The organism is Cyanobacterium sp. uoEpiScrs1, assembly GCF_947331815.1.
Lineage (GTDB): Bacteria > Cyanobacteriota > Cyanobacteriia > Cyanobacteriales > Microcystaceae > Rippkaea.
Map to the genome: position 1 here is coordinate 230685 of NZ_OX373462.1, position 230686 is coordinate 461370.

The window sequence follows — 230686 nt, forward strand, 5'->3', positions numbered from 1 at the left end:
CTGATAAAAGTTAATTTCTCCCTTTGTAATTTGACCAGGAGTCGGAATTAGCCCCATAATTGCTAGAGAAGTAATAGATTTTCCTGAGCCTGACTCTCCGACAATACCTAGAATATTTCCCCGTTGCAGTTGAAAACTAATATCATCTACAGCAACAACAGGATCGGATTTTCCTTCTTGAGGAAACTCAATACGAAGGTTACAAACTTTGAGCACATTATCACTCATAACTCCCAGCCCATTAGATTTAAGATTCATTGTAATAGATTATTTCTCAAATAAAGTTTAATAATTTAAATTAGCTTTTATTGGTATTGAATTTATGATCAAGTGCCTAACATCAGCTAGATGTTTTTTGATGATAAAATCTGATAAAATGGAGAATTAGATTGTCATCAGAAATAGTGATAATAATCAAGCTCATTATTTTAATCTTAATAATCATAACTCTTGTTGTAAGATAATTAACGTCATTAACTCTTTATTAAGTTAATTTGTCCTAAAATATATCTCCCTATTGAAATCAAGTTATGCTTATATTCAACACTACCAGATTATATAATCATATATTGCAATCATCAAGGTGCAATGACTTATATTAGATAAGCAAATCAATCAGTTAATTATTTCTCTCATTCTGCTAAAGTTATTTTGATGCTAGAAAAAGCCAAAATAGCTCACGATGAGACTAATGCTTTATTTATATAGTTTACATGCTACAAAAATTTTATTTCGTATAGTTTATTTATATAGTACTTTGTACTGTATATATCATTAATACTCATAAATATTTAAATAATTTATACTATTTATGTACCGATAATTTACTATTCTGATTAGCGATATCATTTACTTTAATTAAGCTATTAATGTTTAATAACATCATTTTTTCTTGTTTTAGCTGTATATTTTTTTGAATAATTAGTATTAGGGAGTATTTATTAATGAATTATTTTCAATACACTCTATGATTTTATTCATTACTGTTTAAATTTTATCAAAAGTAAGCATCAACAATGTATATTTATCTTGATATTTTTTTTATAAAAACATTTATCTATCTAAGATATACTTAAAAATATTTAGCTAGTGTTTAGATTATCTCTCAAGAAGAGAAATGGGTAGATGAATAATAAATAATTTTACTAAAAATAAACATGCACGTTATAAAATAATCTAATTTAAAATCTAAATTACTATCTGTTCAATTTAAATTAATTTAAAAGTTATTATACTTAATATAAAAATAGTTAATCTATATCTCTATTTACAAAAAGGATACACTATACTGTGCGATAGGATAAATCATTATTATATTAATAATAAAAAAAGCCACTTATTCTATATTAATAGATGTTTATAATTGATTACCAATATATATGTAAGCCATGACAAATAGCCATGCTAAAAACTAGTAAATTAAGTGCTGATAATGACAGTAAAATCTTAAAATTCATACTAGTAGCTTTAACTACTATAAAACACAAAGAACTTAGTAATCTTTTTTAAACAAATTCTTCACTATTACAGTATCAATAAAGTTTCAGGAAATAATAGGCTTTTCACTTTTAGAGTAAAAAAATAATGTCTTGTATAAAAATAATTAAAGTTAGTCTCTCCTCTTTTTTTTGATACTATTGCGTGATAGCATTAATAAAGTACCTATTAGTAATGGTTTATTTTTGTGATGTATTTCTGTATTAATTTATAATAGTTAATTATAGATAGACATAAGATTGTTAACAGCCTAAACTGCTAACTTTTTCTAGGAATAAATTCTGTTAATAGTAATAAACTATATTAGTTTATCATACTAGATATAATAAACTAATATATAGCAACTCATAAAATAATATTTTTAATTTTTGTGATTATACTTCCGTGACAATTAAATTAACAAATCTTATTGTATAGAGTAAACAGGAAAGTATACAAGATATATTGTTACTAAAACAACGATAGTATCTATATACCTTGGATTTATAAAAATGGTATTATTTAGGTAACTCTCTAAGTAATAAAAAGCTTAAAAATCAGGGTATACTTCTATTTAAGTTCTTTAAGTTGTTATCTAAGAAATGGATATTCCTCGTCTTCATCCTGACACACTTGAAAAAGTAAAACAACAGGTTGATATTTATGATGTAATTTCAGATTATGTTGTTCTTAAAAAAAGGGGTAAAGACTACGTAGGTTTATGCCCTTTTCATGATGAAAAAAAACCTAGTTTTAGCGTTAGTGTCAATAAACAACTTTATTATTGTTTTGGTTGCGGTCAAGGAGGCAATGCCATTAAGTTTCTTATGGAAATAGGAAAACAGTCTTTTAGTGACGTAATTTTTGACTTAGCAAAACGCTATCAAGTTCCTATCAAAACGCTTAAATCTAAACAACATAAAGAATTACAATTACAGTTATCTTTGAGAGAACAAATCTACGAAGTTCTCGCCATAACTGCTAGTTTTTACCAATACCTTCTTCATCAAGACCAAGGAAAAATCGCTCTCAATTATCTTGAAAATGAACGTAAATTAAATAAAGAAATAATACAACAATTTAAGTTAGGATATGCTCCTGAAGGTTGGCAAACTCTCTATAATTACTTAGCCGAAAAAAAACGCTATCCAATTGCTTTAATTGAAAAAGCAGGATTAATTTCTTTGCGTAAAAAAGGAAGTGGTTATTATGATAGATTCCGTAATCGTCTAATCATTCCTATTACTGATGTTCAAGGACGAGTAATTGGATTTGGAGGTCGAACTTTAAAAGATGAACAGCCAAAATATCTTAATTCTCCTGAAACAAGTTTATTTAAAAAAAATAATACTTTATTTGCTTTAGATAAAGCTAAAAATACTATTTGTTCTTTAGATAAAGTGGTGGTAGTGGAAGGATATTTTGATGCAATCACTCTTCATGCCGTAGGAATTACCAATACCGTAGCGTCTTTAGGAACAGCTTTAAGTAAAGCACAATTAAAACAATTACTCAGATATACTGACTCTAAACAAATTATCTTAAACTTTGATTCAGATCTAGCTGGAAAAAAAGCAACACAACGTGCTATCAGTAATATTGAGTCACTAATTTATTCAGGACAAGTGCAATTACGAGTCTTACACTTTAAAGACGGTAAGGATGCTGATGAATTTTTAAAATCTAATCTGAATGCAGTTGAAACTTTCCAGCAGTTAATTGATAAAGCACCTCTTTGGTTTGATTGGCAAATTCAACAATTGTTGGTCAATAAAAACCTGAAAAAAGCTGATCATTTTGAGGAAGTTGCGCAAGAAATGGTTAAATTATTAAACCGTCTAGAAAACAGCAATAAACAGATTTATTATATACATTACTGTGCTGGAATTTTAAGTCAAGGAGATGCTCTATCTTTACCATTTTACATCAGAAACTTACAAAAACAACTCAAGAAATTAAATTTACCATTTACTAAAAAAAATCTTTTATCTTCAACAATTAGTAAAAATTATTATAATGCAGATACATCCCTTCAACAAGCTGAGGAATTATTATTGAGAATTTATCTTCACTGCCCCGAATTTCGCAAAAAAATTTTAAATTTACTTAACAAAAAAGATTTAACTTTTAGTGTGTCTAAATATAGATTTTTATGGCAAAAAATATTAGAAACTGAAAAAGAAATAAACAATATATCTAACAACTTTATTTCTTTATTACAAGATAAAATTTTACAATCATCTCACTCAAAAACTCAATTTAATCATATTTTTTATCCCAATCAGAACCATCAAGAAAATATTTACAGAAGTTCCTTGCAAATTCACTGTGCATTAATATTTATGGAAAAAGCTAAACTAGAAATATATAGTAAATATTCTTATAAAAAGTATAAAGAGATTGATCCTAATACCGATTTAAAAACACGACAATATTATCTTAACGAATACTATACTAATAAGGTTAAAATCAAGCAACTTGAATCTTCACTCAACTTTTCTGATCTAGAAATTTACGGACAATATTAATATAATTAAATCTAGACAGTAATAATATTTTATATATAAAAGTTGATAGTTTATTTTTGCTACAAAAACTAGATTTATTTACTATAAATAGATCATGCACTGATTTCAGCTAAATTTTAAAATCAAATTATCATATATGGTTGCGAGTAGATTTAAATCTATATACTAGACTTTAGTGACTAATGTAGCTCATTTTAGTTTTTATTATTTGGTTTTAAATCGTATATAAAATCATATAATTACCATTTCAATACGGACTTATATCTAATGAATATTTAAATGAACATTTAAGTGTTTTTTCTATAAAATACTTGTTTTATTTTTATTTTTTTTGTAAATCTACTTAATATCTGAAGTATGGAAACGTCTATAGTTGTTTAACTCTCTTTTTGCTAAACTAATTACTTACTATTTATTTGGATAAAATATCCTTCCTAAATTTGTTTGATTATTGATAGAGGTTTAGAAAGTTGTTCCAGCACCGACAAAACAATTCTATCAGTGAAACTAAAAATGAGTTCAGTGTCTATATAATCAGGAAAGTTATGTTTATGTAAGTGAATATGAATTTAATTTCAGTTAAATCTGATATAAATGACAAAAATAGCTTAACTTTCCCAAGAATTATTGATCAATTCTGACTATCAATTACCAATTGATCTAAATGCTGTTGCATCCTTGATCGTACTAACTCATAACAGGCATCAACGTAAAGGCGATCCCTTGCTGCCTCCCTGCCATAGCGCTTGAAAATAATGGGAGGACAAACACGAGTATGAATAGTGACAGGAAGGGGTAAATTAGGAAGAGGTCCAATACCAACACCCCAAGGTAACCCTAAATAGATAGGAAATACTTCAGGATCGATATTAAACAACCAAGGTAATATCCCCCATTCGTTTAATTGCTTAGCTTGTTGATAACAATCACCCAATACTACCAAGGTTTCATGAGATCCTACAGAAATTACGGGAATAATGGGTGATTGTTCCCGTAAAGCCAATTTAAGGAAGCCTTTACGTCCAGCCAATTGGATCTTATGGCGATCTGTATAGGGACGAAACACATCTTGTGCTCCTCCTGGATAGACCAAAACACTAGCTTTCTTTTTTAAAGCTGCAATCCCCATCTTAGAATGAGCGCGAATCGCTCCTACTTGCACGGCAAGATTGGCTGCTGTTGGATTAGTGGTCCAGATAGACTGGTGCATCAACCCATAGGTTGGACGTTCAATCCCAAAACGACAGAACCAATCGTACATCATCATCGACGTATCAGGAGAAGCTAGTCCTCCATTATGAGATCCTACTAACAGTAGGGGTCCCTTTTCAGGGATATGATGCCAACCATCACTCTTTACTCGAAAATAGTATTTATGAAACCATTCCCAATAAGGCATCAGTGAAGCGATAAATTTCGGATCACGCTCGTCAAGCGACCAACCTTGTCTATACTGAGCACTGTGTTTTGTCTTCATATAACAAAAATTAATCTAAATGTCACCCATTCTAGTTTAATGAGTTGCTACACTCTTAACTTTTAAGCCAATGTTTCTAAATGATGTTGAAATGATCCCTTAAACTAATATTTAAAGATCGACTTAAGATCTACTTGCTATAATCAGCTTTTGACCCAACCTTAACAATAGGTAAATAGTATGATGGACTGGCAGGTAGTTAGTGGCGGAATTACCGCACCCAAAGGCTTTAAAGCAGCCGGAATTGCTGTGGGTTTAAAGCCTTCAGGTACTCCCGATTTAGCTCTTATTGTCTCAGAAACTGAGGCAATAGCAGCTGGTGTTTTTACTAGTTCCCAAGTTCGTGCTGCTTGTGTGGACTACTGCCGTCAACGTCTCCAATCCAAAGCTAGTAGTCGTGCCATTATGTGTAATGCTGGACAGGCAAATGCTGCTACAGGTGAACAAGGGTGGCAAGATGTCCTAGAGAGTGCATTTCTTTTAGGTAATGCACTCAATATTTCTCCAAATGAGGTACTGTTGGCCTCTACGGGAGTGATTGGTCAAAACATTCGTATGGATCGAATGCGTCAAGGCATTCCAGCTTTAGTTAATGCTCTATCTTATGCTGGGGGGGACGCCGCCGCTCAAGCAATTATTACTACCGATTCAGTCCCTAAGTCAATCGCCTTAGAAACTACCATTGATGGTCGCCCAGTCCGTATTGGTGGTATGGCTAAAGGTTCGGGGATGATCCATCCTAATATGGCTACTATGCTCTCTTTTGTTACCTGTGACGGGTTAGTAGCTACTCCCCTTTGGCAAACAATGATCACTCAAGCTGCTAACGAAAGTTTTAATCAAATTACGGTAGATGGCGACACTAGCACCAATGATTGTTTTATTGCCTTAGCAAATGGTCAGTCTCGTACCCCTACCATTACAGAAATGAGTCAAGATGCAGAAAAACTACAAGCCATGTTAAAAGAGGTTTGTCAGCATTTAGCTAAAGCAATTGCTAGGGATGGAGAAGGCGCGACTTGTTTAATTGAGGTACAAGTTTCAGGTGCGCTAGATAATGAAGGGGCACGGCATGTGGCCAGAACTATTGCTGGGTCATCATTAGTTAAATCGGCAATTTTTGGACGAGATCCCAACTGGGGACGTATAGCAGCAGCCGCAGGAAAAGCGGATGTTACTTTTCGTCAAGAAAATTTACAAATCAAATTAGGGGACTTCTTACTGTTAGAGAGTGGTCAACCTCTGGAATTTGATCGACAAAGAGCAATTAATTACCTAAAACAAGCGGCCGCAGGCGCGTATCTTGAAGAAGATACAGTTTTTATTTCAGTATGTATAGGCAATGGTCCCGGACAGGGGACTGCTTGGGGTTGTGACTTAAGCTACGATTACATCAGAATCAATTCAGAGTATATAACCTGAGATTCCTCCGAGATCAAAACTAAAGACATATAATAGATGTTTTCTAACTTTAAAATATAATGTTACCGTTCTAGTATTCTTCTATATATGCGAAACGTCTCCTATTTATTTTCCCTAAATTTATTGCTTTTTATCCCCGCACTCGTCCTGTAGGCCTGGGGGACAGAACAGGGCTCTTCCTTGAAAGGCTAGACTGAACTTTATCCTTATAGTTATTTAGTTTTTTCTGTAGCAAATGCTCGATTATTCCAGTGATCTTCCGATGTGCTATTCAAGGTTTGTACAGTACCCACAAACAACCGCACCCAGACAAAAAAGGTAGCTACAACAATCAACAGTTTTAGGGATTTGTGAGTCATGGTCATAATCATCCTCTACTTCTGCGACGAAATCTACTCATTGTTAATTTAATCAGGTGTAAGTCAGAACTTACTTCCCCTCAATAGATGAAGTTAATTTCATCCATTTGGAGGATGATTAATATACAAAAATAGTGGGCTTGTTATTCCTCCCAATTTTTAGAGAAAAAATTTCTATTCTCTAAGGGACCGAGTATTTCATTAAAATTAAGTTTAACCAGAACTTATAACTTGGCTGTTATTCTCAATATATAATCTATTATCACGGGTCAAATAATTACCTAAAAACAATAAAATTTAATAATTATTATTGCTTATTAAGTACTCAACTCTTAGAGATATTAATAAGTTAATCATCAACTTTTTAAATCAATAAGAAATAATAATTATTAAATTGAGTTTTAGATATCATCTTGAATAATTTCTATTTTAGATTTTGTTTATGATGATCAATTAATTCAAATTTTTATTTGAATATTTTTTTGTGGATGTCTTAAATAAGCAATTTTCTGTCTCTAAAAAATATAACCATTTATAGGCGAATAAACTTTTAATTCAACATAACTATGTTGCAAAATATTAATATTATATAACTAAGGTTTTAAAACTCAATATGCTATGGTTATCGTGAAATCATATAGAGTACAGAATACTTTGGCAGGATTGATAATAAGTTGAAAGTTAAATAATTATAGTCTTGTTTAAGAGGAATTTTGGGAATTTTAAAATATTGAGGGTATAGAAATATTTAAATCATTAATTTTTTTCAAATAATAGAGAGTAGCTTACATTAAAAATAACAGCCAAGTTAAATGCGAGGAATCATCATTTGTTCAATCATTTTAGCTAATTGTTGGGCACTGTTAAAAACAGCCAAACTTTCTGTTTTATTTGCCATTTTTTGAAGTTCATCGCAATCTCTTAATAATTTTAACACCGAATTTTTCAAAATTTCAGTGGTTAATTCTTCCTGGTGATAAACTAAGGCTGCACCTGCTTTCCCAATAATCTGAGCATTATAAACCTGGTGATTTTCAGCAGCAAAAGGATATGGAATTAAAATAGCTGGCGTTTTAGTAATAGCCAATTCTGTTAATATTCCTGCACCAGCTCTACTTACTGCCAGATTAGCCCGTTGTAATAACCCTGCCATATTGTCATAAAAATGTAGTGGTAAATAGTAAGGATGTTGTAGACTTTGAGTATTAGGATCATTTGTTCCTGTCAAGTGGACAATATATGCTCCTTCAGATAGCCAAGAGTTAGCGCACTTGCGGACTAAATTATTAATAGGTACTGCTCCCTGAGATCCCCCTACTACAACAATCAAGGGAACATTGTCAGGGATGGGTAAATCTAAGAGTTGAGGAGTGTAAAATTGCGATCTTACAGGAGTACTTACCCATATTGTCTCGGAATTAGGTAAATACTGCGCGGTTTCTTTAAAGCCCAAAGCCACTCCATCGCAAACTCGACTTAACAGACGAGTTACTTTTCCTGGGATAAAGTTCGATTCATGAATAATTGCTTTAATACCTGACAAACGGGCAGCTAAAATAGCAGGGGCAGCAATATATCCTCCTGTCGTGAACACCATATCAATTTTATGTTCTTTTATGATTTTTTTTACTTGAAACACTGCCTTTATCAGTCTAAATAAGACCTTTATTATTTTGATGGGATTACGATTTTGAAATCCTTCTACGTCAATAAGATGGAGAGGATAGTGAGTGGTAACCAAAGTTTGTTCTAATCGATTACGAACTCCTAACCATTCAATATGATAGTCAGGTAAGTGTTCGGCTAAGGCTAATGCCGGAAATAGATGACCGCCAGTTCCACTTGCAGCAATTAATAAACGAATCATATTAATAATGAGCGAGATTTAGATAGAGAAATTGTAGTTAAGAATAGATACGTTAAAATAAGATCGGTCCCTATGTTTTTCACGACAGGATACTTAAGGATAATACAAGCGGATGATTCAATTGCGTTGGTTCCTCTTTTTAATACTAAGTATGGGATTAAGTTTAAGTAGTATTTGTGTACCTAGTGCAGAAAGTGCTAATCTAGCCCCTAATACTTTAAAAAGCTTGATTGAAAAAATAAATGCGGCAGCTAACAACCGTGATAGTCAAAAGTTAATGGCTTTATACGGAGATCAATTTGCCACTACTGATGGGTTAACGGCTGAATCTTTTTCCAAAGCACTAATATCCTTGTGGGAAAAATACCCTGATTTAAAATACATCACTAAACTTCAGTCTTGGAATAAAATAGAAAGAGGATGGGTGGCTGAAACCTTGACTACCATTGAAGGAACTAGTGAAACATCGGGTCGAATCATTCAACTCAGAGCTACTATCAAAGCCCGTCAAACATTTCAAAATGGAAAATTATTACACCAAGAAATTTTGACGGAGCGGACAGAACTTAATTCTGGCTCAAACCCCCCCAAGGTACATATCAAACTACCTGATACAGTGCGGGTGGGAGAAAAATTTGACTTTGATGTTATTGTCCAAGAGCCACTTAATGAAGATCTCTTAGCTGGGACAGCTATTAGTGAAAAAGTAGATAATGATCGCTATTTAGAACCAGGAGTCATGGAATTGGAATTGCTGCAAGCTGGAGGATTATTTAAACGAGTCAGAGCCTCAGACAAGCCGGAAAATAGATGGCTTTCTGCCCTACTAATTCGCGAAAATGGTATGACCTTAGTGACTCAACGGGTTCGCTTTCGATAACAAAAACATGGAGGGAAAATACATTGTAATGTTTTTCCCTTTACCCTCTTAGAGATACTTTTCAATAGTGTTAGCTAAAGTCGTTTTAGGAACTGCTCCAACTACCATATCTACCCGTTGGCCATCCTTAAAAATCATTAGGGTGGGAATACTACGAATACCATACTGACTTGCGATTTGAGGGTTGTCATCGGTATTTAGTTTGACAACTTTAACTTGACCTTCGTACTGTTCAGCAATTTCTTCTACTACTGGAGCAACCATACGACAAGGACCACACCAAGGAGCCCAAAAATCCACTAGGACTGGAATATTGCTGTCTAAAACGTCGTCTTTAAACTTTTCATCTGTAACTTCAGCTGGCTTTGACATAATAAAGAATTCCTTTAATTGCTTGCGCCTCTCTAGAATACTCTAGAATTCTACCATAATGAAAACTATCTTGATTTACTTCAAACAAAGAGCATTTTTAATTTTATAAATAATTTATTTCTTTTTAACTGTAAACTTAATAATTTTTGGAACAAAAAAACATCTCTCTGTTACCTTAGATAGATAAGAAACCGCCCGAACAATGCTCGGGCGGAGTGTGGTGTGAGGAGTGAACGGAAACATTCGTCTCCGCTATATCTATTGTAAATGACAATTTGCATTTTGATACAGCTTTTCTAGTATAGTTAAGGAATTTTTTAAGAATTAAAATGTTGCCATGGCATGGTTAGGAATTTTACATTGACAAATAACGTTATATATGCACTATTATAGATGTATAAATTAATTGCTGTAAGATCAAACTACCTTAAAATTTTTCAATAACAAATGCCTTAAAAATGAAGTGACTAAATTTAAATTTAAATATTTATATTATTGTAAATAATTACAAAATAAAGTAACAGTTAATTCCAAGAGATAATTTCATTGAGATTACATATTAGTTATTACCCTATTGTTTATCCTTTATTGACTACAATCAAAAAACAACAAAAATTAACGATAAGAAGGTAAATTAGAATTGGGTTATATTTCAATCTTAATCATGTCATAGTCTCTATCTACAACGCTATTTGTCTAAATAATTGTTTTAAGATTCGGTGATGAATTTTGATATTTGAATAAACCGTGTTTAATATAACGACTATGTTTTTAGAAACTTATTGTTTGTTATTGGTTCAAACTAAGTTGTTTTGTTATCAAAAAATTATTAAATAATTCAGATAAATAATTACAGTATTTTTATCTGAACTATTTTGCTTATCTATTTTTTAGAAAAAATACCTTGTTTCATTAACATAGTATATATTTACCTTTATCTATCAATGCATAACTCCTGAACAGAAGATTTTACTTTAACTATAAACAATCATAATCATTGTTATTTGATTTCAATAAAGTCTCTCACCTAAGATATTTTGTAGATATATATTTTTAACTGTAACCCTATGACTTTTCATAATGACTTTCTTGCCCAACTTAATAGAGCACAACGTTTAGCTGTTGAACACTTTTGCGGACCTTTATTGGTAGCAGCTGGTGCTGGTTCAGGTAAAACTAGAGCTCTCACCTACAGAATTGCCTATCTAATTAGTCATCATCATGTTGAACCAGATTCTATCCTAGCTGTTACCTTTACGAACAAAGCAGCTAAAGAGATGAAGGAGAGAATTGAGAGATTATTTGCACAAGAAATGGCTGTCAAAAATTATGGACAACAGTTTGAGATTATCTCTGAATATGAACAAAAAAAACTGGTGTCGCAAGCTTATAAAACAATTACTAAAAAACTTTGGATTGGGACTTTTCATAGTTTATGTGCAAGAATTCTACGCTTTGATATTAATAAATACCAAGATGAATTAGGAAGACAATGGCAGAAAAATTTTTCAATTTTTGATGAATTAGATGTACAAAATCTAATCAAAAATATTGTGATTAATCAATTTAATTTAGATGATAAAAAATTTAATCCTCGTTCAGTCCGCTATCATATCAGTAATTTGAAAAATTTGGGATTATCTCCCGATAAATATCTTAAACAAGACTCATCTTATAAAAATCGCGTTATTGCTGAAGTTTACAATGAGTATCAGTCGCAATTAGCTGCAAATAATGCCTTGGACTTTGATGATTTGATTCTGGTCCCCGTAAGACTATTTCAACAAAACGAATCTATACTTGGCTATTGGCATAACCAATTTAAACATATATTAGTTGATGAATATCAAGATACCAATAAAATCCAATATGAACTCATTAGTTTACTAATAACTAATGGAGAAATTAAAAAAAGTAAATTAAATTGGCAAAATCGTTCTATTTTTGTCGTGGGTGATGCTGATCAATCTATTTATAGTTTTCGCATGGCAGACTTTACTATTTTGTTAAATTTTCAATCAGATTTTGGAGATGGTTTATCTGATCAGGATACCCGTACCATGATTAAATTAGAAGAAAATTATCGCTCAAGAGAAAATATATTAAAAGCAGCTAATTGTTTAATTGAAAATAATACCCAACGTATTGATAAAAGTTTGAAAGCTACACGAGGAGTAGGAGAATCTATTTATTGTTATAAGGCAGATAATGAGCAAATAGAATCAAAATTAGTTATTAATAAAATAAAGAACTTAGTAAAAGAAAATCCAGAACTAAGCTGGGGAGATTTTACAATTCTTTATCGAGTCAATGCCCAATCTCGTCCTTTTGAAGACAACTTAATTCACAACAATATTCCCTATAAAATAGTAGGAGGATTTAAATTTTATGATCGCCAAGAAATTAAAGATGCTCTAGCCTATTTACGTGTTATTGCTAATCCTGCAGATACTGTTAGTTTACTAAGAATTATTAATACTCCCCGTCGAGGAATTGGGAAAACTTCTATAGAGTCTTTGATTAAAGCTGCTCAAGAGTTAGAGATTCCTCTTTGGGAAATTATTTCTGATATGACATCCGTGAATACATTAACAGGAAGAGCAGCAAAAGCAATCAACAATTTTTCTAAAAAAATTCAATATTTTCAAGAAAGAATCACTAGCTTATCAGGGGCTGAAATCCTAGAGCAAGTAATGGAAGTTTCTGGCTATATTAATGATTTAAAACAAAAAGGAACAGAGGAAGCTGATAACCGCTTAGAAAACATTTCCGAGTTATATAATGCTGTTTTACAATTTCAAGAAGATACAGAAGACATGAACTTACAAGGATTTTTGTCAAATATTTCTCTTTCATCTGATCTTAATGATTTGAACGAAGAACAAAAAAAAGTATCTTTAATGACTCTTCATTCTGCTAAAGGTCTAGAATTTCCTATCGTATTTTTAGTTGGTTTAGAACAGGGACTATTACCTCATATTCGCAGTTTACATGATCCTCTATCCTTAGAAGAAGAACGCCGTTTGTGTTATGTTGGACTGACTCGTGCTCAGGAACAATTATTTTTAACCTATACTAGAGAACGATTTGTTTGGGGATCTAAGGAAGCTAAAAGTCCATCGCAGTTTTTAAAAGAGTTACCTTCAGATTTAATTAAAAATAATTTTTCAAAATCATTAAATTTTCATCATAATTCTAGCACCTTTAAATCTAAAATTATTCAGATACATAATCAAAAATGGTCAGTGGGAGATCATCTAATTCATCCCAATTTTGGAGTAGGAGAAATAACCCATATTTTTGGTGCCGAAAAAAAAATAAATTTGGCTATTAAATTCTCAGGGATTGGACAAAAAATAGTTAATCCAAGAGTAACGTCAATAAAAAAAATTGATTAAACTAATAATAAGTAAAGTACAATAGAATGATTAATAACTTTAGTCTATGATTGGAGTTCGTTTAACTTGTCTTCTCAATCTCAATGTCAATTGTCTCTCAACGCTGCGATAACTCTTGAGAAGATGCTACAAGAGACCACTAAACATTTGTTTGAGTATGCTGTGCGGATCCAACCTCATCATGCCAAACTATTCAGAAATAGTTTGGCATGGAACTTATTTAATTTAGATCGGAGAGGTTAGAGTTGAATATTTGCGCTTTATGGGCATTGGTTACGCATAATTAGTAGAAATTGGGTTTTATCATTATTCAATACAATTGGAGCAGGAAGCTATTATTAAAACTTAGATCAGTCAAATTGCTGGAATGCGGATGAATTTTGATTGCCGTGTGGAATCTTCAAATACACAGAAATGTTACGTGACTGGAACGGTGACTTTAATGGTAGTTGATCAAGATAAAGGCAAAATTATGTGTCATATTCCTCTTATAGTTAGGGATGCTTTGATTAATCTAATTTAACGATTTGCATTGTATTTAACTTACATTACTGGGTAATTAACGTAATAGAAGTCACTTCGGGAGAACAAAATAGTCTTCCAGGGAAGTAGGTTCCTAATCCACGATTAACATAAAGTTGATTTTTTTGAATTTGATGCCATCCTTGGGCCCATTGCCAATGTTTGACTATCCTAGAATGGGTTTTAATAAAAGGAATCCAGGAATGTAAATATTTAGGAGTATATTGATATATTTTGTCCAATAAAATTGGAGCAGGTCCTAGACAAGGAATATTAATTTGTCCTCCATGAGTATGACCTGACAACTGTAAATCTACTCGCCATCTTTGTAAAACTACTGCTGAATCTGGATTGTGAGATAATACTAAACGAGGAATATAGGATGGCAATTGATTCATGATAGGTTCTGGGTTGAATTCTTGTGACCAAAAATCAGCAAGTCCTACAATCGGTAAGTCGTCACCTAGTGGGGTAGCAATTTCATTCCAGAGAACTATAATACCAATATTAGTTAATGCTTCAGTTAGCAAATGTTTAGCCTGATGATGATAGTAATCATGGTTACCTAACACCGCATAAATTCCCATACGACTTTTGAGATATTGTAAATGCTTAGCTAATTTATCAATAGTATTAGGTTGATCTGTAATATAGTCCCCAGTCAGTAATACTAGATCAGGGTCTTCATTGTTACTTAGTTTTATTGCTTCAGTTAATAAGTCTTCCGATAAACGCAATCCATCGTAGTGTAAGTCTGAAAGCTGAGTGATTTTTGTGCCTACTAAAGATGTGGATAAATCGGTGATTGCAATATTCAAACGTTCTATTTTCAAGGGTCCAATTAGAATTGGCGATAACATTATATTTAAGAGCCTATAGAGAAGGAGAACATCGTCTATAAGATAACTGAAACATGTCCAATAAACTAGATACTTTCAATTATATATAAATAGTAAATTAACAATAATAAATGTTTATACTCACACAAATTGATACTATTTATAGTAGTTACAGTCAATTTTTATTGGTTTGAACTAATATTTGACTATCTGCCAGAGGCAACTAAATTGGTATGTAACTAAAATATCTGTATAAACCGGTTTCTGTATCCTTAATACAATTATTTTATATTGGCTTTTATTCTCATATAAAAACCTAAAACTCCAAAAAATAATAATCCCATTACTCCAGCAAGAGGATTATTATCAATTCCTGTTATCCAGGGAGATATCTTTTCCGTGTAGTCTAAGAGTTGGCCTACATTTAGGATATAAAAACCCCATACAAATCCCCCATGTAAACCAATACAAATTCCTAAACGGTTTTCATTCCCACGTTTAGCCCAAACTAAAATTAGTCCTAAGAATAATAAAGCAGGAAATTGTGGAAAAGTTCTAATAATTTCTGCCAACGGTTTAATAAAATGCAATCCAGCAAAAAGTAAAGAATTAACCCACAATACAGTTGATGATATATAATCGAATTTTAATTCTTCTAACAACCATCCTCGGAATAATAACTCTTCAGCAAATGCAATACCTAAAGCGCTTAATAATCCTTCAATAACAACCTTAACAATTCTTAGAGAAGGAATAGAAAAGTTAACCCATCCTAAAATTGATTCTATAATAAACAGGCTGACAGTAAATCCTAAGCCAAGACCTAATCCTTGTAATAATTCAAGTCCATTTTTTTTAGTTAAAACTAATCCATATTGTTTCCACCAATAAAAATTGTGATAAACTTTCCTATTCCAAATAAACAATAATCCGATAAACTCTAAATATAGAAAAACTATATTGACAACTGTTGTCAAATTTTGGTTAGACCCAAATATCAAATGGACAGGAATTGTTACGGGAATCCACAATAATAATAAGATGAAAGCAAAAATTCCTATCCGAATCGGTGCTGGGTAATAGCTAATACGAGTAAGGTTAGGTTTCAAATGACAAATGAGATTAATCGTCTGGTTCTATAGTACTAGTCAGTCCGTGATTTTTAAGAGTTTCACAATAAAACTCAGCGGGTTCTAAAGCACAGGTAATAACTAAAGCTGTCCCATTATTATGAGCCTCCATCATAATACCAACTGCTTGTGCTTGAGTCATCCCTACTATTGTTTGCGTCAGAGTCTGAACTACGTACTTCATAGAGTTAAAGTCGTCATTATGGAGTAAAACTCTATAGCGAGGGGCTGGCTTTCGAATACTTTTACTAAATGATGATCGTCTTTCGATTACTTCAGTAGACACAGAGTTCCTCCTTTCGCTGAACTACTCTTGTAAAAATTTCAATCATATAAGGACTTAGTCAATCTTACTATTCGGATATCAGGTATTAAAAATAAATCTAGACTTAAGTATATCTTACTCATCAAATAAATACTATCCACCAATCAAAACTGATTAATTTTTATATTTGTTAAGTGAGATAAGTGATAGTTTTACACAACGAAAAGTATAAGCAACATAATACTACATCTATAGTACTACTACTTCTTATCAAGTAAATTTTAAAAAATAAAAAATGTTAACTACTGTATTCTAATTTTATTAAACTTTATCTACTACCCAAAAAACAGATTAATTCTAAAAGTTAAGTTATACGTTAGAATGGAACTAGAGAGCGTTTTATAATTATTAATGACATCCGAATATCAATTTAAAGTTGATACCCTTTCGGTTTATATTTCTAAAACTGGAAAAGAATTAGCTAAAGAATCGGCAGAAATCACTCAAAAATACTTGTCAAAGGTCTTAAAAGAAAAGAAAGAGGCGAGAATAGTATTGGCAACGGGAAACTCACAGTTACAGTTTCTTGATGCTTTGATTGCCACAAAAAAGATAGATTGGAATCGTATTACCCTATTCCATCTAGATGAATATTTAGGTATTAACGAAAAACACCAAGCTAGTTTTCGTCACTATCTCCAGGAAAAAGTAGAAAAGCGAGTTTACCCAAAACGATTTCATTATATTCAAGGAAACACTTTAGAACCTATTAACGAGTGTAATCGCTATACTGAACTTCTACAAGAAAAACCTATTGACTTGTGTTGTTTAGGAGTTGGAACTAATGGACATTTAGCTTTTAATGAACCCGCTGTTGCTAAATTTGATGATGCTTATTGGGTTAAATTAGTTCGCCTAGAAAAAGAAACCCGTCAAGTACAAGTTGATCAGGGACATTTTTCTCACCTGAATGAAGTTCCTAGATATGCCATCACTCTAACTATTCCTATGATTTTATCATCTCGTAAAATTATTTGTCTTGCACTTGGAAAAAATAAAGCAAAAATTGTTAAAACGATGCTTAGAAAGCATATCGAAACCCACTGCCCTGCTTCAATTTTACGCAAACACTCTGATGCAGATTTATTTTTGGATAAAAATTCAGCTTATTTACTATAAAAAAATAGTTATGATCCTTTAAATAGTTCTGATAATCATAACTATAACTCAAAGTTTTCATTAAACCATTGACGGGTTATCGGCTGTTCAATTTCTAACCCTTCTTCTCCTAAAATTTCTAAAGGTTGTCCATCTATTGTTACCCAAACCTTGGTGTTAGGATCAAGACTAGTGGATGTATAAAGAATTTGAGCTAAACGACCTGTCATAGATGCGCTACCCCCTCCTGTAGTAAATTTCTGAGATAGATCAATTTTTACTCCTTCACTGTCTACAATAAGATTTAATAGTTCAGTTCCTTGAGGAATTGTGGTAATTTGCCCAGGTTCTGTAGAACCTGCTAGCAAACTTTCTAGAGCAGTTTGTAATATTTCTTTATTGTCAGTTGATTCATCGACAATTACTGGTCTTGCTAACAATTCAAAATGGTCACCTGTGTCATTTAACCAGTAAACTCGTCCCAGCTCTATTTTAATCTGGTCTCCAATTGTTGGACTTTCGGTAGAAATTTTAGTTAGGTCGTTAGATGTTTTTAAAGTGTTGAGTGACCACCAAGTTGCTACGCTTCCTGTCGCTAAAATAGCGACTATAATTCCACCAATAAATCCAATAGATAAACGATTTTTTTCATGATTATTATGGCGATTATCCATAGTTATCTCCTGTTATGATTTTCAATCAAGGTTTGTGGTATTTGGTAATCAGGTTACTATTTTTTAGATTCTCCCTTTTATTTTAAGGGTTCTAATCGGATAAAAGAGACAAGAGCGAGACTTTCCTCATCTATTTTTAATTTTAGTAGTCTAGTAATAATACCTTGTCTTTCTAGGATACCTAAATCAAATTGCTGAAAACGACTTAAAAATTTTTTTGATAGAGTTCTGCCATTTAATTCACCCCTTGGTTCAAGAACTTGGATTGATCGTCCATCTTTAATTTTAAATCCTGCCTCCAAACTTAGTGCTATAGTTTCATCTGTAGTTTTCTCATCAAATCTTTTTAATTGCTGTAACTTTACTTTGATTCCTAAACGATTTTTAGGTTTAAATCCAATACAAATATTTAATATCCTAAATTTGGGAACCTGTTCAGGAACTATATTATTAATAGTTTTTTGTAGTGTTTGTCTGATTTCGTCTGATTGTAGCGCTTGATTAATATCTCTTTCTTTAAGAATCAAACGTAATCCACCTTGTAATGGTTTGCGTAAAGACTTTCTAATTTCTTTAATATCTTTAGTTTGTAGATTATTAGTGTCAATATCGACGGAGTCTGTTTCTAATTCAAGAACTTCTATCCTAAAATTTTTAATGGGCTTTATTCCACGACTAGCAATACGAACTCTATCAATTTTTCCTTGAATTGATTGATAATTAGGAGTGTTATCTATTCGAACTGCTAATTCTTCAACATCATTGATTTGAGAACGAATGGCATCAGCTACAATTGTATCAACTAATAAACCGATAGGAGAAATAACTACTAAAATACTTGATAAAAATAATGTAAAAAATTCCATGTTTTTATGGTTAATTTTTATGGATAATTAATTAATTTTTAGGATTTACAATTTATGACAGTAAAACTATCAATTATTCACATTATATAATTGAATACTTCTTTTTAAAGAGAGAAAAATAGTACATACTTTCTCAGTTAATATCATAGAGTAAACTCTAGTATAAGTATTGTTCTTATAAAGAATACAGTATATAGAACATGAAGTAATTATAATTTTAAGTAGTCAAAAATTTAAGCAATTAAAGCTTTTTTAAGCTGACTATGATTTAATTTCAAGCGATAGAAGTTAAAAGTATATTTTTTGTAAAGTTTGAATGCCCCTAAAAAATTTATTTTTGCATATTGTATAAGAAACGCTAATATGTGGCAAAAAAATTCATTATATTGACTGTAACTTTATGATACTAGAGTATTTATTAAAATGTAAAAAAATACTTTATTTAATACAAAGTATTACACATAGAAGTCATTAAAATACAATTAGTATAATTATAACGAAAAACAATTGAATAATAAAAATGCGTATCTAATTATTTTTAAACTTTTACACAAATCATAATTAAGTCACGTTGACATAAGATAAGTACAGTAGTGAAATTATATTTTATTTACAATAATAATTATTTAAAAAACTTCTACGTTAGACTAAAAAAAACAAACTAATTATCTAAAAAATAAATATAGAAATTAGATATCTACCCTTTCTTGAATTACAAGTTTTCAAAAATAAGTTAGAATACGTATTTATTTCTGTTGTTAATTTTAGCAAAAGTCATTATTAATACAGTATGTGTTTACTTTTTATTTATAAAAGCTGATTTAAATAACAACTGATAATTTATTTAATATGTGTTGATAGTTTATTGCTTTATAATAATTGATATCACATTATCATAAATTTTGGAATTTAAGTGCAGCCCCAATGGGTATCATTCAAACAGCACCAGGAACACGAGATGTCTTACCAGCAGAAGTTGGATACTGGCAATATGTAGAAACCGTTACCAAGGAAATTCTTGGTAGAGCAATGTATCAAGAAATTCGCGCCCCTATTTTTGAACAGACATCGTTGTTTGAAAGAGGTATAGGAGAAGCTACTGATGTAGTGGGTAAGGAAATGTATACCTTCAAAGATAGGGGAAATCGTTTCTTAACTTTACGCCCAGAAGGGACGGCTGGTGTGGTTCGTGCTTTTTTACAAAATAATCTCTGTACCATAGGAGGGATACAAAAATTATGGTACAAAGGCCCAATGTTTCGCTATGAGCGTCCTCAAGCTGGCCGTCAACGGCAATTTAATCAAATCGGACTAGAATTATTCGGTAGTGGTGAGCCCAGGGCAGATGTGGAGGTAATTGCCTTAGCAACAGATATTCTCAAAACACTAGGGCTACAAAATTTAAAATTAGATCTTAATTCTGTTGGTAATCGCAATGATAGACAAAATTATCGAGAAGCATTGATTAACTATTTTCTTCCCTACAAAGACGAGTTGGATTCTGATTCTAGAGATCGTCTAGAAAGAAATCCTTTACGTATTTTAGATAGTAAAAATGAACGGACAAAAGAGATCAATCAAAATGCCCCCAACATTATTGAGTATTTGGGAGATGAATCTCGAAAACATTTTGACCAAGTTCAACAACTATTAACAGACTTAAATATTAATTATCTACTAAATCCTTGTCTTGTCAGGGGTTTAGATTACTATACTCATACAGCCTTTGAAATTCAATCGGAGGATCTGGGTGCACAAGCAACAGTTTGCGGGGGAGGTCGCTATGATAATTTAGTTGCTGAGTTAGGGGGACCTAATATTCCGGCTATCGGATGGGCGATTGGAATGGAACGCCTAATAATTCTATTAAAAAAAATTAAAGACATCCCAAGTACCTCCCCTGATTTCTATATCGTGTCTAAAGGCAAAAAATCCGAGGGTCAGGCTCTGATTATAGCCCAAAAGTTACGTAGGGAAGGATTAACCATAGAACTAGATCTTAGTGGCAGTGCTTTTGGGAAACAATTCAAGCGGGCTGATCGCAGTGGAGCGATCGCCTGTCTTATCTTAGGGGATATAGAAGCTGAAACTCAAACTGTTCAATTAAAATGGTTGGCTAGCAAGAAACAGATACTTTTGACCCAAGAGAAATTGATGAGTCAAGTTGGAGAACTTAAAGAACAGTTAGCCAGACACGTATAAACATACGGGCAATCATCTAGAATAAGTGGCAATGAAACCTTGAGAATTTCTAATTCAAAAAGAAGGCAGCCATCAATGGATTTCCATTTCTACGTTAACCTTTAAGATTAAGCCAGGTGTTTGTCGTCTTCTTGCTAATTCCAATTACCTCAATCGTGATCTTGAGGTTCGCATCAGTCATAAAAACCCAACTGTTGAGGACTCTGCACATAGTCCTCAACACTATTTTCGTCGTGTAAATCCACAAGGCTTGGTGATGATTTTTGCATTTAGAGAATTAAATGCTGTAATTTTCGAAATCCGCTGTCGTAGTGATATTATGTCGGAATTACTTGGTGAAACCTGGTAAAAACTCTAAAACTTTAGATTTCAAATACTGTAACTAATAAAGATTCTTTTGATGCAAAATTAACCTGTTCTAGAAATCTTATTAACGATATTCCCATAGAAGAAGGAACTACAGGTTTAATTTCTATAGAAGGAGGAACCAAATGCTTACTTCAGTCTGATCGTAATAGTAAATTAGGAATTGATAATACTTACTCCATTAACGGCTATTCTGATAATATAGCCCAGTTATATCCACATAAATCAAGAAAACTGGGACAGAAAAAAGTAGAGCCATTGATCAATAAATGTCAAATAAATTATAAACAAAATTATCCGAATTTTGTTGAACTATCTCTATCAGATAAAATAATAGCACCGACCTTTCATCTCATGTTAGACCAAGATACGTTTCAGAGAAACCCAGATGAGTCTATTACTATTTCAGGAAAAATAACAGTACAAAATCCTAGAAAAGGACTATCCTTAACGGCAAAACTCTGCTATCAACTAAGACACCCTTATAATGATGAGATAATTATTAAAATAGACTGTAGTCTAGTCGATGTAAACTTACCGTATACATTTAAACAAAGATTAGTTATCCCAAATAAGCTAGAAGATCTTCCATACCTATCAGGAGAAGTTTTACTACATTCTATGATAGAAGCTACGACGACTCGCCATCCTTTTCAGATTTATAGTAATGAACACTATCTAGTTGATTATACTATCGAATTATTTAATATTGAAAATAAATATTCTTATCAATTTAAATTCAAATTAGTAGAAAAAACAAAACCAAATTCTGTAGCGATTACATTACCAGTAACTACTAAATATAATCATAGCTTAATATAGATAATTCATAGAAATAATTAAGTCTTTCTAGTTCTCTTTCTTAAATAGTACTTTACGAAAATTAATATATTAATTGCCTTATCTAAAACATTATATAGGTATTCGTCGTAAAGACTCAGAGTGTGGAGTTTGCACTGTTTAGACTCAGCTTAATAGTTTGAAGATGACACTATCTATCATGGCAATCAAAAATACTGTTGACCTAGTCTTAAAATATTAATATTTTAAGACTAGGTCAACACTTGTTGTTCTTCATTTTTTTGTTTCTTGTTTTGTTAACTCAATTGATAAACCAAAATCTTTATCACACTCATCGTTATTGGATGGCAAAAGCACTTTTCTTTGGACAAAAAGGGGGAGAAATAGGAGAAATTCCCGTAGGGGCCGTCATTGTTGATGGTCAAGGAAATTTGATTGCTCAGACAGCTAATCGCAAAGAAACTAACCAGGATCCCACTGCTCATGCGGAAATTCTGGCCATCCGTACTGCTACTCAAATATTGCATACTTGGAATTTAAAAGACTGTACCCTCTACGTTACTCTTGAACCCTGTCCCATGTGTACCGGGGCAATTATTCAATCTCGCTTAGGGTTACTCGTTTATGGATGTGACGATCCTAAGTCAGGAGCTATCCGCACAGTACTAAATTTACCTGACAGTTACTGTTCTAACCATCGTTTAGCCGTTATTTCGGGTATTTATGAAAATGAATGTCGTCAAGGTTTACAAAAATGGTTTGCTAAACGACGACAAAAAGTTTAAAAGTCTAGCAGAAAATAACAAATTTACGATTAACAATGATTAACCCAACTTATTTATTTTTTTTAAAAGTAAATTAGTAATTAGTTTAGGAGTATTTTTATGCATCCAATAAAAGGCTATAAAGCGAAATCCAGGTCTAGAAAATTTAGCAATTAGCTTCATAATATGGTTAACAGGACGAATAGAAAACTTCTTATTGATTAAGTTTGCTGACCCAACATCATAAAGACAATCAATAATCATCTTAAAAGTTGCTTCTTCTCGTTCTATCAAATTCTCTATTAAAAGCAATATATTCCTCTTCTGTTCAGCTTCCAGTCGCTCAAATTCTGAGAGTTTAGGAAGATGTTTGGTTACTTTTATAGAATTCTGTCTATCCTGATGAGAGATTAACATAAATAATTAAATAACGAACACCTTGCAGTTACTATAAACTAGATGTAGTATTTTCACCGGAGATAATATTTTTTATTTAAACTAAACTTTTCCAAATCGCCGTTCGCGTTGTTGATAGGCTAGTAAAGCTTTATAAAATTCCTCTCGATTAAAATCCGGCCAGAGGGTTTGGGTGACGTAGATTTCAGCATAAGCTAATTGCCAAAGTAAAAAATTACTAATTCGCATCTCTCCACTGGTACGAATCAAAAGATCAGGATGAGTAATTCCTGAAGTATATAAATAGCGCTCAAATAAAGATTCATTAATTTCTTCTGGTGTTAAAAGACCTTTTTGGACTTGAATAGCAATCGTTTGACAAGCCTGGATAATCTCCTGACGGCCACCATAATTGGTGGCCACTGTAAATTGGATTCCTGTATTGTCCTGAGTATCGTTCATAGAACGGTTTATTTCTAATTGTAATGAAGGAGGAAGAACCTCTAAATTGCCTACAAAAGAGATTCTAACGTTTTCTTCCATCATTTCTCGCAGTTCACGACGTAATACCCGTTCAAATAGAGTCATCAAAAATTTTACTTCTTCAAGAGGCCTTCCCCAATTCTCTGTAGAAAAAGCATAAGCGGTTAATGCAGGGATTCTCCAGTCACGACAACAACGAAGTAAATCTTTAAGGGTATCCACGCCTCGCTGGTGCCCCATCATACGAGGAAGACCACGAAGTTTAGCCCAGCGTCCATTACCATCCATTATTATCGCTACGTGTTTAGGAAGACGAATTTGATCGAGATCGGTCGGTAAATCCTTTGAGACAATGAGTTTAAGAGTCATTTCTTAATTATCTAGCAATTTATTGTATGGGACTGATTCTACTTCCCCGTACTTTAGAAAACCTTTTAAAAGGTGTGTCTATGGTATTTATATGGAAGAAATTATCTTTTATTATTAATCTGCTTTCTGCCATATTGTCGACTATTTTAGTCTAATCTAGTCTGTATATTTACTCTAATGGCAATAGGGATTACTTTAAATTAGCTCATAAGGTTTTTCCATAGTATGTTACCATAGCGGCTAAACATAATAGCTAAAATTTTTGACTAACAAATATTGTTTTGTTTGACTTGTCATGTAATGACAAAAGTTTATATTTAAAGTTTTATTATTAATAATATTTTTGTTAAAAGTTAAAATAACTACGTGGATAGTATTATGGCAAATTTTACCAATAGCTAAAGCTATTTCATATTTATTTTTAATATTTAAACTAAACTAATTTACTATAGTAGTTATTTATTTTTAGATAAGATCTGAATATTTTTCTCAACTAGCATCAATCTAACTCTAGATTTATATAAATAAAATATATATTGTGTCTGGATTTTTTTAGAACAGCATATTTTTATCATTTAATATTTTTTATTTCATATTTATGCCTTTGCCTTTGCCCTAAAAATATATCAGTTTTTAAAATGGATTTATTATGTTTTTAAGTAGGTTTATTTGTTAATCTTAATTTGAACCTCTATAGTTATTTTTTATATAATTTGTAAATTTAATTTTTTTATTGTTGTATATAAAAATAAAAGACTACTTTTATTGTGATTCATTATTTTTTGTACTTTACAATAATGTGCTTTTTAGGAAAAGTACTTTTAACATAATTTTATAAATAGTAAAAGTCAATAATATATTTAAACTTTATTTGTATATAAATTATTTCTTGTTATTATAAATAGGTAAGTGTACATTTATAGTAAAATTTAGTCTGAAATAGCTAGAACCAAGCAAGTAAATATTAGTTGCTCATATAACAATAATTAATATTGTCAATATTCAGGTTAAAAAAACTAGAATTAAATTTAATAAAATATATCCCTAGTTCTCTAAAGACCTTACTTTAAGAGAACTATAATAGCTTGTTATAAACAATTATTCTGAGTATCAGAACTATGAAATAAAATCAGTTAATTGGTATTAACAGTAAAAAGTATATGGATTAAATTAAATAAATTATACAATAAGAATTTTAAGTGTAGTTTTAAATAACTTATTATTTATTCTAAATAAGAAACAGTATAGGCAGTAGTATACCACTAATGATACAGTAAATCAAAGCTAATTAAAAGAAATGCTTATACATTATACTTGGCAAGTAAATTAATTTTTAATTTACTTGTTTATTAACCTGACATTTTTTGTCCAATTTAAGATAGTTAGTTCTATACAACCATGACAATAAAACTCCTCAGTTTATATAATTGGCACTATATGCTAGTATTTATTTACACTTATTATTTGACATTTTGTAAAGTTTTACTTTACTGAACTTTAGATTCTAAAAACTTTGGTATCTAGATTTAGTCTTGTTTGGCAATAACATTAATAGTAGCGGACTATTAATAGCTTAAATAATTTATGTATAATAGTTTCAAAACTTAAATATCAGGATTTTATTTTAAATTATAGACCCAGTGAAACTTGATTTTTGGATAATAATAATCTATCACTTAATTATTACTTCCGATTTTTTTTAGATCTTGAAGAGACAAGCAAATTTCGGATTTGTGAACCGAGAGTACGACTGACCAGTCCTAAACCAGGTGCTACAGATTCTCGCTCGACAAGTAAAGAAAATTTCTCTTCTAAAAGTTCTTTTAACTTACTACTAGTTAAAGGACGATTAAGTATTCCACCTTGGGCCAAAGAAATTGAGCCTGTTTCTTCAGAGACCACAACACATAAACAATTACCGACCCGTTCCGTAATGCCCATTGCTGAGCGGTGTCGTGTTCCTAATTGTCGATTAGCAGTTCGTTCAGATAGGGGTAAAATCACTCCTGCTGAAACAATACGTGACCCACGAATAAAAATGGCTCCATCGTGTAAAAGGGTTTTTGGCTGAAAAATTGTCTGAAGTAATTCTTTCGATACTTCACCGTTGAGGGAAACCCCTGGATTCACAAACACTCTTGTATCTACAGGAGCAATTGTTTCTAGCACGATTAATGCTCCTGTTCGATTTTGAGAGAGTTCTTTAACTGCATCAACAATTTCATCAACTACACTATCAGGCTTGGGAGTTGGACGTCGTCGTTGAAATAATTGCAGCATTTGTCCACGCCCCAATAATTCAAGAAATCGTCGGAATTCTCCCTGAAAAATTACTGCCATAGCAACGGCAGCCCCTAATACTAATTTATCCAGGACAACTTCGAGCAGCCTAAGTTGGAGCCTTTGGCTGATCACTTGCGCTAGCATCAAAATAATTAACCCTCGCACTATCCAGAGAGTACGACGTTCTCCAATAGCGAGAAGAATTAAATAGGTAAGTAGTAGCACCAATGCAATATCAATGCCATTGTGGATCAGCCCAGAGGGGATCCAGCGAGGGCCAGGAGTATCACCCGACATGATGGAGGATGGTAGAGATTAAGGATCAATCAAAATAACAAGCAATGAGGGACTTAATTTAAGATAATAGCCTTTCAGGGAGGCGATCTTGACGAATTAGGTCATCATGGGTTTCTCGTTTTACCACTAGATTAGCCTCTCCATCTTTAACTAAGACAGCAGCTGGCCTGGGCAAACGATTGTAATTAGAAGCCATACTATGGTTATAGGCTCCTGTCCCCATCACTACCAGAATATCTCCTGGTCGGGTTTGAGGCAACTGAACATTGTGAATCAGAATATCTCCTGACTCACAATGTTTGCCAGCGATAGTAACAGTTTCTGTGCATGTTTCTGACATTCGATTAGCTACGACCAGACAATAGAGCGATTGATAGGTAATGGGACGGGGATTATCAGACATTCCACCATCTACAGCGACATATGTCCGCTGTTGGGGAATTTCTTTGCGACTGCCTATAGTATAGCTAGTGACACAAGCTGAGCCTATTAAAGAACGTCCGGGTTCAGCGATGAGTTGAGGATAGGGTAATTGACGACTATCACAGGCTTTCATTACGGATTGGCTCACTCCTTTAACCCATTGTTCTATACTGGGAGGATCATCATCTTCCGTATAGCGGATACCTAAACCTCCGCCAACATTTAATTCTTGCAATACTAACCCATAACTTTGAGCTTTTTGAAATAACTCCACCATGACTTCCCCCAAGTCTTGATGAGGTTGCTCTTCGAAAATTTGAGAGCCAATATGGGCGTGTAAGCCCCGGCAATCAAAACATGATTGTTGACTAATGTAGTTAAAAACAGTATCGAGTTGGTGAGGATCAAATCCAAATTTGCTATCTAAATGTCCTGTCTGAATATACTCATGGGTATGACATTCAATTCCTGGAGTAAAACGCACGAGGATTGGAATGTTTATAGAGGCAGTTTGATTACCTAGTTTGGCTAAAGTTTTTAATTCAAACCAATTATCAACGACAATAGTGCAACCAACCTCAAGAGCTAATTTTAGTTCTGCAAGGGACTTATTATTGCCGTGAAAGTAAATCTGTTGAGCAATTTGTTCAGAGGTGAGTCCCATTTTCTCTAGAGCATTAAGGGTAGTGTACAGTTCTCCTCCTGATACAACATCAAATCCTAATCCTTCACTAGCGACAATACTAGTAATGGCTAGGCAACTCCAAGCTTTAGAGGCATAAATGATTTTAGAAGGTCCTTGATAGTGACGGTTAAAAGCTTCCCGATACTGACGACAGGCACTTCGAAGAGTTACTTCATCGAGAACATAAAGAGGAGAACCAAATTGTTTAACTAAGGTCTTAAGATCACAACCGCCAATTTCTAAACAATCATGATTATTTATCTTAGCAGTTAGGGGCAATAATGATTGGTTCGGTGATCGTTCACCCTCTTTTAGAGTCCCTTTCTCTAAATAGTCTTGTCCTGAACGGCTTTTCCTTTGCTCTGTCGATAACATAGTTCACGGTTGATCGATAGGTATTAATATGTAAAGTCTAGTCCTAAGTAAGACTAAAGGAAGAGATTCAGTGAGCGTCCCCTCATAACAAAACCCCAGAGGTTTATAATTTCATTGACGCTACGATTCCCTGTATCTAGTCTACAATCGAATCTCTTGTGTGGTGTTGGGATTTTGTTAACTTCCTAACTATCTAGCTTTTTTTTGATGATTAATCTATTCTCCCCGGTGATGCTTCCAAAAACCTTTCATTAAGTAAGTTCAACTTATGTATGTTATTAACCTTTAAGAGTAACGCAGAAACTGTTCTAAAATTAGTTTGTAAGAGGAATATATGGCATTATCTATTCTTTGAATAGAACGAAAAGTACTGAATTAGCGAGTTTGTTTTAACTTTATTGCTTTTGTATTATATTATCTATATAATCTAGCTAAACTTTAATTTTATTAAGTATATTTTTTGTCTCTTAGTGACTTTTTTATTAATAATCAAATTATATCTAAGTATCCTAGAGTTTAAAAACATGAGAGATGTTTCAATAGTTACTTTTAATTTTATTAAAGATAGAGTAAATTAGATAATTAAAAACTATTTACTAGATTTTGAGACTATTTCTAGTTAAAAGGTCTTAAAAAACAGACAGACAAGTAATACAAACTACTAAAAATAAATTTTTAATATTAATTCAACTTATTTTTAGTAGAGCTATACCAATTGACAATTTAACTATCGGTTCAGTTAATCACCTTTAATAAATTTTGCTCCAGAAGTGCAAGTCTCTTGGATCTCTACCCCTTTTAACCCTTGTAGTCCTGCCAGTTCAAGTTTCTTAAAAATCCATTTAGCAATCATTTCGCAAGTGGGACTTTCTAATTCCATCGTTTCGTTAAGGTAATGATGATCTAAAAACTGTTCTAATAAAGGATCCAAATATTCAGCAATATCGTGAAAATCAACCACCATCCCTTGTTTAGCTCCTTCTTGAATTAGATGGTCGCTTTTTAAGTAAATTTTCCCTATCCAACTATGACCATGAAGACGACGACACTTGCCATCATGGTGGGGCAATCGATGGGCAGCCTCAAAGCGAAACTCTTTATAAATTAACCAATTATCAACACTCATATTAATGACGTAACTTTTATTAAAGTTGATTATAAAGACTGGAAAAAGTTACACTAATGATAACCATAATTTAATTATGGTTAAACTAAAAATAGAAAATGCAACTAGCGTAATATACACATTATCATAAATCTAGTAATAAGCAATATGCTAAAAATAATTTACTTTCGTATTGAATCTGACTTATCTACCTAATTAAAATGATTAGATTTTTTTTTATAATTCATCGATATTGGGTTTATCCTTGTATTTTATTATTAGTGACCACCTTTGTTGTTACAATTGGTGTTCAGTCGAGTCATAGTCAATCTTTATTAAATTTATTCTTCCAAGGAATGCAGATAGTGCAACTAACCACTATGTCTGATTCTCAAGAAGTAAAACTTGCTCAACAAATCAATGATGAATTAATTCGTTCAGGTAAATTTACCCTCTCTCATAATACTCAATTAAATCAAGCTGTTCAACGTATTGGACAACGGTTAGTTCCCATCAGTGAACGTCCTAATCTTCCTTATACTTTTCAGGTAGTTGAGGATGGATCTATTAATGCTTTTGCGACAATGGGAGGGTTTGTTTACGTTAATACAGGGTTAATTTCAATAGCAGAAAATGAAGCTGAATTAGCCAGTGTAGTTGCCCATGAAATTGCCCATATCACTGCTCGTCACTCTATTAACCAAATGCGGGATCTTGCTCTTTCTAAAGGGTTGATATCAGCGGCAGGCTTAAGAGAAAATACTATTGTGCAATTAGGAGTGCAATTAGGAATTAATCTTCCCTATAGCAGAAAAGCTGAATTAGAGGCAGACAGATTAGGTGTAAAAAACTTAATAAATGCTGGATATGCTCCTATTGGGATGGTCACTTTTATGCAGAAATTAATACAAAAAAGTGGGACTTCCGCTCCGGACTTTTTAAGTACCCATCCAGCTACATCAGAGCGAGTGAGAGAATTAAATCGGGCTGTTAATGACACACGACTATATCAAGGGGATGGTCTAGATAATCAAAGCTATCAACAAAATTTTCGTCGTTTTTTATAAATATGTAACCCTATCAAATAAATAGAGAAATTATGAACTATCTACAGTGAGAATAAGAATATTAATAATTAATATTTTTGAGCTGTTGTGTATACATTTTGTACTCTATTATAGATATTTTCCCAAAGATTACATTTTTTAAAAAAATATATGATTTAATTAATAAGAATAAGTTGTTATTATCATTCGTATATATTATCTATATAATAACTGCGGAATTATATAGATAATATATACGAATGATAATTATACTGAACCTCTAATATAGAATTACCCGAAAAATGCTAGTTCAATACACTTCAGAATAAAATAAACGATCAAATATTTTATTGCATTTTACAAGCTACCTTATTAATGCACTTCAACTGACGGCTAATATCTTATATTACTCAAATAGTTTTGATTTAGTTAAAATAGACAATTATTTATATATATTAAATACTTAACCTAATTGTTATATAATTTTACGTTAAGATAAATAATATTTTGATACTAATTGGCCCAATTAAATAGTTTAAATCTACAGTTTTTTTAAAACATTTATTTAAGTTTTTTATTTTAGTAATTTAAGATTAGCTAGTTTTACAGTACGCAGTACAGATTTAAGTATTTGAGTTCTAAAAAAATTTTTTTATATAAGTATTTATATTATTTTGTTTTTTGTAATTTCTGATTCCATGTTTTATTTGAATATAATAATAACTTATTTTTTCTTAAATCACAGCAATTTTATTACTCGCTAATGCTTACATACTTTGGCTTTTTACATTAATTTTAATTTTCATTTTCATTAATTACAACTTTTTAATATATACTTAATTTGGATATTTAGGTATAAATAGTCTACACAATCTTACCATTGTTTAAATTCATTCATTATAAAAAAATAAAAACTTTGTTAGTAAATATTTTTTGTCTTTTAACTTTTATATTTATTGCCAAAAGCTTTGAATAAGAGAAAAATATAAAAGTTATAAAGTTAATTTTTGCACTTTGTTTTTGATACTCATAAATATGATATATAAACATTAAAATAAGTTAATTTAAATAGCTTTCTCTAAAATTAATAAGCAATATTAATTCAGATATAGTAAAGGTGATGGTTAATTAATGCAATACAAAAAATATTATAATAATAATTAATGTCATTTTCTATAAATCATATCCATTGTTTACTTTGTGAAAAGTAAACAATGGTTTACAGTTAGATAATAAACCTAATCAACATATAATACCTATTTTGTAACAAGAGCAATTCCATAATAATGATTTTTATTCTAAATCAAAGAATAAGTAATAATTATATTAAGTAATGTTTTATTGAAAAAGTATTCTGGTTGAACTTAATCTCAATCTTATCGAGATTAAGTTTACTGCTAGTATGATAATAGCAAACATGTCTCATTCTATTAATTAGCTTAGAAGAAGCTAATTACAATAAAATATTACACATTGTATTTTATTATTTAAGTCACTATGAAAAATATATAATCTTAACTAATTATTGTGTTAATTTAACTTATTCAGAGAATTCGACGACCTGTTAAAATGCCTCGTATTTCTAACATGGCAGAATAGGTAGGAATAATATTTAAAGTTCCATTAAGAGGAGTTAAATCCAAAGCAGTTTGGATAGCTACTTTCAAGTTTTCTTCCACAATTAAATCAACTAAATTTTGGCGATTAGTAAAAGTTTCTTGACTATATTGTAATCTCAGTGCCATGTCATAGACACGATCACCACTGATAATTAAATTACCTCCTAGATTAATTAATTTTTCCGTATCTACGTCCCAAATCCAAGAGACATCAGTTCCATCGGGGATACGATCATTTAATGCTATTAAAGTCGTAGAAACTTGTCCCTTAACTTTTAATTCATTAACAGTACGTATTGTCTCATTCATTCCTACAGGATTTTTTGATAATAAAATGCGGACATTCCTACCTTCAATACTCAATTCCTCTGATCGTCCAAAAGCTGCTCTAAAGTCTCTAATACTATTAAAAATATGTTCTATTTTAATCCCCAATTCTTGAGCAACTAATCCAGCTGCTAAAGTATTGTATTTGTTATAAACTCCAACCAATATCTGTGGCCATACTTTACTAGACAACGCAGGTTTACTTTTCGTAAAATTACAACTAGGACAACTAAAATCCCCTAGATGAGAAAGATAAACACCTTTGTAATTAAGGGTCGCACCACAACGAGGACAGTAAATAGAATCAACAGCGTGAGGAATTTCCTGGAGATATAAATCTGGTTCACTTAAACCAAAATAACGTACTCTTTGCAACAATTGTTGACCTAAATAGGAGAGAGTCGGATCGTCTGCATTGAGAACGACAGTAGTGTTGGGAGGAAGAGGCGCAAGTGCTGTCAGCCATCGTTGACTAATCAAGTCAACTTCTCCATAACGATCAAGTTGATCTCGAAATAAATTTAATCCTACAATTATTCGAGGTTGAAACTCTTTAAGTAATAAGGATACGATATTTTCGTCAACTTCTAGAACTGCATAATCAACTGTTAATCGACCTAGCAAATTTGTATTTTTTAACAGAGCAGTGGATAGGCCATTGATCAAGTTAGCTCCAGTCTCATTATGAGCAACTTTTAATCCTTGATTTTCAAGAATTGTTCGTAGTAAAAGAGACGTAGTAGTTTTTCCATTAGTTCCAATTATCAAAATAACTCCTTGTTTTACCTGTTCACACAGCAAGAATAATAAGTTGGAATGAAGACGACGAGCGATTGCTCCAGGTAAAACACTAGCCGCCCCTAAATTTAGCCAGCGCACTATAGAGGTCACTGTTTTAGCCACTACCACTGCTAACCCTAAACGAACACGGTCAACTTGATTCATCAGTTCACTACAATATGTATATGCTCTCTGAATTATGAACGATCAGAGGAAGATTGTTAAGAGTATAGAGATCAAGACTTGTTTTTGAGGTTTGTGGACTTAGCAAAATTTTACGGACTCATGCCCTGTTAAACTTATGGTTGTGTCATTATCCTCTCCCCATACCACTTTTTTAGAGAACTCATGATACTAAATCAAAAAAATTTGAAAATGAAGTAAAGTATCTATTCTTTATTTTTAGTAAAAATATTTATTATTATTTGAATTGGTATTTAATAGCTATTCTATGCTTAAAATAATTTTTTACTTTTAAATTAAAGTTTATTTGCATGATATTTTTTAAAATTTTATTAATAATACTAATTGTATTGTATTGATTATGTTAACCAATTAATTATTAGACATTTTTATTGTTACTGATTTCTTTCTTTATTTTTTAGCTATAGCTTAATTACTTTTTATTTCGGAGTATATTTGCAAAAGTTAAATATATATTTTGGCTTATTTTTATATAAATTATATATATAATTTATGGAGATATTATTTAGTAAATATAATTAGCAATTAGCTTTTAATTAAAGGTATATATCAAAAATTATATCCTTGATTTAAATATATAAATTGTCTATAAACAACATATTTTTATAGACAATAAATTAAGCAAAATAATTAAATATTGAATACTGTAAGTTCAACCAATAAAAAATTTATTTAAAGAAAATACGTTAGAATTGAAAAGAAACTATATTATTTTTTTATAATGCAAGATCAGCAATCTTTACCACTTTTAGTTCTTATCGATGGTCATTCTCTGGCATTTAGAGCTTATTATGCTTTTGCTAAAGCCAGAAAAGGTTCTTTGCAGACTTCTATTGGGATTCCTACCAGTGTTTGTTTTGGGTTTTTAAATTCGTTAATTCAAGTTATTGAAGATCAAAAACCTCAATATTTAGCAGTTGCTTTTGATAGACAAGAACCTACTTTTCGCCATAAAGCTGATGCCAACTATAAGGCAAATCGTAAAGAAACTCCTGAAGATTTTATCTGTGATCTTGAAAATCTTCAGAAATTATTGAAAGCCTTAAATGTGACAATTGTAACTTCTCCAGGATATGAAGCTGATGATGTGTTGGGTACTTTAGCTAACCAAGGGAGTAAATTGGGATATCAAGTTAAAATTCTCAGCGGTGATCGCGATCTTTTTCAATTAGTTGATGAAAGTAAAAATATTAGCGTTTTATATTTAGAAAGAAATAAAGTAAAGAGTTTATCTTCTGAGGGGTATACAGAATTTAATTCTAAAGATGTAGAGGTAAAAATAGGAGTTAAACCTACTCAGATCATTGACTATAAAGCATTGTGTGGAGATAGAGTGGATAGTATTACAGGAGTTAAAGGAATTGGAGATAAAACAGCTATAAAATTATTAAAAAAATACGGTGATCTTCAAGAAATCTATAAAAACTTAGACCAAATAAAAGGTGCTAATAGTAAAAAGTTAAGAGAGGGGATCAAAGACGCAGAACACTCTCGCAACTTATCTAAGATAATCATTGATATACCAATAAAAATTGATTTTAATTTATGTCAATTAAATGGATTTAATTTATCTTCTCTAGAAGAAATATTGCAAAGATTAGAGCTGAATAAATTTTTGAGAAATATTAACTATATAAAAAATATTTTTGAAGGAAAGAATACAGAATTTTACAATGACTATCTTCAAGATGAAAAAACAGATAAATCTCGGCAACTTTCTTTATTCTCTGCCCAGAAATCTATTAAAAATTCTTCCCAATTAATCACTAATAATAATTTAAATTCATTACAAATATATCCAGAAATTATTATTGATTTAGAGCAGTTAAATAATTTGGTTGATAGACTTAAACAATATATTGGCTCTCAATATTTTGTTGCTTGGGATACTGAAACAACTTCATTAAAACCTAGAGATGCCGAATTAGTTGGAATTGGCTGTTGTTGGGGCTATAGAACCACGGATATAGCTTATATTCCCATAGGACATACAAAAGGAAACCAATTAGAAAAAAAGATAGTTTTAGAAAAATTACAACCAATTTTGGAAAACAATCAATACGCTAAAGTTTTTCAAAATACGAAGTTTGATCGTTTGGTTTTATATCATCAAGGAATCGAACTAACTGGCGTAGTCTTTGACACAATGTTAGCTAGTTATGTTTTGCATCCGGAAATGAGTCATAATTTGAGTGATTTATGTCATCGATATTTACCACAAATTAGTCCCATAAGTTACAAAGATTTAGGAATTGTCAAAGGAAAAACTATTGCCGATTTAGATATTAAAAATGTTGCAAATTATTGTGGAATGGATACTTATATTACCTATTTATTAGTTGATAAATTACAAGAAGAGTTGATATTAAATGAAACTCTAAAAAGACTACTCACAGAAGTTGAACAACCTTTAGAGTCTGTTTTAGCAGCTATGGAAGATACAGGAGTTCGTATTGATATCAATTATTTACATAAATTATCTCAACAATTGCAACAAGATTTAGAATTAATTGAACAACAAGTATACGAAGAAGCCGGTGAAAATTTTAATTTAAGTTCTCCCAAACAACTTGGAAAAATTTTATTTGAAAAACTAAATTTAGATCGTAAGAAATCTCGTAAGACTAAACTTGGATATTCTACCGATCATACGACTTTAGAAAAATTGCAAGGTGATCATCCGATTGTTAATTATATATTAGAACATCGTACTTTATCTAAATTAAAGTCTACTTATGTAGACACTTTACCTGTATTAGTTCATGACGATACCAAACGAATTCATACTAACTTTAATCAAACGGTAACAGCAACTGGAAGGCTATCTTCCTCCAATCCTAACTTACAAAATATTCCCGTCCGTTCTCAATTTTCTCGTAAGCTTCGTCAAGCATTTATTCCAAAAGAAAATTGGTTATTAGTATCAGCAGACTATTCACAAATTGAATTAAGGATTCTAGCACATTTAAGTCAAGAATCTGTATTATTAGAAGCATATCGAAATGAGCAAGATGTTCATGCTGTAACTGCCAAGCTTTTATTTAATAAAAAAACAATTACTCCTGAAGAAAGAAATCTAGGCAAAACAATAAATTTTGGAGTAATTTACGGAATGGGGGCTCAGAGGTTTGCCAGAGAGGCAGGAGTTACAACAGCAGAAGGAAAAATATTTATTGATAAGTATCATCAACAATATACTAAAGTTTTTGAGTATTTAGAAAATATCAAAAAAGAAGCAATTGCTAAGGGATTTGTAACAACTATTCTGGGAAGAAGACGATATTTTGACTTTGTAACAGACGGTCTAAATAAACTTAAAGGGACTAACCCAGCAAGTATTAACTTAAACGAGTTACGTCTCAATTATACTGACTCTCAATTATTACGTGCTGCTGCCAATGCTCCAATTCAAGGATCAAGTGCTGATATCATTAAAGTTGCTATGATTAAAATACAAGAAATTATAAATCATTATCAAGCAAACTTATTATTACAAGTTCATGATGAATTAATTTTTGAAGTTCCTCTAGAGGAATGGAATGAGTTATACCAAAAAATTAAACAAACTATGGAAAATGCTGTTATCTTAACTGTTCCTTTAGTAGTTGATATTTATTCAGGTAATAATTGGATGAAAACAAAGTGAATATTATAAGTGTTTATAGCCAATTATAGTTTGGTAAACCCAGAATAATACGTTTATAGTTAAATTAACTATGATGTTTAATTGATCACCTATTAGAATGTAAATAAAAAAGCTATTTTCTATACTCTCAACATGGCGATATGTTAACGTTAGTTAATAACATTTATATTTATCTACTCCTTCTCTAAATTATCGATAGATTCTGTAATCCATAAAATAGTGATAGTTAGACATGCTTTAAATATTTTAGTTAAAATCTAGATAGTAATCTGAACTCTTTTTTAAATTTATATAATTTTTATTGCTAAAATATATTATTACGAATAGTTTCTTCAATCAACTGTTTTTATTCAATCACTTTATATTATTTATTTAATCATAAATAATATTAGTCAATATAACGATACATATATTTTACTATCAAAAATGGCAACTGTTTTTTTAAAATATATGACAATATAGGAATATATTAATTGTATATTTTAACAACGAAAATAAGTCGTCATTATTTAATTGTTACCTTAATACTTTAAGAAAATTTTCTAATAAAAATTGTGTAAGATTATTTTATTTTTTAAATGCATAAATACTTGATTATTTTTGTTAACAAAAATAAGGTGTGCTAACGTTATTAACGCACCTTAAATTTTTTTAAAATTTGCTTACCAATGCAGCATTACATCGTTCACAAATGGTTGGATTATCAATAAATTCTCCTACCTTTATTGAGTAGTTCCAGCAGCGATCACATTTCTGTCCTTCTGCCTTAATTATTCCAACAGACACTAATTCAGACTCACTTTTATACTCTGTGTTTTGAATATCTTCAAGACTATTAACTAATTCCACTTGAGAAGCTAAAAATAAATAACGCAATTCATCTACTTGATTGTTGATGGCTCTATTATTAGAGTCAAACAGTATTAACTGTTTCTTTAAGTCTTGATCTGAAACATAAATCAAGATTTTGGCATCCAGAGAAGATCCTACTATTTTCTCTCTTCTCGCTTGTTCCATCACTTGATTGACCTCACTACGGATCAGCAAGAATTTTCCCCAGAAATCTTTTAATTCTGGACGTTTCCACTGTTCTTTTGTCTTTATCCACCCTGACTGAAAAATAGACTTATGTAAAGTCTTATATGGCAAAAATTGCCAAATATCTTCGGCCATGTGACATAATACAGGAGCAATTGCTTTAGCCAAATTTTCTAGAATAACTTTCAGTACTGTTTGACAACTACGACGACGTAAAGCATCAGGATGAGAAATGTAAAGTCTGTCTTTTGCAATATCTAAGTAAAAATTAGACAGATCTACGACACAGAAATTCTGAACTGTTTGAAAGAAACGGAAAAACTGAAATTTTTCAAACGCATCGGTTACCTCTGCAAAAACATCAGTAATGCGATGTAGCATATATTTATCTAATTCAGGCAACTCTAAGTAAGTAACCGTATTTGTTTCTGGATCAAAATCATTTAAGTTGCCTAGTAAGAATCTAGTTGTATTACGTATTTTTCTATAAGTATCTGCTAGTTGTTTTATAATATTTTGACCAATCAGTACATCAGAAGAATAGTCAACAGATGATACCCATAAACGTAGTACGTCTGCGCCGTAAGGTGGATCTTTTTTCTTATCTTTTCCTCCATTTATTATTATAAATGGATCAACAACATTTCCTAAAGATTTACTCATTTTATGTCCTTTTTCATCTAAGACAAAACCATGAGTCAATACTGTTTTATATGGAGCAATTCCATTAACAGCAACACTAGTTAATAAACTTGATTGAAACCACCCTCTATGCTGATCGCTGCCTTCTAAATAAATATCTACAGGATACTTTAATGATCCCCGTTGTTTTGCTACTGCTGCCCAGGAGGATCCAGAGTCAAACCAAACGTCCATTGTATCAGTTCCTCTGCGGTATTTATTTGCGTCTTTGCGATATTTATTTGGCAGTAATTCTTCGATAGAAAGTTCCCACCAAGCATCAGACCCTTTTTTTAAGAAAATAGCTTGTATGTGACTAATAGTTTCCTCTGTCAATAAAGGTTTGTTAGTTTCTTCGTTATAAAAAACAGGAATAGGAACTCCCCAATTACGCTGACGGGAAATACACCAATCTGAACGATCACCTATCATATTTGTAATGCGATTTTCCCCTTGCAGTGGAATCCAGTTAACAGATTTTATTGCTTCTAAAGCAGCATTACGAAAACCTTCTACTGAGGCAAACCATTGTTCTGTAGCACGAAAGATAGTTGGTTTTTTTGTTCGCCAGTCATAAGGATATTTATGTAAATACAGTTCTTCTTTAAGTAAAGATCCCTTATTTTTTAATTCATTAACAATAGCTTTATTAGCATCTTTTAGAACATTTAATCCTGCAAATTGCCCCGCTTCTTCCGTAAAGTTTCCTTGATCGTCTACTGGAGATAAAATTTCCAAACCATACCGTTTACCGACAATATAGTCCTCCTGTCCGTGACCAGGCGCAGTATGAACTAAACCTGTCCCTGAGTCTGTAGTAACATAGTCTCCACCGATGACAATTTTACTTTCTCGATCATACAAAGGATGACGATAAACAGTATATTCCAAGACACTTCCTGGAAGAGTAGCTTTAACCTTTAGATGAGTTCCAAAAGTTTCTGATAACCGTTCCACTAAATCATCTGCAACAATGAGGTATTGATAGTTACAAATATTAGAAGTCGGTTCGACAATAGCATAAATTAAGTTAGGATTAAGAGCAATAGCTAAGTTAGCAGGAAGAGTCCAAGGAGTAGTTGTCCAAATTGCAACCCCTAAATTGGAAAGAAACGGACTCAAAATCTCTTGAGCAGCTTTTGAAGATTTAGTAATAGGAAATGCGGCAAAAACACTCTGGGAAGTGTGTCCTTCAGGATATTCTAATTCTGCCTCAGCTAACGCAGTCCGAGAACTAGGACTCCAATGAACAGGTTTTAATCCCCGATATATATAACCTTTAAGTGCCATTTGTCCAAACACTCCAACTTGCGCGCTCTCATATTCAGGAGTTAGGGTTAAATAGGGGTTTTTCCAATCCCCCCAAATGCCATACCGTTTAAAACTTTCTGCTTGTTTTTGTTGGGTTTTAAGGGCAAAATCACGAGCTTCCCTGCGAAGTTTAAGAGGAGTTAAATTCTCCCGTTCTTTAGATTTCATGCTTTGCAAGACTTTTAATTCGATAGGGAGTCCGTGACAATCCCAGCCTGGAACATAGCAAATTTTATGACCCTGTAATAACTTGTATTTATTTATAATATCTTTAAGAACTTTGTTTAATGCATGACCCATATGGAGAGACCCATTGGCGTAGGGTGGCCCATCGTGGAGAATAAATAATTCTTTTGGATTATTTAGTGATATTTGTTCATAAATTTGGTTTTCTGACCAAAAAGTTTGCAATTCTATTTCACGCTTTACGGCATTAGCGCGCATACTAAAGTTAGTCTGGGGTAAATTGACGGTATTTTTGTAGCTTTTGTATTCTGTCACTGTGGTAATAACAACTTCTGTATTAGGTTACTATCTTTAATGATATTACAAAGAAAAAGTCATCTATATTAATGCAAGCTTAATACCTTAAGTTCTGGGGATGCTTATAATACCCAATCTTTTTAATTATATTAAAATCTATCTATCCAATTTGTAATTGTCTCTTTACATAGTAGAATATAGATGTTTTATTTTAATAAATAGTCATTTAATTTTATATATAAATGATTCCTAATTAACTTAAAAATTAATAAGATATATCAAAACTTTTCCAAACTTTAGACAATTGTTTTGTAGTACAAGATAAGTTATGGTATTCTAATAAGAAATATAATTTTTTTGATTTCAAGTATATTGATCAAAATTTTAAAAGTTCAATCAAGGAAATAGCCGGTACAGTAGATATTTCAGGTAAAAATAAAAAAATATTCATAAATATCAAAAATATAATTTCTAGAAAAAACTATTTTTATTGAACTTGCATTATCTTTATATAAATTAATAAGTTGTTTATTTGACCTGGGATAGTCATTAAATTTTTAATTTACATTATTTTGAATAATATTCAAAGCCTTATTTTTGTAATCCTTTGAATGAAGATTTACTGCAAGATAGATTATCAATTTAGATAGATAATTTATAGTGAAAATAAGTAATAATTTATCGCAGTTAGTCTCTTGCTTTTTAGGGAACTTTTACTCATTTTATTAATCGGAAATATATGACCATTTTTTTGAAATATAGAAGTATTAGTTTAATCTATCATTATATTTTACATATTTTACAAATAACTTAAATGCGGTTGTCTAACAATCATATTAAATGATAATTGTAAACAACTCAGAGCTGCTCTACTTTGATTAAAAATAATTTTTATTAAAATGGGGTAATAGTAATAGTATTTTACATTAAATACAGATTAATTTTTTTAACGTAAATAATATCTTTTATTTTTTAAATTAAATCTATTAATGTAAAATACTATTAATATGATTTTTCTTGATTTAATCTATTCATAAAAGTACATCATTTTTAATGACCACTATTAGATAGTAGAACAATAGTTAATTCCTGGTTTTTATCGATTTAAAATTTATCTATAAAACTTAATTAATTATTAAAAAATTAATCATAAATAAAGTAAAATAATTAAGTTAATTTAGATTTTAAATATAGGTAAAATTTATATAAAAATTAACTTACACTCATGATTTTTGATATATTTACTTACTTTCTATTTGGGGCTTTTGTTATGATTTATTAATTAAAATTATTTAAATTCGATATTTAATCATAAGTAATATCTATCTTTGTTATTTTATATGATTATCAAAAGTAATTTAAAACACATCTACTTTTAAAAATCCTTTGATGCATTTATTGAAAATTCTAATTAAACTATCCAGGAATGATTTAATTTTTTAGATATTCAAAAGAGATTCTCTCCAACATATTATGTATCTTTGCATTTTGTACTACTATATATATATATATAATACTACAAAAAGATTATTATTTAATTTAAGTGCTCAAATCCTGTCCTATCCTTATATTGCTAAGTTATTCAGCAATAACGCTCATCAACAATATTGAGTCAGCTCAGTATTGTTGACTGTAATAATTAATTGGGTCCTGAACACAAAGATTTGTTGATAAAAATTTACATAACCGATTTTTCAGAAAACACTATCTAAAAAATTCGTGTTACTGTGTAACAGTTTAAATAAGTTTAAAGCAATTCTGTAAGGATTATACATAAACAAATCCATTGAATTATCTGGTTTTTGAGCAATTACACCATCCACTTAACAAAATACTCATGACTAAAAAACCTTGGAAAAGACTAGTAACTACAGTATTAACGGCTGCTTTAGGCACACCATTGCTTTTATGCGGCTCCTTAAATGGCTCTATGGCATCTTATTTTAAAGATCAAATTAATGAACAAAGAGAACTTCCAAAGATAGGGACGACAACAACAACAGAAAGTTCCCATGAAAGTTCAGTCGTTACTCTTTATCCTCATCAGCGGGAATCTAAGTTAGTTGTAACGCTTAGAGTACGAGGAATACCTGTTCTTACATTCATTGGGACAAAAGCCGATCTTATTAAAATTAGAAATGGGCAAAATACTCAACAAGTTCAAGCTAGCATCGATGTTATCAACCGGGCTAAAGTTGTTGCTGAACGCTTAAACGAATTGAGTCATAATGAACAATTTGACTCTGAAAATATCACTGTTAGTGCAAATATTAAAGACAAATCCTATACTATTAAGTTGAGTGATAAAGAACTTGTTATCATTGATGATAAAACTATTCTGTCCGATACTACCAACAATTTGGCATCCGACGCGTTACAAGCTACAAATCGTCTACGTCGTTTGATGGGAAATGCGCTTCCATTAAATGCTATTGCTAATATCTCTTCAACTACTCCAGGAAAGGTCAAGACAGGAATTAAAGAACAAGTGATTAGTCTACGCAAAGGAATGGCATCTTGGTATGGACCAGGATTTCACGGCCGCTTAACTGCTAATGGAGAACGATACAATCAAAATGGTTTAACGGCAGCTCATAAAAATCTTCCTTTTGGCACAAAAGTTAGGGTGACTAACCTCAATAATGGTCGTTCAATAACCGTTCGTATCAATGATCGTGGTCCTTATGCCCACGGACGGATAATTGATTTGTCAAAAGGAGCAGCTCGAGTAATCGGCTTAATGGGAAGTGGTGTAGCCCCAGTAAAAATTGAAATTTTGGGAGGTTTAAAATAATAACCGATAATGAGTGAGGAAAAACTTTTCCATTCGCTACAGTATAAATTAAGCGATACAAATTAAGGTATTTGACCCTAGTCAAAGCATAATAGACTTTGGCGCAGTAGACTTTTACTTTTACCTTTTGTACCTCCTAATCTATCCATGACTACTTAATAATTAAAGATGCGTATTTTTAAAACCGTGGTCGGGTTACGTACCTACTTAAAAAAGAAACCTGTTGAGCAATCTTTAAGTTTAGTTCCCACAATGGGAGCTTTACATCCTGGCCACATTAGTCTAATTTGTCGTGCTGTTGCTGAAACTGATATCGTAGTAGTCAGCATTTTTATCAATCCTCTCCAGTTTGGATCCCATGATGATTTAGAACTATATCCTCGACAATGGGATCGGGACTGTCAACTATGTAGAAAATTAGGAGTAAAGGTATTATTTGCACCCACATACCAAGAAATGGGTATGAAGAATAATCTTCAGGAGCATATCACTACGGTAATACCACCTCTATCAATGAGCTCCTCTTTATGCGGAGCCTTTCGCCCTGGACATTTTTCAGGAGTTACTACTATAGTCACAAAGTTATTGATTATGGTAACTCCTGATGTCGCTTTTTTTGGAGAAAAAGATGCTCAACAACTCGCAATCATCAAGAAGTTAGTTAGAGACTTAAATTTACCCGTTACGATCAAAGGTTGCCCTATTGTCAGAGAACCGTCAGGACTTGCTTATAGTTCCCGTAATCAATATTTAAGCCAAGAAGAACGAAAACAAGCTCTAATTTTGTTTAAAGGACTCAAGAAGGGACAAGAGGCTTTTGATGATGGGGAGCATACGGCAAAACGACTACTTTATATTGTTAGGAAAGAATTAGGTTCAAATTCTGGGGTTAACATACAATATGTTTCTCTAGTAGACCCTGATACTTTAGTTGCTCTAGATAGAATTAAAGATGCTGGCTTATTGGCAGTCGCAGCTCATGTTGGCTCAACCCGTTTAATTGATAATATTATTCTTCGAATGCGTCAACCTATTATTGCTATTGATGGACCTGCTGGTGCAGGAAAATCTACCGTTACTCGTCAAGTAGCTAAAGCTTTGAACTTACTTTACCTAGACACAGGAGCCATGTATAGAGCAATTGCTTGGCTAGTGAAACACTCAGAAGTTTCCCTTGATGCTCCTGAGGCAATAGCGGAATTAGTTTCTCAGTCAACCTTAGAATTTATCTCTACAACAGACGGCACACTTCCTCGTATTAAGATTAATGGGGAAGATATCACCGACGCAATTCGTACCCCCGAAGTAACCGCCTTAGTCTCTCATGTTTCTGCACAACGGGTTGTGCGAGATAAACTAGTACGTTATCAGCAACAATTTGGAAAAAAAGGAGGATTAGTTGCAGAAGGACGGGATATTGGAACTAACCTTTTTCCTGATGCTGATCTTAAAATTTTTTTGACAGCGTCAGTGGCTGAACGCGCTAGACGGCGTTGGCAAGAATTTCAAGCTCAAGGACACAATAGAACGACTTTAGAAGAACTTGAGCAAGAGATTAAAAAAAGAGATTATCAAGATAGTCATCGCTCTCTTGCTCCTTTACGTCAAGCTGTTGATGCTATTGTCATTAATACCGAAGGGCTGACGATAGAAGAAGTGACTAATAAAATTATTCATTTTTATCATTATCACATTGTCTCATATTGATTAATTGTCTCTGAGTCATATTTTAGACACAGGTTCTTTTAGCAAATTAGAAGTATTAATTGGAATAGGTTCAAGATCTAAAGCTTCTTTACAGGTAGAAAATTCTGGTAGTATCTCCGTAATAAATGCTTCAGCTGCTTTTGAGCGATAACGAGTTGGGTTGGTGATCACAGATAGAGTTCGCTGGACTTCTATATCTTTAATATGTCCAACATGAAGTTCTTTCATTTCCAATTCTTTTTTAACAGCTGTAATAGAGACAAACGCGACACCCAATCCTGCTTGAACTGCATTTTTTATGGCTTCAATCGAGTTAAGTTCCATTTCGATTTTGAGACGTTTGGTATCGATATCACAGCGAGTTAACACCTTATCTATTACTTTACGAATTGTGGATTGGGAATCCAAACTAATAAAATCAAGACGGTATAAATCTTCTTTGTGAATCGTTTCCACTTTAGTTAAAGGATGGGAAACCGGTAGAATTAATGTCAATTTATCTTTAGCATAAGGACGAACTTTTAAGATGTCTTGGAGTTCAGTTGGAACCTCTCCTCCAATAATCGCTAAGTCTACCTGTCCGTTTGCTACCCCCCAAGAAGTCCGTCTGGTTGAATGGACCTGGAGTTGTACCGAGACATCAGGGTATTTTCGGTGAAACAAACCAATCATTCTAGGCAGAAGATAAGTTCCTATGGTCTGGGACGCCCCTACAGTTAGAGTTCCTCCTTGAATATTTTGTAGATCTTCAAGGACTCGACAAGTCTCTTGGCATAAAGTGATGATTTTTTCACCATAAGATAGCAGAAGATGTCCAGCCTCTGTCAATTGTGCTTTACGTCCACCTCGATCAAATAAAGGAACATTTAGTTGTCTTTCTAAATTTTGAACTTGAAGACTCACCGCAGGTTGAGAAACGTATAATGTATCTGCCGCCCGTTTAAAACTCCCCTCAGAGGCAATAGCTTTGAGAATACGAAGTTGATCTAATGTAAAGGGAATATCTACCATAAGTTTTTTAAAAAAAGGCAAGAAGTTAACCATTAACTTAACTTTGATGACGAGATACGCCTTAACAAAGGACACCTATCTCTACTGAAAACGACAGTAACATACGATGGGGATCAAAATCTTTTAGGATGGTTTTGATAAAGATCTTAAACTTGACTAATTTTTCAAACCAAAAACAGAAAAACTAATGATTTTACCAACCTGGTTAACACCGAGTCATGGAATTATTTTAGGACTACTCTTAGAGTTTGCCATTATCCATAGTGGATTAGTAGCATTGCGACCCTGGGGAGAAAATCAAGTTGGACCGAGATTGTATCGTATTATATTTGCTTTGGCTAGTATTCCCCTAGCGACAATTTTGATTGTCTACTTTTTCAATCATCGTTATGATGGCTTGATTTTATGGCAATTTCAAGGATATAAGGGAAGTAAAGTTATTGTTTGGATATTTAGTGCTATATCTTTTTTATTTCTATATCCAGCTACTTTTAATTTTCTAGAAATTGCGGCGATCACTAAACCGCAATTTCATCTTTATGAAACGGGTATTCTTCGAATTTGTCGCCATCCTCAAATGGTGGGTCAAGTAATTTGGTGTATTGCTCATACCCTATGGCTAGGAACCAGCTTTGCTTTAGTGACATCATTAGGGTTGATTACTTATCACTTATTTGCTGTGTTGCATGGAGACCATCGCTTTGAAAAACTTCATGGAGAAGCTTTTATTAATGTCAAAAAACGTACTTCTATCATACCCTTTTTAGCTATTATTAAAGGTAGCCAAACTCTTAAACTACAGGAGTTTTTTAAACTAGGTTACCTAGGAATTATTATTTTTGTTTGGTTATTATGGTGGGGGCATCCCTGGTTAATACAAACGACTTCTCAAATTAATTGGTGATTATTGATTATTTAAAGCTAATTTTAGAAAATTAGCTTTAAATAATCAATAACAATAAAAATTTAAAAAAAATTCTATATATATATTTTAAAGAATAAACAGAATTTAATTTATAAAACTTAACTTTTTGAAAAATTATATTGGTTAAATAAATTTTTCAAAAAAAGCGATTTATTATTCAGGTATTTTTAGGATATTATAATTCAGATATCTCTTTCTAGAGAAGAGAAGATACCTAGCATAAAATATAATTAAATTTTTATTATTTTACTCGCTAGTAATACCTACTAAAGAGGAAGGACGTATTTTATGAAATTTAATTTTTTACTCATTCATTTTGGTTAAAGTAAATATTTCAATATTAAGAAAAATTTACTGGTTTATACTTATCTCTTCTATTGAAAAATTTGGATAAGCTACTGTAGTTACTACAGTTACCATAGTCTTATGGCTTAGTATAGTTATATCTTAATAAGTCTTAAACTTATTAAGTTAACCACCGATTTAAGATATAGCTTAACAATCAAGCGTGGTAAAAATAATCTTATATTTCAAAATTTTGATGAGAATATTATTTATTTGCATGTTTTAAAAATATTTCTTGTACTTTAATAAATACAATTTAGATAGTTTACTGTAACCAGAAGTAATTTACAATTTAATTGGGATGAAATTGATTTTTTTGGACAAACTTTTAAAAAATTATATAGTTATAATCCCACGCTAAGAGATCTTTATAAATATAAACTACCTAACATAATATTTAATTTTTATTTATTAATTAATTTTGAATAAAAATAAAGTTTTTAAATTATTTATATGTTTATAATTTTATTATAAAATGGTTAGTCTTGATGGCTGCCGATAATTTCTCTTACTCGATAGATAGGACGTTTTTGAGATTCATGATAAGTTCGCATCACTAACTCGGCTAGTAATCCAAAACTCAGCAATTGCACACCAGTTAACACCAATAATACTGCTAAAATTAATAAAGGGCGATGACCAATACTTTGCCCTAATGCTAATTTTATAACGATTAGATAACTCCCTAATATTAAACCTAAAATAGTTGAACCAAATCCAAATAATCCAAAAACATGCATAGGGCGAGTTAAATATCTCTTAATAAAGAAAACTGTTAGTAAATCCATAACAACTCGAAAAGTTCGCCCTAGTCCATATTTACTTTTACCGTAACGACGAGGATGATGGGAAACGGGCATCTCCGTAATTTTTGCTCCTTCAATATAAGCTAAAGCAGGCAAAAATCGATGTAATTCACCGTATAGATTCATATCAGCGACCAACTCTGAACGATAGGCTTTTAAAGAACATCCATAATCATGAAGATTTACTCCTGTTACTTTACCAATAATCCAATTAGCAATCTTAGAAGGAAGCAGACGAGTTAGCGTGTTATCTTGTCTATTTTTTCGCCAACCATTAACCAGATCATAACCTTGACTTAATTTATTAATCAATCTAGGAATATCGATAGGATCATTTTGTAGATCCCCGTCTAAGGTTATGATTATTTTTCCTTTTGCATATTTAAAACCGGCTGCCATAGCTGGTGTTTGTCCATAATTGCGACGAAAAATAATTGCTTTAAAATTTTTAAATCTTAGACTTAATCCTCTTAAGATGTGAGGAGAGTTGTCTTGAGAACCATCATCAATGCAGATGATTTCATAAGTGAGATTACATTCTACTAAGATTACAACAATTCTTTCAATTAACTGTTCAATACTTTCCTCCTCATTAAAAACAGGAATTATAATTGAAATTTCAGGAATCGGAAATTTATCATCAAAAGTTAAAGTCTCGGGTGCAGATACAGGTTTCATCTGGATTGCTTAGGTGAAAATTAATTCAGTTCTAGTAATGAATGAGATAAATATGCCATTCGTTTTACTTCACGACGACCTCTGGCAACCGAGTCCAGAATCATGCCACAAGTTAAGCTCAAGAACGCCAGCAACATCATAGAAGCTGCTAAAATTGCGGTGGGAAATCGAGGAACCAACCCTGTTGTCAAATATTCCCCAAAAATAGGTACCCCTAAAAGAATTGATATTACAGCAAGAATAATAAAAACTACTCCAAAAAACAAAAATGGTCGTGCTTCTTTGAATAGAAGAATAGCCGTCCCTAAAACCCTCCAACCATCCGTAAAAGTTTTCAATTTACTTTCTGAACCTGGTGGTCTGGACCCATACAATGTATATTCTTCAGCAAAAGGAATTTTTAATTCTAAAGCATGTACAGTAAATTCAGTCTCGATTTCAAATCCACTTGATAAGGCTGGAAATGATTTAACAAAACGTCGGGAAAAAACACGATACCCTGATAACATATCCTTGAGTTGAGCACCAAATAGCAACCTTACCACACCCGTTAAAAAAAGATTTCCTCCACGATGGCCTAAACGATAAGCCTCTTTATCTTCAACTGTGGAACGACGTGCCCCCACTATCATGTCAAGATGGTTTGTAATCAGTTGTTCGATGAGTCCCCCAATAGCAGAAACTTCATAGGTATTATCTCCATCGACTAATATATAAATGTCTGCCTCAACATCAGCAAACATCCGTCTAATAACATTCCCTTTACCTGGTTGAGGTTCACAACGAATAATGGCTTCAGCAGCGTGAGCTTGTTCCACAGTATTATCAGTAGACCTATTATCGTAAACATAGATCGCCGCTTCTGGCAATTCTTGACGGAACTGCTTCACTACTTGAGCAATTGTTAATTCTTCATTACGACAGGGAATTAAAACAGCAATTTGGTGACTGGTTAAAGAAAATTTTTGTGGTTGAATGCTGTGATCTAACATAATGTTTATAAGTTATTAACTTATGTGTAAGTATAGTTTCCCTTTTGATTTAAGTTCCATTTTTAAAATTCATATAATCAGAACTACTACTAAATTTTTTATTAAATATTCTTTTAGTTTTGTACAAAAAAGAATATCTAATCTAACAGTTTGTTAACCACACAATCTCTAAGACTTTTTTAAAAAATAAAGCATTAAGTAAGTTCCTAAGCTGAATAGTCAATTTGTTAACTAACGACCTTAACATATTGTTTATTATTTTGCAGTTAACGTCTACGCCGTTTAATCTGATTAGGATAGTTTCTTTGAAGCATTTGTTGATTATTTACTGTCCCTAGTTCCTCACTTACTTGCGTAAAAATGTCCCTACGTAAATAGGGATATTCTCCTAGCCAAAGATTATGTTGTGGGAGATAAACATCTGTAATCTCATCGATTTGACTTAAATCTGACTGTTTTGAGAGGATTATCATTTCTGCTATATCTCCAGGCTTAATGACCTTATAAATTTGTTTAACAGGAGCTTTGATCTTAGATCTAAACTGTTCGTGATCGCCCACTTCGAGATTAATACGCCGTTCTCGGTTCTCAATTAGCACTAATTCTCCACGCTTATTAACGGTTTGTTCTTCTCTAACAATTTCTTCTGTAAGATAAACATCTAATACTTGCCCTTGCCAGAATCCACTGTAGGGAAAGCGACGGTAACTAGTATTGCGTAAATTTGCCCAGTAAATGGGAGCCCATAGCCAATATAGTCCGGCAATAATATCAAAAATAAGTTTAATGGTTATACTGCCCGGGCCTAGTAGTTTTCCAATCAACCAGAAAGCAGTTAAAGCAACCACAGAAATTAATAATCGTCTTAAAACATCCCGCGCTCTCCCCCAACAAGATACATATTGTGCTCCTGTTGCAATAGCTGGAATTATTTTCTTAAGTGCTTGGCGAGTTAAAGGAATTAACATTGAAATTTTGATGGTTGGAAAATTATAAAATTCCTAAATTAATTATTTACCTTGAATTGGTGTTAAAAATTGGATTGCTGTTTAAATAAAGTAGTAAAACTACGAGGAATTTAGTATGTTTATTTAATAATAAAACATAATTGGCTGATTTAGGTTAGTCATCTGTTTTCCTTGAAACATACTGTAGCATAAACCAAAAGTAGTGTGATTAATTACACATCACTCTTTTGAATCTAAATAATATTGTATAAAACTGACTAAATTATCTACATAACTGCTCTTGAGTAAACTCTGATGATTAGTAATTATTTAATATAATAGGACAAAAATAACCTTGAAATTATTAAAAAGATTAATGTAATCAAAAAAAGGGTAATAAATCACAATGTCAACGACTACTTTCGGAATTTTTTATCTCCATAATTATATTATTGCTGCTACTAATATAGTGTTTATTAGTATAGTACTAATAGGAGTTTTTAAATAGACAACAACTGTGAAATAAGATATTTATTGTAATTGCAAGTCTAATATAACTAATAAATAAAGATTTGAGCGTTAGTTATTAGTTATATTACTTTTTTAAAAATTTACTAGATAATTATTAATGTAAAGAGTGAGGAAATAAATTATACGATATGGACATTATTTATAAACTTACCAATAAATATCTACTTATTTAGCACACATATTATACTTTTCAATAGCTACGATTTTCAATCAGAAAATTACTATTTAGACAGATAAATTTATTATATTTATTCTTCTATTGTTTAGTAAAAACTAGAACTTATTGGTATTTAAAATATTTTTTATATAACTACTTTTTAATGTATTGAAATTAATTGTATTTATTGATTTTATTATTGTCTTTTAAATTCAACATGATAAATTAATAGCTAGTAATTTTAAAAATTTTAATTTCGACTATACTTTGCGGTTTCAATAACTTGCTTTCTATATAACTAAATATATTGATATCTTATAATCTTTGCAAAACAACATTTCAAGTAGAAAATAAAGTATCTTAATAAACTGATTAGTTAGTACTTTAAAATTTAACTAAAATACTACCGAATACTATAAATATAGAGGGAAATCTTTTATTAAATATAAAAGAATGTATTTATTTTATTGAATAAATATGCTAGTTAGTATTTTTAACTGCCTCTCACAAATAATTATTGGTGAGTATTAGGACAAGTTTCTAAATCCTCGATTACTGAACCTAAATCATTTAAGCCAATCCAAGATTTAATTTGTTCTATATCAAATCCTACTTGACAAACTTCTCCTACTTGAATAAGAGGACGGCGAATTAATAAAGGATTAGCTATCATCAAATAGAGAGCTGTTCTTTCATCTAAATTTCTTGGAATAATCTCTCCTGATTTTATTTTGGGTGCAGTAGGGTTAAACCATTCTGGGATAGGTCGATTACCAAAAAAAGGGCGTAACTTTTCCAAAGTCCAAGGAATTGTTAACAAATTGTAAACATCTAGAGTATGACCCGCATTTTGGAGAAGCCTCTTTTGTTTTGTATTATTAATACAACCTGGTTTTTCATAGAAAATAACGTTAGCCATTTTTTATCAGTCCATAGAAGTTAAATAGTGATCACGAAGAAGATTAGCAATACTCTTGGGTTGTGGGTTGCTACATTTTTCTTTTCTAGGCATCAGAATCATATTTGGTGCTTTTTTACAGCGTTTCTGACAGCTAGTTTTTTGGATAGTTACAGAGTTTTCTAAACCTAAACGATAGATCGTCTTCTGGAGTTCTTGGTAAAGTTTCTCACTTCCATTTTTAGCACAACCAGACTTATTGCATAAAAGAATCTTCCCTTTTTTTGTACAATCTGATAATCTCTTTTTATAGATTACTTCATGATTTTGGGTTAGACTACCTTCACATTGTATATTACAACTTAATCGATTTACCTGAAATGCTTTGAATTTAAGATTATTACAACTACCTTTAAATTTTCTTTTGCCTAAAACCTGAATCCAATCACCAAGAGATAAATCATTTTCTAGGGAACACCGCAGTTCTTTATCTAGCTTAATATGTAACTCTTTATCATTGAGCATTAATCGCAAAGATTTTAATCTACCATTAGGTTTGTTGATAAATCCAACAAATTGGCCCTCTAATTGAAATGATAAGGATTGGTAGTGTACTGAATTCATGATTTAACCCTCAATATTAGAGAATAAGGAAGTGAGTAATAAAAGAAAATTAGATAGGGGAAACAGAGACAGTCAAAACTCTGTCTCCTACCCTTATATGTTTCAGAATCCTTTCGAGGGATTATCTTTCGTTTTACCTCTCAAAAAGTCACAGTAATTATAGCTTTGTTGCTTCCATAGTCTGGGGTAACTTTGTATCATCAGTCAAAGTGGGAAACTTTAGATCCCAACCATTAGCCAAAGTTAAAACTTTTCCCCCATCTGTAGGAGTTTCGTTTACAACTACTTCCTCTAAGTCTTTTTTAGGAACGTAGACAGATAAACTGCCTGCATCATTGCGACTTAAAATAACTTTCATGAATTGACTCCCAATAATAAAAAATGACAAATCAACACTAATGTAGAAGACATGATTATAACTGTTTGATGGATAGTTATAATCCCCATTTAGTGTATTGGTCAATAGTTACCTATTTCTGCCTTACGACGTTCGAGGGTTTCAGGATCCTCCGCCGATTCTAATTCCTTGCGACGACACCCTACAACAAAGCCACTGTCAATAAAGTGCACTGCATAAATATAATAACTTTGTAGGTAGGTACCAATGCCAACTACATAGCCAACATCTCCCTTTTTAGCTAAAGTTTGGCCGACTTCTTTCCCAGGGAATGTACCATCATTACGAATCATTTTCCGTAAGCGGACTTTTTCCTCCATTTGAAAAACCGGAGGATCATTGAGTTCGATTTCGCCAGGATCATATAATCCCATGAGATATTCTCCTATGAGGTACTAAATTAAGCAATTCATCTACTGTCAAACTTCGTTTCATCTGAACTGACAAACTGCGCACTGCGTCTAAAACAAATTGGGCTTCTTCTCTATTTAAAGTAATGCCGTGTTGTTTTAGCAAGTTAGCAACTAAATGTCGTCCAGAATGCTTACCTACCACTAACTGTCTTTGCCAACCAATTTCCTCTGGGGAAAAGGGCTCATAAGTTTGAGGATTCTTGAGGACTCCATGGGCGTGAATACCTGATTCGTGGGCGAAGGCATTATCTCCCACTACTGCCTTCCAAGGAGGAATTGGATGGCCTGAGGCAGCAATCACTAGCTGAGATAATTCTCGCAAATGACAGGTATTAACATTTACATCCACTTTATAAAGATGCTTAAGAGCCATGACTATCTCTTCCAAAGCTGCGTTTCCTGCCCGTTCTCCCAACCCATTAACGGTAGTATTAACGGAAGTAGCTCCCGCTTGGAGGCCAGCCAAAGCATTGGCCGTAGCCAAGCCAAAATCATTATGGGTATGTATCTCAACGGGAATTGATAACTTTTTTACCAAATCCCCAATTTTTTTGGCGGTGGTGAGGGGATTGAGAATACCTACCGTATCACAAAACCGAAAACGAGATGCGCCCCATTCCTCCGCAGCACAGGCGATTTCTAGCAAAAACTCTTCTGAAGCCCTAGAAGAATCTTCTGCTCCTATAGAGACAAACAGACCGTTATCTACTGCGAATTTAAGGGTGTTTTCTAGATGGGTAAAAACCAAAGAGCGGTTCCCATTGAACTTAGCTTGAATTTGTACCTCAGATACGGGAATAGAGATATGGACTCGTTTTAGTCCGCAGGCAATGGAAGCTTCTACGTCAGAGCGGATTGCTCTATTCCAACCTAGTAAGTCAGCCTTTAATCCCAACTTGGTGATTGCGGCAATGGCTTCTGCTTCACTTCCCCCCATAGCAGGAACCCCTATTTCCAATTCAGAGATACCCATAGCATCCATTAAACTAGCTATAGATATTTTTTCTTCAGGCGTGAAAACGATACCAGCTGCCTGTTCCCCATCTCTGAGAGTGGTATCGTTGATATAAGTTTTGTCCATGGCTTAACGTCTCGACAACTACAGGTAAGAACTTACTAAGATTCAGAGCTTGCTAAGATGATATTCAGGGAAACTGAAATTGAATCTGAGCATCAAGCCAATCCCAAATTCGTTGGAGTTGTCCTCTAGAAATTAATCCATATTGCCATAGCAACATAGGAATAGGATCTCCTGGTTGTCGACGATTATTTAAGGCAACCGCTAGGTCATCGGAGGAAAGAGACAGTTCTTGTTGTAAAAATTGAGTGAATTCGTTAGAGATTGAATGGTCTTCCATGACAGCACTAAAAAATTAATTATTCCGCAATCAGCTGGTAGTACTAGGTCTCAACGAGTTAAGGACAAAAAAACAGGGCACTAAAGACAATGAGGTTGAGAATATTTTTCTCAACTATTGTAGAATTGAGTTGAGAGAATATCAGCCGCTTCCCAGCAACGACTAAGCCAGTCGACTAGCTCCTGGCGAGAGGCGCTTACTTGGTAGACGGTACTGTGCAAAAGAATTGCATCAATGCCGTGTTCGATCTCCACCCACAAAGACCCGTCATCGGGGCACCAACAGGGAATCATCAGTTCCTCAAGACGGCGATAGAGTAACCAGCGTTCACATCGAGAAATCTTCTCAACTTGGCTGATTAACGCATCGGGACGAGACGATCTAATCATAATACTAAGGTAGAGTTAGGATAGGTTTTGTATCTTTTGTTCCAATTGCTCAATTCGGTCCAATAAGGTCCGAATAACTTGTGCTTCAACGTCAGGTAACTTGCCGTGTTCTAGGGGGCAGCCATGTCCACTGCGAGAAACAATTCGACCAGGCACACCGACCACGGTGCAGTCACTGGGTACATCTCTTAGAACAATTGAACCAGCTCCAATACGAACGTGATCGCCAATAGCAAGATTTCCTAAAACTTTAGCTCCCGCTCCCATTACCACGTTATTACCAAGGGTAGGGTGTCGTTTACCGAATTCTTTCCCCGTACCACCGAGGGTAACGTTTTGATAAATTAAACAATAGTCACCAATAATAGCAGTTTCTCCGATAACTACTCCCATACCGTGATCTATAAAGATCCCTTGTCCTAGAGTAGCACCTGGATGGATTTCAATACCTGTAAAAAATCTACCTAAATGGGAAAGAAAGCGTGGCAAAAAAGGTACTTCATAATGCCACAACCAATGAGAAATACGGTGCAATACCAGAGCGTGTAACCCTGGATAACAACACATCACTTCCAACCAATTGCGGGCGGCCGGATCACGAGAAAAAATAACTTGAAAGTCCTCCCAAAGAGTTTTTAATGGCAGTCGAGTTGGATGGGAAGGAGCTGACAAAGTCATAGTCAAGACGTTAGGGGGATTGTCTCGACTCTCAGAACGGACGTTTCTAAGTGGTATGGATCCAAACATTGAATTCCGTGATTCTATATAGACCTAGTTGTTATGCTTATACCAAGTTACCTCGAACAGTTCAAGACAATTAGTGCAAGTCAGATTTATCATTACTAATCATTTATGTACTCAGATCTATAATAAGTTTATATATTCATGGTTTAAAGCTTTAAAAAAAATTTTTTGGGTATAGGGTATGAGTATTTTAGGTGCATGGCTTATGTATTTATAGGTAGAGGTAAAGGCATTTGTGTACTCAGCACAAACATCAATCATAGTAACGATTTAGACCCTATAATAGGAAAAATTAAAGGCGTAATCTAAAGAACTCAAGAAATAAGCATCATTTAACAGTTAAATCCCTTATTGCACAAGGCATTTAGAGATTTTAATAGGCAATGCTTTAGGTGTTCATAAGTTAAACTCAGCTTTATCTTAAAAAAAGTGTTACGTTAGATACAGAATTGAATTCCGTGACAGCACTGGAGGAGCTTCGGAACGCTTACTCCGGTTTTTTATGGCTGAAAAACGAAAGGAAACCCACAAGAGGCATGAATAAAATAGGAGTATAGGAAAGAAAAGCAAAATAAAGAAAACATATTGATGAAAAATTATATTATTACCAATGAACCTATTGTTTGTTGTGCTCAGTGGGAGGGGTTTGAGTGCAAAATACTAATGGGAACCACAAGGAGTCTAGCTACCATAAAAGTGTTTAAAACCCTTCCTGGTGGGGATTTTGCTTTGAGTGCATAAATACATGTATCCCTCGAAAAAAATACTTAGTCCTAGACTTAAAAATACTAGCTCCCACACCCCTAAAAAAAAATAATATGCATCTATGCGGTACGAGGAGGTCGTTTCAGTATTTGAGTACATTCTAATTAATTTGACTAATCCCAACTCAACCGTTTACACCAAAAGCTACAAAATAGGATGGTATAACTTGTACAGAAGCCAAGGACGAAAGTTCAAGTTCATCGTCATTGTTTTTATCCCCTTGTTGTGATCAGTCCCGACAAGTCGCCGAATCATCAAATGCTCTTAGAAATACTCTTAGATGCTCTTAAGTCATTTCTTAGCCACCTCTTACCCCACGGAATTCAATGTTACAATCAACTGGTCTAACCAACCCTGACTCATCAGCAGCAAAGACGACTGCTCCATCTACTTCAAAAACTTCAGGACCATGTGGCTGCAATTCTTCTGCCCCCCAATCCGTCCCCCAAAATATTCAGGAACGGATTGCTAAACATCCTTGCTATAGTGAGGATGCACACCATCACTATGCCAGGTTACATGTAGCAGTTGCCCCTGCTTGCAATATTCAATGTAACTACTGTAACCGCAAATATGATTGTGCAAACGAAAGTCGCCCCGGAGTGGTTAGTGAAGTTCTAACTCCCGAAGAAGCTGCTCATAAGGCCTTGGTCATTGCTGGAAAAATTCCCCAGATGACCGTATTGGGTATTGCAGGTCCTGGTGATCCTTTAGCAAATCCCAAACAAACTTTTCGTACTTTTGAATTAGTAGCGGAGCAAGCTCCCGACATCAAGTTATGTCTATCGAGCAACGGGCTGATGCTGCCGGAGTACATTGATAAAATCAAAGAACTAAAGATCGATCATGTTACCTTAACCATTAATATGGTTGATCCTAAGATTGGGGAAAAAATATATCCTTGGGTACGTTACAATCGCAAGCGTTACAAGGGAATTGAAGGTGTCAGAATTCTATATGAAAAACAAATGGAATCTCTCGATGCCCTTAGGGAGGCAGACATCCTTTGTAAAGTTAATTCAGTTATGATACCTGGGATTAACGATAAACATCTAGCAGAAGTTAACGAGGTTATTCGTTCTAAGGGTGCATTTCTACACAATATTATGCCTTTAATCAGCGCTCCTGAACATGGAACTCACTTTGGGTTAACTGGGCAACGAGGTCCTAGTCCTAAAGAACTTAAAATGGTTCAGGATAATTGTTCTGGCAATATGAAAATGATGCGTCATTGTCGTCAATGTCGAGCAGATGCAGTAGGGCTGTTGGGAGAAGACCGTTCTCAAGAATTCACAAAGGACAAGTTCCTTGAGATGACGCCTGAATATGATCTAGCGACCCGTCAAGAAGTTCACAAGGATATTGAAAAATTTACAGCTGAGGTAAAAGCTGCTAAGGCTGCCAAAGCGGCTGAAGTAGTCAAAAAAGGTCCTAAGATTCTTGTTGCAGTAGCAACGAAAGGAAATCGATTAGTTAACCAACACTTCGGTCACGCTAAGGAATTTCAAATATTTGAGGTTGATGGTGTAGACGTCAACTTCGTAGCCCATCGTAAAGTTGATCATTATTGTCAAACTGGATACGGTGAGAAAGCGACTCTTGAGCACATCATCAAAACAATTGCTGATTGCAAAGGAGTACTCGCTGCTAAGATCGGTCTTTGCCCTCAAGAAGAATTACGTAAAGCTGGGTTAGAACCCTTTGAAGCCTACGATGTTATCGACAAAGTAGCCCTAGATTTCTATGAGCAGTTCACAAATGAATCAATAGGAATATGATAGATGATGAATTCTATGATCACCTCTTCTGTGCAAGATTCCACCGTTTCTTCGATAGACGATAACGTTCAAAGTACCTGTTATAGTTGCGTCGATGACCATAGAATTCCACCCTGTGCAGGATTTTCTCAAGATTATAGCTGTTTACCTAACATGGGTAGCAACTGACAGAACTAAACTAAACGAGGGTAGTGTCATGAGTTATACCATAACGTCTGAATGTATTGCCTGTGATCGTTGTCGCGTTGGGTGTCCTACCAATGCTATCTCTTTTGATAATGGTGTTTTGCTCATTGACTCTACCGCTTGTAACCACTGTCATGGCTATTATGGAACCCCACAGTGTGCTGCCGTATGCCCTACTAATACAGGCTGTTTGCCCAGTGAGTCCTATGGTTTTGTAGCCTCGAATCGATCACAAACTGATTATGCTGATTATTGGGAGAGTTGGTTTAATCGTTATCACACCTTATTAAAACGGCTTAAGACCAGACAGAGTCAACTTTATTGGAAAGGTTGGTTTGACGCTTACTCAAAAGAAATGGTTTCCTTGTTATCTCAGAGCACGATCAGAATCTGACTCTAGTTCCAATATTTATGCTTCTGCCACGGAATTTATTTATGGGTACCTTGTAATGAAAGACTGTGTATATCTAGACAATAACGCTACTACACAAGTTGACGAGGAAGTTCTTGCAGCTATGCTGCCCTATTTGACTCTATATTATGGTAATCCCTCTAGCATGCACACCTTTGGTGGGCAAGTAGGACTTGCTGTAAAAACTGGTAGAGAGCAAGTGGCTTCCTTATTGAGAGCGGACCCTTCTGAGATTATCTTTACCAGTTGTGGAACTGAAGGAGATAACGCTGCTATTCGCGCTGCTCTTCTAGCTCAGCCCAACAAACGTCATATCATAACAAGTAAAGTCGAACATCCGGCAGTACTTAATCTCTGCAAGAATTTAGAACGTCAAAACTATACTGTCACTTATTTGTCAGTTGATAACCAGGGGCAGTTAGATTTTTCAGAGTATAAGGCATCTCTGACCGAAAATACAGCATTGGTCACTCTGATGTATGCCAACAACGAAACCGGTGTTATTTTTCCCATAGAACAGGTTGGGCAACTGGCTAAGGAGTATGGAGCAATATTTCATGTTGACGCAGTGCAGGTAGTGGGAAAAATCCCCCTCAACATGCAAGAAAGCACTATTGATATGTTGACATTATCCGGTCATAAAATTCATGCTCCTAAAGGAATTGGAGCCTTGTACGTGCGTCGAGGTACAAGGTTTCGTCCTCTGCTGATTGGTGGGCATCAAGAAAGAGGTCGTCGTGGAGGAACTGAAAACGTTCCTGGTATTGTCGCCCTAGGAAAAGCAGCTGAGTTGGCTGAGTCTTGTTTGATTATGGGAACTGGGGAAAAAGAATTACGAGATTATCTGGAACAAGCCATATTGACAACTATTCCTGATACTGTGCTTAATGGTCATGCCGTGCAAAGACTTCCTAACACTTCAAATATCGGCTTTAAATTCGTCGAAGGGGAAGCTATTCTTTTATCTATGAATCAACATGGAATTTGCGCCTCTTCTGGTTCTGCTTGTACTTCTGGATCTTTAGAACCTTCTCATGTATTACAGGCAATGGGACTCCCTTATACCGTGCTTCATGGATCTATTCGCTTTAGTCTGTCCCGCTTTACTACTCAGGATCAAATCCTGAAAGTACTTGAAGTACTTCCAGGAGTTATTGATCGCCTTCGTGCCCTGTCTCCGTTCACTAGCGATGATGCTGGTTGGCTTGTCGAGCGAAAACAGACAGTTTTAGCTAAATATTAAAGAATAACTATTAGCTCATCATCAATACTAAATCAATACTAAGAGTAGGAAAAGACAATGTGGGATTACACAGACAAGGTAATGGAACTCTTCTATAACCCTCGGAACCAAGGGACAATTACGGAAAAAGAAGTAGGAGAGTCCATTACAACTGGAGAAGTGGGGAGTATTGCTTGTGGTGATGCGCTGAGATTGCATCTTAAAATTAATGAAAGTACTCAGATCATTTTAGATGCACGGTTTCAGACTTTTGGTTGCGCATCGGCAATTGCTTCTTCTTCTGCATTAACAGAATTATTGGTAGGCAAGACTCTCGATGAAGCTCTTGGACTAACTAATAAGGAAATTTCTGAATTCCTAGGTGGACTACCTGAAGAGAAAATGCACTGTTCTGTTATGGGACAAGAAGCATTAGAGGCGGCTATATCTAACTATAGAGGGATTCCTTTAGATAATCACAAAGACGACGAAGGATCTTTAGTTTGCCGTTGTTTTGGAGTAACCGATGCTAAGGTCCGTCGCATTATTCTCGAGAATGGTCTAACTACTACTGAACAAATCACTAATTATATCAAAGCAGGTGGCGGTTGTGGTGCCTGTCTGCCCGATATCGATGATATTCTGGCTGAGATTGTAGAAGAAGAAACTATAGCAGTAGAAGCAGCAACAGAAATCGCTATCTCAAAAAGAATTGTTCCTACCACACCTTTAACAAATATACAAAAAATCACCCTTATTCAACAGGTTCTTGAAGAAGAAGTTAAGCTGGACCTAGTAAAGGATGGAGGGGATGTAGACTTATTTGATGTAGAAGGAGAATTAGTTAAAGTCACTCTTAAAGGAGCCTGTAGTTCCTGTCCAAGCAGTGCTGCTACGTTAAAAAATGTAATTGAGTCCAGATTACGTGATCGTGTTTCTCCGGAACTAATCGTCATTTCTGTATAACAAATTAGCACATCGAACAAACTATCAACAATTCACTTACAACTACCTAAAGCCCATGTTAATAACTAAAAAAGGTCGAGAGCGATCTCCACCATAGGCGTCGCTTCTCGCCAGACGTTTGGAGAGGATCCACCACCAAAGAAAGATGGTGACGAGCGTAGTTTATTTACTTGCTCATAACTAGACTTTGATTAGGTTTGGTTTGTTTCTCTACAACGCCACCCTTCGGGGGAAGCTGTTCTTAACTAAGATTTAGCTTCTATGTGGAAGAAATTTCCGATCTGACGTAAAAATCGAAATTTAAATGGGATATGCTTCTCACTACTTATTTTTTCGTTAAGATAGGTTAATACTTCCCTCCCTTACACATTTATTGTCTAACAAGCGAGAGTCAACAATGCGTCAAATTGCATTCTACGGAAAAGGCGGTATCGGTAAGTCTACTACTTCTCAAAATACCCTTGCTGCACTCGGTGAAAACAACCGTATTATGATTGTTGGTTGTGACCCCAAAGCTGATTCTACCCGTTTGATGCTACACACTAAAGCACAAACTACCATTCTTCACTTAGCAGCAGAACGGGGAACCGTTGAAGATATTGAGCTAGACGAAGTACTACTTGAAGGATACCAAAAAATCAAGTGTGTTGAGTCCGGTGGTCCCGAGCCTGGAGTTGGATGTGCTGGTCGTGGTATTATCACTGCCATCAACTTCCTCGAAGAAGAGGGTGCTTATGAAGACCTAGACTTCGTATCCTATGACGTATTAGGAGACGTTGTTTGCGGCGGTTTCGCTATGCCTATCCGTGAAGGAAAAGCACAAGAAATCTACATCGTTACTTCTGGGGAAATGATGGCGATGTATGCGGCTAACAACATCGCTCGTGGGATTCTTAAGTATGCTCACACTGGTGGAGTACGTTTAGGTGGTTTAATCTGTAACAGCCGTAACGTTAACTGTGAAGCTGAGTTAATCGAAGAGTTGGCTCGTCGTCTTGGAACTCAAATGATTCACTTCGTACCTCGTTCTAAGCAGGTACAAGAAGCTGAATTACGTCGTATGACTGTTATCGAATACTCACCTGATCACCCTCAGGCTGATGAATACCGCCAGTTAGCTAACAAAATTGAGAACAACACTAACTTGGTCATTCCTACTCCTATTTCCATGGAAGAACTCGAACAGTTATTGGTTGACTTCGGTATCCTCGGTGGTGAAGAAGAGTATCAGCAAATTCTCGCAGCTGATAAAGCTACCCCTTAGGCTGAGTACCGCTTGGTCGGAATAGAGGATCGCCAAGGCAAAAGTGGATAAAAGATAGTCAATAGGGAAAAATTCAACAACTATTAACTATTAACTCACAGTTTGCCTTCCCTCTTTTTTCGATTATTCCTAGATTTCTCGTCCTTTACGACTCTACGGAGAAACATCATGGCAACAGTAGAAGAGAATAAAAAGCTCATTAAGGATGTCCTAGCGACATACCCTGAAAAAACCGCTAAAAAACGTGAGAAGCATCTCAACGTTTACGAAGAAGGTAAAGATGATTGTGGAGTAAAATCCAACAAGCAATCCCTACCTGGTGTAATGACCACTCGTGGTTGTGCTTATGCTGGATCAAAAGGAGTAGTTTGGGGTCCTATCAAAGATATGATCCACATCTCCCACGGTCCTGTTGGTTGTGGTTACTATTCCTGGTCCGGTCGTCGTAACTACTATATCGGAACCACTGGAGTTGATACTTTCGGCACCATGAACTTTACCTCCGATTTCCAAGAACGGGATATCGTTTTTGGTGGAGACAAAAAACTCAATAAAATCATCGATGAAATTGAAGAGTTATTTCCCCTTAATGGCGGTGTTTCTGTCCAATCAGAATGTCCCGTTGGATTAATCGGAGATGACATTGAATCTGTCGCTCGTGTTAAGAGCAAAGAAATAGGGAAGTCTGTTGTTCCTGTTCGTTGTGAAGGGTTCCGTGGGGTTTCTCAGTCCTTAGGACACCACATTGCTAACGACATGATCCGCGACTGGGTTTTTCCCACTGCGGAAAAAGAGAATGCACCGTTTGAAAGCAGCCCTTATGATGTCGCGATCATTGGTGACTATAACATTGGTGGGGATGCTTGGTCTAGCCGTATTCTTCTTGAAGAAATCGGACTCCGTGTTGTTGCTCAGTGGTCTGGTGATGGTACTTTCACTGAAATGAAAGCTACCCCCAACGTTAAGTTAAATCTCATCCACTGTTACCGTTCCATGAACTACATTAGTCGTCATATGGAAGAAAAATACGGTATCCCTTGGTTAGAGTATAATTTCTTCGGCCCTACTAAAATTGCCGAGTCTTTACGCACCATTGCTGAGCGTTTTGATGAAACTATTCAAGCGAAAGCTGAAGAAGTGATCAAAAAGTACCAAAAACAGTGCGATGACATCTTAGCGAAGTACCGTCCTCGTTTAGAAGGCAAAACTGTCATGATGATGGTTGGTGGACTACGTCCTCGTCACGTTGTTCCTGCTTTCCAAGACTTAGGGATGAAGATGATTGGAACTGGGTATGAGTTCGCCCACGGGGATGATTACAAACGTACAACTAAGTATGTTGATGATGCTACCCTCATCTATGATGATGCGACTGCTTACGAATTCGAAGAATTCGTTAAAGAACTTAAGCCTGATTTAGTAGCCTCTGGGGTTAAAGAGAAGTATGTCTTCCAAAAGATGGCTCTTCCTTTCCGTCAAATGCACTCTTGGGATTACTCAGGACCTTATCACGGTTATGATGGCTTCGCTATCTTCGCCCGTGACATGGACTTAGCCCTTAACAGTCCAACTTGGGGATTAGTTGGCACCCCTTGGAATAAATAGAGGGATAAAAGAAGACACGGGGGACGAAGGAAAAACGAGAGACTAGGCACATTTTGTCTCATAGTTCTCCATGCCCCCTCTCTTCAGAAATGTGCCAATTAATCGATATTCAACCCTACCTATACAGGAGTTACCAAAATGGCTCAAAATGTAGATAACATTAAGGACCACGTTGATCTGTTCCACCAGCCTGAGTATAAAGAACTGTTTGAAAACAAAAAACAGTTTGAAGGAATGCCTTCTGCTGAGAAGGTTGAAGAGATCGCTGAGTGGACAAAAACCTGGGAATACCGCGAAAAGAACTTTGCTCGTGAGGCTTTAACTGTCAACCCCGCTAAAGCTTGCCAGCCCCTTGGTGCTTTATTAGCTGCTGTTGGTTTTGAAGGAACACTTCCTTTTGTTCATGGCTCTCAAGGATGTGTAGCTTACTTCCGTACCCACTTAACCCGTCACTTCAAAGAACCTGTTAGTGCCGTTTCTTCTTCCATGACTGAAAACGCTGCTGTTTTCGGTGGATTAAAAAACATGATTGATGGTTTACTGAATGCTTATGCCCTTTATAAGCCAAAAATGATTGCTATCTGTACTACTTGTATGGCAGAAGTAATTGGGGATGACTTGGGTGCATTCGTAGAAACTGCTCGTCAAGATGGTTCTATACCTAGTGATTTCCCTGTGCCTTACGCTCATACTCCTAGTTTTGTGGGTTCTCACGTCACTGGTTATGACAGCATGATGAAATCAATTCTTGCTACCTTGACTGAGGGTAAAAAGAAGGGATCTACCAATGGTACTATCAATTTCATTCCCGGGTTTGAAACCTATATGGGAAATCTTCGGCAACTTAAAAGCTTGACAGCTGCCATGGGAGTTAATGCTGTCATTTTAGGTGACACCGAAATGTACCTTGATTCTCCTAACTTAGGGGAGTTCAAAATGTACCAAGAAGGAACACCTTTAGACCTTGCTGCTGACTCCATCAATGCTGAAGCAACTGTTACCCTTCAAACTCATACCACTCCTAAAACTCGTGAATACATCTCGAAAGAATGGGGACAAAAAGTTCTTAATTATCTTCCTTGGGGTATCAAAGGTACTGACGAATTCTTAATGGGTTTGTCCGAACTTACTGGCAATTCCATTCCCAAAGAACTTGAAATAGCTCGTGGACGCGCGGTTGACGCAATGACCGATACCCAAGCTTGGGTACATGGTAAGCGGGCTGCAGTTTTTGGAGATCCCGACCTAGTAATGGGCTTATTACAGTTCATGTTAGAAATGGGTATCGAGCCTGTTCACGTTTTGGTTAATAACAGCAACAAGGAGTTCGAAGCTGCAGCGAAAGCTCTTCTAGAGTCTAGCCCCTTCGGACAACAAGCTACTGTCTGGGGTGGTAAGGACTTATGGCATCTTCGTTCCTTACTGTTCACTGAACCTGTTGATTTCTTGATTGGTAATTCCTACGCCAAGTATCTTGAGCGTGATACCAAAACTCCTTTAATCCGTATTGGATATCCGATCTTTGATCGTCACCACTTACATCGCTATTCCACCATTGGGTATGAAGGTGCTATCAACTTACTCAACTGGATTGCTAATGGGGTACTTGAATCGTTAGATCGTAAAACTGATATTCCTTCTGTAACGGATATTTCTTTTGATTTAGTTCGTTAATCACGAAGAAATCTGAAAACAAGGGAGATTTAGGAAGATTCAGGGAGTAATCACTCTCCCTCTCCCCTCCCCTCCCTTTTTCAGATCCCTACGAACTGTGGTTTAGTTCAGTTCTTTCCACCCATCACTTCTGCAAGGGATGGGCAGCCTTGCTCATGATTATTTGCTAGTTTTCTGTGTCTGTCTCTTTGAATGGGATATTGTTATATATTTTAAATATATTCAACTTCCATTGTAAAAACTTAAAGCTAACTGGAGTTTGTGACGCTAAACATCTATGTCTATGGTCTACATAGTCCATGGTGAAGATACAGATATCAGTGAATGTGTTTATTTGTGGGAAGACTAAAGATCAGTGCGATTTCATCTTCATACTGACCCATTCACCCCTTTTAGTTGGTAACAAGAATAGACGGCAATCAATTATGAAACTCACGAAAGGCAAAATCTCGGAACTACTCACCCAACCTGGTTGTGAACATAACCATAAGAAAGAAGGACAAGGAAAAAATAAAGCCTGTAAACAACAAGCTCAACCTGGGGCGGCTCAGGGAGGTTGTGCCTTCGATGGAGCGTCTATAGCTTTAGTTCCTATCACAGATGCAGCTCATTTGGTTCACGGTTCTATCGCTTGTTCCGGTAACAGCTGGAATAGTCGTGGTAGTCTTAGCAGTGGTCCCATGACTTATAAAATGGGGTTTACCACGGATATATCGGAAAATGATGTTATTTTTGGTGGAGAAAAAAAACTTTATAAGGCGATCGCCCGATTAATAAAACGTTATAATCCAGCAGCAGTTTTTGTTTATTCTACCTGTGTTACCGCTCTGATTGGGGATGATTTGGATGCAGTTTGTAAAGCTGCTACTACTAAGTATAAGACCCCCATTATTCCTGTTCATTCTCCTGGCTTTGTAGGTAGTAAAAACTTAGGTAATCGCCTCGGCGGGGACGCGTTATTGCAATACGTTGTAGGAACCCGTGAGCCAGAATATACTACCGATTATGATATTAATTTAATTGGGGAATATAATGTCGCCGGAGAGATGTGGGGTGTTTTGCCTCTGTTCGAGAAAGTTGGTATTCGAGTAATGGCAAAGATCACAGGGGATGCGCGTTATGAGGAAGTATGCTATTCTCATCGCGCAAAACTCAATGTGATAATTTGCTCCAAAGCTTTAATTAACATGGCTACAACAATGGAGGAACGTTACGGCATTCCTTACATCGAGGAGTCATTCTATGGCATTGCAGACATGAATCGTTGTTTGCGCAATATTGCTGCTAAGCTTGGCGACCTTGTCTTGCAACAACGGGTTGAAGAATTGATTAAAACTGAAACTGAGCAATTAAATAAAGCATTAGCTTCTTACCGTAAACGCCTTAAGGGCAAACGGATGGTTCTCTACACTGGAGGGGTCAAAAGTTGGTCTATTGTCTCGGCAGCACAGGATTTAGGGATGGAAGTAGTAGCAACCAGCACAAAGAAGAGTACAGAAGAAGATAAAGCAAAAATCAAGAATCTTTTAGGCGAAGACGGTATTATGCTCGAAAAGGGTAATGCAACTGAACTCTTACAGGTTATAGAACAAACGAAAGCAGACTTGTTGGTAGCAGGGGGTCGCAATCAATATACTGCCCTCAAAGCGAGAATTCCTTTTTTAGATATTAACCAAGAACGTCATCATTCCTATGCAGGCTACGTAGGAATGATTGAAATGGCTAGGGAATTAGATGAAGCAGTACATAGTCCTATTTGGCAACAGGTTCGTCAACCAGCTCCCTGGGAAATTTGGCAGCAGGAACATGAAGATCTACTAAATCTCGAAGCAGAATAGATGGTGAAGATTATGAGATTTTTCTAGAACTATTGATTTAATGATTATGAACTGTCGAGTCCCAAGGCTAAACTATTTTAACTTTTAACCAAAATGACCACCGTTGTTAATATAAACAAGTCCCTGTCTGTCAACCCCCTTAAAATGAGTCAACCATTAGGCGCGTCCTTGGCGTTTTTAGGATTAAAGGGGATGATGCCTTTATTCCACGGGGCGCAGGGATGTACTGCTTTTGCCAAAGTTGTCCTGGTGCGCCATTTTCGTGAAGCTATTCCTCTGTCAACGACCGCTATGACGGAGGTAACGACTATCTTAGGGGGCGAAGAAAATATTGAACAGGCGATTTTGACTATTGTTGAGAAAAACAATCCTGATATTATTGGTTTACTTACTACAGGATTAACGGAGACACGAGGGGATGATATGAAGCGCATCCTCAAAACTATTCGAGAACGTCATCCTGAACTGGACAGTTTACCTATTGTCTATGTTTCTACTCCGGATTATAGTGGCTCTCTGCAAGATGGTTTCGCCTCTGCGGTGGAACAAATTGTCACTTTAGACTACAATGCCTACCCTGGGGAAGCGTCTCTCAGTTCGGTAGTCTATCCCCAACCTCAGGTCAATATTTTGCCTGCTTCCTTTATATCTCCGGGAGATATGGAAGAAATCAAGGCAATGGTTGAAGCATTTGGACTGACTCCTTTAGCTATCCCTGATTTATCGAGATCTCTCGATGGGCATCTTGAAGATGGGTATCAAACTATCACAGGAGGGGGAACAACAGTTTCCCAATTACGATCCTTGCCTCGTTCCAGTTTTACCCTAGCAGTCGGGGAAAGCATGCGTGGAGCAGCTCGAATCTTAGAGAAACGTTTCGGTACAAAGTATGAGGTGTTCCCCCGTTTAGCTGGACTAGAAGCAGTTGATAGTTTTTTGTGGCGTTTGTCCCAAATTGTTACTTCCCGCTGCGATCACCATTTTCCTATCATTCCTAATATCCCTGCTTTATTCCAACGCCAACGTCGTCAACTTCAAGATACTATCCTTGATACCCATTTCTATTTTGGAGGTAAAAAGATAGCTTTAGCGCTTGAACCAGACTTACTCTATCAAACCGCTTGGTTACTCAATGATATGGGAGCTAAGGTTTCCGCAGCCGTTACTACCACTAGGTCCCCAATTTTGGAAGATTTGCCCATCGATACTGTTACTATTGGTGACTTGGAAGACTTAGAGGATTTAGCGGTTGGGTCAGATTTAATCATTACTAACTCCCACGGAACTGCTTTAGCGGAACGATTAAAAATCCCCCTATATCGTATGGGATACCCAGTTTTTGATAAATTGGGTAATGGTCAACGGTGTTTAGTTGGATATCGTGGAACAATGCGATTTCTATTTGATGTTGGCAATATTTTGTTAAACGAAGAAACTAACATACCTCATCCATCAATATTAAGTAGTCATTAATCTCTTTGCTTGATGACTTTTCAAAAGTTTCCAGTAATTTTTTTTAGTTCTAAAAGGAGGACCACCGTGAAAGTTGCATTTACCACTAGTAATAGGATTCATATTAATGCCCATTTTGGCTGGGCGAAGGAGATTGATATTTATGATGTTACAACTGAAGGATTTAGTTTTGATAAAACTTTACAATTTTCAGGAGACTTAAAAGAAGATGGAAATGAAGACAAAATAAACCCTAAACTTGAAGCGCTCAAAGGATGTACAATTATTTATGTTGCTGCTATTGGTGGTAGTGCAGCGGCTCGATTAATTCGTAGCAATGTTACCCCAGTTAAAGCTAGGAGCGAATCAGAAACTATTGAGGAATTACTGACAGAATTGGTAAAAACTTTAAAGGGAAATCCTCCCCCCTGGTTACGTAAAGTTCTTAAACAAGAGTCTGAACCTTTGGACTTTGAAGATGAGGATGAAGAGGAAATTTCAGCTATATAGTTAATACTATTTTGATAGTATATGGTGGATAATCTAGAGTTCATTATTGGCTATCAATTTTCAGTCGTTAATTAACATCAGGGAGCTGCTATGATGACCGCAACTAATTCAGAACAGTCGACACTTTCGGTTTCGGATAGTCCCTTCTTACAAGAATTAGTTAGACAAATTCGTGCCTATGATCACTATGGGGTTTATAAAAGTTGGACTGATGAATTAGTCCTTGGACCCTATGTAATTAATAAAAAACAGAAACGAGAAATTTCTCTAGAGGGAGATATTGATCCAGCCACTAAATTGAGAATTCTTTGTTTTTATCGTGCTATTGCTAGTTTGATTGAAAAGGAAACGTCCCAGTTGTGTCAGGTGATAGTCGACCTGAATCATGAGGGATTTGGTTGGGCCTTAGTCTGGAGTGGTCGCTTAATGACGGTTTGTCGGACGTTGAGAGATGCTCATCGTTTTGGGTTTAACTCTTTGGAGAAATTAGCAGATCAAGGAGAAAAAATCACTCAATCCGGCATCGAAATTGTACAACATTTTCCTGAAGTAGCTAGGTTTTAACGATCAAAAGCTGTCAAGATTTGTTCTATTAAACCAAGAGTTTTTAACTATTATTGAACAATCTTTACGTAATTATTGTTCATCGCTAACGGTTTGTTAAAGAATAGTTGAGTAAAAATGGGAGAAGCAAAAACTGCTAAACCAGCACCAGAAGCTATAGAAGCTCTCAAAAAATCCATTAAACGACTCAATTCCAAAGCGGGTCAGCAAAAAATGGATTTACACGATCTAGCAGAAGGTTTACCAACAAGTTACGAAACCTTGCTAGAAATGGCTCAGAAAACTTACGATATTTATCTTGAACTGGATAAACTCAAAAAACAATTGAAAACCTGGGAGGAACTTTAAAATGGCTGGTACGGAAAAAACCTATGAACAGTTTGCTAAATTAACTAACGCAGAAGACTTTTTAGAGTTTTTTGAAATCCAATATGATCCCAGTTTTGTTAATGTTAATAGGCTTCATATTTTAAAACAGTTTTCTATTCTTATTGCTGCCGTTGATAAGGCATTTCCTGATATCAACGAATCAGAAAAGTTAGCTAAATATGGTGAAGCTTTTCAGGAAGCTTATGAATTATTCAAAACTTCTAGCCCTCTGGAAACTAAGCTATTTAAAGTTTTCAAGGACGCCCCTAAAAACATAGTCTTACTCGACGATTTAGCTATTGAGAATTAGGAAACATCATGGAACTGACCCCCGTCGAATTAGAACGCTACTCTCGCCAAATGCAATTAGATGGCTTTGGTGAAAAGGGACAAAAAAAACTAAAAGCCACGACTGCTATTGTCACAGGAGTTGGGGGATTGGGTGGAACTGTTGCTCTTTACTTAGCTGTAGCGGGAATAGGCAAGTTAGTTCTAGTTCGAGGGGGCAATCTTCGTCGAGATGACCTAAATCGTCAGATTTTGATGACTGATAATTGGGTAGGAAAGCCTAGAGTTTTTAAAGCTAGGGAAACTCTTTCAGAAATCAATCCTGATGTAGAAATTGAAGCTATACCTGAATTTGTGACCCCGGAAAATATCCATGATCTGATACAACAAGCCGACATTGCTCTCGACTGTGCATTTGACTTCAACGAGCGTGAGGCCCTGAATGCCGCCTGTGTGCGACAAAAGATCCCGATGGTAGAAGCGGCTATGAGTGAGATGGAAGCCTATCTAACTACGATTGTACCCGGCGAGACTCCTTGTCTATCATGTATTTTTCCTGAAAAACCAATCTGGGACCGTTGGGGATTCGGAGTTTTAGGGGCTGTTTCGGGGACCCTAGCATGTTTAGCCGCTCTAGAAGCTGTGAAATTGATTACGGGATTAGGACAGCCATTGACAGGACAATTATTAACCATGAATTTAGCGAGTGCAACCTTTGCAAAACGTCGTCCCTATCATGATCCTAACTGCCCAGTCTGCGGTAATTTTATCTAAAGAATTTAGCTGAGACAATCCCCTAAAACATACTGACAGTGCTCACCTGAACAGCTTTGCAAGCAATCGGCAATTATCAACTGAAACATGGAGATGAATTATGACAGTTAGTTTAACTGAAAAAGCAGCTTTTAGACTTCGTACTTTCTTAGAAGAAAAAGGTTCTAAAGTAACAGGAGTTCGTGTTGGAATTGAAGATGGTGGCTGTAGCGGTTATAAATATACCCTCAATTTAATCAAACAGCCAGATGATCAAGACATGTTCTTTGAACAAGGAGATGTTCCCATTTATGTTAATTCCCAGAGTTTACCTCTTCTTAAGGGGGTAGTAATCGATTTTGTAGACAGTTTAACCCAAAGCGGGTTTATCTTTACCAATCCTAATGCTAGTGATACCTGTGGGTGTGGAAAGTCTTTCTCATCAGGAGATTGCGGTAGTAAAGCCACCCCCTGTAGCTAATTCAAGTTTCCAATTACTGTTCTTAAATGGAGGAGAACACACATGACTACTACTTACAAAGTTCGTCTCATGAAAGTTGCCAAAAGAAAAAATAAAGAGACGGGTAAGAAAGAAGAAATTGCAGAAATGGACGTAACTTTAGAAGTCCCAGAGGATCAGTATCTTCTGGACTTTGCTGAAGAAAATGACATTGACCTACCTTCTTCTTGCCGTTCGGGAGGTTGTTCCAGCTGTGTTGGTAGAATTGTAGAAGGAGAAATTGACCAAGAAGATCAAAGCTTTTTGGATGATGAGCAAATTGAAAATGGATGGGCACTTCTTTGTGTATCTTATCCTCGCTCTGATTGTACGATTAAGACTCATCAGGAACCTTACTTATAAGACTCATCAGGAACCTTACTTAGCGTAAATCATTATCTTTTCCAGTTTTATCCTCATCATCTGCTGTTAAAGTCGTAGTTTATTCCTAAAATCTGCGACTTTTTCTCCCTTCTATACTTTTTTAGGAGTTATATATTGTGGACATTATGCACGGTATTTTTGTTGAGGTGTGGCTATGCTCAAATGGAAAACATTTGTCTTCAAAACAACATTTTGGATGATGGGAGAGATTTTACTCAATTTGTTGGGACTAGATAATGTAGCTGACTATAGCGAGTTTATTTTTGGACAAGAATTGGAATTATCTCGCAAAAACCACAAAACTGTTAAATTGTCTTGCCTCAAACCTAAGTTCTGTCCGAAAATCAGTGATAATTGTCCTATTAATGAGGTGGCCTTTCAGTTTTCTGAGTATCCCCTCAAGGATTGTATAAGTCATAAAAGTGTGTTTTTTAACAAATGCACCAAAATCAGAAACCATTGCATTAAAGCTTCTCTATTTTCTGATCTATCTCATAGTTTAAAGTGGAGGGATTGTAGCAGTGATTCGTGATAAACTCCTCGAGGAATATGTTTGTCTTGTTAATAAGTATTATCCCCATATTTCATACTTATTGAGTAGTTGTTATCTAACCGTTGTTGATAGTTGGGCGGAAAGACAAGATAAATTTTATCATTATCTGGCAATTTATTATTCCGCAAGAACAGGAAAGAATATTCTTTTATATCAAAAGGAATTAAAAGAACTTGCTGAGAATTTGGGATTAATTGAAGTTGTTTGTCTAAATGCAACAAGAATTGTGAAAGATCCTTTGTCTAATCTTAAAAAAAAGAACCCCAGACTCTGGTTAGAGTTGTATTGGATTGCCACTAATATTGAACCTCACATAGACTAAATTAAACTGTTTTAATGGCATTGAGGTGAATTAAAATTATGATTGCTGTTTACTGTTTATTGTTAATTGTCGGGATCACTGCTAGTTGGATCAGATTAAAAGGTCGAGACGAGATTCATAAACTAGCAGCGATTATGGCGGGAAGTTTGGCTATATTTTTGTTGTTTATGATGACTTCAGCTGTTCTTAAATTAATACTAAGTATTTGGATTATCTGGTTTTTTAAACCTGGTCAAATTGTAGAAGAATAATTTTAATTATATATTAAAAAAGTCGTTAAAAAGTATATTAATGAATCTGACCAATGTGACGACACTATGATGTAAGTGGGTGATGCCCACTTTTTCTTTGCTTATCATATTTATTATCTCAATATTTATAATAATAGATTGTATTTTACTGTATTTCTTTTTAAAAAGATTGGTATTGTGTATCTCAATTGACTGTTTATAAAACACAAATTAACTATTCTGGATATAGGCTTAAGTTAGATAAAAAATATGGTGTGTAACCACTGTCGGAATTCTTGTAAAACATTTCTAGGTATATCAAAATCTATCTGGGCTTGTTTGTGGGCAAGAAATAAGTTCAAAAAATTATCTAACCGTTTAATTCCTGCCCGAACTACTATTGCTTTAGTTGGTTCTCCTAATGTAGGAAAAAGTCTTCTATTCAACTTATTAACAGATGGTTACACGGACGTTTCTAACTATCCTGGAACAACCGTTGATATTGCCAAAGGTCAGGCAATTATTGCTGGACAAACAGTATCTATTATTGATACTCCTGGGATGTATTCTTTAATTCCCATGACAGAAGAGGAACAATATTCTCGGGATTTTTTATTGACAGAATCAATTGATTTAGTTGTAAATGTCATTGATGCTAAACATCTCAGTAGAATGTTGGCTTTTACATTCCAACTGATGGAAATACAACTCCCGGTTTTATTAGCAGTTAATATGCTTGATGAAGCTGAAAAGTTAGGGATATGGGTCAATGAAAAACAATTAGAAGCCTCCCTTGGTATTCCTGTTGTTACCTTATCAGCCTACCAAAAAAGGGGTATTCAGACATTAAAAGCTAAAGTCGGTAATTATGTCACCACTCCTGCGCTATCCTACAGCTATTGAAGAAGGACTGACAAGAATTGAGTCCCTGTTGACACAAGATCAACAAGGAACTGCTGGTGTATGTAAATATCCAATTTCGAAGCGTAGTTTAGCCTTATTACTTATTCAAGGAGACCCCATTTTTTGGGAACAGTCAAAAAAACTAGAGCCCCACTTCCTAGAAATTCAAACTGTTATTAACTATGTTAGAGCCCAGTTTAGTGATCCTCTAGTCTTGGTAGTTGCAAAAAGTCGTTATCAGTTATCTAGGAAAATAGCAGAATCATCGGTGGTTAATATAAAGCAAAAATCTCAAGAAAGTGAAGAGTTTTTTCATCAATTAACCGTTAATCCCATTACAGGCTTCCCCCTATCAGTAATAATTCTTTACTTTGGAATATATCAATTTATTGGTAACTTTGGCGTAGGGATATTAGGAAAAAATCTCGAAGTTTTTTTTACTGAAACTATTAACCCTTTGATTAATCAGATAACTGCAACCCTTTTTCCCTGGACAATTTTACAAAATTTGATTGCAAATGAACACGGTATTGTTACTTTAGGCTCAAGATATATTATCGCCATTATTTTCCCTATTGTCGTCACCTTCTTTTTGGTGTTTTCTCTATTAGAAGATAGTGGCTATCTACCTCGACTTTCTCTATTAGCTGATCGCTTATTAAAAGCTTTAGGTTTATCAGGACGCTCTGTTATTCCCCTAGTTTTAGGCTTGGGATGCGGAACGATGGCAACTCTGGGTACTCGCACCTTAGAAAGTAAACGGGAAAGAGTTATTGCTACCCTATTATTGGCCTTGGTTGTTCCCTGCTTACCCCAATTAGGTGTGATTTTAGGATTACTTTCCCAAAGTCCTACTGCTCTAATTATCTGGGCAGGAATGATTAGTTTGGTATTTATTCTTGTAGGATTATTAACTGCCAAAATATTACCTGGCGATAGTGCTTCTTTTTATATAGAAATTCCTCCGTTAAGGATTCCTAGGGTTCAGCATATTTTGAATAAAACTTATGGAAGAACTCTATGGTATTTAAGGGGAATTGTTAATATGTTTATTTTATTTTCAGTATTAATTTGGCTAGGAAAACTGTCTGGGATCTCTGAAATATTGCTTGATAAGTTAGAACCAATCATGATTTGGTTAGGGCTTCCTTCAGCAACTTCCACCATTTTTCTCTATGGATTGTTTCGTCGAGACTATGGGGCAGCAGCCATGTTTGACCTTCACAATTCAGGCATTTTAATCGGTCGTCAATTAATCGTAGCGGCAGTTACCTTAACTCTATTTATTCCTTGTCTAGCTCAATTTCAATTAATTTTAAAACAACACGGGCTCAAAATCACTCTAGCAATAACAAGTTTTGTTATTGTATTTGCCTTTTTAATGGGGTATTTACTTAATCAACTCTTACTCATTCTGGAGGTAAAGTTCTAAAATGTTTGCCCAAAGTTTTAGCGTTGTATCTTTAGCTTTGAACCTTCTCAAAGCTAAAGATACAGGGATTATTACTCAAGTACGAAAGAATGATGAGAACCTTCTACGAAAACTGATTGCTATGGGGATTATGCCTGGACTTCGAATCACTTTAGAACAACGATTTCCTTCTTATATTATTAAAATTGGAGAAATGCGAGGCGGAATGCGGATTGCAATTGATCGTACCTTAGCTCGTGCTATCTATGTACGACGAACTCGGTAGAAGATAGTTTTGATGATTAAGCATCTCCATTGATTACTAGGATGTGCATTCCCAACTACGGGTAAACAGTGAAAAGCAAAAGGCAAAAATCATGATACATCTTGACCTTTCCCCAATATGGATTTCCTTAAAAACGGCTTTAACAGCAACATTAATTGCCTCTTTTTGCGGCATAATTGCAGCCCGTTGGATGTTCAATTATAGGGGAAGAGGTAAGGGTTTAATAGATGGGTTATTAACTGCTCCTTTAGTACTTCCTCCTACAGTAACAGGATTTGTCTTATTGCTTCTATTAGGCAAACAAGGACCGATTGGACGGTTGTTAGATCTATTAAATGTCAGCATCATTTTCACCTGGTATGCTACTGTCATCGCCTCGGTTGTTGTCGCATTTCCATTAATGTATAAAACTACGTTAGGGGCTTTCAAACAAATTGATACCAATTTGTTAGCCAGTGCTAGAACTTTAAGAGCCTCAGAACGACGAGTTTTTTGGTTAGTTTTACTGCCTTTAGCGAAACCTGGTCTTATTGCTGGTATTTTATTGGCTTTTGCCAGAGCTTTAGGGGAATTTGGGGCAACATTAATGTTAGCTGGTAGTATTCCAGGAAAAACTCAGACAATTCCCATTGCCATCTTTTTTGCTGCTGAAAGTGGAGCAATGAATCAAGCATTGGCTTGGGTTGGAGTTGTTTTAGTGTTGTCTCTTAGCGTCATGGGCATTGTTAATTATTGGTCTGATGAGCAACCTAAGCGAAAAAGCAAAGGAATAACTTCTTTAAAACAACCCAGCTCGTTAAGAGAAAACCTGGATCCTCATGAATTGGGCTTAACTTGGGATACTGCCAATTATCCGGTTCCAAAAGCGCAAATTGAGCTAATTGTTGATATTCAGAAACAATTGCCGGGATTCTTGTTAGATGTGTCTTTTCGTACCGATGGAGTTCCCTTAGGTTTATTAGGGGCTTCTGGGGCGGGAAAAAGTATGATTTTACGCTGTATAACGGGGTTAGAGACTCCTGACAGCGGTCGAATTATCCTTAATGGCCGGGTTTTATTTGATTCTCGTCAGAAGATTAATATACCTATTCGTGAACGTCGTGTAGGCTATTTGTTCCAGAATTATGCCTTATTCCCCCATCTTACAGTTTCTCAGAATATTGCTTTTGGTTTACCTAAAGGACTTTCAGCAAGTACTACTCGTGCTAGGATCAAAAAGCATTTGAGCAGTGTGCAATTGGACTCGTTAAGCAATCGCTATCCAGCAGAACTTTCAGGGGGACAACAACAAAGACTTGCTTTAGCTCGTGCCTTAGCTAGCGAACCAGAAATATTGCTACTTGATGAACCATTTTCTGCTCTGGACACCTACTTACGAGATCAACTAGAAAAACTCCTTAGGACTAGTTTAATTCGTTATCCAGGTGTTACCTTATTTGTTACTCATAACTTAGAGGAAGCATACCGGGTTTGTCCCAATCTTTTGATTCTAGAAGGCGGAAAAATTATTGCCCAAGGATCAAAACGAGCAATTTTTGAACATCCCCAAAGCTTTAGGGTAGCTCAATTGACCGGCTGCAAGAATTTTTCCCGTGTCATACAAGTTTCCGAACACAAAATTACAGCTATTGACTGGGGATGTACCCTCGATGTATTTGAACCCATTACCTCAAATTTAGTCCATGTTGGTATTCGTGCCCATCAACTGACTTTTCCCGATATTGAAAGATTTTCTTCCCTTCACGAAACTAATATTTTCCCATGTTGGTTAACTACCATTAGTGAAACTCAACACAGGATGACTCTTTATTTAAAGCTGAATTGCTCCCCCACCAGTCCCTACGATTACCACTTACAGGTAGAGGTGTTGAAGGATAAATGGCAGCAACTCAAAGATCGCTCTTTTCCTTGGAGAGTTCAGCTTCATCCGCAGCGTCTGCTGCTGTTACAGAATTCAAGTGGATGTCATACCCTTGAATACTCGCCTAGTCAACTTTTACAGTTGACTAGCGAGGATCACTCAAAACCGAAATTATCTTAAAAAGGAGAACAAACATGGCAACTGCAGCTGCTTTAACTTTTGGTGGGCTTGAATGGATTCCCCAATTTGTTGACTCCATCAACAAAGATACTTGTCTAGGTTGTGGACGTTGTTTCAAAGTCTGTGGTCAGAAAGTATTGGCTTTAATGGGGGTTAATGAAGACGGAGAATTCATTGACGAGGATGATGATGATGATGATATCGAACGTCAAGTTATGACAATTGCTAGTAAGGATAATTGCATTGGCTGTGAAGCTTGTGCTCGCATCTGTCCTAAAAACTGCTATACTCATGCTCCTGCTTAGGACAGTTTTTTTGTTAGGGTTGCGTCTAGGCGCAACCCTAACTTTTAATCATTTCAGTTAAAATAAAAAGATCTGAATCCAAAATATTATTCTAAATACCAACAAAAATAGAACGTAATTACTCAACATTTTAGAACTAGCATTTATTATTTTAAGCCCAGTGACATTAAGATAAAATGTAATCTACACTATGTCACTATTCTAAAGAATTCTCCTATTATTCCTTGATTAAGGGACAGAAAACATACTTGTTTAATTTAAAAAGAAGTAAGGTTATGAGAATTATAAGTGCTTCTCAGGGGAGAGGAAGTCAAACCTTTAAATATTTTTAATATATTATTTAATTTAATATCTTATGATAAATATTTACCTAAATATAATTGAGTTTAAATTACTGTAATTTATATATTTTGAATATTTGTTTAAAATAGAGTGTGTTTAAATATCTAAGTTTAACATTTTTGCATTTATTTAATAAATTTTTATTTTGTGTTACAAGTCACTCGATTATTTAAGCTTTGTGCTGATCAAACAGTCATGCGCCAAGAGCTGTTTAAATTAATTTAAATTTTAAAAAGATTCTTTTGTTATACAAATTAGTTTAAGTGAAGATAAATCAACTCAATTAAATTTAATTAAATTCAATTAAATTCAATAGGAATATATCAATAGTTAACTCATTAAGTTAATTTTATAGTTTTGTACTCAACTCAATATATTGTATCGAACTAATTAAACTCTATTTTCTGTATATTATGTTGACTATTGTTTGTAGATAATAAAGTAAAGTACACCCTTTTTATCTAAAGATGTATTTTGTAAAAAATCTTTAAATACTAATACTTATATTAAAATGCTAAGATTACGATGAAATTATTAAGATACATTATGGTAACAAATCAAGATCAACTATCCTGGTATGACGTATCAGAAGAAGTAAAAAATTTGTTAATTTTGGCCTCTAACAATTGGGAAAATACAATATTAGCGGAACAATATATAAGTGAGGCATTAAACAAGGCGAAAAATAACCTTGATGTTTTAATAGGGGCTTATCGTTTCTTCTTTTATAAAAAGAAACCTGAAACTGCTCTTGATATCGCAAAGAAAATCTTAAAAATCATCCGAGAGACTGAAAAACTTCCGCTACAATGGGAGAAACTAAAGCCTATATTAGTCGGTCGTCAATCTGATTCATCCATCCGACTGTATCTAAACGCTTATGCAGCAGAAGGCTTTATTTTAGCAAAACTTGGGCGACTTGAAGAAGCTAAACTAATAACTCAAAGGGTAAAAGAGATTGATAAAAATCGAGAATCTTGTGCCACGACAGTGTTTGAAGTTTTAACAAAATCCCCTGATGAAGACGACGATTAAGTTAATTAAGTTTAACTCTGAATATTTACTTAAGGAGAACCATTGTTATGATAGAGTCTCGTCGAGAGCAGTATTTTCAACTAATTCAAGATTTGGTAAGTTGTCCCAATGGACAAGAGCCGGACGTGTTAGATGCTAACAAAAGTTTAATTGATGCAGATTTTGTTCAAACCCTAGTAGAGGTTTCTACTGCACAAGCTCATCAGGGAAATCAAGATGGAGCAAAGTTCCTGATTTTTCTTGCTCGTCAGTTGTCTAAGCAATTAGGATTGTATCCCGAAATTGTGACTGAGAGTTAAATATTTTTTAAAAAACTAGTTTACTGGCCAGGCAGTGAAGCTATTTTGCTGTCTCGGTTTGTTACTCTTGTTTGTCATGAAAGTAAATTTAGCCTATAATCCATTTTGAGCAGTTATTAGCCTTTAGCAAAGCTCAAAAGGGTGCAGATGAATATTGAATAAAAAATTTTTGCTAAGTTCATTGAACTAAGTTAATTAACAAAAAGTAAGGCTAATAAAGCTTAAAATTTATGGCTGAATTCAATTTTTATACCTATAAAATATATTGATTATGATGGGATTTTAGCCGTTCAGTCCATATTATTACTAATAATAACTGGTATAGTTTTAAGCATTTATTCTGCATATAGATCATAAACTAATATCCTATTTATTATTTTTTCTTTTTTTCAATAGGAGCAGTTAGAGCTTCTTCTAAATCAGCTTTTCCTAATCTTTTTTCTAGAATTTTTATAACTTCTTGTCCAAAATTGTTAGAGTTTTCTCGCCAGGCTTGTAGACAAACCTCTCCAAAAAATGATCCCAACGGTTCAGGATTCCAAAGTAATTTTTTAGCTGTCCAAGGCATTAAACTCATAGGATTATACCCAGGTTTTAGAATATTTTTGTCCAAAGCATATTCTTCTAGGTGAGTATGAGGTTGTAACCCAATAAAGAAAATAGCCGGTTTTAGTTTATCAGCCCCAAAAATATTTTCTAGTTCCCGATGGTAAGCAATAGTTTGTCGTATTGTATCGAATGTTTCATCAATTACATTAAAAGAATAATTAACTGACACTATGTCGTTAAACCCGGCCATTTTAAGATCACGACAATTTTGCAGAACACTTCGTAATTTATAACCCATTCGCATCTTGCGCACTAGTTCCTGTGAGCCACTAGTGATGCCAATTTCAAAATAATTCATCCCTGTTTTAGCCATCAAATTACACAGATTTGGAGTTAAATTGTCTGCCCGAATATAAGCAGCCCAATGAATATCTGTCATCCCAGAATCGAGAATTTTCTGTAATAATTCTTCAGTGTTCTTAATGAATTTACGGGCAGGAATAAACTGAGCATCTGTAAACCAAAAATTACGAATTCCTCGATCATAAAGCTGGCGCATTTCCCTGATAATTTCATCAGCGGGGTTGATCCTAACTTGTTTTCCTTCTACTACTGTATAGACACAATAGCAACAGTTATGGGGACAACCTCGCTTAGTTTGTATTCCGATGTAAAAGTCATGTTCCTGAAAATAATAGTCAAATTCTGGCCAAATACTCTGGATATATTTGTAATTACAAGCAGTTTTTTCAATAGGTGTTGGGGGTTCGTGGATCAATTTTTTGCGGATATCATTCTCCCCCACAACGTAACAACGCTCATCTAAAAAATCTTCCCCTCGCAATAGTTTTTGAAGCAAAGTTTCTCCCTCACCCACTGAAACAATAGTTCCCTTGGGAAGATCAGACTTCAACTGTTCATAAAACACACTTACTGCACCGCCTCCTACAACCAGGCGTGTCTCTGAATAATATTGTTTGGCTTGTTTAAAGCCACGCCTAATTAGCCCTATATTTCGCCATATTTCGCCGTAGTAAGCCATGGTCACCTTTAAACCACCTACTGCTCCTCTTAGACGTATTAAAGGGTTCTTAGCATAATAAAACTCAAAAGCATTTTGTAATGGATTGCCAGCTCTACCACCAACAGGCGCATAAATCTGGATGTCTCGCCAAGAAAACACAAGTAGAGTGGGTTTAAACTCATTAATACTTTTATCTAAAGTTTCTTTGAAGTCTAATGGTGGAACCGTTCCAAGATCAAGAATTCTTTGCTTAATTTCAGGAAAAAGTTTATGAACGTGATCAGATAAATAGACAACTCCAATAGGAAAAATAGGATTACATGGGAGACGAACATATAGAATTCGCTGTTTCATTGTTGAATTCGTCTTAAACATTAATTTTGGCAGAGTTAGTTGCTCATAAATAGGGTATTACAAACAGTTAAGAACGAGCAATAATAAATAATCCCAGGATAACTCCATTATCTAATAAATTATTTAAAGGTGATGATAAGTGTGTAACACATCTTCAACTTTAACGAGATTATGAGCAGATAGCAAGATAAGTTCTAATTTAAAGATAAGAAGTGTCAATTCAACTTAGCTAGTTCTCAATAAACATCTCTTCACACTGACAAAGATAAATAAATTAGATAAAAAATTCAAAAATATTTTCTGTTAATTTTGTCTAAGCTAGTATTACACCGCTTTTGTATTATATCATGATTTGAGGATAAAAATATTAAATATAGTATTAATTACAGCCAGTTGTAATCGCTGAGTGTTATTTTATAAAACAAATAAAGAATTGGATTTATATTGTCTAAATTACTGTCACTATGGCTTGTATTTTCAATTCCCTTACAACTATTCAAAGGAGAATTATCCTTTATCGCTATATAAACACGACAAGTCAACTTTATAGGATTACAAATATTCCGAATTGGTATTTTGATAGAGTCGTCTTTTCCGGACAAAAGCTGATGTTTGAAGTTTTGTCTCAAGCACGTTTAAGTATTAATCATGAGAATGATAAAATAATGGACAAGCAACATATTACTGTCTGCATTTCAACTATTAATACAATGGCAATAAATAAAAATTACACGCAAAATAAAACTTCCTATTCAAGATTATTTTTACAATAAAAAATCAGACACACAACTTAATAAGTTATTAAAATAATATGTCATTAATTATCTGCAATAAATTGACTTTCCTTTTTTTTTATTTAAACAATTCTAATCCAAACTCGTCATTCTATTATCAATAAACTATATTATTTTAAATATTTATTTTTTATAAACATTTAAAATAATATAGTTTCTCCATCTCTTCCTATTAAAACTAATGTAGTTTATTTTAACAACTAAGTATTGACTTAAATTAAATTATTTACTTTTTATAAAAATTTTGGTAATTTGTCTAAGTTGATTTCTGATTTTTTATTGTACTAGTTAAAAAATTTTACTGTTAGTATTACGTGGCTGAATCAAAAATAACTTAATATTAACCCTAAACCTTGGAATCAATACAATTATGTTCTCTAGACTTACAGAAGTAAAATTAACAATACAGAATGATAATTTACAATATTTACATCAACAAAGAAATATTAATAATTAATATTTCTTCTCTTGGATACAGATAAAACATGATTTATAAGATTAAATTGTTTATGCATGAAAATAAAAATTTTGGGTAGTAATTATTTATTAATTGCTACTATTAAATATAGTAGCAATTAATAAATAATATTGTTGATTTAAAAAAAATAATGAAGTAAATCCTAACCTTTAATAATAAAAATAATTATATCAATGAACTTTATAATAGCAAAATTACTAAATATAAAGATAATTTACATCCAAAATATCTATTAGTAATTTAATCGCTTAAAGATAATAAAAATGTCTAAAATATTTAATTTTTATCGTACTACAAACAAATTGCAATAGTATCGAATAATTTATAGTTATAATTAATGCAACTATAAAATTCTGTTATTTCTATTAAAAAATAGCTTTTTATAAACTAATATCTTTTTATATAAAAATATTATTTTTAACTAATCCGACAATAATTTACCACAACTTTATATAGTAAATTATTGAGTAATAGGTGAGATATTTTACTGCAATTACTTACTATAAATTGACAATCAAATACTTATCCCCTCTATATTTTTACAAATGGGGAACAGGAAGTAATCTTTATAAAGACTCACAATTAACCATTCGACTATGACAATATACTAGTATCACTAATAATTATAAACTCTGAATAAATATATATTGTACTTCTGCTAAGTTATTCAGAAATATTACTATTATCTTTAATCTCCTTGCTGAGTAACTTGGACTTGGTAGTCAAAAGTATACTACTCATCTTGTTTTTGGGAATAGATTGACCATATTAACTTTTGGGGATTTTTTAACGACGCTTATTTCGGACACTTCCACTCGGTTAAGCCTGGAATATTTTTCCTCTGCATTATTTTCTAGGCTGAATAATATTGAGTCTGAACTTAAGTCAATTCACAGCTTCTATTAGAATTAGAGTTAAGCAGTAATTCTCCTAACTGCTCAGTGGTAAATCGTTAAATTAAATATTTATTGAGTTACTCTATTAACTAGAAGAACATTAATAGGATCCGAGTTCAGAACGGAAATCAGTGAGAAATACCTGTTACTTTAAAATTATTTCAGTAAGTAGCTAGCCCTTCTTGCTTAACTTTTACCCATTGTACTAGTAGCTATTGTCATCAAGAATAGCTACTAGTATAGTAATTAATATCTATAAATCTTTTGATATTGTTAGTGATTTAACTCGAATATTATTTGAGTTAACCAGAATATTTTAGCCTAAAATACCTCCTCAATAATCTTTATCATAAAACCAATTTTTATCAGCCTTTTACAAATTATTTAACAATAAATTAATCAATAATTTAGAAAATTATTGCTTTTAGAGTTTGGTGCGTATTTTTTCTATTCGTTGACGGTTTACTCCTAAATCAAATTTTCCTAAACGAGACGCAGAACGAACATGAATTACATTTTCATTGGGGTCAAGATAAAATTCTACATCATCAACATAACCCATTAACTTAGTCTTAAATTCGGCATAGAGATAATTTTCTGTTTCTTCGATAATACGTGTTCTTTCCATGTCTTTAATAACTTTTTTTAATTCAGCAATAGAAATTGGAGGGAAAGGAGCAATCCTAAATCGAGGAGTAGAACTTTGACTATTAACACAATTAGGGGTCCCAGGACAAGGAGACAATTTTCTAGCTTTTACACCCAGATTTATAGGACGCACTCCAGAAAAGTTAAACATAATAAACACCTTTTACGCTGATTGAACTAAGACGTTATATATTGTTAATAGTAAAATCAATGTTTTCCATTTTTACTTTCTGTATTTACTTAATAAATGACATTAGCTTTTGTTTAAGAATTTACTATTCATAAGTTACCCTTCTGATTGTTAGATAAGCTGAACAATACAGAAGGGAGTAGGAAGTCTGTTAATGAAACTTTAATAAGCGTCTTGCAACTCGTAAAAGTCTGGGGAAACGTAATCCTTTCGTAATGGCCAACCAACCCAATCCTCAGGCATTAAAATCCGTTTTAGATCAGGATGTCCTTCATAGACGATGCCATACATGTCATAACTTTCCCGTTCTTGCCAATCTGAGGCTTTCCAGATCCAGTAGACTGAAGGAATACGGGGATTATCTCTAGGTAAGAAAACTTTTATCCGAATCTCTTCGGGATGATCACTATCATCAGCTACTTTAATGAGATGATAGAAACTTACTAACTCTTTTCCTGCGCCTAAATCAAATGCCCCTTGACATTGAAGATAATTAAACCCATAAGCATAGAGAGCAGTAGCTAAAGGAATCAAGAATTCTGATTCTACTCTGATTAATTCTACACCTAAATGATCGGGTTCAAGAGGCTCATGCTCGAAACCGTTTTTCCTTAACCAACTGGAGACTGGACCAGCCTCAACAATGGCTGCCTCTTCCACTTCGGGGATATTATCTGGCTTATCTTCTCCAACCATTTTTAATTTACTCCTTTTTTTTCTGGGACGCTAAAGCGGGGGGAACAGGCATACCGATTGCATCAGTTAATTCTTTGGAGGGGGACTGACGAGTCTCTGTCTGTAAGTATTTACCCGTTAGAATTGGATCAACTGCTTTCATCTTGTGGGTTGTACTATAGTATCGGTGGGTTTGCTCCATTAGATTTGCACGTTCTTGGATGGTTTCGTTAGAGACCTTCTTACGAAGCTTAATGATTGCATCAAAAATAGCTTCTGGACGAGGAGGACAGCCCGGAATGTAGACATCTACAGGAATCAACTTATCAACTCCTCTGACGGCTGTTGTAGAGTCGCTGCTGAACATCCCTCCTGTAATGGTACAAGCACCCATAGCAATTACGTATTTAGGATCAGGCATTTCCTCATAGAGACGCACTAATGCTGGAGCCATTTTCATTGTGATAGTTCCAGCAGTGATAATTAAATCTGCTTGTCTAGGACTACAACGGGGAACTAGACCAAAACGGTCAAAATCAAATCTAGAGCCAATCAAAGCGGCAAACTCGATAAAACAGCAAGCTGTTCCGTACAATAGTGGCCAAAGACTGGATAAACGTGCCCAGTTATGAAGATCGTCTACGGTAGTGAGAATGACATTTTCTGAGAGGTCTTGAGTAACTTGACTACGAGCAATAGGGTTGAGAATTTTTTCTTTTTGTTGCTGCTCGATGGCAGCTAAATCAGTGGTAGTATTAGGACTCATGGTTTGATAATTATCAATGAACGATTAACAATTCCCAATCGATCGCTGGCGCTAGGACCATTCAAGTGCGCCTTTACGCCAGGCATAAACGAGGGCGATGACTAGGATTGAAATGAAAATCAGGGCTTCCAAAAAAGCTAATAGTCCCAATTGATTAAATGCTACGGCCCAGGGGTACAAAAAAACGGTTTCTACGTCGAATACGACAAACACTAACGCAAACATGTAATAGCGAATGTTGAATTGAATCCAAGCACCGCCGACGGGTTCCATTCCCGACTCATAGGTGGTGACTCTTTCAGGTCCTCCCCCACTGGGACGTAAAAGTTTTGAGGCGGTGAGGGCGAGAACAGGAACTAAACTAGATGCTAGTAAAAATCCGAGGAAATATTCGTAGCCATTGAGGACAAACACTGTTTTTTGGTAACTCCTCTTAATACAAAACAAAATCTGCTAAGGTTAACCAACTCTCATTATAAGGGCAATATTGCGATAGTTTTTCCAAAGTATGGTTAAAGAAAAAGTAAAAAGGTAAAGAGGTAAATTGGCAGCAATACCTTTGGGCAACTAAGGAATTAGGGAGTTATACGGAGTCTCCCAACCTTATTGAGCAAATTTTCTGTAATTTCAATTGCAATTGAAATTACAGTTCACTCTTATTGGCGTTATAGTCTCTGCATAACTTGATATTCTGTATATGTATATAGAAATTGGTTGGGATTCCAAAAATAGTTAAGCAGACAGTTAGCTAAGTTCATTAGAATTAATTTGCATAATTATTAATCCTCAGATTTAGTATATTGACATTTGAATCCTATTCTTCTTTAATTTTTTTTAAATTTTTAGTAGGAGAAATCATCTCAAAAGAGTTACTAATTTTTTTGAATGATTTTGTAGCAGGAGACGCAAACAGTTTCCTAGAAATGGGACTTATAGGAAGAAAAATTTTTTCTTCAGTAGATATATTTGAATTGTTAGCCAAACGTCTTTGTATATCAATGTTATATTCTAACTGTGCGGTTACTGATTCCATCAGTTGAGCAGTATAGAGTTGTTGTTCAAATTGATTAGTAAAAGAAACCAAGTTACTCAATCCATTAATTAACTTACGAACATTATTTCTAAAGGTAGGATCTCCAGTTAGTTCTTCTACATCTGATGTAATTTTTTGGGCATTCTCAAAAGTAACTCGTGCCGAATCAAGGGTTTTTTGAACAGTTAAGATAACTTGAGGATCACTAATCGATTTTGAGACATCTCGTAAGTTTTCCGACATTTCAGCTGCATTAGCCATTAAAAATTCTAAATCTTTGGCAATTTGTTGGGTGTCTATTGAATCGAGTCCTTGATTAACTTGATTAACAGCTTTTCCTAGACCGATAGCAACGCTCCGCACTTGATCGCTGGTTTTTTCCAAACTATTCAATGTGTTAATAACATTGCCTCTACTTTCTGCGACTAAACCATCTAGATTAGCTACTAAGTTTGCCGTATTATTAATCACTCTATTGAGGTCATCACGGTTTTCTGTAACTATTGTATTAACATTACGCATTACTTGAGAAGCATCCCTAGCTGCCCGATTAATACTTCCAATAGCTTCAGAAGTACCTTCAACTTCCTGACGGGCTTCATCGGTTAATTTAGCAACTTTACTCCCAGCAGTAGAAACACTAGTAAAAGCATCACTAATATTTTTTACAAATTCAGGATTACTATAAGCATTGCTCAGTTTAGTTAATGCTTGTACCAATTGAGAGCCGGTTTCTCCTGTAATCTCGTCACTCTCACAAATAATCAGATTTTTATCTGAACATTCAGTACTGGTAGGATCAATAGTTAGGGCTTGCTCAGATAAGTTTCTTGATGGAGTAATATCGACTGAAGCTTCTCCAATAAGTCCATAGCGGTTAATCTGTATTTTAGAATTCTTGGGAATTCGTAAGTCAGTAGAAGAAAGTTCAAGCAATACCTTTACCCCGTTGCTTCTAGGTTGAAGTCCAGCGATTTTTCCTACTGCTACCCCTCTATAACGTACAGGAGCTCCAATTTGGAGACTACTTACATCATTGAAAGTAGCTTGAATTTGATAGCTTTTTTGACCTAAGACTCCCCCACGTAACCAGATCACCAGTCCTCCAAACAAAATTAGTCCCGAGAGTGCAAACAAGCCCACCGAGCCTTCTTGAATGGTTCGCATTCGTAGCATGGTTTCTCCTCACTTTATCTAAGAATATGAAGGACAATTAGTTAGATATGTTTCATTGCATAAATTTTCTCCTATATAGCTTAATCGATGACTCGAATTGGACCTTGAACACTAGCACTAAAAAATTGTCGCATCAGAGGGTTATCATTACTATCGATCTCATTAATCGCACCTTCCCATTGAATTTTACCGCCATAGAGAAAAATTACACGATCAGCAGTCCGACGAATGGTACTATCTTGGTGACTTACCATGACATACGTATCACATCCTCCAGGGCTTTTTTGAAGACTACGGACTAAATCTTCAATAACAGTGGAGGAAATCGGATCTAATCCTGCCGTTGGTTCATCATAGAGAACAATTTCAGGATTATCGACTGGATTATCAGGATCAGCAATCAAAGCCCTAGCAAAGCTAACTCGTTTACGCATTCCTCCAGAAAGTTGAGAAGGATAGCGAGTAGCCATTCCCTGTAAGCCAACCATCGCTAATTTTGTCTCAACTAATTGACGAATTTTTTTACGAGGGAGTTTAGAATGTTCGTAAAGGAAAAATCCTACGTTTTCATCAACATTGAGAGAATCAAAAAGGGCTGCTTGTTGAAAAACAAGAGCAATTCGCATAGGTTTATTGTCATCATCAATCAATCCTTTGCGTAATTTTCCTTTGATATAAATTTCCCCTCTATCTATTGGGAGTAATCCAGCTATAAGTCTTAGGATAGTTGATTTACCAGTTCCTGATGGTCCAATAATCACAAGTGCTTCCCCTCGATAAACTGTCAAATCAATTTGATCGAGAATAACTTGATCACCAAAGGTTTTACTGACTCCTTTGAGTTCAATTAATGGTTCTTTTGCCATTGATTAAGTACTATATTGGGGTTATATAACTAACTTACCTGTCGTGGAAAAGACTAGGATTTTGACCTTATTATGACTCACCTTATCATTGACTGCTAGGATATATTTTTAATCTACAGTTGGAGGCGATTAGAATTATGCTAAGTTAGTCATGAAATAATGTTTAGCATAAAACAATAGAGTTTAAAGTAGATTAGTTGTTTTCATTACTTCAACCATTATTGTGTAAACTATGATAATAGAAAAACCATGTCCTCAAGCTAAGTAAATTTCTATACTCGAATCTTAATATAAAAAATTTTTCTTTTTTTATATAAAAAAAGAAGAAGCTTAAGAAGCTGTGGAAAATTAACTTAAAAAATAAATTTTAAATATTTCAAAGAAAACATCATGAATTTATTAAAAAATGTTCAATCAGTACAGTAATTGCTATAGAATCGTTTGTTAACAAACAAATGATAAATATCAAATAACTACAAATACCATATTATTTTAATTTAATATAATAGTAAATTTTGGAATTAGGATACTCTTTAATTATTTATGTTCAAATGGATGATTGTAAATAAGCAAAAAATAGAAAATTTTTAAAAGAAGCAATAAATACTGATAATTTAGCTGACATACATGATTGAAGGAGAGAAACTATCAAAGTTGACTCATAATCTAAGAAAATAAAAAATAAGAATAAAAAATCATGTTCTAGTCTAAGAAAATAGAAAGCTTTAAAAGTTAAAGATTGAAAAAAACTATCGGCAAATATAATTTAGACAAATAATTTACGGACAGATTCTTTAAACAATAAATAAGTTACAATTTTTCACAAAAATAGAATAAACAAGAGTGTGTAGAAAGATATTGAACTCTCTTGTTACATTACTGTCTACGCCTATTAACTGATAATTTTATGATCTTGAATTAGATAACAATCAATACTTTCGTGAAATATTTAGTAAAATTAACACTGAATGCCATTAAATAAAATTAATAACAAATCAATCCAATGTTTAAACACTTCTACAAATCTGAAACTACTTGATACGGAAATAAAATACAATATGTTAGGAGAACATAAGACATAGGATTTTAGAAAAATGTGTTTAGCTAAGTCAATTCTATAGTTTTGAGTACCGACGACTAAATTAGCACAAATAAATACTTTTAAAAGTTATTAACTTAGCCATGAAAAGGAATCAAAATCAATGGAGACAAAGTCAATAAAATACAACTCAATTTCCAAGAAGTAATGATCTGATTTTTTGACTCACTTAACAAAGCATCAATTCGTTCATTTAAACGACTAGAAATTACTTTGTCATGAAAGGTGGCTTCCATGATTCCTGTTGTAATGTTTTCCGAAATTGTGTGGGTTCTTTTTGTCACTAATACTAATGACTCGGCAATTAGTAAGGGGTCAACCTGCTGAGAGGCTCGTCGATCAGCCCTAATTTCCCGTAACAACAATAAATCCTGCCATAGCTCATTAGTATTGGGCAACCAAGGAGTAATATAACCTAGCCAACCTAAAAGGACAAACCAAAATGTATCTCGGTATTGAGTATGAGCCTCTTCATGAGCAATAACGGCGTTTAAATGCTCCTTATCTAGGGTATCTAAAAGTCCTTGACTAACAACTAATTTAGAATTCCAAAAACCAACCTGTGCACTGTAAGGAAAAGAAGTGTCAAGCAGTCTTACAGTTTTTCCCTCAACAATTTTTTGAGGATAATTATTAGTCATTTGGATAGATCGCCATCCTTGAAAAGCTAGTTTGATAATGGATGTGATAGTAAAGAGAAGAAACCCTATTGAGAGTAAGTAACCATACCAACTAGATTGCCACCCTAACATTTTTCCGTGACATCCCATCACCACAACTGCGATAGCAGTCATCAACAATAGCAAAGGAGAGAATACAAAACAAAACAGTGATCGTTGCCAGCGAGTTGTCCAAGGTATATAAGATAAGGGAGTATAAAGACGTATACTCCAAGCTAAAATCAGGGACACCACTATCATTAATAAGTGCATAACTTTAAGTTTCCTCCCGTTGACGACGAATGGCTTGTAGACGAGACGTGATTGCGTCTAACTGTTCTAGACTAGCTATATCTAAACTATCCGCAAAAGCTGCCACAATGTCGGGATTGCTAATGGCTAAAAATTGCTGCAATTGTTCATAAGCTTGTATCGCCCTTGCTTGTTCGCGAGATACAAGGGGATGCCACGAAAAAGCTCTCCCTTTTTTAGAATATTTTAGCCATCCTTTTTGAGTGAGACGATGTAAAACGGTTGTGACAGAAGCATAAGCTAACTCTCGTTCAGGATCGGATAAAATGCGATCGTGAATTTGCTTTACCGTAGCGGTTTCTAAGTCCCAGATAATTTCTAAAATCTCGGCTTCTAGATGTCCGAGGGAAAGTTTTCGGGGTCGATAGTTGGGCAAAGGAGACATGAGTCTATATTTTTTCTAAATGGTCTTCCATCCTAACATTTCTGGACTTAATCACGTCCTATTACATCAAACTATTTTTAATATTTTCCTGTGAACACCTTTTGAGCTGGTCCTGTCATGTAGAGTTTATTATCAACTTCAGACCATTCAATCGTTAAACAACCTCCTGGCAGTTCCACCGTGCAGTTACGATTACAGTTTCCTGTTAACACACCAGCTACCACAGATGCACAGGCTCCGGTTCCACAAGCTAAAGTTGCTCCTACACCCCTTTCCCAAACTAGCATTTTTAGATAATCAGGGCGAACTACCTCGATGAATTCGGTATTTACACGCTCGGGAAACATCTTATTGTGTTCAAATTGAGGACCCAGGACAACTAGGTCGATCGCTGATGTATTTTCAATAAAAGTAACACAGTGGGGGTTACCCATACTCACACAGGTGACTAACCAGGGTTTTCCGTCCACAACTAAGGATTGATTAATCACTGTTTCGTTAGGATTCCCTAGTGTGGTAGGAATTTCATTGGCAGACAGATTAGGAGTTCCCATCTCTACTCTTACCTGTCCCTCGTCCTCTAAACGAAGAGGAATCACTCCTGCTAGGGTATGAATAGAATAAGTTTTTCCTGGGATTTCTTTCCCTTCTAGCTGAGTGATAAAACGAGCTAGACAGCGAACCCCGTTACCACACATTTGCGGTTCAGAACCGTCAGAATTAAAAATTCTCATAGTGTAGTCAGTATTGTCTGTTCCTAGGAGAGCAAAAATTACTCCATCCGCCCCAATTCCAAAATGACGATCACACATTTGAATAGTCTGTTCTGGAGAAACTAAAGGCGAATTATTCAAACGATTATCAATTAAAATAAAATCGTTACCCAATCCATGATACTTAGTAAACTCAATAGCCATGTTTAATTTCCCATTAGTACTAACAATTATTAATCAATTAGATAATAATCAACAAGATCTTCCTAATCTTTCTTGGAAAGATTAATTAATTGCTCTTTTGCAAAAAAATCACTGAATATAAGATGAAATATTGGTTGGTACCGGTATTGGTACTATTTTCGGATAAATTCTCCAGTCTTTGATAACTCATAAAGCGAAACAAAGAATCTTAAAATTTATGATTAATTGTTTTGATTAAATTTATAGTCTCAAAGACTTAAAAGATTTTAGTCTCTCTTTGATTTAATCAAAGATTATAGAAAGATTACAAACTAAGTTTCCCCAAGGCTTTTCTGTGGATTCTCTGCCGCCAATGCTAGAATGACCCTACGGGACAGCCACTGCTTGGTTGTAGGTAAAAGTAAAGATTTAGACTGTTTTGTATTTATGCCATTACTAATCTTAGTAGCTGATGATGATCCAGGGATTCGATTAGCTGTCAAAGATTATTTAGAACTTTACAGTTATTCGGTCATAACTGCCAGAAATGGACAAGAAGCCTTGTCTCTTTTAGGAACTTATCATCCTCATTTGCTCATATCCGATATTAAAATGCCCCTAAAGGATGGCTATACTGTAGTACGCTATCTACGACAGTTACCAGAATTCCGTCTTTTACCAGTGATTTTTCTGACCGAACGAGATAGTATAGGAGAACGAATCCAAGGATATGAGGTTGGATGTGATATTTATCTCCCCAAACCCTTTGAAATGGAGGAACTTAAGGCGGTAGTTCGTAATCTTTTAGAACGAACCCAAATGATCCAGTCTGAATGGAGTTTCTCTAAACCGGAATTTTTCAGAAATCAAAAAAACAAGTTTTCTCAAGAAACAGCGATTTATAATCGTTTTATTCCTAATTCTTTTCATTTTACTTCACGAGAAGTCCAAGTCCTCAATTTACTAACAACTGGGTTGTCTAATGGGGATATCGGCAAAAAACTACATTTAAGTCCTAGAACAGTCGAAAAATATGTTAGTAGCTTACTTCGAAAAACTGAAACAAATAACCGTGCTGAATTAGTACGATTCGCCCTCGATCATCATTTAATTGATTCTTGAAAATCTAGAAACCAATTAATTATAAGTTTTCACGAACATTTAGGATAATTCTTAAAAATGACAATTTGGGTTAATGAACAAACCGATCCCTGTGGGATTATTTATTCTTGTATTGCCTGTTGCAATGAAGCAACAGCCATAAAATGTCACCAAACTTGGCTTAAGGACTTAAGTGAGCAAAAAAAACAAGAAGGTTGGAGCGCTACTCTCAGAATCGTAGACTCTTGGGATGAAGTCCCGGTTAATGCTCTCAAGCTGAATTTTTAATTTAAATTGTTTTAATTGTCGTTAGTTGTGCTCACTTTCTGTGCAGATTATAGTAAAACAGGTGATAGGTTGATCTATGTAAAACATTTACTTTAGGCTGAGAAACTATTCATGATGGTAGATATTCCAGAACTGATTCACATCTAATCACAGTTTGTTCATTTTATTATGATGTTGGAATTATTCGAATTAATCATTTTTAAGTATTTAATGACAGTTAACTCGGACAGTCGATGAAAATATAAAAAAAAATTACTCTTATAAAGACTTTAAGACTCGATACCACAAACTAAAATTATTACCACTAAGGCCGATAGTAATAATTTTAGTTTGTTTTGTAATTATTTAATTTATTAGTTTAGTTAGGTTGAGTATCATTGCAATAATCGCTGTTTTTACTGTCCTTTCCTCTCTCGTACAAGAAGGGATAAATTAGTCGGTTATAAATACACATCTTTAATATTTCTTCTATTTTATTGGCAAACTATAAGTAGTATGAATATTTAAAACAAAATTATTGATAGGATCTCCTGATTGATTTTTATAATTTCAACTCTTTTATGTTAAATAATCTTTGTAGCGACGTTTTAGGAAACATTGCTACAAAGATTATTTAGAGTAAATTTAAGCTGCAGTTGATAAAGATTCTTCTTGAAGAATTTTTTGATAATAATCACGTAATTGGGAAGTGGCAGCTCCCCAACTCCAACGTTCTGCCTCAAGACGAGCATTCCCTCGCAATTTTTCTCGTTCTCCTGTTGCCGCTAATAAACGTTGAGTTGCAACAATAGCGCCATCAACATCAGTTGGCTCAAATAGATATCCATTAATCCCATCAGTAACAATATCAGGTATTCCTCCAGAATTGGCGGCTACTACGGGACATCCTGCAGCCATAGCTTCTAATAAGACTAATCCTAGGGTTTCCGTCCGTGAAGGAAAAATAAAAGCATCTGATGAGGCAAAGGCGGCAGCTAATTCTAATCCTTGGAGATAACCCACAAAATTTGTCTTAGTATCGGCAAAATAGGCTTTTAATGTTTCTTTATGAGGCCCGTCTCCGACAATAGCTAAACGAGCATCAGGAATAGCTTCCAGAACAGGTTTTATATTCTCAATTTGCTTTTCTGGAGAAACTCGTCCGACATACAATAATAAAGGACATTCAGGATGTCCTGCTGATAACCGTGATCGCATCTGTTCAGAACCTAAATGAGGTTGAAACATTTCCGTATCCACACCCCGTTGCCATAGATCAACTCGCTCAATACCATGGATTACTAATTCATTCACCATAGCTGTTGAAGTACAGAGGTTTAATTGTGCCTGATTATGTCCTAATTTTAACAGTTCCCAAAGTAATCCTTCTAATGATCCTAATCCGTAATGTTGTAAATATTGGGGTAAATGAGTGTGATAAGAAGCTATAAGTGGAATATTCATTGTTTTAGCGAAATAAATTCCTCCTAGCCCTAAAATAGCAGGATTTACTACATGAATTAAATCGGGTTTAAATCGTTCTATTGTTTTACCGACAGTGGGAGTAGGAATGGCTAATTTTAATTCTGGGTATAGAGGCAGGGAAATTCCTTTGACTCCATGAACTTTAGATCCTTTGTATTCAGTGATACCTCCGTCAGGACAGAAGACTAATACTTGATCACCATTACGCTGTAAATGTTCAACTGTATGACGTAGACGGGTGACAATTCCGTCAATTTTCGGTAAAAAGGTCTCTGTGAATAAGGCAACTCGCATAAGATTCACTATTCAGGGACAAATAGTAATATATGCGATTACGGTACCTCTAAGTAAGCTTAAATAAGTGTAAGATAGAAAAAAGAGATAAATTAGATATTAGTATGTCTAAAAATAATGAAATTATAAAGGGAAATACTACCAGAGTTTACTTGTAATATAAAAATATTTTCCAAAACAATAGTAAAGATATTGTATTTAAGTCTAAGAGGGGAATAAAATTGTGTACCAAGTATAATTACTATGAAATATAGCTGAGGATGAGTTATGGACTAAATAAATTATTAAAAGAGATATTGTAGTTTTTTACGAAAAGTAGGCGCCCAAAGTAGAGTAATTTTATCGAGTTTAAAGACAGAAAAAATATCAAATAAAATAACTAAAAAATAATCATAAATATTTTTCTTTATGATTATTCATGGTTTAGAACTAGATCTAAAATGAGAAAAGTAGAGTTAAAAAAAAATAAATCAACATTAAGAATGACTGAGAACAGCTTAACTAAAATAGTCAAACAAAGTATTATGCAAAATATTTATCATAAACAATAGAGATTAAAGTGACATACTTTTAAATATTAAGTGTCGATAAAAACACAAAGATATCATCTATTTCATTTATTTAAAAACACTTACTTAGGTAATATTCTCTCAATGAGAAGAGAGAAGAAATGACAAACTATAATTTGCAACTTCTAATATACTAATATACTAATATCACTAATACACTAATATCATGTCACCGGTTAGTCAGGTTATTGTTTCCCTGGATGTTCCTAATTTAACTGAAGCGATAACACTTTTGGATAAGTTGCCTCAGGTCAACTTTTGGAAAGTAGGACTAGAATTATTTGTAGCTACTGGACCAGATATTCTAACTATTCTCAAAGAACGAGAAAAACGTATTTTTCTAGACCTCAAATTCCACGATATTCCTAACACTATAGCGGGGGCTTGTCGTAGTGCCAGCGAATATGGGGTAGATTTCCTTACCCTCCATGCTACAGCCGGACGAGCCGCTTTACAAGCGGCTACAAAAGCTATTAGTAACACTGCATCTCGTACCCAATTATTAGCTGTAACTTTACTGACCAGTTTGAGTTCACGAGAGTTAACTGTTGACCTTCAAGTTACTCATGATTTATCTGATTATATCTTACAAATGGCTATATTAGCCAAAAAACATGGCATAAATGGAGCTGTTTGTTCTCCTAGAGAGGTAAGTCAACTGCGGCAGGTATGTGGGGAAGATTTTCTGCTGATTTGTCCAGGGATACGACCAAGTTGGTTTGAGACTGGAGATCAGAGAAGAGTAATGACTCCTTTGGAGGCGATGAAAGCGGGGGCAGATTATTTAGTTATTGGCCGTCCTATTACAATGGCAAATGATCCAGCAGCAGCATGGGAGAAAATTTGCAAAGAATTAGAAATGGTATGATGAGACAAACATTGATGGGACTGTTAATAACAGTAGGTTGCTTAGGCAAACCATCAGGGGTATATTCTCAAAATACTCCTCAGTTAACCTCTTGCCCATCCGATCTTCAAAAGTTGACCGAGTTGATGTTGAAAGATTTGCCCAGTTACACTAATAGGGTAATTCAGCGAAAAGGATTGAAAGATCGTCCTTTTTCTCCATCTCTATATGTTTTAGTGATAGGTAAGCCAGAATTTGAACCGTTACCCTTAACAAATTTACAATATCAACCCGTTCTTAAAGATACAGCCCAACAAGTCTTTTTTACTACCTTGGAACGCCAGTATGGAGAAGAAAGTCAGGTGACTTTAGAAAATTATTATTGGCTATTTCTAGCTCAAACAGAGAAAGGGTGGCGAGCAGTAATGTTGTTCTCTCAATTAGCTTCTCTTAACGATGGAGGTCTTCCCCTACCTCCTAAAGACGCCAGTAATGGGCCAATCGGACAGGGTATTCGTTTATGGTTACGGGATTGCCGTGCAGGAGTCATCAAACTTAATGATTAATGAGAAATAATAATTAACATGAGGAGAAAGAACAGTGGGATGATTGTGATGAGATGCTCGATAATTGTAGCCTGGAATACCTAGCTAACTCCTTACCAGCTAATTTGAGTTCAACAAAACTATGATGCCTGAGCGACGAATTTCCATTTCTACATCTAGCTTACTACTACTAGTAGGAGCCGGTTTACTGTTGGTTATATTATGGCAACTACGAAATCTTTTGGTGATTTTGATGATTGCAGTAGTTATTTCTTCCACTCTGGCTCCTTTAGTAAAAAGTGTAGAAAGACGAGGGATTTCCTCTTGGCTAGCTGTAATTCTTGTTTATTTAGGCTTACTTAGCTTAATAACTGGGATTAGTTTAATATTAGGTCCAACAATTATTGCCCAAATTCAACAGTTATTCGATAAGTTACCCGGATATCTAGATATTTTACAGACAGAATTTCAGAATTTAGTCACTAGACGAGGCTTTACTCACCCTGAGGTCCTCGATTTCATTAACCAACTATTAGATATCCAATCTCTGGTGTCTTGGACATTGAGTTACAGTCAAAAATTTCTCATTGGTGTAAGCGGCGTTACACGGGGTATTCTGGGGGGAGTTCTGAACGTAATCTTAGCAGTTTTGTTCTCTGCTTATATGTTATCAGGATCAAAAAAATTAATTAAGGACATTGTTAATTTATTTCCTTACCCCTGGGATGAACGTTTAGAAGCCCAGATTATTCCGATTAGTCAACGAATGGGGGGTTATATTCAGGGGAGGCTTTTAGTCTCATCTATTTTGGGGTTGGCTATTAGCTTAGGACTTAGATTTCTAGGCATTTCTGAGTTTGCCTTAGGTTTAGGAACTATTGCTGGAATTACTAATTTAATACCCTTTTTTGGTCCTGTTTTAGGATCAATCCCCGCCCTGATTGTAGCAATCGCCCAAGGGGGGTGGATGTTTCTTTGGGTTCTGTTGCTATTTTTATTCATTCAGAATGTAGAAACCTATGTGCTTGATCCCTTGTTAGTGGGATCTTCGGTCAATGTTTCTCCCTTATACCAATTATTGGCGGTGTTGAGTGGAGTTCAAATCTTGGGAATTTTGGGAGCATTAATTGTTCCTCCTTGGGTAGCCGGTGCAGGAGTCTTACTGCAAAACCTTTATTTAATTCCTAAATTGCAAGCTCAAGGACAAGCAATTTCTCTCTCAGAACATGAGTAATTCTCTATAATTTCTTCTACTTATTGAAAGATATCTTCGTAATACTATGGATAATAGTAAAAACTGATAGATTTAGAGAATTTAAACAAGGTAAATACTTATATAACTGATTTAGGAAATTGTTTTTTCAAAATTGGTATGATGGGAGAGGGAGCTTTAGATTGTAAATTAATTGTTTTATTTCCTCGAAAAACACTCCAACGAAAGGGTCCCAGATGGGCAGCAGACATCCATAATAGGCGTTTTGCCCTTGTCATTGCTACATAAAGTAAGCGGTATTCTTCAGCCTTTTTCAATTGTGCTGCTTCTTCCCAGGCTTTTTTAGGCTCAGGTATTTCATGAACTAATCCTTTGGTGATGTGTTGGTTGTGGACTACTGCTCGAATTTGGGCACGAGCAACTTCTGCTAAATCAAAATCTCCTAGAAATTTAGCTGCATTAGGAACCCAAGGATTACCAGGTAGAATATCTTTATGCAGAAAGGGAATAAAGACATAGTCCCAATCTAGCCCTTTGGCTTTATGCATAGTAATAATTGTTACTTGATTGGCTTTGGTGTAACGCTCTTCATTGTCTTCTTCTACTTCTTCAAATCCTTCAATACTAACAATTTCTCTAAGTATTTTAATAGTTTCTTTTAAGGAGTTTTTCTCTGCAATTTGTCGATTAATACGATCAGAAAGTTTTTGTACTGTAGCTAATTCTGACCCTGTATATCTAAGGGTCATTCCTAAAAATGGTATCAGTTGATAGAATGGCAGTTCTAACTTAGCCTGTAAAAGATTACAGCAGTAATTACGAGCCTGTAATACTTGTTGTTTGTGTGTCTTAATTAAGGGGTTTGGATAAAGAAAATTTTCTGGATAGGTGACTAGCATATTGAGATCTTGAGCCGCAATTAAATCTCGTTTTTCTAAAACTTCTAAGGCTGATTTTAAATATTCTGTAGAGTGAGGACGATCAATGAATTGTAATATTTTAAGTATTTCCTCAGGAATTTTGGAAAATTGTTCTACTTCTCTTACTTCATAAATTTGAATTCCGTGGTCTTTTTTTAAATGAGCTAGACTTTCTGCTAAGAATCGACTTTGACGGTTTTCTCTAACTAAAATAGCTGAGTTATGTTTAGGGTTATTTATTAATAAATTTACAACTCTTTTCTCTATTAATTTAACGGTCTCATATATATCTTCTGGTGTATAAATTTCTAATCCTCTTCCCACAGATTTAGGATTAGATTGAGTATCATTCTTTTTAAGAGGATAAATATATTGTGTGCGAAAAGGAATATTCTCTTTGTTTAAATACAAGAAAGATTTATTGAATTCTTTTCCTTGACTATGACTATCTTTTGTCTTATTTATCCATTGACTATTAACCCAACTTAGAGTGAAGTTAGCTGCATCGATAATAACCTGACTACTACGTCCAGCTTGATCCATAACTGCTAAGTTATTCTTAGCTTCACAGCGTTTACAAAACCAATTAAAATAAATAGGATTAGCAGGAGTGAAAGTGGAATTAATTGCTTGGTTAGGATCACCAACTCGAATCAAGTTAGGTGGCTTATCAACATAATTTGAATCTTGAGCTAATAAGTTAATTAATTTCTCTTGAAGAGGACTAGAATCTTGAGCCTCATCTTCAAAAACAGCAAAGGTTTCTTGTTGCAAACGGTGGCGAATATTGGTATTTTCTAAAACACGTAAAGACGCTAAAGTGATGTCATCATAGTCAATGAAATCTAATGATCTCATTACTTTTTCATACTGTTTATATAACCCCGCTCCTATTTCTAAATGATTATAATAATCTGCTGAATATTTACTGAGTTGTGCAACCTCTCGGGGGGATAATCCTGAACTTTTAGCTTCACGAATAACAATATGAGCTAATTTAGGTAAAACTTCAGTACGTAATACTGATTGACGACGTAGTCTTTCTGCTTCTTCTCCATCAAATTGGAATCCTTTTAATAAAACTTGATAGTAATGAGGGTTAGCATTAATCCACTCTTCTACAGAGGTCCGAATAATACGATGACTGGGAGTAGGAATAACAATGGTAGCCGTGTCTAAATTAAGTTGAGACACATTAGGATTGCGACTAGCAATATTAAGTGCTAAGCTATGTAAAGTTTGCACCACAAAACCTGTTTGAGATAATCGTAATTCTTTCAAACATTTTTTAATTTTATATTTAATGCTCGCCGCCGCAGAACGAGTATAAGTCACGATAATCAATTGTTTTTTTGAGTGTAATTGATGACGTCCAATGATGATAGCTGCTGCTACCGCTAAACTATAAGATTTACCAGCTCCAGGAACTGCAGATATTGCCATTTCTCCTCTTTCCCAATCTGCTAACTGTTGTTGTCCTGGACGTAAACTATCTCGGAGTTTTTGTAATTTATTATAAATTGTTGAATCTAACACAATAGTAATTTTTAAGTTATGAATAGTTTATTCATTTTTTATTGTTTACACAGTATTTATTAGGTAAGTATTTAAGTAATCAATAAGTATACAGAAAATATATTTACTAATTTTTTTTAGAAAGTAACTGATTTCATCAAATTAATTATATAATCATATTGACTAGTTTTTGGATGTGCTTCGGAAAGAATCAAAAACTTTTACTTTATATTTACCTCTTTATTCCTCTATTATAATATTTTAATTATTTTTGTAAATAAAATCAGCTTTTATGCAGTAGATTTTGTTCAAGAATAAATGTCTCGCAATTTCTTAAACATAATTTCATATACTACAGATTTTATATAAAATAAAATTAATATGATGTAACTGTTATTACTGAAAAATTAGAATACTCTAAGTGGTTTGAACAATAGGAGGCTTAAACCATGAAACTTTTTGTCCTGTGTCCTGCTCGAAGTAAAACATTGTTTTGGACAGGTATTGCCTTAACAGTAACTGTTATTTTATAGCCCAGAAACAGATAGAAAACAACTTATTTTCTGCTTCTGATGGAATTATATCTTTCTGGTTTGTTTTTCGTACTATTTTCCAGAGTTAGAGAGTCTAAGTAATTGCTTCGTTCTTGATTTTAATATTAGTTTTAGTAAACTTAAATAGAAAATCAGCTAAGTATTATTATTTAATAATAATATTAATTAATCGTTATAGTTAAAGAGTTCAGAACTCCGTCTCAGTATCTGGATATTATTCAAGTAGATAGAAAAAAATAGAAAAACCAAAAAATAAGTGATAGATACTGTAATTTCTAAAACTTAAGCTAACGGGATTGAAAGGTTAAAATCTATCAAAGTTTACTTGCGATCTATAGTTTTTTTATCTATCAGATAAGATAGATGACGGCGAAAGTTACTGGTGTATATCAATAAGCATTATATTTGTAAAATAAGGAGATTTAAGTATGACTATAACCGATAGTGCTAAATATTTAAAGGTATTATTTGAATCACATATATCTCAATATTAATTCATATTTTTTATTAGAAAACAATAGAACGCTATAGATTAAAAATTGACACATTCATTAAGGAGTAGTTAAATGTGTTTTCTTTATTATTTTTTAGCTTTTATATTGCTTACAAAATATATTGTATAAGTTAGAAATGATCACGACATTAATTATAAATAGATATAAACTATAATTTATTAAACAACTCATCAGCCTAGTTGTTATAGATAAAAAACTTAGTATTCTAAATACCCAATTCAAGAAAGAAATAGTTGATATCACTATAACAAATACTTTAATCTATCTTTAATAATTATCATGAAATTTTTAAAATAAAATATTAGGTATCTAGAGATAATGACTTAAAACTGTAGACTAGACAATAAGGTAGGTTAAATGAACAGCGATAACTCGAATGCATTGCCACTTTGGGTACAAGACCGCCAAACAGTAATTGCGAATGATGAGGGGGTGGAATGGCGCGACGGCAAACGCCCCGATTATTCCCATACTGAACAATTTCTTAAAGCAGAAAGTCAATTTGAGCATCCTAAGGGGTCACTAGAAGCGATTGTTGAAAACTTGGTGAGAACCTTTGAAATGGAAGCCTCCCACAAGACTAATCCTGAACAATGGCTGTCAATTGTCACTGACAAATTTCGAATGAGTAGTAATGGTGGACAGTTTTATACAGCCCAAAATGTATCCGACCAGGGAACTTACAATTTATTTATTAATGACTGTGAAGAATATAGTTCAAAAGGGGAAACTTTTGAATCTTCTTTTGAACTATTTCATAAAGCTTTTCCTAATGGCTTTCTCTGGGAATTAACCGAAGTATTATCAGGACCACCTAATATTACTTTTAAGTGGCGACATTGGGGAACATTTAACGGTCCGTATAAAGATAACTCACCAACAGGGCAAACTATTGAAATTGTAGGTTTAAGTATTGCTAGGGTCACAGATGATTTAAAAATTATCGAAGTTGAACATTATTTTGATAATAGTAATTTTCTCCAGAAATTAACTTCTGCTCATCCTTTTAATCATGGCAAAGAAGAGTGATGGAAATTTATTGTTGGTTAACTAGCTAATTTTTATCCTAGAAAAGGATATATAAAATTTAACTTGCAAATTCTGTTTTACTTGTCCGGGTTAATAGCAATTTGGAGAAAACAAAGTCCATATTAGTTATTATATGGAAACCAGCTGATATAATTTTAATTTGTCAGCTGGTTTATCATAGCAATTAGTTATTCTACACTTATTATTCGTTCTTTTCTGCAGTGACTATAACTCCAAGATTGTTCTTCGGCGGCCACTATGGGAGATGATGTAAATGGCGATATTCAAAACAAAAAAACGATAGAAGAATTCTAACAAATGTCAACACTATGTAGAAATAATCTATCAACTCAAATCTTGACTTCCAATCCTGGTTAATCTATGGATTTTAGCTATAAAAAAAGTATATCAATGTGTAAATAAAAAATAATAGTAAAGAGAGTTCTTTCTTTAATCGCTCTTTAATTATGATTAAATCGTTCTTAAAGATTAAATCTACATTTGTAAATTTAATCTTTAAGTGTTTAGCTATACTTTAGAAAAGTAATTTTTTTTTAATAAGTAATATCAAGTCCCTTGTAAAAAGTTGAATTTTTAGAAAGTACTAGTTCAGCATCTCCAACAAACCACAATCTGTAATGAGTTATTTAATTAATTGAGTAATATTAACAAAACTCAATATTTAAATTTTTCTTAATAAAAGTTAAATATTAGTTACAAATTAGTTACAAGCTCTTATATTTGACCTAGCTTGTTTATCACAATTGTTCCAAGTTTAACAATTTAAACAGAGAGAAAATATCAATAAATACAATTCTATTTTTGACAAAAAATATATACTTAATAAACTAACAATTGTTTATCCTACTTAAATATAAACGATGATATTTTTGTTTAAGGATAATACTACTTAAAAAGTATGTTTACGTTTTATGTTTATAAACAAGTAAATTGTTAACTATAAATAAATTTGAATACTAAAAGTCAAGTCAAATTATATCTCACAAGCGTAAATATCTTTCCTTTTTAATGGCACTTCTGAACTAAGTATAATTTAGTTAGTAATTAATAACTATTAAAGCAATGATCATCTTGCTATTGACTATATATAAAGCTATCCAACTTTATATATAGTCAATAGTGATCGCTTTGTAACGGTATCTCCTTAATTTATCCACTAGTCTAGAAAATGGAGATATCTTATTTGTGTAACTAATTTAGTCCTTTACAGGATATTTTTTTTGAAGTATTAAGATTAGTTACCACTGAGAAAACAAGCTTTTAATTAAAAATTAAGATATTTTCGATAGATCTTTAATCAAGTTTTCTGTTTTTTTCCTATTAATATTATTGGAAATTGACATAATTATCATAAGATAACTAAAACTGGCCTAAACAAAAAATTTTTAAAATAAAGATATGATTATAGATTGCTCTTAATGTTTAGTGACAATAACATTTAAGACTCAAGATAATAACCAAATTCTGATAATCGTGAACTTGATTGTCGCCATTTTGGTTCTACTTTTACAAAAAGTTGTAAATAAATATCTCCCATAATCAATGTTTGTATTTTCTCTCTTGCGGCACTTCCTATGGCTTTAAGCATATTTCCTTTTGTGCCAATAATAATCCTTTTTTGGGAATCTCTTTCAACATTAATTGCTGCAAAAATACGGGTTAAATTAGAAGTAACTTCAACTTTTTCAATAATAATTGCAACAGAATGGGGAATTTCTTGGCGAGTTTTCTGTAAGACTTGCTCTCGAATTAGTTCTCTTATAATAAAGTGTTCAGGTTGATCAGTGACTAGATTCGGTGGGTAATAATAAGGACCAGGAGCAAGGTGATTGATCAATACTGTTTGCAAAAGACATAATCTTTCTTTGGTTAGCGCCGAAAATTTAATCAATGGCCAGTTATAGAGTCGAGCTAGAATTGAATAGCTTTCATCTAAAGAATAGTGATCCGAGGTTTGTTTATCTATTTTATTGAGTCCTAGAATAACCGGCTTAGTAGAAGTTTCTAAAAGTTCAGCAATATATTTATCACCTCCTCCTGCGGGGACAGAACTGTCAACAACAAAGATAACAATATCAACAGAGTTAATTGCAGATTTAGCATTTTGTACTATGATCTTTCCTAATTGATGATGAGGCCTATGAATTCCTGGAGTATCAACTAGAATTATTTGTGCTTCTTCAACTGTTAAAATTCCTCTTAAGCGATTACGAGTAGTTTGGGATATAGGAGATGTAATGGAAATATCTTGCCCTACTAATTGATTCATGAGGGTTGATTTTCCAACATTTGGACGACCAATAATCCCAACAAAACCAGACTTAAATCCTTCCGGTGCAGTTGGTATTGTGGATGGAGAAATTAGCTTAGATTTGTGATTCATTTTACAAATAAAAAACGGCAAACAGCTAATAACATTATAAACAACAACTAATTATAAAAATTTATTTCCAGATTAGATAAGGATATCGAGCTAAATTTATATTATAAAATCTTAAATCTTGGGTTACCTCTTTACCAATCCAAGCTGGCAACTCAAAATCTTGGTCCTCAGAACTTAATTCTACCTCTGCTAAAATTAATCCTTTATTTTCTCCTTGAAATTCATCTACTTCCCAAACTAAATTCCCTAAGTGTATTCGGTATCTAATTTTTTGAATCAAGGGATGATCACATAGATTCTCTAGCATTATTTCTGCATCTTCTAAGGGAATAGAATATTCAAATTCTTCCCTAGTAAAGCCCTTAGTTTTTCCTTTAAATGTTAAAAATGCACAATCTCCGACAATTCTTACCCGAACGGTAGTCATATTATTCTGGGTCAGAATATACCCCTGTCGGTATATTTTTCCTTGTCCCCAAGGGCGCCAAACATTTTCTTTGACTAAAAATTTGCGTTCAATTTCAATAGCCATACAATTAGAACATTCTCCTTATATAAATTAGCAAATAATTTTTGAAAAACGATGGTTATTCAATCATACAAAGTTTCTCATACAGATGACAGCTATGCATGTAAACAGGGTTAAAAATCAGGAGTATAGTTACTAGATAATAATTTGTAAATAGTTTTCATTATATTATTATTAATATAATGAAAACTGCCCAATAATATATGTATAGCTATCTAATTTAATTTCTTTTTTTAGGTTTAAAAATTTTGTAAATAGTCTTCTGTATAATTAAAATCAGAGAAATAAGAAGGTGAAAGTACAATTCACACTCTTATTATTTATTTTTACTTTAAAAGTAAAAATAAATAATAAGAGATTATAAAGATAATATAGCAAGTAATCAAAGTAAAGTAATATTTTTGAACGCATTTTCTTTCATTTATTTTAAAATGGTGAAAAGGTTTACTTAAGTAAACTATGATGTTTTAAACAAGACTAAGACTAATAGTTAAAGTCGTCTAAATTTAGTCAAATATTTTTGCATCATAACTTAAATCCTACCTATGTAAATAGTTTGTTTGCTATAATGACTCAGGTTAAGCTATTGTAGCAAACAACATATAGTAGCAATGTCAGCCTCAAATCCCTATTTTGCGATAAAAATAGATACTTAGTTCTTGTAAAAAAACATTTTTATCTTGACAATTTTACCAAAAAATACAATTTACATCGTCTCAATTAAATAAAATTTCTTCTTGTTATAGATTAACGATTATCTACTTTCTTTTTATTCCTAATAGATAAGAACATAGTTGATAAGATCATTAATAACTTAAACCGCTTAGTAAGTTGTTAAATCGTATTAATTTAATCTTGTTATCATACAATAATAAGGTTAATGTAGATATTTTATTAAAAATTAGAATTTTAAAAAAAGCATAACCTTATAATATTTTTTAATCTATTTACAATAAATTTTTATATTAAAAATTACCTAAATTAGACACTTAATATTACTCCAGGCAGATATAAAATACTAGTGTCAAGACTAATTTTTATCTGATTTAAAAATAAAACTATTAAAGGTTATTGATATAATTGAGTATTCAAAATAGTTTTTGCCAAAGCCTTGTTTGCTATATGTTTTACTTCTATCTTAACATTTTTATATTTTCCTGTTTTTAAAGTTTTATTGGTAAATAACAATCTAATATTTCGATCTTAAATATAGTTATTGTTGTGTTTACTATTTGTTGAATACGTAGTTTTTATTGTTAACATACAAGTTGTTATATAATAACATTAGCAATTATGTTGAACAAGCAGAGAGTTTTTAACAACAATAATTCTCTACTTATTTAACCATAACAACAGATAAGATAAGTTTACCTCTCTGGAGTAACTATCATCTTTTAGTTATAAAATCATACTATGATATCCTTACCTCCTCTCAATTAATTTCACTGTGATTTAATTTATCATCAATTGTTTATTGTCAATTTCTTCAAACTTAATCGACCCGTACCATAATCATTTAAGATAGAATCATTAAGAAACCTATAGTAACATTTCTAAATTTTTTTACCATTTCATTTCTATGTCTCTTCCTATTCGTAACGTTGCTATTATCGCCCACGTCGATCACGGAAAAACTACCTTGGTTGATGCCCTTCTTAAACAGTCCGGTATATTCCGCGAAGGGGAGGAGATACCAGACTGTGTAATGGACTCCAATACCCTAGAACGGGAACGAGGAATTACAATTCTCTCAAAAAACACTGCAGTACGCTATGAAGAAACCGTTATTAATATTGTAGATACCCCCGGTCACGCAGATTTTGGAGGAGAAGTGGAACGGGTGTTAGGAATGGTAGATGGTTGCATCCTGATTGTGGACGCCAATGAGGGACCAATGCCCCAAACTCGTTTTGTTCTTAAAAAAGCCTTAGAAAAGGGGTTACGTCCCATTGTAGTTGTTAATAAAATTGATCGTCCTCAAGCTGACCCCAATATTGCTGTAGATAAAGTTTTTGATCTGTTTGTGGAACTTGGTGCAGATGATGATCAATGCGATTTTACAACTCTGTATGCTTCTGGTTTATCCGGTTTTGCCAAAAATAGCTTAGAAGATCAAGGGTTAGATATGAAACCACTATTTCAAGCGATTTTAAACCATATCCCCCCACCGGCCGGCGATCCCACTAAAACACTACAATTACAAGTCACTACCCTAGATTATTCCGAGTATCTAGGACGAATCATCATTGGTCGCATTCATAATGGGGTAATTAAAGCCGGCCAACAAGCGGCTTTGATGAAAGAGGACGGTAGCATGGTTAAAGGAAAAATTAGTAAATTACTCGGGTTTGAAGGTTTGCAACGGGTGGAACTTGAAGAATCGAGTGCTGGTAATCTAGTAGCGGTGGCTGGGTTTGCAGATGCTAACATTGGGGAGACCTTGACCTGTCCCAATGAACCTCAGCCTTTGCCTTTAATTAAAGTTGACGAACCTACTCTACAGATGACTTTTTCCGTTAACGATTCGCCTTTTGCTGGACAGGAAGGGACTTATGTTACTTCACGACAAATCCGTGATCGCTTAATGAGAGAATTAGAAACCAATGTTGCTTTACGAGTCGAAGAAAGTGAGTCTCCCGATAAATTTGGTGTATCTGGACGAGGAGAATTACATTTAGGTATTTTGATTGAAACCATGCGTCGGGAAGGTTATGAATTCCAAGTCTCTCAACCTCAGGTTATCTATCGGGAGGTGAATGGCCAGCCCTGTGAACCTTTTGAATATCTGGTTTTGGATATTCCTGAACAAGCAGTTGGGTCTTGTATTGAACGCTTGGGACAACGCAAAGGGGAAATGAAGGATATGCAAACTGGAATCAACGGACGAACTCAATTAGAGTTTGTAGTTCCAGCCCGAGGTTTAATTGGATTTCGTGGAGATTTCATTCGTATCTCACGGGGTGAGGGAATTATGAACCATAGTTTTTTGGAATATCGTCCTATTTCTGGAGATTTAGAGACACGTTACAATGGAGTAATTACGTCCTTTGAAGAAGGAGTTGCAACATTCTATGCCTTGAAAAATGCTGAAGATCGCGGTATCTTTTTCATAACTCCTGGAACTAAAGTATATAAAGGAATGATCATTGGGGAAAGTAATCGTCCTCAAGATGTGGAATTGAATGTCTGCAAAACTAAGCAATTGACCAATCATCGCTCTGCGACTGGAGATGAGTTAGTCCAATTGCAAGCCCCCGAAGAAATGAGTTTAGAACGAGCTTTAGAGTATATTGGACCCGATGAATTAGTGGAAGTAACTCCTGAGTCTATTCGTTTACGGAAGATGAAAACTAAAAAATTGGCTAAGCGTTAAACTATAAACTCGTTAAATACCTAAATTCTTTTAGGGTGGGCAAAGCCCACCCTTTTCATCGAAAAAATTTCAGCCTAGCATCATGCGCTTTAAGGGAAATCTTAGTTTTCTAGCCTAATTTGCACTCACTTAAAGGATAGCTTTGTATTTATGTTGTTATTAAAATCATCAAATCCTGTAATTAAAATTAGGTAACATAATTTGGTAAATTACACTGAAATTACCAGTATAGAATTATTTATACAGGATGTTAGGCTTAGAGGAAAATTTTAGTTCATTAGTGATTCTAGTTTTTAGATTAATCTAAATATACTTGAAATAAATTAAAGAGCAATTTATCATTTTAATAAAATTTATAAATAAGAATTTAACAGTAAAAAATAGTATCTTAAATATTAAAAATATCCTCACTTAGTAGAATTTAAATACTCAGTAGAATTTAAATATAAATTTTGAAAGATAAACAATTTTCTATTTTAATTGTTAACAACATGATAGTAAATTTAATTGATGAGTTAAAATATATAGATTAAAATAGTTAATCTAAAAATTAACTTAATGTTCAGTTGTAGTCAATTAAAAAGAATATACCAGAAATTTAAACAATGTCGAAAATATCATCAATATAAACAACAGACTTTTTTATCAAAAGTATTAAACTTAATTGTATCAATATAAATTAAATAAAAAGTCTAAAAATGTTTACTAACTAAGATAGATAATTATCTTTATTGTAAGTATCTAAAATATAGACGTAGGATAATAGTATACTTAAGTAGTTTTGTCCATAGCTAAACTTGCGTTTTAGGAAAGACTTCACTTTGGTTGGTAAAAAATGTTACTGGTTGATATAAGTTTATTTCAATAGATTACGTTAAACATATATCTTCTAAAATCTAATAAGCTATTTTGAGTAGAAAAAGCTAACTTTGACTAATTTTGTTTTATTGGCAAAATAGAATATAGGATGGTATCATTTTAAAATTTTTATAAAATACTTAAATGTTAAGCACTTATCTCATTTATATACAACTTCAAGCTACTATTTCTTTTTTTTTGAATTGGTATTTATTAGTCTTTAGCTATTCATGTCATGAAATCAAATTCTTGATTACGGAATGAATCATTAAATATCCATGATAAACCATCAAAGTTTAAATATTTGAATAATTTCTCTATTTTATTATTGTTTTAATTTCTATTTTTAGTAAGGATTAAATATTCTAAGACACGCCATTTTAAGTTCACTTATTAATGTGTAACTCTTATATCTAAAACAAGGTCAATATCTTAATAAGATATTGACCTTGTTTTAGATATTCTAGGAAAAAGCCAGAAATTTGCCCAGTTTTTTGATGAATATTCTTGAATGAATACTTCAGAATTTGCTATATTCCTTAGCATTCGTCATCTTTATCTCCTCCACAATCATTGTTAGTAATTGTATTTCCAGGCATAATATGAGGGGTAGCGACTGCTATGGTTTCTATGCTGATAATGGTTAGTAAGACGATAACAGTTCCTAAGGCTAATTGATATTTGATAGGTTTCATCATTAATTTTTTCCTGCTCATTCACTCCAATTTAGTTAGTTTTGAGTATTTTTAATCCTCCACTTTTAAGATAAAACGTCTCACATCGAATGTCAGTCCCACAATCGAATTTTAAGGCTGGGTAACATGGAAGTAAAGCGAAAATAGTAGAATCGATGATAGACGCGTATTAGAAACCGTACTTGATACTGACGGCCATTGTTGCCAGTATAAATACTAGATTTAATGTTCTTAAGGCAATTGCCATGAAACCAAAAGGCTGGGATCAATTCCTCAAAGAAGTAGCCATCAATCAAAATTTAAAAGGAAGACTTCGAGAAATCTTTTTAGTTCGGTTTGCTTATGAAAATTGGCGTAAACCGGATACAGAAGTTTGGGGATTAGCCGAAGCAGCCAGTCATGAGACATATAAAAAACAAATGACCGAGCTCTACAGTTGTTTTGCCAATGATCAACCCAATGGTTGCCCTGAATTAGATCCCCACAGTAAAGGTCCTGGAAAATTCCAAGTTTTACGAGAATGGCTCAAGGACATTAAATATCCTGATTGGAAGCAAGTATCAGCAAGTCCAAGGTTTTTGAGTCTTCCTATCACTGATCTCCAAACGCACATAAAAGTTGAATCTCCCATTTATATTCAACGTCCCCCGGTTGAAGTAGATAGTTGTCAAGAAATTCTAAAACCTGGTGCGTTAATCAGGATCAAAGCGCCTGAAAAAATGGGAAAAACATCTCTTCTTAAGACTATTCTCGTCTATGCTGAAGCTTTTAACTGTCGCAAAATATACCTTAATCTACGTGGTGCAGAAGGGGCAATGTTTACTACTCTAGATAAATTTCTTCGCTGGTTTTGTGCTAACATTAGCCGAGAGTTAGGTATTCAACCTAAACTTGATGATTATTGGAATGAGGAATTATTTGGCAGTTTAGTAAGTTGTAAAACTTATTTTCAAAGTTATCTATTGGAACAAATTAATCGCCCTATAGCGTTGGGCTTAGACGATCTTGATCATATATTTGAATATCCCAATATTGCTAAAGATTTTTTACCGATGCTTCGCTATTGGCATGAAGAAGCAAATAATTTAGAAATATGGCAAAATCTTCGCTTAGTGATTGCTAATTCTACCGAGGTTTATATTAAACTTGATGCTAATCAATCTCCTTTCAATGTAGGAAGACAGATCAAGTTGCCTGGGTTTGGACTGGAACAGGTATTAACCTTGGCTAAATATTACGGATTTAGTTGGTCAGAAGATAAAAAAGAACAGAAGTTTGCCCAACATTTAATTGAAATGGTAGGAGGACACCCTTATTTAATTCGTCTTGCTTTTGATGCCCTTACTTATAAGAATATTTCTAGAAGTAAACTTTTAGAAGAAGCTTCGACCCAAGGAGGAATTTATGGTTCACATTTACGCCGTCATTGGAATAATTTGCAATTCTCTCCTGAGTTGGCTGGGGCAATGAAACAAGTGGTTAAAACTGAAATAGGAATACAGTTAGAACCATCTATAGCCTATAAATTAGAGAGCATGGGGTTAATTAATCTAGTAGGAGATCAAGCCCAGCCCAGCTGTAAGCTATATCATGACTATTTTTTAGATAATCTTTAAGTTTTGATTTGATTGAAAAACATTAGTTAATTTCGCTGTCTTTTCTAATATTTATTGCAAATAAAAATCTAGATCCATAACAGTTATACTATACTTTTTTTTAAAAAAGTAATTAACTTGTAATATAAACTACTAAATTATAATTAGCATGCCATCTCCAAAAGAATAAAAACGGTAACGTTGTTCAATTGCTTCTTTATATAAGTCCATTAATCTCTCCCGTCCTACTAAAGCACTAACTAACATCAATAAACTGGACTTTGGTAGGTGAAAATTCGTAATCATTCCATCTATCACCTGCCAGGAATACCCTGGATAAATAAATAGATTAGTTTTTCCTTGAAATGGTCCTAATCCTTGTTCACCTTGGGTTAGAGCTATTTGTGCAGCCCCTTCTAGAGAACGAACCACTGTTGTTCCTACTGCAATCACCCGTCCCCCATTCTTTTTTGTCTGAGCAATCATTTCCACAGTGGTTTTGGGAACCTCTACCCATTCCGGATGCATATCATGTTGGGTAATGTCTTCCGCCTCCACAGGACGAAATGTCCCTACTCCCACATGAAGGGTAACATAGGCTTGAGCAATTTCTTTGTCAGTCAAGCTTTGTAGCAACTCTGGGGTAAAGTGTAATCCTGCTGTGGGAGCCGCTACTGCTCCAGGTTTTTGAGCATAAACTGTCTGATAAAGATCGCAGTTACCTTCAAAATGGTTGATATAAGGCGGCAGAGGAATATTACCCAGATGTTTAATTGCTTGCCAAAATAAATCCGGTGAAGAACTTTCAAATTGTAACAATCTTCCCCCTGTTGTTGAATCAACTTTAAGTACTCTAGCTTTTAAATAAATGGGACTTTTTCTATTCCTCCCTGGAAAGTCGGGAAACCAAATTTCTGAACCAACTTTAACCCGTTTTCCAGGTTTAACCAAAGCTAACCAATACAAAGGGGCTTTTTCCTCTAATAACAGAATTTCAACAGGTGCGCCGGTCGATTTATGTCCGTAAAGTCTAGCATGAATTACACGAGTATTATTAAGTACCAATAAGTCTCCTGGCAATAACCATCGGGGTAATTCCCGGAACACACTATGAACCTGAGACGTCAAACAGTTAACTACCAGTAGTCGAGAACTATCTCTAGGGTTAACAGGTGTTTGGGCAATCAACTCAGGTGGTAATTGGTAATCGTAACTCGATAACAAACAGTCATCAGTCATGGGAAAAACAAAAATTTGGAGAAATTGGGTAGTTTCCCCTATTGTAAAACGTATAGAATGGGGAAGAGTCCCCTATGAAAGTTGATTAAATTATTGTCACCCTAGAAGACATAGAATAATTGATACGCAGATAAATTAGGGAAAAACAATGGACTATATTTATTTTCTTGGTAATGCAAGCTTAACCTTACGGGCTATCGAATATTTACGATCAAATAATAACTGGCCATCTTGTTCAATGACAGTTGTTCATCAAATTAATGGTTGGATTGTTAGGGTCAAGTTTAAACAGGCTTTAACTCCTTACCAGCACGAGAACTTTAAGGCGTTTATGAATGAGATTGGTATCCCCTACGAACTGGAAATCCGTCTTCAAATGGTTTTCTGGAGCCTGGAAACTGGACAATCTCCTATAGATGTTATGCGTCGTTATCAAGTGGCTATTGTTTCTCATGGATCGCCCGATATTAATGACATTGAGGCATTTCGACAACAGTTCACCAAAGGGCTAGGATATTGTCCGGAAACTCTGGCTTAATTGGTCATAAAATATAGTTTCTATATTTTATGACGATAGTTTTTTACTTAGAAAATCAAGTAAACTAAGCAATCAGTCTAAGAAAATTATTTATGGCTTTTAAGCCAAAGTCCAGTTAGACCAACCGGCAGCGTGCACAACAAATATAAATAGACTGGAAAAAAGGAGATAGAAAAATGAGTCTAGGAAAGCAACACATAACTCTTCTATTTGAGGTTTCGATATGGAAAAACCGCAGAGATCACAAGGAAAACATTTGAAACAAAAGTAAGACCATCAAACTCAAAAGCTCATTGATTTTGGGTAGATTCAGTTTTGTTAAAGCAAAATCTAAACTGTAAGGCATAGAAGTTACTTCTGTCTTACGGCATACGAAAATATTAAAACCATTCCTATCAATTAGGAACAAAAGGAGTCACGACACGGTATACTCCACCCAGGGACATTGATTAACTAGGAAAGTAATGGTAGCCGTAGCAATTCTCGCAGCAGGACGTGGAACACGGATGAAGTCGGACCTTCCTAAGGTGCTTCATCAGGTGGGGGGGCGTTCATTAGTGGAACGGGTCCTCGAAAGTTGTTACCTGCTCAATCCATCTCGAAAACTTGTCATTGTAGGTTATGAAGCTCAACGAGTCCAAAGGTCATTGCATCAGGTGAACTCCTTAGAATTTGTTGAACAAAAGGAACAATTGGGTACGGGCCATGCTATTCAACAATTATTACCCTCTTTGAAAGATTTTGCCGGAGATTTATTAGTCCTAAATGGAGATGTGCCTCTACTGAGGCCTGAAACATTAGAAAATTTACTGAGAAGCCATCAAGTTTATCGTAATGCTGCTACATTACTCACAGCTCATTTACCTAATCCAAGAGGATACGGACGGGTATTTTGTGACGATAATGATTTAGTAAGACAAATTGTAGAAGATCGTGACTGTAATGCCGCTCAAAAACAAAACCATCGTATTAATGGAGGTATTTATTGTTTTAATTGGCCACAATTAGCCGCAGTGCTGCCGAAACTCTCTTCTAATAATGACCAAGGGGAATATTATTTAACAGATGTAGTTAAACATTTATCTCCTGTCATGGCAGTAGATGTAAAAGATTATTTTGAAATTAGTGGTATTAATGATCGTAAACAATTGGCTATAGCCAATGATATCCTTCAAAATCGGATTAAGGATTATTGGATGGTTAAAGGAGTAACGATGGTTGATCCTGATAGCATCACTATTGAAGATACTGTTGAATTACAACCTGATGTTGTGATCGAACCCCAGAGTCATCTAAGAGGAAATACTGTTATTGGAAAAGGGAGTGTTATAGGGCCAGGAACCCTAATTGAAAATAGTAAAATTGCTGAAAACGTTACAATACGCTACTCAGTTGTTATTGATAGTAAAGTAGCTAGTGGATGTCGTGTTGGACCCTATACTCATTTGCGTGGTCAAACACAGGTGGGGAATTCCTCTCGTATTGGTAATTTTGTGGAAATTAAAAATTCAATCGTCGGAAAAAAAACCAATGTAGCTCATCTTTCCTATTTAGGGGATGCAAAATTAGGAGAACAGGTTAATATAGGGGCTGGAACCATTACAGCTAACTATGATGGGGTACAAAAACACCCAACTATTATTGGTAGTGGAACAAAAACCGGAGCGAATAGTGTATTTGTAGCTCCAGTTACGTTAGGGGAAAATGTTACTGTAGCAGCTGGGTCTGTTGTAACTAACGACGTACCAAATCAAGCGTTAGTTATTGCTCGGGAACGACAGCGAATTATTAAGGATTGGAAAATGAATATTAAGAAGAAAAATCAGTAATTAATTATCGTCATTGACATAAAATTGTTTAGGTTAGAAATTTTACTTTTTTTTTATAAGTAGTTGTAAGTAAATGAACAATGCTATGTCAATAATTTTCTTAAAAATAGTTGGTTAATATAAATTTGACAGTTAATTGGTCCCGATTAAATTATATCTCGTATTTTTCGTTTAATTTTAAAAAAGAAATCCCTTCACATCAAAAAAAAATCAATCCAGAGCGTGACTAGATAGCCTCTATTATTGCCATCGTAAGTTTGTATTTTTATTTTAACAACTACTAGCTATTTTATCTTCTTTTCTTCTTTAATGTCCGTACTTAATTATGTCTAATATTAAAGAATCAGTAGGTGACATAAAGATATATACATTCTCATATTTAATTTTTAAATTCAGTTAAATTTATTTAATAGTTAATATTTATTATTTATTATTAATTTAGTTTTAATTGTTAACAGAATAATTATTTATTTATAATATTGGGTATTAAATTTTATATTCTATAAAAAAATGATTCGCATAGCTATTATTGGAGCAGGTGTTATTGGAGCAACGATCGCTTATGAATTAAGTTTAATTAAAGGGTTAAAAATTACCTTGATTGATAAAGAAGTGTCTACTATGGGTTCTACCAGGGCAGCATTGGGAGTCGCAATGGGGATTCTCAGCACAAAAATGAAGGGAAGGGGCTGGAAACTCCGTCACACTAGTTTACAACGATACAAAACCCTAATTCCTGAATTGGAAACCCTTACCAAGCAAAGTATTCCTATTAATCATCAAGGAATTTTGATGTTAAAATTTACAGAAAAACAGATAAGACAGTGGAAAGAACTAATAACAATTCGCAAGTCTCAAGGCTATAATTTAGAAATTTGGGACAAAGAAACTTTGCATAAAAAGTGTCCTCAAATTGAAAATAATACGATTATTGGAGCAGTTTATTCTCCTCAAGATTTACAACTCAATCCCTTAAAATTAACCCAAGCTTTAGTTAAAGGAGCTTCTATAAATGGAGTTAGTTGTAAATTTGGAGTTAAAGTTAAAAACATTATTTCTAATACTTTAAATAATTCAAATATCCGCAAATGTTATGAAATTGAAACCACACAAGGAAAATTAGAAGTCGATGGACTAGTTATAGCTGCTGGGCTGGGCTCAAATTCTTTAACTATTACGTCTAGTCGACCATTAGACATTCGACCAGTTTTAGGTCAAGCATTACAAGTAAAATTGGATAAACTACCAGAAAATCAAAACTTTCAACCGGTCATTAACGGAAATGATGTTAATATTGTTCCATTAGGAAATAGAGAATATTGGATCGGTGCAACAGTAGAGTTCCCCAAGAGAACAGAAGAGATTATTTTAGAATCAGAATTATTGGAAAACATGAAACAACAAGCGCTAAGTTTTTGTCCTTTTTTACAAAATGCTAAGGTAATAAAAACTTGGTATGGAGAACGTCCTCGTCCCGAAGGTGAACCAGCTCCAATTATTCGAAAATTACCTGGTTATGATAATGTCTTAGTAGCTACGGGACATTACCGTAATGGGATTTTGTTAGCCCCGGCAACTGCACTAGCTATTCGAGAATATTGGTTCAGCTGAACTCATTATATAAAAATAATATTTTAAGAGAAAGTAAAAGAAAATATATACATTTATTGACAGTCTGTGTTTTAAAAAAGTATTATTAAATGAATAATACTTTTTTAAATATTTGTACTAATTTTTAAAATGTATTGACTATTTATAACTTCTAAATAGGATTGTATACATGTTAAATTCAGTATAACTGAAATATCACAAACCTAAACTATTAATCAAGTTTAACTTTTATACTGGGCTCTAAATATAGAGTCAATAATTGGATGTCTTAAACAAGAAGATCATCTAAAGTAATAAAGTTATTGTCTATATTTATCGATACTAATTTTTTGAATATCATAGAATAATTTGCCGTATTAATTAGTTAAATACTACACTAAATAAATACAGAAACAGAAAATGTCGTAAAATCAACTTCAAAAGTATAATTTTATTAGTCTGATATTAGATTAATAGTTTAGAAGAATAAATAGTATAATTTAGCATTGAACAATTTATCATCAAGAGAATACAAAGGTAAGACAAGTAAAATATCATAAATAATAGTTATGATTATACAAATTTTAAATAAATTTAGTCCACCCCCAAGCGGCAAAAATAGCGATAAACGCTCCGATAAAAGTGTTAAAAACATTAACTACTTCATTAGTTATCCAGTCTAATTTATTCTGTAAAGTTGCTCCAATTAAACTTTCTAAATTAGTAGCAACAAAAGCAGAAAAAATACATAAAAATACTTGTTTTAAATTGATTAAACCAATAAAAAAAGCTAGCAAAGCAATCACTCCAGAAGTAGTTATTCCTGCTAAAGTTCCCTCTAAACTGATAGCTCCTTCAGTCCCCCTTGACACAGGTTTTAAAGTAGTAATTAAAAATGTGCTTTTTCCATAGGCTTTTCCGATTTCGGAAGCAGTCGTATCAGAAAGTTTAGTGCTAAAACTAGCGACATATCCTAAGATTAATAATTGTTGCCAATAAGGAGCAGAAAATAGAGTCATCAGGGCACAAAGTACAGCTATTAAGGCTGAGCCCCAAACATTTGCTGGACCTCGCATTCCTGAACGTTTTTCAGCAATTCCAGCTAATTTCTTTTCTGTTATTCCGATATGAGTTACTGCTGAACCCACTAAGAAATAAAAAATAAGGATAGTGTAACCTTGCCATCCAAGTGTTCCCCAAATTAAAACTCCTAATACCCAAGCATGAAGGTATCCAGCAGTAGTTAAGAATTTTTTAGGTAAAATAAAGGCAATGGCTATCAAAAATAAATTTAAACCATTAGCAATGATCCAAGGGTTTGTAAATTTCATCTTAATTAAGAGTTCATGATTAATAATTGCTTCATTCTATCTAAGCATACTTTATATTACTAATTAAATTGTTTCATAAACTGCTTCAGTTTAACTAAAAGATGCGATTATAAAGTTTAAACAATTTTCTCTGATTTTTCTCGAAGTTTAATTATTTATGTTAGACTCATTTTAGCAGCATTTAATTTTAAAAAATAAGTTACCTTAAAATCCTTAAATTTTTCCTATAGTAATCTTTATAGTTGTTATATCTTATTATCCGGTTTTTGCTCTAAGTCTGGAACTAGGTCTGGATAATTAGTATGGCAATATTGTAAAATCTATAGAATTACTATCTTTAGTAGGTTGATAAATATATAAACATAAAACTATCCATAGTCTTAACTCCCTACAGTAGTTTACTTTTTCCGAGATTTCAGTTCTATCTCTAAGTTCGTTTAAAAAACATATATTTATTGCAGCTTCTGTATATCCCTTTTTAAGGATTAAATTTTTTAAGTTTTATCTGTAATCAATATTTTTTGTTTAGAATACTTTCTTATTCTGTTTCCATATTTTCCTTTCAGAAATATGAGCTTTTTTAAGTAATCTCATCTTTTTCAAGATATTTTTTGTCTAACCCACTATTTTCTAGTCATTTATATATCTACTAATATACTAGTATAAATTTAAATTAATGAGTTATTTTCTAAACATAGAATTAACTAAATGTATGTTTCCTATCTGATTTTAACCGTTATTTTATTAGATTTTACACCATAAAAATAATTTCTTGTTACTTGTTACTATAGTGTAGTTATAGCTTTTTAAAGAGTTTGTATATAATATTCCTAACTAGGATTAATGTCATCTATCTAATCACGCATAACATTTATTTTTCATGTATATTCTTCATGTATATTTTTAAAATTTAAATTAACTAAATTACGAAACTAAATAAGGTTTTATGGAAATATTTTAAACTAGATTATTTACCTGTTCTTAGTGAGTGAGTTTATACAAATATATTTAGTATAAATTATGAGTATAACAAGCATCTTAGTCTGAGTCTTTACATGACTTTAGAATTAAATTTGATATTTAAATTTAGTACTAATAAGAAAATAAAGTATGTCAGAGGATAAATATATTATAAAAAGTAAAAATACCCGACAGTTATTCTATAACTTTACCAAATCGACAACACTTAAGAGGCCACAGGTAAAGATTTTTGATTTTGAGTTGAAGACGTAGTACTTTTTTGGTCTCGAGGTTTATCTAGCTCTAAGAGTAGATTACGAATTATACGAGCAACTGCTTTCTGCATTAACCCTTCAAAAATTTTTTGCCCCATCTGTTGAATTTCTGGCTTAACTAATAGTTTTGTCACTATGGGTACTAGATGTATAGGATCGAATCCTGGGGTATCTTGAATAATTCTTAAAATATTTTTAATATGTTCTGTTGTTTGACCATTATTTTTTAAGTCTAAAGGAATTTCTTGAACGGCTAAACCTACCTGTTTTCTTACTACTGAAGAGGTGTTGAACCAGGTTCTACGCCCCAATAAATCAACGGTATTAATCATTTCATCAATGATACTTTCCCGAATAAAGGCTCCTCGTTCAGAGAAAAGAAAGTCAGTAGCTTGATTGAGAGCTCCATCAATATCATAGTCCTGAGAATCCTTGGCATTCCTTAATAAATTTTCTAAACGATTCCATCGAAAATTTCCATCCTGAAATAACAAATTTTTAAGGGAGGTTCGTAATTCTTGAGATGGATCAGTCAGGAGTCTTTTAGCAACATAAGGATAAGCTTTACTAAGAACTTTAAAATTAGGGTCAATCCCAATGGCAATTCCTTCTAGTGTTACCATTGATCGAATTATCAAAGCATAATAGGCAGGAACACGGAAAGGAAATTCGTACATCATTGCAGACATCTGATCTGTAATACTTTTAAAGTTTAACTCAGCAACACTTGCTCCTAAAGCATTACCAAAGACTTGACTTAAAGCTGGGATAATTGGAGATAAATCTGTGTCTGGCTGGAGAAAGTCTAACTTAACATAATCATTAGCTAACGATTTAAAATCGCGATTAACTAAGTGTACAACTGCCTCAATTAAACCATAACGTTGATAAGGCTTAATATGACTCATCATGCCAAAGTCTAGATAAGCTAATTGTCCATTATCCATAGCCAATAAGTTTCCTGGATGAGGATCAGCATGGAAAAAACCGTGTTCTAATAACTGACGCAATGAACATTGAACTCCGACTTCTATCAGATGAGTTGCGTTAATTCCCTTCTCTTGAACTTTTTGAATATCAGTTAATTTTGTTCCTTCTACCCATTCCATTGTCAAAACTCGTCTTCCCGTATATTTCCAGTAAATTTTAGGTACATAAATTTCGGGTAGATGTCCATAAAATTCTGCAAATTTTTCCGCATTTTTTCCTTCTTGAATGTAATTAATTTCTTCAAAAATACGGCTTGCTAATTCGTCTGTAATAGAAACTAAATCTGAACGAATAAATTTAAATGTTTTCTGAGCCCAACTGGCTATATTTCGTATTAGATAAATGTCCAGTGTTATCCGTCGAATTAAATCGGGACGCTGCACTTTTACAGCTACTTTTTCTCCATTTTTTAACTTTCCTTTATACACTTGTCCTAAGGAAGCTGCCGCCAGGGGATTAGAAGAAATTTCTGCATAAATCTCTTCGGGTGGCTCTCCTAACTCTTCTTCAATAAAACGGTAAGCAACCTCATTAGGGAAAGAAGGAATATTATCTTGCAAGGAGATTAGTTCATCAATATAATTAGGGGGGAGTAAATCAGGACGTGTTGATAAAGCTTGCCCAACCTTAATATAAGTAGGTCCTAGTTTAGTCAGTATTTTACGCAACTGAATTGCCCGTTTGCGATTATTTTTAGGGTTAATTCCCCTTAATTTATCCCACCATAAACTCAAAAAAAACCAAAAAGATTGTGAAGCAATACTAATCAACCGATGTAAAACTTCTAAAAAACGTTTGCTGTAATATTCTTTAATACTTTCTGGATGATAACTCCAACTTTCAGGAGAAAAATTGCTAATGGGCCCCAAATCTTCACTATTACTTTGGGAAATATTAATATGTTTTGCTTCAATGGTAATCAAATCTGGGGACTCAACAACTGATGAGACAGTAACTTCAGACATAGGAACAACATGCTAATGACGTCGAAGAAAGCTTTTGTAAACTATTGTAACAAGTTTTGTTGATATATAATGACCTAGAGAACCCATTAAAAACTAAAGATTTCCTACTATAACGAAAAATGTTATTTGTCTAATTGGCTCGTAAAGTCATGGTAATTAATCCTTGCTGTCCCAGTAAAATCTCTCGTAGTAAACTAAAAATCCCTACCAAAATAATAGGGCTAATATCTACGCCACCTAAGGGAGAAATAACTTTACGAACAGGAGTTAAAAATGGTTCTGTAGGGTAAATAATTAATGTCCAAGGTAAACGATTAATTTCTACCTGAGGATACCAAGTTAGAATAATTCTTATTATAAATAGAAAAGTCATTATAGCCAAAAACGAGCTCAACCCCCAACTTGCAATGGTAGTATTCATTGTCATAAGTTATAGTTCGTATTTCTAATTATTCAAATGTGAGTTTTCAGGATTATCTTCTAACTGAATATAATTTAGCTAAAAATATAATTCCCACTGAGTGGGAATTATATCCTACTTTTTTTAAGTAATCCACTTTTAGTGTACTTAGTCAGCTATATTCGAGAGACTTTTATTTTTTCATGATATCCTCCGCAGATCAACTGTTTAATTGTGTAAGTCAAATAGTACTATAAACAAAGAAAGTTGAATTGATTTTTTTGAAAATAAATTAATGGACATTCAAGCTCGATCCACATTTGATGCCCATTTTAAAATTGCGACTCTAGGAGAGATTAATTTAGCTCTTCAAAATCTGAAATCTTGGATGAAACTCCAAACGTTAAATCAAGTCTGTTGAAGCAACCTAAAAAATTTATTCAGAAGTTTTATGGGGATAATCTTACTGCTAGCCTTGATTATAGTCAGATTATTAATCAAAGACACTTTTCTCGTCTAGTTACTTTTCTGTAGATTGGAACAACATTGATTGAAGGATACACCGACCTGAAAACTCGTTATATTGTCTCTAGTATTCTAGACAAAGTGACTTAGAATAGTCCCATTATGGAGGGAAAAATCTCTGGTCTAATTTTACTAGCTCTAGAATATAGAAGCCAGGCAATGGGCGATACTGGATTTGAACCAGTGACAGCCTGCTTGTAAGGCAGGAGCTCTACCGCTGAGCTAATCGCCCCAGTTCACTCTTATGGGATGATAACATATCTTTTGATAATTAAACAACAAGAATAGATTTTTTATGCCTTCCGGCCGTACCCATGATCGTATTACGTTTTGGAGTTTACCTCTACTGGTTGGGTTAACTTATTTCTTCAGTGACAATAAAAGACTAACGTTATTAATCGCAAGTTCTTATCTCTTCAGTGGATTAATGTTCGGTCCTGATCTCGATATTCACTCTATTCAATACAAAAGGTGGGGAATTATTCGAGGGATGTGGCTGCCCTACCGATATCTTTTCAAACATCGTTCTCTGTTTTCTCACGGACTTTTGATTGGGACTATTCTACGTTTATTGTATCTTGCGACCGTTCTAATGTTAGTAGCCATAATCGGAGTAATGATCACCCAGTTAATTTGGACAATTGACTGGAGTTGGCAACAGTCAATCCACCAGATCATAAAATTAGTTGCCACTAGATATTCTCAAGAAATGATTGTTGTGGGAGTAGGATTAGAATTAGGGGCGATAAGTCATATCATCAGTGATTGCATTATATCAACGATAAAAAAGCATCGGAGACGAACACTAAAGCAAACCAAAAATAAAAAAAATTCCCGACGGAGATGTTCATCTAGTGCGGGAAAATCTAAGGTCAAATAAGACAAGTTTTACCATTTAAGAAGATTAAACTGTTCCATATCAATGGTGTCACGATTACGATAGATAGCTAAAACAATCGCTAATCCAACAGCTGCTTCAGCAGCTGCAACAGTAATTACAAATACTGTAAAAACTTGACCTTTAATTCCAACGGAATCGGAGAAGTTTGAGAATCCCATGAGGTTCAAATTAACTGCATTGAGTAATAATTCGATAGACATTAAAACACGAACTGCATTGCGACTATTTACTAAACCATAAATACCAATACAGAATAGAGAAGCAGCTAATAGTAAGCAAAATTCTAAGTGTAGTTGCATAATTTTTCTTTACAGATTACTGATGGCTAATTTACTGTTCACTTCCTTTCGATAAAGCTAATTCTCTGACTTCTAATTCATTAGGGCGTTCAGGCAATTCTAGAGCTGTCTCAATTTCTCTCTGAGAGGCTAATGATTCTGGAATCATATCACGACGAGCTAGAATAATTGCCCCTACCATAGCGATCAAAAGTAACACGGATGCTAATTCAAAAGGAAGCAAAAAATCACTAAAGAAATGTTTACCAATCTCAACAATTGTATTATCAATCACCCGAGAAGAAGGAGAATTAATTGGCCACGGAGTAACAAAAATCATGGTTGTTAATAAAAGAAAAATCCCCCCACAAATCACGGCAGTAATGCTTTTACGCATCCAATGTCTTGGTAAAGTAGAAAAGTTTTCTCGCTTATTAACCAACATGATGGCAAATAAAATTAATACATTAATAGCCCCAACATAAATTAATACCTGAGCCACTGCCACGAAATCAGCATTCAGCAGAATATAAATACCAGAAATACTGATAAAAACTCCTCCCAATAAAAAGGCAGAGTAAACAATGTTTGACAACAAAACAACCCCTAGGGATGTTCCAATAACCATTGTTGCTAAAATAGCAAAGGAAACAATTTGAACGCCTTCTGCTAAATTCACTACTGTTAATTCTCCTTAATTAAGTTCAGTTCAGTTGATAGTTAATAGTATTTTTATTGTCCTATTAACTATCAACTATTTTATTTGCTCTCTTTTACAATTTCTTCAGGACGCTTTCCTGTTCGTTGACTTCCCGATGGTAAATCATGAGGGTCAAACACCCCCTTGGGCAAGTATCCTAACTCTCGTAAGGGAGTTACCATTAAATCTTGAGTTACTTTGTAAGGTAATCGTCCGAGGGCAACATTGTCATAATTAAGTTCGTGACGGTCGTAGGTTGCTAATTCATATTCTTCCGTCATAGATAGGCAATTTGAGGGACAATATTCAACACAATTACCGCAAAAAATACAAACTCCAAAATCAATGCTGTAGTGTTTGAGTTCTTTCTTCTTAACGGCTTTGTTAAATTCCCAATCTACCACAGGTAGATTAATTGGACACACACGAACACAGACTTCACAAGCAATACACTTGTCAAACTCAAAGTGAATCCTTCCCCGAAATCGTTCTGATGGAATCAGCTTCTCATAAGGGTACTGTACCGTAATCGGACGGCGACGCATATGATCAAAGGTAACCGATAGCCCTTGACCAATATATTTAGCCGCTTCAACACTCCCTTTAGCGTAATTGCTGACTTGTTTGAGTAGGTTAAACATAATACTTTAATGGTTAGCTCTTAACAGAAAAAAAGGGATTAGCCGCCAAAAGCGACAGGAAAAATAAGTTTTAGGGCTGCCGTTAATAAAAGGTTGACCAAAGAAACAGGAAGTAAAAATTTCCAACCTAAATCTAATAATTGGTCAATACGAACCCGGGGAACTGTCCACCGTATTAAAACGGCGAGGAAAATCAAGAAATAGGCTTTAAGTACTGTCATCGCGATTCCCAAGGAGGCTGTAATTACCTGGAACCATGAATTTGTCTCGTTTACACCAATCCAACTTGCTAGTTTCTCAAGAGGCACAGGAAATTCCCACCCTCCTAAGTAGAGAATTGCAAAGACCAAAGCCGACAGGACTAAATTCACGTATGAGCCTACATAGAATAAACCAAACTTCATCCCTGAATATTCAGTTTGGTACCCTGCTACAATTTCTTCTTCTGCCTCAGGAAGGTCAAAAGGAAGTCTTTCACATTCAGCCAACGCTGCAATCCAAAAGATAAAAAATCCTATAGGTTGCCGCCAAATATTCCAGCCTAAAATGCCATATCCTGACTGTTGCTGCACAATATCAATTGTACTTAGACTATTAGACATCATGACAATTGCTAGGACAGACAACGCTAATGGAATTTCGTAACTAATGGATTGTGCTGCTGCCCTTAAGCCTCCAAGAAGGGAATACTTATTATTGGAAGCATATCCAGACATTAGTAAGCCAATGGGGGCAATACTGGCTAAAGCAATCCAAAGAAAAATACCTACATTCAGATCTGTAATTACTAAATTTTGCCCAAAAGGAATAATCAGGTAAGAAACAAATACTGGAAGTACCACTAGCACTGGACCTAGGGTGAATAACCAGGGATCCGCTTTAACAGGGATGATATCTTCTTTAAATACCAATTTGATGCCATCAGCTACAGGTTGAAGAACTCCTAAAGGTCCTGCATATTCAGGACCGATACGTTGTTGGGCAGCGGCGGAGATTTTTCGTTCCAACCATACCACTACCAATACGCCGACGGTAGCTACAATAATCATTAAAAATGAGGGTAAGGGAATCCAGAGGGCTTTGGCTAGCCCATCAGGGAGTCCCATTTGTTTGAGAGATTGAATAAAACTGCCTTGTAGGTCGATTCCTGTGTTCATCTTGATTGATACAAGTTGTAGGTTTAGGTATGTTGATTGATACTTAACGTATCCGATGATTTTCGTTTGCTGGCTATTTTGTCAAGGTTTTCTCTAACACCATTGCCTAGTATATCGCTGTCCGTAAGATAGCTTCGGGAATTTTATAACAACTTCTACTTATGGTCATCATAGACTAAATAAGATTGGGAGTTTATTATTTAATGCTTGCCAAAAATTTAAAAATGGAAATATGTAAATCGGTAAAATTTACGACAGGGGTACTCCAGTGATTTTGTCAGCAGCACTAACAACAGTTATGAGATTTCCTAATAGAGAAATTGTGTATCTTAAAAAGATAAGTTGACTGAATGTTTTCCGGATGTGACACACATAGACAGGGGATTTAAAGTAAAATTGCTGTGTACTGTTGAGTTTTATAAAGTAAATATCGATATTTTAATTTCTGATATTTCAGAATGAGTTTAATAAAAATAAATTACAAAACTCATTATTTTTTAAATATATATAGCTATATCGATGTATTATTTGTTCTTGATAAATACCGGAATTAAATGAAGATTATTATAAAATATAAAAATAATACTTTAGAATTCAAATAAGTTGGATAATTACCTCTAAGTACAATTAATAAATTACAACAAAATCATAAAATCGTATATGTTGATAAAAAATCAAAATTTGTCCTGGATCTATATCAAATACATTTATTTTAAATATACATATTTTTAGTTAATTATGTATCGAAAAAAACTACGATCATTTTACCACTTAATATATTGATATAGGTTTACCTAATCATGGTAGATAGCAGGCTAATTACATATTTAAATAAAAAGTTAATTTGGTATTATCATTATTAATCTAAAATGAATAGCAATGATATCAAGAAACTAACAATAAATTATAACTACCTGTAAAATTTAATTTTATAACCCTAATCTTCAACAGTGATTTGCAAGATAATTAGTCTCCTGAAAAAATATAATATTATGTCCAATTGTAGTAACCCAAACATTTTATGGAGAATATGAAATACGACAACTTTAGTATAATTAGAGCATCTCTTCTCAAACTTTTTCTGATTTAAAATCGACGATATTTTGAAGTACTGTGGATTGAGTCATAGATTGTAGCGTGTATAATTCGCTTTATGAAGTCTTTATACTGCACCAACTTTGCAACTTAGGTCGAAAAAAACTCGAACAACTGATCAAAGCTAGAGAAAATAAGTAACTTGGAAAAGATAGTCAAGACAACGGGTATCATGAAGCAATACAAGGTATCTAAACAATGGCTTGAGATGCCCTTTTGGATTGTCTAACCCAAAATACCCCTAAGCTTTTTAAGATGACCCTTATTGACTCTGATACTTTTCACACTTTTGCTATTACCGTCGGGACATTGGTATTCTTGTCTATTGTCTTATGGGCGGTTTGGTTTGCCTTTAGAATGGACTAATAATAGTCAAGGTTAATTGACTGTTAATCTTGGTTTAGTTCTATTGTTATTTATCTATAATTACTTATCTATGAATAATCCATAGATTGCTTCGTAATGGTTATGTCGACTTTCCAAATAAGATTTTTTTCAGAAAACAAGAATCAACCGGGAATAAATTGTGAACATTCGCTTATTAGTGCTAGATATTGATGGAACAATCGCAGGTGAGTCAAATGAGGTCACTGAAACAGTTAAACTGGCAATCTCCAAAGTCCAAGCCAATGGAGTTCGAGTGGCTTTAGCGACAGGTCGGATGTATAATTCTGCGTTACGTTTTCATCAAGCTATCGGTTCCCAATTACCGATCATTGCTTACAATGGAGCATGGGTTCAGTGTCCTATAACAGGAACTCATTATAAACATTTTCCTTTGTCTACTTCTGTCACTCTACAACTACTGGAATATTTTGAACGACCTCAATGGAGTCAGGAAATTGAGCTTCACTGCTATGTTGACGACTGTTTATATGTACGCAACGTTACTTCTCGGACTCAAGCATATCAAAAAAGATCGGGAATAAAACCTTTCGTAGTAGGAGATTTACGAGATATTCTTGATTCACCAACCACGAAGGTTTTAGCTATTGGTCAACCTCTGTTAATCAATAACCTTCTTAAGAATTTACAAAAAGTTTACTCTCGTGATCAACTTTATTTTACCCAGTCTACCGAAATTTATTTTGAAGCCACCCATCCTCAAGCAAGTAAGGGCTATGCCACCCGTTTTCTAGCTGAGGAATTATTAGGATTTGAAGCCAGCCAAGTAATGGCTATTGGGGATAATTTCAATGATGCTGAAATGTTAGAGTACGTAGGATTAGGGGTGGCTATGGGTAATGCACCTATAGGAGTACAGAAAATAGCTAAATGGGTAGCTCCAACTGTAGAACAAGATGGAGTTGCTATTGCTATTAAAAAATTTTTAATAGATTAAATAAGGTCTCTATTATGGACTTCCCTAGTTAATTTTTTTACTGTTTCAATAGTAATCTACCGTCAATTAGTACAGTATTTGGTAAAAAAAGATTGTTTTTTTTCTATTACCAGTGAATCAATAGTAATTAACGCCTAACCATCACAGTGAGAATCTGCGTCAATACCGATGGTGGTATGGGGGGTTTGCATTTGCTAGTGATGAGCTTGGCTAGATTTAGACGGAATGTGCTTAGGTATAACTGCAAAGCACTATCTATGATAGGTTAGATTCTGTTTGCGATATACTAACTGAAAAGTTAACTCCAAATGACCCATCACTAGAAAGAATACCAAGAATTATAGTTGTCAAATTGGCAAATATTTCTCCAGTGGCAGGGTCCCCTTCTTTAAGTTGAACTGAGAGAGGAGATACCACACACATTGTATGGTATCTCCTCGAGGGTCATAAGTAACATAATTTTATATCCCAAGGTTATTGTTGCCAGGGAATCTACTACTAAGATACTATCAGTCTTTGCTAAGCCCGGAAGTGAAGCCATAATGAAATCCCAAGCAGTAAAAACAGTTAAGGGATAAACTTACCGTTTGGATTCAATAAGGTATTAAAGAGTTATACGTTTAAAATTAAGCGAAAGTGAAGAATTAACTTAGTGTCGCCTCTAAAATAAGAGAGTAGTAAAAATGAGTACTGGTCATGGCTTTTCGTTTAACTCTTAGACCATTGTTTTCTAGAATAGCAATAATATCTTTTTCTTTATGCTGATAGGCACGAGTAGTTTTGCTAGGCCCTGGAAAGAATTCGCCAATTTTCTTGAGGACAGTTAAACGAAGGTTTTTAGGAGCAAAACTGATAATTAGACGGGATGTCGCTAACGAGGCAAGATGGGCAATCATTTTAGCTGCATCTTCGGTGGGATAATGAATCAAAACATCAAGACAGATGACGGTTTGATATTGACCTGACAATCTTTCTAAGTCTTGAACCGCAAAGATAACACTGCTGGTATCTGTCAGGTATTTGTGGGCTCTTCGGGTAGCTTCTTCTACCATTTTTTTTGAAATATCACTAGCAAGAACTCTAGCTCCTATCTGGGCTAAGGGAATGCTTAAACTCCCCACACCACACCCCGCATCACAAATAGATAAACCGCTGATATTTTCTTCAGCCTTTAGCCAGTCTATCACAGTATCAATGGTTTGCTGATGTCCGCAACGAATGTCCTTTTGGACTTTACTAACTTCTCCATCTCCATAAATTCTGCGCCAGCGGTCAAACCCAATAGCATTAAAATAGTCTTTAACAATTGCTTTATCATCAATAGTGTTCATTGGTGTGAGATGGTCTAGAATTATCAGGGATTTTATACGCTGGTAAGCATTGTACTCGCAAGCGTGGACATAGACTGTTTCTACTATTCACTATTCAACAAAGCTCGACGTAACTTTTGAAGTTTAAATAGAGTTTTTCCTATTTTTTGAGTCCAAATTACTTAACGATATTCGCTCAAAAAGCTAAGCAAATTTCTACAATTAATCAACTTGGCCTTGAGACGTCGTATGGGAGCAGTAATATATGATTACTTCGTAATCTGTTAGGGATACTTAGAAGGAGGCAAAATATACATAATTTTTACCCGAAGAACTAATCAAAACTTTAGTCTATACAATAGACTAAAGTTTTGATTATATTTTTTTATAAAAAGTAATATTGTCTTTTTAGACAACTAAACCTGCTATTATATTCTAGCTACAAAATATAATATTTAACTTGTTTTTTGTTTAAACTAAATTCAATATAGAAAACTTTAAATCAAAATATGATTGTCTTTTGACAAAATTATCCTAATTATTAATTTATATTTAAAATCTAATATAAATTAATAATTAGGATAATATCTTGATATTTTTAATAAAATCAGATAAGATAGATTTTATCTTGTAAAAAACAATAAATTCTCTTGATTAATCATAGAAAGGATCAATGTATTGCTGAGTTTTCTACTTTTTTACTTAATGTCAAGTTGGAAAATAGTGGATTTAATTAATGGTGATGAAAAAACTCATACAACTGAATCTATGCTATCAGTTAATCTTAAACCTAATATTAGGAAGTTTTGGAACACTTTATGCCAGCTTACCAGGAAAAGCAGCTGATAAAATTATATTGAAATATAATGTTTTACGGGAGTCAATCTGTATTTCTGAGTTAAGTACATTGGCCAACACAGGAGAAATATCTTATTCCCTGAAGGCTTATCTCAAAATGGCAAATAAACAACCTGAAGATTTACGTCGCATTCTAAATCAAAATATGGATGTCGATCCCGTATTTTTATCCAAAGTTTTAAGAAGTTTTGCTGGAGATTTCGTATTGGATGAAGTTGGACAAGTAATCCATAGCCCATCAAGACGGGCTAATCGAGAATCATTAAGAGGGGCCTTAGTTACTTCTGCACTCTCTGATCGTAATATTCGGATCATTGAAATCTTAGAAAATTATCCCACTTCCGAAATTCATGTAGAAGGCGATCACTTAGCTAAAATTTATCAAAAAATTGATGCAATAGTAAGTCATATACCGCATTTTTCTTTTTAATTTAATTAATTAATATAACACTGGTAATAAAAAATAGAGTTAACTGTTGAATAAATTGGTAGTTTAAATTTAGCCTGATCTCAATAATTTATTTCTAAAAATAAACAAAATAAATATTCTTTAACTAGAATAAAGTTAGACTAAATAAATTTTTATTTATTGTTAATAGTAAAATTCTTATTAAATTATTGTAAGCCACAATTTTTTTTAGTGGGCTATCTCTTTTAGATAATTATAATTTGGATTGTCTTTCTCAATTACGGTTTTATTAAAAGTATGTATACTTATCTATTGTAGGAACATACTTACGTCACACTATTATCATTATAATAGCCAAGATAATTTTTATTGCTTTCTTAGTACATAATTTCTAATTCTAGACTACTTTTATGTAAAGTCACTTTAAAATTTTCAATAATAATTTTAAAAAAAAGTTATTATCAATTTCTATGAACTTGTAACTAAAATATAACTTATATAATAGATATTCTAACTATAATAAATTGCTTATCATCAAGAAAAATTACTTAGTAAAGTTGACTAAATTTATCTAACTAAAACAAATTAAGTAGTAACAAATTTATTAAGGAATAACCATATTTTTGTTATTGCTGATTGGATAAAAATTTATTAAACAATCAATAACAATAGTTAATACAAATCACAGTAAATAGTTATTGTAAATCTCTTTAAAATACTTCTAATCGGTTATCTCAAAATCGTCATATATTGGCTATTACAGACTAGGTATTATAAATTAGCAACTCTAAAAAATTAGAAATTATTTGCTTGTAAAATAGTCTGTTATGATAATAATATTCATAATTTTATCTGTTTCGATATATTTAAATAAGCACTTGATTTATAATTTTTTTAATAAGAAGTAGCAACAAATAAACTCATAAATTATTAAATTTTTATTGATTATTTTAACATAATTTATACTTTAATATTTTTATACATGGTACCAAATTTTTCTTTTTTGTTTGACAATTTTTAATTTAAAAATTGTTTTAACTATAAGTTGATAATAATTTTTATAATTCTGTCAATTAGAACTCTAATATCCTACTTGTTTTCAAGGTAGTTTTTATAAGTTTTACCCATATAAAAGGGGGTATAATCCGTTATCATGGCTCTCCTCTAGAATAGGGCAAGAGAAGACTCCATTCATCGCTGATGTTAGCGTTCGACCTAAGGTTAAATAAATATTCACACCACACCATTCTATTCTAGAGAACACAAGCGTAGTCAAATGATTGCCCTTACTTGAGATTAAATTAACTAATTAGAGAACAATTGAACTACTCAAAAAGTTTATAAAAGAAATTGAAAGAAACAATTCGCTTTATTAAGATAAAGTGGCAACTTGCCCTTATCTTCAATTAGTTTCTATGAAAAAATTTTTCTTAAGTTATCTAACTAGCTTTCTTTTTCTCCTTGGAATGAGTCCAGCCCAGACGGTCGAATTGGATAAAATTTTGCGTCGAGGTAAACTAGTTATTGCCGTCAAAGATAATGTTCGTCCTTTAGGATTTTCTTCTCGAGAAGGACAGCTTCAAGGATTTGAAATTGATATAGCCCATCGGTTAGCCGAAGAATTATTTGGTGATCGTCAGGCAATTATCTTACAACCTGTTACTAACCAAGAACGTCTACAAATGATGATTGATGGCAAAGTTGACTTAGTAATTGCTAAGGTAACAGTAACAGCATCTCGCAATCGCTTAGTTGATTTTAGCCCATACTACTATTTAGATGGAACAGGAATTATAGCAAAACAATCCTATCTAAAAGGGTTACAGGGATTAGTCAATGGAAAAATCGCAGTTCTTAGAGCCTCTAGTGCAATATCTGTCATTCGTGAGGAATTCCCTCAAGCACAACTTATTGGAGTCAGTTCTTATCAAGAAGCTTTAACATTATTAGAAATTGATGCCGCCGATGCCTTTGCAGGAGATAATAGCATTTTGGCAGGATGGGTGCAAAGTTATCCTTCTTATCGTCAGTTTCCTATCCGTTTGTCTGCGGAAGCTTTAGGGATAGTGATGCCCAAAGGTTTACAGTATAGTAGTTTACGTGATCGCATTAATCAAGCGGTCCTTTGTTGGCAAAAGTCAGGTTGGTTACAAAAACGGGCAACATTTTGGGGACTTCCTTTAATAGTTGATAATAAATAAAATTATTCTAATGCTTTATTTCTCTAGTATGGTCGATCTTCTTGTAAAAAAACAGTTTTTGTTCGATTTCCGAGTACTAAAATCTACTGTACTGTACAGAAAATAATTTTTTCAAACTTCAAGAACCAAAGTACAAAAAATAATTTAACCAAAAAACTTAGCTCAAAATTAACAATGTTCTCATCTTCACTTTCATTTATTCTATTCAGGAGCAGATAAACTTAACTACTTAACTTAATAAAAAATAATCACTTTAAAATACTTAACTTATAGCTGCAAAAAATGTATCTATTTTTTAGATATTAAATATTTCATAAATTATTTTAACAAATTATTTGATCAAAAAAATAGTGGAATTACTGGTTTTACAATTATTTTTTTAGTATTATGATTTAAACATATAGTCTACATCAACTTTATGAGAAATTTTATTCATTAAAGTAATCATTTTTTATATTATTTTCTCGTTATCTAGATATATTTAATACAATCTATTTTTTAGTAATAAAAATTTAATATATTCACGTAAATATTGAAAATAAAATTAATTATTTTTATACTATTAATGTAATATCTTCTTTATAAGAGAAAACTGTTCGATAGGATGTTATACAAATAGTTAATTACTATTAAATCATAAAAATAGTTGGAAAAACAAAAAATACTAGTTATCGACAAATTTAAATTAATTACGCCTAGATAATTACTTATACCAGCTATGAAACAACTAATTTAAACTTGTTAGTTATTTATAGAATATCAATAATATTTTGTAAATCTATCAATTATTAATGGCAATAAATTAAGTTACTTAGTTCTTGAATACAAGTTAACCTCAATTTAAATCTTTAGTATTGATTTTTTATAAAAAATCAATCTACATGTTTTGTTGCTAATTATTAGTACTAAATTTTAGTAATTAAGAATAATCAAGTATTACTTATTTTAAATAAGTCAATATTTAGTCACATTACAACGTACTTTTTTGATCAATAGATTAGTTGTCTAAAATAGAATTTAAAAGACAATAAATAACTGTAAAAAAATTTATAACAAGTTTCTATTTTTAAATAGAAAATATAAACATCATAATTAAAACAGACTTTTAATTTCAATTCAATTTAATTTTTTAAATCTTTCCTTCTATTTTATATATTTTTATTAAAATCAGAGTCATTGTAAAACTTTACCAATGCTTGAGACTGATTAGTAAAATAATAACTAACTACTTTCCTACTATTAATAGTAATCACATTTGTGGCAGTATAAAACAATGGCTAAAACTAAATTATATTTTTATTTGATTACTAATTTTATTGATATATTTTTTTATAAAACATAGTGTGTAAAATAATATATTTTATTCATACATTGAAAACAAGCATCTTATGTATTAGTTTATATAAAAAATATAGAATTAGTTATATTTAATTATGTTGACATTGATTTATTATTCTTGACTAAGAGAAATTGGCTTATTTGAAGTTTTTAGCAACAATCGATAAACAGACTTTCCCTTATTAAGGGAAGCAATTTCTCTTTCTGTGGCAATAGAAAAAGGGTTTTCTGATAACCAATTCTCTGAATGTTGTTTTTCAAACTTAGGATGCTCTAAAAACCGTTCTCCCATTTCTTGGGCAACTATTTTTATATCAGATTGTAAAAAGACTGTTCCTCTATCAACTAAATATTGCGCTAATGTATCGACTAATTCTGGTTGTACAACCCTCCGTTTTAGATGACGATATTTAAACCAAGGATCTGGAAATTGAATTGTTACCCATTGAAGAACATCTGAATTTAAAGAAGCAAGTAAAGAATTCAAAAATGGGTTAATATTACAAAAGAGGAAATAAAGATTTGTCAATCCTAAGCAATCACGGTACTTGTTTGCTTCTATCACTAACGGTTCTCGAATTTCTATCCCTAAGAAATTCGTCTCTGGATACAAAGGAGCCATTTTTAATAAAAACTTTCCCCTTGCACATCCAATGTCTAAATGAAGTGGTTGTGCCGAGTTACTGTAAATATCCTCCCAATGAGGAAATGTAATTGCTCGGTGATACTTATCACTCAGTGGGTTAACGTGTTGACGAACACGAACTCGTCCCAAAATGAATTCCTCCTATACTTTTCTAAAAAAAGATTCCATCATCGTTATAGTGTATGAAATTTCGTTTTGCCATTATTAGTGATCCTCATTTAGCAGTTCCCTATACAATAAACCTCGACCATACCCGATTTTCTCTAGTAGAAATTGGTATTTCGGCTATAGACACTGTGTTTAGTCATTTAGAGCAACTAGAGCTAGATTTTCTCTTGATACCGGGAGATTTAACTCAAAATGGGGAGCCAGATAATCATTCTTGGTTGCAACAACGTTTGGCAGCTCTACCGTTTCCAGTATATGTCGTTCCTGGTAATCATGATATCCCCACCCTGTATTCAACAAAGGATTCCATTGGTCCTCAAGATTTTCCTAGTTACTATCGTTCTCATGGTTACAGTGATAGTCATCAATGTTACTATACCCATGAAATTTTACCAGGAGTACAATTGATTGGACTTAATTCCAATCAATTTAATGAAGATGGGGAACAATTAGGTTGTTTAGATGAAAAACAATTAACTTGGTTAGAACAGTTACTTCCCCAACTCAAAGACCAATTCATTATGATGATAGTTCATCATAATGTTATTGAACACTTACCAGGACAAGCAAATCATCCTCTAGGTAAACGCTATATGTTAGACAATGCTTCTCTGTTATTAGACCTACTAAAAAATACAGGTTGTCGGCTTATTTTTACTGGACATTTGCACGTTCAAGATATCGCTTATCATAACGATATTTACGAAATTACAACGGGGTCTTTAGTTAGTTATCCTCATCCATATCGGATTATAGAAATTGAACGAACATCTAAAGGAAGTATTAATGTGAATATTGAATCCCATCGAGTTGATAGAGTCCCTGGGTGGAAGAATTTAGCCACAATGTCTCGTCAACTACTTGGGGATCGTTCTTTCCCTTTTATGGTTAAATTATTGATTACTTCACCTTTTGAAATATCTATGAAAGAAGCCGAAAAATTAGTTCCTCACTTAAAATACTTCTGGGCTGATATTTCTGAAGGAGATAACATCCTTGATTTTCCTGAATTTCCTACAGAAATTCGCCATTATTTTCAAAAATTTGGCTCAGTTAAACCCGATGGAACCCTTGCCTTAATCGACAATTGCGTATGCCTTAAACTATAAAAATCAATGATTGTTAGATAAATAATTGTAATACTTTAATACAAAAGACTCTTCTAATTGTGATTGAGATCAAGATTGAAAATAACTAGCAATGCTAAAATTGACGGTTAAAACGGTCTGAAACATAATTCCTGATAATTGTTATATAAGAAAATTGTTAACTCGCACTTTAGTCAATCTTAATGATTTGTAACCATTAATATTCATCTTATAGAATCTCTTTAAACGTGACTACCCAACCATCTAATACAACCCAACCCACAAAGACTTTGTTAACAAAGCCTGTCGAAGAAAACCTGAATCGTCAAATATTGATTATTCTGGACTTTGGTTCCCAATACTCAGAATTAATTGCTCGTCGTATTCGTGAAACAGAAGTTTACTCAGAAGTCCTATCTTATAGAACCACAGTTGAACAAATAAGTAGGTTAAATCCCCAAGGAATTATTCTGTCAGGGGGACCTAATTCTGTTTATGATAGCCGCGCCCCTCAATGTGACCCCGAAATCTTTCACCTAGGTATTCCTATTTTAGGAGTTTGCTACGGAATGCAACTTATGGTTCAACAATTAGGAGGACAGGTAGAAAGAGCAAAGAAAGGAGAATATGGCAAGGCATCACTACGCATTGATGATCCTATAGATTTGCTCACTAACGTTGAAGAAGGTGCAACCATGTGGATGAGTCATGGTGACTCATGTGTTCAGCTTCCTGAAGGCTTTGAAATTTTAGCCCACACTGATAATACTTCTTGCGCCGCGATAGCCGATCATCAAAAGAAACTTTTCGGGGTTCAATTTCACCCAGAAGTTGTTCATTCCATAGGGGGACTTGCTCTAATTCGCAACTTTGTCTATCACATTTGTAAATGTGAACCGACTTGGACAACCGAAGCCTTTATTGACGAGTCTATTCGAGAGATTCGCGCTAAAGTCAAAAATAAGCGAGTTTTATTAGCTCTTTCTGGTGGAGTAGACTCTTCTACCTTAGCTTTTCTCCTCCATCGCGCCATTGGGGATAAACTAACTTGTATGTTTATTGACCAAGGGTTTATGCGAAAGGGCGAACCAGAAAGATTAGTGGATATCTTTAACAAAGAATTTCATATTAATGTTGAATATGTAAATGCCAGAGACCGATTTTTGGCACAACTTAGAGATGTCACTGATCCTGAAACCAAACGACGTCTTATTGGACACGAATTTATTCAGGTTTTTGAAGAGGAATCAGAGCGCCTAGGACCTTTTGATTATCTAGCCCAAGGAACTCTCTATCCTGACGTTATAGAATCTGCTGATAGTAACGTTGATCCAAAAACGGGGGAACGGGTTGCTGTTAAAATTAAAAGCCATCATAATGTAGGAGGACTTCCCAAAAATCTCCGCTTCAAATTGGTAGAACCTCTGCGGAAACTATTTAAAGATGAAGTCCGTAAACTTGGCCGGGTGATAGGCTTACCTGAAGAAATTGTCCGCCGTCATCCCTTTCCTGGTCCTGGGTTAGCCATTCGCATACTGGGGGAAGTGACTTCTGAACGTCTTAATTTAATGCGGGATGCAGATTTCATCGTACGTGATGAAATTACTAAACATGGGATGTACCATGATTTGTGGCAAGCATTTGCTGTACTTTTACCAGTGCGAAGTGTGGGGGTTATGGGAGATCAAAGAACCTATGCTCATCCTATCGTTTTACGGTTAATTACAAGTGAGGATGGAATGACTGCTGATTGGGCTAGGGTGCCTTATGACTTACTTGAAAGTATCTCAAACCGCATTGTGAATGAAGTTACAGGGGTTAATCGTGTAGTTTATGACATTACGTCTAAACCGCCTGGAACCATTGAATGGGAATAAAATGCTATGTGAAGACAAAAGGTAAACTCCCTCTTATGTCTTCTCCTTCCTTCTACTCTTTAAAAGGTTTATGGAAGATTATAAAGAAGTCGTGCGGTTCAACTTCTTTATAATACCTATAGTTTTCTAACTAAATCTTTGTGCGGAATATGGATAACATGTCACAGGAATTTATTTGAGTAAAAAAGTATGAGAAATTACCTAGTAACGTTGTTACAATGAGGGTTTACTGCTAAAGGGATTACCTGATTCCGTAGCTGTAATTCAAGTATCTTCTAATAAATTAGTCTCTGGAAAAATCTGTCATATCTTTGTGAAGTTGAAATATTTGTCAATTTAGACGATAGTTATTAGAACAACAAGATAAGCTACTTGCTAACACATATATTAATTCACGAAAAAAGTTGAATTAGTCAAAAATTATTTAATCTTGATTATTAGCTCGTTAATTTGCCCGAACTAGAATATCAGTTTCTGCGAGAGTGTAGCAGAAAGACAAACGTTAAAAAACTATTGATAAATATTTCTTTAAAATTAACTACAGTCAAATTTTTAAAAATTAGGATTAGTGATTTTGAATTACTAATCATTCTTCATAAAAAATTAAATATTAAACTAATGTTCCCTTAGAACTAGGAACGGCATGGGAACGACGGGGATCAATTTCTAAAGCCATCCGCATTGCTCGTGCAAACGCCTTAAAAGTAGCCTCAATAATATGGTGAGAATTGATACCATCTAATTGACGAATATGTAGGGTTATTTGGCTATGATTAACCAGTGCCACAAAAAATTCACGAACCAATTGAGTATCATAAGTCCCTACTCGTTGAGTGACAATTTCTAAACCATAATTTAAATAAGGTCGTCCTGAAAAATCTAAAGTTACTTGAACTAATGCTTCATCTAATGGGGAAATAAAATGACCAAAACGGGTTATTCCTTTGCGATCACCTAACGCTTTAGCCAACGCTTGACCGAGGGCGATGCCCACATCCTCATTGGTGTGGTGGTCATCAATTTCTAAATCTCCTGTAGCCTTTACCTCTAAATCAATTAATCCATGAGAAGCAATTTGATTAATCATATGGTCTAGAAAGGGAATTCCTGTTGCCGTATGACAAATTCCCTGACCATCCAAATTTAGGGACACCAACACCTCAGTCTCCTTGGTAGTGCGTTTGACGATAGCACTCCGAAGAGAGGAAGGCATAGAAATGGGAGATTGAGAAAAAGATTGGGGCTGCATAGATTCAATTTAACAGTTCAGTTCACTACTTATTGTGTAGGATATCAATCCTAAGTAAATATGGAATGTTTTCAACCTATCAATGTGTCTGATTAATAAAAGACAGCCAAAGACTATGGTAAAATTACCTCGGTTTGTATAGCCTAAAAATCCCAGATCAAGTTTTTATGAAAATTCTTGACCTCTACCTAATTGTACTCTAAATTCACTATTTATTATGAAGCTATTAGATTCTAAAGGGCGTTTACTCAATAAAGTTAGTATTTTGGATCTTGGTGCGGCCTTAGTTGTTCTTCTGGTAATTATTGGGATTTTTATTGTTCCTGGGAAATCAGGAGTGAGTACCATTGCACAAGTATCAAAAAAACCTATCGAAGTTGATGTCATTGTTCGAGGTTTAGGGATACGTGATCCTGAGTCGTTGATACAGCAATTCGAAAACGAAAGAAAAACTAACATTGTGATTCGCAACCAGCCGGCAGGGAAGGTCAATATTAAAAACATTCAACCCCTTCCTCGTACAACAGTGGTTCCTCAACCTGATGGATCCGTTAAAGCACTTCCTGATCCCAGACCAGAAGTTGTATTTTTTAAGGATATGATTTTGACATTAGGAGGAGAAGCTCAAATTACGAATACGGGAGCAGTGTTAGGTAATCAAAAGGTTAAAATTGGCACATTAATTGAGTTGGAAGGAAAAGATTATAACTTCAATACTAGTACCATTGATGTAAGGATTCTTAATTGAAATACCTCACTGGCTACAGCCGACTGGACACTCCAAACATCGTTGTTTTTAATTTGTGATTCAATTAGTCCAATTAAATTCTATTTTTGATAGGATTTAATTGTTTTTTTGATAAATATTTACAGTGTTATTACAAAATTACCAGCAGTGATTTTGTAAGCGGTATGAAGTTAGACAGTGCTTAGGTTGAAGGAAAGGAGTCAGAAAAGAAAATAGATGAATTGGCAATTATTTTTTTAATTGTCTTCAAACTTTATTTCTAGCATCAGTACTATGTTATCTCATAAAAGAATAATTGCCATATTTGGTAACAACCTAAGCAAATAATGAGGTAAGGTCTCGGTATCGACATAAAGTTGTTAATTTACAATTTTCTTAGAGATTATTCATAAGATTAGACTTCCATATTAACTATCAATTTGTTCTTTATCTAGCCTAATATCTGATATCTAAAAGCATACCTAAGTTTAAAGTCAATTTTTATTTTGTAAAGTTATTTAGTCCTAAATAATTTCTGTATATTTAGTTAAAAATCATTCTCCAAGTTTATACATACTAATTTTTAATAGATATCTGATTCCTGTAATAACTTGTACTATCAATAATAACAAAATAAGACCAATTACAACAATATAAATATTGCTCCAGAGATTAGAAAAATTTTGATTCATACTTTTAATAAAATTTTTCAAAATCACTAGTAAAGCAGCTAAAACACAAAAATTAATTAGATATATACCATCAATTATCTTGGCTAAATACCTCATTATGAAATCCTAAAATTGCTAGTTTTATTTGATTTTTTAAAAAAATACTGCTAGCGTTTTTATAGTATTTTCTGGATAAACAACAAATTAATAATCGCAATGAGAAACATTATCTCCATAACAATAAAGACAAAAAACTAAATAAATCTTAATTATTTATCACGTTTCGTTAATGAAAAATATTAATTTTGATAAACTAATTTTGACCACTAAATATGGCAAATAATGTTCCATTAAAATACACTACTATAATACTTTTGGACAAATCTTATTTTTATTATTGTTTAAATTTTATAAACCTATTTTATCAGTTTATCAAGTAAAATAAAATAAAATACAATACAAACCAAAATAAATATGAAATTACAGCAAATATTTTGTAAAAAATTTGAATAAAATTAACTAACTTTATAATTTATTGAGAAAATATTTTTTGTATATTAGACATTCTACATAATACTTAAAATTGTAAGAGAAAATGAGTAAATAAGATTACATAATTTATCTATAGTAGGTTCAACATAACAAGATGATTATGCTTTCATTTTGTCAATTTTTTTATCTAGAAAAGTGTACAAAATGAAAAATTAGCAATCAATTAATCAGTATTTCTATTAAATTAGGATAAGATTGTATTTGCCCTGATTTATATATTCTAATTTTTAATAGAAGACATACAGTTTTATCAGAAGATATAAATTTAAGTAAAAGACATTAGAATTAACCTACATTTGTTTTTAATATTTATCAATTAAACTCCTCTATAAAGATAAAAATTTAAAATTTATAGGATTATTTTTAGTAGTAAATAGACAAAAATACTTCGTCTAAGCAACTTAGCTAATCGTTTTAAACAAAAGTAATTAATTTTTTTTACTTGTATCTTTTTTTTTTAATTTTTGGTATATAGTAGAAATTTTATCTATTTTTATCAAAATAATACTGATAGAATTATTAGTTATTTTATTCTGTAAAGTTTAGAGTATTGAGTATATATAGTTTTACATAATAACTGTTACAAGTAATTTATTACTTATCCTCATAGATCCAGTAGATAACGTTTGGTGATATTCCGTATAATAATGTCTAATAATTCTAGAAATAAAGTAGTTATATATAAATAAATAATACCATTTTAGTAGTTATTAACTAAACTAATAAACTGTTAATTCATAACAAAAAAATAAGTCAAATGATGAATAAATTAGTTTTAAATAAAACTTAGAATATTTTATTTAAAACTAATTTATTTAATACTAATTTATTTAATACTACTAAAATAGTAACTATTTCCTTGGCAGCTTAAACTTTTTAAAAAGTTTAGTCTAGGTTATATTTTTTTATGTATATGTATTTTTTTATTATTTAGACTGAATATTTTACTTGTGTAATTATTTTTATTTATACAGATATAATGAATTTTCTATAAAAATCCGAAGGTATTGGTATTAAATAGACAAATTAACCATGATTTTTGTATTAAAAGACCAACTGTATATAGATAAGAAGAAAAAAACTCTAGATTGTGAGGAATCCTGCTGGTGTAACTGTTAATAATGTACGTTTTTGTAATCCTTCTTTTTCTAAAATTTCATTAGCTGCCAAAAGTCCACTACTTACTGCCCGTTCCATTAAGCCACAGGGAAAAGGCATTTTAACCCAGTCACCAGCAAAGTATAAGTTTTTAATTTCTGTTGTAGTTTTTGGACGATTATGATAACTGTTAGGAGGATAACCTGAAAAATTCTTTTGGTTAACTAATTCCCTATTTAAGCAGTTAGCCTTTTTTAATTCTGGAACAATTTCATATAATTCCTGTTCAAACGCAGTTAAAAGATATTCTTGACTTGGAAAATCTTTTTCCTTATAAGAATAGGCGTGTAACTCTATTACACTTCCTCCTGTACGTTTTGACCATTCAATAAACTGATTTTGAATGCGGTGATAAAGAGTAATACTATCGATTAGTTTATATCCAGAAATAGAGGTAAAGTCACTATATTTCCATTCAAAATCTTGGTCAAACCAGAACCTTACAACAGCAAACGGATCCGCTGTACTTAAGGTTATTATTTGTTGAGTAATTTTTTGATTAATATTTTCTTCTAATAACCCCCATAACTGTTTGACGCCAGGAACATCAGTAGCCATAACATAATAATCTGCTTCTATAATTTTATCCTCTTCTGAGGATATACTAGAAACACCAGTTAACTGAATTGATGTTGCTTTTTGCTGCGCTATTTTATAGCGATATAAATTATGTTTTGCAGGACCTCTAGATACCTTTCCTTGCTCATCATATAACGTTCCATGACAGGGACAAAGAAAAGTACCATTTTCTTGTCTACTTACCGTACAACCTTGATGAGTACAGGTTAAAGAAATTGCTTCTTTACAATTTGAAGTAGTTATAAAAACCTGATCACCTGCACCATAGTATGTTGCATAACTATTCGTCAAAGAATCATTACGTTCTACCCAGAAAGGGGCTGCAGCTTGCAAGTTACCCTCTTGATAAGTTAAAGAGATAATTTTTTCGTTTTCATATACGATTTTATTAATAATTGCTTCAGGAATAATTTGTCCCCCGTTGTTTTGAATTGCTTCAACAATAGGTTCAATTAAACTAGTTCCCATATCATCTTTTGTTCCACTAAAAGCTAATCCTTCAGGATTCCCAAAAAAATAAAAATGAAAAAATTGTAACAGTTCTCCTGTACTTAAAATATCGGGTGCGTTTAAAGTAGATTTTGCAAAGGGAAGGAAATATAAATCATAAATTCCTTGAGGAAATCCTTGTTTTACCCATTGAGTCACAGAAATACTATCAAATTTTGTAAAAGTTTGAGGAATTTTAACTCCTACAATAGCTCGAAAAACTTCCCAGTGAGAGGGTTTCAATAAGTTGATTCCCCATTGAAAACGATTGGAGGACCAAAAAATAAGATCAATAATATTCCAAGGAAAAGTTGAATGACTTGGATAAAAAAATTCTGGTTTATAAATATTATCTTTAAAGATAACAGAATAAAAACCTAATGGTTGAAAAGAATTCGTAATTGATAATTCTTTAATAATATTATTGAGATTATAGTACTGCGGAAAAAAACCGTGAAATCCATGTTCCATTTTAAAGGTTTCATTCCCCACTTGAACTGTCCAGCTAGCAAGTTTACCTCCTAACTGAGGTGATTTCTCTAATAAAGTCACTTTAAATCCCCGTCTACTTAATTCGTAAGCACAAGTTAATCCGGCTAAACCTGCACCAATTACGACTACAGACTTAGGTTGAGTTACTCGAGAAGGTAAATATAAGCTTAAGCTATCTTCTTGATAGATAAAAGGTTGGGGTTTATTAAAACGAGAATAGCCTAAGACTACCCCAGGTATTGCAGCACCTAAAAGCTTCAGAAAAGTACGACGAGAAAGTTTAGGGAAGATAGAAAAATTGGAAAACATAACAACAGGATTCAACTGTTCTATTAAATTCCTAGAAAAGCACTTTAAGTATATGATATCATTATTAGCCGAGACTAAAACAATTAACCCTACTTAACTTTCTTACATGAGCAAGAAGTGAACTTTTAAGATTTCAATCCTAATCGATTATGCAAGACTGTCTAATGTTGGATCTATCTAAATAATTGAACCAGAATGAAGGACTATACTATTCTTAATCCGATAAAATACTGTTAGCTCGAACATGCTCAGATATTAGGTGAGAACAATACATAGATATCCCAACGCATCAGTAAGATCTCTTAGTTATAGTGTCAGACAAGACCATATAGTTCTATAGTTTTTGGGCTTTTTCCTCAATCTTATTATATTCGTGGGTAGATTCTGTCTCAACTTATTTTAATTCCTATCACAGCCCTTTCATTAAAGTGATAAGTGCATACTTAATCGGTGCATAAATCTCACTTCTCAAAACAACCCAAGAACTACTTATGAAATTAATATTAACAAACAATATGGCTGCCCTTGTTCTCTATATCCCAACTAACTCATAAGCGCAGAACATAAACAAAGCAAACCAGTTCATCTCTGGCATTTCTCGATACGTCCCGACCCCAACTAATAAAATATTCTCTGTGTCTCAACTTCTCATTATTAACTAATATTTCTACAGTGCCTCAAGGTTGATAAATTTTCTTAAAAGACTGTAGGATATTTAGTCCAAAGTTACCAATCACTAGATAATAAACAATAGTTCATCACCTTGTCTACACTACTGTGATGAACTAATTACTTAATTACTAAAACAATTTGTAAGAATAACTTCTCGATTTTGTTGTAATTGAAGTTTGTGCATATGGTTGAACAACCACCAACAATATTCCTCTGATAATCCACAAGTGATTGCTCCTCGCAATACTACATTCAAATACCAATCATTGGGGGCTAATTCTTGGGGTAATTTATCAATAACGACATAAGTCCGCACATTTTGATAGAGTTTCCCTTCACTATGAACATCAATATATTCGTGACGATATCCATTACGAGGTACCTCTTCTCTAGTATCTAGGTGAGTGCTAAACCGCCAAGGAAGATGATATAAAACTCCTTCCACACAGGAATTGGGATCACGAACTACATCCAATGTGCCACAATTACGCCTTAGAGAACGACGATAGAAACCCAGCCGGTATCCTTTCAATACAGCGGTCCCCACCACGTATTGATAAGTGTTTTCTCCAAAAGTTCGTTTTAAGTCCACAGGACACATACAAGAGCCATAGGCAAAGTAATAAAATGATGTTTCCGGCAATCCTTGAGATTGTAAATGACTTCCTTGATGAGAAGAATGAGTCATCGAACTCTTTAAATTTGATAGAGTTCGGACTCGGGGTAAGGGGTCAGGGGATAGGTTCATCGGATGTTTTCCTAGAAGGTAAATAGCGGTTGACTTGTCTTTACTGTTCCCTAGCCAAGATAATTGATAAAAATATGAACTTGTTACAAGTATGTCTGTAAGGTATCTGCCAATTTATCAGCGATGCCTTCAATCCAATTTTCGTCCTGTTTAGTATAACTTCGGGGAACATTTGCCCCCAAAATTAAAACCCCTTGGTTTCCCATCGGTTGGCAGATTATTCCTTGAGTATTTTCGGGAAGATAATCAAACTCGACGCGTCCTGGATAAAGAGGCAAATTAACCAAATAAACTGGTTTTTTACTTGCTAAAACTCTTTTTAAAATCCTACCTGGAATCACTTGAGAGTTAATACCTAAAACTCCTCGTTTTAACACCACTGTTCCCTGATAGTAAACCACCAAAGATTTGGTAACGGTATTAGTTAATACTAAATAGGAAGCCCAAGCAAGTTCTTTCTTGATTTCTTCTGGTAAATCAGGGGCAAATTCGAGACCTTGTTTTCCAACGAGAGTAACAGCATCAGGTGATCGTGGTTGAACTTGTTGCCATATTAAACCTACTAAAATTAAGACTCCATTGAGAATAACTCCGATCACATCAGAACGAGATTGAGATTCAGTTAAAGTTAACGTCGTAAAACGATTAATCAATAAGAGGAGACTCCCAAGTCCTCCTGCAAAAAAGGGTAGCAATCGCAAAATTCTATTCGGATCTGATTTGTTCATCAAGTAGACCAAAAAGAGAATATATTCAGCACTCTCTCATATCTTTTTCCATTAATCCATTCTACTTAGAGATAGACCACCTCTCCGTACAAAGTAATTTTGTCTAGTTATCTTTCTCAACAATTGTCAGTGTAATAATACTATATTACACTGACAATTGTTGAGAAACTTTTCTCTTATTTTCTTAGCAGGCTAGATAGGTTCACAACATATTGTTAATTAATAAATTTTGATAGTTTTTAGGAGTTAGGTGTTGAAAAATAACCTTAAATATTATAGTCCTAAAAATATACAACTATAGCTAAAAATAAATATAAAACAATATAAATAGAGAAATATTAAGAAAAATTTTTATTTATTGTAAAACACTAATATTTAAATTATAAGTTGTGTTATGATTACAAAAGAAAATACCTGTTGATTATAATCCGATAGACAGAATGAAGTGAGATCATCATTTATTTAAAGGCTTGAAAAAATTTTAACCTATATTACACAATTTTATATTTTATTTTGCTGAGAGAATCAAGACTACGATAGAATTAGTAAGAGTTTATCTTTTTAAACAAAAATAATTTAAGTAAAACTTACACTGAAGAAGACCGTTATCATGAGGTTTGCACCATCTCCCATTAAAATCGCTGTTCAAATTGGATACTACCGCGACTATCATCAGTAAAATTACTCGATCCTCGAATCAAAATGTTATCATTAATATGATAGCGAATTCCCATATGAGAAGGGCTATCATTATTTAATATTTTTTGCATAGAAACTGATAATTCATCAGTAATATTAATCCCTGCTTCCGCTACAACCCCAATATATGGATTATTTAACTGTTCTGTTTCATCAATTAACTGTGTAGGAAAAACACGAAATTCGCTTAATCCTAATGCTTTTCCAATAGCACCTTGAACCGGTCCAAATACTGCAGTCCCGGCTAAATGAGCTAAACCTAATTGGGTTTCCAGTTTTTCTAAAGGACTAAGAAAACTACCCCCTAATAAGGCGATAATCTCAGCAGAATTCCGTTTGGGTTGACTAGTTAATTCAATTCCATTATTTAACTGACTGGCAAAGCCTTTAACGGTTGCTTGAATACGAACAGTTTGTAAACTGTCCGTATTTGCACTAAAAGGATCATTAATTTCCGATGAGATAGGATTAACATTCACCCGATTACGGGTTGTTTCTGTGGTAGAAGTAAATAATTTAATATTTAAATAGGGATCGAGACCGTGATTAGGAAGAAACTCAGCTGTATTTTTTTGACTTTCAGCTAAGCGTAATTGACTAGCAAATAAATTAACTAGGCCATTTTGTAGTGTAATAATTCCTTCCAGTCGAGGTTGATCAATATTTCCGTCAACGGCAAGACTTCCCGTGGCTAAAAAACTCAAAAGAGGAAGACGAGAAATAGAAATATTCTCCACTAACGTTAGTTTTAACCCAGCAAATTCAAGATAAGTTGGCATTTTTTGCCTTTCTTCTCTTGTATCTCCGAGTAGTACTTCACCCTCAAATAATTCTAAATCCCCCCCTATTTTCGGTCTTAAAACTGTTCCTCCCACTTGGATAGTTCCTTTTACTCCCCCTTGATAACGTTGAGGTAGATCTAATACTAAATTATTAAAATCGATAGTTAAAGGGTGTTGCTGCTTGATAGTTTTAAGGATGGGTAATGATCCTTCTATGGTTACTTGACCACCGCTAAATTTCCCAGTTAACCCTGCAACGGTCAGGCGATCAAGGTCAAACAAAATCTTGCCATTGACATTAGTTAATGGTGCATCAGGAACTACTTTAGCTTCAATAGTAGCGTTTTCTATTTGGGCTATCCCGTTAGCGTTGAGCTGAGTAGGAAGTCCAAGTTTTTGATCTAATAATCCTGAGACATTAAGTTTAATCTTGCCTTGTCCTCCTAGCCAAGCTACCTGTCCTTTCGTGAGAAGGTTTAGAATAGTTAACCCTTCGTTTTGAACATCCACCGTTAGGGAAAGACGATCGCTATTCGGTTGTACTTTTGTAAAGGGAAGTTGATAGGGAAAGGTTCCCTTGACGGTTAGGGGTTGAGTTCGCTTGCCCAATATACTACTAGCTGAAAAGTTCATCCGTCCCCGATGATAGGTAAACCTACCTTCGGTGGATTGCAAGGTTGTTTTATTAATGCTTGCTTTATTAATAGCAAGTTTTCCTAAAATTTCGGGATTATCCCGATTTCCAGCTAGGCTAACATTAGCGTTGAGTTGTCCTCCAATATCCAGAATCTCAGGTAGGGACAAAAATTCTGAAAACTCATCTAGAGGAATATTGACTAATCGTAGTTTACCTTCTTGATTTTTCTTTCCAATATGACCGGCAAAAGCAATTTGACTACTTTTGTGTTGTAAACCGACAGAATTTAATGTGAGGATACCTTTTTGCCAACTTCCCTTAGAGTTGATATGAGTGAGATTAAAGTCTCCCCAATTCCAATTTTGACCACTGAAATCAAAATTGGCTTCTAACCCAGATTTAGGGGTGAATTTAACCGCAATTTTTCCATCAAACACACCTTGCAATTGTTGTAATTCTGGTAAAGGTGATGCTTTTTTACGAGTTTGCTTTTGTCGACTTAACCAGTCATTAATAGCTAGGAAATGGATTAAACGATCACTAATAGTTGCCTTGTCACTTCCTACTTCTGCTAGGGGTGGTTTTAAAGTAAAAGTAGGAAGTAAGGATTTTGTTCTTTCTAACTTGTCTAAAACCGTTTCTTGATCCGTGTTACTTATTCTCTTCGTTTTATACAAATCTTTAGCTTTAGCATATTGAGGAGTAGTTAGTCCTCGTCTGATATCTTTTAATTCAAAGATTTGTAGGGTTTCAAGAATATTTTGAATGTTTCCCTGATCAACGGTAACATTAGCATTTAAATGAGGACCTTGTGAAGTTGGAGTAAAGTTACCTTCAAAACTATATAGACTATTATTGAGCGTTAATTTCCCTTTTTTGATAGTAAGATTCCTGTCAACATATTGAACATCTCCCGTCAATTTTTGTCCTTTGACCGTTCCCAATTGAGGGTTAAAGATAACTACTTCTCGTCCGGCAATCGCTCCTGTATTTAAATTTAATATAAATTGTCCTGATATCTCTCCCAAGAGAGGTTGAGTGAGTAGATAAGTAGAGGCATCAAAAAGAGATAAGGTAGAAGAGAACTTTTTTGTACCTCCTCTCTTCAAAATATAATTTTGCAGTAAGCTAATAGGAATTTGCCGAACTTCTAAATTTACCTTTCTTCCTTCGCGTGTTCCTTCTAGCTGCACTTGTTCCTGTTTCAAGGAAATAGCTAGAGGTTTAGACTGATTGTCTAACTCTAAGTGAAGGTGATCTTTTTTTCCATCTAACGCTAATTCGACTCCTCGCTTGGGATTAACGTTTAACTTTCCCTCTAAAACAGGGTCAAATCTCAAGCTACCAAGATTAAAGTTAATTAGAGATAATTGACCATTAATGTTTGGAGCGTCAGGTGTTCCCATAATCGCTCCGACAAAATTTACTTTTCCAGTAGGATTTATCTTGTTATTATTGAAGGTAGAATTTACTTTAGATAAAATTGGGAGCAAATTTTTAAAATCAAGTCTTTTAGCTGAGATATCTACGTAAAATTCTTTAATTATCTTGAGCACATCTTGAGTTTTTCCTAATACCAACCAATTAATCTTACTCCATCCTTTAATAGACATTCCTGTCGCGGTAGCTTGATCAATAGTTAAAGTATCGTCTTTCCAACTAAATACTGTTTGAAACGGGCTTTTGATTACCCCTAATCCTTGACTAAAGTTCAACTTTCCCCTAACTTCAACATTCTGAGGAGTAATACTATCTAATCTGCCATTAACCTCAATTTTTCCGTTAACTTTATTATTTAAATCTGAATTAAACTGATTTAAATTAACTACTTCTGTTGAAATTGTAGAAATAAACTTACTGTCATACAATTCTATTTTTTGTATATCAGTATGTCCTTTTGGTAAAAGAAGTTCAGCATTTACTTTACCCAATAAGTTTTCTGAAGCTACCGATAAAGTTCCTGGTAAGTTAAATAGTAATTTAAGCTTATCAGGAACTTTATCGGTAGCTTCAGAAAATATTTGATTTATATAAAGATCATTTATTAGTAGTTTACTCGACCATTTTCCATCATTTAATTTAAATTCATTAGCATTAATTTTTCCTTGAGATAGCTCTAAAGTTGCATTTCCTCCACCCTGAATTTGATCTAACCCTAATGGTAGATTTCCAGCCAAGTTAAAAGTCGCTTTCAATATACCATCTAAGCTTGGAATATTTTTTAGATATATGTTTTTTGTTTTTACGTTAATAAAAACTGAACCAATATTCCATTTTCCCTTATATATTCGTAAATCATCTGCTATTATCTTTCCGTCTTTCATAAATACTTGAGCCTTTCCCGTCACCTTTAATGTCTCAAGAAATGGTTTGTTGACGTTTCCTGATATTTTAAAAATTCCCTGTAATATTCCATTATTTAACTCTTTAGGAACAGGCAAAACCAAACTATCTAAATCAATATTCAATGTCTCTATTGTTCCTTGCCAGTCTCCTTGATAATAGTTTAAGTTATCAGCTTTAATTGCCCCGTTCCCAATCTTTAAATGACTGTTTCCCTGCACTCGTAAAGTTTCAGGTTTATGAACAATACCTGAAATAATTAATTTACTAGATAATTTATCAATTTTTATGGGATATTCAGTTTGATAAATTCTAGATAAAGTTTCACCAGCAAGATTAGAACTTTGCAGATCAAAAACAAATTTGCCAAACTTATCTGAGTTTGTTGTAACTATATCTATTTTCCCTTTCCCTGTTATTGCTCCACCAAAAATTGGAACTGCTTGAATTTGTTTAATTAGTAAAGTAGATTTATCTGCAAAAAATTGAGCATAAATCTTTTTAAATTCAATTTTATCAATTTTACTTAATTTAGTATTAGATACAGTTGAATGAATCTGGGGATTATTTAACTTTCCTCTTATTCGCAAAACTCCTTGAAAATCTCCTCCCAGAGCAATAGCAGGAGATTGTTTTTTAAAAGTTGTAAAAATTTGACTAATAGAAGTAGGTTTAGTTATAGTATCTAAATTATATCCTGTCTTTAAATCAAGTTCACCTTTAGTAATTCCAGTAATAGAACCAAAACGAGTAGCCACTTTATCAAACCTTATTTTAGTTCCTTTTAAACGAAGTTTCCCTTGAGTTTGTACAGGATGAAGAAGAGAAACAATAGAAGTATTAACTTGATGTAAATTAACGACTCCTCTCAATTCAGGAAGTTGATTTGGCTTTAGATTGACTTCTAAATTAGCATCGATTTTTCCCTGTTCAAAAGCTAAAGGAACATCAATAAAATGTTCAATTTTTTTAAAATTTTTTACATCTAAGCGATGCCCTCTAACCAACAAATTTATTTCTTTTGTTGACCATTTTTTGCTACCAATAACTTCAAATTTTCCTCCTGCTGTTAAGTGACTATTTATTTTAAATGTAATTATACCAAGATTATCAATAATATTAATTTGACTTGATAAATGTTTAAATTTAGTGGTAGCAGAAACTGTCCCTTTAGCTGAATAAGGTGCTAAAATCAGATTAGCATCTTTAATCTGTAAAAATTTTAGCTTGATAAAATTATTTCCTGTGAAATCATCTAGTTTTGTTAGTAACCAGTTGCCCTGTTCCCCTTGTTTAAGATAAACATTCGGTTGAATTGCTGTTACTTTAATTTCTAATTCTCGCTTTAAAAGTAGTGTGAGAGGATTATAGGCTACATCCAAAGCGGTCATAGTAACTTGAGCAGGATCAGTAGTAGTTTGAGCAATTTTACTTTCGCCAAAACGCACTCTACTCAACGAAAAATACTGAAGGTTCCCTAAATTAACTGGACGATTTAAAAAATCACTGAGTTCAGTTTCTACCCAAGGAGTTAGGTTCCGCTGCAAGAAAAACCATCCAGAGATTAAACTTGTGCCTAATCCTATTAAGATAATCCCACCTCCCCACATCAAAACGCGGTAATGCCAGGGAGGAGCTTTTTTATGAAGTTTGGAGGGATAATGTAGCTCAGGTTCCCGTGTTGTGTCTGAATGGGAGGGGTCTGTCGTCATGACTTTTCTTCTCACACCACCAGTGGCTAACCGCGTTAACGATTTCTTCGACTACATTATAGAGTCCTCTTTGTAAGGTTTTGTTTCTTCTCAGTTATTCCAATCCACTTGGTTCAGATAATTAGACAGGGTTACAGCATCTACCCCTAACTCAGTACGTTCTTTTGCGGCTAGAATAGCCGCTTGAGAGTGCCACAGAGCCGCTGTAGCCACTATTCCTCCTTCGTCTATTTCTTTTTCATGGAAACTAGAAGCGGTTTGCCCTAATAGCCCCCCAATTAATCCAGTTAAAATATCTCCACTACCCCCTCGTGCTAAAGCTGGGGTACTCTCAGGAATTAACCAAACATGACCATTAGGGTCAGCTACTACTGTCTTGGCACCTTTAAATAAAATGATCATTCCACTTGTTTGAGCTGCGGCTCGAACAGCAGCTATTCTGTCCTTGTCAGGGTGTTCAATGTAAGGAAATAGTCGTTTAAATTCTCCTAGATGAGGAGTTAAAACGGTAGGATTATTTTTCTTTGATAAAGTATTCATAGTTCCTGATTTAGTAGCTAAGATATTTAACCCATCTGCATCTAAAACAAGAGGACACGGTGCTTTCAATACCTGTTCAACTACAAATTTTGCTTCTAAGGTTAACCCCGGTCCACAGGCAATGACATCATAGTTATCAAAAGCCATAGCTAGGGGAGGTAATTGGGCGATTGCCCCAGTTTTTGTTTCAGGACACTCAATGATTAATGCATCTGGTAATTGACTAACTAGCAATGGTTTTAGTGACTCAGGAACGGCAATTGATAGCATTCCTACACCACTACTTCGCGCGCCTAACCCTGTTAGGATACTACCTCCTGCATAGCGACGAGACCCACAAATAAGTAACAAATGCCCCTGTTTGTACTTATGGGTTAATACAGGACGAGGTAAGGGTAAAAATTGCCGTGCTAGTATTGGATTAATCCGTTTTATAGGAATATTTTTAGGTATAATACCACAGATATCTTGAGGAAGAATACCAAAATCAATCCTTTCTGCTTTTCCAATATAGTCTAAGGCTTGATCTTGAAAATAAACCTGTTTCCATAAGCCTAAACAAAAACTATAGGTGGCTTTGATAGCTGTTCCTAAAACTTCTCCTGTATCTGTATGTAGGCCAGAGGGAACATCAATACTAATGACGGGGACATTTTTTTTGTTAATACTATCTACAACTCTAGCAAGATTTCCTGAGAGAGCGCGTGTTAAACCAAAACCAAATAAGCCATCGACGATTAATTCACATTCTTCTAAATATTCAATTTCTTGATAACAGGGAATTCCTAAGTGATGAGCATAATTTGCGTGCTGTAAAGTTAATTCTTTTGACCTAGAAAAGGGACGATACAAACAAATTTCATAGCCCTGTAAATACAGTTCTCTAGCTATAACTAAAGCATCTCCACCATTATGTCCAGGTCCGACTAAAACTCCTATTCGTAAGGTTTTAAATAAGGGATAGATTTTCTGTATTCGATGAGCTAATAAAATTGCCACTTTTTCCATTAAAGCGGCTACAGGCATTCCCTTTGTAAAAATTCGGGCTTCAATTTCCCTCATTTGCTCGGACGTAACAACAATAGTATCTAGTAGTTTTAGTTGATCAGTTATAGACATTTAAGTTTTTATTTAAAAATACAATAACAAGACAATTCTTTACACAAAATTCTCAATTTAATACTTAAAAATATAAATATAAAGTGTAATATTAAACAATTAGTTAAATAAAAGTATAAGTACTGTACTTAAATAGTATAGCAGATTATGTATTTAAATTAAACTATGCATATTTAATCAAGAATTTAAACTCAATTTATAAATATATTTAATCCAGTCCAATACTTTCTATTTTAATATATAAAGTATTCTCTGTTATTGATTGCTGTAATTATTTAAAATATAAATGTTTTAATCGATTCTATGTGACTTGTATTGACAATTATAAAAATAAAAAATACTTATCAAAAAGTATCAAATAGCTATACATTTATAAGTTATCTTAAACATATAGTAAAAATATGTCATTACTCATTTTCATAAAATTTTTAATTAATTTAGGAAATAATACATTTAAATATCAATAATAATACTTGATAAATGTCAAGTATTACCTGAACTACATTGGTTTAGCAAAAGAGCAAAATTAAAGAATATTAATTATCTAAAAAATTTTTCTATTTTGCTTATATAATTTAAATATGATAATATGTTTTTTGTGCCAAAAATAGTCATTGTATTGTTTTTGACAATTAAACATAAAAAACAGTAGTAACAAAAGTTTAGAGTCTTAAATTAAATATAATTTTTGTCATGTCTTTATTTTAAGTTTTTTCTATAAAATAAATTTTAAATGTTTAAAATTATTCATTAATTTTTATTCCCTAAAAAGGGATATATGCAATTAAAATTAGCAAAAAATGTTCTTTAATACTCTAAATTTAGAAGATTTTAAATACTTAATAATATAAGTTAAATAGATAAAATTGGTGCACAGTAAACAAAAAATTCTCAAAAATTTAGATAAAGAATGTAGATAAAATCTATTAAATATTTAATAATTCTTTATTATCAGAATATTCTAGATAGAAAAAATAATAATTAAAGTAACTTTACTATACTAAGTTTATACAAATATTTTTTTTATTTGTATAAACTTAGTAAAATCAATTTTTTTATAAGATTTATTTGATAAATTTTTGATGTAAATTACATGAAATCTTTTGATTTTAACCTAATTAAAATCAAATTTATACTATAGAAAAATAATAATATATTATATATACAAAATTTAATATCGGATGCTTTTTAAGCTATTAATTATTTGTCTATCTAATTTCTTTTTAGTAAAATAAAATACAAAATCTATATTCTTATAAAGATAAAATTTACTAAACATATAAATTCATAAAAAATTGATTATTGCTTAAATTTAACAGTAAATTTTTAATATATAAAATGGAGTTTTATCGACAAAAATATGGCATCATTTTATTTATTAGAAATAAATAAAATAGCTTAAAATTTAGTATAAACATATTAGATTTAAAGCAATTATGTCAACACTAGTTCTTTTAGTTTTAATTAAAATTATTAAAACTAAAGTAGCATTTTTAATGTTTTAGTAAAAAACTTAACTTTAAAAACTATTTAAAATTTAATATTTTTTTAGTTTAGTGAATAAAAACAAAAAAGTGAAAAAAATATTTTTTATAGAGCTAGATCTCTTGATCTGCTCTATAAAAAATATTTCCTTATTATAGGAATGATTTATTTTAAAAACCAGTAAAATTTTCTCTTCAAAAAATAGTGAGCAATCAATATTTATAGAACATAAATCTGTTATATAATCTGTGCCTAATAGATAAATTTTAATAAAGTTAAGGTGTTACTGTTTTTTGAACAACTAGAAAGTATCCTGATAAAAAATATTTTTTAATGATATTTCTTTGTTTTCAAAGCTATATTTTATAATAGTTGGAGATTAAATTTTAGCCCATAAAAAACTATCTTTGTTATCTTAAGTAGCTGGGTTTCATTTAAACTAACAGTCTCGCCAGCGCAATACATAAAACCAAAGGCTTCTATAAAATTTAGATTTATCTACTAATTTACTGATACTATCGAAGATAGTATCAATGATAAAACAAGAAAAAACGACGATTATATTAATTTTTGAAAAGCATTATCTGTTGTCATTTGACGAAATAGAGGATTATGAATATTCAAGACGGCTTTGTTGGGACAGTTGGCAATACGCCCCTAATTCGATTAAAAAGTTTTAGTGAAGAAACTGGATGCGATATTTTAGGCAAAGCCGAATTTCTCAATCCAGGTGGTTCTGTCAAAGACAGAGCCGCTTTATATATAATTAAGAGTGCAGAAGAAGAAGGTTTGTTAAAACCTGGGGGTACAGTAGTTGAAGGTACAGCCGGCAATACTGGGATTGGATTGGCTCATATTTGCAACGCAAAGGGGTATAAATGTTTAATTGTAATTCCTGAAACTCAATCCCGGGAAAAGATTAATCTTCTCAGAACTTTGGGCGCTGAGGTTAAAACTGTTCCTGCAGTTCCTTACCGCGATCCCAACAATTATATTAAAGTTTCAGGAAGACTAGCTCAAGAACTAAACAATGCTATCTGGGCGAATCAATTCGATAATGTGGCAAATCGCTTAGCCCATTACGAAACAACAGGTCCTGAAATTTGGGCGCAAACCGATGGAAAAATGGATGCTTGGGTGTCTGCCACTGGTACTGGAGGAACTTATGCTGGATCTGCTTTATTTTTTAAAGAAAAAAATCCAAACATTAGATGTATTGTTGCTGATCCTATGGGCAGCGGACTCTATAGTTATGTAAAGACTGGGAAAATTAAACCTGAAGGAAGTTCCATTACTGAAGGAATTGGAAATAGTCGTATAACCGCGAATATGGAACAAGCTCCCATCGATGATGCTATTCAAATTAATGATCGTGAAGCACTGCGAGTTATCTATCAGTTATTGTACAAAGATGGTCTATTTATGGGAGGGTCAGTCGGCATCAATGTGGGCGCGGCAATCGCCTTAGCAAAACGGATGGGTCCTGGACACACAATAGTAACAGTATTATGTGATGGAGGAGCTAGATATCAATCTCGTTTGTATAATCAAAACTGGTTAAAAACTAAAGGATTAGTTGATTAAATAGGATATAAAAAATTATTTAGTAAGAGTTAACTAAACTATAATAATTCAAAGTTGATAAATAATTTAAGACGAATAGTTACCAGTTGGTTAGACACAAGATGTTTACTTTATATAAATAAAGACAGAAATTACTTCCCATATGAAGTCCTTAGCAGCAATCATATACTACAACTTCCTCTAAAAATTACTCTAAATCGTGGTTATCGTGGTTGATGAACTGCATCCTTTAGAGATAATATTATTAGTCAATTTTGTCAAAAACCTTTATTAATTGTTGGTATGAATTCTTCAGAAATTACAGTAGGCTGCCAGGTTATCCTAAGTGTTAGTCCTCCTTATCTAAAAACAGCTGATCCTATGCCCATGTTGCGTCCGGCCGATATTTTGGAAATTGGGTCCCAAGGTATCGTTATTGATCGCCGTCCAGGAGATTATTGGGGAGTTCGTTTTAATAAAGGAGTTTTTCTGGTAGAAAGTCAGTATCTTGAGAAACTTGCCCCTTGAACCAACTGGGTTAGATTGAAAAGAGAAAAGAGTCATTAGACTCTTTTCTCTTTGAACTATCGACAAATTTAACTTAGTTTAAATCCCAACTGTTATCTTTGATAAAGGAATAGCAAAAGCATCTTTCAGTAAAGCAGCTTTGTCAGTTACTTCCCAAGGTAAATCTAGATCATTTCGTCCAAAATGTCCATAAGCTGCTACATTTTGATAAAAACACCCCCCTTTTCTTGAAGGAAATTCCCGCAAGTTGAAATTTTGAATAATGCCTGCAGGACGCAACTCAAAATGTTCTTTAACTAAATCAAGAAGTTTATCTTCATCAACTTTAGCCGTACCAAAAGTATCCAGGAAGATGCTCACAGGACGGGCTACTCCGATAGCATAACTTACTTGTACTTCACACTTATCTGCCAAACCAGCAGCAACGATATTTTTAGCCACATAACGACAAGCATAAGCCGCAGAGCGATCTACTTTTGTCGGATCTTTCCCTGAAAAAGCGCCGCCACCGTGACGAGAGTAACCACCGTAAGTATCAACAATAATTTTACGTCCCGTTAATCCAGCATCTCCTTGAGGACCTCCAATAACAAACTTACCCGTCGGGTTGACTAAAAAGTGAAGGTCTTTACTAGGTTTAATCTGAATATCGTTTAAAACAGGTATAACAACAGCTTCCCATAAATCGGATTTAATCTTTTTTTGAATTTTATCGTTGTCTGTAATTGAGTCAATAATTTCAGTATGTTGAGTAGAAATAAGAATAGTGTCAATCCCCACAGGTTTTCCATCTTCATAGATAATTGATACCTGCGTCTTACCATCAGGACGTAAATAGGATAATTCTCCCGTTTTACGTACCACAGCCAAGCGACGAGAGATACGATGGGCTAAACTGATAGGTAAAGGCATTAATTCAGGGGTCTCATTACAGGCAAATCCAAACATTAACCCCTGATCTCCGGCTCCAATACTATCTAATTCGTCATTACTAAGAGATTTTCTCTGTTCATGAGCTTCCGTTACTCCCTGGGCAATGTCAGGAGACTGCTCGTCTACAGCAACTAGAACAGAGCAACTACTAGCAGAAAAGCCATTTTCAGCATCATTATAGCCAATTTCAGCTATCTTTTTACGGGCTAACTCGACAAAATCAACATGAGCTTTGGAGGTAATTTCGCCAGTAATTAAAACTAAGCCTGTGTTCACGACAACTTCTGCCGCGACGCGACTGCGATCATCATGGTTGAGCAAAGCATCCACAATAGCATCTGAAATTTGGTCGCAGATTTTATCAGGATGACCTTCGGTCACAGATTCGGAAGTAAACAGATAACGACAAGACAATTTTACTTACCCTCTCTTAATAATGATAATGATAAAGATGACGTTTTATAGTCTACAACTATACAGTAGAATTTACTAATTAGTAAAATTGGATTCGATTAAGTTTGAGAATAGTAATATATTCCTTTTCTATATAAATAGCTTGGAGATTATTTAGAAAAATTAAAACTATTATAATAGTTTCTTCTCGCTAGATCATTAAAATCTAAACTACACAATATTTTAGCTGTTAAACAAAAAATAATTTAACAACTAAAATACTGTGTAGTTTATACAAATTACTAGAGATTTTATTGTGTCAGCTTCAACTTTAATAGAGCAGAAATTGAATGTATTTTATATAGCTTTTACAGTCAAATAAATATATCAAAATATTTTATACAATAAATATCTTACACTAATGTAAATAATATAAATCCTAGCTAATTCGTAAACTTCTTAAAAGATATTATAGACTATTTTTAAGTATCAAAACAAACTTTATATGTTTTTTGCAATATAAATAGTAACAGTAATTTTATTTGTTTAATATCTTTTGTTTTATAGCTATTGCTTAAGTGCTATTAAAGATATAATTTTGTATACCAAAAGTTATTAATTAATACATACATTACTAATATTTAAAATTTTAGTAATGTACAAAAAGACGAGGTAAATGTCTGATCTGCATAAATAATTAAGGCTAAAATAATTATATTTAATCAAAGTAAAGAAGAAAATAATCTTTGTTAGGATAGATTTTTAAAAATTTTATAGAGCAACTAAGACTGTTTAAGTAGCCAGTCAAAAACCTGAAGAGGTGTAATGTATTAATGATATATTTAATATCTAAAATTTCAGATCTATTTTAGATTTGATCACATAAATACTTAAATTAGAAATATTTGTGTACTAAAATACAACTAATCAACTTAAATATATTGTTAGTTTGTTATTTCAGATAGAGTTTTAAGGATATATTCTTGATATTTAGCTTTAATACTAATTAAATACTGCGCAAACTTACAAATAGAATTCTTATATGCTACACATGCATTATCTAGAATAAACTTAAAAACTAATGCTCATCAATTCGTATGCTATTGTATAATGCAGAGTCTTATATACTCTTTAATTAATCTAACTAGATATTATACATTTATCTTAGTCCAGTCAAGTCTGAAACTATAATGTTATTTAAAAGATTTATTATACAAATATAATCTTAATTAATTTTCTATTTTTTTTTAAGATAATTAACTTACCGAAGACTTTTTACGTAAATTTGAGAGCTTTATCAATTAGATCACTATAAGTTTTACACCGAATCTTTCCATCGTTTTTTCCAATGACTTGTAGGTTCTAGATCACTACTGACTTGTTCTATACGTCTTCGTTGATGTATTACCATAGCAGAGTCTTGAAGATTAGGGTCACGATAAGGAATCGCAGCGCGAGTTTTTAAGTGTTCTTCTTCCCGTACAGACAAAGGACATAAGTCTTGATAATCGAAACCTGCTATGGTTCCAGGCGACCGCCGTCCCACCCCTTTGGTGGATGACACAATCAACCCTGCTAGCTGTAGAGCGGTTCTTACTGCAGCAGCACTTGAATAAGTTCCCAACCTTCCTTGCGGGTTTAAACATCCTGATACAATTTTAATAAATTCTAGAGTCCACAATTGGGGGCATTTTGGAGGAGAAAAAGGGTCAAGAAAAATTGCGTCGGCCTTAAAACCAGACTGGTAAATAGTCTGGATAGTATTTCGAGCATCTCCTATCAATAGGTTAGCTCTTAATCGCGACGTTTGTATCGCATAATTCCGGGTAAGTTGTGTTAAGGGGGCTCTAACAGAAGAAGGCCATTGTTCAAGTAAATGATAAATACCTGACTGATAAGGGACATTAATATCAGATTCCAGAGCAATTAACTCGATGTGACATTTCTGATTAATTGACCAAACTTTTTCTAAAGCTGCTGCACTATTGTAACCAAGTCCATAGCAAACATCGAGAATTTTCAATGACATATGACGTTTTGCTTTCTCTTCCAGCTGGCAAGGACTGACAAATTTTTGTTCTGCTTCGAGTTTTGCTCCGGAATGGGAGTGAAATAGTTCTTTAAATTGCTCAGAGAAGAAGGTGTATGAACCGTCGTCAGTAAGTTGTGGAGTAAACATAATCAAGGTAGGAGGTATAGAAAAATAGTCTGATATCTAATTTGTAACTTTTATGAAGTAACGCTTACAGCTTAGCGAAAGCAAGGAATTTTTAACTTAATAAATAGGGAGTGCAGAAGTATATTCTAACTTCCGTAGTAAGTTAATTTAAGATTAAGTTTCCACTGACCAGTGACTTTAAGTAATTTTCTAAAATGAAGGACAAATATAGGAGGGAGGGAATGATAAAGACAATACTGACTACAGAAGAAATACGCCGTATTATTACCCGTTTAGCTTCTCAAGTTATTGAAAAATCGGGAGATCTCTCTAAGTTAGTACTCTTGGGAATTTACACGAGAGGAGTGACTCTAGCTTATCTAATCACTCAGCAAATTGAAATATTAGAAGATGTTAAGGTTTCAGTAGGAGCTGTCGATGTGACATTTTATCGTGATGATCTTGATCGTATAAAAACTCGTACCCCTGCCAAAACTAAAATTCCTTTTGATTTGACGGGAAAAACAGTAGTCTTAGTGGATGATGTCCTTTATAAAGGACGGACGATTCGGGCAGCCTTAAATGCAGTAACAGAGTATGGAAGACCTCAAGTCATTAGGTTGTTAGTTTTAGTGGACCGTGGACATCGAGAGTTACCTATTCATCCTGATTTTACTGGAAAAAAACTCCCTACAGCCTCACAAGAACAGGTCAGAGTATATCTACAAGAGACTGATGGAAGAGATGCTGTAGAGTTAATCGGATAGTGAATTATCTCACTAACCAGACACAAAGAAAGTGTGAGCGCTAGCTTGTTTAGTTGTTAACAAGTGTAATATTCGTGCCTCTTCTAAACTTAATATGGTAAGTTTGTAGCCAATAACTTTCAAAACTATCCTTCCGGGTGTACCGCTTAGCCCTATTTTTTACTAAGATGATATTTTTGGAGTATTAAATTTCTTGCAAAATAATACTTTTAGATTTTATTTATTGAAATTTTGTCACAGCTAATCTAAAAGAGTCATGTCTATTAAGTTTTAGAAACTAAAGTTAAATTATTATGAGTGCAGAAATTATTTGTGTAGGAACAGAATTGTTATTAGGGGATATCCTCAATACCAATGTTCAATTTTTAGCTAGAGAACTTGCTAATTTAGGAATTCCTCACTTCTATCAAACCGTTGTTGGTGATAATATGACTCGTTTACACGAGGTTATTAAAATTGCTAGTCAACGAGCCTCGATTTTGGTGTTTACAGGAGGGTTGGGACCAACACCTGATGATCTGACCACGGAAACTATCGCCCAAGTATTTAAGACTCCCTTAGTAGAACATCCCGAAATTATTAGAGATATTAGTCAAAAATTTGCCGCACGTAGACGAAGTATGGCTTTTAATAATCGTAAACAGGCTTTACTTCCCAAAGGAGCTGATATTATACCCAACCCGTCTGGAACTGCTCCTGGACTTTTATGGCAACCTCGTCCCAATTTAACCTTAATGACCTTTCCTGGAGTACCTTCGGAAATGAAGCGTATGTGGAGTGAAACGGCTGTTTCCTTTCTGAAAAATCAAGGTTGGGGGAAAGAAACTATTTACAGTCGAATGTTATATTTTAAGGGCATTGGCGAGTCAGATTTGTCCGCAAAATTAGCTCACTTCTTTGAACTATCAAATCCTACAGTAGCGCCCTACGCTTCTTTAGGAGAAGTGCGGTTAAGATTATCTGCAAAAGCTCGGTCAAAAATGGAGGCAATCGCGCTGATTGAACCAATTACCCAGGAAATCAAAGAAATAGCTGGATTAGACTATTACGGTTCAGATGAGGATACTTTAGCTCTAGTGGTCGGAAACTTATTGAGACAAGCAAGAGAAACGGTAAGTGTCGCTGAATCTTGTACAGGCGGAGGTTTAGGTGCAGTACTGACTACAGTTTCAGGAAGTTCGGATTATTTTCTTGGGGGAATTACCGCCTACAAAAATAAGATAAAAATTGATTTATTAGGGGTTAATCCTACAGATTTAGAGCAAAATGGGGCTGTTAGCGGGCAAATAGCGCAACAAATGGCTTTAGGGGCTAAAAAACGCTTAGGTACTTCCTGGGGAATAAGTATTACAGGAATTGCCGGACCTGGGGGAGGTAACGAAATCAAACCGGTGGGATTAGTCTATATTGGATTAGCTGATGATCAAGGAGGAGTAGAGAGTTTTGAATGCCATTTTGGAACTATGCATGATCGTGATACCATAAGGCTTCTAAGTAGTTATACTGCTTTGGATCAATTACGCCGCAAATTGTTACTTAGAAAATAGTATAAGAATATATAAAAAAGGGAGTGCCTAAAGTAGTCTCTATCATTGCCAAATTTTTAACAGAATCAAAGCTCATTATTTATATGCGCAAAATACTTCGGTTAGAGCAATCAATTCGTATTATATACTTATTGTTTTGCAGGTAAACTTCCCTTATGAATATTTTTCTCGTTATAATGCTCAATTATCTCATTAATTCTCTAGTAATTGATTTTATAATCTGGTTACAAGCTGTTATTAACACTTCATTACTTCTAGGACAAAATTATTCCTAACAATAGAAAAGTAGTAAGCTATTCATAGGCATATATCGGAATGAGAGTCACTGTAGAGTTTTTAATACTCGTCCTCCAGGTTTTGTTTTAGTTTACATTTAATGTTTATATATGCTCTTATGTTTTCTATTTAGTCTTTTTCAATAATTCAATAACTTTTGAATGAGAATTCAATTCAGCTAACATTAAAGCCGTATAACCACCTTGATTTTTAATATCAAGATTAATATTTCTTATATCTAACAAAAATTCTACGGCATCAGAATGACCTAGATAACTGGACCACATCAAGGCAGTTATACCTTTGTCATCTCTGAAGTTAACATCAGCTCCAGCTTTTATAAAACAACTCATCATGTTAATATCGCGGCGTTTGGCTGCTATCATTAGTCCTGTTCGTCCATTTGGAAAAAGACTATTAGGGGCAACACCCTCTTTTAGTAAACTCTTCACAATATCACTATAACCTTGGCTAGTAGCGATAATCAACGGAGTTTCTCCCTGATTACTAACTTGTGGATTGGCTCCGTATTTGAGTAATTGACTGACTATTAAAGGATAAGCTTGTGAAACTGCTAATAACAAAGGTGTGTCTCCAAATTTATTAACCTTGTTAACATCAGAGCCTGCTTCTAATAATACCTGAACCGACTCTAAATGCCCTTCAATAATGGCGTAATGTAAGGGAGTTTCTCCGTCCTCATCTTGGACGTTAACCTTCGCTCTGGCAGCGATCAAAACCTGCAGAATATCAGCTTGTTTTTCGGCAGCAGCCAAGATTATAGGAATTTCTCCTTCTTGGTTGGGAGCATTAAGATCCTCATAGACAGGTATCAATGTTTTAACTGCTTCAACGTTGCCATTGTGGATGGCAACGTTGAGTCCCTCTCTAATATTGGGAAAATCAACTCCCGAGTTGAGTAAGGCTAAGATAACTCCCTGATGATTATTTTTAATCGCTAGATTTAAGGCTGTATCTCCATCCTTATCTTTAAGGTTAACCTCAGCTCCTGTTTCTATTAAGGCTTCAACAATAGCTAAATTTCCTTTATATGCTGCAATCATCAAAGCCGGACTACCATCTTCATTGGTCTGGTCAACATCTGCACCGGCTTTAATCAAATCTTTAACAATATCTAAATGATTAGATGCCGCAGCTAGCATCAAGGCACTAACCCCTGATGTTAGTCGTTGATGGTTAACCAAAGCCCCTTTTTTTAAAAGATAATATACTATTAGATAATCGCCTCGTTGTGCCGCATACATCAATGCACTTACGTGATATACATCAGTGGCATTGATGTGTGCGCCCTGAGCAAGTAGAACTTTAATATTCTCTAAATTACCCTGGCGAGCAGCATTGACTAACTGAAAATCTAAAGACAAAACCATATATAATGTTTTTCTAGACTGAGCCTTCTATTATGCTCAGATTACAAGAGCCTGCACACGCGACAGGAAAATATTCTCCTACCGAGAAAATCAACCGACGACGAATCAGAGTAAATTAACCATGCATTTAGCATTAATGATTCTGCTTATGATCAAAGCAAAACACGATAAATAAAAGAAAAAAGTTCATAGGTCACCCATTCTAATTATATTGTTACATGTTTTTCATGAGATCATCATGTATTTTTTGTGAGATTACCTGGCCACAGGTGTCCATTTAAATAGAAATAAGTCTGATAATGTTAGTTAATCATATAGATTGTCAGTGAACAATCCACATGATTACCCAAGATAAATTAGAGATAGATTTCTATGTCCGAACTCAGTTATGACATCACCTTATTCATCAGTCATGTTCTCAAATCCTTGCCTTTTCTTCTGTGGGGAATTATTATTTCGAGTGGTTTATTAGCTTTTGTTGATGAACGTCTATTTGTAGCTAAGTTACCGCAAAATCGGATTTTAGGGGCGATTGTTGGTAGTAGTTTAGGGATAATAATTCCCGCAGGACAATACGGCAATATTCCCGTAACACGGAGATTGTTGCTACAAGGGGCTTCGATCCCCTTATCCATCAGTTTTTTAATAGCTTCCCCAACCATTAATCCTTTTGTGATTTTGGTTAGTTGGGGAGTACTTGGTAATTATCCAAGACTTCTTTTCTTACGTATTTTGGGGGCTTGGCTCACTGGTATTATTCTGGGATTAATTTTTAGTACTTATGCCGATAAACCTTCTGGAAAATCCGCAAATTTATCTCCTTTAGCAACGTATTCAACTTTGCTTCACTCGGGTACTTTATTGAGTTTCTATAATACACCTCAAGTTTTCCATCGGGCAGGTAGCCTAATATATGAATATAAAGCTAATGCAGCGATTCCTGACCACCTGTGGGAGCGATGCTTATTGTTTTTGGATAATCTTACTAAAGAATTCCTTGAACTTGGTAGTATTCTCTTGTTAGGATGTGCGGTCACTACTATTGCTCAGATTTTTTTACCTCAAGCACAGTTATTGACATGGGGGCACACTCCTGTAAATCAAATCTTAGTGATGTCCTTTTTTAGCTTAGTTCTATCTTTTAATTCTTTATGTACTCCTTATTTTATTAATCCTCTAACTGATAAGTTTCTATATGGGTCAAATCTAGTTTTTCTATTGTTAAGTTCTATAATTAATCTTAAAAGTCTTAGTTTACTTTTTACCACAGTTAGATATAAAGCAGTAATTTATCTATTGACAATAACTACTCAATTGATAATTTTATTCTGCCTTACTATAAATTTTTATTTAAGCTAAAAAAATACATTAACTTTTCAACTGACAAACAAAATTGATTAAATTATATACACATGAAGTTAAGTATTAATAATTAAAGCTAAAAAGCTTTTCAAGCAAATGGACTGTAAGGCAAGATAAAAAGTAAGAAATGTTATGTACTAGTTAATATCCATTCTGTTAACCTACTATAGTAACAGCAAATATAAACGCTTATATTTCTCAAAATAAATAAAAAACAACAAGATATATAAATCAAAAAATCAGTGTGATTTTGGGTAACCTTAATCAAGAAGTAAAGTCTACAGGCTACGAAAATATAGCTAATATAGTAGTGGCAAAACCTAATTGTTAAAATTATAAACATAAAAATGTTAGTCTTTATGTAGAAGATAATGTAATGAGAGTCTATATTACTTGTCTAGTTCGGGAGAAAACTTTCCCTATAATTCAATTGAATAATCTAAGAAGTGAAAAGTAATTATCTGGAATAAAAAAGGAGAATATACTGGATATTTTGATAAAACTAATTGTACAATTAGAATCATAATAAAAAATACTTTTGTATAGTTTATGCTCTGTCTAATAATATAAACTAGTTTGATTAACCATACTTTTTGATTTAAACTCAAGGAAAAAGTTGACTTTTCTTACTACTGTAAAATACACATTGTAATACTTATTATTATACTTATCATATAAGACAAGCGTAAACTTATCTTGTATTTATACTTAAGATATCAAGAATAGTATATTTTATACTTCGCCTAATTGACAAATGTGTAATTTCTTTTATAAAAAATTATATTTTTATTTTCTTGCCATTAATAATTTCAGTCAAACATACTTAATAATTCTTTTTCAGTCAATAAATTAATTCCTAATGTTTTAGCTTTTATTATTTTTGACCCTCCGCTTTTCCCAACAACTAAATAATCGGTATTACTACTCACTGAATTTGTTACTTTTCCCCCTTCTATTTCAATCATTTTTTTTGCTTCATTACGTGTCAAAGTTGATAGTGTTCCTGTTATAACAAAAATTTTATTTAGTATTTTTGTATATTTTGATGTCGTTTTTGGTATTAAATCATCATAAGTTTGTAATTGTATTTCTGCATTTTTTAGTCGTTTAATCAAGGTTATATTTTCAGAAATATTAAACCAATTAAAAACTGATTTAGCAATTCCTTCTCCTACTCCAGGAACTAAACTTAAAGATACTATCGATGCTTGGGATAATTTTTCCACGGTGCAAAAGTTATCAGCCAACAATTTGGCTGTAACATTACCTACATAACGAATCCCTAACCCATAAAGAACTCGTGCCCAAGGTTGCTTTTTACTATTTTCAATAGCGGCAACTAAATTGCTAGCAGATTTTTGACCTATATGGTCTAAAATGGCTATATTTTCAGTGCTTAAACAATATAAGTCTGCAATAGACTTAACTAATCCACTATTAATTAATAAAACAATAATTTTTTCTCCCAATCCCCGAATATTTAAGGCGTCACGAGAAACCCAGTGAACTAAACTCCCCCGTAAAATAGCTGGACAGGAAATATTAATACATCGTGTCACGGCTTCTCCCAGAGGACGGATTAACATTGAACCACATTCAGGACAATGGCTAGGCATTGAATATGGTTTACTACGAAGAAGAGGCAATTCTGGTAAAACTCGTAATACTTCTGGAATAATTTCTCCTGCTTTACGAATAATTACTGTATCTCCTATACGGATATCCAATTTAGTCAGATGATCGTGATTGTGCAATGTTGCGCGTTGAACAATGGTTCCTCCTAAATGGACAGGCTCCATGATTGCCATAGGAGTAACAGCCCCTGTCCTTCCCACGTTTACGATAATCTCCTTAACTCTAGTTATGACTTCTTCTGCGGGATATTTGAGAGCGATAGCCCATCTAGGAAATTTTTGGGTGAATCCTAATTGTTTTTGTAATCCAAAATTATTCAGTTTGATCACTACCCCATCAGTCATATAAGGTAAGTAACGTCTGGAGATTTCCCAGTGACGAAAGTAATTAACAACGTCTTCTAAAGAGGGACATAATTCGCGGTGAGGGTTAACTAAAAACCCCTGATTTTTTAGCCATTTTAAAGATTCCCATTGACTATTTAAGGAGTTATTTTGAGGGAGATGTAAAGTATAAGCAAAAAACTGTAACCGCCGTTGACTCACTACTTTTGGATCTAACTGCCTGAGAGTTCCGGCGACAGCATTACGGGGGTTTGCGAAGAGGGGGTCTTTTACTTCTTCTCGCTCTACATTTAAGCGCTTAAACTCATCGAGTGGCAAAAAAGCTTCACCACGAACTTCAACTATAGTAGGAGAATTATCTAAGGCTAATTTTAGTGGGATAGACTGAATAGTCCGCACATTTTGAGTAATATCTTCTCCTGTCTTTCCATCTCCCCTAGTAACTCCTTTAATTAATAATCCATTTTTGTAAGTTAAAGCTAATGCTGCCCCATCGATTTTTAGTTCACAAACATAGTCAATTTTTTCATTATTACTGACTGCATAATAACTTTGCCAGCGTTCTTGCCACTCCTTTAATTCTTTAATATTAAAAGCATTCTCTAGACTATAAAGAGGGATGCTATGAATAACAGAAATAAATCGAGAATTTGGTTTATCCCCCACTCGTTGAGTAGGACTATCAGGGGTAATTAATGACGGATGTTGCTTTTCTATATTCTGTAGTTCTCGGTAAAGTTGATCATAAATAGAATCTTCCATGATGGAATTATCGAGTACATAATAAGCATAATTAGCTTTTTGTAGTTGTTGTCTTAATTTTGCGACTCTTTGTTTGATTTCTGGTGTTAACATCTTCATTCTGCCTCAAGATACTAAGAAAAAGTTTTTTCTAGACTAAGTCTGATAACTTAGTAGCTAATAACTTCAAAAACTTTCTTCATAACTGTATTCTATAACTATAAAAAACAGATTTTGAATTCATAACAATTTTATAGAGGTAGAAACTGCAACTTTTATTTAGACTGTCTAGAATTGTTAGAAAAATAAAAGCTGGATAAATAAGTATTATTCACGCAACCTGCTATTGAGGTTACGATAAATAATGATGGTTTCTTTCTTTACTAATTAATTCTATGTAGTTGCCAGTTATTTTTACTGTCTTACAAAAATATTCATGTATTTAGACTTTTAAATAGTCACCTTTTATATTCTTTTTTAGAATTAAACAACTGAATAAATTAATGATTATTTTTTATTTTCTTTAGGCAATAAATTTAAGCTTTAATTCATACCTACTTTAGCAGACATTTAGAGATCTATCATTAGTAGATGGTATAGTCTATATCAAAATAGTACATCATTTAATGAATCTACTTATCGATAAATAACTATTTTATCTGTATAGATTATAGATGAGGACTAAAAAAGTTAAGATTTTCTCTAATATTACCTAATAAAGTAGTTGATTTTATATATCTTACTTAAAACATAAGTTATGAATTTTGCCTTTCTCATTAAGAGGCTATTATATGATAAAAATTTATATTAATTAAACTACTATAAACTAATGATTAATAGTAATTCTAAATTAATGAAGGAACCAAGACTCCTAAAGCTTGTGGAATCACTCGAAACGCAGCCGGAGTTTGGCTAGTAATCTCTCCGTCGGTATTAATAGAATAAGATTTACGAGTATAAATTTCCATTGTCTCTCCTTCAATAGTTCGTACCCAGGGTAACACTCCATGTTGTCCTTGAGGAAGTCGCCATAACAGAGGAAATATTTGCCACCAATAGTTTAACTCTAAGCTATAGAGATCTAACCTTTGATCATCAATAGTTGCATCTTTAGCAATAGCCATTCCTCCTCCATAAAATCTTCCGTTACCTACCGCAATCTGAATAGTTTTAACACGGACTGATTTATCATTTACTACAATCTCAGCGTTAAAAGGGCGAGTTTGTCCAATAACTTGCAATGCAGTTATAGCGTAGGCCAAAATTCCCCAACGACGTTTTGCTCCCTTTGATAACTTTCCAGTTATTTCTACACTTAGCCCAAGACTTGCTACATTAAAAAAATATTTTCCATTAACGCAACCGAGATCAATATATTTAAGTTTACCTTGGGCGATTACTCGACACGCTTGATCGACTGCTAAAGGAATTTTCAGGGTGCGAGCTAGATCGTTAGCAGTTCCTAAAGGTAAAATACCTAAAGGCAGTTTCATATCTACCAAACTGTCTACTATTGCATTTAAGGTTCCATCCCCTCCCCCTACAATCACCAAATCTATACTATCTTGGTGGCGGCGTATTAATTCGGACATGTACTCAGGGTTTCTAACTGGAACAGTAATTAACTCAAAACCTAGGTCATTTAAGACATCTACGGCGTGAGCGAAGCTGTTTCGACCTTTGCGAGCATGGCGATTAATTAGCAATAATGCTCGTTTTGTCATGAGTTAGGGCTAGGTTAGTGAATGATTAATAGTTTATAGCAATTCTACTCGTAGGCGAAGGTATGAATCAGACAATATACGTTCAGGAAATAACCCTACTGATTTCTTGAAAAGTTGAATATCTTTGTGGGGGATCCCTATTCAGGCGTCATTGCTGTTAAAACTTGATTTAATTTTCCACTACGATAACCTTCTAGGTCTAGAGTAACGTACATGAAGCCATACCCCTGAAACTGAGTTACTAATTGAGATAAATTAACATTAAGGATAAATTCCTGAATTTGATCTGGAATTAATTCAATTTTAGCTGTATCTCCTTGAGAACGAACTCGAAAATTTTTGTAGCCCAATTTGCGTAAGTAAATCTCTGCTCGTCCGACTCGTTGTAGTTTACTAACCGTAATTTCTTCTCCGTAGGGAAAGCGGGAACTTAAGCAAGGTTGAGCGGGTTTATTCCACCAAGGAAGCCCTAATTTTTTGGATAGTTGCCGAACATCAGTTTTGGTGATGCCCACTTCTACAAGAGGTGATCTCACATTTCGTTCTCTGGCTGCTTGAATTCCAGGACGATAATCTTGAATATCATCAGCATTTACCCCATCGACTATGTAGGGATATTCTAGCCGTAACGCTAGAAGTTTCAGGGTATCGTGGAGTTCACTTTTACAAAAATAGCAACGGTCAATAGGGTTAGCCGTGTAATTAGGATTCTCCATTTCGTTGGTTTCCACCCATTTATGGGTAATACCGATGGCAGTTGCTTGAGTTTTGGCATCTTCTAACTCTTCGGGTAGTAAAGAAGGAGAGATCGCCGTTATCGCCAAAGTATTTTTTCCCAGCGTATCATAAGCAACTTTAGCCACTAAAGTGCTATCAACGCCCCCAGAATAGGCAATTAATACTCTTTCCATTTGACTAAAAATAGTTTTGATTTGCCTTAGTTTTGCTTCAAGCATTATTATAATATTTTTACTTTTAACTTTTTTTCTATTCTCTAGGTTAATTGGTAACTAGGGAGTAAAGCAACTGTCTTTTTCTATTGCAGAGCTCTAAAGATTCAGATGTTTTTTATTAAGTTAAACTAAATTACATGACAAGAGTAAAACTAACTCTATCTATGACGACAGTTAGGATAACTTTAAATTTTTTGGAAAGCTTAAAATATATTTCTTGTCTCTTCGTATCTGCGAAAGAAACGTATATATTAATGTAATCATCAATATAATCTAGGGTAGGTATTACTTTTAGAGTTATCGACTTTTTTGGTAAGCTAAATATCATCAACATTATATAAAAATTTGTCTAATTAAATATTAAATTACCATACCAAAAGAGAAGAGATATTCCAATATCAACAATTGGAAGTAGTTGGTCTTGTTAAGACTAATTTATAAAAGTAAAAATGTAAATTTTGATTGTCAATAATCAAATTGTAAAAAAATCTTGCTAAGAAAATATGCTATTTTTTGGCTTTAAATTAATTATACTAATCTTGATTTTTTTTAATAAAATTAAGATTAGTACAGTAATCGTTTAATATAAAACTATGAAAATAATAATTCTAGGTGATTTCAAAAACATATATTTTAAACTATTAAAATATATGTTTATTTCTCTTAAAAAGATTCGCAATATTATAAATATAATAACTAAAATAAAATACATTTTTATTCAAGATTTAAAAAGATTAAATAGAGGTTGCACTAATTTTAAAAAAAAATTTTTAGCTAACCTTAATAAATCTATTTTATAGAATGAAATCTTACAAGTACTATTTTAGTATTAGCAAGTGTTTTTTAGGTACTTTTATATAGTATCTACTATCTATTCTGTTTTTTATATTTTGATAAATAATCTTGAATCTCAACAATATATTTATATATATATATTTGTTCTCTGGTAAAAAATAATAGTTTTTTTTTATTCTATGCTTATTAAAATAGCTGTATAATTCGCTGTTTATTTTTTATATAACTTATGCTCAAAGTTATTTAGATGCCATTCTAGATTTTACTGTTATTAACATAACTAAATGAGTCATTTTGACAAACCATTGTAATCAATTTTATTCTTACGAAGAATTAATTCTAATATTACTAATTCTAACTATTTGTATTAGTTCAAGTATATGGTATACTCAGGGATATATACTTAGAATTTTATTAGAAATTAGTTTTTAGCGGGGATATCGTTTCATTAACTCTTGGACTTTCTCGGCTTGGTAAGAACTACGAGTTAAAGGAGAAGATACTACTTGTATAAAACCAATATATTCACCGAACTTGCGCCAATCATCGAATTTAGTTGGGTTGACGAATGTATGAACATCTAAATGTTTGGAAGAAGGTTGTAGATACTGTCCAAGAGTTAAAATATCACAGTCGACTTGGCGTAAATCCATCATAACTTGACGTACTTCTTCATCAGTCTCCCCTAAACCTAGCATGAGTCCAGATTTTGTATAAATTTGAGGGGTTAATTTTTTGGCTTGTTGTAGAAGTTCAAGTGATCTTTCATAATCGCCCTGAGGGCGGACTCGTCGATATAAACGAGGAATAGTTTCTATATTGTGATTAAGCACTTCCGGTTTCGCTTTTAGAATGATGGCTAAACTTTTCCAATCACCACATAGATCAGGGATAAGTACTTCAATAGTTGTCTTTGGAGAAATTTTCCGAATTTCTTTAATACAGCGTACAAATTGAGAAGCACCTCCATCGGGCAAATCATCTCGGTTCACTGACGTGATCACTACATGATTAAGGTTAATACGTTTAACAGCTTGAGCTAACTTTAGGGGTTCAAAGGGATCTAAAGCTTTAGGTTTCTTCTCAAAGCCAATATCACAGTAAGGGCAAGAACGAGTACAAGCTGGCCCCATAATCAAAAAAGTAGCAGTTAGTGCATTAAAACATTCCCCAATGTTAGGACAGGATGCTTCCTCACAAACAGTATTAAGTTCCAAATCTCGTAGTATTTCTTTTACACTACCAACACGCTGCCATTGAGGTGCTTTTACCCTTAACCATTCTGGTTTAACCATCACTTTTTACTTTTTCTTGTGATAGGATTATCTACACCAGTAGATCCTAAAGGATATGGTAACATAGAATGGGGAGTATACCGTCTACGGGATGTAGCGCAGCTTGGTAGCGCACTTCGTTCGGGACGAAGGGGCCGCTGGTTCGAATCCAGTCATCCCGATTTGTTGTGTTTTTTATAATTAAATGTCATTTTCTAACACTTTAGTGTTGCTACTTTTATAGAAACTTTACCTCTAAATTGTTTATTTAGAGGTAAAGTTTCAGTTATTTTTATTCTATGTTCAGATAATCTATATAATTATTTCAAAGTTCTATTATAGAATTGATTTTTCTATAAATAGTGTTCAATTATCTAAAATTAGAAGAATTATAATTATTAAATTCATGAAACAAATAATAGTCACTATTTTATTGTTAGGGACGAACCAACAATTTTACTTGGCAAAATAACTGATTATCTTCCAGTTTTAAAGATTCAATCATCACATCTGAACCTAAATCTAATTCTAAGTCACCTAAAGAATTATCATTTAATTCTGGTAGTCCTTCTGCCTTTAGAAATATTAGGCGTAAACTTTGTGAGGAAATTAATTCTAATTGTCCCTCAATAATAATTTCTTTAGAGACTTCATTTCTAGTGATTAATCCTTGTAATTCAAAACCTAATTTATTTAATATTACTCTCCGCCAGACTATTTTATAATGGTCTAAAGTATGCCGAGGATCACTAACGTGTTGATATACTAGTAAAGTAACCAATAACTCTTGAAAAGCATCATTTAATAAAGAAGAAGTTAAAGATGTTTGTAAATCTTTTTCAGTTAATTTCACTTCTCCTAAAATTTGGATTGGTTCAAGTAATTGCAAAGGTTTTCCTTGAATCACTTGACCGATATTGATACGTATATTTTCTCCAGTAACATCTGCTTGCTCTAAATGTAATCCTTGATAAACTACACCCTTAGTATTAAGAAGAATTTTTGGGATATATCCTCCCCACATCTGCGAATCACTTCCTTGAATCTTCATTTTTAGAATATCCACATGATCTAGCTGGGAGCGCAACCATAGTTTAACTGCGGGAGAGAGAACCTTACTGATAATATTGCTGGGTTTACGAATCCACATGATGATTGATTGAATTTTTAAGCACTGACTCCTTGTTATAGCGCAATAACTAAGTTAAGAATAACTCAATAAACAAATCCATCACCCTGACTAACTAAAGTATTTTGGGCATATACAATTACAATCACGGTCCCATTAACATTGGCATGCATCTTTGTGCTAGTTTCCCTAAAAAACTCGATCAAAACTCCTAGTTTCTGCTTTTTCAATACTTTTTCTAAAATCCTACCTCTAAACAAAAATCACACTGCGGGATGCTCATATCTATCTATATTCATTCACTTTTACTAACGTAACTGACATTTGTACTATAGCAAACTGATACAGTAGATAAGTTAGCCATAGGAAACTCTAAATGACATTCGTCTAGTTCGATCACTTCTCCTGCCGTTTATCTAACTTTAAATTTTCTGTCAATCTTGACTTCTTAACATCGAATGTGACCACATTTTTTTTTGAGGTGTTTTATTTGGTCAAAAAATATATAATTTTGCTTGTTACGTCTATCTCTGTTACCTTTTCAATTTCTTCTAACCCTGGGGAAGAATTTACTTCTATTACCACCGGACCTCGACTAGAATAAACCATATCTACCCCAGCGATTCTCAACCCCATTGCCTTCCCAGCGATTCTCAACCCCATTGCCTTAGCAGGTTGGATGGCAGGGCCTTGTTCTCTTAGAGTCAACTTAATTTTTTCGGACTTCTCTCCTCGGTATAGACTTGAGCGAAACTCTCCGTCTATACCTTGTCGTTTCATCGATGCAACTACTCTATCCGAAATAACAAAACAGCGAATATCTGCGCTCTCAGCTTCTTTAATAAATTCCTGCACTGATATATTAGAATCTAATTCCCAAAATGCTTTAATAACTGACTTAGCAGCTTGGTTAGTTTTAGCCAAAACTACACCAATTCCGTGAGTTCCTTCCAGTAATTTAACTACCAGAGGTAAACCGCCGACAATCTCAATTAAGCTATCAACACTTGCAATAGGGTGAGCAAAACTTGTAATAGGGAGTCCAACTCCTTCACAGGCGAGAATTTGTAAGCAACAGAGTTAGTCCCTAGATCGAGCAATAGCCATGGGATTCGTTAGCACTAAAGACTACCATGGCTTCAGACTGTCTTACTATTGCAGCTCCATAGAATGTATTTGATGCACTAATCAGGAGGAACAATCGCGTCAAAGTTTTCCAGAGGTTAACCTTGATAAACTACTGAAGGTTTTTGAGAGACAATGTTCATGTAGCAGCTTAAGTAATCAATAACATACATTTCGTGTCCCCTCTCTTCTCCAGCTTCTATAAGACGCTTAAAAGAGTAAAGAGACGTATTTTGAAATAAAATGGCTATTCTCATATTACTTTCCTCAGTGACTTTGCATAAATAACCTATCTGCATAAGAACTTCTCACATTGCTCGAAAGCCCAACAACATTTGAAAACTCATTACATCTCAATCAGTTCAAGATAGCTAAATGAGTCATCGTTAACTCTCCGATTTTATCATTCTCTTAATTACAAACCGTGGATGAAAATGTCCTATCGAACTTCTAAGTTTTCTATGTTTTAACAATTAAATTCAGCCTCAGCACTTATCATTTATTCTTATCAGAAAGATACTGCATAAATTTTTATCAAACAATTTATTTTTAAGAAAAACAAGAATTTTAATAGTAAAAGTGTGAAAAATAAATGATTATATTTTTTGTCCTTGTATCAACTTTGCTTTAATTACTCTGATTTTCAATTCTGTCCAGGTTGTTTGTTTGCATTTATTAACAAAAAACTGTTAATATTTCTTCTCAGTCATTAAGTTAGATAATTAGTAATTATTGACTGTGAAAATATTAATAATTTTGGACATAACTATTAACGTAACTATTTAAAAAGCTAGTTATTAAACTTTACCAAAAACTAGTTTTTACCTCAGACAAAATACTAAAATAGTAACAGAAAATAATTCATCTTACCACAAACTCTACAATAAAATGTTATCATTATTAAAATCCATTAATGACGTCCATAGTTTATCCTTAAAAACTTAATTTTTATTCCGTAACAGTCTAGAAATTGTCGCTATTTTACTCCTTCAATTTTTTAAAAACCTTGGATAACTACTATTTAAAACAAAAATAAAATACCGATATTAACAGTAATTATTGTTGACAATTAGCAATTTTTACCCTTAAACAATAGATTGTTTTTTATAAAAAAAATTTAAAGTATTATTGGCTTTAAATACTATTATATTAGTTATATTTTTAATTCTTTTTCTTCTTATTATCTTAGATACAATATTTAGTTAAAAACCAAGTATTATTATCTTAACACAAGTTCTCTATAGTAGAATTTACTATGGTTTAAATAAAAAAATCTATTATGGATTATTAGTATTTTTATATAAGCAAGTAAGTGCAATAATTATAAAAACAAGTAAAACTTAAAAAATATAAAAATATACAATATTTTATTTTGTGAGAAAGATACTTATCAGCGTAAGATTGTATGTTATTTAATTAGTGGATACTTAATATAGATATATTTAAATTAAAATATTAATAACTTAGACTTAGACATACTAAGTCTAATTAGGCATATAAAGCTTAATAATTGATACTGTTAAATTACTAAATAATATTTTAATTTATAAAGGTAATTAAAATGAGCCTTGATATCTACTTAAAAGTACTTAGTAAGTTTTTCTAAAGATTAGATAATAAATATAAACTAACATAGTAAATAAAAATATATATTAACTTATCTTTTTATTAGTTCACTGCACATATTAGTTCTATTTCACTACTTTTTATAAAAAATAGTGAAATAGAATTAATGTCTTTGTATTTATTATAACTGCCAAGTACTTATAGCAATATTTTATATCTACTAATGACGCCCAGCATTAACTCTTCTTATAGTAACTAAATAACTTTAGTTACTGTCTATATTTTAAACTTAATAGTCAGCTTAATAACATAAATCTCAATAACTCTATGACATTATTTATAATTTACAAGTTATAACTGTAACTGTACAATGGTATTTAATTGTTTAGTATTGGATAATTTAAGTTGATATTTCTTGTTTTGCTGTAAAAAAATTGTTACTTGATTAAACATAGAATATATAGCATCTCTAATGATATTCTATATGTATCTGTAGAGTTAAAATTGACTTCAATAGAGTGAGCCTAATTATTTTAATTACTATTTTAGCTGAATGGTTTATTTAAAAGCAGAACACATAATGAATTTAAGCTTTATATAAATATCAAGTATTCTAAAAGAGCGGATAAACTATTAATTAATATATAAATATTATACTTTTTTGTAAAAAGAAATTACAAATTAATTCTTTAAAAATAGATTCTATTCTAAATAAATTAGAAATCAATAATAATTATTATACCATCAAATATTCTGGATTATACGAACTCAAAAGTATATTTTATTTTAAATAGATAGCACAAATGTTAGGACTTTAAAAATTAGCTAATATAATTTGTTTTTTTACAAAAAGTATCATTGTAAATGATTATCTCCAGTTACAAGATAGACCACCGAGAAGGTAAACTAAAAACTGGTCACGATCGTAGACAGTAAAGAGAATCAAAACATCATGAGAATTTCGGTCAACTGGCTAAGGGAATTAATAAATTTCACCCTTCCCTCTGAAGCATTAGCAGATATTTTAACTACCGCAGGATTAGAGGTTGATCAAATAGAAGATCGTCGTCAATGGGCAGATGGAGTAGTTATTGGAAAAATTATTGATTGCCAACCCCATCCCAATGCCAATAAATTAAGTGTCTGTCAAGTAGATATTGGAAAAGAAAGCTATTTAAATATTGTCTGCGGTGCACCTAACGTAGTGGCTAATAGTATTGTTGCTGTAGCTACTATAGGAACCTATTTACCCAAAATTAACTTGAAAATTAAACCTGCAAAACTTCGAGGAATTAAGTCTGAGGGAATGATCTGTTCCCTTTCCGAAGTCGGTTTATCCGAGGAATCAACAGGAATATATATATTTGAGGGCTATAGTTCTAAATTAGGGGTAGATGCTCGTCCTTTATTAGGATTAGATGATATAATTCTTGATATTAGCCCTACCGCTAACCGGGCAGACGCATTAAGTATGGTAGGAATTGCGCGAGAAGTTGCAGCATTGACAGGAGGAGAGTTAAATTTACCAGAATCTCCTATAATTCCCTTTCCTAAACAGTCCTCCTATTCTCTCAAGGTTAATGCATCAGATGGAAATGTTTGCTCTGCATATATAGGAACTGTCATTGAAAATGTAAAAATTGCACAGTCCCCTAAATGGTTGCAAAACAGACTTGAAGCAGCAGAAATTCGCCCCATTAACAATGTGGTGGATGTAACAAATTTAATTTTGTTAGAATGGGGACAGCCTCTACACGCATTTGATCGAGATAAGCTAGAAACTGTTGCAAAAAAAATACCGTTAACCTTAGGGGTACGACTTGCAACAGAACAAGAAACCTTAAAAACTCTAGATCAGCAGGAAAGAAATTTAAAATCTGCTAATTTAGTCGTTACCGCTAATAATCAACCTGTTGCTTTAGCAGGGGTTATGGGAGGATACGAAACCGGTGTGGACAACACTACTCAGAACATTGTGCTTGAAGCTGCTTTGTTTGATAGAGTGATGATCCGTCGCTCCTCTCGTTCCCAGAATCTACGTAGCGAATCTTCTGCAAGATATGAAAGAGGAATTAATCAATCTGAGTTAGAAACAGCGTGCAATCTTGCAATTACTCTCATTATAAAATTAACAGGAGGAAATCCTGTTACTCAAGTCATGGAAGACAATCGTCTCGATTTATCCACTGAATCCATTATTCTAAGATTAGAACGGATACATCAGATTTTAGGACCCATTAAAAAAGATGATACAAGTACCGATATAGCTGCCAAGGATGTAGAACGCATTCTAATCAACCTAGGATGTGATCTAGTCCCTGTCGAGAATAAAAATAATGTGTGGAAAGTCTCGGTGCCTTCCTACCGTTATCAGGATTTAAAACGGGAGATTGACTTAATTGAGGAAGTAGCGCGTTTGTATGGTTACGAGCATTTCTGTGAAGAACTTCCTGATAAAACTGAGCCTGGAGGACTCTCTTTCAATTATCAGATTCAACGTAAAATTCGGGAAATGTTTCGCGCTACAGGGTTGACAGAAATTGTTCAATATTCTCTAGTTAAACCAGAAAAAGCAGACATTATCATTGCTAATCCTTTATTTGCTGAATATGCAGCGTTACGAACCAATTTACTTGATGGCTTAATTGATGCGTTTACTTATAATCAATCTCAAAGAAATGGTGCGCTAAATGCTTTTGAAATCGGGCGAATTTTCCGCACAGTCAATGGAGAATATAGAGAATTTGACGAAGTTGCAGGAATTATGGGCGGTGATATGTTCCCTCAAGGAGGGTGGCTTCAAGGAGGCAAATCTGTTCCCATGAAATGGTATGAAGCAAAAGGTATACTTGAAAATGTCTTTATAAGGTTAGGATTGGATATCACTTACCTAGCCTATAATGGCGATAAAAGGTTGCATCCTGGACGTACTGCATCTTTATGGATTGGAAAAGAACAATTAGGAATTTTTGGACAACTGCATCCTCAATTGCGACAGGAAAAAGATTTAATTGACACAGTATATGCTTTCACTTTAAATTTCAATGTGTTGTTAGAAAAGTTGAAACAAAAAGAGTTAATAAACCCTATCTTCACTCCTTATTCTACCTACCCCGCAGTAGAACGAGATTTAGCCTTTTTTGCCCCCCTAAAAGTTTCCGTTTCAGACTTAATAAAAGTAATGAACAGAACAGGGGGAGATTTACTGACAGGGGTTGAGTTATTTGATCAATATCAAGGTGAAAATGTTCCTAAAGGAAAACGGAGTCTAGCCTTCAGTCTAGCTTATCGTGCAAACAATCGAACTTTAACAGATGGTGATGTTGAACCAATTCACGACAAAATTCGTAATGCTTTAGTAAAGAGATTTGAAGTGATACTTCGTAGTTAATGAATCTAAACTTTGGGGCTCAACTATTATGATGATAGGGTTCCCCATTTCTTAGATTAACTCTATAAAAAACTAAAAATAATTATGATTATCAACTTAATTGGGATTGATACTAATGTTATTTGATTGAAACCAAAGTGTAAAAAAATAGGTAATAAATTCCAATATTACTTAATGATTGATGATTTGGTATAAAAATATACTACGCTTAGTTTTCAAGTTTGATTCAGTGATGATATATAAATATAGCCGTATTCACTTACTTTCATAAACTAATCAATTAGATTATTAGTATTTTTGCTATTGTCAATTAACATCAAATATTTTGTTATAGATAACCCATATAAACAAATACTTACAATTTTGGGTACTAAACATTTTTTATTAATTTTATTATTCAGCAATGGTAATTTTTATATAAAAAATTATAATTTATCAAATAAGTATTTATAAAAATCAATCTAACACTTTAATTTTACTATTAAATATTTTTATAAAATAAAGTATATAAAAGATTATTATCTTTATAACAAATCTTAGATAAGAATAAAAAATATTTTTTAATTCTGCTATACTTTTATTTATTTAAAAGAGATAGATGATTTTCTTGAAATAACAAAAAAAACTTAAATTTTAGTAAAAAATACGAGTCCAATTATGATATATAATTATTAACTAATAATATTAAAAGTCCGATTCTAAACAAAATTTTTTCGTTAAAATACTTTATACTCTTTTAGTTTAAGTGAAGCAATAAAAAAGGGAGTTATTGTTAACTCCCTTTTAATTTTTAAATATTAGAATAGAGAGTGTTTCTCAAAATTGTATAACCTTTAATCAACTCTTTAATCCCACGTCCTAAAGACCAATCTGTTTCAAATCCTGTACCCAGAATTCGATCATTGGAAACGATATAATCTCGCTTGTCAGGGTCTTCCCCGATAGGGGCCTCTAAATAAACAAACTTAGGCAGATATTTTTTGATTTCTGCGCACAACTCTAATTTTGATAAATTAGCATCATTGAGTCCAACATTATAAGATTTACCCCTCATCGATTCAAAATTTTCAATCCCGTGAACAAACACCTTAGCCACATCCCGAATATGGATATAATTTCGCTTAAAATGCCCTTCAAAAATCACCACAGCACGATCATAAAAAGCGCGGTAAACAAAATCATTGACTAAGAGATCTACCCGCATTCGAGGAGACATCCCAAATACCGTAGCTAAACGAAAAGTGATACTATTTCCTCTCTCTAAAACTGTCTTTTCTGCATCCACTTTCGTAGTTCCATAGAGAGAAATAGGGCGTAAAGGAGATTCCTCAGTGCAATACTTGCCTGACGTTCCAATACCGTAACCACTATTAGTAACAGGCATTAAAATACGTTGTTCTGGACTAGCTAGGTCACAAATAAGTTTAACTGCCTCATAGTTAATGGTTTTGGTTCCTACCTGATCTCGACCACAAAGAGGCGCACCTACCAAGGCAGCTAAAGGAATAATAATATCTGTATCGTGAAGCAATTCCTTCATGATAGATTCATCACGACAATCACCACGTACTATATTGAATGCATCGTGTTGACAACAATCGGCCAGACTATTTTGGCGAAACATAAAATTGTCTAAAACCGTCACTTCATAGCCTTTGGCTAATAGGGTTGGAGTCAGAACTGACCCAATATAACCCGCACCTCCAGTGATTAATATTTTCATAGCTATTGATATAATCCTATTTCTTTAATTTTGTTGAACTGACGTTAAATAACAATCAATTGTCTCATCGGTATTACCTGCAAAGCGAATTTTACCGCGATCTAACCAAATAGCGCGATCACAAGATTGTTGAATGAACTCCAATCCATGAGAAACCACTAAAATGGTAGTATGACTTCCCCATAGTTTATCCATTCGCATTTGACATTTGTGCTTAAAACTTTCATCTCCTACTGAAAGGACTTCATCAAGAATTAACACATCGGGTTCAATATCAGTTGCTATGGCAAACCCCAAACGAGCTGTCATTCCTGATGAAAGAGCTTTTACCGGAGCCCACACATATTCCTCTAACTCAGCAAAGTTTAAAATGGACGCGACTCGCTTCTTCATATCCTGACGAGAAAATCCTAACATTACTCCATAAAGGATGATATTATCGGTTACTGATAATTCCGCGTCAAAACCCGCTCCTAATTCAATTAAGGGAGCAATTTCTCCTTTAACTCTAACCTGCCCTGTAGATGGCTGTAAAATGCCACAGATAACTTTGAGCAAGGTAGATTTTCCCGAACCATTAGCTCCAATAATGCCAATCTTTTCCCCCATTTTCACTGTTAAGTTAATTTGATCAAGAATTAATTTTTTTGAGGGTTGGCGATACTTCCCTTCTAAGAAGGAGAGAATAGTTTTCTTTAAATCATAAGAGAACTCCTCTTGGGTTCTGCGGGATAAAGAAACTTGATCGAGTCTAATTACTTCCGTCATGTAACTTCTAGAGCAAGTCCATAAATTGGTTTTGCCAGGCGCGAAAACAAGTCCACCCTAGCATTAAGAGAATAATTCCATTAAGAAACGAATGCCCAATTAACATTAAATTAGGTAAAGTCTCTGATAAGGAAATTTGACGAATACTTTCAATAATAGGAATTAAGGGGTTCAGTAGTAAAAAGGATTTGACCTTAGTAGGAACAATTTCAGTTGGGTAGAATACAGGCGAGCTGATCCAAAGAACAAAACAAATTAACTCGTAAAAATAAGGCAAATCCCGGAAGAACACAAATAAAGCACTTACTAAAAATCCGACTCCGGTACAAACCAGGCTTAAAGCAATTAGGGGAAATATTAACGCTACTACGTTAATGGGGTTTTTGTTAATCAGTAAAGTAACTATTGCTAATAATGGCAATGGACCCATCACAAATTGAAAGATGTTAGCCACAATCATTGAGACAGGAAAAATAGAGAGAGGCAGTCTAATTTTATTAAGCAAAGGCCCATTTCCGACCACACTACTTAGGGCTTGACTAGTAGCTGCCGAGAAAAAGTTGATAACAATTAGCCCTGTAAACGCTGCTAGAACATAGTTTAAAGTACTATTGTTATAGTATCTGGCAAAGGCTGTCCCAAAAATTGCAGCATAAAGCCCTGTCATAATCAATGGGTTAAGCAACGACCAATAGACCCCTAAAAACGAACCTCGATAACGTCCTTTTAAATTACGTTCAACCAAAATATGGAGCAGCTCCAAATATCGCCTCAAGGGCGACCATTTTAGGCTGGCTTGTGCCGATAAACTCATAATAGGAATCGGAATGATGAATTATGATTCAAAGGGGTATTGTATTCAATGTAAGGCACCTTTGTCGAGTTGTTCACAATGTAGACCTACAAATTTTAACTGATTTTTTAGGATGAACATAGGGCCAGATTCAGCTACACTAAGGAAAGTTTCATTACTTTAATTGAGAATTAAGTGGGTATGAAAATCGGGCAAAAAGTTCAAGTTTACCGTCTTCGGGATCGAGTCTCCAAAGATATCCTTAATAAATTAGGTCAACAAGGAACTGTTAAGGACTTTAAAATGACTGATGGGAGTGGCATCGGGGCAGTCGTTCAGTTTACTGATAAAACTGCAGTTTGGTTCTTTGAAGATGAATTAAAACCAGTTAAATAACCAAAGAAAATAAGTTAGAAATTTCCATGACTTTGATTTTGACTTTTCTAGGTAGAGGCGATAGTCATCAAAGTTCGATATCAATCGCAACTGCAAAAAAAATGTCCAGTTTAGGGTCACAAGTTCTCTTGGCAGGACAGAACCCTGGGCCGACTTTGAGTACTCTACTTGAAACTCCTGTAAATACTGTCCCAACAAAAGTTGAAGATAATTTAATGGCAGTTAAATTATCTTCAACTTTTCTTTTAGAAAAAGAATGGGAAAAAGTTAAGGAATTAGAACTTCAATATCTGCGATCACCGACTCTGAAAAATGTCTACGGTCAAGAATTGGGGGTTTTACCAGGAATGGAGCAGATATTATCACTCAATGCCCTGCGGGAATATTATCAAGGCGGCGAATACGATGTTATTATCTACGACGGCGACAGCCCTCTAAATACTTTAGGGATGTTCGGAATTCCAGAGCTTCTTAGTTGGTATCTACGGCGATTTGGTCGGGTATTGAAAGAATCGGATGTGGTAAAAACACTCTCCCCTTTTATTCAACCCATCACTAGTGCAATTTTAAATATCCCTAGGACTGCTGATGACCTGTCCCAAAAATCTACTAGCAGCGCTAATAACCTCTTAAAAGAGGGAGCAAAGACTTTGGCTAATCCTAGCTGTATGGCAGCCTATTTAGTAACCACTAACGATGAATTAGCGATTGCTGAAACTAAATATTATTGGGGTTGTGCTCAACAGGTGGGGTTAATGGTCAAAGGGGTATTGGTTAATCAAGGTCAAGTTAGTGATTCTCTGAACCAAGAATTTTCACCCTTGTCAGTGACAGCTGTTTCTCCAACGACAGGAACAGATTGGCAACTCCTGCAGGACACTTTACCAAATTTCCTCGTTAATTCGATGCCCCCCCAACCCATTACGGTCGATGTATTTTCTAGAGAAGTTCGATTATTTTTACCTGGATTTGATAAAAATCAAGTAAAACTGACTCAATATGGTCCAGAGATTACCATTGAAGCAGGAAATCAACGGCGAAATATTGATTTGCCTGTACCATTACGGGGAAAACTTGTTAAAGGTGCAAAGTTCCAAAATCACTATTTGATTATTTCTTTCTAATTATTTAGGAATTTACCACTAAATGCCATTCATTCATTGTTTGAATTCATAATTGCTTATGTCTGACTCTCCTACATATAAGGCTGAAGACAGGAGGAATAACAATCGCCAACTACTAGGAATGAAGGGGGCAGCCTCAGGAAAAACATCGATTTGGAAATCACGACTGCAATTGATGAAACCCATCACTTGGATTCCTCTGATTTGGAGTGTGATCTGTGGTGCAGCGTCATCAGGAGAATATGTCTGGACGTTTGAAAATATCCTGAAAATAACTACTTGCATGTTGCTTTCAGGACCACTGATGGCTGGCTACACCCAAACTACCAATGATTTTTATGATCGTGAAATCGATGTCATTAATGAACCCTATCGCCCCATCCCATCAGGGGCAGTTTCTATTCCTCAAGTAGTCACCCAAATTTTAGTACTATTGGGGGTAGGATTAGTCCTAGGGTACTCTTTAGATGTATGGGCAGGTCATAAATTCCCCATAATATTTTCTTTGACGATAGGAGGAGCACTTATGTCATATATATACTCAGCTCCTCCCTTAAAATTGAAACAAAATGGCTGGCTAGGAAGTTATGCCCTTGGTGCAAGTTATATTGCTCTACCTTGGTGGGCTGGTCACGCTTTATTTGGAGAGTTAAATTGGACAATTATAGTCTTGACCCTATTCTATAGTTTGGTAGGGTTGGGTATTGCAATTGTTAATGATTTTAAGAGTATTGAGGGTGATCGCCAGCTGGGGTTAAAATCTCTTCCAGTAATATTTGGGAGCAACTTGGCAGCTTGGATTTGTGTGATCATAATTGATGTTTTTCAAGTCGGAGTTGCTAGCTGTCTAATCTATATCCATCAAAATTTCCACGCGGCTATATTGTTGTTGTTAGTGATTCCCCAAATTGTTTTTCAAAAAATATACTTCCTGAGAGATCCTTTGCAAAATGATATTAAATATCAATCTAGAGCACAACCATTTTTAATTTTGGGAATGTTGGTTACAGGATTAGCATTAGGTCGTATGTAAATATAAGTAGCTATAATTTTTGCTTTTTTCTTTATAAAATACGAAAATTATACCAAAAAGTCTTCTTTATCATTTTGGGCAGTCTCCAGAAACAATTCCTGACCATTGGACTTTCTTTTGTTGAGTTCGTCGGTAGGAAAAGAAATTGTCAGGTTCTTGATAAGTACAATGAGGGGCGATCGCTACTTGGTCTGTTTTAATCCCTAATTTGTATAATTGCAACTCGTTCACTCGTCGTATATCCAGCCGCACCCGTCCAGGTTTTGAATCAGATAAGATTGGAGAGTCAAGCATAGTTTGTAAAGCTTCTAAAATCTTCCGAGGGCTGCTTATTCCTTCTTCTTTGAATAGACTTAATCCCACTTCAGCTGCTACCTGTTCCGATACTTGATAAACTTCTCCTGAGATGGCTGGACCCATGGCAATACGAAGGTGTTCTAGAATACTCCCAAAATGTTGAAAATAAGCGATGGTTTCGGGAATAATGCGTTGCGCAGTTCCCCTCCATCCTGCATGAACAGCTGCTACTTGGTGAGTCTTAATGTCTCCAATTAATACTGGTACACAATCAGCACTAGCAACCCAAACGGCTTGATTTACATCATTAGTGATTAACCCATCGGCACAAGGAAAAGTATCTTTTATAGTCTTTGTCGCCATTTTTATTTTAATTTCGGGAGGAGTCAACACTAGACAACCATGAACCTGTTTAACCCGATAAGTTATTGCTTTCGGATGTAAAACTTCTGTTAAATCTTCAGGAGGATAGGGATAAAACTGTCTGGTCAAAAAGCCATGTTTCCAATTTTGGAGCAAAGTACAAGTTAAATAAGGGAGTCCATCCCATTGTTGCCATTGCCAAATAGGAATTTTAGTTTGATGATCGCCTCTCAAAGAAGACACCATGGCTATTACCTCAGCTTCTGATTTTAGGTAAATCTTATCAAATTACAGAAATTTAGAGCCGCTAAATTAACACTAGATATTTTCATGACGATCAATCAAAATAAACTATATAAAGAATTCATCCAGCTATCAAATACTCCTTGTTTTTTACCTAGAAATCTCTATTGCTTTAGAAAAATTCCTTCAACTAATGAAACTCTTTGGGAATTGTTGGACCTAAAAAATGATCTGCCGATTGTGGTAATCGCTTCTGAACAAACTGCAGGAAGAGGACAATGGGGACGAACTTGGCAATCTCTTCCTGGGGGACTTTATCTATCTGTTGCTATTACTCCACAAATTTTAGTTAAGGATGCTTTTCACCTAACCTTATTGAGTGCTTGGGGTATTGCTAATCTTTTACAGACATACCAGATCCCCGTTAAATTAAAATGGCCAAACGACCTAATTCTCGAAGATCGAAAACTAGGAGGTATCAAAATAGAAACCCGCACCCGCGATGGATACATTACCCATGCAGTGATTGGAGTTGGCGTCAATTGGTCTAACACTGTTCCCCCAACGGGAATTACTTTACAGTCCTGGGCGAAAAGGCAAGAGTTGTGTTCCATCTCCTGTTTAGAAAAACTTGCAGCTATTACCCTCACTGGAATATTTGATGGTTATCAATACTATCTTGATCAAGACTGTAATTGCTTATTAACTAAATATCTTGAATTACTTGATAGCTTAGGAGATTCTGTAAAAGTTGAAGGTATTAAAGGGACAGTTGTCGGTGTAACAGCTCAAGGAGAATTGCAGGTGAATTTACAGTCCCCGGGAGCTAAAACACAGATAAACTTATCTCCTGGCAGTATCTCTTTAGGGTATAGGGACACATTATTTCGCAACGATGATAGTTAAGTTAAATAAATCTTAAAATAGAAAGCCAAGCATCTACCAGCACTAACTGACGCATAATAAACACGTCAGTTAGTATTATTTACTGTCCAAGATTAATCCGATGAAATTCCACCCTTTAGTTAGCTACATTACAGGTTAATGGACAAGAAGCATAAACCGAACTATGGGATGGTTTAGCTTCGCCGTGCAGCCATCTAAGCCAACTAACTTCTTGGGGATGAACCCCTCTTAATGTCAACATAGCTGCTCCTAAAATAATAGCTAATATATTAGCTCCAATCAAAGACCCTGCTACTAGTAAAACTGAACTAATTGGTAACACAGACTGTAAAATTACCGACCCTAATGCTCCTACTGCTGCCATTAAGACAATTAATGGAAATCCTACAACTAACAAACAAACGGTTAGGGTAAAACTCCATATCAAAAAACTTTTAACAAAAGTTAACGAATTATGCCTTCCAACACTTGACTTTTGTGTGATTTCCATAACATTCTCCTCCAGGGCAAATTTGTAAAACTATTTGAAATAGAAATATGGTTCTTAAGGTTCAGTATAGATAAACTGAATAGAAAATGAGCCTCTTGTAAAAAAACTTTACACTTTTAGGTAATTTTATATGGTAGACGTTGAGATTTATTACAGAAAAACAATCTTGAAGTTTCAAAATATAGAATTGATACCAAACCTGCCATTCAAATGGAATTATATGGCAGTTTATCTGTACTCCGAGTAATCGCTCTTTAGTAGGGTACATTGACTTATCCAAAGATGACCCACATAAAGATTAACAATTTGTTAGTATTATATTTACATTTCTTAATGATAAGTAGTTTCTTTTTAAGGAACTAGGGGGAGATAATGTCTGTCAAAGGCAAAAAGATTATCTATAGACTTCAAAGCATACTAGTGGAGTTATCCATAAAAACTCTGATTAACTAATGTCATCTAAAGTAGTTTTTGAAATTGAAGTAGTCAAAGACCTTGTTTGAGTTGAATAGAACTTAAAAAGTTCTTCGAAAGAGATACTATGGATCTAGTGCAATCAGATTATCAACAAGATGGTGGGGATAGTAGAGAAAATTGCTATATATTTGGAATAAGTTTTCTCAAAAATGTGCATAATAATTTGCTTATAGTTTATCGAGAGAACGAACTTATAATTAATAAGATTATGGGATAATATACAAAGTTATAAGAAAAATTTATTAAAAATATTTAGATAAATTGAGTTTCAACCTTGAGAAAGTCTTAATAAACACAAAAAACAATTAAATAGATAAAAACAAAGAATATATTTAATTTATTAAATATATCTAAAAGAAAAAAATCATCTAACTGTAGATAGACTGTAAGAAATTTTAGAAAATAAATAAGATGAATAGAAGTTAATGATGACAGTACAAAATTATTTATATTATGATTTCTCTGGTAAAAATATAATTTTTGGGGTTAGCTTTGATTCTATTTAAGTTTTTAAAAAATTTTAATAAAGATATTAAAATTTTTTTTATTTTCTATATTTCAGACGAAGTTTTTAACCAAGTTACCTGTTTTTTAACGTATGTACTTGATACGAGAGAATAAACAGAGTATTTAGCACATGTTATTACCCACAAATTTGTCGAATAATCGACTATAAGTAGGCATTTTAAGATCACAGCCAACAAAAAAATATGATTGTTGTTTAATCTCTGTCAAAAGAGGAATCTTATTAAAGATATGGACTCACAGAACGTCCTCACTTCTAATGTAATAACTATAATGTTACGAGTTAAGATATTAAGTAAGTATTACTCAACATTTTAAGGATAAGAAATCATTTATTTCGATAAAACATAATAGACAGCCTACCACTATCTTCATTCTTACTTTGTTGTCGAAACTTAACAATTTTGATGCAAGAGCTTCTAGCGCTATGATTACTTCCACAGCTCCAACAGAATTTTTTAAAGGCATTGCTCTTTTCACTCCTGGTGGAGATCTAGTTTACTGTTTAGATCGAACAAAGCAAGTTCAATGGCATTCTCATTTATGTGTAGTTTTACAGGAATTATTGCATTTACCTGAACCTCCTCATTTTTTAATTCCTAGTTATACAGCTACTATTGATTGTTGGTTTTCTGAGATAGATAGTAAGGTTAAAACTGTTGCCGAACTTTATCCATCCCTGGAACGATATCAGCCCCTATTGAATGCCGTATTTGGGATGACTAACTTAACTTGGCAGACGAAAACTTGGCAAGAGGAAGTTTGCAACCCAATTATCCTAGAAACCTATAAAGACGAATTTCCCCAACTGTGGGAAAACCATGATTTGATTGTGTCTTGGAATCATTATCGTAACCAAGAGCCACAACCTCAGTCAGTTTTTTCTGTATCAGATAGTGCGGAGCATAAAACAGCTCATCAAGGATATATTTTACGTCTTTTTGTAGCTGGAAATAGCACCAAAATGAGACAAACCTTAGAAATTATTCATGGTTTACTCGAAAAAGAATTGGAACATCCCTATACTCTTAAAGTTATTGATATTTCCAAATACCCAGACCAAGCTGAAACTCATCATGTTTCAGCTACCCCCACTCTTGTTCGTGTCTGGCCCAAACCGGTAAGGCATATCATTGGAGAGTTGGAGGATCCATCTAGGATATTACAACTTGTTTCAAGGATTTAATATCTATTTTCAGATACGCTACCCTACTGTATAGGCGAATGAGATTTTAATCGCGCTAGACCCTCAGTTAAAATAATTGTGAGGGACCAGCGACTATTATCCCTACCTTGCTCTCATAGACATAGATAATTGATCCGCGAGTTATTAAAGTTATTGAGCAAACATAACTTTAGATTTACTCCAACGGCCAATTGTGTCGCCCATTACGGATAACTCTTGCATCAAGCGGTCAAATCTTTCTGGTGTTAAAGACTGAGGACCATCAGATAAGGCCTTAGCCGGGTTGGGATGAACTTCAATCATCAAAGAATCTGTCCCTGCCGCAATAGCTGCAACTGCCATAGATGGCACGTAATCTGACTTTCCAGTTCCATGGCTTGGATCAATCATTATCGGTAAATGAGTTAAAGACCGCAAGATTGGAATAGCCGACAAATCTAAAGTATTACGGCTGTATTTCTGATCAAAAGTACGAATTCCTCGTTCACAGAGAATAAGATTACTATTTCCTGCGGCTAAGATATACTCGGCCGCCATTAACCACTCATCAATAGTAGCCGCCATTCCCCGTTTTAGTAATACAGGTTTATTCTGAGAGCCAACTTTTTTTAGGAGAGCGAAATTCTGCATATTTCTGGCCCCAACCTGTAGAATATCAGCTACTTTGGCGACCTTATCCACATCAGCTGTGTCCATGACTTCAGTAATGATTCCAAGCCCACTGGCTTCTCTCGCAGTTACCAATAATCCTAGGGCACTTTCTCCATGTCCTTGAAAAGCATAAGGAGAAGTACGGGGTTTATAGGCTCCTCCTCGCAAAAATTTTGCTCCTGCGGCTTTAACTCGCATAGCAGTCGTGATGATCATTTCTTCATTTTCTACAGAACATGGACCGGCAACCACTACTATAGGATGATTTTTCCCAAAGGTTACGACTCCATTGGGAGTATTAACCAACACTTCACTATGATGACCATGGCGAAATTCGAGACTAGCTCGTTTGAACGGTTTACCAACTCGTAACACTTGTTGAATCCAAATACTTAATTCTTCAATACGAGAAAGTTCAAGATTAGCTGTTTCTCCTACCAAGCCAATCACAACTTGTTGAGCTCCTGTAATTTTTTCGGGGATCAAGTTTATCTGTTTGACCTCTTCAATAATACGTTCTATTTCGGCTTCTGGACAGCCTGACTTCATAACAATGATCATTGTTGTATTCCTCTAGATATCAGTAAATTTTTCCTTTTTGGTTTTTGAATCAATATTGGATTAGTAAGTCTATTGCATCGCACAAAGTATATTTTTGCTTTCGTGCTAATGGCAAAAGGAACCTAATGACCTCGGTGACCTCGGTGACCTCGGTGACCACTATGACCCCCAGAACATTTCATAGTTCTTTAAGGTTTTGTAAACCTTGAACGCTCACATAAAACTGGTCTCAATTTAGCGTCAACTTAAATACAATAGCCCTTGTATTCCATACGTCACGTATAGACTAATGCGGCTAAAATTCAGTTGTCAACTCTTACTATTCCCGTCAATTATCTACTTTCTATGCTTTATACTAAGAAGTCGATAAAGATGCCGTAGCTTAATCCTAAGACCCTTAACCCAAAGAAACTTTAACTTACTGCAATAACGACTTAACTGGAAATATAGAACTAGTTGGCTAAAATGTGTAAATTCCTAAAGCTTTGACAAGATCAGAAGAAAAGCCGTTCTTTATATTATCTGTCGACTGACGGCATCAGGAATTTCATTGAAGCTAATATCTTTTTAATTTTGAGCTTTTCAATTTTAGGGAGAGTTAGTAGGAGATCTGAATGAAGAAATCTAATCCAAGGTTGAGAGAGTTTCAAACAGTTTCTTCTTTGTTTTGACAAGGCTTAAAGAACAAGGGGTTTTGGGCAAACCTACAAGCCATAGGTCTTTTTAAAACTTAATAAAATTTTTTGATTTCGATAACAAGTTACGAAGTGTGTCCTTAAATAAACTGCTTTAAGGACTATCTCCTTATCCTATAGTTTTCTAGAAGATTCTTTACTCTATTAAGTCATAAAGAAGGCTTAATCTAGCGACGAATCCCCAAACTTTTAATTAGAGCCTGATAACGGCTTATATCTTTGCTGTTGATGTAGGCAAGTAGCCGCCTACGACGACCAATCATTTTTAGTAGTCCTCGACGAGAAGCATGGTCCTTAGGATTTTTTTGTAGATGTCCGGTTAATTGACTAATTCGCTTTGTTAGTAAAGCAACTTGTAAATCAGGAGAACCTGTATCTGTTTCATGGACTTGGTAGGAGCTCATCAGCTCCTGTTTTTCATTAGCTGTTAAACTCATCGCACAGAAATATTTATGAGGATTGTAGTTGCAATCTATTATAATACCATTCATCGTCTGAGTTCTGTGAACGTCCGACCACTGATAACTAAGATCAAAGAAGAGACTTAAAAATATACTCAGAATATAATTTGACAGTTACTGCAAATAACTAGAACGGGGATGAGATAAAATCGAGTGAAGATTAACAGTTTTACCGATGAGAGCGATCGCTGGAGCTCCAATTTGTGTCTGTTGAACTTGTTCGATAATAGTTTCTAGCGTCCCGATTAATTCTGTTTGTTCAGGTCTGGTACCCCAGCGAATCAAGGCAATTGGTGTATCAGAACTTAACCCCCCCGCTTGCAATTGTGCAACAATTCGAGGCAAATTATGGATTCCCATATAGATTACGATAGTCTCCGAACCTTGGGCAATGGCGGACCAATTTACCTGAGGACGATACTTTCCCACTGCTTCATGTCCAGTAACAAAGGTGACTGAGGAACTATACCTCCTATGAGTCACAGGAATTCCCCCATAGGCCGGCGCAGCAACCCCTGCAGTGACCCCAGGAACTACTTCAACAGGAACTCCACCCTGAATCAAATCTTCCATCTCTTCCCCTCCCCTACCGAAAATGAAAGGATCACCCCCTTTCAATCTCACCACGACTGCATGAGTATAGGCTTTCTCAATTAATAAACGAGTTGTTTCCTCTTGTAATTTTGAGTGACGACCTCGCCGTTTTCCCGCATGAATTTTCTCGGCATTATCTCCAATCATAGCTAAGATTGGAGGACTAACCAATGCATCGTAAACGACAACATCAGCATGTTCAAGGAGGGCCTTCCCTTTAAGGGTTATTAGCCCAGGATCACCAGGACCCGCTCCGACTAAGTACACTTTTCCTAAACAAGGTTGGCGAGGGCTGTTAGTCATTCTCTTAAATTCTTATGTATTTAACCAAAATATTTGGGGAATTAACCTAGATTTATTTTAATTATCTCTAAAATTGATCTAGTTAATTTAGGGGAACTTCCCAAAAGACTGTTCATCTGAAATTTCATATAAGGTGTAGTTAACAGTTAACTATAATTGTTTAACTTATTGGGCAATGGCTATGGTAAATAGCCCTACAAACATAAAATAAGGCACAATAATGATATTTTGCTCTCCTTACCTGGCTAAAATGTAAACTGGATAGGTTGATTTTGGTAAGACAGACCAATAAACTAATAGTTTAAATAGGTTGATAACCTCCTCCACATCAACTCTAATGAGTTGTTAGCATAATGCTATTAGAGTGTTTTTGACTTTGAAAGTCTCTTCAAAATTGACGAGATAAAAAGAAATTCAACCTAAAGTGAGCAAGAGGGGCTATCAGTCCTAAGTTAATAGTTTTCCCTAGATCCATGTAGGGTAATTGCCACCTCCCCGGATATATCTTCCCTAAAGTAAACCCCAGATAGTAAAAACAATGGGATAATCTTAAGATTTTGAATGTCTTAGTTTTTAGACTTATCTCCCAATTGTTAAATCCTTTTACTCAAAGACAAAGAAGTTAATTCTAAATGAGCAGTTCCGGCAAGCTGCGAGGAGATAGACTAGAGCAGAATAGTTAATTCTCCCATATATGTTTCAACTGTACCATTTTCAGTTGTGTAACTAGATAAGATTGAGATAATCTGATCATTCGATAGCAGTCTAAGGGCACATAACTAAGTTTTCGTGAGTGACGAGAAGATAAGCTAAATTAATCATATGTTTATATAGGATAAGAGACTTAACGTAGTTATCTTGAACAATCATAATGATTAATTTTCTGGATCAAAGTCAACAGTTTGTAAATAAATCCTATTGTTTGGCTCAACTAAAAGTTTATAGAAATGGCCTGAACTGGACAGGCAGGGAGACACTGTTCACAAACGACACAGCGTGATCGCTTAAAAGTTAAGCGAAATGTCTGAGAATCAAGAGTTAAAGCTTGAGTAGGACAGACCCCAGTGCATAAGCCACAGTCTACACACCTGTTTTCATCAATAACAATTTCCCGACTTGCTAAAGAAACCCCTATCTCTTGTGCTCTCATCCATTCGAGTGCTGCTTCGATTACATCAATATCCCCTAACAATTCCAAAACTAACTTTCCTACCTGATTAGGAGCAACTTGAGCACGAATAATGTTAGCTGCAATGTTAAAATCCTTAGCAAGACGGTAGGTCACTGGCATCTGAACTGTTCGCCTAGGAAATGTCAGGATCACTCTTTTTTTCATTATTATGTCTGGGCGTTGTTATGTATTCCCCTAGTAGATGATATTATCCCGGTATAAAAAACTTTGACCAATTTTTGGTTTCATTTGATGTGCATCTGACTTATAATGAGCTTTTGATCTTTGTTTATCACCGTAATCTCATTATAACTTAATTGCTTTAATAGCTTGTTATCGTACTCTACTTCCGTTAAAAAAATAATTACTCATAAACTAGATTATCTGAAAAAAATTATGTCTGAAATGAATAGTATCGGTTACATTAGAAATTTTCTAATTGCTTTTGCTGGAGTTGTTCTTAGTACAGCTATTTTTTTTGGATTTCAAACCCAGGCTAATTCTGTATCTTTAGAAGCGCAAGCTGAACAATCTACTTCTTTAACAGTAGCCTACAATAATGGCAAGCCTACACTGACCGAATTTTATGCTAATTGGTGTACTAGTTGTCAATCTATGGCTCCATATTTAGCAGAAATTAAACAAAAATATGCAGATTCTATCAATTTTGTTATGTTGAATGTAGATAACAACAAATGGTTACCTGAAATTCTACGTTATCAGGTCAATGGGATTCCTCACTTTGTTTTTCTCAATAATAAAGGAGAAGCAGTTGCCCAAACTATAGGAAAACAACCGTCATCAGTGATGAAAGCTAACTTAAATGCCCTTCTTGCTCATGAAACCTTACCTTATACCGCTTCTAGCGGTCAAATATCAAAGTTCAAATCTGCTGTTCATACCTCTCCATCAAGTCAAAATGATCCTCTTGGTCATGGGGCACAGGTAAAATGAGGGGTTAGCCAACTACAAAAATTATTATTGAACATATCTTATGCTTATGGACTTATGAGAAATAGTAACTACATTCTATGATAGTTAAAATTAAGGTATAAATATACTAATTCTTTATGCTGTGTTGTTTTAAAAGATTTATTACCGAAAAAACAATTATATGTGGTAAGAATGATAACATTTTAAAATTTTCTGATACTGAGACGATGGTAACAAAAATTAGCGATTAGCCACTATTTAAACTTTTACATACACCTTAAGTTATCTTTTCTATCGATGAAATATAAAAAAGACAAATAACATTTAACATTAAATATATAAAGACAGAGGTTTAATGATACTACTCAACTTGAGATTAAATTAATAGGATCTATAGATATAATAATTTTAGTTTAAAATTTTCTAAAAAGTGATTTTAAAAGATATTGATGGTTTTTACTTCACTCAATAAGATCATAGCTTTTAAGAATTATATATAACTAAACTGGATTTTAATTTAACATTTAAATAATTATAAATAATATGTTAGGCTACTAATGTAGTAATAGTTGACTTTAATTAAACAAAAGATAAAACAATATTTTAATTTTAAAATTAATCCCTATTCTATGAATATATTTTAATGATTTTAACTTTTGTAAATCGGCTATAACTAAATAATAAATTCTAGTTCAAAATTGCTACTTGATAAACTTCAGTGATTGTTAATGACTTAATTTTTATAAAAAATAAGCTTTTGTACTTATATAATTAATGGTAATTTTTTTGTGGTAGTTAACTACCAAGTTATAAGACTAGATTTAGAAAGGATAAAATTATAATTAAGCAATATATTTTAACTCCTTACTTTAATTAAAGTAAGGATAATTACTTTTAGGATAATTCTAGTAGCATTGATAAATTTAATGACCATCATATTGCAGCAATTAAAGCAATAAGTTTTTACTCTAAAAATAAATAAGTTTAAACAGTAACCTAAAAAAGTATGAAAGTAAATTAAATAAGTTTAAACAGTAACTTAAAAAAATATGAAAGTAAATATACCAATTGAAGTAAGCATACAATTTTTTCAAAAAATATATTAATCCATAGTTAAAACCAACCAAAATCTAGAAAAAACATTAAAGAACTCGAGATTTTCTGTTACTTTTTCTAGACTCTAGGAACAGTAACGTATAGAAATTACTGTTATTTCACTCCTTTCCAAAGTCCTTAAACAAGTAACAGCATCTAATGATGGGGAAAAGTAACCGAACGCAATCACTAAGGTCAAGTTGTTTTCAACGGGGAAAAGACAGCAAAAATAAAGGACTACAGAGTATTATGGCACCTTTATTCTTAAGTATTCTCTGTGGACAATCAGTCTTATCAACTGTGCCAGCGATTGCTGCATCATCTCGTGACCCCGATGAAACAATAAGCTGCGATCTCTTGATTGTTGGAGGGGGGCTTGCAGGGGCAGCCACGGCTTATGAATCCTTGTTGGGAGGGAGTACAGTCTGTTTGACAGATATTTCTGACTGGGTAGGAGGGCAAATATCATCTCAGGGAAACTCAGCTCTCGATGAAGGCAAAAAACAAAGGTCTTTACAGCTTTTTCCTAGGGGTTATCAACAACTACGAAATGCGATTACTAGTGGCTACGGAACTCTCAACCCTGGAGATTGTTGGGTAAGTGAAAGCTGTTTTCTCCCGAAGGATGGCCACAATATAATGTACCGACAGTTAAAAGAAGCTGAGCGACTAGGGAAAGGACGCCTCAGATGGTTTCCTGCAACGATTGTTAAAGAATTAGAATTAAGTGCAGATGGAAAGCAAATCCAACAAGCGATTGCTATCCAACACAAAAATGCGATCGGAACTCCTCCTCTCAACAATGAACCTCTATCCGCTATCATAGATGATGCTTATAGCTACCAAAATTCTCAACGGTTAACTAAAAAGATTGTCCGCTTTAATCCAAAATCTCAGAATCCATCCCAGAAAGCTAATTGGTTTGTTATCGAGGCTACAGAAACAGGAGAAATTGTTGCTTTAGCTGATGTTCCCTATCGGGTTGGTTTAGATCCTCGTTCTCATCTCAATCCATCAGCCCCCAACGAAGAGGGTGATCCTTATTGCACACAAGGGTTTACATACACTTTTGCAATGGAACATACTAAGGAACCTCAACCTCAGTATAAACCAAATTTTTATGAGCAGTATGCCCCCTATTATGGTTACGATTCTAATCGAAAATTAGCTTACTTTGACTTAATATTTACCTATCGACGCATTTGGAGTCCGGAAAAAGGAAAGCCTGTTCGTGCTGGACGGATGACTGTTAATCGTCCAACCCCAGGAGATATATCTATGCAGAATTGGTTGTGGGGTAATGATTATCGCCCTGGGACTCGTTACGATAACTTAGTTTATACTCGTGATCAATTACAAAATAGTGGACAACTAAAACCCGGAGAGTGGAAAGGGGGATTACGTCAAGAAACCCTAAGAAAAGGGGAAGAATTAGCGAAAGGTTTTTACTACTGGTTAGTAGCAGGAACCACTGACTCACGCCTCGGATATGGAGTTAAAAAAACTCATCTTAACCACCGATTTTTAAAGGGGTTAAATTCTCCTATGGGAACTGTCCATGGACTATCTAAATACCCCTATATACGCGAAGGAAGACGGATCATTGGACGTCCTTCTGTTGATCACAAAGAGGGATTTAGCATTAATGAAATTGATATTTCTACAAAAGATTATTGGCAAGATTTTTATCGAACTAATTTACCCCGTCCTATGTACAGAAATGTTCGGGACACTATTGCCAAACTAGAATCTAAAATGAGAAATAATAGCATTGTTTCTCCTTATTTAGTTACTCGACGTACCCATGCTACTGTTTACGATGATTCAGTAGGAATTGTCAATTATATGATTGATTTTCATCCTTGCATGGCATTTTCTCCCCCTGAAAGGCCTAGTAATCGCGAACGCCAAGACGTGCGCGTTGCCCATGGAGGATCTCATCCCGCTCAAATTCCCTTACGCTCAATGATTCCCCAAAAAATAGATAACTTAATCGTAGCTGGAAAGAGCATTGCTACGAGCCATATTGCAGCAGCAGCGTATCGGGTACATGGGTTTGAATGGTCCGTAGGTGCAGCTGCTGGAAACTTGGCTAATCTAGCTTTAGAACGCAATACTTTACCCTATGAGTTTGTGGATAATTTGCCTAATCATGAGCCTTTGTTACAGGAATTACGCCAAAGACTTGAAATGAAAGGGAATCCTACTACTTTTCCTCAGACTTTACTATCTGATGCTCACCGGCATAGATAGTCGCACCCTCAGTCTTTTGGTCGGTATAATCGACCAAAAGACTGAAATTAAATATCTTACTAAAATTAAAAATTTTTAAGATTCTACTAATTGATTAAACGATAATGTATTAAGTAAAGTAGTAACTATAAGTATTAATGTCCAAGCACTGTTAATACTAATTAAATAGCAGGATTACTTCATATACGGCGAGAAAATGTATATATAGAATCGTTGGATCAGTGAAAAACGTACTTCTTGTAGTTAAGACATTGTATCCTAGGCTAGACATATTAGGTAATTTTCAGCCCACACTCTCTAAAAGGCTAATGCTTTATTCTTGCGCTTTTATCTTATCTATATCATGGTCAATCTCCTTTCATAGATACAGTCTTTGTCCCTCCATTCTTCTTTGTACCGAGATGTTATTTTGCAGATTGCAGAAGTTGATCCTAATTCTAAAGAATAAGTAGAGCAGAGGTTATTAGCTAAAGTGAGTGACTTGAGTGTCAGAATAATAACAAAAGGCGTTCAAAATTTTATCTCAACAAATAAATTTTATAATCGCTAAACTTTGGAAAATTAGGAGTTGAGAAGAATATTTCTCCTTGCATCTATTTTTCTAGAGTAAAAATCTTCAACTTTTTTGATACACTGGGAACGCCAGCAATTTTAGGATCATAATCAAACGTAGAGTATTGCCTATTATGGTTTTTGCCATAAATTTAGCTATATTGTTTGTCAGTATCGCCTTTCGAGAACTTTCTCGTATGGAACAATTAAGTTTCGGTTATCAACTCTATGAAAATCAACTGCTATTAATATAGCTTCCGGGTTTCTTTTTTTCTTTTACAGAAGATAGATAAATAGAATAGATCAGCGTAGCTCGTTCTGTTTGGATTGTTCATTTGTTACTGTACTATTGGCTAGCTTATTGTTGATTCAATATCCGTTATTACGAACAGTTTCATGCAATGTCCTTACTGTCAACACATTAATAGTCGTGTTTTAGAATCTCGCTCCTCTGAAGGGGGGCAAAGTATTCGTCGCCGTCGCGAATGTTTAAGCTGCAAACATCGTTTTACAACTTACGAGCGAGTAGAATTTGTTCCTATCATTGTAATTAAACACGACGAAAAAAAAGAATCTTTTGATCATTCTAAATTATTGCGAGGGATGGTGCGCGCTTGTGAGAAGACAGGAATTACTCATCAGAGACTGGAATCGATTGTTGACGAGATTGAAGCCCAATTACAGCAGCGCCCCCAGAGAGAAGTAACCAGCCAAGAAATTGGACAACTAGTCTTGGATTATCTTCGTCAAGAAAGTGAAGTAGCATATATTCGATTTGCATCTGTTTATGGTCGCTTTCAAGGTATTAACGATTTTGTAGCGACTCTAAAGCAATTTAGGGAAAAACCCTCCTCCCCAGAAACCCTTTGGTTAAAAAACAATCATAATACCCCTGAGCATAATACCTACGATGAAGGGACTTCTTCTTCTATTATGACTTCTTCTTAGAAGCCGGTTAAATAAAAAAAATGCTAAGATTGAAGACGTACCGTAGGGAGTGCGGAAACTTACGCTCATGGGAGGTGCTCATTTAGGGGCGGCTAGATAACAAATAGTACGTCGAGCATGACATCACTTCAGTAGATGGTGGATTATATCAAACCATTACGAGGTGAGCCTGGGAATCTCCAGAATCAGGAGTCTATCTCTGTAAACATTAATGGATTAGACCGACTCTATCGTCTAATCGTTCTCAAGGCATAAGTCTATGAGAACTGTATTGGCAGAAAAGTGTCCCGTCAGAGCCATTTTCTTCCCCACTCAATCTATAAGGTATAGTGGTGATCTGGTCAGTATAGACTTTTATGACTCTTTAGAAATTATAATGAAAGTAATCCCCAATTGCTCGATATTTGGGAATTACGGATGTTATAGTTCATCCCGTCCGGGTAAAGCCGACAAAACAGAAGCGTCTCGTATTCGACGATGTTTCTATAAACTATAAAATCCCTAAAAGTTAGAAACTGTACACTAGAACAAAAACTAACACTTATTGGAGATCAGGTATAGGATAACCTAAGGTACATGGTAACTCAGAAAACAACAGCTACTCAAGATATTGGCTTCACCCACGAGGATTTTGCGGCACTTCTCGATAAATACGACTACCATTTTAGTCCCGGGGACATTGTTCCTGGGACAGTTTTCAGTATGGAACCGAGAGGCGCACTTATCGATATTGGTGCGAAAACTGCTGCTTATATCCCCATTCAAGAAATGTCGATCAACCGAGTTGACGATCCTGAAGACGTTCTTCAATCGAATGAAACACGAGAATTTTTCATTCTGACAGATGAAAACGAAGATGGACAATTAACCCTTTCTATCCGCCGGATTGAGTATATGCGAGCGTGGGAAAGGGTTCGACAACTACAAGCAGAAGATGCTACTGTTCGCTCTAATGTTTTTGCTACAAATCGAGGAGGCGCATTAGTACGGATTGAAGGGTTGCGGGGATTTATCCCAGGATCTCATATCAGCACTCGCGAAGCTAAGGAAGATTTAGTTGGTGAAGACCTACCATTAAAGTTTTTAGAAGTCGATGAAGAACGCAACCGTTTGGTCTTGAGTCATCGCCGTGCGCTGGTTGAGCGTAAGATGAACGGTTTAGAAGTAGGTCAAGTTGTAGTTGGCTCAGTTCGTGGAATCAAACCCTATGGGGCATTTATCGACATTGGGGGAGTCAGTGGGCTGCTACATATTTCTGAAATTTCCCATGATCATATCGATACCCCCCACAGTGTATTTGGGGTAAATGATTCACTCAAAGTCATGATCATTGACTTAGACGCAGAAAGGGGTCGAATTTCTTTATCGACCAAACAACTTGAACCTGAACCTGGTGACATGCTGAAGGATCGGGATTTAGTGTTTGAAAAAGCAGAAGAAATGGCTGAGAAGTATCGCCAAAAACTCATAGCTGAAGCGGAGGGAAAAATACAGCCTGAAGCTCAAGAAGAGGAGTTAGATATTCCATCAGCTTCAGAGTCAGAAGAGGAACTAGCCACTACTGCAAGTGAGCAGTAATTTAAAAAATATCATTGGGCTTAAAATTGATTAATTAATGAGGGGAAATCCCCTCTTTTTTTGGCATAATGCCCAGTATTTTGGGACTTAAATTGTATAATTTGACAAAAAAATGCTCTCACTAGAAATGTGAGTTTGACAAGATTGAAATACATAAAAGAACTTAAAAATATTGTCATGTTCAAAGAAAAGTAAATATATTACACTCTAGAATAGGAAATATTTAAGTGAATAATAAAAAGCTAAATTGAATTAGGAACATAAAATACTAAAAAAACCACCTCAATTGTCGTTTTAACAATAGGCTATTCTTGATAGTGTAATCGGTTAAAAGACTCCACAATTAGAATAATATTTTTACTAGCTAACTAAATCAACATAACTAATTCAATTTGATAGTAAACATTATCAGAAACGTTACTGTAATTCTTCAGCCGTTAATGCGCTCAATGTTTCTAAAAGAACATATACAATAATAGTCAAAGTATCTGTGTGATTATTATACCGAACTTTTGTCTTAGAAATATAAAGAATAATCCTAGTCCAAAAATGTTTAGGCTAACCCTCCCGATTATATTTTTTCTAAAAAGTTCCCTGACCATTCATACCCAATTTTTTAGGAATATATTTGTTTTGTTATATTTTCTATAAGACTTAATAACTTATCCTGTACTTATCTCAAAAAGAGCTAATGCAATAATTCCTACCTCCTCACAATATCAATTATTGTGAGGAGGTAGTTTGTCCTTCAGTACTTGGAGTGACAGTAATTAAACTAAACAAGAGAATCATCTAATTAGTAGCCAAGCGGACGTAAAGTTATTTAATGTCGCCAAGATATAATTGGATATGCTGGTCCGATTGCATATCCACAAGCGAAAATCATTAACGTAACGGGAAGCCACAACAGTTTGTATAATTTAAAAAAAATTATCAATAAAGAGAGCCTACTTTATGTTGGTTTACTTTCATCTTATGGATGTACTAACAGATAAACGATATTATTATGAATCGTCACTACTGCTAAGGTCCTTTACTTGAAAAGTAAATCCTCAAAAGTTGTCTAGAGCCTGGGTAGCCTGTGAATTGATAGAAATCATTCAAGCTTCAGGAATTTGAGAAAAGCCCCAAAGTCTACCAATTGCAGTTTAGATAGAATTTTGAGAACTTTTACGTTTAGCAAAGGGTTGATTAGGACTAAAAATCTGGTGATCTTATTGGGAGATATACAGTCACAATGGATAGATAATCTCTGTATGAACGTCCCCAAATAAGCCAAGAAGGGTTAATAATATATATTTAACTGTTGTTCGGGGAATGGAATGCTCAAGTCACTCAAACAAAAAAATTTCCTCTTTGTTGGTTTAGGAGTTTTAGGAATCACCATTGTTGGAACAATTCTCCTGGTTCCTAAAAGCATAGAATGGTTCGAGCATAGACAAAAAATACAGATTGAAGAAGCTCTCAAAGAAGATCCTAATAAACCCTCTATTATCCTTACCTTAGCCGAAGTTCCCTTAAAACAAAGACAGCAAAAACTTCAAGAAATTGCTGAGTCTAATACTCTTTCTTTAGAACGTAGTCGTGGCCGTTATTTATTAGCGGTTGATTTACTCAAAAAATATGAAGGAGGCCCAGCTTTACGTCAACTTGACGGATTAGACAAAGAATATCCTATTCTAACTCCTTATATTCTCCTTAAAAGAGGAAGAGGTTATGAACTCACAAATGAAATAGATAAAGCTCAAAAAACTTGGAAAATGCTGGTCAAAACTTATCCCAATGTTCTAGTTGCCGCTGAAGCTCTCTATAAATTGGGAAAATATAATTCTCAATATTGGGATCAGGCGATTGAAAAATATCCTCAGCATCCCAGTACTCAAACGATTATTCGTCAGCGTATTCAAGAAAACCCAGAACAACCTCAGTTATTGATTCTATTAGCTAAGTACAATGCCAATACTTCCAGTACTAACCCGATCCGTGATCGTCTAGTTCAAGACTATGCTAGTCAATTAACCTCCGAACACTGGCAGATGATTGCTGATGGCTATTGGACAACTAACGAATATAAAAAAGCCGTCCAAGCTTACAAAAAAGCTCCAGTTACTCCTCAAAATCTCTACCGTATTGCTAGGGGACAACAGATTGAATCTCAAACTAATAGTACAAATGAGGTCAAGATAGACTATCAACGCTTATTGTCAGAGTTTCCTAAAGCTCTAGAGACAGCAACAGCCTTAAAACAACTTGCTAGATTATCTGAATCTGAAACGGCTATTGACTACCTTGAGCAAATTATTAAACAATTTCCCGATGAAGCAGGTAATGCCTTAGTAGAAAAGGCTAAACTGTTAGATGGAATAGGGCACACAACCGAGGCGGCCAAAAGTAGAGAAACATTAATAACTCAATATCCTAAGTCCGATGCAACTGCTAAATATCGTTGGAATGTGGCAAAAACAGCTGCTGAGCAGGGGGATATTCTAAAAGCCTGGACTTGGGCACAGCCGATTACCAATAACAACCCTAAGAGTTCTCTCGCTCCAAAAGCAGCTTTTTGGGTAGGGAAATGGGCGCAACAGTTAGGTAGATCACAGGATGCTAAGATGGCGTTTGAATACACTATCTCTTATTATCCTCAATCTTACTATGCTTGGCGATCAGCAGTTCAGTTAGGCTGGAATGTAGGGAACTTTAATACTATACGTCACACTTTACCCACCGTAATTAAGCCTGATATTCGTCCAGTTCCTCCGGCGGGATCGGACATATTTAAAGAACTTTATCGTTTAGGACAAGATGAAGATGCGATAGTTCTATTTAAAGCGGAAATGAATGCATTCTCTCAATTAAGTGTTAATGAATCTTTTACTGATGCTCTACTAAAACTCATACAAGGAAAAAATCTACAAGGAATTAACCAAGTTTGGAGTCTTCAAAATAAAGACGGGACCGAATCAGAAAGTCAATTACAAAGACTCAGAAAAACCCCCGAATATTGGCATGCATTGTTTCCCTTTCCCTTCTACGATACAATCATTGACTGGTCTCAAAAACGCAAACTTAATCCTCTCTTAATTACTTCTTTAATCCGTCAAGAATCCCGTTTTGAACAAGTAATTACCTCGCCCGTCGGAGCAAAAGGGTTAATGCAAGTGATGCCAACAACAGGTGAATGGGTAGCTAATAAAATAGCCCTGAAAGACTATTCTTTGGGCAATCTTAAGGATAATGTTAATTTAGGAACTTGGTATTTAAACTACACTCATGAGACCTATGGCAATAATTCGTTATTAGCTATTGCTAGTTACAATGCAGGACCTGGTAATGTTTCAAAATGGATAAGGAGATATCAGGTTAGTGATCCTGATTTATTTTTAGAAAAAATACCCTTTCAAGAAACAAAAGGTTATGTAGAGTCTGTATTTGGTAATTACTGGAATTATCTTCGTATTTACAATCCTGAGATAGGGCAATTATTATCGAAGAAAACTCATAAGGAATTTATTCAAAAGTAAATTCCTTATGAGTTTTCTTCGATAAAGTTAACTATTTTCTTAGTAAAATACATGTAATTGCTTGACTTTTTATTTGTTTTCTGTGAGAAGAATATTTTTCCATGCTAAGTCTACCAGACTAGCAGCAATTAAATTCCAGAACTTTTATTGTTAATTTAATATGTAATCCCACAATACTACTTTTGTTTACTTTAAGCTCAACTAAAAATAATAATAATTCTTCTAGCACAGCCGGACTAACTATTTTGCTTATTAAAAATTACATAGAAGTAACTTTTTGTTATTGTAGTAAAAAGTTTTATGTATATCAGTAATATATAAGTCTTAAAATACAATATTTATATATTACCCATTTATCATAATATCCTATTCAATTATTTTTTATTTAACTTTAATTTCAAATATTTTATAATTTTTCTCATAAAGAAAAATAAATAATTAAGCTAGATAATATAGATTACTTGAGCTTGATTAACAAGTATAAATTATGTTAAATAGTTATATATGCATTAGATGTTTTCTCTAAAATAGTTCGTTGTGATTAATGATTAAAATAAAAAAATATGCTTGTACGTGTAATTTAATTACACTTAAGTACAGTATAAATATGTTGACTATTAAGATATTTGATTACTGTTAAATAGTTTTGGATTGGTCTAAATAAATTATAGTTGTCTCATATTTTTTAAAAAATAAATATATTATATCCAATACTTTAGTAATTTATATTACTATTGCAGTCAATAATAGTTAAATAATGAGTTATGTTTTTGTATTCGAATAAACTATTTTATGTTTACTATTTATAAAATACGCTATCCTTAATCGTGAATATGCTAAAAAAGCTTAGTCTTTACTGTTAGTCGTCACCATCTTTAGACGGCTGTACACTATATATTATTTTTACTTAGATATTAAAAATAATATATAGTGTTGTTAAATAAGGTCGGATTGACATTACAATTAGTCAACAATTTTATTAAATACCAATATTTTTTAAATAAGATGATATGATGAGGGACTCTAAAACCAAAACCAAGTTATCATGATTCCACTCACAAAAAACTGAATCAGTAACACATGAAATCGATATGACTGCCGTTCCTCCTTCTACTGATAAGATTATTGATGCCCTCGAAACCCCTATAGAATTTAATTTTCAACTCCCTGATCCTGAAGACGAAGCCGTTCAGGAGATAGACTTTCGGCAACAGCTAGATACGGTCTGGAAGGTTTGTGATCGCTTTGACTTACAAACCGATATTTGGCGAGGACGTATTTTACGGGCTATCCGCGATCGTGAAAAAAAAGGTGGAGACGGGCGAGGAACGGGGTTCCTCAATTGGCTTAAACAAAGAGAGATAACTAAAAGTCAAGCTTATGCTCTCATCCAACTTGCTAATAGTGCAGATGCTCTGTTAGCAGAAGGACAGCTAAATCTCAACTCTATTAATAATTTTAGTAAACGGGCATTTGTTGAAACTGCTAAATCTGATCCTGAAGTACAAAAATTGATTAGTGAAGCTGCCCAGAATGGTGACCACATCACCCGACGGGAAGTTAAACAACTCTCTGATCAATGGACAGCTATGAGTTCGGAATTACTTCCAGATACAGTCAAAGAAAAAGCTTCTGAGGGTACTTTGCCTGCTTGTAATTTGGTACCTCTAGTTAAAGAGATGGAAAAGTTACCCGATGGACACATTGATTTGATTCAAAAGGAAGTTAGCGAAAACCCCGATGTTGATACTGTTAAACTTCTCACTTCGGAGGCACGAAATTTAGCAAAATATCTAGATGCAGCTTCCAAAGTGCAAACCCTTAAAAATCACTCAATTGACTTAGAAATGGCCTTAGAAGAGGCATTAAGGTTGGATTGTTTAAGTACAACAGCTGCTCTGGTTACACAAGCCACCCAACTTGAACAAACTGTCGCTAAACTTTATACTACTTGGAAACGGGTAGGAAGTCTGGCTGATAGGTTATATGTTGACACAGGAGCAAGTAATCCTAATTTGCGATCAATGTTAACTTCTCTAGAATCTTTAAACAGTGAAGTTATTGAAGTGCAACTGGATGATGCAGGGGAAAAAATAGTCCGTTTGAGGGTTATGACCAATGAGAGTGGTTAACCATTATGTTTCTCTCAATGAGTTGCGTATATAGCACTGACGTCTTTGATTTGGGATATGACTTGAAAATTAAATTTTCTGGCATTTATTTATTGAGCTTTAAATCTAGTTTTTTTACCTAAAAAGCTAGATTTACATTGATGCCGTAAATTGCCAATATAAATCTTGTAACTAATAGTACTTTTGTCCCCAATGTGTTGCGAGTCGTAACCTGTTGGCTAGAAACAAGACACATAGACAAAGTTAGGGTAAACTCTAAATGGTCATTATTCAAAAAAATGGTTTATCTAGTAGAAAAGTATTTAGCGTAGTAAAACAATAAACGTTGTCTATTAATAACTCTTAATTTTTTATGAAACAATCAACAACTTATCAAACTAATTATCAAAAGTTGTTGCAACTCATGCAGCAAGCACAGATCTCCAATTTTTGTCAGTTAACAAAAATTTCTGGGGTTTCTCAATGGCAGTTAAATCGCCTCCTAGTTGGTTTGCTACCTAAAATATCTATTGAGAATCTGTTAAAGCTATCCAAAGTGTTAAAAGTCCCCATTGACCGGTTAATAAGTGAATTTGATGGAAATCAGTCTTTCTTGGAATCTTTAGAAGATTCTCCACTTGAAACCAAAGCTCTTCATCTATCAGACTTAGAGAAAGTTAAAGAAGAATATAAACAATTGCAACGACAATTAAATCAACACAAAGAAACGCTGGAAAGAGAATTTCAAAAATCTAGTTTAGAAGCTATAGAATCTTGGCTTTTACAATGGCCGACGGCAGCGATGGTTGCCCAAAAAAATCCTCAACTCTCTGCTGTAAAATTATTACCTTTAGTTAAGCCCATCATTGAGTTACTTAAAAAATGGAACGTTGAAACGATTGCAATAGCGGGAGAAAAAGTCCCCTATGATCCTTTATGTCATCAATTATTAGAAGGAAGTGGTGATGTTGAACCTGGAGAAACTGTCATTATTCGTTATATTGGCTATCGTCATGGGGAAAATATACTGTATAGGGCTAAAGTTACTCCAGTTAAGAAGGTAGCATCAAGTTAAACAGTATTAATGATTTAGCATTCTTGCAATAAAAAGTAATCAACATAGTTAATAGTTAATAGTTAATTGTTAATAGTTAATTGTTAATAGTTAATTGTTAATAGTTAATAGTTAATTGTATTTTAATAGAAGATATTTATGTCATACTTTCATAACATTTAAGCAAAAAATGCTGGTTACGTAACATTTGATACTAACTTTGGTGGGCAAATTTTTCTATCCTTATTGTTAAGAAGTAATGTGAGCATCATTGTGATCGCTCTCCTGAGTTAAACTAGTGATCTTAATCTATGGCTTCCCAAGCAATCCTCCGTCTCCTCGAACAATATCCGCAACTCAGACCGTTCATTGAAGAAGGTCGTTTTTTGATTGGTTATGCTAGTGGTAGTGCTAATGGGAAGCAAGTTCCTATTTTTCTTTTGCGCTCTCCTTGGACTCAGTTTTGTATTCAAGCAACAGCTTGTGATTTGCTGATTCCTGGGGCAGTTTTAGTCGTGACAGACGAGTCTCAGTGGAGTCCTGAAAGCAACTGGAAAGCTTATAATTTTACTATGGATAACTCATCCTTGAAGAGTTCTCGTAGACCCCCTAAACAAAGACGCAGTTCCTACTCTACTAAGACTGTTCCTCCTCTGGCAGCAATAGCCGCTGAGATAGCAACTGAAGAGAGAAAAGAATCTCCTGTTTTACATGTGTAGAAGGGCTTGGGGCGAATAATCGTAGAACCTTAACACTCGTCTAAGGCGCCCCTGCTCGTTCGTCTCGTATACTTCGTTTCTTAACAAATTCTGGGCAACTGTTCCCCGCTCAACATGTCAACAATACGACTAGCTCCAATCTTACTTTCTAAAGTCACTAAACCCATGCCTGTTCCTCTTCCTGTAACTTGACCAATAATGTGAGGGTTTTGCTGATGCAATCTCATGATTTCCATAGCAGTATTTACAGAATCTTGAGGAATGAACGCTACAAATCGACCTTCGTTAGCTACATAGAGAGGATCAAACCCTAGTATTTCACACGCCCCTTGAACATCCTCACGTACCGGAATAGCATTTTCTTGAATATTAAAAATAACCCCTGCACTCATTGCAATTTCATTCAGGGCACTGGACAGACCGCCGCGGGTAAGATCCCGTAGGCAATGAATACTTACGTTGGCCTCTAACATAGCTAAAACAACAGAATTTAGAGGAGCACAGTCACTTTCAATGGTTGTCTCAAATTCTAGTCCTTCTCGTACCGCCATAATGGAGATACCATGGCGGCCTAAATCTCCATTAATTAAGATAGCATCTCCCGGTTGAACACTTTGGGCTGTGATTATCTGGTCATGTTCGATTATGCCAACCCCTGCAGTATTGATAAATAATCCGTCTCCTTTCCCTCGATCAACTACTTTAGTATCTCCAGTGATAATCTGAACTTGAGCAGTTTGAGCCGAGTTTTGTAGAGACTGAACAACATTCCAAAGAATTTCCATCGGCAGTCCTTCTTCCAAAATAAATCCTACACTAAGATAAAGAGGACGTGCACCACTCATAGCTAAATCATTAACAGTTCCATTGATGGCCAAACTGCCAATATCTCCCCCAGGAAAAAATAGAGGATTAATAACGTAGGAGTCAGTGGTAAAAGCAATTTTATTAGTGTTTAAATTAAAAACAGCAGAATCATGTGGAAGAGTATTTTCAGCTGTCTTAAAAACTGGAAAAATCATCTTTTCGAGCAATTGCTGCATCAATTTCCCCCCTCCTCCATGAGCAAGTAATACTTGAGGATATTGATCTAAGGGGATTGGGCAAGTTAAGTTAAAATCAGTCATAAGTTTTTGAAAAATCGACAATTATCAATTAAGGAAAAGACAAAATATAACGTATTACGTTGTAAATTTACACTATTATCTAGAATAAACCAGAAAAATTAACTTTCAATTGATTAGTCTCTTTTAGACTGGCTGTGATAGCCTTGTAATGGATAGAGTCGTAATAAGAGTCCTACAAGTTATTAGCTACTAATTTATTAGATTCAGTCTAAGTATAGCACTATACAAAAGTAATAAAAAATTAATAAAATATTCGTTATTATTTACTATATATTTTATGGTTAATACCCATGTTAATAAATAATTTAAACAGGATAAAAATAACATAACAAGCAAAAATTAATTACCTACTTAAAATAGCTACAAATACTTTTAAAATAGCTAGTAAGCCATAATAATAAATTATATACAAACAATGTAAACATTATTGACAATAAAAGGCTCTAATAGTCGAATATGAATATTGAAATAAAATTAATGTACTAGACTGTTGCACAAAATCAAGGTGGTTAAAATTTGTAAAAATATTACTTTTAAAAGCTACCTATAAAAAGATATTTTTTCTATTAGCTATACTAGTAGTACTCATAGATAGCAAACCACAGTTTTTTGTTTTTCTCTAAACCCAGTACCTTTTTAAATTGTGCCGTAGTTGGATATCAATAAGTAGCATTGTATCAATGTACTTTTTAAGTAGAACATTAATCACTATGAACAAATTATATTGCTGTAAATCATTAAAAATAAAGTATCTTATAAAAGATATGATCCATGAATAGTTTTTTAAAATAAAAGTATTTAACTATGAATAAATAAATATCTTAAAAACTATTTCATAGAGGATGTATTAATCCCCATATTTGCTCATAGTACTACACTTTGTTCTCTCTAGTCTCATTGTTCCTTTTGGAAGAGTGTTCTCGACCACACCAAGTACACTACAATAAAAAAAGTTAATATTATCCGTTTAGTCTAAAGACCATGTCAGTATTGGCAGCGATTGCAGTTTTAGCTTTATTAATTGTCGTTCACGAATTAGGTCATTTTGCCGCCGCAAGATTTCAAGGAATCAAAGTTAACAGCTTTTCGATTGGTTTTGGCCCAAGTCTAATCAAGTATCAAGGGACTGAAACCGAATACGCTATTCGTGCTTTTCCTTTGGGAGGATATGTAGGATTTCCCGATGATGATCTAGATGGGGAGATCCTCTTAGATGATCCAGATTTACTTCGTAATCGTCCCGTATTTGAGCGAGCTATTGTCGTCAGTGCAGGGGTGATCGCTAACCTTGTTTTGGCTTATTTTCTTCTAGTAGCGCAAGTCGCTACTGTTGGTATCCAAGATATTCAACCTGGACTAGCTATTCCTACTATTGAACCAGCATCCTCGGCAATGGAAGCGGGAATAAAATCAGGAGACATTATCCTTGCAGTTAATAATACCCCCTTAGATAACTTCCCCGAAGCAACTGATTTCTTTATCGAAAAAATCCAAAACTCCCCTGATCAACCTCTTAATTTCACGGTCGAACGGAATGGCGATATTTTGTCTGTTACTATTACCCCAAAATCTAATGACCAAGGTCAAGGTAAAATAGGGGTAGGATTAGTTCCTAATATACACTTGAAAAAGTCTCAAGGACCTATTAATGCATTTGCTTACGGTGCAGATGCCTTTCAAGATTTAGTTACTCTAACCGCTAAAGGATTTTGGCAACTTGTGAGTAATTTTCAAGAAAATGCCAAACAGATAGCAGGTCCAGTCAAAATTGTAGAGTACGGTGCTAGTATTGCCCAAAACAATGTGGGAAATCTCTTCCAATTCGGTGCTCTAATTAGTGTTAATTTAGCTATTATCAATATTTTACCCCTACCTGCTCTTGATGGCGGACAATTACTACTTTTAATGGTGGAAGGACTACGAGGAAAACCCTTACCTAATAAATTGCAAGAATGGATCACACAAACAGGGTTAGTGTTACTCCTTAGTTTAGGGTTATTTCTTGTTGTTCGTGATACTGTTAACTTAGCCTTTTTCTAAAAGTTATTCTAACAAAAAATCATAATTTTTTAGATAGGAATATGAGTATTCAGTACAAAGGAATAAATAACAAACAGCGGGCATCAGTGCTATTAGATATTCTGAGACAGCTTTATCCTAATGCAGCTTGTAGCTTGGTTTATGGTTCCCCTGTGCAGCTCTTGGTCGCTACAATGTTGTCGGCACAATGTACTGATGAAAGAGTTAATAAAGTTACTCCCAATTTATTTTTAAAATTTCCTGATGCATTATCTTTAGCCCAAGCAAATAGAGAAGAATTAGAAGCATTGATCCGTCCCACGGGATTTTTTAGAAATAAAGCTAAAAATATTCAGAGTTCCTGTCAGAAAATAGTTAAAGAATTTGATGGAAAAGTTCCTCAAACAATGGAAAAGTTACTGAGCCTACCAGGAGTTGCTCGTAAAACTGCAAATGTGGTATTAGCACACGGGTTTGGCATTAATCAGGGAGTAACAGTAGACACTCATGTTAAGCGTTTAAGTAGACGTTTAGGACTAACGACAGAGACTAATCCTGTGAAAATAGAAAGAGATTTAATGAAGATATTACCTCAGTCTGATTGGGAAAACTTTTCGATTCGCATTATTTATCATGGTCGGGCTACTTGTAATGCTAGAAAACCAAATTGTTATAATTGCAAATTATCCCATTTATGTCCTTCTGTTGTAGATAGATAGACTGGAGCATGCCATAAATCAATGCCCAATTTTCAAAAATATTGTAGTAAATGATTATTATTTTAGTTTTGCTGTAAATGGTCTAAATCAATCAAAAGGATAACGAATTATTGCCAACCATTACAAATACAAGAAAAGTTCTTCTCTCAAAGATATTGATCATTTCATAGGTAAATGAAGTAAGTAATTATTTAGGTAGCTAAAAGTTACCGTTCTACATCATTTGTTAGGTAATTAAGCCGATTATAGTTTTTACCGTTTATAAATACTACTTATTGAGACTTTACTTATCCAGTGTTTAGGGGTAACATGGGAGATTGTATATTTTAAGGCGTCAAGTAAACGGTAGCGTTGTCGGAGGAGTAAATTTGTGACTCAGCGTACCCTAGGGGGAACCAATCGAAAGCAAAAGAGAAAATCAGGCTTTCGTGTACGGATGCGAACTCAAAACGGTCGTAATGTGATTCAATCTAGAAGAAAAAAAGGACGATATCGATTATCTGTTTAACCCTTGTCACTTTAATACAAAAAAGTGTTCGGCGTTTAATTTTAATTAAACGTCATTGGTTTTTGTGTAAGTCAGTTTTAACCAGATAACATAGTGGGATTACCTAAAGTCCATCGGCTAAAGAAAACCAAAGACTTTCAAGCTGTTTATAAACGGGGCCAATATTATAAAAGTTCTCATTTTTTGATGCGGGTGCTATCAGGAGATCATCAAACTAAGAATCCGTTCCCAACTCAGTTTGGCATTTCTATTAGCCAAAAAATCAGTAAAAAAGCGGTAGTTCGCAACCGTCTAAAACGACAGATTAAAGCAGCAATTCGCTCTTTACTTCCTATGATTATCCCCGGGTTAAAAGTAGTGATTACGGTGCTGCATAATCGAAACGAGTGCAATTATGAACATTTTTTGCGAGAATTAAAGCAGTTGTTAGTGAAGTCTAATATCTTCTATGGACATACGAAAGAATGCTTTTGATAAAAAAAGTCCTTATATTCGGAACTCAATCTTTGGTGTCTTATATAGGATTTACAATTATTTGCCTAACTTTAACAGTTGGGGCTGTGATTGGGGAAGTTTGATTGAGTTACTACATGACAAATTATCAGATTTTGGTCAAAGAAGGTTGGATAAGATACAGTTACACCGACATTCTTGTTACACAAGGTCGTCTGAAGTTGGAGGTAGTTCTTTACTCCCATTAGGTTTATGATTATATGTCATGACATAAGACACAACCCCTTGTTAAAGCAATTATCTGCAGATAGATTTTAAAACTAAACTAGGTCAGAGGACCCTTGACCTCTTCCTTTATTACCAATATTCGGTAAAGTAAACTACAGATCACCCTACAGCGAGACCGCTTGGATTAAGACGAATGGACTTTGGTGTCGGATTTATTTCCACAAACATTATGCTGCCAATCCTAGATTTCTTCTACGGGATTGTGCCTAGCTACGGTTTTGCGATTATTGCCTTAACCCTAGTAATTCGCTTTGGACTGTACCCTTTGAGTGCGGGGCAAATTCGCAATATGCGAAAAATGAAGATTACTCAGCCCCTAATGAAAGAGCGACAAGAAGAAATTCAGCGACGCTATAAAGACGATCCTGCGAGACAACAGGAAGAAATGGGGAAGGTGATGCAGGAGTTTGGTAATCCTTTAGCGGGTTGTTTACCTCTGTTGCTCCAAATGCCTATTCTCTTTGCTTTATTTGCTACTTTACGGGGCTCGCCCTTTGCCGATATTAACTATACAGTTGATCTTCAAATTCTCCCTAGCGAAACAATTGAACGTGTTGTACCTCAACCTTTTACGACGAAACCTAGTAATATCTATATTAGCGATGGTCTTCATTACCCGATTACGGCCTTATTACCTGGAGGTACTAAATTAGCAGTTGGGGAAAAAACCAAGGTTCAATTTCAAACGACTGAAGGTCAGTCTCTCATAAAATTAGTTGCTGAAACCCCTGAAAGTAGCATTGAACCGACTTTTGAAGTTACAAAAGGCTCAGAACGAGTTGAAATAAACGAGGACGGAACTATAGAGGCCTTGGCTCCTGGGGAGGTAACTATAAAAGCTACTATTCCAGGAATTGCTGCTAAAACCGGTTTCTTGTTTATTGAAGCATTGGGAAGAGTTGGTGTTATGGGGGATGATGGAACTATCAACTTGGATATCCTAGCCATGGTTTTATTCTTTGGTGTTAGTATTTATCTAAATCAAGAATTATCGGGTTCTTCCGGCGGAGGGGCACAACAGCAACAGGCAGTCAATAAAATTACCCCCGTAATTTTTAGTGGAATGTTTCTCTTTTTTCCTCTCCCGGCAGGGGTGTTAATGTATATTGTTGTGGCTAATGTTTTTCAGACCCTACAAACAGTTATTTTGATGCGAGAACCCCTACCAGAAAACCTACAAAAGTTGGTTGCAGAGCAAGAAAAGGCCGAAAAAATCCAAGAAGCTCTCCCTTTTGAGAAAAAAAAATCTAAAAAGAAAACGTCTTAATTTGCTAGTTAACGATAGGTTACAAGTTGTCAAGATGGAGCGAAAAGTCCACTCAGGTAAGATTTGGCTCGAAACCTTATTGATGTTAATGGGGTTGGAAGCACAAGTTAAAATTCAAGATCAGAACAGTCATTCTGATGATTCCTCCGAATCCTGGCTGACGATTGATAAAACTCAGCTGACCCCCCAGCAAACTGATATCCTTTTAAGGGAACAAGGGGCGGGAATAGATGCGATTCAATATTTAGCCAACATCTTCATTAATTTGAGTGTGGAACTAGGAGAACGACAGAGATACACGGTTGAACTCGATGGCTATCGTCTCAAGCGTCAGGAGGAACTTGCAGCCTGGGTACATAGAGTTATTCAGCAAGTACGGCGGACGAAAGAGGAGGTAGAAATGCCTCCTCTCTCATCAGCAGAACGTCGTCAAATTCACAATTTGTTGAAGGATATGGAAGATATGGAAACAGAAAGTCGTGGACAAGAACCTGATAGAAGATTAGTGATCAAACCTCGATAAGCTGTTCTTTAGTTAAAGTAATAATTCTTATAGATTCATTAGTCCGCAAAAGCGGACTTTGTTTTTTAACATATTTGTCTGCTGCTATATTTTCTATTTTCAATTGTCAATCTTCCCTAGACTTACTCCTCCATCGAAAATTGTTAATTTTGTCTCTAACAATAAGCTGAAGCTTTTTTAACCTTAAATCTAAAGAAAATCCTCGATAGGTTTGTACCACAATAGTACCGGCAATACGATCATGAAATGCTTGATTTAAATTCTGATCTCCAAGAGCTATTCCACAGTCCACTAATAAAGGCATTATTAATAACAACATTGATAAACCGTTGTGAAAACTCATCTTTAGTCCAATTGTTGCCAATAACGCTACAAGGACTATAATACCTTCTCGTTTGGCTAATTTAACTAGCCCTGGAATTTTACTAAACTGGACATCAATCACTTTTATATCAAACGCCCAACTTCCTAAACTTTGTCCCTGATTTTTTTCTGTTAAAATAACCCGTGATGTTAGCCAACAAATAACAAAAATAAGTCCTTGTAAAATACCTCTGAAAAATGAGCTGATAAACCAGATGCTCATAAAGTCTAAGACAAAAGCATAAGTCCTACGATCAAGAGGAACTTTAGGAAATCTTCGATAGATAGCTGATTCATGATCAGAATACATGATCTAAAATTAGTCAAAAATTAACGTCTAATTAATAAAAACAGAATTAAAGGCTTTAACTTTTAAATCTATTCCTGTGATGGCTGTCCCTACAACAACACTATGAGCTCCATATTCTAAAGCTTGTTTCGCGTCTTGAGGATTGCTGATTCCTCCTTCACAAATGATAGGAATATCTAATTGCCTAATCATTTCTTGTAGTAAAGAATATCCAGGAGGGAAGAAATTTTCTGTCTCTTTAGTATATCCATAAAGTGTAGTGCCTATATAGTCTGCCCCAGCTTGACTAGAGGCGAGTGCATTTTCTATTGTGTCTACGTCAGCCATCACCAATGTTCCTAATTCTTGATGAATTTGCTGAATTAAATTCATCATGCTTTCCCCTTGGGGACGGTTTCGGCTAGTTGCGTCAATAGCAATAATATCAGCCCCTGCATTAGCAATTTCTGCCGCGTCAGAAAAACAAGGGGTGATGTAAACATCATACCCTTGATAATAGCGTTTCCACAAACCAATAATGGGGATATTGGGCAATAGTTTTCGAACGGCTTTAATATGAGATGGAGTATCAACCCTAATACCTTTTGCTCCTTGATTGATCGAAGCCTTAGCTATGGCTGCTATAATTTCCGGGTTATGTAGGGGAGAATCTATAGGAGACTGACAGGAGACAATAAGACTAGATTGCGGAATTTTCATAGTTTGTATTAGTGTAATTATCTTTAGACTTATCTCAGTTAGCACACTTAATTATTTCTACTTTAATCAGGTTTTTTATCATGTAAAAATAGCTTATCTTTAATAACTAGTTTACAAAAAATCAATAGATAATTCATGATTGAATGGCAAAAAATAAGATTAATTAGTAATACTTAACTAATTTATAAATAAGAAAAAATACTATATTTTTTATATGTTTTCTTAACAAATCAAAATAGTTACCAGATAATTGTAAAGTATCTTAGAGAAGAAGATCAATTTATATTGATTCATCTTCCTCATTATCCTCAGTAGACATCAAAGCATTAATTCTTTTTAATAAAAGATTAGGTTGAATAGGTTTTAAGAGATAATCATCAATTCCCCTTTGAGAAATATCTGTCCAATCTGTTGAGGATATTTGATGGCTCAATAATAATACTTTGATGGATTTAGTATTGGATAACTGTTTCAAAGTATCGCTAATTTGATAGGCATCGGTCAAATCTTGATCTAAAATAACAGCCGTTGGCTCCAAAAGCTCAATAGTCTTAACTGCAGTAGCACTGTCAATCAACCAAATAAATTGATAATTAGCTGCCGTTAATAATTCTCCTACCAACGTGGCAATTTCTTCATTGCTTTCAATCAAAACAATACTTCTATTACCTTTAAAAAATAATTGGTCACGCTTCAAATTTCCAGATGATTTAAGTTGGGGTTGATTAGGTAGCCTAACTGTGAAGATTGATCCTTTTTCTAGGATAGATTCTACCTCAATTGTTCCCCCATGAAGTTCGACTAATTGTTTAGTCAAGGCTAAACCTAGTCCAGTTCCTCCATAAGTGCGCTGTCGAGATGTTTCCAACTGTTGAAATGATTCGAACAGAAGAGTAATCTTATTTTCAGCAATTCCAATTCCCGTATCTTCAACTTGAAAAATTCCTTGATTTCCCTCTCGCCAAATCCTTAAGGTAACCGTTCCTCCTTCTGCTGTAAACTTTAATGCATTGTTTAACAAATGGTAGAGAATCTGTCGTAGTCTTTCAGGATCAGCAAAAAATTTATTTTCTTTTTGTCCTTCTATTTTAAATTCTAATATTAATTTAATAGTCCTTTGATTAGCTTCTTTTCTAAATTCTTGATATACGATTTGAGCTACGTTTTCTAAATCGAATTCTTGGATAGATAAAACATATTTACTAGCTTCTAGCTTAGAAAATTCTAGTATTTCGTTAATTATTCCTAGCAAATGTTTTCCACTGTCTTGAATGGTCTGAAGGTATTGTCTCTGTTTGTTTAAAGGGAACGATTTATTTTCTCCTGACCAATGCAATAATGTTCCTGACAATCCAATAATGCATGTTAAGGGAGTCCGTAATTCATGGCTCATATTTCCTAAAAATTCACTTTTAGAGTGGTTTGCTGCTTGGGAGGCTAATAAAGCATCTCGAAGTTCTTTTGTCCTTTCAATAACTCGCTGTTCAAAAGTCTTCTTTTGTTCTTGAACTTGGCTATATAATTGAGCTTGATAAATAGCAATAGCTAAATACTCTCCAATTTGTTCCAAAAAGTTTTTTTCACTATCAAACCACTTCCTTTTTTCAAAACATTGATGAGTAATTAGTAATCCCCAAAGTGTTTCTTCAACAATAATAGGGGCAATTAATTCAGACTTTATCCAATATTTTTCAAAAAATTTTGTTAAGCAAAATGATGAATTGCATGTTTGTTCTGTATCTTCTATCGCTAGAATAGAGTCTCGACGAGATTTTTCCTGATAACCAAGAATGTAGAAAAAACAATTATCTTCAGCAGTAACATTTAAAAGAGAGGGAATCTTAGGAGAAAGTTTAGATTCATAGGTGACACATCCCCAATTTTGATTAGATTTAATATCTGACAAATGATCGTATTTGCCATAACCAAATTTATAAATAATTGAACGATCAACTTGAAGAAAACTTCTGAGTTCTCTAACCGCTGTTTCCAGAATACTGGATAAGTCCAAATTTTGATTGATTTGAGTAATAATTTGATTTAAAAATTTTTTCTGAGCGATTTGCTGCCGTATAGTATCTTCCAGCTTATAAGATCCAGGATATAGATTATTTTCTTGAGAATCACTGATAGAATCTGGGGACAAAATATTGAATAATTGAGTGATGAAAATTTTTTCTATGAAACTTGATGAAATCTGTTGACTCAAAGGAAATTGAGTTAGGAGTTCCCATAAAATAAATGAGGGGGCGATATTTTGTTTGAGATTGTTAATAAACTCTGCAATTATTTGTTTATCCCAAATGATACTTGCCTTATAACGTAAGGTGCTGGTATCAAAGGTTCCTCGCAATAAAAGATTCAATTCAGAAGATAGTAATAAAGAAAAATGTTCTTTAGCTAAACTACTGTCAGGATTAAGAATTTCTGCTAGGATCATCTCCTGTGTAATTAATGTTCCATTTATTTCCTCCATTTTTGCAAGTTGTCGCCAGAGAGAACCTAGTTCCTCGAACACTCTAACGGATAGGGTTCGGCGTAACATGGAGTCTTGAGAACAAGTCATTAATCTTGGAGACAGTTAGAGACAACGTAGGTAAAACCCTTGATCTAGGATCTACCTAATTCCCTATGCCATACCTGAAACCTAATAATTTTTAAAGATAAGGAGTTTCAATGCATCGAATTGCTGCTACACCAGGGGGCTGGAATCCTAATAACGAAGGTGTGATCTTTATTGAACAAAACCCAGCTCCAATTATTTTTCTTAGTGCAGCCGATACAGACATTCAAACCTTAGCCTGTGCTATTCAGCATTTACCAACTAATTTTCCCGCAGTACGGGCTGTTAACCTTCTACAGTTACAACAACAACTAAGCATTGATAACTATGCTGACACTATATTATCTCAAGCTGAAGTTATTGTTGTACGACTGTTAGGTGGTCGCTCCTATTGGTCTTATGGATTAGAAGTTGTTAAAGAAATAGCGATTTCTCTAAAAATCCGCCTTTTCATTCTACCAGGTGACGATCACCCTGATCTCGATTTAATGAGTCATTCTACAGTTTCTTTAAGTCAAAGTAATCAATTATGGGGATATTTAACTGAAGGAGGCATAGAAAATTGGGTAAATGCTTTAAAATTCATCTGTGATATTTTTCAAAAAACATCCTATCACCCTCCTTCCCCCCAACCAGTCCCTAAGTTCGGTTTATACCCTTGGCCGTTTTCAGATAAAACTTCTCTTGATTCTTATCCTAATGTTGCCTTGTTTTTTTATCGTTCTAATTATTTGGCGGGCAATTTACTGGTTATTGATAATCTTTGTCAATTTTTAGTAGAGAGAGGTTTAAATCCTTGGCCAATTTTCATTTCCTCTTTACGAGATGTGGAGGTTCAAGGAAAACTAATTAACTTTTTTAAACAATTTGAAAACAACCCAATTCAGTTAATTCTGAATACTACCAGCTTCTCTTTAGCTAAAATCAACTCTGACGTAGGAAATATTGATAATTTAAATCTCTGGAAAAATTTAAATCTTCCTGTCTTACAGGTGATTTTAAGTGGGGGGACTTTTGAACAGTGGCAATCGAGTTATCAAGGACTAAACCCCCGCGACGTTGCGATGAATGTTGCTCTTCCTGAAGTGGATGGTAGAATCATAACCCGTGCAGTTTCTTTCAAATCGGTTCAAGCCTGGAATAAAGACTTAGAAACCAATGTTGTGGTTTATCAACCTGTCAGTGATCGTGTTGATTTTGTTGCTGACTTAACTCAGAATTGGGTTCGATTAAAAACCACTCCTGTCGCTGAAAGAAAAATTGCCTTAATTCTCGCTAATTATCCCAACAAAGATGGTAGGATTGCCAACGGGGTGGGGTTAGATACCCCGGCAAGTTGCATTGAAACTTTGAAAGCATTAAAAAAATCTGGATATCAGATTACAGATATACCAGAGACAGGGGATGAATTAATTGAATGGTTAACTACTGGAATTACTAACGATCCTGAGGGAAAAGCCTTAAGGCCTATTTATCAATCTCTTTCTCAAGCAGACTACTATGCTTATTTTCAAACCCTGCCCCATTCGATTCAAACTCAAATCGAACATCGTTGGAAAACTCTTTATCAATCACAATCTGTCCTATCCTTTCATATTTCTGGTATTCAATTAGGCAATATTTTTGTTGGCATTCAACCTTCGAGAGGATACGATTTAGACCCCAGTTTAAATTACCATGCTCCCGACTTAGAACCTACACCTCATTATTTAGCCTATTATCATTGGTTAAGACATCATTTTAATGCCTCAGCCGTTATTCATTTTGGCAAACATGGTAATCTAGAATGGCTGCCCGGAAAGAGTCTAGCTCTTTCTGCTAATTGCTATCCTGAAATAACGCTAGGAACGCTCCCTAACTTTTATCCATTTATCGTTAATGATCCAGGAGAAGGCTCTCAGGCAAAACGTCGTTCCCAGGCTGTTATTTTAGATCATTTAACCCCCCCCTTAACACGTGCTGAACTCTATGGAGACTTAGAAAAACTTGAAACCTTAATTGATGAATATTATGAAGCTCAAACCCTCGATCCATCTCGCCTAAAAATTATTAGCGATCGCATCACTCAACTAATTAACGAAACTAACCTCAATCGAGATCTAGGCATTGAGTTAACCACCAACAATTTAAACCAATTTCTAACACTTGCTGATGGCTATTTATGTGAACTAAAGGAAGCCCAGATTAGAGACGGTCTACACATTTTTGGGAAATGTCCCCAACGCCCTCAACTCAAAGAGTTAGCTTTAGCCATTGCCCGTTTTCCTAATCTTGATCGTTTAGGATTAACTACTGCAATCGCTCAGGATTTAGAGCTCAATTTCTCCCCCCTAACTACTCCCCCCGTAACCCCATTTCATCCTCCATCTTTTTCTTCTTCTGCACCTCCGCATCTGTGCCTGCAACTAAAACAATGTCGTACTACTGGACAAGCGACAGAGGTTATAGAAGCCTACGCGAGTGAAATCATTGAATCTCTTATTTGTACTCCACAAACGTCTATTTCTTATTCCCTTAACACGACAAAAACCGAACTTCAATGGATACAAACCTATCTTCTGCCATCTCTTTACCAAACTCCTCAAGAAATTACTAATCTCCTTAAAGGACTTAATGGCGAATACGTTCCTAGTGGAGCTGCTGGCGCGCCTACCAGAGGACGACCAGACGTTCTCCCCACCGGTCGTAACTTCTACTCGGTCGATATCCGTGCTATTCCTACTGAAACTGCTTACAATGTAGGGAAAAAAGCTGCAGAAACAGTAATTGAGCGATATACTCAAGAAAATGGAAAATATCCTCAGAATTTAGCAATTTCTATCTGGGGAACTTCCACTATGCGAACTGGAGGAGATGATGTAGCGCAAGTGTTTGCTTTGTTAGGCGTTCAACCAATTTGGGATGGGTTATCTCGTCGGGTTGTAGGATATGAAATCGTCAGTCCATCAGTGTTAAGACGACCACGTGTTGATGTAACAATTCGGGTATCGGGCTTTTTTAGAGATAGTTTTCCAAACTTGCTACAATTAATGTACAGTGCGATAGAAGATGTATCAAAATTAAAAGAAGAAAAAGAAATCAATCCATTAGCTTCTCAAGTTAAAGAAGATACAGTTTTTTGGGAGAATAAGGGGTTTACAAAGGATAGGGCCAGACTCAAAGCTCAATATCGAATATTTAGCTCAAAGCCTGGAGCATATGGGGCCGGGTTACAAGGATTAATCGAAGCTCAAAATTGGGAAAACGATGCAGATTTAGCGAAAGCATATTTGAATTGGAGTTGCTATGGTTATGATAAGAATGGTATCGGTCATGGGGTTCCAGAGGTATTTGAAAAACGCTTAAAACAGTTGCAGATTGTCTTACATAATCAAGATAATCGGGAACATGATTTATTAGACTCTGATGATTACTATCAATTTCAAGGGGGATTAACTGTTACTGTCAGATCATTAACTAATAAAAATCCTGAAATGTACTTTGGAGACAATTCTATCCCATCTAATCCTAGAGTTAGGTCATTAAAAGAAGAAATAGCTAGAGTTTACCGTTCCCGTGTTATTAATCCTAAATGGATTACTGGCGTGATGCGTCATGGTTATAAAGGAGCATTTGAAATGGCAGCGACAGTTGACTATTTATTTGCTTATGATGCTACGACTAGGTGTGTGGAAGATTTTATGTATGAAGGGATTGCCCAAGCTTATCTATTAAATGAGACGGTTCAACAGTTTATTTATCAAAAAAATCCTTGGGTTTTAAGGGATATGGCTGAAAGATTGCTAGAAGCAAATTTACGGGGATTATGGCAGACAGTTGAAATAGAAACTTTAAAAAAATTACGAGATCTTGTCCATTATGCAGAAGGAGCAATTGAACAAATCTAAAAACAATTACAATTTTAAAAATTTTCTCAACTCTTAGGCTTAAATCTAGGACATTATCCTTAATGATCACAACCTTACAAACCAGTCAGTTCATTTTGATAGTTTATAGGAGAGCAATAATCATGAAATCGTTTTCTCGTTAGTGTTCTGAATCTATTGCTCAAAAATAAATAACATTCAACTAGATATTAAACAGCAAGAATTAAGTCACTATAATGATAGTGTTGGTAATAAATAATCTTTAAGGAATCCTCAATGATTGGACTCAAACAAGTTGAAGCTATGATTAAAAGGCGACTTCCCGATGCTCAAGTAGTAGTTAAAGATATAAAAGGGGGAGGTGATCATTTAGAGGCCTTGGTTGTTTCGGCTGAATTTGAAGGAAAAACCAGAGTCAGACAACATCAATTAGTATACAGTGCCCTCCAAGAGGCCTTAGACTCAGAGGCTATTCACGCCTTAGCTTTAAGAACTTATACCCCTCAAACTTGGGAAATGACACAGTCAGCTCTCTAACTTAGAGTCTAAGGCGTGAATAAACAATAATTAGGGTTAACTTTCATTAATTCATCTCATCATTGATTGATTTATCATATATACCCTCACCATCAAATTTTGTTATTTATTTTTGGAGCGTTTATGACACCAGAACTTAAGAATCGTATTGATCAGTTAGTCAACAACCACAAAATCTTAGTTTTTATGAAGGGAGCTAAGTTGATGCCTCAGTGTGGATTTTCTAACAATGTTGTTCAAATTCTCAATACCTTAGGAGTTTCTTATGAGACGGTTGATGTTTTAGCAGACCATGACATTCGCCAAGGAATTAAAGAGTACTCCAATTGGCCGACTATTCCTCAAGTTTATATCAATGGGGAATTTATTGGTGGTTGTGATATTTTAATTGAAATGTATCAGAATGGTGAGTTGCAACGAATGGTTGAACTGGCCTTATCTTCTTAAATTACACTAAAGGGGGAAGAGGCTATTATAAATTTTTCTTTCCCCTTAGTTTTTGATTTGTAGCATTAATAGTAACCAGGTTTGGTTTGCAGTGAAGCCTCAAAGTTAGAAGGATCACGTAGAAAACGCCACGCTTCTTCTTCCAAACGGTACACTAAGTGAGCTTCGAGTCCATTGGAATGACGGAGACAGGCTAAATATCCGTCCATATAAGATTGTATTTCGTCAAAGCTGCGGCCTCGATGCCACAATTCTGTCATACTGTCAGTTAGCTTTTGATAAAAACGAATCGTTTGAGTGTCTTGAAGCATAAAGAAACAACATAAAGAGAGTTTATAGAAATTTAGAAAATACCGGAGAAAGAACCATCAGCATGTTATTAAGAACCTTCTTCGATTTATCGTTGATTCTATTGTAACTGCTTTGTTTTTTAAACTTTGTTATTAATTAAATATATGTTCCGAAACAAAAAAACACCTTGGACAATTCTTAAGATTTTCTTAAGACAGAATAAAAATGTCGTAGCAAATGTTACATATTCTTGACATTAGCTCTGTTAGCCTAATGGTGTTTATTTTATAGGTAACCAAAACTAAGGTGAGTCTGATTTATATTGCTATCGTTGAGGGAAATCCTCATCTGAGATCACTTTTGGGTTGGCACTTGCAGCAAGCGGGTTACATGCCTAAGCAATGCGCAAATCTCCAACAATCTCGTAATGCTTTTGCTCATCGCTTGCCGTCCTTAGTTATTCTTGACTCCGATTTGCCTGATGGAAATGGACTGGAATTATGTCAATGGTTACATAATCAGCGACAGTCTCTTGTTTTGATTCTATCTGCTCGTACTAGTGAAAAGGATATTGTTAAAGGACTTAACTCTGGAGCCGATGATTACCTGACCAAGCCTTTTGGTATGCAAGAATTTATGGCACGGGTTGAAGCTTTAATGAGGCGTTTGAGGGTGGCTTCTGCTCCTTTGTATCTCGACTATGGGGATTTAAAAATTGATTTAGTTCAGCGTCGAGTCCAGTACCGAGGAGATTTTGTTGACCTAACTCCGCAGGAATTCAGTCTATTATATGTTCTAGCTCAGGCAGAAGGAAATCCTTTAAGTCGTTCAGAACTGCTGCAACGAGCTTGGCCTGAAGCTATTGATAACCCGAGAACAATTGATACTCATGTTCTTTCTCTAAGAAAGAAAATTGAAACCGACCCTCGACAACCCAGTTTGATTCAAACAGTTCGTAACGTCGGCTATCGATTTAATCTGGAGATACTTTACGATACCCCATTAATGTCACCTGTAGAAACACCAATTAACACGCAAGTGAATCTCCATAGTCATAGCCTTACAAATTCTAATTAAGCTAATCCTCACTTACCCAATAAATCTTTTAACAAAATAAGGCAGAAGACAAACTTTTTTCTTTAACTTTTCTTGTAGACTAACACTTCATTACAAGTAATCACTGACTTATACTGATTTGCCGGACAACGGTTAAAGCTGAATAGCTAACTCCTGCGGTTCCTTCCCCTG

Annotated in this window: 179 protein-coding genes, 2 tRNA genes and 1 pseudogene (2 of these 182 only partly in view); 95 read left to right on the top strand and 87 right to left on the bottom strand. The window is 34.0% G+C overall.

The genetic code is table 11. The annotated features are described in order from the left end of the window. A protein-coding gene (locus tag OXU93_RS00775) for an ABC transporter ATP-binding protein (protein WP_267384722.1) crosses the window boundary here: on the bottom strand, positions 1 to 228 show its beginning. It extends 1668 nt beyond the left edge of the window; only the first 228 of its 1896 coding nucleotides appear in the window; the start codon lies at positions 226 to 228; its stop codon lies beyond the left edge, outside the window. Positions 229 to 2078: 1850 nt separating this feature from the next. Here OXU93_RS00775 and dnaG point away from each other — a divergent pair. After that, positions 2079 to 4004 carry a DNA primase gene (dnaG, locus tag OXU93_RS00780; RefSeq protein WP_267383935.1) on the top strand — a complete coding sequence of 642 codons (1926 nt, stop codon included), beginning with the start codon at positions 2079 to 2081 and terminating at the stop codon, positions 4002 to 4004. A gap of 631 nt (positions 4005 to 4635) precedes the next feature. Here dnaG and OXU93_RS00785 read toward each other — a convergent pair. After that, positions 4636 to 5481, bottom strand: a complete 846-nt coding sequence (locus OXU93_RS00785; protein WP_267383936.1) for a lysophospholipid acyltransferase family protein — start codon at positions 5479 to 5481, stop codon at positions 4636 to 4638. A 180-nt stretch (positions 5482 to 5661) separates the two neighbouring features. On the opposite strand from OXU93_RS00785, the gene argJ reads away from it, so the two are divergent. Then, positions 5662 to 6903 carry a bifunctional ornithine acetyltransferase/N-acetylglutamate synthase gene (argJ, locus tag OXU93_RS00790; RefSeq protein ID WP_267383937.1) on the top strand — a complete coding sequence of 414 codons (1242 nt, stop codon included), beginning with the start codon at positions 5662 to 5664 and terminating at the stop codon, positions 6901 to 6903. Between the two features lie 212 nt (positions 6904 to 7115). On the opposite strand, the gene OXU93_RS00795 is transcribed toward argJ, so the two are convergent. Continuing rightward, a complete protein-coding gene (locus tag OXU93_RS00795) occupies positions 7116 to 7268 on the bottom strand; it encodes a hypothetical protein (protein WP_267383938.1) in 153 nt (50 codons plus the stop codon). A gap of 802 nt (positions 7269 to 8070) precedes the next feature. After that, positions 8071 to 9129 carry an undecaprenyldiphospho-muramoylpentapeptide beta-N-acetylglucosaminyltransferase gene (murG, locus tag OXU93_RS00800; protein ID WP_267383939.1) on the bottom strand — a complete coding sequence of 353 codons (1059 nt, stop codon included), beginning with the start codon at positions 9127 to 9129 and terminating at the stop codon, positions 8071 to 8073. 112 nt (positions 9130 to 9241) lie between these two features. Here murG and OXU93_RS00805 point away from each other — a divergent pair, with 112 nt between their 5' ends. Further along, the gene (locus OXU93_RS00805; RefSeq protein ID WP_267383940.1) at positions 9242 to 10009 is read left to right on the top strand and encodes a nuclear transport factor 2 family protein; all 768 of its coding nucleotides are present in this window, start codon (positions 9242 to 9244) and stop codon (positions 10007 to 10009) included. 48 nt (positions 10010 to 10057) lie between these two features. Here the strand turns inward: OXU93_RS00805 and trxA are convergent, their stop codons facing one another. After that, a complete protein-coding gene (gene trxA / locus OXU93_RS00810; protein WP_267383941.1) occupies positions 10058 to 10381 on the bottom strand; it encodes a thioredoxin in 324 nt (107 codons plus the stop codon). A 1067-nt stretch (positions 10382 to 11448) separates the two neighbouring features. Between trxA and pcrA the strand changes: the two genes are divergently transcribed. From pcrA to OXU93_RS00825, 3 genes are all read left to right on the top strand, one after another. Further along, positions 11449 to 13779 (top strand): DNA helicase PcrA, encoded by a 2331-nt coding sequence (gene pcrA, locus OXU93_RS00815; protein WP_267383942.1) that lies wholly within the window; start codon positions 11449 to 11451, stop codon positions 13777 to 13779. Between the two features lie 66 nt (positions 13780 to 13845). Further along, a complete protein-coding gene (locus tag OXU93_RS00820) occupies positions 13846 to 14022 on the top strand; it encodes a hypothetical protein (RefSeq protein WP_267383943.1) in 177 nt (58 codons plus the stop codon). Positions 14023 to 14146: 124 nt separating this feature from the next. After that, positions 14147 to 14302, top strand: a complete 156-nt coding sequence (locus OXU93_RS00825; protein WP_267383944.1) for a hypothetical protein — start codon at positions 14147 to 14149, stop codon at positions 14300 to 14302. A gap of 25 nt (positions 14303 to 14327) precedes the next feature. On the opposite strand, the gene OXU93_RS00830 is transcribed toward OXU93_RS00825, so the two are convergent. The 3 genes from OXU93_RS00830 to clpS all read right to left on the bottom strand — a co-directional run bounded on the left by OXU93_RS00830 (position 14328) and on the right by clpS (position 16556). Beyond that, positions 14328 to 15161 carry a metallophosphoesterase gene (locus tag OXU93_RS00830; protein WP_267383945.1) on the bottom strand — a complete coding sequence of 278 codons (834 nt, stop codon included), beginning with the start codon at positions 15159 to 15161 and terminating at the stop codon, positions 14328 to 14330. A 260-nt stretch (positions 15162 to 15421) separates the two neighbouring features. Continuing rightward, positions 15422 to 16249: a CPBP family intramembrane glutamic endopeptidase gene (locus tag OXU93_RS00835; protein ID WP_267383946.1), complete on the bottom strand. Its 828-nt coding sequence runs from the start codon at positions 16247 to 16249 to the stop codon at positions 15422 to 15424. Positions 16250 to 16262: 13 nt separating this feature from the next. Then, on the bottom strand, positions 16263 to 16556 hold the full coding sequence (gene clpS, locus OXU93_RS00840) for an ATP-dependent Clp protease adapter ClpS (protein WP_267383947.1): 294 nt from the start codon (positions 16554 to 16556) through the stop codon (positions 16263 to 16265). Between the two features lie 390 nt (positions 16557 to 16946). Here clpS and OXU93_RS00845 point away from each other — a divergent pair, with 390 nt between their 5' ends. After that, a complete protein-coding gene (locus OXU93_RS00845; RefSeq protein ID WP_267383948.1) occupies positions 16947 to 17714 on the top strand; it encodes a glucosamine-6-phosphate deaminase in 768 nt (255 codons plus the stop codon). 41 nt (positions 17715 to 17755) lie between these two features. Here the strand turns inward: OXU93_RS00845 and OXU93_RS00850 are convergent, their stop codons facing one another. Continuing rightward, complete coding sequence (locus tag OXU93_RS00850) at positions 17756 to 18367, bottom strand: GerMN domain-containing protein (protein WP_267383949.1); 612 nt, start codon at positions 18365 to 18367, stop codon at positions 17756 to 17758. Between the two features lie 77 nt (positions 18368 to 18444). Then, entirely contained in the window at positions 18445 to 19233 is a 789-nt protein-coding gene (locus OXU93_RS00855; protein ID WP_267383950.1) for a DUF2993 domain-containing protein, read from the bottom strand. A 924-nt stretch (positions 19234 to 20157) separates the two neighbouring features. On the opposite strand from OXU93_RS00855, the gene hisS reads away from it, so the two are divergent. The 3 genes from hisS to OXU93_RS00870 all read left to right on the top strand — a co-directional run bounded on the left by hisS (position 20158) and on the right by OXU93_RS00870 (position 23387). Continuing rightward, positions 20158 to 21435 carry a histidine--tRNA ligase gene (hisS, locus tag OXU93_RS00860; protein WP_267383951.1) on the top strand — a complete coding sequence of 426 codons (1278 nt, stop codon included), beginning with the start codon at positions 20158 to 20160 and terminating at the stop codon, positions 21433 to 21435. Between the two features lie 720 nt (positions 21436 to 22155). Continuing rightward, positions 22156 to 22623 carry a hypothetical protein gene (locus tag OXU93_RS00865; protein WP_267383952.1) on the top strand — a complete coding sequence of 156 codons (468 nt, stop codon included), beginning with the start codon at positions 22156 to 22158 and terminating at the stop codon, positions 22621 to 22623. A gap of 272 nt (positions 22624 to 22895) precedes the next feature. Next, a complete protein-coding gene (locus OXU93_RS00870; RefSeq protein ID WP_416378772.1) occupies positions 22896 to 23387 on the top strand; it encodes a nucleoside deaminase in 492 nt (163 codons plus the stop codon). Positions 23388 to 23426: 39 nt separating this feature from the next. On the opposite strand, the gene OXU93_RS00875 is transcribed toward OXU93_RS00870, so the two are convergent. The 5 genes from OXU93_RS00875 to queD all read right to left on the bottom strand — a co-directional run bounded on the left by OXU93_RS00875 (position 23427) and on the right by queD (position 29803). Further along, positions 23427 to 23783, bottom strand: a complete 357-nt coding sequence (locus OXU93_RS00875) for a hypothetical protein (protein ID WP_267383954.1) — start codon at positions 23781 to 23783, stop codon at positions 23427 to 23429. Positions 23784 to 23864: 81 nt separating this feature from the next. Next, a complete protein-coding gene (uppS, locus tag OXU93_RS00880; protein ID WP_267383955.1) occupies positions 23865 to 24614 on the bottom strand; it encodes a polyprenyl diphosphate synthase in 750 nt (249 codons plus the stop codon). A gap of 1683 nt (positions 24615 to 26297) precedes the next feature. After that, positions 26298 to 27194 (bottom strand): diadenylate cyclase CdaA, encoded by an 897-nt coding sequence (gene cdaA, locus OXU93_RS00885; RefSeq protein ID WP_267383956.1) that lies wholly within the window; start codon positions 27192 to 27194, stop codon positions 26298 to 26300. Positions 27195 to 27252: 58 nt separating this feature from the next. Then, entirely contained in the window at positions 27253 to 28677 is a 1425-nt protein-coding gene (gene lysA, locus OXU93_RS00890) for a diaminopimelate decarboxylase (RefSeq protein WP_267383957.1), read from the bottom strand. Between the two features lie 739 nt (positions 28678 to 29416). Beyond that, positions 29417 to 29803: a 6-carboxytetrahydropterin synthase QueD gene (gene queD / locus OXU93_RS00895; protein ID WP_267383958.1), complete on the bottom strand. Its 387-nt coding sequence runs from the start codon at positions 29801 to 29803 to the stop codon at positions 29417 to 29419. A 200-nt stretch (positions 29804 to 30003) separates the two neighbouring features. Here queD and OXU93_RS00900 point away from each other — a divergent pair, with 200 nt between their 5' ends. After that, complete coding sequence (locus OXU93_RS00900; RefSeq protein ID WP_267383959.1) at positions 30004 to 30849, top strand: M48 family metallopeptidase; 846 nt, start codon at positions 30004 to 30006, stop codon at positions 30847 to 30849. A 1523-nt stretch (positions 30850 to 32372) separates the two neighbouring features. Here the strand turns inward: OXU93_RS00900 and OXU93_RS00905 are convergent. Next, positions 32373 to 33719, bottom strand: coding sequence for a Mur ligase family protein (locus tag OXU93_RS00905; protein WP_267383960.1), 1347 nt, complete (start codon positions 33717 to 33719; stop codon positions 32373 to 32375). Between the two features lie 760 nt (positions 33720 to 34479). Between OXU93_RS00905 and polA the strand changes: the two genes are divergently transcribed. Next, the gene (gene polA / locus OXU93_RS00910; RefSeq protein WP_267383961.1) at positions 34480 to 37404 is read left to right on the top strand and encodes a DNA polymerase I; all 2925 of its coding nucleotides are present in this window, start codon (positions 34480 to 34482) and stop codon (positions 37402 to 37404) included. A 651-nt stretch (positions 37405 to 38055) separates the two neighbouring features. Here the strand turns inward: polA and ileS are convergent. After that, positions 38056 to 40935, bottom strand: coding sequence for an isoleucine--tRNA ligase (gene ileS, locus OXU93_RS00915; RefSeq protein ID WP_267383962.1), 2880 nt, complete (start codon positions 40933 to 40935; stop codon positions 38056 to 38058). A 1819-nt stretch (positions 40936 to 42754) separates the two neighbouring features. On the opposite strand from ileS, the gene OXU93_RS00920 reads away from it, so the two are divergent. Continuing rightward, on the top strand, positions 42755 to 43711 hold the full coding sequence (locus tag OXU93_RS00920) for a septal ring lytic transglycosylase RlpA family protein (protein ID WP_267383963.1): 957 nt from the start codon (positions 42755 to 42757) through the stop codon (positions 43709 to 43711). Between the two features lie 168 nt (positions 43712 to 43879). After that, positions 43880 to 45418: a bifunctional pantoate--beta-alanine ligase/(d)CMP kinase gene (locus tag OXU93_RS00925; RefSeq protein WP_267383964.1), complete on the top strand. Its 1539-nt coding sequence runs from the start codon at positions 43880 to 43882 to the stop codon at positions 45416 to 45418. 15 nt (positions 45419 to 45433) lie between these two features. On the opposite strand, the gene OXU93_RS00930 is transcribed toward OXU93_RS00925, so the two are convergent. Continuing rightward, the gene (locus OXU93_RS00930) at positions 45434 to 46429 is read right to left on the bottom strand and encodes a LysR family transcriptional regulator (RefSeq protein ID WP_267383965.1); all 996 of its coding nucleotides are present in this window, start codon (positions 46427 to 46429) and stop codon (positions 45434 to 45436) included. Positions 46430 to 46616: 187 nt separating this feature from the next. Between OXU93_RS00930 and OXU93_RS00935 the strand changes: the two genes are divergently transcribed. Beyond that, positions 46617 to 47333: an NnrU family protein gene (locus tag OXU93_RS00935; RefSeq protein ID WP_267383966.1), complete on the top strand. Its 717-nt coding sequence runs from the start codon at positions 46617 to 46619 to the stop codon at positions 47331 to 47333. An 845-nt stretch (positions 47334 to 48178) separates the two neighbouring features. Here the strand turns inward: OXU93_RS00935 and OXU93_RS00940 are convergent. The 11 genes from OXU93_RS00940 to cysE all read right to left on the bottom strand — a co-directional run bounded on the left by OXU93_RS00940 (position 48179) and on the right by cysE (position 56567). Continuing rightward, the gene (locus tag OXU93_RS00940; protein WP_267383967.1) at positions 48179 to 49183 is read right to left on the bottom strand and encodes a glycosyltransferase family 2 protein; all 1005 of its coding nucleotides are present in this window, start codon (positions 49181 to 49183) and stop codon (positions 48179 to 48181) included. A 20-nt stretch (positions 49184 to 49203) separates the two neighbouring features. After that, positions 49204 to 50175: a glycosyltransferase family 2 protein gene (locus tag OXU93_RS00945; RefSeq protein WP_267383968.1), complete on the bottom strand. Its 972-nt coding sequence runs from the start codon at positions 50173 to 50175 to the stop codon at positions 49204 to 49206. A gap of 266 nt (positions 50176 to 50441) precedes the next feature. After that, a complete protein-coding gene (locus OXU93_RS00950; protein ID WP_267383969.1) occupies positions 50442 to 51143 on the bottom strand; it encodes a phosphate ABC transporter permease in 702 nt (233 codons plus the stop codon). Positions 51144 to 52324: 1181 nt separating this feature from the next. Beyond that, on the bottom strand, positions 52325 to 52729 hold the full coding sequence (locus OXU93_RS00955) for an ArsC/Spx/MgsR family protein (RefSeq protein ID WP_267383970.1): 405 nt from the start codon (positions 52727 to 52729) through the stop codon (positions 52325 to 52327). A gap of 6 nt (positions 52730 to 52735) precedes the next feature. After that, positions 52736 to 53332, bottom strand: a complete 597-nt coding sequence (locus OXU93_RS00960) for a (2Fe-2S) ferredoxin domain-containing protein (RefSeq protein WP_267383971.1) — start codon at positions 53330 to 53332, stop codon at positions 52736 to 52738. Between the two features lie 157 nt (positions 53333 to 53489). Continuing rightward, complete coding sequence (gene nifT / locus OXU93_RS00965; protein WP_267383972.1) at positions 53490 to 53690, bottom strand: putative nitrogen fixation protein NifT; 201 nt, start codon at positions 53688 to 53690, stop codon at positions 53490 to 53492. Between the two features lie 101 nt (positions 53691 to 53791). Beyond that, positions 53792 to 54103, bottom strand: coding sequence for a nitrogen fixation protein NifZ (locus tag OXU93_RS00970; protein ID WP_267383973.1), 312 nt, complete (start codon positions 54101 to 54103; stop codon positions 53792 to 53794). Next, positions 54090 to 55223 (bottom strand): homocitrate synthase, encoded by a 1134-nt coding sequence (gene nifV, locus OXU93_RS00975; protein ID WP_267383974.1) that lies wholly within the window; start codon positions 55221 to 55223, stop codon positions 54090 to 54092. Before nifV ends, OXU93_RS00970 begins: the two co-directional genes overlap by 14 nt. Positions 55224 to 55287: 64 nt before the next feature. Then, the gene (locus tag OXU93_RS00980) at positions 55288 to 55500 is read right to left on the bottom strand and encodes a DUF2949 domain-containing protein (RefSeq protein ID WP_267383975.1); all 213 of its coding nucleotides are present in this window, start codon (positions 55498 to 55500) and stop codon (positions 55288 to 55290) included. 110 nt (positions 55501 to 55610) lie between these two features. Next, positions 55611 to 55889 carry an Asr1405/Asl0597 family protein gene (locus OXU93_RS00985; protein WP_267383976.1) on the bottom strand — a complete coding sequence of 93 codons (279 nt, stop codon included), beginning with the start codon at positions 55887 to 55889 and terminating at the stop codon, positions 55611 to 55613. A gap of 15 nt (positions 55890 to 55904) precedes the next feature. Next, the gene (gene cysE, locus OXU93_RS00990; protein WP_267384724.1) at positions 55905 to 56567 is read right to left on the bottom strand and encodes a serine O-acetyltransferase; all 663 of its coding nucleotides are present in this window, start codon (positions 56565 to 56567) and stop codon (positions 55905 to 55907) included. Between the two features lie 654 nt (positions 56568 to 57221). On the opposite strand from cysE, the gene OXU93_RS00995 reads away from it, so the two are divergent. The 28 genes from OXU93_RS00995 (at position 57222) to OXU93_RS01130 (ending at position 80889) form a co-directional block, all read left to right on the top strand. Next, positions 57222 to 57374, top strand: coding sequence for a hypothetical protein (locus tag OXU93_RS00995; protein ID WP_267383977.1), 153 nt, complete (start codon positions 57222 to 57224; stop codon positions 57372 to 57374). A 350-nt stretch (positions 57375 to 57724) separates the two neighbouring features. Continuing rightward, on the top strand, positions 57725 to 59176 hold the full coding sequence (nifB, locus tag OXU93_RS01000) for a nitrogenase cofactor biosynthesis protein NifB (RefSeq protein ID WP_267383978.1): 1452 nt from the start codon (positions 57725 to 57727) through the stop codon (positions 59174 to 59176). A 3-nt stretch (positions 59177 to 59179) separates the two neighbouring features. After that, positions 59180 to 59344, top strand: a complete 165-nt coding sequence (locus OXU93_RS01005) for a hypothetical protein (RefSeq protein WP_267383979.1) — start codon at positions 59180 to 59182, stop codon at positions 59342 to 59344. A 28-nt stretch (positions 59345 to 59372) separates the two neighbouring features. Continuing rightward, the gene (locus OXU93_RS01010; RefSeq protein WP_267383980.1) at positions 59373 to 59756 is read left to right on the top strand and encodes a 4Fe-4S dicluster domain-containing protein; all 384 of its coding nucleotides are present in this window, start codon (positions 59373 to 59375) and stop codon (positions 59754 to 59756) included. A gap of 55 nt (positions 59757 to 59811) precedes the next feature. Continuing rightward, complete coding sequence (nifS, locus tag OXU93_RS01015; RefSeq protein ID WP_267384725.1) at positions 59812 to 61017, top strand: cysteine desulfurase NifS; 1206 nt, start codon at positions 59812 to 59814, stop codon at positions 61015 to 61017. 57 nt (positions 61018 to 61074) lie between these two features. Next, positions 61075 to 61962 (top strand): Fe-S cluster assembly protein NifU, encoded by an 888-nt coding sequence (gene nifU, locus OXU93_RS01020; protein WP_267383981.1) that lies wholly within the window; start codon positions 61075 to 61077, stop codon positions 61960 to 61962. A gap of 397 nt (positions 61963 to 62359) precedes the next feature. Then, a complete protein-coding gene (gene nifH / locus OXU93_RS01025) occupies positions 62360 to 63226 on the top strand; it encodes a nitrogenase iron protein (RefSeq protein ID WP_267383982.1) in 867 nt (288 codons plus the stop codon). A 168-nt stretch (positions 63227 to 63394) separates the two neighbouring features. Continuing rightward, complete coding sequence (nifD, locus tag OXU93_RS01030) at positions 63395 to 64831, top strand: nitrogenase molybdenum-iron protein alpha chain (RefSeq protein WP_267383983.1); 1437 nt, start codon at positions 63395 to 63397, stop codon at positions 64829 to 64831. A gap of 138 nt (positions 64832 to 64969) precedes the next feature. Next, on the top strand, positions 64970 to 66505 hold the full coding sequence (nifK, locus tag OXU93_RS01035) for a nitrogenase molybdenum-iron protein subunit beta (protein ID WP_267383984.1): 1536 nt from the start codon (positions 64970 to 64972) through the stop codon (positions 66503 to 66505). Positions 66506 to 66930: 425 nt separating this feature from the next. Then, positions 66931 to 68343: a nitrogenase iron-molybdenum cofactor biosynthesis protein NifE gene (gene nifE, locus OXU93_RS01040; RefSeq protein ID WP_267383985.1), complete on the top strand. Its 1413-nt coding sequence runs from the start codon at positions 66931 to 66933 to the stop codon at positions 68341 to 68343. Between the two features lie 93 nt (positions 68344 to 68436). Further along, entirely contained in the window at positions 68437 to 69816 is a 1380-nt protein-coding gene (gene nifN / locus OXU93_RS01045; protein WP_267383986.1) for a nitrogenase iron-molybdenum cofactor biosynthesis protein NifN, read from the top strand. 66 nt (positions 69817 to 69882) lie between these two features. Further along, positions 69883 to 70305 carry a nitrogen fixation protein NifX gene (gene nifX, locus OXU93_RS01050; RefSeq protein WP_267383987.1) on the top strand — a complete coding sequence of 141 codons (423 nt, stop codon included), beginning with the start codon at positions 69883 to 69885 and terminating at the stop codon, positions 70303 to 70305. A 93-nt stretch (positions 70306 to 70398) separates the two neighbouring features. Further along, on the top strand, positions 70399 to 70869 hold the full coding sequence (locus tag OXU93_RS01055; protein WP_416378789.1) for a NifX-associated nitrogen fixation protein: 471 nt from the start codon (positions 70399 to 70401) through the stop codon (positions 70867 to 70869). 117 nt (positions 70870 to 70986) lie between these two features. Further along, positions 70987 to 71217 (top strand): CCE_0567 family metalloprotein, encoded by a 231-nt coding sequence (locus tag OXU93_RS01060; RefSeq protein WP_267383990.1) that lies wholly within the window; start codon positions 70987 to 70989, stop codon positions 71215 to 71217. Position 71218: 1 nt separating this feature from the next. Then, positions 71219 to 71548: a nitrogenase-stabilizing/protective protein NifW gene (gene nifW / locus OXU93_RS01065; protein WP_267383991.1), complete on the top strand. Its 330-nt coding sequence runs from the start codon at positions 71219 to 71221 to the stop codon at positions 71546 to 71548. Between the two features lie 8 nt (positions 71549 to 71556). After that, the gene (locus OXU93_RS01070; RefSeq protein ID WP_267383992.1) at positions 71557 to 72300 is read left to right on the top strand and encodes a HesA/MoeB/ThiF family protein; all 744 of its coding nucleotides are present in this window, start codon (positions 71557 to 71559) and stop codon (positions 72298 to 72300) included. A 100-nt stretch (positions 72301 to 72400) separates the two neighbouring features. Beyond that, positions 72401 to 72760, top strand: coding sequence for a HesB/IscA family protein (locus OXU93_RS01075; protein ID WP_267383993.1), 360 nt, complete (start codon positions 72401 to 72403; stop codon positions 72758 to 72760). A 42-nt stretch (positions 72761 to 72802) separates the two neighbouring features. After that, entirely contained in the window at positions 72803 to 73141 is a 339-nt protein-coding gene (locus tag OXU93_RS01080) for a 2Fe-2S iron-sulfur cluster-binding protein (RefSeq protein ID WP_416378773.1), read from the top strand. Between the two features lie 175 nt (positions 73142 to 73316). Then, a complete protein-coding gene (locus OXU93_RS01085) occupies positions 73317 to 73694 on the top strand; it encodes a hypothetical protein (RefSeq protein ID WP_267383994.1) in 378 nt (125 codons plus the stop codon). Next, complete coding sequence (locus OXU93_RS01090) at positions 73684 to 74037, top strand: hypothetical protein (RefSeq protein ID WP_267383995.1); 354 nt, start codon at positions 73684 to 73686, stop codon at positions 74035 to 74037. Before OXU93_RS01085 ends, OXU93_RS01090 begins: the two co-directional genes overlap by 11 nt. A gap of 38 nt (positions 74038 to 74075) precedes the next feature. Continuing rightward, the gene (locus tag OXU93_RS01095; protein ID WP_267383996.1) at positions 74076 to 74288 is read left to right on the top strand and encodes a hypothetical protein; all 213 of its coding nucleotides are present in this window, start codon (positions 74076 to 74078) and stop codon (positions 74286 to 74288) included. 249 nt (positions 74289 to 74537) lie between these two features. Further along, positions 74538 to 75170 carry a FeoB small GTPase domain-containing protein gene (locus tag OXU93_RS01100; protein ID WP_267383997.1) on the top strand — a complete coding sequence of 211 codons (633 nt, stop codon included), beginning with the start codon at positions 74538 to 74540 and terminating at the stop codon, positions 75168 to 75170. Next, positions 75136 to 76602, top strand: coding sequence for a nucleoside recognition domain-containing protein (locus tag OXU93_RS01105; RefSeq protein WP_267383998.1), 1467 nt, complete (start codon positions 75136 to 75138; stop codon positions 76600 to 76602). The genes OXU93_RS01100 and OXU93_RS01105 overlap by 35 nt, the downstream gene beginning before the upstream one ends. 1 nt (position 76603) lies before the next feature. After that, complete coding sequence (locus OXU93_RS01110; RefSeq protein ID WP_267383999.1) at positions 76604 to 76867, top strand: FeoA family protein; 264 nt, start codon at positions 76604 to 76606, stop codon at positions 76865 to 76867. Between the two features lie 91 nt (positions 76868 to 76958). Next, entirely contained in the window at positions 76959 to 78908 is a 1950-nt protein-coding gene (modB, locus tag OXU93_RS01115; protein ID WP_267384727.1) for a molybdate ABC transporter permease subunit, read from the top strand. Positions 78909 to 78922: 14 nt separating this feature from the next. Next, positions 78923 to 79213, top strand: coding sequence for a ferredoxin III, nif-specific (gene fdxB, locus OXU93_RS01120; RefSeq protein WP_267384000.1), 291 nt, complete (start codon positions 78923 to 78925; stop codon positions 79211 to 79213). Positions 79214 to 80101: 888 nt separating this feature from the next. Then, positions 80102 to 80590, top strand: coding sequence for a hypothetical protein (locus OXU93_RS01125; RefSeq protein ID WP_267384001.1), 489 nt, complete (start codon positions 80102 to 80104; stop codon positions 80588 to 80590). Positions 80591 to 80637: 47 nt separating this feature from the next. Beyond that, entirely contained in the window at positions 80638 to 80889 is a 252-nt protein-coding gene (locus tag OXU93_RS01130; RefSeq protein ID WP_267384003.1) for a hypothetical protein, read from the top strand. A gap of 373 nt (positions 80890 to 81262) precedes the next feature. Here the strand turns inward: OXU93_RS01130 and OXU93_RS01135 are convergent, their stop codons facing one another. Continuing rightward, positions 81263 to 82816 (bottom strand): photosystem II high light acclimation radical SAM protein, encoded by a 1554-nt coding sequence (locus OXU93_RS01135; protein WP_267384004.1) that lies wholly within the window; start codon positions 82814 to 82816, stop codon positions 81263 to 81265. A gap of 464 nt (positions 82817 to 83280) precedes the next feature. On the opposite strand from OXU93_RS01135, the gene OXU93_RS08675 reads away from it, so the two are divergent. Then, positions 83281 to 83589, top strand: a complete 309-nt coding sequence (locus tag OXU93_RS08675) for a DUF1830 domain-containing protein (protein WP_416378774.1) — start codon at positions 83281 to 83283, stop codon at positions 83587 to 83589. A gap of 1819 nt (positions 83590 to 85408) precedes the next feature. Here OXU93_RS08675 and OXU93_RS01140 read toward each other — a convergent pair. The 9 genes from OXU93_RS01140 to dapF all read right to left on the bottom strand — a co-directional run bounded on the left by OXU93_RS01140 (position 85409) and on the right by dapF (position 93710). Continuing rightward, positions 85409 to 85783, bottom strand: coding sequence for a DUF1499 domain-containing protein (locus tag OXU93_RS01140; RefSeq protein WP_267384005.1), 375 nt, complete (start codon positions 85781 to 85783; stop codon positions 85409 to 85411). A 201-nt stretch (positions 85784 to 85984) separates the two neighbouring features. Further along, complete coding sequence (locus OXU93_RS01145; RefSeq protein WP_267384006.1) at positions 85985 to 86518, bottom strand: NAD(P)H-quinone oxidoreductase subunit J; 534 nt, start codon at positions 86516 to 86518, stop codon at positions 85985 to 85987. A 7-nt stretch (positions 86519 to 86525) separates the two neighbouring features. Beyond that, on the bottom strand, positions 86526 to 87263 hold the full coding sequence (gene ndhK / locus OXU93_RS01150; RefSeq protein WP_267384007.1) for a photosynthetic/respiratory NAD(P)H-quinone oxidoreductase subunit K: 738 nt from the start codon (positions 87261 to 87263) through the stop codon (positions 86526 to 86528). A gap of 51 nt (positions 87264 to 87314) precedes the next feature. After that, positions 87315 to 87677, bottom strand: coding sequence for a photosynthetic/respiratory NAD(P)H-quinone oxidoreductase subunit C (gene ndhC / locus OXU93_RS01155; RefSeq protein WP_267384008.1), 363 nt, complete (start codon positions 87675 to 87677; stop codon positions 87315 to 87317). Positions 87678 to 88077: 400 nt separating this feature from the next. Next, positions 88078 to 89472, bottom strand: coding sequence for an MlaD family protein (locus OXU93_RS01160; RefSeq protein WP_267384009.1), 1395 nt, complete (start codon positions 89470 to 89472; stop codon positions 88078 to 88080). Between the two features lie 80 nt (positions 89473 to 89552). Further along, a complete protein-coding gene (locus OXU93_RS01165; protein ID WP_267384010.1) occupies positions 89553 to 90338 on the bottom strand; it encodes an ABC transporter ATP-binding protein in 786 nt (261 codons plus the stop codon). Between the two features lie 1176 nt (positions 90339 to 91514). Next, entirely contained in the window at positions 91515 to 92369 is an 855-nt protein-coding gene (locus OXU93_RS01170) for a M56 family metallopeptidase (RefSeq protein WP_267384011.1), read from the bottom strand. 4 nt (positions 92370 to 92373) lie between these two features. Beyond that, positions 92374 to 92793, bottom strand: coding sequence for a BlaI/MecI/CopY family transcriptional regulator (locus OXU93_RS01175; RefSeq protein WP_267384012.1), 420 nt, complete (start codon positions 92791 to 92793; stop codon positions 92374 to 92376). A 77-nt stretch (positions 92794 to 92870) separates the two neighbouring features. Continuing rightward, complete coding sequence (dapF, locus tag OXU93_RS01180) at positions 92871 to 93710, bottom strand: diaminopimelate epimerase (protein WP_267384013.1); 840 nt, start codon at positions 93708 to 93710, stop codon at positions 92871 to 92873. A 426-nt stretch (positions 93711 to 94136) separates the two neighbouring features. Between dapF and OXU93_RS01185 the strand changes: the two genes are divergently transcribed. Together OXU93_RS01185 and OXU93_RS01190 are read left to right on the top strand one after the other, a co-directional pair. Then, positions 94137 to 94811 carry a response regulator transcription factor gene (locus OXU93_RS01185; protein WP_267384014.1) on the top strand — a complete coding sequence of 225 codons (675 nt, stop codon included), beginning with the start codon at positions 94137 to 94139 and terminating at the stop codon, positions 94809 to 94811. A 57-nt stretch (positions 94812 to 94868) separates the two neighbouring features. Next, positions 94869 to 95078 (top strand): glycogen debranching protein, encoded by a 210-nt coding sequence (locus OXU93_RS01190; protein WP_267384015.1) that lies wholly within the window; start codon positions 94869 to 94871, stop codon positions 95076 to 95078. Between the two features lie 624 nt (positions 95079 to 95702). On the opposite strand, the gene OXU93_RS01195 is transcribed toward OXU93_RS01190, so the two are convergent. Beyond that, complete coding sequence (locus OXU93_RS01195) at positions 95703 to 96836, bottom strand: glycosyltransferase (RefSeq protein ID WP_267384016.1); 1134 nt, start codon at positions 96834 to 96836, stop codon at positions 95703 to 95705. A 735-nt stretch (positions 96837 to 97571) separates the two neighbouring features. Here OXU93_RS01195 and pyrF point away from each other — a divergent pair. From pyrF to OXU93_RS01210, 3 genes are all read left to right on the top strand, one after another. Further along, entirely contained in the window at positions 97572 to 98273 is a 702-nt protein-coding gene (gene pyrF / locus OXU93_RS01200) for an orotidine-5'-phosphate decarboxylase (protein WP_267384017.1), read from the top strand. Beyond that, on the top strand, positions 98270 to 98818 hold the full coding sequence (locus OXU93_RS01205; RefSeq protein WP_267384018.1) for a hypothetical protein: 549 nt from the start codon (positions 98270 to 98272) through the stop codon (positions 98816 to 98818). Before pyrF ends, OXU93_RS01205 begins: the two co-directional genes overlap by 4 nt. 121 nt (positions 98819 to 98939) lie before the next feature. Beyond that, the gene (locus tag OXU93_RS01210) at positions 98940 to 100031 is read left to right on the top strand and encodes an AI-2E family transporter (protein ID WP_267384019.1); all 1092 of its coding nucleotides are present in this window, start codon (positions 98940 to 98942) and stop codon (positions 100029 to 100031) included. Between the two features lie 98 nt (positions 100032 to 100129). Here the strand turns inward: OXU93_RS01210 and OXU93_RS01215 are convergent, their stop codons facing one another. Then, on the bottom strand, positions 100130 to 102466 hold the full coding sequence (locus tag OXU93_RS01215) for an ATP-dependent helicase (RefSeq protein ID WP_267384020.1): 2337 nt from the start codon (positions 102464 to 102466) through the stop codon (positions 100130 to 100132). A gap of 1405 nt (positions 102467 to 103871) precedes the next feature. Here OXU93_RS01215 and OXU93_RS01220 point away from each other — a divergent pair. Continuing rightward, complete coding sequence (locus OXU93_RS01220; RefSeq protein WP_267384021.1) at positions 103872 to 104543, top strand: ester cyclase; 672 nt, start codon at positions 103872 to 103874, stop codon at positions 104541 to 104543. Between the two features lie 1459 nt (positions 104544 to 106002). Here OXU93_RS01220 and era read toward each other — a convergent pair. Next, positions 106003 to 106947 carry a GTPase Era gene (gene era, locus OXU93_RS01225; RefSeq protein ID WP_267384022.1) on the bottom strand — a complete coding sequence of 315 codons (945 nt, stop codon included), beginning with the start codon at positions 106945 to 106947 and terminating at the stop codon, positions 106003 to 106005. A gap of 61 nt (positions 106948 to 107008) precedes the next feature. Continuing rightward, positions 107009 to 107479: a CYTH domain-containing protein gene (locus OXU93_RS01230; RefSeq protein ID WP_267384023.1), complete on the bottom strand. Its 471-nt coding sequence runs from the start codon at positions 107477 to 107479 to the stop codon at positions 107009 to 107011. Between the two features lie 1576 nt (positions 107480 to 109055). Here OXU93_RS01230 and typA point away from each other — a divergent pair. Continuing rightward, positions 109056 to 110849 carry a translational GTPase TypA gene (gene typA / locus OXU93_RS01235; protein ID WP_267384024.1) on the top strand — a complete coding sequence of 598 codons (1794 nt, stop codon included), beginning with the start codon at positions 109056 to 109058 and terminating at the stop codon, positions 110847 to 110849. A gap of 1397 nt (positions 110850 to 112246) precedes the next feature. On the opposite strand, the gene OXU93_RS01240 is transcribed toward typA, so the two are convergent. Continuing rightward, positions 112247 to 112405, bottom strand: coding sequence for a hypothetical protein (locus OXU93_RS01240; protein WP_267384025.1), 159 nt, complete (start codon positions 112403 to 112405; stop codon positions 112247 to 112249). 242 nt (positions 112406 to 112647) lie between these two features. On the opposite strand from OXU93_RS01240, the gene OXU93_RS01245 reads away from it, so the two are divergent. After that, on the top strand, positions 112648 to 114018 hold the full coding sequence (locus OXU93_RS01245) for an AAA-like domain-containing protein (protein WP_267384728.1): 1371 nt from the start codon (positions 112648 to 112650) through the stop codon (positions 114016 to 114018). 132 nt (positions 114019 to 114150) lie between these two features. Here OXU93_RS01245 and queA read toward each other — a convergent pair whose 3' ends face one another. Continuing rightward, positions 114151 to 115236, bottom strand: a complete 1086-nt coding sequence (queA, locus tag OXU93_RS01250; RefSeq protein ID WP_267384026.1) for a tRNA preQ1(34) S-adenosylmethionine ribosyltransferase-isomerase QueA — start codon at positions 115234 to 115236, stop codon at positions 114151 to 114153. A gap of 148 nt (positions 115237 to 115384) precedes the next feature. On the opposite strand from queA, the gene OXU93_RS01255 reads away from it, so the two are divergent. From OXU93_RS01255 to OXU93_RS01265, 3 genes are all read left to right on the top strand, one after another. Then, positions 115385 to 115774 (top strand): hypothetical protein, encoded by a 390-nt coding sequence (locus OXU93_RS01255; protein WP_267384027.1) that lies wholly within the window; start codon positions 115385 to 115387, stop codon positions 115772 to 115774. Between the two features lie 464 nt (positions 115775 to 116238). Further along, positions 116239 to 117603 carry a bifunctional UDP-N-acetylglucosamine diphosphorylase/glucosamine-1-phosphate N-acetyltransferase GlmU gene (gene glmU, locus OXU93_RS01260; RefSeq protein ID WP_267384028.1) on the top strand — a complete coding sequence of 455 codons (1365 nt, stop codon included), beginning with the start codon at positions 116239 to 116241 and terminating at the stop codon, positions 117601 to 117603. Between the two features lie 510 nt (positions 117604 to 118113). Next, on the top strand, positions 118114 to 119214 hold the full coding sequence (locus tag OXU93_RS01265; RefSeq protein ID WP_267384029.1) for an NAD(P)/FAD-dependent oxidoreductase: 1101 nt from the start codon (positions 118114 to 118116) through the stop codon (positions 119212 to 119214). 563 nt (positions 119215 to 119777) lie between these two features. Here OXU93_RS01265 and OXU93_RS01270 read toward each other — a convergent pair. From OXU93_RS01270 to OXU93_RS01280, 3 genes are all read right to left on the bottom strand, one after another. Then, positions 119778 to 120524, bottom strand: coding sequence for a TIGR00297 family protein (locus OXU93_RS01270; protein WP_267384030.1), 747 nt, complete (start codon positions 120522 to 120524; stop codon positions 119778 to 119780). Between the two features lie 1186 nt (positions 120525 to 121710). Then, the gene (locus OXU93_RS01275) at positions 121711 to 123714 is read right to left on the bottom strand and encodes an ABC1 kinase family protein (RefSeq protein ID WP_267384031.1); all 2004 of its coding nucleotides are present in this window, start codon (positions 123712 to 123714) and stop codon (positions 121711 to 121713) included. Between the two features lie 130 nt (positions 123715 to 123844). Next, on the bottom strand, positions 123845 to 124135 hold the full coding sequence (locus OXU93_RS01280) for a YggT family protein (RefSeq protein WP_267384729.1): 291 nt from the start codon (positions 124133 to 124135) through the stop codon (positions 123845 to 123847). A 274-nt stretch (positions 124136 to 124409) separates the two neighbouring features. Here OXU93_RS01280 and OXU93_RS01285 point away from each other — a divergent pair, with 274 nt between their 5' ends. Continuing rightward, a complete protein-coding gene (locus tag OXU93_RS01285; protein ID WP_267384032.1) occupies positions 124410 to 124535 on the top strand; it encodes a hypothetical protein in 126 nt (41 codons plus the stop codon). A 264-nt stretch (positions 124536 to 124799) separates the two neighbouring features. Here OXU93_RS01285 and OXU93_RS01290 read toward each other — a convergent pair. Next, positions 124800 to 124871: transfer RNA gene (locus tag OXU93_RS01290), tRNA-Val, on the bottom strand. Between the two features lie 63 nt (positions 124872 to 124934). On the opposite strand from OXU93_RS01290, the gene OXU93_RS01295 reads away from it, so the two are divergent. Then, on the top strand, positions 124935 to 125519 hold the full coding sequence (locus OXU93_RS01295; protein ID WP_267384033.1) for a metal-binding protein: 585 nt from the start codon (positions 124935 to 124937) through the stop codon (positions 125517 to 125519). 8 nt (positions 125520 to 125527) lie between these two features. Here OXU93_RS01295 and nuoK read toward each other — a convergent pair whose 3' ends face one another. From nuoK to nuoH, 4 genes are all read right to left on the bottom strand, one after another. Continuing rightward, a complete protein-coding gene (gene nuoK / locus OXU93_RS01300; RefSeq protein ID WP_267384034.1) occupies positions 125528 to 125839 on the bottom strand; it encodes an NADH-quinone oxidoreductase subunit NuoK in 312 nt (103 codons plus the stop codon). 31 nt (positions 125840 to 125870) lie between these two features. Continuing rightward, positions 125871 to 126497, bottom strand: coding sequence for an NADH-quinone oxidoreductase subunit J (locus OXU93_RS01305; RefSeq protein WP_267384035.1), 627 nt, complete (start codon positions 126495 to 126497; stop codon positions 125871 to 125873). An 80-nt stretch (positions 126498 to 126577) separates the two neighbouring features. Next, a complete protein-coding gene (gene ndhI / locus OXU93_RS01310) occupies positions 126578 to 127159 on the bottom strand; it encodes an NAD(P)H-quinone oxidoreductase subunit I (protein ID WP_267384036.1) in 582 nt (193 codons plus the stop codon). Between the two features lie 38 nt (positions 127160 to 127197). Further along, positions 127198 to 128316 carry an NADH-quinone oxidoreductase subunit NuoH gene (nuoH, locus tag OXU93_RS01315; RefSeq protein WP_267384037.1) on the bottom strand — a complete coding sequence of 373 codons (1119 nt, stop codon included), beginning with the start codon at positions 128314 to 128316 and terminating at the stop codon, positions 127198 to 127200. Positions 128317 to 129666: 1350 nt separating this feature from the next. On the opposite strand from nuoH, the gene OXU93_RS01320 reads away from it, so the two are divergent. Together OXU93_RS01320 and OXU93_RS01325 are read left to right on the top strand one after the other, a co-directional pair. Further along, entirely contained in the window at positions 129667 to 129777 is a 111-nt protein-coding gene (locus tag OXU93_RS01320) for a delta-aminolevulinic acid dehydratase (RefSeq protein WP_267384038.1), read from the top strand. Between the two features lie 160 nt (positions 129778 to 129937). After that, positions 129938 to 130753: a Cof-type HAD-IIB family hydrolase gene (locus OXU93_RS01325; protein ID WP_267384039.1), complete on the top strand. Its 816-nt coding sequence runs from the start codon at positions 129938 to 129940 to the stop codon at positions 130751 to 130753. 255 nt (positions 130754 to 131008) lie between these two features. Here the strand turns inward: OXU93_RS01325 and OXU93_RS01330 are convergent, their stop codons facing one another. The 3 genes from OXU93_RS01330 to bchM form a co-directional block, all read right to left on the bottom strand. Beyond that, complete coding sequence (locus tag OXU93_RS01330; RefSeq protein WP_267384040.1) at positions 131009 to 131176, bottom strand: hypothetical protein; 168 nt, start codon at positions 131174 to 131176, stop codon at positions 131009 to 131011. Beyond that, on the bottom strand, positions 131142 to 131294 hold the full coding sequence (locus OXU93_RS01335; RefSeq protein ID WP_267384041.1) for a hypothetical protein: 153 nt from the start codon (positions 131292 to 131294) through the stop codon (positions 131142 to 131144). Before OXU93_RS01335 ends, OXU93_RS01330 begins: the two co-directional genes overlap by 35 nt. Before the next feature lie 103 nt (positions 131295 to 131397). Next, on the bottom strand, positions 131398 to 132084 hold the full coding sequence (bchM, locus tag OXU93_RS01340) for a magnesium protoporphyrin IX methyltransferase (protein WP_267384042.1): 687 nt from the start codon (positions 132082 to 132084) through the stop codon (positions 131398 to 131400). Positions 132085 to 132805: 721 nt separating this feature from the next. Here bchM and OXU93_RS01345 point away from each other — a divergent pair. Further along, entirely contained in the window at positions 132806 to 133351 is a 546-nt protein-coding gene (locus OXU93_RS01345; RefSeq protein ID WP_324127249.1) for an alpha/beta hydrolase, read from the top strand. Positions 133352 to 134796: 1445 nt separating this feature from the next. Continuing rightward, entirely contained in the window at positions 134797 to 135531 is a 735-nt protein-coding gene (locus OXU93_RS01350; RefSeq protein ID WP_267384044.1) for a transporter substrate-binding domain-containing protein, read from the top strand. Positions 135532 to 136981: 1450 nt separating this feature from the next. Here OXU93_RS01350 and trmB read toward each other — a convergent pair. Continuing rightward, positions 136982 to 137644 (bottom strand): tRNA (guanosine(46)-N7)-methyltransferase TrmB, encoded by a 663-nt coding sequence (trmB, locus tag OXU93_RS01355; RefSeq protein ID WP_267384045.1) that lies wholly within the window; start codon positions 137642 to 137644, stop codon positions 136982 to 136984. A gap of 53 nt (positions 137645 to 137697) precedes the next feature. On the opposite strand from trmB, the gene OXU93_RS01360 reads away from it, so the two are divergent. Together OXU93_RS01360 and guaA are read left to right on the top strand one after the other, a co-directional pair. Further along, positions 137698 to 138792 carry a metallophosphoesterase family protein gene (locus OXU93_RS01360; RefSeq protein ID WP_267384046.1) on the top strand — a complete coding sequence of 365 codons (1095 nt, stop codon included), beginning with the start codon at positions 137698 to 137700 and terminating at the stop codon, positions 138790 to 138792. Between the two features lie 227 nt (positions 138793 to 139019). Continuing rightward, positions 139020 to 140648, top strand: coding sequence for a glutamine-hydrolyzing GMP synthase (gene guaA / locus OXU93_RS01365; protein WP_324127252.1), 1629 nt, complete (start codon positions 139020 to 139022; stop codon positions 140646 to 140648). A gap of 610 nt (positions 140649 to 141258) precedes the next feature. On the opposite strand, the gene hisB is transcribed toward guaA, so the two are convergent. Next, positions 141259 to 141897 carry an imidazoleglycerol-phosphate dehydratase HisB gene (gene hisB, locus OXU93_RS01370; RefSeq protein ID WP_416378775.1) on the bottom strand — a complete coding sequence of 213 codons (639 nt, stop codon included), beginning with the start codon at positions 141895 to 141897 and terminating at the stop codon, positions 141259 to 141261. A 217-nt stretch (positions 141898 to 142114) separates the two neighbouring features. Between hisB and OXU93_RS01375 the strand changes: the two genes are divergently transcribed. Beyond that, complete coding sequence (locus OXU93_RS01375; protein ID WP_267384047.1) at positions 142115 to 142645, top strand: DUF4330 domain-containing protein; 531 nt, start codon at positions 142115 to 142117, stop codon at positions 142643 to 142645. Between the two features lie 2285 nt (positions 142646 to 144930). Here the strand turns inward: OXU93_RS01375 and OXU93_RS01380 are convergent. The 5 genes from OXU93_RS01380 to OXU93_RS01400 form a co-directional block, all read right to left on the bottom strand. Then, positions 144931 to 146874, bottom strand: coding sequence for an FAD-dependent oxidoreductase (locus OXU93_RS01380; protein WP_267384048.1), 1944 nt, complete (start codon positions 146872 to 146874; stop codon positions 144931 to 144933). 793 nt (positions 146875 to 147667) lie between these two features. Further along, positions 147668 to 148234: a gamma-glutamylcyclotransferase gene (locus OXU93_RS01385; RefSeq protein WP_267384732.1), complete on the bottom strand. Its 567-nt coding sequence runs from the start codon at positions 148232 to 148234 to the stop codon at positions 147668 to 147670. A gap of 143 nt (positions 148235 to 148377) precedes the next feature. Continuing rightward, positions 148378 to 149022 carry a cofactor assembly of complex C subunit B gene (locus tag OXU93_RS01390; RefSeq protein WP_267384049.1) on the bottom strand — a complete coding sequence of 215 codons (645 nt, stop codon included), beginning with the start codon at positions 149020 to 149022 and terminating at the stop codon, positions 148378 to 148380. A gap of 632 nt (positions 149023 to 149654) precedes the next feature. Then, positions 149655 to 155195 (bottom strand): translocation/assembly module TamB domain-containing protein, encoded by a 5541-nt coding sequence (locus tag OXU93_RS01395; protein WP_267384050.1) that lies wholly within the window; start codon positions 155193 to 155195, stop codon positions 149655 to 149657. 90 nt (positions 155196 to 155285) lie between these two features. After that, a complete protein-coding gene (locus tag OXU93_RS01400) occupies positions 155286 to 156854 on the bottom strand; it encodes an NAD(P)H-hydrate dehydratase (protein WP_267384051.1) in 1569 nt (522 codons plus the stop codon). A gap of 2097 nt (positions 156855 to 158951) precedes the next feature. Here OXU93_RS01400 and OXU93_RS01405 point away from each other — a divergent pair. Further along, positions 158952 to 159923: a cysteine synthase A gene (locus OXU93_RS01405; protein WP_267384052.1), complete on the top strand. Its 972-nt coding sequence runs from the start codon at positions 158952 to 158954 to the stop codon at positions 159921 to 159923. Positions 159924 to 160205: 282 nt separating this feature from the next. Next, positions 160206 to 160430 carry a regulatory protein SipA gene (gene sipA / locus OXU93_RS01410; protein ID WP_267384053.1) on the top strand — a complete coding sequence of 75 codons (225 nt, stop codon included), beginning with the start codon at positions 160206 to 160208 and terminating at the stop codon, positions 160428 to 160430. 78 nt (positions 160431 to 160508) lie between these two features. Here the strand turns inward: sipA and metK are convergent, their stop codons facing one another. Further along, the gene (gene metK / locus OXU93_RS01415; RefSeq protein WP_267384054.1) at positions 160509 to 161777 is read right to left on the bottom strand and encodes a methionine adenosyltransferase; all 1269 of its coding nucleotides are present in this window, start codon (positions 161775 to 161777) and stop codon (positions 160509 to 160511) included. 1297 nt (positions 161778 to 163074) lie between these two features. After that, positions 163075 to 163935, bottom strand: coding sequence for a tRNA (5-methylaminomethyl-2-thiouridine)(34)-methyltransferase MnmD (locus OXU93_RS01420; RefSeq protein ID WP_267384055.1), 861 nt, complete (start codon positions 163933 to 163935; stop codon positions 163075 to 163077). Positions 163936 to 164156: 221 nt separating this feature from the next. Between OXU93_RS01420 and pyrR the strand changes: the two genes are divergently transcribed. Together pyrR and OXU93_RS01430 are read left to right on the top strand one after the other, a co-directional pair. Next, complete coding sequence (gene pyrR / locus OXU93_RS01425) at positions 164157 to 164681, top strand: bifunctional pyr operon transcriptional regulator/uracil phosphoribosyltransferase PyrR (protein WP_267384056.1); 525 nt, start codon at positions 164157 to 164159, stop codon at positions 164679 to 164681. A gap of 293 nt (positions 164682 to 164974) precedes the next feature. Next, positions 164975 to 166228: a competence/damage-inducible protein A gene (locus tag OXU93_RS01430; protein ID WP_267384057.1), complete on the top strand. Its 1254-nt coding sequence runs from the start codon at positions 164975 to 164977 to the stop codon at positions 166226 to 166228. A 401-nt stretch (positions 166229 to 166629) separates the two neighbouring features. Here the strand turns inward: OXU93_RS01430 and OXU93_RS01435 are convergent, their stop codons facing one another. Then, complete coding sequence (locus tag OXU93_RS01435) at positions 166630 to 167895, bottom strand: ankyrin repeat domain-containing protein (protein ID WP_267384058.1); 1266 nt, start codon at positions 167893 to 167895, stop codon at positions 166630 to 166632. 372 nt (positions 167896 to 168267) lie between these two features. Between OXU93_RS01435 and OXU93_RS01440 the strand changes: the two genes are divergently transcribed. After that, a complete protein-coding gene (locus OXU93_RS01440; protein ID WP_267384059.1) occupies positions 168268 to 169254 on the top strand; it encodes a permease in 987 nt (328 codons plus the stop codon). Between the two features lie 812 nt (positions 169255 to 170066). Here OXU93_RS01440 and ligA read toward each other — a convergent pair. The 4 genes from ligA to lipA all read right to left on the bottom strand — a co-directional run bounded on the left by ligA (position 170067) and on the right by lipA (position 176747). Further along, positions 170067 to 172097, bottom strand: a complete 2031-nt coding sequence (gene ligA / locus OXU93_RS01445; RefSeq protein ID WP_267384060.1) for an NAD-dependent DNA ligase LigA — start codon at positions 172095 to 172097, stop codon at positions 170067 to 170069. Between the two features lie 725 nt (positions 172098 to 172822). After that, entirely contained in the window at positions 172823 to 173701 is an 879-nt protein-coding gene (locus tag OXU93_RS01450) for a lipid kinase (RefSeq protein WP_267384061.1), read from the bottom strand. 137 nt (positions 173702 to 173838) lie between these two features. Further along, positions 173839 to 174657: an ATP-dependent sacrificial sulfur transferase LarE gene (gene larE / locus OXU93_RS01455; RefSeq protein WP_267384062.1), complete on the bottom strand. Its 819-nt coding sequence runs from the start codon at positions 174655 to 174657 to the stop codon at positions 173839 to 173841. A 1220-nt stretch (positions 174658 to 175877) separates the two neighbouring features. Next, entirely contained in the window at positions 175878 to 176747 is an 870-nt protein-coding gene (lipA, locus tag OXU93_RS01460) for a lipoyl synthase (RefSeq protein ID WP_267384063.1), read from the bottom strand. A gap of 84 nt (positions 176748 to 176831) precedes the next feature. On the opposite strand from lipA, the gene OXU93_RS01465 reads away from it, so the two are divergent. Next, positions 176832 to 176905, top strand: a tRNA-Pro gene (locus OXU93_RS01465). A 254-nt stretch (positions 176906 to 177159) separates the two neighbouring features. Here the strand turns inward: OXU93_RS01465 and OXU93_RS01470 are convergent. After that, positions 177160 to 177873, bottom strand: a complete 714-nt coding sequence (locus OXU93_RS01470; protein ID WP_267384064.1) for a DUF2993 domain-containing protein — start codon at positions 177871 to 177873, stop codon at positions 177160 to 177162. Positions 177874 to 178338: 465 nt separating this feature from the next. Next, positions 178339 to 179234: pseudogene (gene rimK / locus OXU93_RS01475) on the bottom strand (30S ribosomal protein S6--L-glutamate ligase). A 2261-nt stretch (positions 179235 to 181495) separates the two neighbouring features. On the opposite strand from rimK, the gene pheT reads away from it, so the two are divergent. Beyond that, positions 181496 to 183934: a phenylalanine--tRNA ligase subunit beta gene (pheT, locus tag OXU93_RS01480; RefSeq protein ID WP_267384065.1), complete on the top strand. Its 2439-nt coding sequence runs from the start codon at positions 181496 to 181498 to the stop codon at positions 183932 to 183934. A gap of 790 nt (positions 183935 to 184724) precedes the next feature. Here pheT and OXU93_RS01485 read toward each other — a convergent pair. Genes OXU93_RS01485 through OXU93_RS01495 form a run of 3 tightly spaced genes read right to left on the bottom strand, consistent with a single transcriptional unit; the run spans position 184725 to position 187239 of the window. Further along, positions 184725 to 185657, bottom strand: coding sequence for an NAD-dependent epimerase/dehydratase family protein (locus OXU93_RS01485; protein ID WP_267384066.1), 933 nt, complete (start codon positions 185655 to 185657; stop codon positions 184725 to 184727). Positions 185658 to 185681: 24 nt separating this feature from the next. Then, positions 185682 to 186425, bottom strand: coding sequence for an ABC transporter ATP-binding protein (locus OXU93_RS01490; RefSeq protein WP_267384067.1), 744 nt, complete (start codon positions 186423 to 186425; stop codon positions 185682 to 185684). 7 nt (positions 186426 to 186432) lie between these two features. Next, complete coding sequence (locus tag OXU93_RS01495) at positions 186433 to 187239, bottom strand: ABC transporter permease (protein WP_267384068.1); 807 nt, start codon at positions 187237 to 187239, stop codon at positions 186433 to 186435. Positions 187240 to 187419: 180 nt separating this feature from the next. On the opposite strand from OXU93_RS01495, the gene OXU93_RS01500 reads away from it, so the two are divergent. The 3 genes from OXU93_RS01500 to chlG are packed head-to-tail and all read left to right on the top strand — an operon-like array spanning position 187420 to position 189771. Continuing rightward, positions 187420 to 187614 carry a DUF2862 domain-containing protein gene (locus OXU93_RS01500; RefSeq protein WP_267384734.1) on the top strand — a complete coding sequence of 65 codons (195 nt, stop codon included), beginning with the start codon at positions 187420 to 187422 and terminating at the stop codon, positions 187612 to 187614. A gap of 26 nt (positions 187615 to 187640) precedes the next feature. Beyond that, positions 187641 to 188738: an ArsA family ATPase gene (locus OXU93_RS01505; RefSeq protein WP_267384070.1), complete on the top strand. Its 1098-nt coding sequence runs from the start codon at positions 187641 to 187643 to the stop codon at positions 188736 to 188738. 58 nt (positions 188739 to 188796) lie between these two features. Beyond that, positions 188797 to 189771 (top strand): chlorophyll synthase ChlG, encoded by a 975-nt coding sequence (gene chlG / locus OXU93_RS01510; RefSeq protein WP_267384071.1) that lies wholly within the window; start codon positions 188797 to 188799, stop codon positions 189769 to 189771. Positions 189772 to 189840: 69 nt separating this feature from the next. Here the strand turns inward: chlG and pgeF are convergent, their stop codons facing one another. Beyond that, on the bottom strand, positions 189841 to 190677 hold the full coding sequence (gene pgeF, locus OXU93_RS01515; protein WP_267384072.1) for a peptidoglycan editing factor PgeF: 837 nt from the start codon (positions 190675 to 190677) through the stop codon (positions 189841 to 189843). An 84-nt stretch (positions 190678 to 190761) separates the two neighbouring features. Between pgeF and OXU93_RS01520 the strand changes: the two genes are divergently transcribed. Then, positions 190762 to 191580: a biotin--[acetyl-CoA-carboxylase] ligase gene (locus OXU93_RS01520; RefSeq protein WP_267384073.1), complete on the top strand. Its 819-nt coding sequence runs from the start codon at positions 190762 to 190764 to the stop codon at positions 191578 to 191580. Positions 191581 to 191695: 115 nt separating this feature from the next. On the opposite strand, the gene OXU93_RS01525 is transcribed toward OXU93_RS01520, so the two are convergent. After that, the gene (locus OXU93_RS01525; RefSeq protein ID WP_267384074.1) at positions 191696 to 192070 is read right to left on the bottom strand and encodes a hypothetical protein; all 375 of its coding nucleotides are present in this window, start codon (positions 192068 to 192070) and stop codon (positions 191696 to 191698) included. A 1429-nt stretch (positions 192071 to 193499) separates the two neighbouring features. Between OXU93_RS01525 and OXU93_RS01530 the strand changes: the two genes are divergently transcribed. After that, positions 193500 to 194258 carry a circadian clock KaiB family protein gene (locus OXU93_RS01530; protein ID WP_267384075.1) on the top strand — a complete coding sequence of 253 codons (759 nt, stop codon included), beginning with the start codon at positions 193500 to 193502 and terminating at the stop codon, positions 194256 to 194258. 150 nt (positions 194259 to 194408) lie between these two features. Here the strand turns inward: OXU93_RS01530 and aroF are convergent, their stop codons facing one another. The 4 genes from aroF to OXU93_RS01550 form a co-directional block, all read right to left on the bottom strand. Further along, a complete protein-coding gene (gene aroF, locus OXU93_RS01535) occupies positions 194409 to 195470 on the bottom strand; it encodes a 3-deoxy-7-phosphoheptulonate synthase (RefSeq protein ID WP_267384076.1) in 1062 nt (353 codons plus the stop codon). Between the two features lie 862 nt (positions 195471 to 196332). Beyond that, complete coding sequence (gene rpsO / locus OXU93_RS01540; protein ID WP_267384736.1) at positions 196333 to 196602, bottom strand: 30S ribosomal protein S15; 270 nt, start codon at positions 196600 to 196602, stop codon at positions 196333 to 196335. A 138-nt stretch (positions 196603 to 196740) separates the two neighbouring features. Then, on the bottom strand, positions 196741 to 197523 hold the full coding sequence (gene cobA / locus OXU93_RS01545) for a uroporphyrinogen-III C-methyltransferase (protein ID WP_267384077.1): 783 nt from the start codon (positions 197521 to 197523) through the stop codon (positions 196741 to 196743). 931 nt (positions 197524 to 198454) lie between these two features. After that, entirely contained in the window at positions 198455 to 198859 is a 405-nt protein-coding gene (locus OXU93_RS01550; protein WP_267384078.1) for an NIL domain-containing protein, read from the bottom strand. 231 nt (positions 198860 to 199090) lie between these two features. Between OXU93_RS01550 and OXU93_RS01555 the strand changes: the two genes are divergently transcribed. The 9 genes from OXU93_RS01555 (at position 199091) to OXU93_RS01595 (ending at position 213458) form a co-directional block, all read left to right on the top strand. Further along, entirely contained in the window at positions 199091 to 199648 is a 558-nt protein-coding gene (locus tag OXU93_RS01555; RefSeq protein ID WP_267384079.1) for a thioredoxin family protein, read from the top strand. Positions 199649 to 200971: 1323 nt separating this feature from the next. Further along, positions 200972 to 202975 (top strand): FAD-dependent oxidoreductase, encoded by a 2004-nt coding sequence (locus OXU93_RS01560; protein WP_416378776.1) that lies wholly within the window; start codon positions 200972 to 200974, stop codon positions 202973 to 202975. Positions 202976 to 203923: 948 nt separating this feature from the next. Beyond that, positions 203924 to 204475, top strand: a complete 552-nt coding sequence (gene nrdR, locus OXU93_RS01565; protein ID WP_267384080.1) for a transcriptional regulator NrdR — start codon at positions 203924 to 203926, stop codon at positions 204473 to 204475. Positions 204476 to 204734: 259 nt separating this feature from the next. Then, positions 204735 to 204971, top strand: a complete 237-nt coding sequence (locus OXU93_RS01570) for a hypothetical protein (protein ID WP_267384081.1) — start codon at positions 204735 to 204737, stop codon at positions 204969 to 204971. A gap of 80 nt (positions 204972 to 205051) precedes the next feature. Next, positions 205052 to 206053 carry a 30S ribosomal protein S1 gene (locus tag OXU93_RS01575; protein WP_267384082.1) on the top strand — a complete coding sequence of 334 codons (1002 nt, stop codon included), beginning with the start codon at positions 205052 to 205054 and terminating at the stop codon, positions 206051 to 206053. A 1322-nt stretch (positions 206054 to 207375) separates the two neighbouring features. Next, complete coding sequence (locus OXU93_RS01580) at positions 207376 to 209574, top strand: transglycosylase SLT domain-containing protein (protein WP_267384083.1); 2199 nt, start codon at positions 207376 to 207378, stop codon at positions 209572 to 209574. A gap of 1091 nt (positions 209575 to 210665) precedes the next feature. Then, entirely contained in the window at positions 210666 to 211706 is a 1041-nt protein-coding gene (locus OXU93_RS01585) for a hypothetical protein (protein ID WP_267384084.1), read from the top strand. Positions 211707 to 212058: 352 nt separating this feature from the next. After that, positions 212059 to 212760, top strand: a complete 702-nt coding sequence (locus OXU93_RS01590; RefSeq protein WP_267384086.1) for a helix-turn-helix domain-containing protein — start codon at positions 212059 to 212061, stop codon at positions 212758 to 212760. A gap of 290 nt (positions 212761 to 213050) precedes the next feature. Then, positions 213051 to 213458: a hypothetical protein gene (locus tag OXU93_RS01595; RefSeq protein WP_267384087.1), complete on the top strand. Its 408-nt coding sequence runs from the start codon at positions 213051 to 213053 to the stop codon at positions 213456 to 213458. Positions 213459 to 213538: 80 nt separating this feature from the next. Here OXU93_RS01595 and hypE read toward each other — a convergent pair whose 3' ends face one another. Then, positions 213539 to 214585 (bottom strand): hydrogenase expression/formation protein HypE, encoded by a 1047-nt coding sequence (gene hypE / locus OXU93_RS01600; RefSeq protein ID WP_267384088.1) that lies wholly within the window; start codon positions 214583 to 214585, stop codon positions 213539 to 213541. Between the two features lie 981 nt (positions 214586 to 215566). Here hypE and rseP point away from each other — a divergent pair. The 6 genes from rseP (at position 215567) to OXU93_RS01630 (ending at position 220362) form a co-directional block, all read left to right on the top strand. After that, positions 215567 to 216625, top strand: a complete 1059-nt coding sequence (gene rseP / locus OXU93_RS01605; protein WP_267384089.1) for an RIP metalloprotease RseP — start codon at positions 215567 to 215569, stop codon at positions 216623 to 216625. Positions 216626 to 216666: 41 nt separating this feature from the next. Then, the gene (gene nth / locus OXU93_RS01610; RefSeq protein ID WP_267384090.1) at positions 216667 to 217323 is read left to right on the top strand and encodes an endonuclease III; all 657 of its coding nucleotides are present in this window, start codon (positions 216667 to 216669) and stop codon (positions 217321 to 217323) included. 370 nt (positions 217324 to 217693) lie between these two features. Next, positions 217694 to 217831: a 50S ribosomal protein L34 gene (gene rpmH, locus OXU93_RS01615; RefSeq protein ID WP_267384091.1), complete on the top strand. Its 138-nt coding sequence runs from the start codon at positions 217694 to 217696 to the stop codon at positions 217829 to 217831. Positions 217832 to 217924: 93 nt separating this feature from the next. Then, positions 217925 to 218305 (top strand): ribonuclease P protein component, encoded by a 381-nt coding sequence (rnpA, locus tag OXU93_RS01620; protein WP_267384092.1) that lies wholly within the window; start codon positions 217925 to 217927, stop codon positions 218303 to 218305. Between the two features lie 400 nt (positions 218306 to 218705). Further along, positions 218706 to 219839, top strand: a complete 1134-nt coding sequence (gene yidC, locus OXU93_RS01625) for a membrane protein insertase YidC (protein ID WP_267384093.1) — start codon at positions 218706 to 218708, stop codon at positions 219837 to 219839. Positions 219840 to 219873: 34 nt separating this feature from the next. After that, a complete protein-coding gene (locus tag OXU93_RS01630) occupies positions 219874 to 220362 on the top strand; it encodes a protein jag (RefSeq protein WP_267384094.1) in 489 nt (162 codons plus the stop codon). Positions 220363 to 220468: 106 nt separating this feature from the next. On the opposite strand, the gene OXU93_RS01635 is transcribed toward OXU93_RS01630, so the two are convergent. The 3 genes from OXU93_RS01635 to OXU93_RS01645 all read right to left on the bottom strand — a co-directional run bounded on the left by OXU93_RS01635 (position 220469) and on the right by OXU93_RS01645 (position 224300). Continuing rightward, complete coding sequence (locus OXU93_RS01635; protein WP_267384095.1) at positions 220469 to 221035, bottom strand: RDD family protein; 567 nt, start codon at positions 221033 to 221035, stop codon at positions 220469 to 220471. A gap of 27 nt (positions 221036 to 221062) precedes the next feature. Continuing rightward, the gene (locus OXU93_RS01640) at positions 221063 to 221734 is read right to left on the bottom strand and encodes an N-acetylmannosamine-6-phosphate 2-epimerase (protein WP_267384097.1); all 672 of its coding nucleotides are present in this window, start codon (positions 221732 to 221734) and stop codon (positions 221063 to 221065) included. Between the two features lie 280 nt (positions 221735 to 222014). Next, entirely contained in the window at positions 222015 to 224300 is a 2286-nt protein-coding gene (locus OXU93_RS01645) for an ATP-binding protein (RefSeq protein WP_267384099.1), read from the bottom strand. A gap of 110 nt (positions 224301 to 224410) precedes the next feature. On the opposite strand from OXU93_RS01645, the gene cobN reads away from it, so the two are divergent. From cobN to grxD, 3 genes are all read left to right on the top strand, one after another. After that, the gene (cobN, locus tag OXU93_RS01650; RefSeq protein WP_267384100.1) at positions 224411 to 228184 is read left to right on the top strand and encodes a cobaltochelatase subunit CobN; all 3774 of its coding nucleotides are present in this window, start codon (positions 224411 to 224413) and stop codon (positions 228182 to 228184) included. A 255-nt stretch (positions 228185 to 228439) separates the two neighbouring features. After that, positions 228440 to 228700, top strand: a complete 261-nt coding sequence (locus tag OXU93_RS01655) for a BolA family protein (protein WP_267384101.1) — start codon at positions 228440 to 228442, stop codon at positions 228698 to 228700. Between the two features lie 123 nt (positions 228701 to 228823). Next, positions 228824 to 229147: a Grx4 family monothiol glutaredoxin gene (gene grxD, locus OXU93_RS01660; protein WP_267384102.1), complete on the top strand. Its 324-nt coding sequence runs from the start codon at positions 228824 to 228826 to the stop codon at positions 229145 to 229147. Between the two features lie 65 nt (positions 229148 to 229212). On the opposite strand, the gene OXU93_RS01665 is transcribed toward grxD, so the two are convergent. Next, entirely contained in the window at positions 229213 to 229458 is a 246-nt protein-coding gene (locus OXU93_RS01665) for a DUF6761 family protein (RefSeq protein ID WP_267384106.1), read from the bottom strand. Between the two features lie 286 nt (positions 229459 to 229744). Here OXU93_RS01665 and OXU93_RS01670 point away from each other — a divergent pair, with 286 nt between their 5' ends. Next, positions 229745 to 230515, top strand: coding sequence for a response regulator transcription factor (locus OXU93_RS01670; protein ID WP_267384107.1), 771 nt, complete (start codon positions 229745 to 229747; stop codon positions 230513 to 230515). A 100-nt stretch (positions 230516 to 230615) separates the two neighbouring features. Here OXU93_RS01670 and crtD read toward each other — a convergent pair whose 3' ends face one another. Further along, positions 230616 to 230686, bottom strand: the end of a protein-coding gene (gene crtD, locus OXU93_RS01675) for a C-3',4' desaturase CrtD (protein WP_267384108.1). It continues 1435 nt past the right edge of the window; 71 of the gene's 1506 nt are visible here — the last part of the coding sequence; the start codon falls outside the window, past its right edge — the gene reads right to left on this strand; the stop codon is at positions 230616 to 230618.

Coding starts and splice junctions, on each gene's coding strand:
- dnaG (WP_267383935.1), top strand. CDS start 2,079: ATGGATATTCCTCGTCTTCATCCTGACACACTTGAAAAAGTAAAACAA.
- OXU93_RS00785 (WP_267383936.1), bottom strand. CDS start 5,481: ATGAAGACAAAACACAGTGCTCAGTATAGACAAGGTTGGTCGCTTGAC.
- argJ (WP_267383937.1), top strand. CDS start 5,662: ATGATGGACTGGCAGGTAGTTAGTGGCGGAATTACCGCACCCAAAGGC.
- OXU93_RS00795 (WP_267383938.1), bottom strand. CDS start 7,268: ATGACCATGACTCACAAATCCCTAAAACTGTTGATTGTTGTAGCTACC.
- murG (WP_267383939.1), bottom strand. CDS start 9,129: ATGATTCGTTTATTAATTGCTGCAAGTGGAACTGGCGGTCATCTATTT.
- OXU93_RS00805 (WP_267383940.1), top strand. CDS start 9,242: ATGATTCAATTGCGTTGGTTCCTCTTTTTAATACTAAGTATGGGATTA.
- trxA (WP_267383941.1), bottom strand. CDS start 10,381: ATGTCAAAGCCAGCTGAAGTTACAGATGAAAAGTTTAAAGACGACGTT.
- pcrA (WP_267383942.1), top strand. CDS start 11,449: ATGACTTTTCATAATGACTTTCTTGCCCAACTTAATAGAGCACAACGT.
- OXU93_RS00825 (WP_267383944.1), top strand. CDS start 14,147: ATGCGGATGAATTTTGATTGCCGTGTGGAATCTTCAAATACACAGAAA.
- OXU93_RS00830 (WP_267383945.1), bottom strand. CDS start 15,161: ATGTTATCGCCAATTCTAATTGGACCCTTGAAAATAGAACGTTTGAAT.
- OXU93_RS00845 (WP_267383948.1), top strand. CDS start 16,947: ATGACATCCGAATATCAATTTAAAGTTGATACCCTTTCGGTTTATATT.
- OXU93_RS00850 (WP_267383949.1), bottom strand. CDS start 18,367: ATGGATAATCGCCATAATAATCATGAAAAAAATCGTTTATCTATTGGA.
- OXU93_RS00855 (WP_267383950.1), bottom strand. CDS start 19,233: ATGGAATTTTTTACATTATTTTTATCAAGTATTTTAGTAGTTATTTCT.
- hisS (WP_267383951.1), top strand. CDS start 20,158: ATGGGTATCATTCAAACAGCACCAGGAACACGAGATGTCTTACCAGCA.
- OXU93_RS00865 (WP_267383952.1), top strand. CDS start 22,156: ATGTTAGACCAAGATACGTTTCAGAGAAACCCAGATGAGTCTATTACT.
- OXU93_RS00875 (WP_267383954.1), bottom strand. CDS start 23,783: ATGTTAATCTCTCATCAGGATAGACAGAATTCTATAAAAGTAACCAAA.
- uppS (WP_267383955.1), bottom strand. CDS start 24,614: ATGACTCTTAAACTCATTGTCTCAAAGGATTTACCGACCGATCTCGAT.
- cdaA (WP_267383956.1), bottom strand. CDS start 27,194: ATGTCGGGTGATACTCCTGGCCCTCGCTGGATCCCCTCTGGGCTGATC.
- lysA (WP_267383957.1), bottom strand. CDS start 28,677: ATGTTATCGACAGAGCAAAGGAAAAGCCGTTCAGGACAAGACTATTTA.
- queD (WP_267383958.1), bottom strand. CDS start 29,803: ATGAGTGTTGATAATTGGTTAATTTATAAAGAGTTTCGCTTTGAGGCT.
- OXU93_RS00900 (WP_267383959.1), top strand. CDS start 30,004: ATGATTAGATTTTTTTTTATAATTCATCGATATTGGGTTTATCCTTGT.
- OXU93_RS00905 (WP_267383960.1), bottom strand. CDS start 33,719: ATGAATCAAGTTGACCGTGTTCGTTTAGGGTTAGCAGTGGTAGTGGCT.
- polA (WP_267383961.1), top strand. CDS start 34,480: ATGCAAGATCAGCAATCTTTACCACTTTTAGTTCTTATCGATGGTCAT.
- OXU93_RS00920 (WP_267383963.1), top strand. CDS start 42,755: ATGACTAAAAAACCTTGGAAAAGACTAGTAACTACAGTATTAACGGCT.
- OXU93_RS00925 (WP_267383964.1), top strand. CDS start 43,880: ATGCGTATTTTTAAAACCGTGGTCGGGTTACGTACCTACTTAAAAAAG.
- OXU93_RS00930 (WP_267383965.1), bottom strand. CDS start 46,429: ATGGTAGATATTCCCTTTACATTAGATCAACTTCGTATTCTCAAAGCT.
- OXU93_RS00935 (WP_267383966.1), top strand. CDS start 46,617: ATGATTTTACCAACCTGGTTAACACCGAGTCATGGAATTATTTTAGGA.
- OXU93_RS00940 (WP_267383967.1), bottom strand. CDS start 49,183: ATGAAACCTGTATCTGCACCCGAGACTTTAACTTTTGATGATAAATTT.
- OXU93_RS00945 (WP_267383968.1), bottom strand. CDS start 50,175: ATGTTAGATCACAGCATTCAACCACAAAAATTTTCTTTAACCAGTCAC.
- OXU93_RS00950 (WP_267383969.1), bottom strand. CDS start 51,143: ATGTTAATTCCTTTAACTCGCCAAGCACTTAAGAAAATAATTCCAGCT.
- OXU93_RS00955 (WP_267383970.1), bottom strand. CDS start 52,729: ATGGCTAACGTTATTTTCTATGAAAAACCAGGTTGTATTAATAATACA.
- OXU93_RS00960 (WP_267383971.1), bottom strand. CDS start 53,332: ATGAATTCAGTACACTACCAATCCTTATCATTTCAATTAGAGGGCCAA.
- nifT (WP_267383972.1), bottom strand. CDS start 53,690: ATGAAAGTTATTTTAAGTCGCAATGATGCAGGCAGTTTATCTGTCTAC.
- OXU93_RS00970 (WP_267383973.1), bottom strand. CDS start 54,103: ATGGGATTATATGATCCTGGCGAAATCGAACTCAATGATCCTCCGGTT.
- nifV (WP_267383974.1), bottom strand. CDS start 55,223: ATGGACAAAACTTATATCAACGATACCACTCTCAGAGATGGGGAACAG.
- OXU93_RS00980 (WP_267383975.1), bottom strand. CDS start 55,500: ATGGAAGACCATTCAATCTCTAACGAATTCACTCAATTTTTACAACAA.
- OXU93_RS00985 (WP_267383976.1), bottom strand. CDS start 55,889: ATGATTAGATCGTCTCGTCCCGATGCGTTAATCAGCCAAGTTGAGAAG.
- cysE (WP_267384724.1), bottom strand. CDS start 56,567: ATGACTTTGTCAGCTCCTTCCCATCCAACTCGACTGCCATTAAAAACT.
- OXU93_RS00995 (WP_267383977.1), top strand. CDS start 57,222: ATGAAAAATTATATTATTACCAATGAACCTATTGTTTGTTGTGCTCAG.
- nifB (WP_267383978.1), top strand. CDS start 57,725: ATGTTACAATCAACTGGTCTAACCAACCCTGACTCATCAGCAGCAAAG.
- OXU93_RS01005 (WP_267383979.1), top strand. CDS start 59,180: ATGATGAATTCTATGATCACCTCTTCTGTGCAAGATTCCACCGTTTCT.
- OXU93_RS01010 (WP_267383980.1), top strand. CDS start 59,373: ATGAGTTATACCATAACGTCTGAATGTATTGCCTGTGATCGTTGTCGC.
- nifS (WP_267384725.1), top strand. CDS start 59,812: ATGAAAGACTGTGTATATCTAGACAATAACGCTACTACACAAGTTGAC.
- nifU (WP_267383981.1), top strand. CDS start 61,075: ATGTGGGATTACACAGACAAGGTAATGGAACTCTTCTATAACCCTCGG.
- nifH (WP_267383982.1), top strand. CDS start 62,360: ATGCGTCAAATTGCATTCTACGGAAAAGGCGGTATCGGTAAGTCTACT.
- nifD (WP_267383983.1), top strand. CDS start 63,395: ATGGCAACAGTAGAAGAGAATAAAAAGCTCATTAAGGATGTCCTAGCG.
- nifK (WP_267383984.1), top strand. CDS start 64,970: ATGGCTCAAAATGTAGATAACATTAAGGACCACGTTGATCTGTTCCAC.
- nifE (WP_267383985.1), top strand. CDS start 66,931: ATGAAACTCACGAAAGGCAAAATCTCGGAACTACTCACCCAACCTGGT.
- nifN (WP_267383986.1), top strand. CDS start 68,437: ATGACCACCGTTGTTAATATAAACAAGTCCCTGTCTGTCAACCCCCTT.
- OXU93_RS01055 (WP_416378789.1), top strand. CDS start 70,399: ATGACCGCAACTAATTCAGAACAGTCGACACTTTCGGTTTCGGATAGT.
- OXU93_RS01060 (WP_267383990.1), top strand. CDS start 70,987: ATGGGAGAAGCAAAAACTGCTAAACCAGCACCAGAAGCTATAGAAGCT.
- nifW (WP_267383991.1), top strand. CDS start 71,219: ATGGCTGGTACGGAAAAAACCTATGAACAGTTTGCTAAATTAACTAAC.
- OXU93_RS01070 (WP_267383992.1), top strand. CDS start 71,557: ATGGAACTGACCCCCGTCGAATTAGAACGCTACTCTCGCCAAATGCAA.
- OXU93_RS01075 (WP_267383993.1), top strand. CDS start 72,401: ATGACAGTTAGTTTAACTGAAAAAGCAGCTTTTAGACTTCGTACTTTC.
- OXU93_RS01080 (WP_416378773.1), top strand. CDS start 72,803: ATGACTACTACTTACAAAGTTCGTCTCATGAAAGTTGCCAAAAGAAAA.
- OXU93_RS01085 (WP_267383994.1), top strand. CDS start 73,317: ATGCTCAAATGGAAAACATTTGTCTTCAAAACAACATTTTGGATGATG.
- OXU93_RS01095 (WP_267383996.1), top strand. CDS start 74,076: ATGATTGCTGTTTACTGTTTATTGTTAATTGTCGGGATCACTGCTAGT.
- OXU93_RS01100 (WP_267383997.1), top strand. CDS start 74,538: ATGGTGTGTAACCACTGTCGGAATTCTTGTAAAACATTTCTAGGTATA.
- OXU93_RS01105 (WP_267383998.1), top strand. CDS start 75,136: ATGTCACCACTCCTGCGCTATCCTACAGCTATTGAAGAAGGACTGACA.
- OXU93_RS01110 (WP_267383999.1), top strand. CDS start 76,604: ATGTTTGCCCAAAGTTTTAGCGTTGTATCTTTAGCTTTGAACCTTCTC.
- modB (WP_267384727.1), top strand. CDS start 76,959: ATGATACATCTTGACCTTTCCCCAATATGGATTTCCTTAAAAACGGCT.
- fdxB (WP_267384000.1), top strand. CDS start 78,923: ATGGCAACTGCAGCTGCTTTAACTTTTGGTGGGCTTGAATGGATTCCC.
- OXU93_RS01125 (WP_267384001.1), top strand. CDS start 80,102: ATGGTAACAAATCAAGATCAACTATCCTGGTATGACGTATCAGAAGAA.
- OXU93_RS01130 (WP_267384003.1), top strand. CDS start 80,638: ATGATAGAGTCTCGTCGAGAGCAGTATTTTCAACTAATTCAAGATTTG.
- OXU93_RS01135 (WP_267384004.1), bottom strand. CDS start 82,816: ATGAAACAGCGAATTCTATATGTTCGTCTCCCATGTAATCCTATTTTT.
- OXU93_RS08675 (WP_416378774.1), top strand. CDS start 83,281: ATGGCTTGTATTTTCAATTCCCTTACAACTATTCAAAGGAGAATTATC.
- OXU93_RS01140 (WP_267384005.1), bottom strand. CDS start 85,783: ATGTTTAACTTTTCTGGAGTGCGTCCTATAAATCTGGGTGTAAAAGCT.
- OXU93_RS01145 (WP_267384006.1), bottom strand. CDS start 86,518: ATGGTTGGAGAAGATAAGCCAGATAATATCCCCGAAGTGGAAGAGGCA.
- ndhK (WP_267384007.1), bottom strand. CDS start 87,263: ATGAGTCCTAATACTACCACTGATTTAGCTGCCATCGAGCAGCAACAA.
- OXU93_RS01160 (WP_267384009.1), bottom strand. CDS start 89,472: ATGCTACGAATGCGAACCATTCAAGAAGGCTCGGTGGGCTTGTTTGCA.
- OXU93_RS01165 (WP_267384010.1), bottom strand. CDS start 90,338: ATGGCAAAAGAACCATTAATTGAACTCAAAGGAGTCAGTAAAACCTTT.
- OXU93_RS01170 (WP_267384011.1), bottom strand. CDS start 92,369: ATGCACTTATTAATGATAGTGGTGTCCCTGATTTTAGCTTGGAGTATA.
- OXU93_RS01175 (WP_267384012.1), bottom strand. CDS start 92,793: ATGTCTCCTTTGCCCAACTATCGACCCCGAAAACTTTCCCTCGGACAT.
- dapF (WP_267384013.1), bottom strand. CDS start 93,710: ATGGCTATTGAGTTTACTAAGTATCATGGATTGGGTAACGATTTTATT.
- OXU93_RS01185 (WP_267384014.1), top strand. CDS start 94,137: ATGCCATTACTAATCTTAGTAGCTGATGATGATCCAGGGATTCGATTA.
- OXU93_RS01190 (WP_267384015.1), top strand. CDS start 94,869: ATGACAATTTGGGTTAATGAACAAACCGATCCCTGTGGGATTATTTAT.
- OXU93_RS01195 (WP_267384016.1), bottom strand. CDS start 96,836: ATGCGAGTTGCCTTATTCACAGAGACCTTTTTACCGAAAATTGACGGA.
- pyrF (WP_267384017.1), top strand. CDS start 97,572: ATGTCACCGGTTAGTCAGGTTATTGTTTCCCTGGATGTTCCTAATTTA.
- OXU93_RS01205 (WP_267384018.1), top strand. CDS start 98,270: ATGATGAGACAAACATTGATGGGACTGTTAATAACAGTAGGTTGCTTA.
- OXU93_RS01210 (WP_267384019.1), top strand. CDS start 98,940: ATGATGCCTGAGCGACGAATTTCCATTTCTACATCTAGCTTACTACTA.
- OXU93_RS01220 (WP_267384021.1), top strand. CDS start 103,872: ATGAACAGCGATAACTCGAATGCATTGCCACTTTGGGTACAAGACCGC.
- era (WP_267384022.1), bottom strand. CDS start 106,947: ATGAATCACAAATCTAAGCTAATTTCTCCATCCACAATACCAACTGCA.
- OXU93_RS01230 (WP_267384023.1), bottom strand. CDS start 107,479: ATGGCTATTGAAATTGAACGCAAATTTTTAGTCAAAGAAAATGTTTGG.
- typA (WP_267384024.1), top strand. CDS start 109,056: ATGTCTCTTCCTATTCGTAACGTTGCTATTATCGCCCACGTCGATCAC.
- OXU93_RS01240 (WP_267384025.1), bottom strand. CDS start 112,405: ATGATGAAACCTATCAAATATCAATTAGCCTTAGGAACTGTTATCGTC.
- OXU93_RS01245 (WP_267384728.1), top strand. CDS start 112,648: ATGAAACCAAAAGGCTGGGATCAATTCCTCAAAGAAGTAGCCATCAAT.
- queA (WP_267384026.1), bottom strand. CDS start 115,236: ATGACTGATGACTGTTTGTTATCGAGTTACGATTACCAATTACCACCT.
- OXU93_RS01255 (WP_267384027.1), top strand. CDS start 115,385: ATGGACTATATTTATTTTCTTGGTAATGCAAGCTTAACCTTACGGGCT.
- glmU (WP_267384028.1), top strand. CDS start 116,239: ATGGTAGCCGTAGCAATTCTCGCAGCAGGACGTGGAACACGGATGAAG.
- OXU93_RS01265 (WP_267384029.1), top strand. CDS start 118,114: ATGATTCGCATAGCTATTATTGGAGCAGGTGTTATTGGAGCAACGATC.
- OXU93_RS01270 (WP_267384030.1), bottom strand. CDS start 120,524: ATGAAATTTACAAACCCTTGGATCATTGCTAATGGTTTAAATTTATTT.
- OXU93_RS01275 (WP_267384031.1), bottom strand. CDS start 123,714: ATGTCTGAAGTTACTGTCTCATCAGTTGTTGAGTCCCCAGATTTGATT.
- OXU93_RS01280 (WP_267384729.1), bottom strand. CDS start 124,135: ATGAATACTACCATTGCAAGTTGGGGGTTGAGCTCGTTTTTGGCTATA.
- OXU93_RS01285 (WP_267384032.1), top strand. CDS start 124,410: ATGGACATTCAAGCTCGATCCACATTTGATGCCCATTTTAAAATTGCG.
- OXU93_RS01295 (WP_267384033.1), top strand. CDS start 124,935: ATGCCTTCCGGCCGTACCCATGATCGTATTACGTTTTGGAGTTTACCT.
- nuoK (WP_267384034.1), bottom strand. CDS start 125,839: ATGCAACTACACTTAGAATTTTGCTTACTATTAGCTGCTTCTCTATTC.
- ndhI (WP_267384036.1), bottom strand. CDS start 127,159: ATGTTTAACCTACTCAAACAAGTCAGCAATTACGCTAAAGGGAGTGTT.
- nuoH (WP_267384037.1), bottom strand. CDS start 128,316: ATGAACACAGGAATCGACCTACAAGGCAGTTTTATTCAATCTCTCAAA.
- OXU93_RS01320 (WP_267384038.1), top strand. CDS start 129,667: ATGACCCTTATTGACTCTGATACTTTTCACACTTTTGCTATTACCGTC.
- OXU93_RS01330 (WP_267384040.1), bottom strand. CDS start 131,176: ATGTGTGTGGTATCTCCTCTCTCAGTTCAACTTAAAGAAGGGGACCCT.
- OXU93_RS01335 (WP_267384041.1), bottom strand. CDS start 131,294: ATGGCTTCACTTCCGGGCTTAGCAAAGACTGATAGTATCTTAGTAGTA.
- bchM (WP_267384042.1), bottom strand. CDS start 132,084: ATGAACACTATTGATGATAAAGCAATTGTTAAAGACTATTTTAATGCT.
- OXU93_RS01345 (WP_324127249.1), top strand. CDS start 132,806: ATGAAAAAACTCATACAACTGAATCTATGCTATCAGTTAATCTTAAAC.
- OXU93_RS01350 (WP_267384044.1), top strand. CDS start 134,797: ATGAGTCCAGCCCAGACGGTCGAATTGGATAAAATTTTGCGTCGAGGT.
- OXU93_RS01360 (WP_267384046.1), top strand. CDS start 137,698: ATGAAATTTCGTTTTGCCATTATTAGTGATCCTCATTTAGCAGTTCCC.
- hisB (WP_416378775.1), bottom strand. CDS start 141,897: ATGCAGCCCCAATCTTTTTCTCAATCTCCCATTTCTATGCCTTCCTCT.
- OXU93_RS01375 (WP_267384047.1), top strand. CDS start 142,115: ATGAAGCTATTAGATTCTAAAGGGCGTTTACTCAATAAAGTTAGTATT.
- OXU93_RS01380 (WP_267384048.1), bottom strand. CDS start 146,874: ATGTTTTCCAATTTTTCTATCTTCCCTAAACTTTCTCGTCGTACTTTT.
- OXU93_RS01385 (WP_267384732.1), bottom strand. CDS start 148,234: ATGACTCATTCTTCTCATCAAGGAAGTCATTTACAATCTCAAGGATTG.
- OXU93_RS01390 (WP_267384049.1), bottom strand. CDS start 149,022: ATGAACAAATCAGATCCGAATAGAATTTTGCGATTGCTACCCTTTTTT.
- OXU93_RS01395 (WP_267384050.1), bottom strand. CDS start 155,195: ATGACGACAGACCCCTCCCATTCAGACACAACACGGGAACCTGAGCTA.
- OXU93_RS01400 (WP_267384051.1), bottom strand. CDS start 156,854: ATGTCTATAACTGATCAACTAAAACTACTAGATACTATTGTTGTTACG.
- OXU93_RS01405 (WP_267384052.1), top strand. CDS start 158,952: ATGAATATTCAAGACGGCTTTGTTGGGACAGTTGGCAATACGCCCCTA.
- sipA (WP_267384053.1), top strand. CDS start 160,206: ATGAATTCTTCAGAAATTACAGTAGGCTGCCAGGTTATCCTAAGTGTT.
- OXU93_RS01420 (WP_267384055.1), bottom strand. CDS start 163,935: ATGTTTACTCCACAACTTACTGACGACGGTTCATACACCTTCTTCTCT.
- pyrR (WP_267384056.1), top strand. CDS start 164,157: ATGATAAAGACAATACTGACTACAGAAGAAATACGCCGTATTATTACC.
- OXU93_RS01430 (WP_267384057.1), top strand. CDS start 164,975: ATGAGTGCAGAAATTATTTGTGTAGGAACAGAATTGTTATTAGGGGAT.
- OXU93_RS01435 (WP_267384058.1), bottom strand. CDS start 167,895: ATGGTTTTGTCTTTAGATTTTCAGTTAGTCAATGCTGCTCGCCAGGGT.
- OXU93_RS01440 (WP_267384059.1), top strand. CDS start 168,268: ATGTCCGAACTCAGTTATGACATCACCTTATTCATCAGTCATGTTCTC.
- ligA (WP_267384060.1), bottom strand. CDS start 172,097: ATGAAGATGTTAACACCAGAAATCAAACAAAGAGTCGCAAAATTAAGA.
- OXU93_RS01450 (WP_267384061.1), bottom strand. CDS start 173,701: ATGACAAAACGAGCATTATTGCTAATTAATCGCCATGCTCGCAAAGGT.
- larE (WP_267384062.1), bottom strand. CDS start 174,657: ATGCTTGAAGCAAAACTAAGGCAAATCAAAACTATTTTTAGTCAAATG.
- OXU93_RS01470 (WP_267384064.1), bottom strand. CDS start 177,873: ATGTGGATTCGTAAACCCAGCAATATTATCAGTAAGGTTCTCTCTCCC.
- pheT (WP_267384065.1), top strand. CDS start 181,496: ATGAGAATTTCGGTCAACTGGCTAAGGGAATTAATAAATTTCACCCTT.
- OXU93_RS01485 (WP_267384066.1), bottom strand. CDS start 185,657: ATGAAAATATTAATCACTGGAGGTGCGGGTTATATTGGGTCAGTTCTG.
- OXU93_RS01490 (WP_267384067.1), bottom strand. CDS start 186,425: ATGACGGAAGTAATTAGACTCGATCAAGTTTCTTTATCCCGCAGAACC.
- OXU93_RS01495 (WP_267384068.1), bottom strand. CDS start 187,239: ATGAGTTTATCGGCACAAGCCAGCCTAAAATGGTCGCCCTTGAGGCGA.
- OXU93_RS01500 (WP_267384734.1), top strand. CDS start 187,420: ATGAAAATCGGGCAAAAAGTTCAAGTTTACCGTCTTCGGGATCGAGTC.
- OXU93_RS01505 (WP_267384070.1), top strand. CDS start 187,641: ATGACTTTGATTTTGACTTTTCTAGGTAGAGGCGATAGTCATCAAAGT.
- chlG (WP_267384071.1), top strand. CDS start 188,797: ATGTCTGACTCTCCTACATATAAGGCTGAAGACAGGAGGAATAACAAT.
- pgeF (WP_267384072.1), bottom strand. CDS start 190,677: ATGGTGTCTTCTTTGAGAGGCGATCATCAAACTAAAATTCCTATTTGG.
- OXU93_RS01520 (WP_267384073.1), top strand. CDS start 190,762: ATGACGATCAATCAAAATAAACTATATAAAGAATTCATCCAGCTATCA.
- OXU93_RS01525 (WP_267384074.1), bottom strand. CDS start 192,070: ATGGAAATCACACAAAAGTCAAGTGTTGGAAGGCATAATTCGTTAACT.
- OXU93_RS01530 (WP_267384075.1), top strand. CDS start 193,500: ATGATTACTTCCACAGCTCCAACAGAATTTTTTAAAGGCATTGCTCTT.
- aroF (WP_267384076.1), bottom strand. CDS start 195,470: ATGATCATTGTTATGAAGTCAGGCTGTCCAGAAGCCGAAATAGAACGT.
- rpsO (WP_267384736.1), bottom strand. CDS start 196,602: ATGAGTTTAACAGCTAATGAAAAACAGGAGCTGATGAGCTCCTACCAA.
- cobA (WP_267384077.1), bottom strand. CDS start 197,523: ATGACTAACAGCCCTCGCCAACCTTGTTTAGGAAAAGTGTACTTAGTC.
- OXU93_RS01550 (WP_267384078.1), bottom strand. CDS start 198,859: ATGAAAAAAAGAGTGATCCTGACATTTCCTAGGCGAACAGTTCAGATG.
- OXU93_RS01555 (WP_267384079.1), top strand. CDS start 199,091: ATGTCTGAAATGAATAGTATCGGTTACATTAGAAATTTTCTAATTGCT.
- OXU93_RS01560 (WP_416378776.1), top strand. CDS start 200,972: ATGGCACCTTTATTCTTAAGTATTCTCTGTGGACAATCAGTCTTATCA.
- nrdR (WP_267384080.1), top strand. CDS start 203,924: ATGCAATGTCCTTACTGTCAACACATTAATAGTCGTGTTTTAGAATCT.
- OXU93_RS01570 (WP_267384081.1), top strand. CDS start 204,735: ATGAGAACTGTATTGGCAGAAAAGTGTCCCGTCAGAGCCATTTTCTTC.
- OXU93_RS01575 (WP_267384082.1), top strand. CDS start 205,052: ATGGTAACTCAGAAAACAACAGCTACTCAAGATATTGGCTTCACCCAC.
- OXU93_RS01580 (WP_267384083.1), top strand. CDS start 207,376: ATGCTCAAGTCACTCAAACAAAAAAATTTCCTCTTTGTTGGTTTAGGA.
- OXU93_RS01585 (WP_267384084.1), top strand. CDS start 210,666: ATGACTGCCGTTCCTCCTTCTACTGATAAGATTATTGATGCCCTCGAA.
- OXU93_RS01590 (WP_267384086.1), top strand. CDS start 212,059: ATGAAACAATCAACAACTTATCAAACTAATTATCAAAAGTTGTTGCAA.
- OXU93_RS01595 (WP_267384087.1), top strand. CDS start 213,051: ATGGCTTCCCAAGCAATCCTCCGTCTCCTCGAACAATATCCGCAACTC.
- hypE (WP_267384088.1), bottom strand. CDS start 214,585: ATGACTGATTTTAACTTAACTTGCCCAATCCCCTTAGATCAATATCCT.
- rseP (WP_267384089.1), top strand. CDS start 215,567: ATGTCAGTATTGGCAGCGATTGCAGTTTTAGCTTTATTAATTGTCGTT.
- nth (WP_267384090.1), top strand. CDS start 216,667: ATGAGTATTCAGTACAAAGGAATAAATAACAAACAGCGGGCATCAGTG.
- yidC (WP_267384093.1), top strand. CDS start 218,706: ATGGACTTTGGTGTCGGATTTATTTCCACAAACATTATGCTGCCAATC.
- OXU93_RS01630 (WP_267384094.1), top strand. CDS start 219,874: ATGGAGCGAAAAGTCCACTCAGGTAAGATTTGGCTCGAAACCTTATTG.
- OXU93_RS01635 (WP_267384095.1), bottom strand. CDS start 221,035: ATGTATTCTGATCATGAATCAGCTATCTATCGAAGATTTCCTAAAGTT.
- OXU93_RS01640 (WP_267384097.1), bottom strand. CDS start 221,734: ATGAAAATTCCGCAATCTAGTCTTATTGTCTCCTGTCAGTCTCCTATA.
- OXU93_RS01645 (WP_267384099.1), bottom strand. CDS start 224,300: ATGACTTGTTCTCAAGACTCCATGTTACGCCGAACCCTATCCGTTAGA.
- cobN (WP_267384100.1), top strand. CDS start 224,411: ATGCATCGAATTGCTGCTACACCAGGGGGCTGGAATCCTAATAACGAA.
- OXU93_RS01655 (WP_267384101.1), top strand. CDS start 228,440: ATGATTGGACTCAAACAAGTTGAAGCTATGATTAAAAGGCGACTTCCC.
- grxD (WP_267384102.1), top strand. CDS start 228,824: ATGACACCAGAACTTAAGAATCGTATTGATCAGTTAGTCAACAACCAC.
- OXU93_RS01665 (WP_267384106.1), bottom strand. CDS start 229,458: ATGCTTCAAGACACTCAAACGATTCGTTTTTATCAAAAGCTAACTGAC.